The organism is Lysinibacillus sp. SGAir0095, assembly GCF_005491425.1.
GTDB lineage: Bacteria > Bacillota > Bacilli > Bacillales_A > Planococcaceae > Ureibacillus.
Window position 1 is genome coordinate 1,737,403 of sequence record NZ_CP028083.1, and the last position, 230,686, is coordinate 1,968,088.

A 230,686-nucleotide genomic window follows, 5' to 3' on the forward strand; every position below is an offset into this window, starting at 1 on the left:
TACAGGTGGCTTAAATGCTTTATCAATACCGATTTTGATGAGTGGAGGAACGGTAGTAGTCGGCAATAAGTTTGATCCGGAAGAAGCTATTCGAGCGGTAAATGATTATAAATCCACCATTTCTCTATTTGTTCCAACAATGTACCAGGCAATGATTGAAACAGAGTATTTCAAAAAAACAACATTTCCAACAGTGAAAGTATTTTTATCTGGGGGTGCTCCTTGTCCAAAAACAATCTATAGTCATTTTATCAAAAAAGGAGTTCATTTTAAGGAAGGCTATGGTTTAACGGAAGCAGGGCCAAATAACTTTTATATTGATTCAGAGGTTGCGGCTAAAAAATTAGGTTCAGTTGGAAAAAGCATGATGTTTAATTCTATTCAGATTACTAATGATATCGGAGCTCCCTGTAAAGTTGGAGAGGTTGGGGAGCTTTATATTAGAGGGAAGCATATGTTCACGATGTATTGGAATAATCCAGACGAGACAAATAATACACTCATTAATGGGTGGCTAAAAACAGGTGATTTGGCCAAAATGGACAGCGACGGAGATGTTTTCATCGTGGGTAGAAAAAAAGATATGATTATTACAGGCGGTGAAAATGTCTACCCATTAGAAGTTGAGCATTGCATTATTACCCATCCTCAAGTAAAGGAAGTAGCAGTTGTTGGTATTAGCGATGAAAAATGGGGAGAAGTAGTGACAGCATATATTGTCACATCTGAAAAATCGAAAGAGTTTGAGCTAGAAATTCAAAGGTTTTGCCGCAATCAGCTAGGTGCCTACAAGGTTCCTAAAAAAATCGTATTCGTTTCTGAATTACCAAAAACTCATGTAGGAAAAATTGATAAAAAGCAATTGATGGGGACGCATATATATGAATTGGGATGAACAATGACACAGATAAAACCTCTCCCACTTTGAAAGGGGAGAGGTTGTTTTAGTTTTACCAGAATTTAAATCCTTTTGAACCAGCAGGCGAATTACTAATAATATCGAAAATTGGGAACGTATATGCAATTAAAATTAATGCAACTAAGATGACGCCCCAAACTTTGAAATTCTCTAAAATGGCTGGTGTTTTACCGCCACCTGCAGCAGCTTCGGCAACAGGGAATTCCTCTTCTCCTTTAGGAGCAAACCATAATAGGTTAATAACTACGCCAATGATTAATAGAATCGAAATGAATAATATAGTACCACCAATTGCTTGAGCAAACTGATAAGTAATCCATTCCGCCGCTTGTTCAGATCCACCATAAGTAGAGTATTCAGAACGACGAGGTGCACCAAGTAAACCTGCGATGTGCATTGCACCGGACATGATGAACATACCAACTGCCCATAGAATTCCAGATGTATTTGCTAGGCTATTCATCTTGCTAGTTAACTTACGCCCAGTTAGATGGGGGATTAACCAGAATGCAGCACCAAAATAAGTTAATACTACTGCGGTAGCAACAGTTAAATGGAAGTGTCCAGTTACCCAAATTGTATTATGAATCAATTGGTTCATTTGATAGGAAGCGTTGACAATACCTCCAGCACCACCAGGGATGAATGCAACCATCCCGATAAATGGAACTAAGAAACGACTATCTTTCCATGGTAATTGTTTAAACCAACCTATTACGCCTTTTCCGCCTAATTCACGCCCTCGCAATTCAAATGTAGCAAACATAGAGAAGGCAGTCATAAGTGATGGAACGATAACAAAGAATGTTAACACTACTTGTAAGAATTTCCAGAAACCATCAATACCTGGTTCAGTTAATTGGTGGTGAACACCAACTGGAACCGAGAATAGTAAGAATAGCATAAATGATAATCTAGCTAATGCATCAGAGAAAAGTTTACCTCCGATTACTTTCGGAATTACTACGTACCAAATCATATAAGCAGGCAGTAACCAGAAGTAAACAAGTGCGTGGCCAAAATACCAGAATAGGGTACGAGATAACAAAACATCGATACGTTCCACTAAACCTAATGACCAAGGAAGCAATTGGAATAATACTTCCACAGCCACCCCTAAAGAAGCGACAAACCACATTAAGTTATTTACGACAGCCATAAAAGCTAATAGTGGTGAAGTTTGTCCCTTATTTTCCTTACGCCATTGTACATAACGCATTATTTGGGCAAAACCTTCAATCCATGAACCAACAACAACTAAAGCAAGACCAGCATAAAAGATCCAGTGTGCCTGAAGTGGGGCATAAAATGTGTATAGTACAGACGCTTCGTTTAAAAGTACCATCGTTGCAGCTGCTACTGTACCAACTACCATTAACCAAAAGCCTATCCAACCTAATTTACGTTGAGTATTAGAAAGGCGTCCTGCAGTACGACTAATTGCTGCCAATTGAAATCCCATAATGAAATAAGTTGTAAGAATAAGTCCTAGTAAAACACCATGAACAGTTAATACTTGATAATAACCAATGCCGAATGGTAATTCAAATGCGCCTGAGCGTACAAATACTTGTAAAAGTCCGGCAAGTCCACCGACTAAAAGAGCGGTAAAGGCTACATACATATGCGCTAAAGCTAATTTTGCATCTTTACGATCAACTTGAATAAAATTATTTCTTGTAGAAGTTTTTACTTTTGGTAATTTAGTTTCATAAACTTCTTTATTAGTGACTGCTGTTTCCATCAGAGTCCACCACCTTTAACGTAGAATACATCATTGCGTGACCAACACCGCAATATTCATTACAAACGATCGTAAATTCGCCAACTTGATCTACTGTAGTAATGAGTTCAGAAACATAACCAGGTTCCAGCATCATATTGATATTAGTACCTGCAACCTCAAAGCCGTGTATAACGTCTTTAGTAGTAGCGATGAATCGAACCTTTGAACCAACGGGAATTTCGATTTCCACTGGATTATAGCTAAATGCAGAAGCGACTAATACCACTTCATAATCCCAGTCTTTGCCTTCAACTTTATGGACACCTGGGTTGTCAAATGGAGCTATTTCATCAACTTTTTCATAATCAATGGTCCATTTTGAATTGTTTGGGTGAGCCCCTGCGTGAAATGCGCTCACACCAATTATTATTAGAAATGAAATGAGTGTCGCTGTGCCAAAGACAAGCCACCATTTCTCATACTTGTGTATGTGCATGTAGATTCCCTCCTAGAGAATGTTTTTAAATTAATTTAAAAGCGATCAATAAATAAATTGAAGCAAATTGCCCAAACGACAATAATGATAATTCCAATGCCAAAGGTCGCATATAGTGTACCTTTTAGATTATCATCTGACGTTTTTTTGTGGTTTGCCATAACTCTCCCCCCTAAGTGAAGAAATAATTAGTAAGTAATTTACAAACAAATCATATAAAAAAAAGATTTACTATGATGTGATAAAAATCACAGTTCTAGAGGCTAAATGTGAACTTAATGTGAAGGTATAATTTACTGTGCCTTCTTACCTAAATATGGGTAATGAGGTAGTTATTTGTTGGAATAGCGGATTTGGGGTAGTTTTAAAGAGCCAATTAGTTAAAGAAGAGTTGGAGAAATGCGGAATCTGCCAATTTTAAGTTGGCCGATGCCTTTTTTTTGGTTGTGAGTGTTTAGGCGATGATGGAGAGTGATTATTAGGTAAGAGTATGTTTTTTAATGAGTGGGCAGGGGATTGTGCTCGAAGTGTTTAAGTATTTTGGGAACGGTATATAGGCTGATAATATAAACAGTTGGGCTGCAAAGGAGGCCCGAATTCTCTAAAAGATGCTGCTAATAAGTAAATGAAGCGTATAATAGTACAAAACCCCAAAAAAGCCTCTACAAAAAACATAAAAAAAGACGCCAATCCGATTAGATCAGCGTGCTCGCAATAAAATTTTCTCTCATTATGTACCATAATTAAGGATAAGATTATGTAATCGATGATTATTCTTCATCAATCGTGAATAATATTGTAAGGGTCCCAACTTCCTCGATAATTGTTGGTAGCTTGAAAGCTTTCTCAAAACCAAAAAGTTTCGTATTACCTACCATAACTGTTGGGGGAGTAATATCGATATTTAATGTTTGTTGTCCAACATGTGTACATAGGTTGCCAGCAAACATATTCCCCAGCTCTCCAGTAAAGGACTCCAACATTTCTCCTTCTAGAGGCATGCCAAACATTTTCGCACCAATGGCACTAAAAGCTGAAGAAGTACTATCAATAATTATTCTTCCTTTAATATCACCTATAAGTCCAATTAGAACGCCCATTTCTTGTTGAACAAATGGTTCCGTTAAGACAGAAGGGGGTTGAACATTAAATTCCATTGGAAGAATGCTTTTTAACGAATTGATTGAGCCATTTAGAATGGTTTGTATATGTTGTGAATTATTCATAGAATCACCCCTTTTTGACTTTTTTTCCATATTACCATGTTTATAGTACATTAGTACATGTAAAATAATACCAATCTATACCAATGTACCCTTTTTCATAAAACTTGTAGGATTTTTAATTGTGCATTATAATAAATGAAAATGATTCTCATTATAGGAGGCGGGGAAATGGTTTATTTATTTGTAGGCGCAACAATTGTTATTTATGCAGGAATTGGCACTTATGTAGTTAAGAAAACGATAAAATCATAAAAAAGTAACCCATTTCCCCAAGCTCCTCTGAAAATCTTCTCTATATATTCATATATTAAAAAAATTTTCTCGTTCATTCTTTCTTTTTTGCTCATTTTATTATTTAATCATAATAGTATATAATTGTGACAATAATGAGGCAAAGGAGTATTTATTTGCATGAGTTCTTTTGAAGAAAATTTACAGGAATTATTACAGCAATCAGCGATACAATACATAATTTATCAAAACAATGAAGATACAGAACGAATGGAAAAGCTTCATTTATTTGCTCGAAAACTATTACAAAAAGAATATGTTATCGGGTTTGCAGGGCATTTTTCTGCGGGTAAGTCGAGTATGATCAATGCACTATCTGGAGAGGACATTTTAGCTGCAAGTCCCATTCCAACGAGTGCCAACATTGTAAAGGTGCACAAGTCTGAGGAAGATTATGCAATTGTGTATATGCATCATGAGAAGCCTGTAAAGTTTGAAGCAGGCTATGATTTTAAGACAGTCAAGGAGTTGAGTAAGAATGGTGAGCTAGTGTCCCAAATTGAAATTGGACACAGTGGCTCCTCGCTTCCATTAGGCGTAACAGTTATGGATACACCTGGTGTTGACTCAACAGATGATGCCCACGCAATGTCAACAGAATCAGCACTTCATATAGCGGATGTCGTATTTTACACAATGGATTACAATCATGTTCAATCTGAATTAAACTTTCAATTCACAAAGCAATTAATGAAGTACAATCCGAATGTTTACTTAATTGTAAATCAAATTGATAAGCATAAAGAAAATGAGCTCTCTTTTGATGAATTCAAAAAATCTGTACAGCAATCCTTTGCGGCATGGGGTGTTGAGCCAAAAGGAATTTTCTTCACTTCATTAAGAGATTTCGATCATCCGCATAACGATTTTGATACGGTAAAAAAAATCGTGATGGATTCAATGAACGATTGGCAGGAGCAGCTTGTTTTAACAGCCGAAAATACCCTGCGCAAACTACAGAATGAACATCTTACTTATTTAGAGGAAGAAAAACAAACTTTACTTACTGATTATGAAAATGTTTTGAGCACTGATGAGTGGGAGAATCGTCTGGATTTAATGGAGCAATATGAAAAGTTGAATCTCCAAACAGAGTTGTTTTCTAGTGAAAATTGGAATGACACGTTAAAGGAGCGTCGTAAAGAGCTTTTAGATAATGCTGCGATTATTCCAGCTGATTTCCGGGGAAAATTACGTGCATATCTTGAAAGTACGCAGGAAGGCTTTAAAGTAGGCGGATTATTCTCTGCTAAAAAGAAAACAGAAGAAGAAAAGAATCGCCGCATTGAAGAGGTTTATGAACAATACAAGGTGATTTTGCAATCACAGATTATTGGACATTTAAAAAACCTTTTGAAGCAATCTTTAAAAGAGGTTGGGGTTTTAACAGATGAGCGAGCAGGACTTATTGATGCTCTTCAATTTGATGTTCCTTTCTCGTTAATCGAAGGGCAAGTAAAACAAGGGTCACTTGTTACAGGCGATGCATTATTAAACTTTGCAAATCGTATTGCAGAAGCTACCAAGCGTTATTTTATTGAAGCAACAGATGAATGGAAGGATCAACAGGAGATGGTATTAAAGGAAGCCTCTCAAAGTTTATCCACACCGGTTCAAGCTAAACTAAAAGTACTAAAGGGAAAAGTGGATGCTATCCAGTCAATTGAAAAATTGAACCAATATAAGCTAAGCGCTGAAAAAGAAATTGTGACTGCAACAAAGGATACACGTTCAGGTGCAAAACGACAGTTCGATAACTGGCAGGAAGCTTTCGAGCAGGCACTTAAAGAGATTCGTCCTTTTGATTCTTCCATGCTTGCGAAAAAGGAAGCTGAAGTGGAAGAAGAAGTTAATCATATTCAGGCAACTGCTACTCACAATCAAAAAGGTGAAGAGGTAATTGAAGCTGCGATTCGTACTGCAAATGCTGTTAAGAAAGTAGATGGTTTTGAGGAAGTAGCACAGTTTTTACAGAAAAAAGTAGAGCGATTACAGAAAAAGGATTTTACAATTGCATTATTCGGGGCATTTAGTGCGGGGAAATCAAGTTTTTCGAATGCCTTAATGGGATCACAAGTTTTACCGGTATCACCAAACCCAACAACGGCTGCTATAAATAAAATTCGACCTGTTACAAAGGATCATCCACACGAGACAGCAGATGTTCACTTAAAAACAATGGACCAATTGTTGGAGGATATTAAAAGTTCATATGCAGAGATTGGCCTTACAGTTCAATCATTGCAAGAGGCTTATGATCGAGCTGATGAAGGACTGGCTGTACAATTAAAGGATGAGCGGCTAAATGTCCATAAATCGTTTATTAGAGCGTTTAGTCAAGGGTTCAAAACATATGAATCGCAGCTGGGACAAACAATCCGAGTAGAGCGTTCAGAGTTTGAACGATTCGTAGCAGAAGAAAATCGATCATGTTTTGTAGATAATATTGATTTCTATTATGATAGTCCGTTAACAAGAATGGGTGTGACGCTTGTAGATACACCAGGAGCTGACTCGATCAATGCTCGTCACACTGGGGTTGCCTTCGATTATATTCGAAATGCAGATGCAATTTTATTTATTACTTATTATAATCATGCCTTTGCCAAAGCAGACCGTGAATTTTTAATTCAATTAGGACGTGTAAAGGATGCCTTCGAGCTAGATAAGATGTTCTTCATTGTGAATGCTATTGATCTAGCATCTACACCAGATGAAGAAGGGGATGTTAAAAACTATGTAAAAACAGAATTACAACGTTTTGGTATCCGCTTCCCTAAATTATTTGGTGTTTCAAGTTTGTTGGCTCTTCGTGAAAAAGTAGAGGCCAATTCACTTAATTCTGGAATGGAACCGTTTGAGCAAGCGTTCCACCACTTCTTAAATGAGGAATTAGCAGCGATTGCGGTACAAGCATTACATGAAGAGGTTGAGAAAACTCAAGCACGACTTGCAGATTTAATTGCACAAACTGAAGAGAATCTAAAACGAAAAGACGAACGCTTAGAGGAACTTGCTGAGCTACAGCAGTATGTTCAAAAATCTTATAGTAGTTCATCAACTAACATGTTAAAGAGTGATATGAAGCAGGAATTAGATGAACTGCTTTATTATGTCATGCAACGAGTTTATTATCGTTATCCTGATTTCTTTAGAGAAAGCTATAATCCATCGACTTTCTCATCTATGCCAGTTCAAACAGCATTAGAGCAGGCACTAAAGGAGACAGTCAGTGCGTTAAGGTTTGACTTTGCTCAAGAATTACGAGTAACAAATTTCAGGTTAGCACAATTTATACAAAAGAAAATTATTGAGCGCTTTAAAGAAGAGGTCCGTTCATTAAAAGAACTAAATCCGAGCTTCTCTTTCATTACTTTTGAGTCGGAAGAGCCAAAGTTATTAGACTTTAAAGGTCCTTTTGATGAGGAAAAGAAATATGCGGCAGTTAAATCATACTTCAAAAATACAAAATCATTCTTTGAGAAAAACGAAAAAGAACTACTTAAAGCGGCATTAGAAGAATTAACTAAACCAGATGCACAAAACTATGTGGATGCAGAAAAAGAGAAAATATCGAATTGGGCTACAGAACTAATTGAACATGAAGCGAGCAATTTAAATAACTATCTACTTAAACAAGCATTAAAGCAAATTGAAACTGAAAAATTACTTCTTGAAGAGGTAAATCGTTTAGAGATGTGGAAATCTATCTACAATGATTTACAAAAATCGGAGGTAAAGTAAATGGGGAAAGTATTCATTGCTGCACAAGACGTAAAGGCAGGTCGTTTTATTGATACCCGCTTTAATTTGCAAGATCGGGATTGGGGAAAACATGCCTTCAATAGTGGCCATATTGAGGGTGCGATTTATTGGGATTTAGAACAAGATCTATCTGATATGACCAGTAGTGCTGGACGTCATCCAATGCCTTCAAAAGAGCAGCTGCAGCAGTTGTTTAAACGATCGGGATTAAATTATGATGATTGTATTTATATTTATGACCAAGGCGGGGCACCCTTTGCGGCTCGTGCGTGGTGGATGTTAAAATATGCAAATTTTCCTAGCGTTTATATAGTTAATGGTGGGTTTGAGTCATTAAAGCAAGCAGGGGTTTCTGTTAGTGAACAAGAGCATAAATATGAGCTTTCGAATCTATCATTACAATGGAATGAATCAATCTATGCAAGTCGCAATGATGTTAAAACCATTGTTGATGGTATTCATAATGCAACTCTTTTAGATGCTCGTTCAGGTGAAAGATACCGTGGAGAAAATGAGCCAATAGACAATGTTGCTGGCCATATCCCTACAGCCAAGAATTTCGATTGGGAGCAGTTAAAACAAGGATCTGAGCTATATGCCAACGACCAACTTCTCAATACATTCAAGCGAGATGAGGAAGTAGTCGTATATTGTGGATCTGGTGTTACAGCATCCCCTTTATATGCAATCCTAGCTGATTGTGGATATGATAATTTAAAGCTTTATGTAGGCAGCTATAGTGACTGGATTACTCAATTTGACATTGAAATTGGGGAAAGTAAGTAAGAAATGATTAAAACGTATAATGTAACAGTTATACGTTTTAATTTTATTACAAAAATGAATGAATAGTCATTCATATTCGATGAATGAAATTTAAAAGGGGATGGGCAAATGCTATTAAAGAAATCCATAGATTTTGGAAAACATCAAAATGTGAGCTATGCAAATGGGAAGGTCACTTTTGGAAAGGTTGCTCTTAATGTATATTGTTATGTGATTGATGGTGTTCTAATTGATACGGGTTCGAGGTCTCTAAGTAAACATTTTGAACCGTTTTTAATGGAAGCAGATATTGATCAAGTTGTATTAACCCATATACATGAGGATCATTCTGGATGTGCGTCCATTTTAGAACAGAAGCGAAATGTTCCAATATATATACATGAAATGTCAGTTCAAGATTGTGAAAGAAATCCAGAGTATCCACTTTACAGAAAGTTTTTTTGGGGAAAGCGAAAACCGTTTAAAGCAACGGCAATAGGTAGCAGTTTTTCATCACGTACTGGCAACTGGGATGTTATTAGAACACCAGGACATGCAAAGGATCATCTTGCATTTTTAAATAAAGAGACGGGACAAATTTTTACAGGAGACCTCTATGTCCAAACTAAAACGAAGGTTGTTTTAAGAGAAGAGAGCATACCTACAATCATAAGGTCACTTGAACATCTGTTAACATATGATTTTGGTGAGTTTTATTGCAGTCATGCAGGGTATATAAAGGTAGGTAGAAAGAGTTTAGAGAAGAAAAGAGATTATTTAATTGGTATACAGCAACAAGTAATAGAACGATATCAGCAGGGATATTCTCCCCAGCAAATACATGACAGTCTATTTAAACGTAAATACCCGATTACGAAGCTCTCCAGCGGGGAATGGGATTCTATGCATATTGTCACGTCTATACTAGAAGAGATAAAACAACCTATTTAGTTAATTTAAAAATTTCTTTAACCAGCTTGTAACTTTTCCATATGTATTTCGACTAATCCTTCGAATAGCATTAAAAGGAGAGAGCAAATGAAAAAATATGCATCTATACTTATGACTTCAGCATTAATAAGCAGTTTATTATTACAGCCAACTGTTTCTGCTAAGGAGAATGATAGTTCCGTTGTAGAAACAGAAGCACAGCAAGAGAATTTTATTAAAGTGATAGGTAAGATAGAATCCATCACAGAAGAAACAAAAGGCAATTATTTTGCAACAGTTAAATCGAACAACGAAGAATTTGGTTTCTACTACAATAAAAGTACGGTAATTATGAATAATGTAGGGGAAATTGTTGAGCTTTCAGAAGGTGTAGAGATTACGGCCTTTATAGATGCCAAAAATCCAATGCTTATGATATACCCACCAAGGTATTCACCTGACGTTGTCATTGTTCAAACTAAAAAATCGGGCACTGTACAGCTAGATCAATTCAATGAGCAGTTTTTGAATAAGAAGGAAGATTTAGTGATTAAAGTTACGGAAGAAACGATAATCCAAGATTTAGCCGGTAAAGCACAAGCGAAGGCTGATATTGTCGAAAAAGATATCCTTATTTTCTTTGATGTCGTTTTAGAGAGTTATCCTGCACAAACTAGTCCCTCTAAGATATTGGTTTTAAATAAAGAGACTTCGAAAATTGACAAGGCCATTACCATTGCGAATGAGGATTATTACGAAGTGAATAGTGTCAAGATGATTCCTTTGAGAAGAGTGGCAGAACAATTAGGATTTCAAGTGGATTCAACTGGAAGAGGTGCCATTGTTTCTAAAGGAAATGTTTCCTTCACTATTACTCGAGGGACGAAGCAATATGGATACAACAAAGCACTTCGATATTTTCAACAAGAGCCTGAATTACTCGAAAAAGGCAAGACATATGTACCTTATGAAATGTTAGAACAGCTTATTGAACTAACTGAAACTGAATAAAAATTAGTAAATGCTATGTACATTTTTCCTGTGTATATAGCATTTTTTTTATAAATTTTTAAAAAATTTTTATAGTAATGTGAAAAAATGAGCAATAGACATTGTGAAATATTTCATATTAGCCCTAATAAAACAATAAGTGTAGCTTTTCACAAAACATTTCCAACGCTAAATAGCATTGGAAATAATAAAAGCGTTTACATAAATTATTATAATATAATTATTTATAGGTGATAAATTCCGGATATAATGATTTTGAAATATAAATAAATACGTAAATTTGCTGTTTTATATAGGGTATTTGCTGTTTTGTTCGAATTGTTAAGTTGACTTTAGTGAATTAAAGCACTATGATACAAAAATATAAAAGTTTTTCAAATTTAAACAGATGGGGTGTTAATATGGATTTAATGAAAAAATCGATTGAAATGCATGGACAATACAAAGGGAAATTGGAGATTAGTTCAAAAGTGCCGTTAGTAGACTCATATGATTTGAGTCTAGCATATTCTCCAGGAGTTGCTGCACCCTGTCTGGAGATTGAAAAGAATCGTTCGCATGTGTATGACTATACAGTAAAGGGGAATTTAGTTGCTGTTGTAACAGATGGAACAGCAGTATTAGGTTTAGGAGATATTGGACCTGAGGCAGCATTACCTGTTATGGAGGGGAAAGCATTATTATTAAAACGTTTTAGTAATGTGGATGCTGTACCTATTTGTTTAGATACAAAGGATGTGGATGAGATCGTTCAAACAGTAAAGTACATTGCACCTACATTCGGAGCTATTAATCTAGAAGATATTTCTGCACCACGTTGCTTTGAGATAGAGGAGCGTTTACGCAAAGAGTGTAATATTCCTGTATTTCATGATGATCAACATGGTACGGCTATTGTTGTAGCAGCAGGTTTGAAAAATGCGTTAAAAATCGTAAAAAAACAAAAAGAAGAATTAAAAATTGTTATAAATGGGGCAGGGGCGGCTGGTATTGCCATTTTACGAATATTGCTTCATCAAGGGTTTAAAAATATTGTAATGTGTGATTCAACGGGCATTATCTATAATGGAAGAACGAAAGGGATGAATCCAATAAAAGAAAATATTGCACATTTAACGAATCCGCAAAACTTACATGGAAATCTGGATGAAGGACTAGTGGGAGCAGATGTATTTATTGGTGTATCGGTAGCCGACCTGCTTACTAAAGAGCATATACAATCAATGAATCACAATCCGATTGTGTTTGCCTTAGCAAATCCAAATCCAGAAATTACTTATGAAAATGCGAGAAGTTGGGGTGTTCGAATTATTGGTACAGGTCGTTCAGACTATCCGAATCAGGTTAATAATGTCTTAGCCTTTCCTGGAATCTTTAAAGGAGCACTTGATGTGAGAGCAACAGATATTAATGAGGATATGAAACTTGCAGCAGTAGAAGCAATTGCATCACTAGTGGAAGAGGGTGAGCTTTGTGAGGAGTATATTATTCCAAAGGCGATGGATGACAGGGTAGCTCCAGCAGTAGCAAGAGCTGTAGGGGAGGCAGCCATTCAATCTGGTGTGTCTGAACTATACCCGCAGGCTTTACAAGATGAAGTAGTAATTTGATTCTGGATAAGGCAAAAGCAAAATGTAAAAGGTGTCTCAAACTAGTTGAGACACCAATATTTACATGATAAATTATGCATTTTCCACTGCAATTTCTTCAGAAAGGATTTCTAGTTGGTCAATTAAAGAGCCAATGTAGGCAATTGTATCTTTTAACGGTTGATCTGTTGTGATATCCACACCAGCCATTTTAGCTAATTCTACAGGTGATTTAATTCCACCTGCTTTAAGCACTTTTAGCCAATCTTGTACTGCTGGTTCACCTTCAGTTAGAATACGTTGAGATACTTGGGTAGCGATAGTCAAACCGGCTGAGTACGTATATGGATACAAGCCCATATAATAGTGTGGTTGGCGCATCCAAGTTAACTCAGCACCATCAGTGATTTCAACTGTATCGCCCCAGAAGTCTTCTAAAACTTCGCGTTTCAATTTGTTTAAGATAGAAGCATTCACACTGCCGCCATTATCGATAATTTCATAGACTTTTCGTTGATAAGCTGCTTCTAATAAATGTGTTACAAAGTTGTGATAGTAAGTACGCGCAATAATCGTCGAGATCACCCAACGTTTGAAGCGAGCATCATTTGAGTTTGATAAAAGGTGGTTTGCCATTAGCATCTCATTCATTGTAGATGGAGCTTCAATGAAGTATAGAGATGGGCGTGAGTTGAAAATGTTTTGTTCTTTGTGTGTTAAATAGAAATGACCTGCATGACCTAATTCGTGGGCAAGTACAAATACTTCATTCATGCGGCTAGTCCAAGAGATTAGGATATATGGATGTTTACCATATGGACTTGAACAGAAAGCACCTGTAGATTTCCCTTCATTTTGAGCAAAATCAATCCAACGTTCATCGAAAGAGCGATCTAGCATATTTTGGTAATCCTCACCAAGGATTGATAAACCATCGTTCATATATTGACGTGACTCTTCAATAGAAATTTTCGGTTCATATGTTGGATCTAATGAAATTTTTAAATCAGCAAATGTCATTTGCTCTAAACCATGTTCTTTTTGGAGTAACTTTGCATATCGACGCATATGTGGAGCTAACTCTGTTGTAATTAAATCGATTTGTCTATTATAAAGCTCACGATCAACCTCTTGATCAAATAGAAGGGCATCAAAAATTGAATCATAGCCACGTAAATCAGCATCAGTTTTCTCTATTTTTAAATGTGTATCATAGGTTTTAGCTGTTGTGTGCTGATAATCTCGTAATTTGTTTGAGAAAGCATTAAATGCTGTTCTGCGAATTTCGGTATCACTTTCTAATTCCCAATCACCTTCGAAGGAGTTATAGCTTAGTGGATAACTCTCGCCGTTTACTTCAAAGTTATCAAACTTAATATCTACTAATTTAGTTGTGTTATAAAGCTGATAAGGTGCATCAAAAGTTGTACCGAATGCAGCTAAAGCTTTCTCTGCTTCAGGATGTAATTGATATGGTTTTTTCTTAATAAGTTTATCAATGTAACCTTCGAATTGTGGTGCCAATCCTTTTGCTTCTGATAAAACAGATTCATCAAGAAGTAGTAACTCACTTGTGATGAAGGAAAGTTGTGCGCTGATTTTTGAATAATTTTGACCAACCTTTGCAGAACGCATTTGAGCCTCATCATTTGTTTGATCTTCACTTAATGATAGGCTGGCATAGGTACCAATAGGGACAAGTAATTCGTATAAATTTTGATAAGCTGTAATTACATTTACTACGTCCTGAGCGGCCACAAGTTTACCTTTGAATTGGCTTTCAATCTCACTTGCTTTCGTTAATACGATCTCTATTGCTTCTTCAAAAAGCTGCTCTGTTTCAAATAGAGGGGTTAAATCCCACGTTTCTTCAACTTTTACTTCACTTCTTTTAAGCATTCTATTCCCTCCTACAATTCCGATAGTCGAAATAAATTGTATCATATTTATCCAGAAAATAATATCTATTGATAGAAAATTCTAAACTTTTTATTTCATATGGTAGTAATTGATTTGTAATAGAATCTAATTTTTAAGTAATAAAAAGGGAGAGCATACTCGCTGCTCTCCAGGTAAGAAATTAGAAATATATAAATTCAGGAATATTAATATACGCCTTCAGCAATCATGCCGTTTGCAATTTTAACAAAACCTGCAATGTTTGAACCGACAACTAAATTGCCAGGAGTACCATATTTTTGAGCAGCTTCTTTGCTCTCGGCATAAATAGCTTTCATAATGGCATTTAATTTTTCGTCTACTTCTTTAAATGTCCAATAGTTACGACCGGAGTTTTGCGCCATTTCCAATGCTGAAGTAGCAACTCCTCCTGCATTTGCAGCTTTTGCTGGACCAAAAAGTATCTTATTTTCTAAGAAGATGTTAATTGCTTCTAAATTTGATGGCATGTTGGCACCTTCTGCAACAACTTTAACCCCGTTTGCCAGAAGAGTTCTTGCTGCATCACCATCTATTTCGTTCTGAGTTGCACATGGTAAAGCAATATCGCATGGAATCGACCAGATGCCACGGAAATCTTTTGTATAACTTGCACTTGGTCGGTAATCTATATAAGTTTGAATACGATCACCTTTTACTTCTTTAATTTCTTTTACAATTTTTAAGTCAATGCCATCTGGATCAAAAATATAACCGTTTGAATCTGAACATGCAACAACCTTTGCGCCTAAATCCTGAGCCTTTTCCATAGCATAAATTGCTACGTTTCCAGATCCAGAAACGACCACAGTCTTGTTTATAAATGTTTCATTTATTTCTTGTAACATTTCTTTTACAAAATATACTAATCCGTAGCCGGTTGCTTCTTTACGGACTAATGAACCACCATAGCCTGGAGATTTACCTGTTAAAACCCCAGCCTCATGAGCATTCCGTATACGTTTGTATTGCCCGAATAGATAGCCAATCTCTCTACTACCTACACCGATATCTCCAGCTGGAATATCGACATCTGGACCAATATGACGGTATAATTCTGTCATGAAAGCTTGGCAGAAACGCATGATTTCTGCATTAGATTTTCCTTTTGGATTGAAATCTGAGCCACCCTTTGCACCGCCAATTGGAAGACCTGTTAGAGCATTTTTAAAAATTTGCTCGAAAGCTAAAAATTTCATAATGGATTCAGTTACTGAAGGATGGAAACGTAAGCCGCCTTTATATGGTCCAACCACATTATTAAATTGTACACGGTAGCCACGGTTAACCTGTACTTGATTTTGATCGTCTTGCCAAGTAACGCGGAAGGAAATAATTCGATCCGGTTCTACAATTCGAGAAAGCACATTATGCTGAATGTACTCAGGATGTTGTTCGAATACAGGAATTAATGATAAAAAGATCTCTTCCACAGCTTGTAAAAATTCTGGTTGATGTGCGTTCTTTTGTTTTAATTGTTCAAACACTGAATTAATGTAATTCTCGGCAGAAGTTTTTGTACCTAACATTTGTAACATCATTGTGTCATCTCCCAATTTTTATGATTAAAATGTATATTAGTACGATTTTTCTAATAATTCAATCAGTTTTTATGTTACGTAAGCATGTAAGTTTGTTTATGGGACGAAAAAAATTATTTTAAGATAACGAATTCAGGCTTAATTACTGAGGAGGAGAGTTAAAATAATACAATTATTAATAGATGCAGATGCGTGTCCAGTAATTGATTTAGCGCTATCTATATCATCTCAATATGAGATTGAAACCATCTTGTTTTGCGATACATCTCATCGGATTGAAAGGAAGAATGCAATAACAATTATGGTACCTAAAGGGGCAGATTCTGTTGATTTTAAGCTAGTAAATGCCATTAATAAATATGATATTGTTATTACCCAAGATTATGGGTTGGCAGCTATGTGCTTAGCAAAAGGGGCATATGTAGTGGACCAAAATGGAAGAGAAATGACATCGGACAATATTGATCAATTGTTGGCATTTCGCTATGAAAGTGCAAAAATTAGACGATCAGGAGGGCGCACAAAAGGACCAAAAAAGAGAACAGAAAAAAATAATATTTCCTTTGCAAATAAATTTCGACAAATTTGTGAACAAGCTATTTCGACAAATTTAAAGGGGGATTAAATCAAATGTATGAAAAACAAAAAATAATGTATTTCAAAAAAAACTATCCATTAATAGATGACATTGTAACGTCAAAAACTGTTTTGTGGTTGAATAAGGAAAAAGTAAAAAAAGAGAATAGCGATGAGCAATTTAGTTTTGATGAGGTGCTAGATGCACAGCAAAGATTAAAACGTTTTTCTTCTTATATAAAAGTAGCTTTTCCCGAGTCAGAAGGGTTAGGCGGAATCATTGAATCCGAAATTAAAGAAATTCCATCAATGAGAAAGTGGATCGCAGAAAAATGCGACAGCGAATTTTCTGGGAATTTGATCCTAAAATGTGATCATGCGTTACCGATTTCGGGTTCTATAAAGGCGCGTGGCGGTATTTATGAGGTTTTAAAGTATGCAGAGCATCTTGCCATTAGTAATAATTTAATTGATTTTAACGATGATTACGCCAAATTATATGAAGAATCGTTCTATCATTTTTTTAATCACTATAAGATTGCAGTAGGCTCTACGGGTAATTTAGGATTAAGTATTGGAATAATGGGTGCTAAATTAGGATTCCAGGTGACAGTTCACATGTCAAGTGATGCAAAAGAGTGGAAAAAAAAGCTGCTTCGTGAAAAAGGCGTTGAAGTCATTGAATATTCCTCTGATTATAGTAAAGCAGTTGAAGAAGGACGGAAACAGGCAGAATCAGATTCAATGTGCTATTTTGTTGATGATGAAAATTCGAAGACTCTCTTTGCAGGCTATGCGGTTGCAGCTTTAAGACTAGAAACACAATTACGTGATGCCAGCATTAAAGTCGATGCTACTCATCCATTGTTTGTCTATTTACCCTGTGGAGTAGGTGGAGGGCCTGGTGGTGTCGCTTATGGATTAAAAAAAATCTATGGAGACAATGTACATCTATTCTTTGGAGAACCTACCCAGTCACCGTGTATGCTTCTTGGTATGATGACGGGCCTTCATGATGAACTGGCAGTAGCAGATTTAGGTTTAAATAACCAAACTGAAGCAGATGGGCTTGCGGTAGGAAGAGCATCTAAGTTTGTTGGTAAGATGATGGAGCCCATTCTAAGCGGGTCTTATACAGTGGATGATCCATTTTTATTCGACAGTTTGAGAGCAATGTGGGAAACGGAACAAATTTTTATGGAACCGTCTGCCCATGCAGGGGTTTATGGGCCGATTGCCTTGTTTGATAAAGGTAAGTCCTATATAAAACAAAATAGCTTGCAGATGGAGAATGCGACTCATTTAATTTGGTCTACAGGCGGCAATATGGTTCCTCAGGAGCAAAGGCAGAAGTTGCTAAGGAAATTTTTGTAATAATTTAGTTGTAATTTTAGGGGAAATTAGTAGTCGGTCACAAGATGAGAGTTATATAATAATATTAAATCGATTTTTTCTAGTTTGGAGAATATAAATGGTTGAAGAGTTATATTTTTATAGACTGCTAATAATTTTGGCGGGAGTATTAAGCTTGATTCTATCTATTTTTTCGTACTTTAAGCTTAATAATGCTCCAGGTGCAAGACACTATATGTTTGTTACATTTTTATCAGCCATATTTACTTTTTCTTATGCTTTTGAATTGGCGAGCTCGAACCTAAAAGAAATAAAGTTTTGGTTAGGGGTCGAGTATTTGGTTATGCCCTTCATACCCGGATTTATATTGTTGATGTGCTTTGAGTATGTGGGCATTAAACTAAGACAGAGGCATATTTTTATTCTTTTTGGCATTCCTTTAATCACTGTATTTATGCATCATACGAACGAACTCCATCGTTTATATTATGCATCTGTGGGGCTTTTGGCTGATGCCCCTTTTCCAATAGTTCATCTGGAGTATGGACCCTTTTTCTATTTACATTCTCTTTATTTATTCATCTGTATGACGGTTAGTATAATCGTATTGTTGCTACAGTTGAAGAAATCGCTAATTCAATTCCGAGTTCAACTTATGACAATGGTTGCAGGCCTATTAGTCCCCATAATAGCAAATTCCTTTTACTTAAACGATTTAAGTCCATATGGAATTGATCTAGGTCCGGTATCCATGAGTATATCGTTTACCCTACACGGGATAGCGCTTTTTTCTTTTCAAATGTTTAATGTAGTACCTATAGCGAGGGAAAGGGTCTTTGATAATATGCTTGAAGGAGTAATTGTATTAGATCAAAGCGGCCATATCGTTGATTTCAATAAGGCAATCCTTCGAGTGATCCCAATGTTAAGTACTTTTTCTATTGGAAAGTCCGCACATCAGTTTCTAGCTAAGAATAAGAAACTGGCGGAACTTATTTCTCGTAGTGAGGAATGCGAGTATGAGCAAAAGGTAGGTACCAAAATAGAACATTATCAAGTGCGATTTTCTAAAGTCTTGAATAGGAAGGGTGTCCCAATAAGTATAATAATAACTTTTGTCGATATCACAGAAATAGTTGAGATGCAACGAAAGCTTAAGGAGCTCGCGAATTTTGATGGATTAACAAAAATCTACAATAGAAGATATTTTATGGATCAATCTGCCACTATACTGGAATCAATTGAAAAAAATGCTTATGTGATCATGTTTGATATTGATCATTTTAAAATTATTAATGATACATACGGACATGAAACAGGGGATATTGTTTTAACCCAGGTAGCACAATTGGCGAAACGTCGCTTAAGATCTCAGGATATAATAGGGCGATATGGTGGAGAAGAGTTTGTTATTTTGTTGCCGGAAATAGAGTTAAAAGAATCAATTGAGTTAGCTAATGCGATAAGGTTAACAATCACGGAAGCACTAATAACTACCAATAATAATAGTATAAATGTGACGGCCAGCTTTGGATTAGCACCTATTGAAATAACGCCGCTTGATAAGGGAGATATATTTAAACAAGCATTGAGAAATGCTGACCAGGCTCTTTATACAGCAAAGCGGAATGGGAGAAATACTGTTCAAGCTTATACAGAGGAAATGCAGTTAGTTTGATTTGAAAAAGGAGATGCCTCATACAAATACGAGACATCTCCTTATAATTAGTCAGTCTGAATCTCTTCTACTGTTTTTTCCACCTCAGCACGGGACATTTTTTCTTTTCCTTCTTTTAAGGATTTTAGTGTCTTATGAGCTAGTGCAAGAGGGAGTCGACAGAATAATAGTATCGTACGTTTATGAATATCCTTCATATATAGATCTGCTTTTTCTAAGTTTTCCTCGGCGTATTGGAACAAGTCATCTCTTGTCCAGCCTTCGGGTACAAAGCTCACTCCACGTTCGCGGTAGTCTTCTTCTTGATTTCGAAGAATATTTACCAATTGCAACCCTCGACCATATCCAATGGCTAGCTCTCGATCCGTTTTAACTCCAGCATTCCATTCCCAAAGCTCAGATAACATGACCCCAACTAATCCAGCTACATAATAAGTATATTCGTCAAGGTCCTCCTTTGTACGGACTTTAAAATCGCTCTTTGCCCATTTTCCCATTCCTTCAGCCATTTCGCTTGTGGCAGATTTTACAATTTTTTCAGAACCTTTTGGTAAAAGGTGTATCCAGTCAGCAAGACGTAACGTTACTTCAGATAGATATTCTTGAATTGGCTTTATTATTTCGAAGTATTTTTGTTCATTAAATTGTTCTTCTTTTAATAGTTCACTTACTTCGGTTAAGATGGCATTTTTTACCTCACCTGTTAGCTCAGGATGTTCATTATCTTCAATTTCATCGATTGCTCTCATCATTAAATAAGCATTTGCAACTGCAGTTTTCAACTCTTTTTGTAAGAATGTAATCGGTATATAAAATGTACGGCTTGTTTCTTTTAATACTCTCATTGCCTCTTTTTGGAGTTCTTTGTCAGACATTTTTGGATGTTCCTTTCGTTCATAAAATCCATCAATATAATGGTACATTAATTTTCTTGAAATGAAAAATAGATAATCTAATTATTTTGTATTTCTATTAAATTTTATAGGGAGAGTTAAGGGGTGAACTGCAGAGAAAGGGTATATATTCTATAGAAAATGAGTGATATAATGTGAATTGTGACATAAACGTACCGTTATATTACAATTTAGTTACAACAAGATTAATAGAATGTAAATTATGGATATGAATTTATTTTTAAAAACAACACTTCTTAGAATTTACAATAAGACAGGAATCATCCTGTTTGAACAGTTAAGGTGGAATGATGGTGCGTAAATATACTTACATATTTGTCGATGTAGAAGCTACATTGATACGTGGTAAACAAAACATTATTGAAATTGGAGCCATCAAATGGTTACCAGATGGAACAATTGAAGAATTTTCGCAGCTTATTCAACCATATAAATTTCGAAAATTAAATGCTCATATTCAAAAACTAACAGGGATCTCAACTGAGGAATTATTGCGGGCTCCCTCTATAAAAGAAGTAATGCCGAAATTTATCAAGTGGTGTGAAGGAAATTCGATTCTAGTTGCCTTTGGAGAGTTTGACCGTAAAGTGCTGGAAGATGAATTGCTACGACTTAATGTGGGCTTGGATTTCCTCTATCCCTTTGTTGATTTTCAGCAAAAATATATGATCGAAAACAAACTCAAGGAACAGCCGAGTCTTTCAAAATTATTGGAGAAATATGAGATTGAAACAAATATCCAGCATCGCGCTTTAGCAGATGCGATTAGTTTATTTAATATTTTTAAAGAAATTAATGGAGACCTATTAATTGAAAAACAGCAAACGAACGAATTTGGATTAATACTCAGTGAATTTAGACAACAGGAAGATGAATATGATTTATATTTAACTTATGTTGTTGGTGAAATCGCCTCTTCTGGATCCGTTGACATTCATTCTGTTCAGACAATCAATAAGCAATTGGCATATGAAACAAAAGAAGAACAGCGTGAAATAGCAGAAGGTGTAACTGAAACTGTGCAACGAACGATAATACATCCAAGTAGTGAGGTAGAAGTATTTTTAAAGAATATAATTTCAGATTTGGAGCATAAAGTTCTAATTACACGAAGTGGACTAAAGCAGCTTTCAAAGATTAATCGATTGCACAATGCGGTCTTCCCTAAATTGGAAGCCATGACATTACAACAAATATTATATACAGAAGAAGCTGTAAACGAATTTACACTGAATAGCCAGACAATTCCTTTGTACGAAACTAAACTTTATAGCTTGCTAAAAAGATACGAAGCTAACATCGTGGGTGAATTTGAAAAAAGATTACTTTTTCAAAAAGAAGAAATACATATTTAATATTCGGGGCTTTCAACTTATTAGTATTGTATGTCACGTATATAAAATTTCTGGTACTTAAGGGGTTTGGATTTTAGGATAAAATAATTGCACGATAAATCAAAGAAAGTTAAAGTTTAATGAGGGAGATATACAGTGAAGCTACCAAGCAAATGGGGCATCCTATTTGTTTGGTCAGTTGAACAAGCAGACATTTAATTGTAGTTAACCCCAATATTCTTTATTGAGGTCTAATGCAAGTTAATGTGGGGTCAAAGGAGAAAAGGGTTATGCAAAATGTAATAGGTATTGATGCAGGGGGAACTTTAACTAAAATAGCTTATATCAATGAACAAAGTGAAATGGATTTTATAGTATTTCCTTCAAATGATTTTTCGCAAGTGAAAGCTTGGATAGAAAATCGTCCACATATCGAAGAAATCGGTTTAACTGGAGGACGCACGAAACAGCTTTTAGACGTATTAAAAACGATGAAATCAATTCAATATTTAGTTGAATTTGAAGCAACTTTTAAAGGTGTTAAGTATTTGTTGGAGAAAAATAGTCATCATTTTGAAAATGCCGTTATTACCAACATTGGGACAGGAACTTCAATTCATTATATGGATGGAGATAGTCATGTTCGTGTTGGTGGAACTGGTGTCGGTGGTGGAACTTTAACAGGCCTATCGACAATAATGACTGGAATTTCAGATTTTGAAAGAATTACCGCAAATGCTTCCATTGGGAGTCGTGAAGGAATTGATTTATTCGTAAAAGATATTTTTAAAGGAATGGAACCACCGATTGAGGGCCATTTGACAGCTAGTAATTTTGGAAACGTTAACATATTAAAAAGTAAAAAACATGAAACCAATGACCTTTTAGCAACTATTCAAGGATTAGTTGGTGAGGTTATTACCACGTTAAGTATCCAATTTGCTGAAGAAAAAAAATGTGAAGGAATCATCTACATAGGCTCAACTTTAACAAATAATGAACATTTGAAACAGGTCATTGCCAACTATACAATACTGAAAAAACATCAACCGATTTTCTTGAATGATTGTGGATTTACAGGAGCGATTGGTGCTTTATTGTATAAAGTAGAACTTTCAAAAACCAATTAAATATTCGGAATGTCTAAACCCGCAAGGGATTAAGACATTCCTTTTTTAATTGTATTATACAGATTAAGTTTGATTGCATAGCATATAACAATAAACTTTATTTAAATAGGTAGGGTAAAGTATAGCTCAAGATAAGGTGATATTTATTTTCCTTTTAAAATAGCTTCCCTAGCTAAGGCATCTGCTGCTTTATTTTGATTATCAGGAATCCATTTAATAAAAAACATATCAATAGTTTCGATAAGTTGTATTGCTTTTTCTAAGTATGGCTTATATTCTTCATTTTTCACATATTTTTTTTCAACTGAGGCCACAACAATCTTAGAATCAGATCTTACGGAGATTAGGGAAGAGCCGATTTTTTTTACTTCCTCTAATGCACGGATCAAAGCCATAAATTCAGCAATGTGATTGTTTGTTTCACCAATAAATTCACTAATTTTTATAGTATGACCTTCACCTTTTATGAAAATGCCGATACCACTTGGTCCAGGATTACCAGCACTTGCACCATCAATATAAACTTCTAACAATAAGATCCCCACTTTTTCGAATGAATTATTTCAATTTAACCATATTATATCTTATTAAATTAAAAATAAGTAATTCAATACTTAGCGTGGTCACTTTGACAAAAGAAAAAGCGAAGTAGTAAAATAAGGGAATGCTCATATAAAGGGGGAGTATTGTGAATAAAAATACAGTTATAAAAGATATTGATGAATTAACAGACACTTATTGCAACGACTGTCCCATTAAAGGGGATTTACGCAAAAATCGCGGCAAATCAGGTGCTCACAGATTTTGTATTGAACAATGTACTGTTGGGGAACAGTTACAATTTCTTGGGCAAGAATTGTTGAAAATATATGAAAAACGGTAATGTATAATGCTTATTACCTATGTTTTATTTCGAAATTTTGAATGAGATAGGTAATGCCTTAGGAAAAAACGTATGATAAAGGTTTCGTTTTTTAATAATTATTTGTTTAGAATATTATTTTATGATAATATTAAGCATGTAAGTATTAGCACTCATACTTCTTAATCATTTATCTGTTTTAGGAAAAGTGCTTTATTATGAATGATTTATCCGATGAGGGTTAATAATATACAATGGTTGGTTACCATAGAAGATTATCTTCTAAACCCTATTTACATAGGGTAGAAAAAGGGATGCATTTCGATGCATCCCTTTTTTTTACCTAAAATTACTCCATAACACTATACTTTCATTTAACCTGTAATGATATTAGGGAGCGATAAAATAAGAGCACCTAAGTTGAATAAAGTAATCAACATTGGAATATTACAATAGAAAAGCTATCCATTAGAATTGGAGTGTTAAAAATGAGAGTGTTGGTTACTGGTTCCACTGGAAAATTAGGGTCAGCTTTGTTGAAACAACTGAAAGGAAAGAATTATCAAGTTAAAATAACCTCTAGAAAAAAACCTGAAGGAATTGATGGGTTTACATGGATTTATAGCGATCTATTATCTGGAGACGGTATAGAAGATGCGGTACAAGATGTAGAGGTAGTAATACATGCAGCAACCAGTCCGATAAAAAATTCTAAAAATATCGAAATTACAGGATTTGAAAACTTTCTGAGTAAATTACGCCACATAAATCATTTTATCTATCCTTCCATTGTAGGAATTGAGGAAATACCATATAAATATTACAAACTAAAATTCGAAGCAGAACAATTATTAATGAACAGTTCTATTCCACATACAATTACACGTGCAACTCAATTTCATAGTTTTGTTGAGAGTTTACTAATTTCAAGACCAATTTTAAAAAGATATGTCATCCCTGGTAGTTTGAAGTTTCAAAGTGTGGATGTTGATGAATATGCGAGTCATATAATAGAATTAATTGAGAAAGGTCCTCAAGGAAAAGTAGATGATTTTTGTGGACCAGAAATAATGACTTTAAAAGAAATGGCTGAGCTGAAAATAAAGATTAACAATGAAACAAATGGCGTTTTAAATATCTCTGTACCAGGTAAATTATTTAGATCATTGGTAGAAGGGAAAAATACAAATTCAAAGCGAAAAATTGGAAAAGTCACATTTGAAGAATATCTACGGAATAGATTGGCTTAAGTTTGCCAATGGAATAAACGTGTGGCAACTATTGCGTTAGTCATTAGATTTTTTAATCTCCAGCTATCTTGATATTTAACCATTTAAAACCCACAAAATATATATAGAAAGGGGTATTGTAGTGAACAAAGACAAAATAATAATAACCCATTATAATTCTATACATGCTGAACAGACAGTCAAAATGTGGCGAGAAAGTAAGGAACGAGCGATTGGTCAGAAAGAAATTCATACTATTGATAATCACATATTTTTCCTAAATAATATATTAACTAAACAATATCAAATAGATTTAGCGATTATAGATGAAAAAATAGTTGGCATGATTGCCTATAATGAAAGAGAGATAAGCCAACTCTATATTCATGTTAATTATCAAGGTAGAGGGGTAGGTCAAGTATTACTTGACAAAGCAAAAGAACAATCCAGTGGGAGACTAACCTTACACACATTTGAAGTAAATACAAAGGCACAACGATTTTACGAAAAGAATGGGTTTAAAATCATTGGTAGAGGACATGAGAATGAAGAAAATTTACCGGATGTTCAATATGAATGGATTTTGTAAACAATACTTAAAAAAATTGAAGAATAATTTTTAAGACGAATTACTTACCCAAGATTATTTAGATTTGAAGCAGTTATATTTGATAATAAACCAACCCCTCTCAAAATAAAATTGAGCGGGGTTGGTTGTTATTATGCTAATACAGCATCATATTCTAAAAGTTCTTGATAATATTTGTTCAGGGAAGAAGCAGAAACACTAAAGTTCTCCGCAATTTCCTTAACGGTGAAAGTAGTTCCGTTTAATAGATCTCTTTCTTGAGCAAAACGGATAGCACCTGCAGCAATAGCGGCTGGTTTTCTGGCCTTAGGTTTTTGCTCAACTAAGTAATCCTCGAGCACAACAAGTAATTGAGGTGCTTCCACATTTTTTTCTTTCAAGAATTGCTTTGCAAGATCCACTACCTCAATCTCAAATGATGTATATTCTTCCCCACTATAGCCTGAATCTACTAAGCCAATCCAGAAATTTAAATGATTGTCTTGTAAATATTGTTCAACTGAGCTATTTGCAGAAGTAAATTGACTAGCAAAATTTTCAAATGCTTGCTTGTAATTTGTTGGGAAGAAAATTAATGTAGAGACTGCCAAATAATGATTTGCTTTTTCAGAGCCATCAGGAAGCAAGAAAGAAAATACTTGCATACCTTCAGGAATTACGCGGTTTGATTCTCGACGAATAAAAAGTTCTTCCTTAGTTAAAGTATGGACTGCTTTAAAGTAGTTTTCCCCAATTTCAGAAACTTCCCCGACAAATAATGTTGGTTGGTTCCAGCTATTTAAGAGATCCACCATTTTCGGACGTATCATTTTTTTCATTGTTCGCTTTAAATAGTTTTCCCAGATATCAGACCGTTTATGGAAGAAGAAGTCATCAAGTGCAACCGCTTCGATTAATTCACGTTGTAAGTGGGATTCTAGTTTAGGTAACCATTCGTTTACTAGATTGATATAATCTTTAATATCTTTCTTTTCAGGGTATACGTTATAAAATGTTTGAAGGACAAGTTCGATTTCGTCTAAAAATACTTTTTCAGTCGTAACTTGCTGCCTTCCTTCACAACATTTTTTGTATTTTTTCCCACTTCCACATGGGCATGGGTCATTGCGTCCTACCATGAACAACACTTCCTTTTCATTAATTCTAGATGAATGTTTAAATGAATAAGCTAATTCGATATTACTATCCAATTATAATAATAACGACTTTATTTTCCGATGAAAAATAATAGTTTATTTTAAACTATTAGAAATATCGGAAATATATTTATTTTATATGTTTCGAAAATCGTAAATAGAATTGAAAATGCAAATTTAATAGAATTATTTTATATTAGAAAGTGAAATAGAGGTATTCTATTGGAAATCTATTAGTAAGAGATTTGCTACTTCTATACTTTTTTAACCTTAATAATAACTTTATTGGTAATTCTTAATATATAATGGTGATATTCAAATATCGATTAAAATAGGTGATTAGAATGAATACATTAAATGGCAAAAAGGTTTTAATTACAAGTGGTGGTACATTAGAAAAATGGGATAATGTGCGTGGCCATACGAATTTATCTAAAGGAGCGATGGGTTGCTTTCTTGGAGAGGCTGCATTAGCTGCTGGGGCAGAAGTGATATATTTACATGGCTATTTTGCCAAACTTCCACAAAACGCAGATGAAATGCGATTAGTGATGTTTGAGGGTATTGAAGATTTGGGGGCTAAAATACAGTCGATCGTCCAAAATGAATTTGTCGACTATCTCATCATGGCGGCTGCAGGATCCGATTGGATTATTGATAAGGTATACGATCAATCAGGTAATCTTTTGGAGGAAAAAGGGAAAATGCCTTCAGATGAGCCCCCTGTCATTCATTTTAAAAAAGCACCGAAAATATTAGGCCAGATTAAAGGATGGTCACCTCATACAACACTAATTGGTTTTAAATTGGAAGCGACAGAAGATGTTGATTATCTAATTAGTCGAGCTAAATTACGTATGGAATCATCAAAGGCTGAGCTAATGGTTGCCAACAGCTCGAAATCGCTTTATGGAATGGACGAGCCGCATTTCATCGTTGCTCAGGATGGTGAGGTTTTGAAAGTAGAAGGAAAAGAAAAAACAGCAAGTAAGTTAGTAGAGATATTAGCGAGCAGATAAGAGTTGAAAAGACTGGATTCCTCCAGTCTTTTTTCTATAGAATAACAGGATTCTTACTTTATACTTTTTTTTCTGTGTATAATGAAATGTAAATAGAATGGAAGGATTGGAAGGGTATGTCATTGCAAAGTGTAAAAGAACATTTGAAAAAATTTAATCGTGAACAAGATATATTAGAATTTGACCAAATTAGTGCTACAGTTGAACAAGCAGCTAATGCTCTTAATGTAATTCCTGCAAAAATAGCGAAAACCCTGTCCTTTAAAGATAAGGAAGGTCACGCATTTTTAGTTGTAACAGCAGGAGATGCTAAAATTGATAATAAAAAATTCCGTTCTCAGTTTGATGTAAAAGCAAAAATGTTGATGGCAGAGGAAGTAGTAGAGCAAACTGGGCATGTCATCGGAGGGGTTTGTCCATTTGGTTTAGCAAAAGATTTAAAGGTATATTTAGATATTTCCATGAAACGCTTTAAAACTGTTTTTCCAGCCTGTGGAAGCGTCAATTCCGCTATAAAATTAACTTGTGATGAGCTAGAACAATATTCGGGAGCCGTTCTTTGGATAGATGTCAGCAAAGACTGGGATGCCGCAGTCAGCACAAGCTAAATTTAGCAATAAACGATAGAGGGAGGAGAAGATTCATTGTATTTATTTGATCATCTTGTTCATTTTGTGGAAAAACCCGAACAACTTGTAGAAAAAACCAGAGAAATTGGGTTACATACTGTTAATGGTGGTAAGCATGAAATGTGGGGAACATATAACTCATTATGTTACTTTGGCTTATCTTATATCGAATTTATCGGGATTTTCAACGAGGCTTTATTTGAAGAAGCAGCTTCCAAACCTTTCACTTTACATGAAACATATAAATTGAAACAATTTCAAAATGGAGTAGTTCGTTTAGCTATGCGATCAACTTCGATTGAAGAGGATGCAGAAAAACTAAGCTCATTAGGCTATGAAGTATATGGACCAGATAATTTTTCCAGAACACGACCAGACGGTTCTGTTTTGAAATGGAAGCTGCTTCACTTTGGAAAACAAGGTCAAAGTCTTGAATTCCCATTCATCATTCAATGGGAAGGAAATGACAATGAGCGCTTAAAAGATCTTACTGAGTCAGGTACAATTAAACCTCATCCACTTGGTAACCTACAGATCAAAGCAATCGAATTTGAGGTTGAAGATTTAACGATTGCAACGGAGTGGGGAAGAGCTTTTGATTTTGAGGTAGAAGGTACAGACATTGCAAAAATGGTAAAAACCCCGAACTGTATATTAACCTTTAAAAAATCTGCAGGGGAAAATAAAATCTCTCAAATTTCCATTCATGGTGGAATGGAAAAACTAGAAGTAGTGTTAGAGGGAGCGAAATATCTCTTCAATAAATAAACGCTAGTATAAGAACATGGTTTGAGTATTTTCTCAGAGCATGTTCTTTTTTTATGATTGCTCTTGAAATTAAGAACAAATGTTCGTATAATGAATTTAAATTAACTAGTTGTTGGGGAAAGTGAGTGATCGAAATGGATTTACCGAATGAAATAAAACCAATGATCCATTTGTATGTCATTTTAGAGTTAGCGATTAAGTCCGTCAAACACGACCAGAAATTATTTGAATCATTTAAAGTGAAACGACCATATTTATCTTTTTGTACACAGCAGTTAGAAATGTTGAAAGAGGAATTTAATAAAGTATCAAAATTACTATATAAAAAGGGTGTAACCTATGAAAAGTATCAATGTTTTAATCAAAATGAATGTCTATACAGCTTCAATTATCGGGGGAAAATCATACCCTTAAAGTACCATGGTGAAATACTGAAAGAGCAAGTAGAGCGAAAAATTAACTTGTTAATAAAAGAAGTTTCTGGGGAAGTGTCACCATGAATAATGATGAAAAAAATGACCGCCTTTCTGAGGTGGAACGGAAAAAGTTAATGGCAGAAATATTGCCTATTCTTGAAAAGAAATCCCAAGAAGAAATTAAATTTGCATTACATCTACTAACTTTAAAAGGAAAGAATGAATTGCAGAAATCCCTAAAAAGAAGGCATTCCCAGCATAATCTCTAATTTCTTTATGAATTATAGTATCTAGGTCCTAACCACATCGACAACGATTGTTGCAATAAAATATGTAATGATCGAAATGATCGCACCCATCAATCCGAATAGAAGAAAAGCAAAAATAAATATAAAGATATTTATGATAAAAATAGATTCGCCAACTGAATAAGAAGTTCTACTGGAAATTAGAATTGCTAGCACGTCAGTCCCATCCAATGCTCCACCGTTCCGAAGGACAATACCAATGCCCATCCCAAGTAGAATAGCACCTATGAAAATCAATAATATAGAATTTCCATATAGGAAGGGTGGAAATACGTCCAAAATTCCAGTTGAGACAGTTAATGCAACGATTCCTAACATGGTACAGAAAGCGAAGCGCTTTCCTAAGTGAATATAGCCTAGCAAAATAAAAGGGATATTCAGTATAAATAGAAGAGCACTTAATGATAACCCAAGTACTTCCGAGAGCATCATCGATACACCAGTTATTCCTCCATCAATCAACCCATTCGGAATTAGAATTACTTCGAGACTAATAGCAGCCATAAAAGCACCTGCAATAATCCATGGAATTTTTTGAAGTAGGTCGTAAATATAAATTTTATAGAGCTTTTTTGATCTCAAATAAGTTCCCCTCTTATGTATAGTAGGAGGAAAAGTTAAAATATTTTAACTTTCCAATGCCTATATCAAATTTATGAGTTCTTCATGAATAAGATACGTACTCTGTTTAAATAATTGAAAATATGAAATTGAAGAAGGTTAAAAGGACATTTCAAATTAAGAGTTATTGTAAAAAAGGAATTTCCCTCATATAAATCGAAGTAAGTAGATGGAAGGAGGTTTGAAACGTGCAAAAGCGATCAGTTTTGGAGCTAATATTTATGTCTATTTTTATATTTATTGGCATTACATTTTTTACAGGTATAGCTGCAATGTACACTTTGATTATGGGGGAAATTCAATATATTGGGCTTATACTCGCAGTAGCAATTCTATTGTTTTTAACCTTTATCTATAATTTATTCCAATTGTTTAAAATGAAAAAAGGGAAAGTAGTATTTTTTACAATCGCATTTATAGCCTTAGGACTGGGATTTATAAAGCCTATACAGGAAGGGTATAAAAACCAATTGGGTACCGTAGATTCTGAGGTGGATATTTATGAATACATGCCTTTTTCAAACAACACTAAGCTTGCCACTTTAAGCGAACCATCTTCATTACAAATTAAAGAAAACCTGCCTAGAATTGATGGGGCAACCGCATTATATCCTTTATACTCATCAGTTGTTCAAGCTACTTATCCAGATAAAGAATATGATTTACATAATAGTGAAGTGATTGTGAGCACAACTCCAAATGCCTATACGAATTTATTCGAAGGAAATGTTGATATGATTTTCGCAGCGGCACCCTCGAAGGCACAACTAAACCGTGCAGAGGGGCTTGGACTAGATTTAAAATTAACTCCAATTGGAAGAGAAGCCTTTGTATTCTTTGTGAATAAAAAGAATGACATTAATGGCTTATCAAGTGAACAGTTAAAAGGTATTTATTCTGGAGAAATCACCAATTGGGAAGAAGTTGGGGGAGGAAATGACAGTATTCGTGCATTTCAGCGACCTGAAGATAGTGGTTCCCAGTCTGCCTTGCAAGCATTTATGGAAGAAACGCCAATAATGGAAGCACCGACTGAAGATGTTGCAACTGGGATGGGAGGCATTATAAGCGAAGTATCACAATATAAAAACTATAAAAATGCTATAGGCTATACTTTTCGTTTTTACTCGACTGGAATGGTCCAAAATAACAAAATAAAATTACTTGAGATTGATGGGGTTCCTCCTACAAAAGCGAATATCCGAAATAATAGTTATCCAATTGCTTCGGAATTCTACATTGTTACAGCTGGAACAGAAAACCAAAACGTAGAAAAACTGATTGACTGGATCTTATCCCCAGAAGGACAAGAACTTGTTGAAAAGGTTGGTTATGTTCCACTTCTTGAGTAGAAAAATCCACCAATTTATTTCGTGCTGTAGTCATTGATTCTTCATACTATTTCTCTCATATAAAAATGAAGTATCGATTAATCGATACTTCATTTTAAGTAGTAATGTTTTAAAAATAAAAAAACCAGTCTTACTTGTATGTCTGACTGGCACCAACTTATAGTTTTACAACATTTGAGGCTTGGGGACCGCGATTTCCTTCTACAATATCAAACGACACAGGTTGTCCCTCATCTAACGTTCTAAATCCTTCTTCTTGTATGCCAGTGAAGTGAACGAAAACGTCTTCACCATCGTTGCATTCAATGAAACCATAGCCCTTTTCATTATTGAACCATTTCACTTTTCCTTGGTGCATAGAGGCGTTCTCCTCCTATTTCGTAGTTCGGCATGTATTAATATGAAGCTATTCCGAATTAAAATATACATGATTGTTATAATAGTGTCAACATTTTGACATTTTATCTAGATAACTTGTCCTTTTTGTTTGTCATAATAAGTTTATAATTAATCTAGACATAGAGAGAAAGTAGGCAGAGAATATGACAACAACAAAACCATTATCTGATTTACAAATTGCAAGTCAAACGAAGATGAAGCCGATAACGGAGATTGCACAGTCTGCTCAAATCCCACTCGATGCAATCGAACAATACGGCAAATATAAAGCAAAAATTGATAGTACGAAAATTTCAGGAAGTACAAATGGGAAAGTAGTTCTTGTTACAGCAACAAGTCCAACCCCAGCAGGTGAAGGAAAGTCGACAATTACTGTTGGCCTTTCAGATGCTTTAAAGCAATTACAGCAGAAAGTAATCGTAGCATTACGAGAACCTTCGCTAGGGCCGGTAATGGGGATCAAGGGTGGTGCAACCGGTGGCGGCTACTCACAAGTTGTACCGATGGAAGATATCAATCTACATTTTACGGGAGACTTGCACAGTATAACGACTGCAAATAATGCCCTAGCTGCTCTCATTGATAATCATATACATCAAGGAAACGAGCTTCAAATTGATCCAAGACGAATTACTTGGAAGAGGGTATTAGACATAAACGACCGTGCCTTGCGTAACATCGTTGTGGGGTTAGGTGGTCCAGTGCAAGGTGTGCCACGTGAAGATGGCTTTGATATTACGGTAGCGTCTGAAATTATGGCCATCTTTTGCCTAGCAACAAGCTTAGAAAATTTAAAGGAACGCCTAGCTAATATTGTCATCGGATACACTTATATGAAAGAACCTGTATTTGTACGTGATTTGGGAGTTGAAGGAGCTTTAACCCTATTGTTAAAAGATGCGTTTAAACCGAATTTAGTTCAAACGATAGAGGGTACTCCAGCACTGGTGCATGGTGGTCCGTTTGCTAATATTGCACATGGGTGTAATTCGATTATTGCCACGCAAACTGCACGGAAGCTTGCTGATATTGTCGTGACAGAAGCTGGTTTTGGAGCAGATTTGGGTGCAGAGAAATTTATGAATATCAAGGCACGCCAAGGTGGTTTTGCTCCGGATGCTGTAGTTGTTGTCACAACGATTCGCGCTTTAAAGATGCATGGAGGAATTTCAAAAAACGAGCTTTCAAAAGAAAATGTAGCGGCTTTAAATAGTGGAATTCCGAACTTAGAAAAGCATATTGATACGATTCGTCAATTTGGTATTGAACCCGTTGTAGCATTAAATCGATTTATCACGGATTCAGAAGCTGAAATTTATACAATTTTAAATTGGGCTCATGCAAACGGTGTCCGTATAGCACTTACGAATGTATGGGAAGAAGGCGGCAAGGGTGGACTTGAACTTGCTGAGCAAGTACTTGAAGTGCTTCAAGAACCACATCATTTTACGCCTCTTTATAAAACGAATGCGTCAATTAAACAAAAAATCAATACAGTTGTTCAAAAAGTATACGGTGGCGAAGGTGTCCAATTTACAGAAAAAGCGAAAAAACAAATTGCCCAAATAGAGCAATTGGAATGGGATGATCTCCCTATTTGTATGGCTAAAACGCAATATTCATTATCGGATGACCCAAAACAATTAGGTCGACCAGAAGGTTTTAGAATTACTGTGCGAGAAGTTATTCCTAAGTTAGGTGCAGGATTCCTCGTTTGTTTAACAGGCGACATCATGACAATGCCAGGCTTACCAAAGGAACCAGCTGCTCTTCGTATGGATGTAACTGAAGATGGACATGCACTTGGCTTATTTTAATCGTTAAACCGATATGTATTGTCCCTTAAAAGTTAGGCACTTGTCTAATTTTTAAGGGATTTTTTCTATACTGGTTTACTTACTGAAGGAGTCAAACACTACTTTTTCACTCAAAATGTTAAATATTGTATAAATTGTATGTTTTGCGGAGTAGTTCCATTAATTAATAGGCATTTATGTTGTATCATTGTAAAGTAGATGTTTCCAATACGAGATTATACAGGTAGGAGGAATAGAGGATTATGAAGGATATGATTGAAATCTATGGGGCCAAGGAGAATAATTTGAAAAATGTTTCTCTGATGATTCCAAAGCAAAAACTAGTTGTTTTAACAGGACCATCAGGCTCAGGTAAGTCGACCTTAGCAATGGATATTTTACAAAGGGAATGTCAAAGACAATATATGGAATCTATGGGGATGCCTACAGAGGGGATGAGCAAGCCGAATGTTGAAAGAATTATTGGGCTTTCACCTTCCATAGGTGTAGGGCAGCATGTGACAAATCGAAATCCTCGTTCTACAGTTGGTACAGTTACGGATATGTACACGTATTTACGACTTATTTATGAAAAATTGGGTGAACGACAATGTCCAAATTGTCACGAGCTTATTCCTCCTACTATTTCTCAAGGTGAAACAACTGAAGAAACTGGGTTCAAAGAGTATATCTATTGTCCTCATTGCAATGAGCGATTAGAAAAATTAACGAGATCACATTTCTCATTTAATACGTTAGAAGGAGCATGTGATTCTTGTGGAGGTTTAGGAAAAGTAGTTGAAATTAACATAGACTCACTCTTTCAAGAGGACTTAAGCATGGAAGATGGAGGAGTTCTTCATGCACATTGGCAAGGAACTTATGGGGATTATAATAAGGGTATCTTCAAAGAAGCTACAAAGCACTATGGAATTCCTTTTGATGAAAAACTACCGTTAAAGGATTATTCTGCACCATTAAAGGATTTACTGTTATATGGTGTTGAGGATGAAAAATTCATTGTACACTTTCCAGACGTAAAGCCACCTAAAACGGTAGGAAAAGGGAAATTTGTAGGCATATTAGCTGCCATGTGGAGAAGGTATAAAGAGGGGAGTTCTTCTGACGCTGACTATTTCTATACAGATACTTGTCCAGAATGCGAAGGGAAAAAGTTGAAAAAAGAAAGTAGAGAAGTGTTCGTAAGCGGCAGATCCATAACAGAGGTTTCATCCGATTCATTAGACAAGATATATGGATGGTTAAAACAACTGGCATCTGATATACCACAAGAAAGTAGTAGCCTAATAGAAACATTTCTACATGATTTAACAACCAAAGTATCTCGGATTATTGATGTGGGTCTAGGTTATTTATCCATTGACAGACAAACGATTACGCTTTCTGGAGGGGAAGCGCAGCGTTTAAGATTAGCTTCCATCCTAGGATCAGGATTGACTGGCGTATTGTATATACTAGATGAACCAACAGCTGGACTTCATCCAAAAGATACGAAAGGCTTGGTTCAAATTATGAAGCAATTAAGAGATTTAGGAAATACAGTACTCGTAATCGAACATGATGTGGAAGTGATGCGAGAAGCTGATTACATTATCGATATGGGCCCGGGCGCAGGAAGTTTTGGTGGACAAGTAGTGGGTGAAGGTAGTTTGGAGTCTCTAATTGAACAAGAAGCTTCGGTAACGGGTGCCTTTCTAAGAGTAGAAGAAAATGCCGTTTTCAAACGTAGAGAGGGCACTGGGGATACGATTACAATTCACAATGCGTACAAACATAATTTGAAAAATGTTACGGCAACGTTTCCGCTTGGCTGTCTAATATCTGTTTCGGGTGTTTCAGGTTCAGGGAAGTCAACTTTAGTATTTGACGTACTAAACTCATATGATGATGGAAAAATTGAAGGATGTGACAACATAACGGGTTTTGAGTCAATTTCCAGAGTAATATCCGTCGATCAATCTCCCCTAAGCCGTATGCAACGATCGAATGTTGCAACCTATACAGATATCTTTACACTAGTTCGGAATTTATATGCTAGTCTACCAGAAGCAAAGTCAAAAGGGTTAAAAGCCAAAGAATTTTCGTTCAACACACCTGGTGGTCGATGTGAAAATTGTCAGGGTTTAGGGTTTGTAACGATTAACATGCATTTTTTGCCCGATCTAGAAGTACAATGTCCAGTATGTCATGGAAAAAGGTTTACAGAAGAAATATTAGCAGTGAAGTATAAAGGATATTCTATTTCCGAAATTTTAGATCTTTCAATTGAAGAAAGTCTAGAGATTTTTGAGGATAATAAGAAAATATTTCCGATGATTCGTTTATTAATTGAAATTGGTCTAGGTTATTTAAAATGGGGACAATCGCTTACAACCTTATCTGGTGGAGAAGGGCAACGACTAAAATTATCGAAGGAATTAAACAAACCGACAAAAGACCATACCTTGTATGTATTAGATGAGCCATCCACAGGACTTCACCCAAGAGATATTAAACAGCTTCTATTATTGCTGAATCGATTGGTCGATGTGGGGAACACAGTGATTGTCGTTGAACATAATAGTGATATTATACGTGAATCTGACTGGATCATTGATCTTGGTCCAGAAGGTGGTAATGCAGGAGGGGTAATTATAGCACAAGGTACACCAGAACAGATTGCAGCCGAGAAAGCTTCTTACACTGGAGTATATTTAAACTTATAAATATAAATAAATAGGAGCTTTAAAAATGGAAACTCAAAAAAATAGTCTCAAACCTTTTTTATCATTAATCTTTTCTATTGGAATTCCTAAGGCAGCACTTGCTTTTGGGTTAATCTTTAGTCTGATTACAACGATTGTCGGACTAACAATCCCTATGCTGACTAGAGAATTTGTTGATGGTTTCTCCCTTTCTAAAATTAGTACTACCTTAATCGTTCTTATAGTTGGCGTCTTTATCCTGCAAGCAGTTATTGATGGCGTTTCGACCTATTTACTTGCGTATGTTGGTCAAAAAGTTGTTGCTAATATGCGAGAAAATATGTGGCTCAAAATGATAAAATTGCCAGTATCCTATTTTGATACTCAGCAAAGTGGAGAATCGGTTAGTCGAATCGTTAACGATACAGGTATTGTGAAGGATTTAATCTCGCAACATTTCCCACAGTTTATTTCAGGATTGATATCCATTATTGGAGCAGTCGTGATATTGTTTGTCATGGATTGGAAAATGACTTTAATCATGTTAATCTCAGTACCAATTACGGTGGCTATTATGGTTCCTTTAGGATCGAAAATGGCAAAAATATCAAAGGGTTTACAGGATGAAACTGCTACGTTTTCGGGTAATATCCAGCAAACTATAAGTGAAATCCGTCTGATGAAATCTTCTAATGCGGAAAACTTTGAGGAGCAAAAGGGCAAAAAGGGAATTCGTTCACTTTTACAATATGGATTGAAGGAAGCAAAGATTTTCGCATTAATAGGACCATTTATGTATACCGTAGTCATGTTTGTTATCGTAACAATCATTGGATATGGTGGTATACGTGTGGCAGAAGGAACGATGACAACCGGTTCACTTGTTGCTTTTCTATTATATCTATTCCAAATTATTTTCCCTATTACATCCTTTGCCATGTTCTTTACACAGCTTCAAAAAGCAAAAGGTGCAACTGAGCGGATTATTAATATTTTAGAAATGCCTCTTGAAGAAGGACAAGAGGGAGTTGAAATGGATATTAAAAATGAACCAATTCGGGTTACCAATGTTTACTATGCCTATAATGAGGACGAGCCTGTTATTAAAGATGTCTCATTTGAGGCAAAACCGGGTGAGATGATTGCCTTTGCAGGTCCAAGTGGTGGTGGGAAAACAACCCTCTTTGCTATGCTAGAAAGATACTATATTCCAACTGCCGGAGTCATTAAAGTAGGGAATACACCAATCAGCGAAATTTCACTCTCTTCATGGAGAAGTCAAATTGGCTATGTATCACAAGAAAGTGCCATGATGTCAGGAACGATTCGTGATAATCTTTGTTATGGATTAGATGAAGAAGTTTCAGATGAACAGCTTTGGGAAGTTGCAAAAATGGCCTATGCAGATGAATTTATTCGCTCCTTTTCGAATGGGCTTAACACTGAAGTAGGTGAGCGTGGAGTGAAGCTTTCAGGTGGACAAAAACAAAGAATTGCCATAGCACGAGCCTTTCTGCGTGATCCTAAAATCTTACTGATGGATGAAGCAACAGCAAGTCTAGATAGTCAATCGGAAAGTGTTGTCCAACAAGCTCTATCCAGATTAATGGAAGGCCGTACAACATTCGTCATTGCACACCGACTCTCAACAATTGTTGATGCGGACAAAATTATCTTTATTGAAAAAGGTCGAATAACTGGGATGGGTACCCACGCAGAGTTAACGGAATCCCATGAATTATATCGCAAATATGCGGAACAGCAGTTAACGTAATATAAAACTTTGTATGTCTCAAAAGGATGCTATGCAGCTTTTTGGGGCATTTTTTATGGGCTTTTTCTAAGAAATAACCGAGTTGATAAAATTAATTCTTGTTCATTTATTGACGCAGGAGTAATATGCTGTTATGGTTATACACATAAGTATATAACCGTTTAACTATAGGACAATAAAAGTATATATTGAAAAGTGGTGACACGATTGAGTAATTTTTTTGACCAAGATAAACCGATTTATTTGCAAATCCGAGAAAAAATGGAGGACCAAATCGTGAACAATCAGTTAAAAGAGGGCGATCAGGCACCTTCAACAACACAGCTTGTGAATTTTTATAAGATTAACCATGCGACAGTTTCAAAAGGAGTCAATCAATTGGTAGAAGAAGGAATTCTTTATAAAAAGAGGGGAATTGGGATGTTTGTTGCCGAAGGGGCAAGAGAAAAACTTATTCAAAAGAGAAAAGATGCGTTTAAAGAAAATTATGTAGTAGGACTGGTGCAAGAAGCCAATAAGCTAGGAATTACCGATCAAGAGTTATTTGACCTAATTAAAAAGTGCAAAGGAAGTGTATGACCTTGCGTATAGAAGTGAAAAACCTATCCTTTCAATATCGGAAACAAGATGCCTTAAAGGATATTACATTTACCGTAAATGAAAATAAAGTATATGGCTTATTAGGGAGAAATGGTGCAGGAAAGACAACTCTTTTATCTTTGTTAGCTTCATTCTGTGAACCATCAAGCGGTTCAATTACTATCAATGGAGAAAATCCATTTGAAAACGCTAAAATAATGCAGCATGTTAACTTTGTGTATAACAAAGATTTTAGAGAGGAAGCGGATACCTTAAAAAATACATTGGAAGATGTAAGGAGATATCGTCCCTATTTTGATCTGGAGTATGCCGATCATCTAATTCAAAAATTCAAATTAGCGAAAGATAAACCCTTGAAGCAACTTTCAAAAGGAATGCAGTCAGCTGTAAGTGTCACAATTGGGTTAGCAAGTCGTGCGCCAATCACAATTTTTGATGAGGCCTACAATGGGATGGACGCACCTACTAGAGAAATCTTCTATCAGGAATTATTGGAAGACCAATCTGAGCATCCACGTATTATCATTATGTCCACACATCTAGTATCTGAAATGGACTATTTATTTGATGAGGTATTGATATTAAACAAAGGTGAACTTGTTATTCAGGAAGAATACGAAACACTTATTACAAAAGGTGCATCGTTTACTGGTTCTGCAGAAATTGTAGATTCTTTTGTGCAACCTATGAATCAACTCAATACAAAGCAATTAGGGAGTACAAAATCAGTTATGGTGTATGGGGAGATAAGTGAAACTGTACGTAAAGAAGCTCAGGTTAAGGGACTTGAAGTGGGACCAATTTCACTACAGGATCTATTCATCCATCTAACAGAGGGGGAGGACTAAAATGGATCAACCAAGAAATTTTCCAAAAGTAGCGAGCGATATGTTTTTCGTTCAAGGGATATGGGCGTCAGGCTTCTTGGGAATTATGTTAATTATTCAAATCATAAAAACGGTTATGTCTTCAATAAATGGAAATGAAGTGAATACTTATTTTGTCGCTACTTTTATAGCTTCAAATATATTCATGCTGGTTATAGGAATCATTTCAGCCTATGGTTTTATACCTCATTTTGTAAGCAATGGTGTAACAAGAAAGGATTACTTCATCGGTACCATTTTTGGAACGATTGGGCTAGCGCTCTCCATACCAATAGTAAGTGCTATTATTACAAGCATATCTAAACTAATCATTAACCTTTTGAACTTGCAAGTTACTATCGGTTCTTTTGAGAATCGGGTTACTGAGTCGGATGATCATATTATTGCAGATTTAGTAACTTCAGTTATTTTCTCGCCTTATATTGAGCTGAGCTCGAGTTGGTTATTGGCAATTCTAGTTTTTGCTTTAAATATTTTTACTTATTATGTAGCTGGTTGGTTAATTGGGGCTGCATTTAGTAGGCTGGGTATTATCGGTGGAATTTTGTCTATTATCATAGGTTTTATAGTGATTCAAACCGAGGATATCTTATTATCCACAAGTTTAGGATTGAATGTTCCGAGTTTTGCTCTGACAATTGAATTACCGTCTATAGTCTCTATTATGGTGATCTTAATCATCATTGCTTTATGTTTGTGGATCATACGTCAACTGACAAAAAGAATGCGAGTAAAATTCTAAAAGAATACCTAACTTTAGAAAGAATTTCATATTTTATTGTAAACTATCCAAATTGGGTAGTTTCTTTTTTTCTACGGATACTAAGGAAGCGCTGCATCAGGGATACACCAAATTAAAGTATTTTAGTTTAATTGTATTTTCTAAAAAGAGTAAATTTGTTTGTAACATTATTTCCAATTTGAAGTCGAATACATAAAGGGGGATGGCACCATGAAACTAAAACTGCTCATTGTTTTAGTTTTAATGTTTCCTTTTGTTGTTCATTTTTCAACGACCTCAAGCTTTGCATGTTCCTGTATACAACCTGGAACAGCAGTTGAGGAAATGGATAGAAGCGACTTTGTTTACTCAGGTAAGGTACTCGAGATTACGGATACGAAGGCAGGTTCAAATGTACAATCTTCAGCGGATTTACTTGAAATACATTTTGAAGTTTCAACTAGTTGGAAGGGTGCAAACGAAACAGAAGCTCTTGTGTATACTGAGCGCGATTCCGCAAGCTGTGGATTTAATTTTAAAGTTGATGAAGAATATTTAGTGTATGGAAATGTCCAGGACGGAAAGAAATCAGTAAATCTTTGCTCAAAGACAACGCTATTAGCTAACGCAAAAGAAGATTTGGTAGCGTTAGGGGAGGGACAAAAGCCTACAGAGCTGGTTGATCTCGGGGAAAAAGCAGACGGTGTAGAACATGAACACTCAGCTGCTGAAGAACACCCAATGGCTATGACAATAACGATTTTTGCATTCGTTGTACTTGTGATTATTATTTTTAGTTATGCAATCGTAAAGAAGAATAGTCAAAGATAAACAGAAAAGGGAGCTCCAAATCAAAATGACCTTTACAAAGGGTACATTTTGGATTGGGGCTACCTTTTATTGTAGATAATTAGTTACTATACTAATATTCTGTTAAATTTAATATTCAATATACTTATTTTATATTCGGAATTGCTTCACCAGCTGGTTTAATTGTTCGGCATTCGAAGCAAGTTCATCCGCATTGGAAGAGACTTGTTCCATGGAAGAGGCCACTTCCTCGACAGTAGCAGCTGCTTCTTCAGAGCTTGCAGCAGATTGCTCCGAAACGCTTGCAATCGTTTCGATAGAAGTATCTATACTATGTGTTTGCTGTGAAATATTCTCCAAGTTTGTAGCAACCGTTTGAATATTTGTTACCATTTCAGTAATCGCCATCGATATTTTTTCAAATGTTTCTTTTGATAGATTCGTTTGTTCTGAGCCTTTTACTACCTCGTTATAGCCAGACATTAAAGAAGTTGTAACCTCATTAGTTTCGTTTTGGATGCTCGTTACAATTGTTGAGATGCTTGAAACAGATAGGGAGACTTGTTCCGCCAATTTTTTTACTTCATCTGCAACAACTGCAAAGCTTTTACCATGTTCTCCTGCCCTTGCTGCTTCAATCGCAGCGTTTAAAGCTAGCAAGTTAGTTTGATCTGCAATGTCTGTAATTACTTTTACAAGATTCGTAATTTGTTTTGATTGCTCGTTTAGATTTTCTACTTTAGCTACAGCAGTTTTAACAATGGTATTAATTTTCTCAATTTGTGAAGTAGTCTCTGTCATCAGCTGGCGACCATTATCTGTCATATCACGTACAACCGCTGAATGCTGATAAACCTTCTGACTGTTATTATTTGCTTCATTAATTTGACCTGCAAAGGATGTCATTACACTTCTAAGTTCCATCGTACTGGAAGCTTGTTCTTCAGTTCCATCCGCTATTTGTGCAACAGTAGCTGCTGTTTGATGTGTTCCTTCAGAAACTTCAAAAGCTGATAATTTTAAGTTCATACTGCTATTCTCGACATTAGAAGATACTAGCTGTATTTGCCCAATAATCGACTTTAGTTGTTCCGTCATATTATTTGTAGATTCCGCTAATTTTCCAAATTCATCTTTTGTTGATATAGGCAAGGGCTCAAGATCCAATTGTCCAGCTGTAATTTTATTCATTTGTTTCATTAATCGAACAACCGGTTTAGAGACCATGGAAGAAAGGAAGATTTGGGTTGCAATTGCAACTATGATAATGATCAGAGACATAACAATGAGTAATAATTTAGCGTTTTCTGTATCATCAATCATCATTTGCCCGATTTCAATTATTTGATTTTCAGTTTGTTGTGCAACTGCTTCAAACTGTCCACGAATAGCTTCAACATCGGAATCTCTCATTGTAATATTAAATCTAGCGTCCTCAATATTTCCGGCATCAAATTCTGCAAATACTCGTTCTTCAATAAATTTATGCCAATTTTCTGCAGTAAAGGCTGCATTTTGTATTAAACCGAAATGAGCACTATTTTTAATAATATCCATGCTTTCATTTGTTTGTGTACTATATTCATAGTACATATCCTTATAGGATTCATCTCCTTTTAAGACATAAGCGCGGGCTGCAGATGCACGGACATTTATAGATTCTGCAAGTGCATTCTCGGCATTCAATAGTACTAGTTTTTCTTCTATTATCTCCTTGGAAGAATTCATTAAAGAGGTATTAATTATGTACGATAAAACACCATAAATAACTGTAAACAAGACAACTAAAGCAAAACTAACTAAGATTTTTTTGCGAATTGTATCTAATTTGAATAGTTTGAATATATCCTTCACGCTAACTCTCCTTTCATTCCCCTAAAATCCAAAATATAAAAGATTACCACTACTTTATAACTATTATCATAACATAAAATCGTTGCATAATATCCATGACTAAAGGACCTCTTTATATTTTTAATCTAAATAATGGATGAAAATTAATAAATAAAAATTCTTAGCATTCAATATGAACTTGTTAGGAATTTGTGAATTTATGTTTGAATTTAAATTTTAGTATAGCTTAATTCTCTAAAATGTGACATACTATAAAAAGTTTTGATAGTTAATACTTTCTAAAGTAGAACATAATTATGATTATATCTATTTACTTCACCTAAATATGAGGAGAAATAGATATTGAAATTGAATAAAACGTTTCAATTAAGCTATTAGTATGGAAATAGTAAATTTATCTGCATAAATGTGGAACCGATTACATACCATGTTTTTATTTTTTCAGTATTATGTAACCGATACCACATCAAATCATTTATTGAAAGCGAGAAATCGATGGCTACAATTAGTGAAGTTGCAAAATTAGCTGAAGTATCTGTTGCTACGGTATCTAGATATTTAAATAATAGTGGGTATGTAGGGGCGAAATCACGGGAGGCAATTGAATCTGCCATCCAACAATTAAATTATGTTCCCAGTGAAGTGGCACGTTCTCTCTCTACAAAACAGTCGGATATAATTGGACTGATTATCCCGGATATAAAAAACCCATTCTTTCCTGAATTAGCTAGAGCAGTAGAAGATACAGCCTTTGAATATGGTTATACCGTTATACTATGTAATTCAGATGAGAGTGCGGACAAAGAAAAACACTACTTACAAAAGCTCACAAAAAAATATGTGGCAGGCATTATATTAACTTCGATTATCGAACAAGAAACTCATTGGCAGGATGTTAAGTTGCCAATTGTTGCATTGGATAGACCCTTGAATTGGAATATTCCAAGTGTAACAACAAATAATCAAAAAGGTGCAAGCCTTGCAACGGATTATTTAATTCGATGTGGAGCAAAAAATCTATTATGTATTAGTGGACCAAAAAATTTTGTCTCTTCCCAAACTAGGGTAGACGGTTTTAAATCGGCTAGTAAATGTCGAGAAGTTAAAACTGAAATTATTGAAAGTCCATATGATTTTGAAATAGCAGAAAAGATTGTCTTTGATTATTTACAGAAGAACCCTTCCATTGATGGAATATTTGCTTGTAGTGATGCTTCTGCACTAGGAGCCTTAAAGGCAGCACATAGATTGCAGATCCGAATTCCTGAAGAACTACAGATTGTAGGATTTGATGGCATACAAATCGGAAACATTGTTACCCCGAGTTTAACGACGGTTGCACAAAATATCTATCAACTTGGGCAAACTGCAGCAAAGTTACTAATTAAACAAATCGAAGGAAAAAAATTAGAACAAGAAGCTGTCTGTATCGATCCAGAGCTCATAATTAGGGAAACAACACGAAAGGAATGAATCGAATGATTACTGTAATTGGCAGTATTAATATGGATATAGCTATTCGTACAGATATTTTTCCGAAACAAGGTGAAACGGTGCTTGGAAACTTATTTACAACGATTCCAGGAGGTAAAGGGGCAAATCAAGCAGTAGCCGCAGCAAGGCTTGGTAGTCAAGTTCAAATGATTGGTGCAGTAGGACAAGACGCATTTGGAAACGAGCTTTACGCCAATTTGAAAAATGAAAAAGTCCATGTAGCCGGGATTACCAAAACAAGCAATTCTACAGGGATAGCCAATATACTATTACACAATAATGATAATCGAATTATTGTAGTACCTGGTTCGAACTTTGATGTGGACCAACAAATGATCGATCAAAACATGGATTTTATTAAACAAAGCTCAATAGTGATGCTGCAGCTAGAAATTCCAGCAGAAACAATCGAATATGTTTTGGACGTTTGTGAAAAATTGTCAATTCCAGTTTTGTTAAATCCAGCTCCGGCAGCAAATTACAAACGTGAGTGGATTGAGAAAGTAACTTACTTAACGCCAAATGAAACAGAATGTGAAGAGATTTTCGGGACAGATTACGAAACGGTCTTAAAAAAATACCCAAATAAAATCATCGTGACACTAGGTGGAGATGGGGCTGCCTACTACGATGGAAACAAAATTGTAAAGGTTCCAGGGTTTAAAACAAAGGCAGTGGATACCACAGGTGCTGGAGATACCTTTAATGGTGCTTTTGCCCACGCAATTACGACAGGAAAATCGATTGAAAAGTCTGTTGAATTTGCTAATATTGCCGCCTCTCTTTCAGTTGAGAAATTTGGTGCCCAAGGAGGCATGCCACAAATTGAAAAAGTGAATGCTCGTTTGGAGGACATGAAATGAAAAAACATGGAATTTTAAATAGGGAATTAGCAGGACGTTTTGCAAAATTAGGTCATACTGATCGAATTGTGATTGCAGACTGTGGTTTACCAATACCAGAAGGTGTTCCGTGCATTGACCTCGCCTACAAACTTGGAGAACCATCATTTCTTTCAATCTTAGAAGTAGTCTTGGATGATTTAGTTGTAGAATCAGCAGTCGTAGCAAAAGAGGTTGCAACAAAGAATGAAAAAATTGCTGATAGTTTAAATGAGAATTTATCCAATCTTACCATTGTCACACATGAAGAATTTAAAGAGCTAACAAAAGAAACAAAGTTAATTATTCGTACAGGTGAAACTACGCCATATGCGAATGTGATATTACAATGCGGTGTAATTTTTTAGAAACTATAAAAGTAGGTGAAATTGCATGATTCAAATGTCAGGCATATCTAAAGCATTTAATGGAAACGTCGTGTTAGAAAATGTTCAATTTGAATTAGCTAATGGTGAAATCCATGCCCTTATGGGTGAAAATGGTGCAGGTAAATCTACGATGATGAAAATACTAAGCGGTATCTACTCAAAGGATGCTGGAGAAATCAAAGTAGATGGACAGAATGTACAATTTAAAACACCCAAGGATGCAGAAAAACTTGGTATCGTTGTAATTCATCAGGAATTAAATATGCTACCCGATTTAACAGTGGCACAAAATTTATTCCTAGGTAAAGAACTTACATACGGAAAGACAGGCATCTTGAAAAATCGTCAAATGGAAAAGGAAGCAGCACAGTTACTTTCTAAACTAGGACTGGATATTAACCCGCGAACTCGAACAGGAGATTTATCGGTTGGTAAACAGCAAATCATAGAGATTGCCAAAGCCATTGCAAGTGATGCGAAATATATTGTCATGGATGAGCCCACAGCTGCTTTAACGGATCGAGAAATCGAAACATTATTTACAACAGTGAATGAGCTAAAAGCAAAAGGGATTTCATTTGTGTATATTTCACACCGGATGGAAGAAATATTTGCAATCTGTGATCGCATAACGATTTTACGAGATGGTCAATACGTAGGTGTACGAAATATACCGGAGACAAATTTTGATGAGATCGTCGCGATGATGGTTGGTCGTGAGCTTGGGGAACGTTTCCCAGAGAGAAGTTGTACAATTGGCGAAACCAAACTAGAGGTGCGAAACCTTGCAGTTAACGGGTTATTCCAAGATGTTTCCTTCAAGATTAAAAAGGGGGAGGTCCTTGGGGTAGCTGGATTGATGGGGGCTGGACGTACTGAAGTGGCTCAAGCAATTTTTGGCTATCGAAAGTTAAGTAAAGGTGAGATTTTCATAGATGGCAAAAAAACTAGTATTAAAACCCCAATAGATGCCATGAGGAATGGAATTGGTTTTGTCACAGAAGACCGCAAAACCCAAGGGTTGGTTCTTGATTTCTCTATCAAAGACAATATTGCATTAGCCAATCTTGAAAAGTGCTCTGCTTCTGGAGTTATGAAGAAAGAACATGAAAACAGTATGGTAGCAAAGTATATTGAGGACTTAAAGATACGAACTTCAGGTCCCGAGCAAAGTGCAAAATCTCTAAGTGGTGGGAATCAACAAAAGGTTGTAATTGCTAAATGGCTTGGAACAGAGCCGGAGATATTAATTTTGGATGAACCAACACGTGGAGTAGATATTGGTGCTAAAAAAGAGATCTATTATATTATCAATCAACTTGCTGAAGCCGGTGTGGCGATTTTGATGATTTCTTCAGAATTACCTGAAGTAATCGGAATGGCAGATCGTGTGATTGTTATGCAAGAAGGAAAATTAACAGGTGAAGTAAATAAAGAAAATATGACACAAGAAGTCATTATGCAATACGCAACAGGGGGAGAAAAAGTTGTCCAATCATAAATCAAAAGAATTAATATCTAAACTTGGGCCGCTATTTGGTTTAATTCTACTAATTATCGTTGTTTCAATCTTAAATCCAAGTTTTTTATCAATCGCAAATATCTTTAATGTTCTACGTCAAGTTTCCATTAGTGCTATTATTGCATTCGGTATGACGTTTGTTATCTTAACAGGTGGAATTGATTTGTCAGTCGGTTCAACCTTGGCCTTGACTGGTGCTATCGCAGCAAGTTTACTTGCAAGTGGAATGGATCCATTCTTAACAATGGGCATTGCGTTAATAATCGGTTTGATTTTAGGTGCAATCAATGGCGTAATCATAACAAAAGGTAAGGTAGCTCCATTTATTGCTACACTTGCAACGATGACAATTTATCGTGGATTGACTTTAGTTTATACAGATGGTCGGCCGATTTCTGATTTAGGAAACCATTATTCATTCCAATTATTTGGGAAAGGGTACTTTTTAGGATTCCCTGTACCTGTTGTCACAATGGTTATTGCTTTTATCGTGTTATATTTCATTTTACAAAAAACAACATTTGGTCGTCGTGTTTATGCAGTTGGTGGAAATGAAGAAGCAGCAAAACTCTCAGGCATTAACACAGATCGTGTAAAAATTGCTGTTTATGCAATTACAGGATTATTGGCTTCACTTGCAGCATTAATTTTAACTTCTCGTTTGAATTCAGCTCAACCTACAGCAGGGCAATCTTATGAATTAGATGCAATCGCGGCTGTTGTTTTAGGTGGTACAAGCCTGAACGGCGGTAAAGGTTGGATTTTCGGAACATTAATAGGTGCGTTGATTATTGGTGTTTTAAATAACGGTATGAACTTGATAGGTGTTTCTTCCTTCTGGCAACAGGTTGTAAAAGGAATCGTCATTCTAATCGCTGTCTTAATGGATCGTAAAAAAACTGCTTAAGGAGTACAAAACATGAAAAAGCTTATTTTACTATTTGTAGCACTGGTCACACTAGTTCTTTCTGCATGTTCAATGGAATCTCCATTTTTAGAAAATGCAAAAGAAAATGCTGCAAATGAACAAGTGTCATATAAAATTGGTTTCTCAATCTCTACATTAAATAATCCTTTCTTTGTTACCTTAAGTGATGGGGCAAAAGCAAACGCAGATGAGCAAGGAGCAGAAATTTCGATAGTAGATGCACAGGATGATGCTTCTAAACAAGCATCAGACGTAGAGGATTTAATCCAACAGGGTGTGGATTTAATCTTGATTAACCCAGTTGACTCCGCAGCAGTTGGATCTGCTGTTGAATCGGCCAATGCAGCAGGAATTCCTGTAATTACGGTTGACCGTTCAGCTGAAAGTGGAGAAGTTATTTCCCATATTGCATCAGATAATGTAGCAGGTGGTGTTTTAGCCGGAGACTACTTACTAGAATTATTAGGCGAAGGTGCAAAAGTTGCTATGCTTGAGGGAATCGCTGGTTCATCGGCAGCTCGCGATCGTGGTGAAGGATTCTTAACGGCAGTAGAAGGAAAAGTAGATTTAGTTTCAAGCTTAACAGCAAACTTTGATCGAGGAGAAGGCTTAACAGTAATGGAAAACATGCTTCAGGCAAATCCTGAGATTCAAGGTGTGTTTGCACAAAATGACGAAATGGCGTTAGGTGCTTTAGAAGCAATTGAAGCTAGCGGCAAAGACATCAAGGTCATTGGATTTGATGCTACAGATGATGCACTTGCCAAAGTAGAAGAAGGAAAGCTTGCAGCGACGGTTGCTCAAAAACCAGAAGAAATTGGGAAGGCAGCTATCGAAACGGCCATTGCCTACTTAAATGGTGAAGCTGTAGAGGAATTTGTTCCCGTGGAGTTAGAGCTAGTAAAATAAATTTAAAACTGCAGTTTCAATTGTATTAGACAATGTGAGCTGCAGTTTTTTTATTTTAGTTAGCTTCGAAATTGGATTTTTCCTTTCGAACCTTTTTCTTTTTCAGTAAATAACTGATCAAGGGACATCAACCTGCTTCCTGCAAATAAAAGATAAAGTGACATTGCGATAAGGGCTACATTAAATTCAAACCCATTCAAGAATCCCTGTTCAAACTTCACAAAAACGATAGCCCCTACCATCAGCGCAGTAAGCAGAAACGAAACAAATCGAACGGAAAAGCCGATGATCAAAAAGAATCCGCCAAGTACTTCAATGCCAGCCACCCCAAATCCAGCAATTTCAGCATATGGAATACCATACTCATTAAATCTTGTAATCGTTTCAGAAATCCCTTCTTTAAACTTCACAAATCCATGTAACAAAAAAATTCCCCCTAACACAATCCTTAGAACCAAACCACCTACTTCATTCTTATACATTACTTAAGCTCCCCTCTAAACTTCTTTTTACTATCATATTGTGGCTAGTCCAATATAATTCTTGTTCCAATTAAATAGTTTTGGAGGATGGGAGAGGGAGGGAATGGGTAAATACGGTTCGTAAAAAGCGTGAATGCGCACATGAAGGAGTTGAATCCCCCATAAACTCAGAAAATCCGCACGGAAAAATTAATCCCGCCCTTCATTCCGAAATTCGCATGTTCACTTTTTTATCTATATAATAGAAACAATAGGAGTGATAAAAATGATTAATCAACTGAAAGAAACTGTTCAAGAAATTTATAACCAATTTGATGCGAGTCATGATTTCCAACATATTGAGAGGGTACTCCAAAATGCAGAAAGCATCCTTGAGACAGAGCCAGAGGCAGACAGAGAAATTGTCGAAATTGCTGTACTTTTACATGATGTGAGTGATAAGAAATATACTGATTCCAAAGAAAATGAAGACGCTTTATTAAATGCGTTAAACCTATCAGATCATCAAAAACAACATATTAAGCAGATCATTGAAAGTGTATCGTTCAACGGGGGAAATGAAGTAGCTGCAAAATCAATTGAGGCTAAAATAGTTCGAGATGCTGATCGGTTAGATGCAATCGGAGCAGTGGGAATTGCCCGTACATTTGCATATGGTGGAGCAAAGGGGCGTAAACTATATGATGATGCAGAAGAAGTTCGCATACATATGTCAGAAGAAGATTATCGTTCAAAAAGTACAGCTTCAGTCACGCATTTCTATGAAAAATTACTTTTGTTAAAAGACTTAATGACGACGGAAAAAGGGAAGCAAATGGCTGAAGAACGACACACATTTATGGAAAGTTTTTTGGACCAATTGAAGGATGAAAGGGAAGGTAGAGCTTAAGATATGGAGTAGTTTTATCGTATTCCGTTACATGACTTAATCAATGGGTAATATACATTTAGAATATCCTTGTTAAAGGAATAAATTAACCCTAAATGGAGCAGATAGCCTTCTCCATTTAGGGTTATTCAATAGTTTGATTTTTTAGTTGTTATTTAACATAACCATGTGATTTTCATAAAATCTAGAGGTCCAATTTATATAATTTACTTGGCCGACCTTTTGCTCTCGTCACATTATTTGAAACAGGTGAAGCGTAATTAAATTCTTCCAGACGTTTTAAAATTCTGCTTGCTGTACGAACAGAAATAGACAAATGAACACTCAATTCTTCGGCTGTTAAAGACTCCTTTTTTAATTTGTAAACCAATCCATAAATTTTCTGTAAATGAAGTAATGAAAGATTCGTATTCTTAGCAATTTCTTCTAATTTATCGTTATCAAAATCTTTCATGGCAATGGATGTATCGCCATCCAACGGCCCGATCAGATGATTTTCTTTTGTTAGAATATAGGATTCGGTTAGAGAACCCGTACAATAGGTTGCAGCTTTCTCAGCCTGGATTCTTGCCTCTTGCAATGTTTTGCCAATTCCCCATCCGATTTTTACCTTGAAAGAAAGTTGTTCCCTTAAAAACTCAGCTAAAGAGCACTTTTGTTGATTATTTGTAATCAACAAAAAGTCACTATAATTTGTAATTAATTCATAGTGAATTGCACTTCTATATGTAATTAACGATGTCCCTAATTTTCGATTGAAATCTAATATTGATTTATAGAGGGCAATTTGTCGATATTCGATTTCCGCTGGATCATTTTGAGACATTGAAAATTCTAGATATCCTGCGACAACTTGGCTATTCATTAAATTGACTACTTCAATCTCTTTCATAATCTCCAATATAGTGATCTGCATGCTGTCGAAAGTAGGGGTAACAAGAATAGGCTGGATATTGTCATCTTCAAAATACGTATAAAGATTTGTCAACCGTGTAAGTGAAAAACGGATTCTTTGCTCCTCCCATAGTTTTGCATGGGCCTCATATACAACTTCATAAGCATTAGGTAGGCCAAAAACGTCAATGCTATCTCCAAGAATATATGGGAAATCTTCCGGTAATAGTATGTCTTTTAAGCTTAAATAATTGTTCTCTTTATAAAGAAAATCAATTATACAATGCTTGAAGGAAAAATCCGGATACTTATATTGAATCTCTGCTATTTTATAATAAAAATCTCGTTCGGTAATATCAAAAAATGCACAAGGAATTGTCGAAAAATATTCATTTAATTGTTTCTGAATATGTAGATATGGAATTTGACCACTGAAAATGACTCCATCATATGTTTTTACCTTCTCAAGAAACAGTTTCTCTAAATGACTTAAATCATCGTAAATATAAATTTGTAGATTGATATTATCAATTTTGATATTTTCACATTTTTTTACCCAACGATACGAATAAATAGTTGAAAAGACGCATATTTTATACATTTAAAACCCTCCTTATTTACTATTGTGGAAATTTTCAAACTTTTTTAATATTTATTTTAAGACATTGTAATAAATTGTCCGAAAATAATAAAGGGGGAAATAAAGATTATGAAAAATAATCCTGAGATTGAAGTTACAAATAATGGCGCCTTCAACAAATTTCTAAATACTGTCGAAAAAATTGGAAATAAGTTGCCTCATCCATTTATGCTCTTCTTGTATCTTACACTTATTCTAGTAGTAATTTCATTTATTTTAGGTACGATGCATGCTTCTGTTATCCATCCTAATACAGGTGAGACGATAACAGTTAATAATTTGCTGTCAAAAGATGGAATTCGCTATATTTTAGCAAATACTTTGACAAACTTTACTGGTTTTGCACCGCTAGGTTTAGTATTAACAATGATGCTTGGTATCGGTTTATCTGAGCGAGTAGGTCTATTTTCTGCATTAATGACAAAAGCAATTGTTAAAACACCAAAACGCATTGTGACATTTATGGTCGTATTCATTGGTATTTTAGGTAACATTGCTTCCGATGCAGCATTTGTAGTAATTCCTCCTTTAGCTGCTTTGGTATTTTTATCTTTAGGAAGACATCCGCTTGCCGGTTTGGCTGCTGGCCTTGCCGGTGCTGGTATTGGCTTTACAGCGAATATTTTAGTAGCAGGTACGGATGCGTTATTGTCAGGTATTTCAACTGAAATCGCCAAAACGATTGATCCAAATATGGTAGTTTCACCACTGGATAACTGGTTCTTTATGAGTGCTTCAACGTTTTTATTGGCTTTTTTAGGAGCAATCGTTACGGATAAAATCGTGGAACCACGTTTAGGACCATATAAAGGCGAGAAGAAAGCAGATTTACATGAACTAACGCCTTTAGAAAATCGAGCTTTACGCAACACAGGAATTGCATCACTGCTCTTTTTAGGCCTGATTTTAGTTTTAATGTTTATTCCAAATTCACCATTACTAAATGATGATGGTACAATTTTACGTTCGCCATTTTTATCTGGTATCGTACCGATTCTATTTGCTTTCTTCCTACTAGCAGGTATTACATATGGTGTGTCAGTTAAGAAGATTACTAAAGTAGCTGACGTACCAAATATTATGGCTGAGGCAATCCGTGATTTAGCAAGTTACATCGTACTAATCTTCATCATTGGTCAATTTATTGGTTACTTTAACTGGACAAACATCGCGACATGGATGGCTGTACACTTAGCCGATATTTTAACTGCAATTAAATTAACAAATGTTTTTGCGGTTGTTTTATTCACTTTACTTGTAGCTGTTCTAAGTTTATTTATCATTAGTGGGTCTGCTCTATGGTCGCTTGTTGCACCTATTTTCGTTCCGACATTCATGTTATTAGGCTACCATCCTGCCTTTATTCAATTGGCATATCGCATTGGAGAATCGTCTACAAATATGGTAACACCACTAAATCAGTATTTCGCGATAATCTTAGGCTTCATGTTAATCTACAACAAAAAAGCTGGAATCGGAACGCTGATGTCGTTGATGATTCCGTACACAATCGTATTTTTAATATCATGGATCTTGTTGATGCTAGTATTTGTAATGTTTAATATTCCGATTGGTCCAGGTGTTCACCACTTATTAAATTAGGAGATGAGTTAGATGAACTTTTTAAAGGTTGATGAGAATTATTTACAAGTTTTAGCAGAATGGAGAAGAGATTTTCATCAATTTCCAGAACCAGGTTGGTTAGAGTTTCGGACTTCTGCTATTATAGCTGAAAAACTTGATGCTTGGGGTTATGACGTTTTTGTAGGAAATGAAATTGTAGATGGGGTTTCCCTAGGAGTACCCAATAAAGAGTTGGCAGAAGATTTTTATAATAAAGCAGTGGCTAGTAATGTCTCATCCAAATGGTTAGAAAAAATGGAAGCAGGAAAAACAGGGGTAATAGGAATTTTAGATACAGGAGTTGAAGGACCTACTATTGGCTATAGAGTGGATATCGATGCATTACCAATCTTAGAGTCGTCTTCAGAAAACCATGTACCCCAAAAATTGAATTTCCGTTCTCGATATGATGGGTTCATGCATGCATGCGGTCATGATAGCCACGCTACTATTGGATTAGGGTTAGCGGAGCAGCTAATGAAAGTTAAGGATAAGCTCTGTGGAAAAATTATACTCATTTTCCAACCGGCCGAAGAAGGAGTTAGAGGTGGCAGTGCTATTGTTTCATCTCCTCTATTAGATAACATAGATTATTTATTTGCACTTCACATAGGAACTGGTGTCCCAAAAGGTACCTTTGTTGCTGGAGTAGATGGATTTTTAGCAACTTCCAAATTTGATGTAACGATAAGAGGAGTTGCCGCTCATTCTGGTATCAATGCAGAAAAAGGGAAAAATGCACTTTTGGCAAGTGCTCAAGCTGTTCTTGCATTACATAGTCTTCCTCCGCACAGTGAAGGGGTAGTCCGTGTTAATGTAGGTACTTTAGAAGCGGGTAGTGGCCGCAATATTATACCTTCAATAGCAAAAATGCAATTGGAAATTCGTGGTGAAACAACAGATATTAATGATTTCTATGAAAAGCAGGTAGAACAAATCTTCAATGGAATTGGCACAATGTATGGTGTTCAAATTGAACTAGATAAAGTTGGATATGCTCTAAACATTCCTTCAGATCACCAATTAGCTAGAATTTTAAAAGATACAGCTGAACTTCAACAATCTGTTAATGAAATAATTGAATATAAAAATTTTAAAGCAGGCTCTGAGGATGCAACATTCCTAATGCAAAAGGTACAGCAGCAAGGTGGCTTAGCATGCTATTCCATTATTGGGACAAACTTAGCCGCAGGTCATCATCATGAAGAGTTTGATATTGAAGAAGAGGATATGCTTTCAGCTCTGGAAATCTGGTTAAATGTGCCATTCAGAATCTATGAGGAGATGAAAGTTAATGACTAGTAAGTTAGAAGAAATTGAGCGTATATATAATCAGTATGAAAAAGAGATTATAAAACTTGCTGATCAAATTTGGGAGATTCCAGAAACAAGATTTAGAGAATTTGAGTCAGTAAAGATCCTTACAGCGTTCTTAAATGAAATCGGATTTGAAATTGAAATGGGTATAGGTGGTATCGCTACCGCGTTTGTAGCAAAATACGGAAATAAGGGTCCAGTTATAGGTATTTTAGGGGAATATGATGCACTACCAGGTTTAAGTCAACAAGCAGGAAGTGAAGTTCGAGAAGCTCTTGTTGATGGCGGAAATGGTCATGGATGTGGTCATAATCTCTTAGGGACAGCTGGAATCGGGGCGGTTACCCTTCTAAAAGATTTAATTGATAAAGGTGAAATAGAAGGAAGAATCCATTACTATGGATGTCCTGCTGAAGAAGGCGGTTCAGGGAAGACGTTTATGGTACGGGAAGGCGTATTTGAGGAAGTTGATGTCGCACTAACATGGCATCCGAATTCCTTTACAAGTGTATTCAATTATTCATCTCTGGCAAACTATCAAGTATATTTTGAGTTTGAAGGAATTGCATCACATGCAGCCAACTCACCTCATTTAGGAAGAAGTGCGCTTGATGCCGTTGAACTAATGAATGTTGGCGTAAATTACTTACGCGAACATATTTCTAGTAATGCTAGAGTCCATTATGCAGTGACGAATTCAGGGGGAATATCACCTAATGTCGTTCAAGCAAATGCGGAAGTTTTGTATCTAATCCGAGCAACAACAATCAAAGAAGTCGATGAAATTTATAATCGTATTGTAAAAATTGCACAAGGCGCTGCCCTAATGACTGAAACAAAAGTAAAAGTAAAATTTGATAAAGCATGTTCAAATTATATTCCAAATGATACCATTAACAAAATTATACACGATAAATTACAGTTAGTTGGAATACCAACTTATAATAATGAAGAACTTGAATATGCAAAGAAGATGGCTAAAACGCTTAGCCCTGCAGAGTATTCAAGTGCCCTACAGGAGATTAAATCGATTGCAGAAGATAGCAAGTTAGAAAAGTTATATGAAACGGACTACCCATTTTATCCTGAAGTGGTATCCTATCAAAAATCATCACTTACAATGGCAGGATCAACGGATGTTGCTGATGTGAGCTGGGTTGTACCAACTTCACAATTCTTTACAACTTGTTTTGTACTAGGCACACCGCTGCATAGCTGGCAGCTTGTTTCACAGGGGAAAACAGGATTAGCCCATAAAGGCATGATTTATGCAAGTAAAGTGTTAGCTTTAACGGCTATCGAACTATTACAAAATCCAGAATTGATAGTTCAAGCAAAAAATGAGTTGCGTGAACAAACACAGGGTGAATACGTTAACCCGATACCAAAAGAAATCGTACCAAATATGTATGGGTAATTTTCGCTTAAATCACTCCTAGAAATTCAATCTTATCTAGGTAGCAAGGAAATTATATTGAAATCTTACAGACATAATGATTGGAAGAGATGTTATTTTCATCTCTTTCAATCATTTTTTATTTTAATCTAGTAGTTAGTAGGCATGGTTTCTAATAAAGACAGCGACAAAAATTATTTTCATCAATTTAAACTTATTTTGTTAAAGAAATCCTTAAACTCTAGCGCAAGCAAACCCAGTTTAATGCTTTATTTTGAAATATCCTTTATAATTAGATTTATATAAAGCCCTTGGTATTATTGATGTTGTAAATTAATTAGGATTTTTTTCAAGATACCAAACTTACAACAGCTAAAAAATGAAAGAGATGGAATTTAATGAGTCATTTAATCGTATCAAATTTAACTAAAACCGTTGGCGATAAAACGCTATTTGAAAAAATTGAGTTTACTATTTATGAGGGGGAACGTGCCGGGTTAATCGGCATTAATGGGACAGGAAAGTCAACGCTGCTATCGATTTTAGCCGGACTTCAGGATGCAGATACGGTTGAATTGGATCATCCGAACAAATATCGCATTTCCCACCTGCCCCAGGAGCCTAAGTTTAATGAAGGGGAAACTGTTTTACAGGCAGTGTTCTCAGGGGATTCACCGATTCTTCAGCTAAACAGACAATATGAGGATACATTAACGGAGCTAGCGAAAAATCCTGAATCGGAAGAGCTCCAAAATAAGTTATTCCGTCTACAGCAGCAAATGGATAATGATAAGGCTTGGGATGTCAATGCACTTGCAAAACAAGCTCTCACTAAATTGGGCATTGATATGTTTGAACGCCAAGTAACGAGTCTATCTGGCGGGCAACAAAAGCGAGTTGCATTAGCTAAAGTACTAATTGAACCAGCTGATCTTTATCTTCTGGATGAGCCGACAAACCATTTGGATGTCCAATCTACTGAATGGTTACAGGAAATGGTGATGCGCTTAAAAGGGGCAGTTATTTTCATTACCCATGATCGTTATTTCTTAGATGAGCTTTCAACCCATATCTTTGAGCTTGCCGATCAAACGCTCTATCGTCATACAGGAAACTACGCAGATTATCTGGAGTCACGTGCATTGCGTGAAGAGATGAAGGCAGCTACTCAAGACAAATTGCGAAATCGCTATCGATCTGAGCTAAAATGGATTCGCCGTGGAGCAAAAGCCCGTACGACCAAACAAAAAGCAAGAATTGATCGCTTCGATGAATTAGATTCAAAAATAGAACGTGGTTCAAAGGATACTAACCTTGAATTGTCTCTTTCTACATCACGTCTTGGTAAAAATGTTATTGAGGGAGAGCGACTTTCAAAAGCGTATAGCGAACGTGTAATTCTAAGAGACTTTAACTTCTTGCTGCAGCAAGGGGATCGTATTGGGATTATTGGAGCCAATGGTTATGGAAAGTCTACTCTATTAAATATACTTGCTGGAGAGCTCACACCGGATGCTGGAGAAGTTATTGTTGGTTCTACAGTCAAACGAGCACACTTTAAACAAGTAATACCTGCCATGAATGAAAACGAACGCATTATTGAATATATTCGTGAAGCTTCCAATGACATAACGGATGCAGAAGGTGTTCGGTATTCTGCTGCACAGATGCTGGAAAGATTTTTATTCCCTCTACATAGTCATGGTACACCGATTGGGAAGTTATCAGGTGGGGAGAGAAAACGACTTCATTTATTGCGTTTACTGATGGAGCAGCCGAATGTCTTATTATTGGACGAGCCAACAAATGACTTGGATATTGAAACTCTAGGGGTTCTTGAAGACTTTATTGAGCATTTCCCGGGGGTTATTCTAACGATTTCCCATGACCGTTTCTTCTTGGATCGAATCGCAAAAAAGCTTTGGATTTTAGATGGCCAAGGGAATGTTGAGGAAAGCCTTGATATTTATAGCGATTATTTAGAGAAGCAGCAGCAAAATAAGAAAGAGGAAGCTAAAGAGGTAAAGGTTGAAAAACCAAAACCTCAAAAAGTGAAAACTGAAAAGAAAAAGCTTTCATTCAAAGAACAAAAAGAATGGGAAACGATTTCAGATACGATTGCAAAAGTGGAAGAAGAAATTGAAATCACGGAAAAAGGCATTTCATCGGCTGGAGCAGATTATACTATGCTCCAACAACTAACTGAAAAACTAGATGAATTAAATAAAGAATATGAGCTGTTAATAGAAAGATGGACGTATTTAGACGACATCGTGAATGGATAGGAGAGATAGTATGAAAATCGTAACAATCGAGCCAACGCCAAGTCCGAATTCGATGAAAGTTGTGGTAGACGAAGAACTTCCTTTTGGAAAAGCATTTAATTATACAAGAGAAAATGCTGAAGGTGCTTCTGAACAAATTAAGGCCATTTTAGAGATTGAAGGGGTAAAAGGCGTTTACCATGTAGCTGACTTTTTAGCAGTTGAACGAAATGCAAAGTTTCAATGGGAACCAATTCTTGCAAGTGTAGGAGTGGCATTAGGTGAGAACGGTGAGGCGTCTACTCAAGAAGTGCAAGCGGACGACCATTTTGGAGAAGTGTTTGTTCACGTTCAGATGTTTAGAGGTCTTCCACTTCAAGTAAAAGTATTTGATTCAGCGATCGAACATCGTGTTTCTGCGGGGGAGCGTTATGTACAAGCCTTCCAATCAATCGAAGTCGATAAATTCGATGATAATTATCTGCTGGAACGCAAATGGGTTGATTTCGGTGTGCGATATGGTGAAAAAAAAGATATTGCAAATGAAATTATTGAAGAAATTAATGCAACATATCCGGAAGAACGTGTAGCGCAAATTATTGAAGCAGCAAGTAAAAAAAATACTGTAACTTTAGAAAGAACAAAAGTAACGTTAGAGCAATACCTTGAAGCTGACGACTGGCAAAAACGTTATCAATTATTAGATCAACTGCCAGATCCGGAGGTGGACGATCTGCCTTTATTTGAAAAAGCGTTAGAAGAAGATCAAATGTCATTACGACGTCTAGCAACAGTTTACTTAGGTATGATTGAAGACGTGGCAGTTGTACCTTATTTAGCCCGCGCATTGAAAGATAAAAGTTCTGCGGTGCGTCGTACAGCAGGCGATTGCATGAGTGACTTAGGATTAGTTGAGTTTGAACCATATATGATTGAAGCATTATCTGATAAAAACAAACTAGTTCGTTGGCGTGCAGCAATGTACTTATTCGAAACAGGGACGGAAAAGTGTCTACCAGCATTACACCAAGCTGAAGATGACAAAGAATTCGAAGTAAAGCTCCAAGTGAAAATGGCCATCGCCCGCATCGAACAAGGTGAAGAAGCAAAAGGCTCCGTTTGGAAGCAAATGACTGAAAGATAATATGGAGAACAGGTGAGGAAAAGTTGAATTTTCTTCACCTTTTTTTGTGAGGATGTAGGAAGTGTGGAGTAGGAGTTACTCCAATCGTGTTGCTAAACAGAAAGTAATTATTCGAGATGCGTTTCATAAGGGTGATGAAACGCGTTCCGAAGAGAAAAACAGCACGAGCTGCGATTTACGAGGGTGATGAATCGTGTTCTGAAGCAGAAAGTAAACCAAGATGCGTTTCATGAGAGTGATGAAACGCGTTGTGAAGCAGAAAGTAAACCAAGATGCGTTTCATGAGGGTGATGAAACGCGTTGTGAAGCGAAAAGTAAACCGAAATGCGTTTCATAGGAGTGATGAAACGCGTTATGAAGAGAAAAACAGCACGAGCTGCGTGTCATAATGGCAAGAATCATGTTTAGAACAAACAAAACAGCTAAAATACCCTTCACTCAAAAAGGCATTTATCAACCATCTCCAGTCAACTGTTTCCTTGGTCGAACCGTATAATAAATGCTGCCAAAGATTAATAGAATCCCTAAAGCTTGTAACAATGTTGGACTAAATGACAAGATGACAATATCCAGTAAAATAGCGACAACAGGATCGACAAAAGTAAGAACGGATACTAAAAATGTAGGAAGACTCCGAACGCTATCAAAAAATAGGTAGTAGACAAAACCGGTATGTATTAATCCTGTCCCCACGATATATATCCAATTAGATGTTGATAAACCATTAAAAACAGTGAAATCACAAAATGGTAACAGCATCAGGATTCCTATTGCAGTTTGGATAAAGGTCATTGAATAAGGAGATAAGTTTTGAATCGTTTTACTTGTTATCATGGTTAGTGCATAACAAAGTGCTGAAAGTAAAGCCCAAATCAAGCCTGAATCCATCATTTGATCAATCGATTGGAAGCTATCAATTCCGACGATTAAAATACTGCCGATGAAACAAACAATAGTCGCAAGAAGTCCTTGAACTGTCATTTTTTCTTTTAAGAAAAGAGTTCCTAATAGCAGCACAAAGATTGGAGCTAAGTTATAAATGGAAATGGTGATGGAGATGGACATCTCTTCAAAGGCCTTAAATAAAAACACCCAATTTAATACCAGAAAAACGCCGCAAAGACACGTTTGTAGAACTTCTTTTTTATTCCAGGATTCGGCTTTATGGCCGCCAGTAACAAACCACATTCCACTTAAAAAAAGTGTGGCAAAAATACATCGTATAAACACAAGTTCAACAGCGGGTACCCCGGTATGAATTGTAAAAAAACCAATAGAGCCAAAAATCGCCATTGCGACAGATAGTTTAACAATAGCTGCAAGATTCATAAAATTTCCTACTTTCACAATTATTATCTTATTTAAATATAGCAAACTATCACATGAAATTTAAGAGAGTAAAAAAGGTACCTTGAAAAGCCAATATGCCTTTTAAGGTAACCATTATTTAATTTGAAGCTATTGTATTTAATGTTTTATCCCGTTGTTCTTCAGTTTGCTGTTTTCCATTGAGAAGTAAAACGCCGATATCATAGCCATTTTGATTCTCTTCAACAACAAACTGTAAATTTATATCGCTCTTTTTATTTTCAACTTCGCATGTTCCTTTGAATTCAACAACATTATGATTTTTTTGAGTTTTGAAATATACCCATTTACTTTCCGTACAATTGTTAGCGAATGCTTGATCAAATGAAACATCAGATTCGTTATAAGGGGATTCTTTTATGTATGTAATATACTCATTATCTGTTATTTCCTCCTGTGGACCGTAAAAATACCAAAATATTGCTATAATAGCGATAGGTACAATCCATAATATTGTTCTCTTGGATACGTTTTGCATAACAAATCTCTCCCTCTACTTTGTAAAAACATTATAGCAATCTATGTATTATATTTCTATAAAAGGTTAAGAATTTCTTTTTCAAGTCAGATTCTTAATGATAAGTAGATAGAGCAAAAGAGTGGAATTTTATAATTTCGATTAAAGAAAGGACTTACTGATGAGCTATAAGTATAGAGTATTCAATTCCATGCCTGAATCGAATATATTAAAAGAAATATTGAAACTTCATAAAATTGTTTTTGGGTCTACTGGTGATTTGGTTTATAAAATGTCGAGTAAACCTCAATTATTGATTATTACGGCTATGGATGGAGAAAAGGTCATCGGATACAAAATTGGGTATGCAATTAATGAGGATAAGTTCTATAGTTGGTTAGGTGGAGTGGATAACAATTATAGAAAACAAGGGATTGCATCAAAATTGATGGAAAAACAACATCAACTTCTAAGAAATAAAGGTTATAGTGTTGTACAAACAAAGTCGATGAACAAATGGAGAAGTATGCTGATTTTGAATATTAAAAGTGGGTTTGATATCGTTGAGACGTATAAAGACGAAAAAGAACTGCATAAAATTATTCTTGAGAAGTACCTATAATAAATAAACTTAAATAATCCATTCTTTGTTGAAATGTACTCATATTGAAAATGAAGATGACTCTTTAGGAAGGGGATGTTAATGAACAAACGTTTTATTATTCACATAGTTACAGCAGTTTTATTTATATTTCTTGTATTCATGAATTTTATAGGCTATTGGAATGCAAACAACATCGTACAAGTTATTTTCTTTTTTGCAATGGTTTTTACAATCTTCAATGTGGGTATAGAATTTGGAAGAAACAAAAAGATGGAGCAATATCGTAAATAGTAAAATAACCCTTCCTTACTAGAAAATTGAGCTTGAAAAAATTATTTTATAATACTTACTTGTGCAAGATGATACTTTGTATTAATATAATATTAAAGCTGCGTTGTACGTAGAATATTAAGTTTTAACCTTTAAGCTGTAAAAGGGAGTTTTAGATCGAGGATGGAATGGCGAACATCACACCACGGTGAATGATGATATACAGGAAATCTTTTGCGAACACCCACTTTGAGGAGTGGTGGTTAAAAACTTTCTATAATAATTACGGCAAGGCGGCTTCTCTTACATATAAATTTAATAGTAATTTTGAAACGATACTCTCTACCCTATAGAGTGTAAACAAAGTCACTGCGATTTTGTTTACACTCTTTTTTGTTTTTCGTTTCATGCAAGGATTTTACATAAAAAACTAAATTATTAATACATCCTTTAAAACTTATTCCATTAAATTTTCATTGGAATTAGCTTTTATGCTTTTTTTAAAACGAGACATATGTCCTTTTATATTTTAATGTCAAATGGTGTAATAATAGTATCTAACAGCGAGAAGAGGATTTATATGATAGGAATAATATTGGCTATACTATCAGGATTTTTTATTTCACTACAAAATGTGACTAATGCAACAATTGGTGCAGAAATTAGCACATGGACCACGGCAATGATTACACAGGCTGTTGGGGCAACAGGGGCATTTATCATTTTCTTATTTTCAAAGAAGAATCGGACATTGGGGTTAAAAAAAGTAAAACCAATGTATTTGTTTGGAGGTTCATTTGGAGCAGTGGTGGTTGCTTCAAGTGTTATTGCGGTATCCTATGTAGGAGCAACCATTTCAAATTCGTTAATATTATTGGCACAATTAGGAATTGTTATTCTAATTGAAGCCTTTGGTCTGTTCGATATTAGAAAACAACAAATTGCCGGCAAACAATGGGTTGGTCTGGCATTGATGATGCTTGGAGCAGTTTGCATCAGTTTATAGGAGTGACATAATCATGCAAAATTATATAAAGGAGTTTTCTCTGGATCGCGTTTTAAGTGAACAATTGATAGGGGAACTTGCAATTAATCGTTATAGCAAGGGTGATTTAATCATTCAGCAGGGTGAAAATCCACAATATGTCTTCTTTTTAGTAAAAGGAAAGATAAAAACCTATAAAACGTCCGATGAAGGTAAAAGATTAATTTTGTCCTTTAAAGAAAAGTTTGAAATACTAGGTGACATAGAATTTGTTCAGCAGGCCCCATACATCAACACAGTAGAAGCAATCACCGATGTACAAATACTAACAATACCGATACGTACTGCACAAAAGTATGGTATGAGTCATCTACCATTTGTCCAATTTGTATTGGAAAGAATCACGGAAAAACTTTATGTCAATTCCAATGCATTGACTTTTAATCTAATGTATCCAGTTGAAGTGCGTTTATGTAGTTATCTATTGTCAGTATCAATTGATAATAGAACCATTTCTAACCGGGATTTAAAGGATGCAGCAGACTTGATTGGGACGAGTAAACGCCATATGAATCGGGTAATTGTGGACTTGTGTAATCAAGATATTATTGAACGAAGAAAAGATTGCCTTTTTATTGTCAATCACGAGAAACTAGTTGAGTCAGCCAAACATAACATATATGAGGAGAGAATACGTTGATTTTAGGAATAATTTTAGCATTAGTAGCAGGGGCCTTTATTGGATTGCAAAATATCTTTAATCGTCATTTAAATGAACATGTAAGCTCTTGGTTCGCAACTACTTTTGTGTTATTAACAGGAAGCATCGCTGCTTTTCTCATTGGATTCCTACTACAAGGAACTGAGATTTTTGATACGAGTGGTTTGAAACCAAGCTACTGGTTCTTTGGATTAGTTGGAGTCGGTGTAATTTACACAATGATCCAAGCAATGAAACGACTTGGTCCAACGAAAACAGTTTTAATCAGTATAATTGCACAGTTATCATTTTCACTTCTATTTGATATAACTGGGTTTCTTTCACTACCACAAGTGGAATTAAAATGGGAAGATATCGCAGGGGTAGTATTAATTATTATTGGAGTATTGATATTTAATGGAAGAAAGAGAACAAAAGTTGTACATGTAGAGTAAGTAAAGGAGTGTTTATCATTAAGATAAATGCTCTATTTTTTTAAGTTGGGAGAAAAAAATGATGATATCTGATTTTAGGAAATCTCTCATAGAGTTAGATAAAATAGTATATTTTGACCAAAACGATTTTCTCCGTGAAAAGACAACTGATTCTCCTAAGCTTAAACAATACATTTTAGCTGCTGAAGAACTCCTAAAGTATGCGAATGGGTATAACGAAAAATACTTTTTAATGGGTACATTAGGAAATTTGTACAGAATATACGGTGAACCACAAAAAGCCATCGATATTCTTCAAGTTTGTTTGGGTAATGCTGTTGATGAGAGGAATGTTAGTAGAGAAATAGTGTCCTTGATTCGTCTTGGTGAAGCGTATAAATATAACAATGACCCGCAAAATGCATTAATCCTTTTCAATCGAGCAGTAGAGTTGTGTAAGGAAGGAGTTCAAATATATTTGGACTTTGTATTGCAGCACAAAGGAAAAATTTTTTTGGAAATGGATAGAATCTCTGAAGCGAAAGAATGTTTTAAAGAAGCGTTAAGACTAAGAAAACAAAAAGGTAATCTAGAACTCATGGAATCTACACAACTAGCTTTAGATTTCCTAGAGAATTTGAAAAACTAATAACCAATGATTATTTTTCAATACCTTCATCCGCATTAATAATTGCAATCACTTCTCCGCAATCAACACTGATGAATAAAGTCATAGCAGGAGTATTTAAAATATCCGGATGTTCATCAGTATCTATCGAAACCTTCCATATTTTCATATCTTTGTTGTATTTGGCGGAATACACGTAGCCTAATCGAGTTTCATTTTCGAACTGTGTCCATAGATTGGCAGTTTGATATCCCAGTGATTTCGCTTCATCCAATGCAATACCTTCTGCTTCTTCTTTAGATATTCTTGAAAAGGTATCTCGTAATTGAATACCTATTAAAAGGAAAGACAGTATGAATAGGGTAATAGGGATTAAAAGTTTTCTCATATTTAACCGTCCTTGACATGATTTCCACAGATTGGTAGATATATTTAAATATAACAGATAGTCCGAAACTTCGTTAATAAATTTAAGGAATTGTCAAAAGGAGGTTTTAAAAAGCGTGTAGAATTTAATTACAGGGGATTTATATTATACATCAATTCACGTATAGACATTATTAGGGGGTACATAAATGCCGGTAAAGAAATCTAGTGAACTCTTAAGCTTTCCGAAACTTCGAGCGATTAGAATTCCCGAAGACTATGAACAAATTGCGAGTTTATTAAACATAATTGAGCCTAATTCCACATCAGCTGCTGCGCTTGAAGAAGAAGATCGACATATTCCAAGCACATTTAGCTTGAGAAAAAATGAGAATGATTTATTGGTTGGCTTTGGAAGAACTAGAATTGTTGTTGAGACGGAAGAAGGGCAAATCATTGGCTATGGTGCTTCGTTTCGTGCTCCCTGGGTGGATCCGGGTACTGTGGGAAGTACGTTCTGTGTGCACCCAGATTTCCGTAGACAGGGTGTGGGGGAGGAGCTTCTTACTCATATTGAAAACTGGGCAACCGAAAAAGGAGCTTCAATATTAACCTCAATTGTCATGGATTGGATTGAAGATTCTCTTCCTTTTGTACAAAAACGAGGTTTTAAGTTGGATGCTCATGTTTTCGAATTAGAACTAGATGCTAAACACTTTGATGTAACTAAATGCAATGAGTTAGTAGAACAAGTAACAAAGACGGGCATTGAATTTGTTACGTTAGCTGATTTACCCGAAGTGGAGTCAGAACAAAACCTCTATGAATTATTTGTAGAAACATCAAAAGATAATCCCGGTCAATATGGGAGCATTCCTCCATTTGAAGAATGGAGCAACGAGTTTTTACCGAGCAAGTTCTCAAGAAGGGATTGGGTTTTTGTAGCGATTGAAGGAAAGCGTCTTGTTGGGGTTACTCAATTATTTAAAACTGAAGAAACAGGAGTAGTTTATACGAACTACACAGGCGTTCGAAAAGAATATCGTGGGCGCGGAATTGCAAAAACTTTAAAATTATTTGCCATAAATGAAGCAATAAATGAAGGGGCACATACAATCACTACGGATTCAGAAGAAAACAATGCGCCAATGCAGCATATAAATAGAAGTCTTGGCTTTCTTCCTGGAGAAGGACATTATAGAATTGTTAAAATTCTAGAAAATAATTCAATATAAACACCATTGTTTTCGTACCAATCTTTGATCCTTTTAACATGTACTTCATCATTTCTTATATTAGTCCCGATTTCACATAATCCTCGTAGCTGCCGTATTCCCTAATAGCAAAAATTTCAACTGTACTATCCTGTTTATCTCTCATCCATTTACCCACCAATGAAGCGCCATGCTTTAGTTGGTTAGGTAAATTTGTTTTGTTGAAATGATCATTAAAAGTCTCAACAAAATCACTCTTTATAATATAAAGTTTTCTTAGATAATACATCTTTGAACCTCCTAAACTAGTGTTAAAAACTTCTATCAAAAATACTATCTCTACATATTACATAAATACCAAAAAAAAAAAATTGAAAAAGTAGTATTTCAGGTTAAACAAAATTCCATTTTAGATGGGAGTTGAAAGTTAAGGATGATAGGAAAATACCAAACAAAATCTTATTGATTTTTTTGATAATGATTTAGATGTAGTTCAGGTATGATATTGTTTCTATAACTTGAGGAGGAATTTTTTGAAGAAACTGAGAGTGCTAGTTAGTATCTGTTTATTTTTTATATTGGTAGGATGTAACGAAAATTCCGGGCAAACATGGTATGAAACAAAAGAAGAAGCAATCAAATTTGGGTTGCAACAAGAAGGGACGGATAATTCAGCAATTCTAGGAATCGAAGAATTTGAGGGCGAAACCTTTGTTTTTTATGTGGAAGGTGGAGCTTTCGGTGTTGCTAGTCTTACTAAAGATGAAAGAGGATTTAGTTGGTATAGAAGCCAGCCCTATGTCGGCTTTGATGCAAATGATAGCCCATATTCAACTGCCGGGTTTGATTATAAAACTGGGTCAGGATTAGAGGTTTCCATACTTGTAGGGAAAGTCTATGATAACTCGATTCAAACAATGAAGTTAATAGGGGATGGAGCAGAGAGAGAAATACAAGTGCATAAAGAATCAAAGTTATTTTTTGCTATACACAAAGTATCGTTTAATTCCATTAATGTGGAACCAATGGATAGTAAAGGTGAAGTTGATTAGTTCGATAGATATCATTGCGATATACAGATTTTATGGGCATTTAAACGAAATTTATTTAGATAGCTTTAAATAAGCATAAAGAAAAGAACTCAAAGCTTACGTTTAATAAGATATTTTCGTGGGAGGCAAAATGCAAAATTTAAAACCAATCAAAAGAAGTCCATTTAGAATCTATCTCGGAAAAAAATATTACCGTATGAAAAGATATAAGGAATGGATTTTTAGTAACAAAAATTTCGCTCTTGGAAAAGAAGAGAATGTATTAAAATATAAAGTTTATGGCCATAAAAGTATCCTCCTTCGAGAATTGAAAGATGTTGATATGTGGCTGCAGCACAATAAAATAAAAAATTTAAATATTGCCACACAAATGCTAAACAAGGTGATTATTCTTCCTGGAGAAACCTTTTCCTATTGGCGTTTAATAGGTAAACCAACCAGAAGAAAAGGTTATGAAGAGGGAATGGTTCTACATTATGGAAAGGCTACCACTGGAATTGGTGGAGGATTATGCCAGTTATCAAATTTGATATATTGGATGACACTGCATACCCCATTGACTGTTACTGAAAGGTATCGTCATAGTTACGATGTATTTCCCGATTCAAATAGGAATCAACCTTTCGGAAGCGGTGCTACCTGTGCATATAACTACTTGGATTTACAAATAAAAAATGAAACAAATCGCACTTTTCAATTGGTGCTGTATTTGACAGATACGCACTTGGTGGGTGAATGGAGATCAGACATTCCATCGATTAGAACTTATGAGGTTTATGAGGCGGATCATAGAATTAGTTTAGAATATTGGGGCGGTTATGTAAGACATAATCGAATTCATCGCAAAATTTTTAATAGAGAAAATGTAGTGATTGACGATGAATTTGTTACAGAAAACCATGCAATCATGATGTATGAACCATTGTTAGCGCAACCTATAGAAGAATAGAGCGACTATCTAGTGATTTGATAGAAAGGTTTAATGTTTTCTAGGTAGAGTACCAGCTGAAGATAGTATTTTTGATAACTTTAAAACTTCTACCGCATTATAACGTCATCTTATATAATAAAAAATATATAACTCGAAGAAAATCTATTGGCAATCCAAAGAAGAAAACGCAAAAATTAAATGACTTTTTGACCACACAATAAAGTACTGAAAAAATACCTATCTGAAAATGAGGGAATGACAATGAAATTGATAACGGTTTATCAATATGATGCGTTTAGTACGGAACCTAATAAGGGCAACCCTGCTGGTGTAGTTTTATCTGGAGATGAATTGACAGAATCAGAAATGCAAGAGATTGCATACAAGGTGGGCTTTAATGAGACTGCTTTTCCGATTAAATCGAATGCAGCCGACCTAGGAATACGATTCTTTACACCAGGGCATGAAACAGATTTATGTGGTCATGCAACTATGGCAACTGTTTACGCTTTAAAAAGTAGAGGATTATTGGGAGATAAAACAGAGATAACAATTGAAACAAAAGCTGGTATTCTACCGATTAAAATAATCTCATCAGTTGAAAGTCAAATACAGATAACGATGCAACAAGCTTCACCTAAATTCAAGGAGTTTAACGGGTCAAAAGAGGAGTTAGCGAAGTCAATCGGATTAAAAGAGACAGATTTTCATCCTGATCTACCGATAGTTTATGGAAGCACTGGTTCTTGGACATTGCTCATACCCATAAATCAGCTGGATGCTTTTCAAAAAATGAAACCGAATAATAAGCAATTTCCTGAAATCCTAAAGGAAATGCCTAAATCATCCGTTCATCCTTTTTGTCTGGAAACATACGATTATAATGCTGATATGCACGCTCGACACTTCTCTTCCCCCTATTCAGGAACTACAGAGGATGCAGTAACTGGTACAGCTTCAGGGGTAATGGGGGCTTTCTACGCAAAATACATTAAAAACAAAAGTAAAGAATCTTTAACCCTTATAGTCGAACAAGGTCATGAAATTGAGAAAGATGGTCGGGTTGTCGTTCAGGTTACAAAAACTAATGAGTCATACTCTGTTCAAATAACTGGAAATGCAGTTTATGTAAGGGAATTTCAAGTTTTGTTAGATAATGAAGAGTTCTTGAGCAAGAATAATCACCAACTATAAAAGAGTATGATTGGATTAGATAGTTGTTTGGAGGAGTTAGATTGACTGTAAAGAAAAGTTTAAGGGTTTGTGACAAGGGACATAGGTATTACAAAAGCAGTGAGTGTCAAAGCTGTCCTACATGTAATAAAGAGAATAAACCTAAAAGTGGCTTCCTTTCAAAACTGAGTTCGCCTGCAAGAAATGCTTTGATTCACGAGGGGATTGATACTTTGCAAAAACTTGCCAAGTACACGGAAAGAGAAATTTTAAGTTTGCATGGAATTGGACCAGCTTCCTTACCTATTTTGAGAACTTCACTAGAAGAAGAAGGGCTAACTTTTAAAGAAAATAATCAATAACAGTTACATACATGACGTAATTAACTGTGGCATGGCTGTAAAAAAATTCACTCTTTGTTTTGAATTTAATGATATTTATACACAAACAGATTAGTTGACTTAATCTTGTTTGTGTTTTTATTTTTAAGTAACTATTACTAATGATACTTTAAACAGCTTTTATGGGAAGGATTAAACCCTGTTATTCAAGAAAAAATTTTTGTCCCTTTACATAGGGTGTGGGGGTATGTTACAGTTTGAATATAGGGTATAGGGGTATAAGTGAAATGGCTGAAGGAGAGATATAAATGGATGTTGAGCTGAGTAAAGAAATACAAAAAGAAGATGATGATAAATGTTGTTCAAATCTTAATGAACGGAAAAGCCATCATTCCGATGAAACAAAGAAAAATCTTATCACAAGATTAAACCGCGTCGAAGGTCAAATCCGTGGCATAAAAGGCTTAATCGAAAAAGATACTTATTGCGACGATGTTATTACTCAGATATCTGCTGCACAATCAGCATTAAATGGTGTTGCCAAGATGCTTCTTGAAACACATATGAAAGAATGTGTTGTGGATCGAATACAAGAAGGCGATTTAGAGGTGCTCGATGAAGTGCTTGTGACGATTCAAAAATTAATGAAAAAATAAGGAGTGAATGATATGGAAAATATAACTTTAAAGGTAAATGGTATGTCATGTGGACATTGTGTAAAAGCAGTTGAAGGTAGTGTAGGCGAATTAGAGGGTGTTGAACAGGCAATTGTAAATCTAGCAGAAGGTGAAGTAGCTATATCCTTCGATAAAGAAATTGTTACTCTGGAAAAAATTAAAGAAACGATTGATGATCAAGGCTACGAGGTTGAATAAAGTAAAAGTAGGAGTGCTATAAAGGCACTCTAATTCTTTCAATAAAATATACCCCTTATAGGTATGTGAGAGGTGAACATATATGTCGACCACATCAAATGAGTCAATTAAAACAACAAAAGAAGCAACTATACAAATTACTGGAATGACTTGTGCAGCTTGTGCGACTCGAATTGAGAAGAGCTTAAACAAAATGGACGGTGTCGAACAAGCGATTGTCAATTTAGCGCTTGAAAAGTCATCGATTAAATATGATTCTTCAACACTAAGTGAACAAGATTTTGAAAAGAAAATTGAAGCACTTGGTTATGGTGTTGTGAAACAAAAAGTTGAATTTGATATTACGGGGATGACTTGTGCAGCATGTGCTACAAGAATAGAAAAAGGGTTAAATAAAATGGATGGTGTCGCTTCTGCAAACGTTAATTTAGCACTTGAAAAAGCTACGATTGAATTTAATCCTTCACAAGTTACCACTGCAGATATTATGACGAAGGTAGAAAAGCTTGGTTACAGTGCACATCAAAAGCAAGAAGATAATGATCAAGTAGATTATCGTGAAACGGCAATTAAAGATCAAAAACGAAAATTTATCATCAGTGCCTTTCTTTCATTGCCATTATTGTGGACGATGCTTGGACATTTTTCATTTACATCCTTTCTTTATGTACCTGATTTTTTAATCAATCCTTGGATTCAATTGATATTAGCAACTCCTGTGCAATTCATTATTGGGAAACAGTTTTATGTGGGTGCTTTTAAATCACTCCGTAATGGTAGTGCCAATATGGATGTACTCGTGGTAATGGGTACTTCAGCGGCTTATTTTTATAGTGTCTATCAAGCGATTGTTACAATAGGTGCGCATCATGGTCCACATTTATACTTTGAAACAAGCGCGGTTTTAATTACCCTTATACTTTTAGGCAAATTGTTCGAAGCAAAAGCAAAAGGACGTTCATCCGAAGCGATTAAAAAATTAATGGGCCTCCAAGCGAAAACAGCGAATGTGATTCGTGACGGTGTTGAAAAAGAGATACCTTTAGAGGAAGTAATGATCGGCGACACAATTCTAGTAAAACCAGGTGAAAAAATTCCGGTCGATGGGGAAGTTCTAGAAGGTGCAACGGCTGTGGATGAATCCATGTTAACTGGTGAAAGTTTGCCGGTAGATAAAAAAGTAAGTGATGTACTATACGGATCAACAATCAATAAAAATGGTTTTATTAAAATGAAGGCTACAAAGATAGGGCGTGACACGGCTTTAGCTCAAATTATAAAAGTAGTAGAAGACGCACAAGGTTCAAAAGCACCAATCCAACGATTAGCAGATAAAATTTCAGGCGTATTTGTACCAATTGTAATTGGCATTGCTATACTTACATCCCTAGTATGGTTTATCTGGATTGAGCCCGGGAATTTTACACAAGCACTAGAAGTGTTAATAGCAGTACTTGTTATCGCATGTCCATGTGCACTCGGTTTAGCTACTCCAACTTCAATTATGGCGGGTTCTGGTCGTGCTGCAGAATTTGGTATTTTGTTTAAAGGTGGAGAACATTTAGAACAAACACAAGGGATCGATACAGTTGTAGTGGATAAAACAGGTACCGTAACTCATGGAAAACCGGTATTAACGGATGTTTTTGTAGCAGATGGTCAAGATGAAGAGAGATTCCTAGCATTAATTGGTGCCGCCGAAAAGCAATCAGAACATCCATTAGCTGAAGCAATTGTTCAAGGCATTCAAGATAGAGGCATCATACTCGGCAATGTGCAATTCTTTGAAGCTATCCCAGGGTATGGGGTACAGGCGACGGTTTCGGGTCAAGGTATTATCATTGGTACCCGTAAATTGATGCAACAATACGGAATTGATTTTCAACCCGTCATTGGGACAATGGAGAAACTAGAAGGCGATGGAAAAACAGCTATGTTAGCAGCTATTAATGGACAGTATGCAGGCCTCGTAGCAGTTGCAGATACTATTAAAGAAACCTCCAAAGAAGCTGTATCTCGTCTGCAAGACATGGGGATCAAAGTCATTATGATGACAGGTGATAATATGCGTACCGCACAAGCAATTGGTAAACAAGTAGGTGTAGATTCAGTAATTGGCGAAGTACTTCCTGAAGGTAAAGCAGAAGAAGTGAAGAAGTTGCAACAGCAGGGTAAAAAGGTGGCAATGGTCGGTGATGGAATCAATGATGCACCAGCGCTTGCTACAGCAGATATTGGTATGGCAATTGGAACAGGAACTGATGTTGCAATGGAAGCGGCAGATATTACATTAATTCGTGGGGACTTAAACAGTATTGCGGATGCAATTTTAATGAGTCGTAAAACAATGCGTAATATTAAGCAAAACTTATTCTGGGCATTTGCTTATAACATAATTGGAATTCCCATTGCTGCAATCGGCCTGCTAGCGCCTTGGGTAGCAGGAGCCGCAATGGCGTTCAGTTCAGTATCAGTAGTTTTAAATGCATTACGCTTACAAAGAGAGAATGTAGTAAAGTAATTGTCACTAAAGCCAATAATTTTGTGTAACAAAGATTTATAGTTGTTTATATACTATACCTAGGTATGGTAAGTAGGTTGCAAACCTGATTTTGGAGGCGAGTCGGCAGAAATCAACTAAAGATGTGATGCATTTCCTATGGCAAAATGGCGTCGTATTTGATTTATTTTATGAGGACAATAATAGAACAGAGAAACACTGATTTAGTAGTGTACCTCTGTTCTATATTTTATTTAATTGGTTGTTCACCTATCTAATTAATTCGTTTTTCACTCATAAGCTCGGTAACAGTACCTAATTTGTAACCTTTGCTCTTAATATTTGTAATCATGTCTTCCATCCCTTCAGCAACAGGCTTTGTTGGATGCATCAGAATCATTGATCCATTCTCTACTTTAGAAACAACTCGACTAACCATTTCAGAGGCTGCAGGTTTTTTCCAATCAACCGTATCCACCGTCCACAAAATAGTTTTCATTTGAAGTTGTTCCGCAACTTGAATTGTTGTCTCATTAAAACTTCCACTTGGAGGAGCAAACCATTTCGGTTTAATATTAAGGGTATCTTCTATAACCTGATTTGTCTTTTCTAATTCTTCTCTTGTCTCAGCCTTCGATCGTTGTTGGAGGTCGGGGTGACTATAAGCGTGGTTTCCTATTTCATGACCCGCATCCTTAATCTTCTTGGCTACAGAAGGATTCTTTTTTACCCAGCTCCCATCAAAGAAAAATGTTGCCTTTGTTTGATGTTTATCTAAAACTTCAAGAATTCCTGGGATATATTCGTTTCCCCAGGCCACATTAATTAAGAACGCTACCATTGGTTTATGAGGATTTCCCCTATAAATCGGTTGGGTTCCTAAATCGTTTAAATGAATTTTAGGGGCTACAGCCTTATAAACAATTTTCGTTTCATCAAATTTATCATTTGCTTTCATTTTCAAATAACTAGCCTTAATATCTACAACTTGTCCATTATATCCTGGTATTGCTTTCCAGATAGGATCGATTTTTGCATCAATCGGATCAAAATTATTCTCTTCACTGAACTTTTCGATTTCTCTGAACAGCTCATCCTTACTAAGTTTTGAAGAAGTGGTAATGCTCCCTTTCATATTATAGTCGAGAAAAATTGCCTTAGATGAAGGTGTATAAAACCCGAACGTCATCACTAGGATGCTTGAAAACACGATAAGGTATCTAAAATTGTTTCGTTTCATTGTTTCTCCCTTGTACTAAATGAGTAAATTTTTGATGCTATTAATTTTCCCACTCTTCACGAAAATTATGTTTAAAATATTGTGTAGAAATTTTCTATAGCAGACCATAAAACGAAAGTACCTAATCTTTGTTGAGCACAAAAATCAACAAGGTGGAATAGACTTTATGGTATTATTTGTATAAAATTGGAATAGGTGGGGTATATAATACTGGGCGAAGAAAATGGTAATGAGGGGTTGAGTATGGTAGATAAATTCACCAAGTGGTTTATAGTTTCATTTGTTTTGGGGATCATTTCGTTAATATTAGCCTTTTTCGTTCAAGATATTGCAAGGTTAACTGGTGAGTTCAATCGAAACATGTTATTAGTAGGCACAATAACTATTTTTATTTTAATAATAACCTCGTTATTCAGTCTGGTTAAGGCTAATATCAAAAGAATTAAAGGTCAAATAGCTGTTTCTTTATTATTTGCCGTAATTCCATTCTCAGCATTGCTGGTAAATGGGTTAATCTTTACAGTTTATTTTGTAGGTAAGTGGGTTTATAAGCAGAAAGACTTCCTTTGACTTTTAAGGAGCAAATAAAAGAATGAAAAAGGCCCTTGGAAAACTCCTGGGGCTTTTCGTCTTTATATAATATTTCTAAAATTATTAATCGATAGCTAGAACTATACTTTGATTCATTCATGAGATATGATTTTGTGGGAGGTCCGAGAATGAATGCAATGATAAATTTTTATAAACAAATAACTTTTAAACATAAAGTTTTCTTTATCATCATTCTTTGCTGTTTTGTAGGTTCGATTATTTTCGTTCATCATAACTTTTCTTTTTATGAGGACATGATTGCGGAGGTTATTAAAACGGATATAGAAGATGAAACGGAAATAGTAGATTTAAATAATAATGAGGACACATTGTATACCCAACATATCGTAGCTATATTGAAAAATGGTAAAGAGAAAGGCAAGGAAGTTCATTTAATGAATGAATTTTCAAAGTCAAAAGCGCTTGATCATAAGTTCGAAGTTGGAAATGAGTTATTTATTAAATTCGATGAGAATATAGAGGCTGGTAAACAGCTAACAGGCACAATTTCAGGGGTCAAACGCGATAAGTATCTGGTTATGGTAGCTTGGGTTTTTATTTTTGTATTGTTGTCAGTTGGGAGAAGGCAGGGGCTATTATCAATCTTTAGTTTAGTAGTGAATGCTGTACTCTTATCATATGCATTGGATATTTATATCCATAATTCTAATCTCAGTCTATTATGGATTTGCAGCATTGGTATTATATTATTTACCGTCATTTCTTTATTACTGGTGAACGGTTTAAACGAAAAAACTTATGCAGCGATTATAGCCACGTTGCTTGGAACCTTTAGTTCACTTCTAATTACATACCTCGCTCTATGGGTAACGGGTGAAAATGGACTTCGCTATGAGGAATTGCAATTTATCACTCGACCTTATAAAACCGTATTTATGGCGGGTTTATTCATAGGTTCATTAGGTGCAGTGATGGATGTAGCAATTACGATCTCCTCTTCGATTTTTGGTTTGTATGAAAAGGATAATAATATATCCGTGAAGGCGCTGATTCAATCAGGAATGGAAATCGGCAAAGATATAATGGGAACGATGACAAATATTCTCTTTTTTGCCTATGTAAGTGGCTCGATACCCATGCTTATACTTTATTTTAAAAACGCCTCTCCATTTGGTTATACCCTATCATTGAATCTTTCCTTAGAATTGGCTCGAGCATTTGCTGGTGGGATAGGCATAGTGTTAACTATTCCATTAGGGCTATATACGACCATATTTTTTGTGAATAGAAAGAGGGCAAAAGGATGAATGTATTAGTTCTATTAGCAGGAATCTTATTTCTATTAATGAGTCTTATCGGCGGGAAAAAAGGAGTAAGGTCCTTTATTGCTATATTTCTTAATTTTGGCGTTATTATTGTAACGCTCTTTTTCATGAATGTTCCTGATATCAATTCAGTCATTCTAACATTAGCTGCATGTGTAGTAATTAGTTGCATCAATCTCTTTTTTATAAATGAAGTAAACAAAAAAACGAAGACAGCCTTCCTTTCCACGATTATTACCACTGTAATATTAGTTATATTTATTACATTCATTACAGATAAGGCCATGATTCAAGGATTTGGTGAAGAAGAAACAGAAGAAATGGGGATGTATTCTTTTTACATTGGCATAGATTTTGTAAAAATTGCTGTTTCAGTGATCATTATGAGTACAATCGGTGCCATTACCGATGCGGCTATGGCTATTTCATCTCCTATGCGTGAAATGTATTATCATCATCCAACAATAAGTAGAAAAGAATTATTCTCATTTGGCTTAAGCATTGGAAGAGATATATTAGGGACTAGTACGAATACGCTATTCTTTGCTTTCTTTGGGGCCTATTTAGCTTTGCTGATCTGGTTTAAAGATTTATCCTATTCTATAGGAGAAATTGTGAATTCAAAGATTTTTAGTTCGGAAATGATAACAATATGCTGTGCTGCAATAGGCGTAACAGCAGTTATTCCCGTAACTTCCTGGATTACAGCATATTTTTTAGTGAAAAATAAAGAGAATGCGAAAGAGCTATAAACTAGTCAATATCTTGATTTCGTAAAAAAACGCTAGATTAATTTCAGGCGTTTTTTGTGCTTTCTAAGCAGGCTACATTCTGCCTGTTAGTATTGAGTGCCAGTATTTTTATTCGGCAACAAAAATCTCTATTTACAATTAATGGATAGGGTAAAGGGCAGTTTGAAACTAAAGTAAATTCTTGTTCTATTCCCGAGGAAGGGTTATGGTGGTATGGTTGAATTAGTGAAAATCAAATGGAATTTCTTGTGTATGCTATATTGATAATATTTAATCTTATTATTTAAAAAGGAATGGATAAATTGGAAAAGAGTACAAAAGAATATGAATTGAAAGTAATCGTGCAAGAGGATCAAAAGGCCGAGTTGCCATATCGTGTCTTCGTGGAATATAAAGGGGACTTAGACTTTTATGAAAAACTAATTGAAATAGCACGGAGGGATCGGGTCTTATTTACTGGTCGACCTGCACCTTTTACAATGAAATGGATTTTCAAAACGAATTATTTATATTATTTGGAGCAAAAAACAAATAAAATAATTAACCCAAAATACCTTTCCTGGAATTTAGAAGATATTCTAAGAAAAAAGGAGAATTTATTACTTTTTAAAGAAAAAGCTGTGGTCATTGAATTTCGAAAAGCACTTTTAAATTTCTTAAACGAATTCGCTCAACAAATTAAACAAGGAAAGCTCTAGGTAAGAACTCTACAAGCTGTTATAAAAAAATTATATGGGTAAATCTACAATTTCACGAAAAACTTGAGTCTATTTTATATTATTATTAAATGAAAGGGGGAATCTGCTTATGAAAGCATTACTAATTGCAGAAAAGCCGTCTCTCATGCGTGATATCCAAAAAGTTTATAAAAAAATGCAGCACCCGTACGAAGTAGATTTCACTTCTTTTGTCGGGCATGTGGTTGAATTAAAGGAACCTCATGAATATAGATCTGAATGGAAAAAATGGGATTTGAACGTCCTCCCGATGATACCTGAGCGGTATGAATTTCGAGTGAAAAAATCAGCCTATAAAGTATATAAAGAGATTGAACAACTATTAAAAACGAACCAATATGATTTTATTATCAATGCATGTGATGCTGGGATGGAAGGAGAGAATATTTTTTACTCCTTCTATAAACGGGTTGGCTGCAGGCTGCCTGTAAAACGGTTTTGGACTTCGCAAACAACGGATGGTGCCATTTCCAAAGCACTATTAAATTTAATAGATGAACAGGATACATTAATTCGAAACTTGCGAAATGCAGCCATGTATCGGTCAATTTTTGATTGGTTGATTGGTCTTAACTTAACACGAGCAGCAACAGTAAAGGGTGGACGAATCATTAAGATTGGACGAGTGATGACGCCAACACTGGCAATTGTTGTTAAACGAGAGTTAGAGATTTTACAATTTAAGCCAGAACCGTATTTTCAAATTGAACTGGATTTGGGACAGTTTAGAGCAATATGGTTTAACCCACAATCCAATGAAAATAAGCTGAAAACGGTGGAGGAAGCGCGTGAGGTCGTTTCTAAAATTAGCCGTAGTGCATTTGTAAGGGATATAAGAACGGAAAGAAAGACAATCGGTGCACCACCATTGCATTCACTCCTTGAACTTCAAAAAGAAGCAAATAAGTTTTTTGGCTTTACATCCTCTGAAACTCTAAAAATAGCTCAAAGTTTATATGAGAAAAAACTTATTACTTATCCTCGTACAGAGTCAAAGCATTTGCCAACTGGCTTCGCACAAAATATCAGAGTGAATTTGCAGGCTCTAGCATCTTTAGATGAATATGTTTCAATCGTTCAAGATGTAATGAGTCATCCGGAAAATATACAAAAAACAATCCGTTCAAAAAAATATGTTGATGACAAGAAATTAACGGATCATCATGCGATTACAGTGACAGAGGTACCGATTGGACGTAAAAAACTAACACCACAAGAATCAAAAATATATCATCTCATAGCAAAAAGATTACTAGCGATCTTTCTGCCAGCATATGTCATTGATAAAACCGCTGTCGTTTTGCAATCAAATGACGAGTTTTTTAAAGCAAATGGGAATATGGTGATTGATAAAGGATATACCGTACTTTATGATCTTTTCAAAAAGAAACAAGAAATTCCATTGCCGCCTTTACATAAGGATATGGAGGTACCCATAAGTGATGCAAAAATTTTATCTAAAATGACTGAGCCTCCTGCAAGGTATACAGATAGTTCACTATTAGATGCCATGTTTCATGCAGGTAGATTTATTGAAGATAAAGAATTGCAGAGAGTATTAAAGGATGCAGAAGGTATTGGTACTTCTGCGACTCGGGCCGAAATTATAGAAAAGTTAATTTCCATTGGTATGATTGCTCGTGAAGGAAAGTCATTTAAAGCAACCCAATTTGGTATTGATGTAATCCAGAGCATCGGAAACCATGATATCGTATCGCCAGAATTAACGGCGATTTGGAGTAAGAAACTTAAGGATATTGTCGATGGACAATTGAGTTCAGGTCAATTCTACAAAGAAATGTTAGCTTATGTTAAACAATCAACTGACGGTTTTGTTTCATTAAATCTAGATGTTGCAGAGAAGCAGATAGTCGTTGTAGGGAAATGTCTTCAATGCGGTCAAGCCGTGGTCGAAGGATTTAAAGGGTATTCTTGTTCCAATAAGGCCTGTAAGTTCTTTATTAGTAAATCCATTATGAAGGGGAAAATTACGCCAACAGATGCCAAGAAACTATTAACCGGTAAAGAAACACGAGAAATCCGATTTACATGGAAAAGTGGCAAAAAGGGAAAAGCAAAATTAAAACTAGTGAATGAAAAACTAGAGTTTGTTTTCTCTCATTCTGCAAAAAAATAATGTTATAAATAATATGTATTTGCCTCCCTTGATTAAGCAGAATTTGCATATATTACTTGCGAATTCTCTAGTTTTGAAGGGAGGTTATTTAGTGAACAGGAAAGGTAGTATTAAAAAAAATCGTTTAAAACGTACAAAACGTAACAATGGTCACGATTGCTTTGACAAATTCCACCATCATGACTGCGGATGTGATCACCGTCATGAACACCATCATGACTGCGGATGTGGTCACCGTCATGAACACCATCACGACTGCGGATGCGGACACCATCATGAGCACCATCATGACTGCGGATGTGATCACCGTCATGAACACCATCATGACTGCGGATGTGGTCACCGTCATGAACACCATCATGATTGCGGATGTGGTCACCGTCATGAGCACCATCACGACTGCGATTGCGATCACCATCATGAGCACCATCACGACTGCGATTGCGATCACCATGACGAGCATCATCATGACTGTGGATGTAATCACCATGACTGCGACTGTGAACACCGTGATAAACACCATCATGATTGCGATTGCAATCGCTGTTGCGGAAATCATGATGATTGCAATTGCCGACACCGACGCAGGAAGAACCACTTTGTACTATTCGATTGTGATAGCTGTAATAAGCATCACGATTATTCCCATGGTCACAACCGTTGTAATTGCAGATGTCATTTATGCCTTAACTTGGCAAGGTTAGATGATAATTTGAATTTTAAGCTGTTGAAAAACCATCGTCGTCCATTGGAAATGGTAACAGTTGGGAACAGACGTTTTAGAGGGAAAACGAAGCATGTTGGGATTGATTATGTAGATATTAAAGGGAATAACGGAAAAATGACAACAATTTTAAAGGATAAAATTGAGCATATTGATTGGAAAAAAGAAAGAATCAACGAAGATAGAAAATGGTAAACGCTTTATAAGGAATTTTAATTCAATAAAAATCGATTCCAAAAATGAAGGCAATGAATAACATAGATAGTAGAAAAGGAGATAAGACAGATGTTCTTAAAAATTTCCCGATTTACTATCTTTTGTTTATTTATTGCTTTTCTTTTTGTTTCGATGAGCAGACAAGTCGATGCCCATGTCTTTGTTGTAGAAGAATCGCCTGCATCCAATAGTGTGTCGGAAGAGTCGCCAAGTGAAGTTTTAATCCAGTTCAGCGGTAAAGTAGACAAAAGCTTTTCAATGAAGGTGTTTGATCAAAATAATCAGGAAATACTCACGAAATCCGCTACGATTAGCGACGATCAAAAAACAATTTCGATTCAAATACCAGCACTTCCAAATGGCCATTATCAGGTTCAGTATTATGTCATTTCATCGAATGATGGGCATACGATTGAAGGATCTTATCTCTTTCAAGTGAAATGGAAAGTTCAACCATCAACGAATGCAGAAAATATGAAAGAAGATACAACTGGTGGAGGAGTCGGCAAACTAGAAGAAGCAGGGAACGAAGCTGATGTAATCACGGTACCAAGTGCTATAGAGGATAAAATAGATAAAAATTATTTCGAGATTTTTAATTATAGTGCAAAAGCAATCTATTATTTTGGATTGTTATTGCTCCTTGGCTGGTTAATGATTTGGCAAGTCATAAAATCGTATTCTTTTGAACTTAAAAAGAAATTTCTATTTTACGGAATGATTTTCCAATTTCTTCATTTGATAGGCCTAGTTGCTTTTTTGTTAGTCCAAATGAATATCTTTTCTGCTCATGGCATCAGTTTTGAATTCGACTTTCCACTTGATACTAATTTTGGAAAACTTTGGATTGTTTCACTTGTATTATCATTAATCGGTTTTTTATCCTTGTTTAAAAATCAATGGCTTGATTCTATATGGATTCTCTTGATTGGTCTGACGAAAAGCCTAAATGGGCACACACAAGAGTTTGAACCTTCATTACTACTAGTGGGTTTAAATAGTATTCATATTTTGGCATCAGCTTTTTGGGTAGCAGGGTTAGTATTTATCTTATTATTTTGGCGTAAACAACAGCTCTATGTTAAGTCATTCATTCCAATTTTTTCAAAAGGCGCCTTGATTAGTATTGTTTTATTGAGTATATCGGGGAGCATGATTTCCTATTTTTACTTACCAGATAGGGAGGCTTTGTTAACTGATTGGGGATTCATGTTACTAGCGAAAATAGTTATTGTATTAGGCGTCCTTATTTTGGGTGCTATTATTCGCAAGAGGATGAAAAGAGGAAGATTAGCGGATTTAAAATCATTGATTAAGCTCGATTTTATTTTTATGGTTCTACTGGTTATCATTGTTTCTATTTTAACATCTTTAAACCCGCTACCTTAAATCATGACCTAACAGAAAAACACAGCAAACCGAACATTGCATATACAAGTAAAGAACAGAAAGTAACAAGAGTAAGATCAGCTACAACACCAATCATAGGGCCCATTATACCAGCCATTAATCCGCTAGATACACCTGACAGTAAAGTTTGGTAGTCAACTAGAGCCCCAAAAATGGCACCAACTATTATTGCCAGAAATGTTGCAACAATTGTAATGAGCGAATAATGGGAAGGGAATGCATAGCCTAGAAGTGTTCCGACGGCTATTCCCATTACCCCACTACTCGTCATAGCTAGGTTCATACCCAAATGGTAACTTATTAAATACTTCAGTTTTTTTAAATATAGATAAGAAAAACTACATACAAACAAATAACTAATGAGAACAAAAAGTATTAATAAACTCATGTTCAATCTCCTCCTTGCACTTAGTATATGAAAATGATAAGTAAGCTGGTTACTGGTAAAACATCGAAGGGATGATTGGACTTTTATGTACGAAAATAATTATCCGGAATTAAAGAAAGAGGATCGATATACTTCACCAGCAAGTTCTAAGCCACTACATGAACTAAAAATGTTGCAAGAGTATATTCATAGTGTCAATTTGCAAAATTTAGGTACCCTATTACCTCATTACAAACAACAAATGATTCTTTTAAAGTTTTTTAAATCGAAAAAAAATCAGCTGGTTGAAATTTACTCAAGAAATAAAGATGAAGTGATTCATACCGTTGGGAAAGTATCGGTTGTAGGGAGAGACTTCGTTATGATTCGAACACTCCTAACTAGAATTTGGATTCCATACAGGGTGATCCATTCAGCAAAAACCCCCTTTGGTCTTCCTGATATGCCTGGTACACACCAAAATGTACTAATAGACGAAGAATTGAGAAGGAAATTATTAACAAATTTCGCGGTAACTGTAGCGGAAAAACAATCGCTTAGACAACAGTTTTTTGAGGAGTTGCTGCTGACTAATTTGCAAAGCTGGGTTGGCACGAAAATTACCATTTATAACGGTAGTAATTTCACAGCAAAACTTCGTGGTGTAAGTAAAGAAAAGCTACTATTTAAAGAAAAAGAAATTGCTTTTAGCAAGATTACTTACATGAAGCAAGCAAGAGTTCTCTCATTCTTTGAAAAAATATTCAAGAAGTTGAAGATAAAAAAATCTAATAATTAACGACTCTAGTGTGAATATCTCAAAAGTCCATAATACAAACTTTTGGGATATTTTCATTTAGTGTGTTTTGAATATTTCTCATGATTGTGTTTTCGTTTAGATGTTTTGCATTTATTTCCATAGATTATTGTGAGGAAGTTTCTACTCTGGAGGAGGAAGAATAGTGAAAGAACACAATGATGATGTATTTGGTGATGAGTTGTTTAGAGAGGTGCTGGGAAAGTCCATCTTGCTTGTGACAGAAAGTAGACAATTAAATATCTTGGGCCAAACATTCCGGCCAATATTCAATGGGGTTGTTAAAGAAGTGGGTAATGGCTTTATTACGTTAGATCCGGTAATTATAAAAATGCAGAACGCACCGTTCTTTAAATTTCCTACGCCGCTCAGTTTTCCAATAGAGCATATTGCGTTATTTACTGAATTTGATATGGATCGAAGAATTCCATTAATCTAATAGATTAAAAAGTACAAAGAAAGGGTGAAAGAGATGGAAAAAAATTCTAGGCATGGATTCGGAAATATTCAACCTGATATTAACGCAATTCGTGAAGCAGGGGTCACACTAGAATTTAGGCAAAATATTGGAAAAAGAGCCTTAATATTAATTGCTCCATTTCCATTTTTAATTATTGGCAGAATTGAAGATGTGGTAACCGATTATCTAATCATCTGTACGGAGATTACGAATGTCAATGAGCTGGATGGTGAAGAATTCAGGGTCCATATTGATGACATTGAAGTGTTTTATATAGAAAAGGATAAACGAAGACCGATTCCTGATATTAGGAATGGTACACATGCTTAGAAAGTATCATGTTGTAGCAATCCCAATCAGAATTGTTGTGAATCGATTTGGAGACCATGATCCAAACGGCATGATGTATGTGTTGAAAGAGAATGAAAGTCTTGTAAAAAAGCAAGTAGATTTAAATCCTTTTTCAACAGTCGATTTAGTAGAACCGTTAGTAATTCGTGCAAACGTTGGAGATGAGATTGAAGTTTTATTTGAAAATCAACTACCATTCAACACAGGGATGCATATTCAAAATGCAGAGTATGATGTCTTTACTTCGGACGGGGCATTTGTCGGAATAAATCCAGATACTACAGTCCCTAAAGGAAAAACCATTCTATATAAATGGAAAGTGGATAATGAAGGAATTCATTTCTTCTCAGATTTAGGAAATCCATTAGCAAGCGAAAAGGGCAGTAATGTCCACGGTTTGTTCGGTGCGCTTTTTGTGGAACCACGGGGCTCATGGTGGACAGATCCAACTACCGGAAAACCGATAAACAGTGGGTTGTATGCGGATGTTCATAATCCCTTGTTACCTTCTTTCCGGGAATATGGCTGGTTTTTCCACGATGAAATGGAAGTGGATGACTTAACAGGGCAGGCACCAATTAGTCCGCATACACTTCAGCCAGAAGCTACGCATCTCGTAAATTATCGTGCGGAACCGATGAGAAATAGGCTGCGCCTCATTCAAGAAGGTGTAGTATGTCCGGATTGCGAAGGAGAAGAAGTTCACCATGATTCCTGGGTATTTGGTGACCCGGATACTCCGATACTAAAAGCATATATAGGAGATCCCGTCAAGATACGTCTTGTACATGGAGGAGTTCAAGAAACCCATTCATTCCATTACCATGTGCATCAATGGTTATTTGATTCAAATGATATGGATTCAGTTATTCTTGATGTTCAAGCGATTTCACCTCAGGCTCAATATACAGTTACGCCGGCATATGGTGCTGGAAGTTTACATGGTGCCTTTGGAGACGTGATCATTCATTGTCACCTCTACCCACACTTTGGAGAGGGGATGTGGGGGATGCAGAGGATTTTTGATACCTTGCAAGATGGCAGTATGTGTTATCCAAATGGTGTAGAAATTAAGGCGCTGTTACCTCTACCGGACAGACCATGTCCACCAAAACCAACTCCCGAAAACCCAGGTTTTCCAAACTTTATCCCTGGTATTCCAGGATTTAAAGCACCAAGACCACCACTTGGAATAGAGGGTGGCAGAAAGTCGACAAAAATTGAAGAAAATCACTTTGCCAAGAATGCGGTACCTGGCGCTGTTTTTGTAAATCCAGCAAAGAAAGACACCCCCATCCGAGAATTTGATGTTGCTTTAATTCAAACACCGATTGTCTATAACAAACAAGGGTGGCACGATCCGGAAGGCAGGCTATACGTTTTAGAAGAAGATGAAGAAGATATCAGATGCGGTAAAAAACAACCTGAACCACTCACAATTCGAGCCAATGCAGGTGAAGCGGTTCGATTCAGATTTACAAATAAAATACCGGAAATAATCGGTGGCAATGCATTCCAGCTAGTGAATAGAACCTATGAGGTGGGTATGCATGTACATTTCGTGAAATTTGATGTACTTGTTGCAGATGGAGCTAATGTAGGCTGGAACTATGATTCTTCTGTATTGCCGGGAGAAACTATTAGATATCAGTGGTTTGCAGATGTGGAATTAAAATCAACCTTCTGGCATGACCATCTTTTCGCCAATGAACATCAACAACACGGGGTTTTTGCGGGTATTAACATTGAACCAAGAGGGTCACAATACCTGAATCCTTACACGGGCGAAAAAATGAATGCCGGAACCCAGAGCATGATTGTCAATCCATTAATTCCGGATTTTAGAGAAATCAACTTATTTGTTCACGACTTTGCCTTGTTGTTCGATAAAAACGGCAATCCACTAAATCCACCACCTTTCCCGGGTTCGCCTGATGACCCTGGTGTTATGGGAGTTAACTATAGGAACGAGCCCATACAATTCCGTTTAAAAGAGCCCCATTGTGATCCAGCCTATGTCTTTAGTTCCTGGATGCATGGAGATCCGGTAACACCATTACTTGAAACCTATAATGGAGACCCCGTACGAGTCCGTTTGATACAAGGTTCCCACGAGGAATCGCATAGTTTTAATCTTCATAGGCAAAGATGGCAACGGGAACGTGGAGATTTAGATTCCGAACTGGATCAACAACGACATCTTGTCATTGCCGAATCATTTACATTGGAATTTAGTATCGAAGGGAAAGGAGACTTCGATATGCTTTACCATTATGGATCGATAGATGATATCTGGCTTGGCAACTGGGGAATTTTCCGTACCTTTGAGAAACGGGTAAAGCATTTGCAGCCTTTACCAGACCGTTCTGATATCCCATGGAGAGAAGAACCGCTTCCTCAAAAAACGGGGAAAAAACCACTGCCAGCTATAGTAGAAAAACCAATCTATCCAAAATATGCCAAAGTTAGGAAATATGATGTTGTTGCACTGAATACAAATATCGAATATAACGATGATGGAGATCACGACCCATTTGGTATTGTCTTTGCCTTTATGGAAGATGTGGAAGATATCCTGTGCGGGAAGTTAAATCCAGAGCCACTCATTCTTCGAGCGAATGTCGGAGAATTTGTTGAAGTAACAGTAACAAATCTACTAACTGGCGAAGACCATCATAATGGCTGTCATGGTTATCCAGATGTACCTGTAGATGCATTTTTCCCTCCATCGAGTCGCATCTCGTTGCATGCTCAATTGGCTGAATATGATGTAAGGCATTCGGATGGGGCAACGGTTGGCTTTAATTATGACCAAACCATTGGCCAAGGGGAGTGCAGAACGTATTATTGGTATATTGATCAACCCTTTGGTGCTGCAAACCTGTGGGATATGGCTGATATAAGAAATCATCGACATCATGGGGCATTCGGTATGTTAATAGCAGAATCGAGAGGTGCAAGCTATCTAGATTCCAAAACACGGGAAGAAGTCGATAAAGGAAGTCAATTGATTGTCTCCGTTCCAATCCTGCCCGAATTTAGGGAATTTTGTCTTCAAATGCATGATGGCGTGAGATTGCTAGATAACGATGACAAGTTAATCATCGACCCTCAAGTACTGTTTGATGATGATCCAGATGAAGAGCGACCAGATTTCGAAGACCAAGGCTCAAGAGGATTCAATTATCGGAATGAACGATTCAGTAATCGCATTAAAAAATTTAGGGATATACACAAAGTCTTTAGTTCCAAGAAGTTTGGAGATCCTAGTACCCCAATCTTTCTAGCCTATCCCGGTGACCCGGTTACTATGAGGTTAACGTTCCCTGCCGACCGTGCGAGAGCTCATTCCTTTGCGATACATGGGCATAAATTCCTGAGTAGTGAAAGGGATTTGAATTCAGCGATTGTGTCTGTAGTGGATCATAATACAGTAGGGTCAAATGATAACCTTCAACTATTCTATGGTGCAGGTGGATTCTTAAATAGACCGGGTGATTATATGTATCGTTCAGGTAACATTCGTTGGGATATAGAGCTTGGCTTATGGGGGATCATGCGTGTATTGAAAAGAAGGCATAAAGATTTGGCCCCATTAAAGAAAATTAAAGTTAGAGCAGGCAAAAGTCTTCGAGTTAATGCAATACCCGAAAAAAGCAACGTGCCTAATATTAGCAGACGTACGATTAAAGGTAGAGTAAAAAGGAGTATTCAATCCCAGAGAACACTAGAGAATGAAGGTGCATCTTTATGGAAGGATGTTTAAATTGTCATAGTTCACCTTGCACATGTATTCAGCCTAAAGATTTGTTTGGTTCTCCATTTTATTGCCAGAAGCGAATAAGAACTAGAAAATTTGCATCTCCGAATAGTCCATTAGATAAAGAAGAGTTGGATGATCTCCAATCATGCATAGAAGGTGCTAATGATCTACTGCGTTCGTTAGGGAATCAAAGGGATGAAGAAAACACAAGACAACTACAGCTGCATTTTCTGGAGATGAGAGGGGAGATTGTTTCAGCTGATATTATTTGTGAATGTGAGAGCGGTGATGCTGAAGAATCCTCCAATATTCTGCAAAATGATAGAATAATGTTTAGGAATTTTTGTTTGAATGGAAAAATTGCAAATGCTGGTAGAGATTTTTTACAAATCAATCAAAATGGTTCAGCAGTTTTTATTCTATATAAAAATCTCCTTTCTATTAAAAAAGACGATTGTAAAGAAGAATTTGAATTAGATCCTGAATTTATTGATGCAGAAAAAAATTTAAGACGACAATTGGCTTTCAATTTTGGTGAATTTGTATCAAAGAATCCAAATTTTATCAATCTATTTTTTGGTATACCATTATTCTTTATGCTTGGACAATTCTGTGGTAAAGACATTGTAATCGTAACAGCACAAGGACAATTTAAGGGAACACTAAGCGGGGTAGATGAAGATAGTATTGAGCTTGTGAATAAGAAAGGAAAATTCCATCTTGAATTTGATGAAGTTTGTTATCTAAAAGTTTTCAATCTAAAATAATTTTGTATGCAAGATACAATTATTGTATCTTGCGAAACAGGAAAGATGTTATATAATTAATTGACGAAATAAATTAAATGCTATATGAAACCGTGTTGATATTCAATCGTGTGCATCGTTTGCAACCGATGTACACGGTTTTCTTTTCTTATTTAGATATTAGAACAGAACTAATTTAGCTAGGATTTCTATACATTTAGGCAATAATGCTTTCATAACTGATGAAATTACATATAATAGACTGACTAATTTAATAGCACCAAACTGGTTCATACCATATAGGATGCTTTTTAATTGTAATAGATGTAATTTAGATGATAAACCGTATTGATTTCTATAAATAGACTTGACGTTGGTTTATAAAATTTGTACACTGGGAACAATCAAATGTTTTTTCGGGAAATACAATTTTGAATAGTAAGGATTTGGTGAAATGATTGTATGTAAATTTGGAGGTACATCCGTTGCAAACGCGGAACAAATTAGAAAAGTAGCAAATATTGTAAAATCCAATCCTGCAAGAAAGATTATTGCAGTATCAGCTCCAGGTAAACGTTTCGGCGATGATATTAAAGTAACGGATATGTTGATCGAACTGGCTGATGCAGCCCTTAATAATGGGGATGTGATGCAAAAGTTACAAAATGTTGTCAATAGATTTAAGGAAATTGCAGACGACCTTGGATTAGATAATTCAATTTGCGAAGTGATTGTAAAGGATATGCAAGAACGTCTTGATTTTGATAAAACGAATGAATTTGTATTCATTGACAATATAAAAGCAAGTGGGGAAGACAATAACGCAAAATTAATTGCAGAATATTTTAACTCTATTGGTTTACCTGCAAAATATGTAAGTCCTAAAGAAGGTTTAGTATTAAACGATTTCCCGGAACGTACGTATGCTCTTTCAGAAACATATGAAAACCTCAAAGATTTAGCTAGCGGGAACGAAATCGTCGTATTCCCTGGCTTCTTTGGTTATACAAAAGATGGTACACTACGTACATTTGACCGTGGAGGATCCGATATTACTGGATCTATTTTGGCAGCTAGCGTAAAAGCGGATTTATATGAAAACTTTACAGATGTAGACTGTGTATTCTCTGCTAATCCTAAAGTTGTCAATGATCCTGTGGGCATCTCAGAAATTACTTATCGTGAAATGCGCGAATTATCCTATTCAGGATTTTCTGTATTCCATGACGAAGCATTAATGCCTGTTTATAAATTTGGCATTCCTGTTAACGTGAAGAATACAAACAACCCATCTGCACCTGGAACAAAAATACTTCCAACTCGTACATTAACAGGTCGTCCAGTGACGGGTATTTCTGCGGATAACGGATTTTCAATTCTCTATGTTTCAAAATATCTAATGAATCGCGAAATTGGTTTCGGACGCAAGCTTCTTCAAATTATAGAAGAAGAGCAAATCTCTTATGAACATACACCATCAGGTTTAGACGATATTTCTGTTATTATCCGTTCAAACCAATTGACAGAAGAGAAAGAGCAACGAATTGTTTCGCGTGTGAAAAAGGAATTACATGCAGATGATGTATACTTCCGTCATGGTATTTCAATGATTGTAATTGTTGGCGAGGGTATGCGAAATAATACTGGCCTTGCAGCGCGAGCAGCAGCAGCAATTTCCAGAACAGGTGCAAACATTGAAATGATTAATCAAGGTTCTTCAGAAGTAAGCTTAGTATTTGGCGTCCTATCCCAAACTGAGAACCAGATTTTGCGTGCACTTTACGATGAATTTTTTGCTCCCATAACGGTTGGCTAGGGCAAACCTGGTCAAATCATGAGGTTCTACAGTCAAAAGCTGTAGAACCTTCTTACATTTTCCGGGTATTTATAGGTTTATCGATTGTTTTAGTTATTCTAGCTTTCTAAAATTCGAAATATCTACTACTATTATTAATGAAAAATACTTATTTGGTGGAGATTGAATGAAGAAATATACATATAGTCATCCTGAAGCTATTGAATACACAGGTGAAGTTCCTATTATGGATGAGAATGGGCATGTAATTGCTTATTCAAAACGCATTTACGATAACTTTTTAAAAAGAACCTTTGATGAAATGTTTGATTTCCGATACTTTTTAAAATATGATGTGTTAGATAAAAATAAAGAAAGACTTTTTAGTGTAAAAAAAATTAGTAGAAGGGGAAAACTTTGGTTCGAAGGATTCGAAGTGGCCTCACGAAAAAAATATATCATTTCGTATGAGAATTGGCGTATAGGAATTCCAACCCTGTATATTACAGATGGAAAGTTTAAAATCCAACTCGAAAAAGAATTAGAAGATTGGTCAAGTTTTCTGCTTGATGAAGAAGTGATTGCAAAGTGGAAAGCTGAGTATAGGGAGAAGGAAGGGGACTTTCAGATGACGCTCCAAATTAATGAAAATAGTCCCATCCAACAACCTGAATTTTTCATTGCCATCAGTCAAGCAACACTATTTGTTGGGGCATAATGAAGGAGATGTAAAAAATGAATGTAATCTTTGTCATAACGGCAACCGGAGAAGAGGTATTAGAAATGGTATCAACTGACGTGGCAGGTCTATTAGCTGCCGTGCAAGGTGAAAATGTAACATTCCCATTCGGTAGTTTTAAATATGATTTCCATACTTTGGATCACTATTTGGAGGATTCTGTCTATCGTCAGGAGTTAGTCATTTACTTGAAAATAGATAACAGTCAAGCAACAACGTTGTAAAATACGCAACGTTGTTTTTATATTTGACTGAATTTGTTAGAGAAAGCGAGTGAAGAAACCGTGATTCAGCTGTTTTTTATTGGCATAATTTTATATGCCATCCTATTTTTGTTGTCAAAATCGAATGTATTTAACGGAATGACACGCCTTTTATCAGTAGTGAACACAGTCATCATTGTGACTTGCGGTATATTAATTTTAGTTAAAACTGGATTGCTACGATTGGTAGCAACTTTTATTAGTTTTATATTGATTCGGTTAAGTGAATTGATGGGGTCAGTGTTTTAAAGGAATTTAGAGTATATAAATCTGAGAAAAAACAATCCCTGTTCGGGAAGTAGCGAGAGATGCAGTTCATAAGAGGGATAAATTGCATTTTGAAAGAAAAAACCTACTAGAATGCACTTTATAAGATAATACCCATTCATAAAAATCCCCACATACCTTTAAATCGTAATCAACAATGGTTTCGATTAGAGAAATGCTGTAAAATTATAGTAAAAGGGTGTGGAAGAATGAAGATTTTATTTACTCGTTCGATTCAATCTCCATTGTTGGAGCTAATTCCAAAAGAATATGAAGTCGTGATGTGGAAGGAAGAAAATCGTGTCATGCCAAGAAAAGAGCTATTGAAAGAAGTAGCTGATGCGGATGCTATTTTCACGAATCTTACAGATCAACTAGATGCGGAGTTTTTCGAGCACGCGAAAAAGTTAAAGATTGTAAGTACGATGGCAGTTGGTTTTGATAACATAGATGTGCAAGAGGCGACTAAACGCGGAATTCCCGTAGGCCACACACCAGATGTATTATCCGAAGCAGTAGCAGAACTTGCCTTTACACTGATGTTTGCCTGTGCAAGAAGAGTTTTTGAAAGTATGCAATTTATTAAGGAAAATAAATGGGAGAGCTGGGGTCCCTATTTATTTGCTGGACAGAAGATTTCGGGGGCTAAATTAGGGATCATTGGAATGGGTCGAATTGGAAGGATTCTAGCGAAGCAGGCAAAGGCTTTAAATATGGAAGTGGTATATACAAACCGCCGCCCAAACCCACAGACAGAGGCTGAGCTAAATGTTGAATATCGTGAACTAGAAGTGCTATTAAAGGAATCTGATTACGTAGTCATGTTAGCCCCAGCGTCGAACGAAACATACCATATGATGGGTTATGAACAATTCGCTCTAATGAAACCGACAAGTATTTTTGTAAATGTTTCACGGGGGACGACAGTGGATGAGGAAGCATTACATCAAATTTTAGTTGAAAAGAAAATCTTCGCAGCTGGTCTAGATGTGTTTGAAGTTGAACCCATTCATCCAAATCATCCGTTACTTTCATTAGAGAATGTGATTGCTGTGCCACATATCGGAAGTGCTACAAAGGAAACTAGGGATAAAATGGTTGAAATTGCAGTGATCAATATTCTAAATGGTTTAAAAGGGAACCGATTGCTACATACCGTTAATGAAGAAGTTTACCAATAAGTATTATTTTGAATCTAGAGCAATTTTGCCATTATAAGCAGAATGCTCTTTTCTTTGCTCAAATCTAATAATAAGTATAAATTTATTAGAATATTTAAAATACTTTCAAATCGAAGTTATTTACTTAAGACTAAGAGTGTCATAGAATAATAGACAGACGAGAAAATTAGATTGCTTCTAATTTAAGTATGAGGGGGAAAAGTACGATGAAATTGAATGAATGGTTGAATAATGAAATACCAAACATTTCAAAATCACTTGAAGATATACATAAAGATTATTTTTCAATTGATAAGACAATTGGTTTTGAAGGGCAAGAGACGATCTATAAAATACTGCGAAACTTCCGTTCTGCACTTTTCCCATGTTTGTGTGATAAAGTCACATTCGATGAAACAAGGCTGAACATTACCATAGGAAATAATTTGAGAATCTCTGCATTAAATCTGAAAGATTTAATTGAAAAGGTACTATTGAATGACAGCAATATCCCATTGAATCAAATCACATCACGAGCTGAAGAAATCGTCATGAACTTGATAAATAAGTTTCCTGAACTTCGAAGAATGCTTCAAACAGATATCCAAGCTGCATATAACGGGGATCCGGCAACAACTTCAATTGAAGAAATCTTGCTAAGTTATCCTTCTATTCAAACGATGTCCATCCACCGAATTGCACATGAACTATACAAAGAGGGAGTCCCTGTAATTCCAAGAATTATGTCGGAATATGCACATCAACTAACTGGAATCGATATACACCCAGGTGCTTCTATTGGGGAGTATTTCTTCATCGACCATGGAACGGGGGTTGTTATTGGAGAAACATGTACAATTGGAAAAAATGTAAAAATATATCAAGGAGTTACACTTGGGGCAAAAAGCTTCCCGCTTGATGAAAACGGAAATCCTATCAAAGGGATTAAGCGACATCCAAATATTGAAGATAATGTTGTCATCTACGCTGGAGCAACGATTCTTGGTGGCGACACAACAATTGGTCAGAATTCGGTCATTGGAGGAAATATTTGGTTGACTCAATCTGTTCCTGAAAATTCGAGAGTATATCAAACTCAACCGTTACCAAATATCAAAAGTTAATATGATAATGAAAAGAAAAAGCCTGTTGGGGAAACGTATTCCTGACAGGCTTTTTTCTATTGTAAATTTACTAAGCCATGCCACCTTGATTGTTGTCCATTTTTTTAATAACTTCTTTAGCAGGTAGCTTTTTAGAGTTATTTTTTTCTGGATGTTCAACCGTAATGAGGCCAAACTCTTCATCTTTACTAAAACGGACCTCTTCTTTTGAAACATCTAATGCATTTTTATTTCTCGTGTTTAATTCGTCATATTCATGATTATTTGTCATAAGATTCAGCTCCCTTCAAAGACTAATATGAGTATTTTTGTATGTGTTTATGTACTTTCTATTCACTTTAAGTAAATAGAAATAAGATAAAAAATTAGTTACTTTTATATCGTTAAATACGATATAATCTATAGTGACGATATAAAAAGAGGTGGCCTATGGAACTAAATACATACTTTACAGATATTTATTATTATCTTCATCCCACACATGTACAGACAATTTCTCATCAAAGCATTCGAATATTGCAAATGATTCAGAAAGAACAAGAGGTTACTGTTCGATTTGTGTCAGAAGCTTTGTCCATTTCACATAATACCGCGTCTGAGCATGTGAAAAAGCTTGTGAATAATGGTTGGGTCATAAAAAAACGTAGCAATGAGGACCAAAGAAAAGTATTCCTGCAGTTAACAGTGGCAGGATTTCATGTAGTGAAACAAAACACAGAACTAAATGAAATAAAATTACAAGCAGCTTTGAATAAATTAAGCGAAACAGAACAAAAACAAGTTATGGACGCTTTTCGTTTGTTAAGCGAGGTAGCAAAATGATGGTCTGGTTGAAGCTTATTACCTCTGCTCTAATTATTGCCAGTGTAACTGAACTGGCTAGAAAATTCCCGCTTTATGGGGGTGTTATTGCTGCTCTCCCCTTAATAAGCCTGCTAAGTATTTTTTGGTTAACCGTCCAGGGAGAAACAGTTAAGCAAATTCAAACGTTTACAATGGGCGTTATTCTAGGGTTACCAGCCACGATTGTACTTTTACTGGTAGTGTATATGATGATCAAACATTCATTTCCCTTTGTTTTGTCACTAGTCGCTGGAATCATAGCTTGGAGTGTTTTTTTAGGTCTTCAAAAATTATTATTTGAACATTTTAATATCCACCTATAAAGAGAAATATAAAAGATCACCATCAAATTCAAAATTGATGGTGATTTTTCCATTGGGTCGAAAGTAGGGATACTGCTTCTTCAATATCGTTATATGAAATGGCTCCATAACCCATCATAACCAAATTATCATTGTTACTTAATTGATAGGAGCTTGAGATAGGGTCTAGAGCAATCCCGGCGTCTTGGGCAAGTTGAATTGCAGTCGTTTCATCCAGCGATTTTGGTAACTTCAAGACGATATGTAGACCTGCTGCATCACCTATGATTTCATATTCAGGCCCTAAAAAGAACTGTAAATTTTCGATTAATTTCAGTCTTTTTTTGCGATATAATGTCCTCATTTTTGCAATATGCTTTGTGTACAAACCACTTTCCATCAACTCAGCGATTACAAATTGGTCAATTTTAGAAACCGTTGTTTTGTGATCACCATAAAACGAATTAAACTTTGCAACTAGGGTTTTAGGTAAAATCATATAGCTCATGCGAATCGAAGGCATTAATGTTTTTGAAAATGTTCCAAAATAGATGACCCTTTGTAGTTGATCAATTTGGGCTAAAGGAGGAACAGGGCTTCCTTTATAACGAAATTCAGAATCATAGTCATCTTCAATTAAAAAAGCATCATTTTCTGACGCCCATTTTAATAAATCAATTCTTCTTTCAATGGGCATTACGCCTCCTAAAGGGAATTGATGGGCAGGTGTTATATAGTAATACTGACATGATTTTGCGGGGATGCCTGCTCCTTTTTCATCAATGGGTACAAATTCAATCGATAATTGGTTTTGCTGAAGAATGGCAGTCGCCCTTCTGAAACCAGGCTCTTCAATGGCTACATTGACGTTACCGAAGAACCTGGACAATTCGTTTAGCTGGTGTTGGGTACCACTATAGACAAAAATTTGGTCGACGTCACAAGTAAAGCCCCTGGATTTTGTTATGTATATTGCGATTTGTTCTCTTAATGACAGCTCTCCTTGCCAGGGTCCATTTGGTACAATATCAGAATTTAGATGCTTTCTATAAAGTTTTAGCCATATCTTTAGAGGAAACGCTTGATGATCGACTTGCCCATTTTTAAAATTATATTGTATTTTTGGGACTGACTTTAAGATTTTTTTTTCCTCTTCATGAATTGATTGCGTCCATTCAACATCATAAGCGGAAATGTAATAGCCGGAACGTTCTACACTATAAATATACCCCTCGCTTGCTAATTGCTCGTAGGCTTCTTTTACCGTATGGATACTTACATTTAAAATAGTGGCTAGGCTTCTTTTTGAAGGAAGTTTTTCATTAGCAGACAATGTTTGACTCACAATCTTGTTTTTCAGCTGTTCATAAATATCTAGATACTTTGCTTTTTTATTTGAAAAATGTATTGAGATTTCCACAATTTCCACCCTCTGGTATGGTTTAGAATATCATTTTTGATACTTTTTATCGTATCAAATTTGCAGTTAACTAGTAATAGGGAGGGAATAAAATTGCAAAAAAAAATTACCTTAGATAATGAAATAGTACAAGTAAGAACTATTCAGGAAGAAGATTTTGAAGGCATGCTGAAAGCGGCAATGTATCCTGAAATTTGGGAGCATATGTCGGTTTCGTTATTAACACAGGAAGCAGTGCAAACCTACATTGAAAATGCGATAAAAGAAAGGCAAACGAATCAATCCCATACTTTTGTTATCGTGAACAAAAAAACGAATGAAATAATTGGAAGTACATCCTTTTTGGATATTGCTGAAAACCATAAGCGAGTTGAAATAGGTTCAACTTGGATTTCACCGAAATATTGGCGAACAAATATGAACACGAACTGTAAATTTCTATTATTAAAATACTGTTTTGAAGAGCTGCAGCTTAATCGAGTTCAAATCAAGACTGGACATGAAAACTTCCGTTCTCAAAAAGCGATTGAACGACTAGGAGCAACTAAAGAAGGCATTTTAAGAAATCACATGATTCGTAAGGAAGGAAAAATTCGTCATACGGTGATGTATAGCATCATCAAGGAGGAGTGGCCAGTAATTAAAGAGCGATTTATTGGAAGGTTGCTAGCGAACGATCAAGGAATGTAGATGTTAAGCTAAAAGGTCTAATATTTTCATGATTTCACATTTTATTCACTATCGTAATGTTGTATTATAATTTACATATATGTATAATAATACAGTTTATGAGGTGGCGAAATGAATCTAATATGTGAGTCCAGTAATCTAGAAGATTATCTGATCGAATTGGATGAACTTAATTATTCTAATCCAATTATTGAGGAAAAAGTAAACGAACTATTTAACCATGAACAGAAAGAGATTGAAAAAGTTAAAATTGCCTTTGAATTTGTCCGAGATGAAATATCGCATTCTTGGGATAGTCAACGAACAAAGGTTACATGTAATGCTTCAGACGTATTAAAACACAAAGAAGGAATTTGTTATGCAAAATCCAATCTTTTGGCTGCACTATTGCGTTCTCAAGGAATTCCTACCGGTTTTTGCTATCAGCGTTTAATGCTGTTTGACACACCAGAAAAAGGGTATTCACTACATGCTTTGAATGCAGTTTATCTAAATTCATTAAATAAATGGATACGTTTAGATGCTCGAGGCAACAAACCTGGTATCAATGCCCAATTTTCGTTGGAGGAAGAGAAATTAGCTTTTACTGTTAATGAGCATTTCGATGAAAAGGATTATCCAATAATTTATGTGAAGCCAAATTCAAAAACAATCACTGTATTAAAAGTGAACAACGATGCATTGGAAATGTATAAATATAAATTGCCAGAAAGCATCTAGGGGACTCGGAAAAAGGGACGAAACCAAAAAATCTTTGCCCCTATAAAAGTAGAAATTTTTTGGTTTCGATTTTATCTTTAAGCAATTTGGGAATCCCAATTTATTGCCATTATAAGCTCTTTATCATTAACTCTATATGACTTTGCTAACTATACATGCTACTATTAAACAATTTCCTTTACCTTATATTCCTATTTTTTTCATCAAATCTATAAAACTAAACTATGACTAATGATTAGTCCCAACCAACCAAATCGCTTCTTCTTTCTAATAGCAAAATATCCCTCCAGATGCCGTCTTGTTTGCCGATTTTTTCACGTATGCCGACAATTTTGAAGCCGTTTTTTTTATGTAATTGAATGCTTGCTTCATTTTCACAAAAGATTTTGGATTCCAATGTCCAGAAACCTTCTGCTTCTGAATGTTTGATCAAATGATGAAGCAGCAAATTTCCAACACCTTTTCCCTTTGCATCAGGATGTACATAAATGCTTAACTCTCCAACACCCGAATATACTTTTCTATAGGAAACAGGCGTGAGCTTACACCATCCTAAAATGATTGCATCCTCTTCTGCTACAAATGTGCAAGAAGCAATGGCATTCCCATACCATTGATCAAATGACGAGGGGGCTTCTGTCTCAAATGTAGCATTCTTCGTAGCAATACCTGCTTCATAAATGGTTTTCACTTGCTCCCAATCATTTTTTGTAACTGTTCGCATTAAAATAGACATAATTAGTACCTCCAATAGATTTATAATTTAATTTTATGTAAAATAGTTGCATTATACAAGTAAAAGGTGTATAAATAAACCAAGAGGTGAAATAATGGAAAACAAAAGAGAAATTTTCCATGTACTAACGAGAAGATTTGGTTTATTAGATAAAAATTGTTGTGCAGTTGGGAACTTTGAAATATCCATTGTTCAAAGCCATATCCTATATGAAATCGATAAACAATTCGAACCATCTATGCAGCAAATAGCCGAATCCTTAGCGATGGATATTACGACATTTAGTAGACAAATACAAACATTAGTCAATATGGAACTTGTAATGAAAACACCCTCAACCCAAGATAAACGTGTATCCATTTTAAGTTTGACCGTACAAGGGAAATTTGTAGCAACCAATATTGATCATTCGATGAATGCATATTTAGACGAAGTATTCTCTCATATGAACGAATTTGAAAGAGAAACCGTTATTCGTTCACTTAAATTATTAAACGAAGCTATGTCAAATTCCTCTGTTTGTTGTAAACCACTTTTTTAAGCAAGAGAAATCTTGCTTCTATTTTTAGTTAATAGTTGCATTTTGCAAATAAATTTAATTGGAGGCCTTACTATGAGTAAATGTGGAAAAAGCATTGATATAGTTAGTTGTTGTGGAACACCCAATGTAGAAGTTCAATATGTTTCGGATAATTACGAAGTCAGTAATCAGATGCCTGTAGCAATTATAGGTGGTGGTCCAGTTGGATTGGCAGCAGCAGCGCATCTAGCTGATCGTAAACAAGATTTCATACTTTTAGAATCAGGTTCCAGTGTGGGAAGTAATATTATCGAATGGGGGCATGTGCGTCTCTTTTCACCATGGCAATATAACATCGACAAAGTTGCCAAAAACTTATTAAAAGCTGTAGGATGGATTGAGCCGGCAGCAGAAGAAATTCCTACTGGGAAAGAGCTTGTAGAAAAGTATTTAATGCCATTAGCAAACTTGCCTCAAATTCAAAAGAATCTACAATTAAATGCTAAAGTAGTATCCATAAGCAAAAAAGGCCTGGATAAGATGAAAGATTCGGGGAGAGAGCAAACATCTTTTATCATCTATGTTGAACAAAATGGCCTTACAAATAGAATTGAAGCAAAAGCCGTGATTGACGCTACAGGCACGTGGGCAAATCCTAACCCAGTGAATGCCGATAACATTTGGACTAGAGAAGAAAGAGAACTTAAAGATCTCATTTTCTATGGCATTCCAAATATTCAAGAACATGAACGAGAACGATATATAGGGAAAAAAGTGGCGGTTGTAGGTGGCGGTCATTCGGCAATTAATACAATAATTGAGCTATCGCAATTAGGTGAGAAAGTAGAAATTTACTGGGTGATGAGAAAGAAAAATGTTGAGAGTGCTTATGGGGGAGAAGAAAAAGATGCGCTTGAAGCAAGGGGAGAATTAGGGAGCCGTATTCATCAATTAGTTGATAGTGGCCAAGTAAAAGTGTTTACACCATTTATGATTCATCAGCTAATTCGTAAAAATAATGGAATTGAACTAAAGGGCGAATATAAAGGAGAACTTTTTACTCTTTCAGGAATTGATGAAATGATTACGAATACAGGAAGTAGACCTGACTTCTCATTTCTACGAGAGATACGCTTGAATATAGATTCAGCAACAGAAAGTGTGGGTGCACTATCTCCTTTAATTGATCCAAACCATCATAGCTGTGGGACAGTTCGGCCTCATGGAGAAGAAATATTAAGACAACCCGAAAAAAATTTTTATATTGTTGGCATGAAAAGCTATGGACGTGCTCCAACATTCTTGATGGCAACAGGCTACGAACAAATCCGCTCTATAGTTGCTTACTTATGCGGAGATTTCGAGGCTTCGAAAAAGGTAGAGCTTGTATTACCGGAAACTGGGGTGTGTAGCATTAATCTAGAGAATACTTCAGATTCCACATGCTGTAGTTGATTTTAGGAGTGATTTCTAATATGACGGTAAACAATGGCGGCAACTTGTCTAAAGAATATTTCAATGCTTATATCAGATTAATAATGAATGCACGGAACTGCTCATTGGAAGATGCTGAAGTTTATATATATGAACATTTCTTTAACGGAAACTCACATTCGTTTGGAGAATTTAGCTATTCTAGTTATTTGAAGGCCGTTGAAGAAATGTCTATGGAATAATAAGCTTTATGAAATGCATCAAATAGCAAAATGGGTATTGAATGCAATTGAATGGCGCATGAGCAAATGCAATGCGGAGCATAATTGTGATCGAAATACAGTTCATAAGGTAATGAAACGCATTGTGACGGAAAATCATACTCGATATGATGTTCCTAAGCCCCGAAGTAAAAGAATACCGTGAAAGTCCAACTCTTTTGAAAAACTAAAAACCCGGAATAAATTCCGGGTTTTGATTACACTACATTATGTTATCCACGACACACTGCCTCGCTTTTCGCATAGAATCTTAAGCTTTACCCTAAGAAAGTTGCTTTAGCTTCTCAGTAAAATGTTCTTCAATGAAAACAATGAATCCCATCCATCGGGTTAACCCTCCCAATCATCGGAGTCGAAGTGAAATCTTTAATAGTATAGGTCGATATGAATTTTCTATACCTATTTTTCACCATTCAATTAAAAAAAGTGAAAATGGACATGATATTTATGATAATCTACTTGTAAGATGATGTAACATTTCTAATTTATGTATACTAAGCGGTGTTTCTTATAATCGTAGGTGAAGAGTTGCTCTTTTTGCCAGAAACACCAAAGGATAATAAAATCCACAGGAAGGAAGTGCGAACAAATGGATGTAGAAACGATTATGGAGGAATTAGAAGCCTTAGGAAAGGAAAGAACAAAAAAGACTTACATAAGTAATGGGGCAAGAGAACCTATATTTGGTGTGGCAACTGGTGCAATGAAGCCACTTGCAAAGAAAAACAAATACAATCAACCATTAGCACAACAGCTATATGATACGGGAAATTATGATGCTATGTATTTCGCAGGAGTAATTGCGGATCCAACAGTTATGACGGAAGAAGATTTTGAGCGTTGGATAGATGGTGCCTATTTTTATATGCTGTCTGATTATGTAGTTTCAGTAACATTGGCTGAAACTAATATTGCACAAAAGGTATCAGATCAATGGATAGAAAGTGGGGAAGAGCTTCGGATGTCGGCAGGGTGGAGCTGCTATTGCTGGTTATTTGGAAATCGAAAGGATTTTGAATTTGATCCAAGCAAAATCACGAATCTGTTAGATCAGATCGAGAAAACAATTCATGATTCCCCTGAACGAACAAAATCGGCAATGTGTAATTTTGTGTACACAGCTGCAATTTCATATGTACCTGTTCATGAAAAGGCGGTTGAAATCGCAAAATCAATTGGAACAGTAGAAATAAAACGTGAAAACAAAAAAAGCAGTATGGTGGATATTTCTGCTAATATCCAAAAGGATTTGGATCGAGGGGCACTTGGCTTTAAACGAAAATATGTTAGATGTTAATTTTCCATAATAATATTATGTAAACTTACAAAGCAAATTTGAGCTGATTATAAATCTTTTCATGAGTTTATTTAAATTTCAGAGCAGCATATTCCCCTTATAAAGCGATTCTTATAGAATAATTAAAAGCATTCAAGAATGAAACAATCTTGAATGCTTTTTCGTGTTTTTAATTGGAATGTATTACCTGAACCCGTCCAATCTGCCCATCCGTGAGCCTGACTTTAATGCCATGGGGGTGATTTGGCGATTTGGTTAGTATGTCTTTCACAATACCTCTGGTAAGTGTTCCGGTTCTTTGATCTTTTTTTAGAACAATATCTACGGTGGTACCAGGAATGATGTCTTTACGATTTTGGCCGTTCATTAAACACCCATTTTTCTACGAGTATTGCTAGCTTTTTTTGTTTGCTGGCTTTTCATCTTTTGGCTTGAAAGGTCTGTTTTCATTTTACCCTTACCATTATTGGAGTTGTTCTTTTTGTTCTCAAGCTGTTGCTTTACGAGCTCTTGCAAACTTTTCTTCTTTGGTGTTTCATTTTGATTATTCTCAGTCATAGGAATTCCTCCTTATGGAATACGTTGTCAGTTCAGTATAATCTATTTTCACGGCTTTGGAAAGAAAGTACATAGTCCAAATTCGATGTAAAGGTACTCGGTAATTTGTCTATTTAAGTGTGCTGTATTTGGGGAAAAATCATGATAAAAAGTAGGAGATTTGTTCAATAAGAGATGCCTCATAGACAAATCCTGGGGATTAGTAAGAAATTTGTCCAATAAGAGATGCCTCATGGACAAATCCTGGGGATTAGGAAGAAATTTGTCCAATAGAAGATTAAGTCCATATAATTGTGTAAAAAGAAAAAGAGTCATTTTATTCTCTCTTGGATACAATGTTTTCAGCGACGATAAACATGAAAGAGGGAATAATAATGACTCAATTACAGTTTAACTTAGATATGGACTTTTTAAAAGATTCTGTACTAAATTCTGACTTAAATACAGTGGTTAAATCTGCTTTAGTATTAGTTTTAAATGAGTTTATGGAAAAAGAAAGAGACGAATATTTAAATGCAGCGGCTTATGAGCGTTCGAATGATCGAATCGATTACCGAAATGGCTACTACGAGCGTGAAATCGTTATGAGTGTTGGAAAACTAACTTTAAAAGTTCCTAGAACTCGCAACGGTGAATTTTCTACTAGTGTGTTTGAAAAATATGCTAGACATGATCAAGCGTTGATTCTATCGATGATAGAAATGGTTGTAAATGGTGTCTCCACAAGAAAGGTAACTCAAATTGTGGAACAGCTTTGTGGTGAAACTGTATCAAAATCACTCGTGTCTTCACTGACTCAAAAACTAGATCCCATTATTAACACTTGGGCAAACAGACCTTTAAACACGACTTACTATCCTTATATTTTTCTGGACGCAATGTATATTAAAGTGCGTGAACATCACCAAGTTGTATCGAAGGCTGTCTATATTGCAACGGCTATTACAGAAGAGAATAAACGTGAAATTTTGGGTTTAAGTGTAGACCATGTGGAGAGCTATGATAGCTGGAGTCGTTTTCTTCAACACTTAAAATCCCGAGGAACTCAATCACCCAAGTTAGTTATATCTGATGCTCACCAAGGTTTACGAAAAGCCATCCAACGCGAATTCATCGGAACTACATGGCAAAGATGCAACGTACATTTTAAACGTAATATTATTGAAAAGCTGCCGAAAAAGGATTCAGGAGATTTCCGTCTCATGATTAGACGTATCTTTGATGCAGTTACCCTTGATGATATGCGCAAATTTAAAGATGAATTAATGAATCAGTATGCAGAAGATCGCAGATATGAAAAAGCACTTACAGTACTAGATGAAGGTTTCGAAGATACCATTCAATATATGAATTTTCCGAAAGGTATACGTGTCAATATTCGAAGTACGAATTCTCTGGAACGACTAAATCAAGAAGTACGTAGAAGAGAGAACGTAATCCGTATCTTCCCTAATACCCAATCTGCCTTTAGATTAGTTGGTGCTGTGTTAATGCACTATCAAGAAAACGATTATTCAAAAAGAACAGGACTTTCTAGATAGTATTTCTGATTTATCTTGTCAACCTTAACTCCCGCCCAGGGAGTATCTCACATTCCGTAAAGGCTATCAAAGTGAAAAGAGCCTTTGACAGCCTTTACGGAATATGAGTGATTAACCCATGGGAGTTAAGGGAGAAAAATGTAGTGGGTGGATAATTTATTACCCCCAATTTTTACAATTAAAATTTAGTTGAAAACATTCGTATTGAATTTTACACAATAACTTGGACTTGACTCAATAGAAAGAGCCTCATGGACAAATCTTGAGGAATAGTAACAAATTTGTCCAATAGAAGGAGCCTCATGGACAAATCTTGATAAAAAATAAGAATTTTTTTCAATAGAAGGACCCTCGTGTACAAATCCAGATAAGAAGGGGGAATAATCTGTTTAACAAAAACCAGCTTCAATGACAGGATTTCAGTTGTATAAGTTCAGCTTTGTACACACTCAGCTTTTCACCAATATTTTCCATATTATATTTGAACACCACTAAACTCACATCTCTTATTTTCAGAATATTATTTACATTATTCGCTGAATAGTATATATTACATATAACTAAAAGGTTATAAGTAAAGGTGAGGGGATGCTAATGCCTGATGTTTATCGAGCATTAGGGGATTTAACTCGACGTCGAATAATTAGTATGCTGAAACAAAGAGAAATGACCCAAAAGGAGATTGTTGAAGCTTTTACCATTTCTCAACCAGCGATTAAAAAACATTTAAAGATATTGCTGGAAGAAGAAATGATAGCAGAAAGTTCAAATGGGAAGTATCGTATTTATTCAATAAATTATTATACACTTCAAAATGCTTACAATGAAATGCTTCAATACATCGGAGAATTACTGGATGATCAACTCGTTAGTCTAAAAAATTATGTGGAAAAAGGAGAGTTTCGAGATGAACAAAGTGAAGGACTCCGTGATGAGACAGATTGTAGTTGATGCACCTTTGGAACTGGTTTGGGCTGCATTAACTAAGCAGGAGCATTTAAATCGTTGGTATACGAAAAATGCGCAGATAGATTTTCGGATAGGTGGCAGAGGCTACATGAATCATGGCTGGGGAGCAACAACTGAAGGAGTATTTACAGAAATACATCCCATGAAACTTTTTGTGCTTCAAAGTCTTGATGGGGATTTTACTACCATTACCTCTTTAGATAAGATTGAAAACGGTATACTAGTAACTATTGAATATAAATCTTCTATTTTGGGGGAAATGGACTTATCAACGATTGAAAATATGCTATTCGGCACAGGTCAATTTTTAGAAAACCTTCAAACTGTATATGAAACAGGCATTGATCATCGAGCAAACTTTTGGAAAGCTTGGATTGGAATAACTCACACAACCAATGAGTTCAGTAGAGGGACAAAAGTTGTCCAAGTGAAGGAAGGTACTGCTGCTGCAATGGCTGGAATTATTTCTGAAGATATAATAATGGAAATTGATGGAAGCGCGATTCGGAACCATGAATCCCTAGAGAGAGCTATAAATGAACTGGAACCTGAAAGTACTACTACCTTAACCATATTGAGAAATCGGGAGAAGCTACAAATAAGCTGCAAGGTTGAAGCTTATCCAGTCACTTACTGAAATGTCATAGAAAAAAGATGCTACCCATATAGCATCTTTTTTATTTCATGTAACTTTTTTAGTAAGTTATCAACTAATCTAAAAGGGGGGCGATTTTATGAGTATACGGATGATAGTGCACTTGGTGATTGTATGCATTTTAATCGGATGTAGTAATCCCGAAGTGAATAAGTTATCAAAAATATCTAATGAGAGTGATAGGATAACCTCTGATACTACTGACGAAAAACCACCCGGACTAATACTAACTATCGGGGGAGACGTGATTAAAACCTACAGAGGAACTTATTCTTGGCATTATCAAGATAAAACCACAGGGCAAGATGTAGTAATTCATGCAGATCATGCAGGTCCAACCCAAATGGTGAATATTGAGGAAGGGGTTAAAGCAAATTTATCTAAACCAGTAAATTTAAGATTTGCAAAAGAACCAATTAGTTATGAAATTAATCTCTGGAATAGTGATGAATTAGTTGCAACCTACAAATCATTTGAAGAAATAAAAGAACAAGGAAATTATATAGTTGAAATCGTAGGATTATGGGGGAAAAGCACAGCAACTTATGTGCTTGCACTTAATATTACCAATCAGTAGAAGCCTAAAATAGGTTTCTTTTTTTCTATAAAAATTATCCGTATCTGTAACTATATTCCATATAATTCGTTTCTTACATATAGGCAACATAAAGGGGATTTTATGAGAAATCTAAAATGGTTTGATGATGCATTCCTGGCATTCTGTTGGATACTTTTAATAATTTCGATAATTCTCTTTGTTATTTTTGGTAGTTTCTTTATTGCTCTGTTTATTAAGGAAATTCAAGGTTTTTCATAAGGAGGGACTACAATGATACTACACCTGAACGTACTAGGTTTTTTTCTATTTTTCATTACAGGGGTGTTACTGCTTATTTTAATTATTAGATTAATAATCTTCTTTTTTAAGAAAAAACGTTTTCCTAAAAAGCTCCTTATTGCGTCATTGATAGGGTCATGTATGTTTTTTGGTATCTTCGTTTATCTCAATTATTTTTTCACGTTCGATCAGCTTAAAGGGGAATCTTTTACAAATCCAGTGAGTTCGCCATCGAAAAAATATACAGTAAATGCTTATCTGCAAAACTATGGAGGAGCTGTTGGTGGTGTTAAAATATGGGTGAATATCACGAATCATGAAGAAAATGATCAAGTTAAAACTGTTTATTATAGTGAATCTAGTAGAAATTTTTTTATGTATTGGGTCGATGATGAGACAATCTCAATCTCACATGAATCTTCAAATTATATAGATTCAAAAAATAGTATTGAATTAAATGTAGGTAAAGACATATACGATGAAACTGGCATAGCTTGCACAAGCCTATTAATGAAAGATAAATATGAGAATTGCTACTATAATTAAAGACGCATTACTTATCAATTTTGGATATTTATGGTAAAAAAGTTGGATTGGAGGAGATAATAATGAAATGCAGAACTTGCAATTTAATAGCACTATCAGGATTTGTTATCGCATTTATTTTACTTTTCAATAAACGAAAATCCAAACAAGGCCATACCCTATTTGTCTCAAGTGGAATTGAAATTGACTATCCAGTTATTGATATAGAAAAACAGGAGGTTACGGCTTATATTACATATAAGGAGAAATTGTATATGCGAGTGCAGTATAATCTTGATACTCGCGAAACAAAAGTAACTGGAAGTTTGGAAGCCATCAAGCTAAATCCATTAGTAAAAAATAAGTTTCCATTAAAAGATGATGAATATATTGAAATGATTAAGATGAATGCAGAATACTTAATTGAAAATGAAAAAAAGAACGCTGGAATTCTTTTGAAATAGGCAATTTGGAAAAATGTATTGACTTCCTCCAAAATTTTCTTTAATATGATGAAGAATTAATTGCCCGAACAAGTCGGGAGAGGTTCATAGCTGATACCCTCTATAAAAAACTATGGAAACATGACATTATGCCATGTCCATATTAGGACGTGGCTTTTTTTATTTGTTTCATATTTTTTTATATTGCAAGCGCTAAAGCCTCTCTTGAAAAGTATTGGGATACATTTTCAAGGAGGTTTTTTTTATGTCTGGCCGAAAAAATGAAGAAGGCTTAAATGATTTAAAATTATTAGGAAATCAAAATACACAATATCCATCTGATTATGCACCGGAAGTATTGGAAGCCGTGGATAGTCTTCACTCTAACCGTGATTATTTTGTAAAGTTTAACTGCCCGGAGTTTACGAGTCTATGTCCAATTACTGGTCAACCAGACTTTGCGACAATGTACATTTCCTACATTCCGGATCAGAAAATTGTAGAAAGTAAATCACTAAAGCTTTATTTATTTAGCTTTAGAAACCATGGGGATTTCCATGAAGACTGTGTGAATATCATTATGAATGATTTAATTAAATTATTGGACCCAAGATACATTGAGGTTTGGGGTAAATTTACTCCTCGGGGCGGAATATCGATTGATCCATGGTGTAATTATGGTAAGCCGGGGACGAAATATGAAGAAATGGCAAATTACCGTTTAATGAATCATGATCTAAATCCTGAAAAAGTCGATAATCGATAAATTAATAGTCCTTCACACTAAGAAGGAAGAGGTTTTAGCTACCCTCTTAAAAAAACTAAGAAGAAACAGCATTTCTCTTAGAATGCTGTTTTTTCATGAAAAAGGAGTTTTATAGGATGAAGCAAGGAAAAGCACTCGTCGTGTTTAGCGGTGGTCAGGACAGTACAACCTGTCTATTCTGGGCAAAGAAACGTTACTCAGGAGTAGAAGCGGTTACTTTTGATTATGGTCAAAGGCATCGTCTTGAAATTGAATGTGCAAAAGAGATTGCCAAGGAACTAGATGTGAAGCATCATATTTTGGATATGTCCCTATTAAATCAGCTGGCACCAAACGCATTAACAAGAAATGATATTGAAGTGGCTGATGGAGAGGGTGGAGAGCTGCCATCTACCTTTGTGCCTGGTCGAAATCTACTTTTTATGTCTTTTGCAGGTGTTTTAGCGAGCCAAGTGGAAGCAAAGCACATCATTACCGGGGTATGCGAAACAGATTTCAGTGGATATCCTGACTGTCGCGACATTTTTATAAAATCCTTAAATGTAACGTTAAATCTATCGATGGACGATACCTTTGTGATCGAGACACCACTAATGTGGCTAAATAAAGCTGAAACATGGGCGCTGGCTGATCAATTGGGTGCACTCAATTTTGTTCGTGAAAGAACCTTGACTTGCTACAACGGTGTAATGGCAGATGGATGTGGAGAATGTCCTTCATGTAAATTACGTCAAAAAGGGCTAGATGAATATCTTTCCATAAAAAAGGAGTCTTGATTAATGGGTGATTTCAGAATTGTCGATAAGCTCCAAAAAATTGATGTAGATATACAGAGAAGCCAATTAAAGTATCATTCTAAGCGTGTTCTCGTGAGCAAAGAATTTACCTTTGATGCAGCACATCATTTACATAACTATGAAGGTAAATGTAAAAATCTGCACGGCCATACGTATCGAGCCGTATTAGGGATTAGTGGCTATACAGATGAACGAGGATTAGTAATTGATTTCAGTGATATAAAAGAAATTTGGAAACAGAAAATTGAGATTGATTTGGACCATCGTTATTTAAATGAAACACTGCCATTAATGAACACAACAGCTGAAAATATTGTTGTTTGGATATATGAAAAGCTGCAAGAAGCACTTGTTGAAGAACAGAATTCCACTGAACTGCGTGTAGAATTTGTTCGACTATATGAAACCCCGACAAGCTATGCTGAAGTAAGACGGGAGTGGATGGATTGTGAGTAAAATTCCCGTTATTGAAATTTTTGGACCGACCATTCAAGGTGAAGGGATGGTCGTAGGACAGAAGACGATGTTTGTTCGGACTGCTGGATGTGATTATTCTTGCGCTTGGTGCGATTCCGCCTTTACATGGGATGGTAGCGGGAAGCATTTAATTGCTCAAATGACAGCTGAAGAGATATGGGCGCAATTAAAAAAACTTGGTGGCAATGGTTTTTCATTTGTCACGATTTCAGGGGGGAATCCAGTCCTTCTTCGTAATTTAGAAGCGCTTATTACAATATTAAAAAACAATGACATCAAAATTGGAGTCGAGACACAGGGGAGCAAGTGGCAAGAATGGTTATATGACATTGATGAATTAACCATTTCCCCCAAGCCTCCAAGTTCAGGAATGGTAACAGATTATTCAATGCTTACTGAGATGATAGGAAAGCTTAAAAGTCGAAACAGCAATCAGCACATTTCACTGAAAATCGTAATTTTTAATGATGAAGATTATGCTTATGCGAAGGAACTACACCTCAGTTATCCATCATTACCTTTTTACCTTCAAGTAGGTAATGACGAAATTACTGAGAGAAACAATGAGCAATTAATTAGGCATTTACTAAAGAAATACGAGGGATTGGTTGACAAGGTTGTTGCGGATGAACAATTAAAAAATGTTAGAGTTTTGCCACAGCTACATACGCTTATTTGGGGAAATAAAAGAGGCGTCTAGCTTTGATTTTGCAAAATGAATTATAAGGAGATACACATGAGAATATTATTTTATTTATTATCCATCGTGATAGCCAATGTAGTCACAGCGCGATTTGCACCATTAGAATTTGGGATGTTTATTGTTCCGATGGGGACACTTTTTGTTGGAGCAACCTTCATTTTCCGAGATTTGGTACAGAACAAATATGGTCGGGGAAAAACGTATCTATTCATTTTTACAGCATTAATTTTATCAGCAATCGTTTCCTATTCTTTAGGGGACACTTTAATGATTGTTGCGGCTTCCGCTCTTTCTTTTTTAATTGCAGAAACGGCTGATACAGAAATCTATACACGTCTAAAACTACCAATGGCTTGGCGAGTATTTTATAGCGGTATAGTGGGAGGAATACTGGATTCGGTAGTTTTCGTTATAGTTGGATTAAGCCCACTTGGAGCAGGTTTCCTTCCGTGGGAAGCAGTTCCAGCTGCTATTGTAGGGCAAGTCATCGTAAAAACGATCATACAAATGTTCGGTGCCTTAATCCTAAACCAAATTCATGGTATTAAAGAGAAAGATATGATTACAGGCTAATAGAACAACCTCCTTTCTAAAGAAGGAGGTTGTTCTATTTTCACAATTGAACTTGAAAATTATAGATGGGTGTGCAGAACCGGATATAGCTGACTTGAAATTAAAAAAAATAGCATATGAAAGAGACTTTCAACTTTAATGTTGAGGGTCTTTTTTTTAGGGTGAATTTAGTGCTAATGTCATGATTGTTTTTTACTTATTTTCTGCTTAGGGTAAGGGATATTCTCTTAAAATTGTAAATTATCAGAAAAAACGTATTGACTTGTATTGTCATATTGTCTTACAATTAATTTATCAGAAAATTCACTAAAGATAAAGGGGGAAGGAAATGGTTCAATCAAAGGTCGATTTTATAACTGGGGGAGTTATAGCTGCAGTTGCTGCAATCATGTTTATAATGACGTTCTCATTTGAAGAATTTGCAGGGGCCGGCGTTGGTGTTGGCGTTGAATTTATGCCGAGAGTTATAGCTGTATTAATGCTTATTACAGCAGTTGTCATTATGATTAATGCCTATCGAAACCGTGATAAACAAATAAAGGTAATTGATGGGGAAACAGGGTTAGAAGTTGAAGAGGAGGACCCAAATAGTAAAAATTATAAAAAATTAAGTATCAGCTTAGGTGCCATGATCATCTATGCTATTTTGACACCGTTTATAGGATTTTTATTGTCCTCCATACTTTATTTAATCACTCAAATGTTTATTTTATCTGATAATGACAAGAAAAAGCTTATTGTCATTGGGACAATATCAATTGTGATGTCGGTGATCGTGTATTTCATCTTTAGGAATGTATTCTACGTTATGCTACCTCAGGGAATCATAGGTTAGGGGGGATAAAATGATTCAAAGTTTGTTGGAAGGTTTTGGCAATGTTTTAAGTATCTCGACAATTCTCTTAATATTGGGAGGTACAATTCTGGGGTTGATTTTTGGATCCATACCAGGATTAACCGCAACGATGGCAGTAGCTATCTGTTTACCAATCACATATGGAATGAATCCGATAGCAGGGATGTCACTTTTAATGGGTTTATACATTGGTGGCGTTTCAGGGGGATTGATTCCAGCAATTTTATTAAAACTGCCAGGCACACCATCCTCAATAGCTACAACATTTGATGGTTATCCTTTAGCACAAAAAGGTGAAGCTGGGAAGGCGTTTTCATTCGCCATTATTGCATCTTTCTTAGGTGGATTGGTCAGTATTCTCTTATTAATAATGGTCGCTCCTCCACTTGGACAAGTCGCACTGAAATTTGGCCCATACGAATACTTTGCTATCGTAATATTCTCATTAACATTGATAGCAAGTTTATCAGGAGATTCATTGCCTAAAGGAATTTTGTCAGGGTTACTTGGAATTGGTTTTGCGATGGTGGGTTCCGCACCAATTGATGCATTCCCACGATTTACATTTGGAATATCAGCGTTTGATGCAGGATTTGACTTGATGCCAGTGTTAATCGGTTTATTCGCAATATCCGAAATATTGCTTGTTGCTGAGAAAAGGGGCTACCAGGCACTAAAAGTGAATATCAAAAAAATTAACTATAAAGTGCCGTTAAAAGAGTATCTAGAAGAAAAATGGAACTTCGTAAGATCTGCTGCAATTGGTATAGGCATTGGAATACTACCAGGTATTGGTGGGGGAACAGCCAATTTGATTGCTTACGCTGCAGCAAAAAATTCCGCAAAAAAGCCAGAAGAGTACGGAAAAGGGACGCCAGGAGGGGTTGTTGCATCTGAAACTTCAAACAATGCTGCGATTGGTGGAGCTCTAATACCACTAATGTCATTAGGAATTCCTGGTGATACTGTTACAGCAATGCTATTAGGTGGTTTAGTGTTACATGGATTACAACCAGGACCTTTATTGATTCAAAACAATGCTCCCGTAGTGTATGGTATTTTTGCTGCGTTGCTAATTGCAAACGTTTTCATGGCAATTCTATTATTTGCCGGTATGCGTGGGTTTGTTCGTTTACTAAGTATTCCGCAATATATCTTACTGCCAATCATTATGACGCTATGTGTAGTGGGAGCTTATGGTGTAAATAACAGAATGTTTGATGTGTATGCATTATTATTCTTTGGATTGATCGGCTACTTAATGTTGAAGGTACGTATCCCTTTAACACCACTTGTTCTAGGATTTATTTTAGGCCCATTACTTGAAACAAATTTACGTCGTGGGTTAATGCTGTCTCAAGGCGACTTTATGCCATTTGTGACTCAGCCGATTGCAGCATTATTCTTGCTGGTAACTGTAGTTTCAGTAGGATGGAAAATCTACAAGTCTTTTAAAGCGAAGCAAAAAATGAAAGAATCTAATGAAAAAGTTGCGTATGACAACTAAAATGGGGGCTATTAAAAATGAGAAAATATTGGGGAATTTTACTTGTTTCTTTAATGGTATTGGTACTTGCGGCGTGTAGTGAGAAAGCTACAGGGGAGGAAAAGGGTTATCCAACGAAACCGATTGAAATTGTTGTACCGGCTGGTGCTGGAGGAGATACGGACTTAAATACTCGTACACTAGCAAAATATTTAGAGAAAGAATTAGGAACTTCACTTGTTGTATCGAATGTTACAGGTTCTGGTGGAACGGTTGGAGTAAGCAAAGTATTAGATTCGACAGCAGATGGCTATTCAGTATTAGCGTTTCATAACTCAATGTTATTAAACAAAATTTATGGTCTCTCTGATCAATCAATCGAGGATTTCAAATTTGCAGGAACAGGCGTTTTGGATCAAGCAAATACATTTGTCGTTTCAAAAGATAGTAAATTTAAAACTATAGAAGAGCTAATCGAATATGCGAAAGCAAATCCAAAAAAGGTGACAGTTGCAACAGAGATGGGATCAATGACGTATATTCAAGTGATGGAGTTTCAACAGTTAACAGGGATTGAGTTAAATATCGTTGATATCGGTGGTGCGTCTGATAAATTAACGGCTTTACTGGGTGGACGTGTAGATATCTTCCCTACATCATTAGGATTTGTAAAAAGCTATATTGATTCAGGGGATTTTGTTTCACTTGGAGTTCTTGCTGAACAGCGTTTAGAATCTGCTCCAGATGTACCAACATTCCAAGAACAAGGTGTTGACATGGCAATCGATAAAGTTTTCTATTGGGGATTCCCGAAAGATACACCAGACGAAGTCGTTCAAACATTTAGTGAAGCGATGGAAAAAGTTGCTGCCAATGAAGAGTTCCAAGCAGAAATCCGTGAATATTGGGTTGAACCGGTGTATTTAAATGGGGAAGAAACAGCAATGAAACTGCAAGAACTATTTGATCACTATGAAACGATTAAAAATGCAGGGGAATAGTGAGGTGAAATAAGTGAAATTATCAGTAACTGTAAATACAACCGATCTTGCAGATTTAGATTTGCAGCAAATGGTGCAACTAGGGATTGATTGTGTCGACTTTGGGATTGGCCATTCATTTAAAGGTGTCAAAGAACAAGGTTTTCCTGATTTAGACGAACTTTTAAAGTTAAAGAAACGATTGCGTAGCTGGGGATTGGAAATGAATCGTGTCACACTTCCCAATATCACACAGGCATTCATGGAAGAAAAACCAGGAAGTGAAAAAGAGCTTGAAAATTCCATTAATGCTGTAAAAGTGTTTGGTGAAGCGGGAATAAGTATTGTGCGTCAACGATTCGAAGGCGATGTGTTTTATGGTCGATCATTAAGCTATGAATCTATCCAACGTGGAGGATTGATCGGACGAGGTGAAAGTGTTGGATTATTAAAAGAAAAAATGCCTACTCCAACCAACGAAGAGCTGACTCGTTGGTGGAGAAACTTTCAACGAGCATATCGAGAGATTGTAGATGAGGCACTCGAGTATAACGTAAATGTAGCGATGCATCCGTCTGATACACCTCACCCAGATTCACCCTTTGGCGGGATTGGTCTTCATCGGATTATTGATGACTTCCCTCAAAAAAATGTTGGGTTTGTGTATTGTATTGGAACAAGGGCTGAAGCAGGTGGTTCCTCACTAGTTATGGATGAAATCAATCATTTCGGAAGAAAAAATCGTATATTCCTGGTTCATTTCAGAAATGTACGTGGCAGCCTTCCAACAGCGGGTGCTTTTGAGGAAGCAATGCTAGATGATGGGGATTTAAATATGTTTAAAATATTGCTTGAACTCGACAAGGTTGGCTACCAAGGATGTATCAACCCTGATCATGTTTTAACATTTGCGGGTGACACACCTGATTTAGATGAAAAATGGGCATTCTCAAATATTGGATGGAAGCATTCAAACTTAGGCTTCGCTTACTCTATCGGTTATATGAAAGCTCTGTTAAATGCCTTAGTAGAATACAAAGGCAGAGCATTTTAGGGAGGGGAATTATGATCGAGCAAAAACAACCACTCTATATTCAAGTCCATCACGCGGATAATGTTGCAATTGTGGCAAATGCTGGCGGTGTTGGGGAAGGTAGTAATTTTTCATCAGGAATTATCGCAATAGAGCGAATTCCACAAGGACATAAAATTGCTTTAAGGTCTATAAAGAAAGATGAAGCCATCTATCGATACGGTGAAGTGATCGGTTATGCAAAAGAACCTATAGAAAAAGGTGCTTGGGTTCATGAAGCCCGCATGTTGTTACCGACACCACCAACATTGGATAATCTGCCATCAGCAAACGGAATATTAAATTCGCAAGTTGAACCAGCTGACCGAACGTTTTTAGGCTATCGTAATACGAACGGTACAGTCGGGACAAAGAATATATTAGGAATAACTACAAGTGTTCAATGTGTTGCGGGGGTTTTAGGCTACGCGGTGGAACGCATTAAGAAAGAATTGCTTCCTTTGTATGAAAATGTTGATGACGTCATTTCGCTGACACATACCTATGGCTGTGGTGTTGCGATTAATGCAGAAGGATCAGAAATTCCGATTCGTACAATTACCAACCTTTCTCAACATCCCAACTTTGGTGGTGAGGTATTGGTCATTGGACTTGGATGTGAGAAATTGCAACCACTCGTTATAACAACTCAAGAAAACGATATTATTTCCTTGCAGGATCAACAAGGCTTTGAAGCAAACGTACGTGAGATCATGAAAAAAGCGGATGAAAAGCTGCGTCTATTAAATAATAGAAGACGGGAAGCGGTACCTATTCAAGAGCTGGTTATCGGCGTCCAATGTGGAGGAAGCGATGCATTCTCAGGAGTTTCAGCTAATCCGGCAGTTGGGTATGCTGCTGATTTACTTGTAAAGTCAGGGGCAACTGTTCTATTTTCGGAAGTAACTGAAGTGAGAGATGCCATCCATTTATTAACACCTCGTACCGTGAATGAAGAAGTTCGAGAAGCTTTGATCAGAGAAATGGCTTGGTACGATGATTATTTAGCAAAAGGAAATGCCGACCGAAGCGCCAACCCATCACCAGGTAATAAAAAAGGTGGCTTATCAAATGTTGTTGAAAAAGCTCTTGGTTCAATTGTAAAGTCCGGAACAAGTCCAATTGTTGACGTACTGGCTCCTGGAGAACGTGTACGGAAAAAAGGTCTTAACTTTGCAGCGACACCAGCAAGCGATTTTGTTTGTGGTACACTCCAAACTGCATCAGGGATACATTTGCAAGTCTTTACAACAGGACGTGGGACACCATATAACCTACAAGCCGTTCCTGTCATAAAAGTATCTACAACAACAAATTTAAAAGAAAAATGGCATGACTTAATCGATCTTGACGCAGGGACGATTGTTACAGGTGAGGCAACCATTGAAGAGGTAGGTACAGCCTTATTTGAGTATATTTTAAAGGTTGCAAGTGGAGAAGCTGTTACTTGGGCAGACCGTTGGGGAATTGCAAATGACCTCGCGTTATTTAATCCGGCACCGGTCACGTAATAATTGTCTTACAATATTACAAATGTGATTTAAAAATTCTACTATAATGAAAGAAGGTTCATAATATGCAAACAAGAGAAATTCCAAGAGGCATTTTAGGTTTTCCGGTTACACCAATGAATGATGATTTATCAATTGATTATGTAGCTTTTCAACGTAATGTTGAATTTTTAATTGAAAATGGATTAGAGTCACTTTTTATAGCGTGTGGAGCAGGGGAATTACATGCGATTAATAATGAAGAATATGAGCAATTAATAATTAAAGCAAAAGAGGTTGTAAAAGGGAGAGTTCCAATCTACACAGGAGTGGGTGGGAACATCACAAGTGCATTACAGCAAACAAAATTATCTGCACAGCATCAGCTGGATGGATATTTAATCCTGCCACCTTACTTAATAGATCCCTCTCAAGATGGAATCTATGAATATGTAAAAACAATTGCAGAAAGCACTGAACTAAATGCAATTGTCTATCAACGTGATAACTGTGTACTGACATTAGAGACGCTAAAAAAATTAGCTAAAATACCACAGCTTAAAGGATTTAAAGACGGTGTAGGGAATATAGAAGTAAATGTTGAGTTTACTCAATATTTGGGTGACAGATTTGTCTGGATCAACGGAATGCCCCTTGCAGAGGTAACAATGCCTACTTATGTGAATATAGGCTATGACACATATTCATCGGCCATTTCAAACTATATCCCGTATGTCTCAAAACAATACTTTGAAGCGTTAAAAAATGGAGATAAGCAAAAGGTTAGCGAAATCTATGAGGATATTATTTTTCCAATCCATACGATTCGTAAGCAAAAGAAAGGCTATGCAGTTTCACTAATTAAAGCTGGAATGCAAATTGTTGGTTTACCGGTAAATAACAATGTAAGACCGCCTATTGCCCCAGTAGAGCCTGAGCATTATGAAGCACTCAAAGCGATTATTGCAAAAGCAGAGGAAAAATACGGGAAGTTAAAAGGAGATGAATCTTATGTCGGTAACTAATCAAGAGCAGGCTGTGAAAGTCTACGGGAACTACATTAATGGAGAATGGAGAAATTCAGCTACTGGTCAAGTAACTGAGAGTACCAATCCAGCAAACCCTTCTGAGGTAGTAGGTGTTGTACAAAAGTCTTCCATTGAAGAAGTAAATGAAGCTTTTACAGCTGCAAATGAAGCGCATAAATCATGGAGTCGACTTGCTGGTCCAACACGTGGTGATTACTTGCTAAAAGTATCCAATATCTTGGAAGAGCGATTAGACGAAATCGCATTAACGATGACGAAAGAAATGGGGAAAACTTTTCCTGAAGCAAAAGGGGAAGCAGCACGTGGAGTAGCCATTTTACGCTATTATGCAGGTGAAGGTATGCGTTCAACAGGAGATGTTATTCCATCAAGCGACCCAGATGCGATGATGTTTACAAAACGTACTTCACTAGGAGTTGTTGGTGTCATTACACCGTGGAATTTCCCAATAGCTATTCCAATTTGGAAAATGGCCCCTGCACTTGTTTACGGAAACACAGTAGTTTTAAAACCGGCGAATGAGACATCTGTCACTGCGGCAAAAATTATAGAGTGCTTCGAACAAGCAAATCTTCCGAAGGGTGTTATTAACTTAGTAACTGGTTCAGGTGCAGTAATTGGAGATGCAATGCTAGCGAATCCATATATTAATGCAGTGACTTTTACTGGTTCAAACACAGTAGGAAAACAGATTGGGCAACAAGCATTTGATAGAGGAATTAAGTACCAGCTTGAGATGGGTGGAAAAAATCCGGTTATTGTAACAGAAGACGCTGATTTAGATCTTGCTGTCGAAGCGACAATTAGTGGAGGATTAAAGTCTACTGGACAAAAATGTACGGCAACGAGTCGGGTCATCGTTCATGAAGCTGTCTATGAAGAATTTAAAAAGAAACTAGTAAAAGAAACAGCGAAAATTACAGTAGGTAACGGGGAAGATTCTTCAACTTGGATGGGACCTTGTGCAAGTTCCTCTCAGTTAGAAACGGTATTATCTTATATCGAAATTGGTCAACAAGAAGGTGCCTTGTTGCTGCAAGGTGGAGAACGTGTTGAAAGTGAAGGCTATTTTGTTACGCCGGCCATTTTCGAAAATGTTGCGCCAGATATGCGTATAGCACGAGAAGAAATCTTCGGACCGGTACTATGCTTGATGAAAGTTTCAAGTATGGAAGAGGCTGTTGAATTAGCGAATGATTCAGAGTTTGGTTTAAGTGCATCCATCTTTACAACTAACATCCAAAAAATGTTGAAATTCATTAATGAAATGGATGCAGGATTGGTTCGCGTCAATGCTGAAAGTGCCGGAGTTGAGTTGCAGGCACCATTTGGTGGAATGAAACAATCTAGTTCTCATTCACGTGAACAAGGTCGAGCTGCCATTGAATTCTTCACATCAATTAAAACAATTTTTGTGAAGTAATGTTAGATGAAAGATTCAAAAATTCGGTATCGAATTCTCATGATTGTATTTTTTATAACAGCATTAAGCTTTGCCGATCGTGCGGTTGTCTCTATTGCCTCGGATGCAATTAGTGAAGACTTTCAGATCGATGGGATAGTACTGGGATATATATTCTCAGCATTTAGTTTGACATATGTCATCGCACAAATCCCGGGTGGGGTGCTTGTTGATAAGTTTGGTCCGAAAAGAATTCATATGATATTAATAACTGTCTGGACAGTACTTTTACTTAGCCATGGTATAACACCATGGCTTCCTATATCTATAATGGCGACTTTCTTTATTATTTTACGCGCTTTAACAGGGCTTGTCAGTGCACCGATGTTTTCTGTCAATTCCCGTGTTGTTGCTGAATGGTTTCCCGTAAAGGAACGTGCATTCGCAACTTCCATCTACACATCATCCCAGTATTTATCGATTGTATTGTTTGCACCACTATTTGGGTTCATATCAATGAGATATGATTGGTCTATTATATTTTGGATGATGGCACTCGCTATGGGATTGATATTAATCATTTGGATAGGGTATTTTAAATTGCCGGCAGAGCATCCAAAGACCTCCGAGACAGAGAGATTATTAATACTAGAGAAAAAAGTTCTTCAGCCAGAAGAGAAAAAATTAAATGTTTTTGATAAGAAACCAGTTCGTCAGCTACTAACAAATAAGATGACAATCGGTATCTACATTGGACAGTACTGTTCGGCTGTCATCAATTACTTTTTTATGACTTGGTTTCCGCTATATCTGATAAACACATTTGATGTTTCAATCGTCCAAACTAGTATATATATGATTTTTCCAGCTCTAGGTGCTTTTGTTGGCTCCCTAATGGCAGGTTTTCTATCAGATCGATTGCTGAGAAGGGGTTATTCACATACATTTTCGCGGAAATTACCCATTACGGTTGGGTTAATAGCTAGCTCTCTCATAGTCAGTTTATTATGGATTCAATCCGTTGTTGGAGCAGTTATTTGTATGACAATTGTATTGTGGGGAAGAGGGTTTAGTGGATTAGGCTGGACCTTAGTGACAGAAACGGTTTCAAAACAGTTTATTGGCATACACAGTGGTATTTTTAATACATTTTCTAACTTATCCGGAATAACTACCCCTATTGTTATTGGTTTTTTATACGAGTTGCAACAGAATTTTAATGGGGCAATTTTGTTTATAGGAATCCATAGCTTACTTGCAATTGCAAGTTATCATCTTCTTGTCGGGAAGATTCAAGAGTTTGAAATTAAATTTAGAGTTTTGGAGGATTCATAATGGAAACGGCAAATCTTACTTCTACTATACCTGTTATTAAAGATGTGAAAGTGTTCCCAGTAGCAGGATATGACAGTATGTTGTTAAATTTAAGTGGAGCCCATAGCCCATTTTTCACGCGTAATATATTAGTATTAGAAGATAGTACGGGAAATATTGGAGTTGGAGAAGTTCCAGGCGGTGAAGAAATTACTAAAACACTTGAAGAAGCAGCAACACTAATAGTAGGTAAAAAAATAGGTCAATATAAATCTATACTTTCATCGATTCGCCAACAATTTTCCTACAAGGATAAAGGTGGTCGAGGATTACAAACTTTTGATTTACGTACTACAATTCATGTGGTCACAGCAGTAGAATCTGCGTTACTTGATCTACTAGGGAAGCACCTAGAAGTACCGGTATGTGATTTATTGGGTGATGGCCGTCAACGTGAGAGTGTTAAAATGTTGGGCTATCTGTTTTATATCGGCGACCGCAACAAAACGAATTTACCATATCTTACAGGTGAAGGTGCCGAGGATGATTGGACATACTTGCGTCATCAGGAAGCGTTGACGCCTGAAGCAATTGTAAAGTTAGCTGAAGCAGCCTTTGAGCGATACGGGTTTGAGGATTTTAAATTAAAAGGCGGCGTCTTATCACCTGAAGAGGAAATGGATGCAATTGAAGCACTAGTCAATCGATTTCCGAAAGCTAGAATTACGCTTGATCCCAATGGAGGGTGGACATTAGAAGAAGCAGTAAGTGTCATGAAAGAACGCGGGCACTTACTAGCATATGCTGAAGATCCATGTGGTGCTGAAAATGGCTATTCTTCTAGAGAGATCATGGCAGAATTTAAGCGTCGTACAGGTTTAAAAACAGCCACGAATATGGTGGCAACAGATTGGCGTCAACTTGGCCATGCACATAGCTTGCAGTCAGTCGATATTCCTTTGGCAGATCCACACTTTTGGACAATGGAAGGCTCGGTTAAGGTAGCGCAACTATGTCATGAATGGGGATACACTTGGGGTTCTCATTCGAATAACCATTTTGATATTTCACTTGCAATGTTTACCCATGTTGCTGCTGCAGCTCCAGGTGACATTACAGCCATTGATACACACTGGATTTGGCAAGATGGTCAACGTTTAACAAAGGAACCATTTAATATTAAGAATGGGGAAGTAGTTGTACCAACGAAACCAGGATTAGGTGTAGAGCTCGATTGGCATGAATTAACAAAAGCTCATCAATTATATAATGATCATGGACTTGGTACTCGGGATGACTCCGTCGCTATGCAGTATTTAATACCGAATTGGAAATTTAATCCGAAAAAGCCTTGTCTAATTCGCTAATAAATTCAGTTCTATTTCATATATAGTATAATAAATCATGTAGATGACAGGATAGGTGAGTGAATTAGATTGAATAAATTTTCGTCTGGAAATATTAAACGAACAACACTTTCTCAGCAGGTGCTTGATAATATCGTAAATTTATTAATGAGTGGTCAATTAAAACCAGGGGATCGATTGCCATCAGAATTCGAGCTTATGGAGCAATTCGCAGTGAGTCGGCCTGTATTAAGAGAGTCACTAAGCGCACTGGAAACGTTAGAAATTGTTACCCGAAAACCAAGAGATGGTACCATTATCAATGATAAAATTAGCAGCTCTCCTTTCAAAGCGATGTTGGCTCTATCTATTAACGATGTACCTGCTATTATTGAAGCGCGAATGGTCCTGGAATTGGGTCTTGTCACGATGGCTTGTGAAAAAATAACGGATGAAGAGTTAGAAAGACTAAAACGTACGATTGATTTGATTGAAGAAAATCGAGATAAAGATTACGGTTATTTGGACCAGGAATTCCATCGCATTATAGCAGAAGCAGCAGAAAACCCTGTTGTGGAAGGAATGATTGTTGCGTTGTTAATCGCACATAAGAAAACGGATAGCCTAATTACTTATCGTGACCCAGATCTCACAATTGAGCATCACTTGGCAATATACTTGGCATTGAAACAAAGAGATCACATTGCAGCCTATAATGCAATGTATAAACATTTATCCTTTGTTCGTTCCAAAATTTTAGGTAAGCTATAAAAATGCATATAATTGGAAAAAAGCGACACCGAATAAAGGTGATCGCTTTTTTGTGTCGAATTTTATTATTTGATAACGGTTAAGTGAGGTGAGATGTTCGGGTGATTCATTTAGTAATTGGAACTACAGCAACAAATAGTTTGAAGCTAAGTTTTAGAAAGAAAAATCATCAAATTATAGGGTTTCCTATTGATTTTTCGGTAGGCCCCTTGACAGATTTACATAATACTGGCGGCATAAACGATCACTTTTCCTGGCTGAGTCATTCCTTTAAGACAAGTAGAAGAAACATTGAAGAGGATAAAAGAAACTATCAGCAAGCATTACAAAAGCTTTTTGAAATAGAGGATGGAGAGCAAGTGACCATCTGGACTTGTGAAAATGCAACAGAGCAAGTGGCTCTTCGGTTGTTCAGTTATGTATTGAAAGAGAAACAAGTGGAGTTATTTTTAGTAAACACATTTAAAGCCATGCACGAATACTACAAAGATAAGAATTGTCGGGTTGATATTCGTCATACAGGGGAATGTAACACTGACATACTTAAACATTTTTATGAGAATTCAAGATACCCGATTTCTGATGAAATAAAAGGTAAATACGAACAAGAGGGGGAAGAATTACTAAATAGTAGGAGTTACTTTCGTACTTGGCGCCAAGGGAAAATCGTAGAGGAACCTGAAAGTGGAGAAGATTCGTTTATTTTGGGATGTGCTAGAAGACTTCACAAAGAACGTGGCAACCTGGGATTTATCGAAGCGATTAGACTAGTTGGGTTAGTACTGGGGGAATCGGCGCATACATTATCGGATGCTTGGATTGAATACCGGGTACGCTCACTTATTCATTCGGGCAAATTGGTTTATGAAGGTAACCTGAAATCGATGAGTACATACAAAATTAAAGTAGCAGAAAGCTTGAAACGAGGATAGCTATTGAAAACATCAAAGAAGAAGCTCTCACTGATCTGTATTTTTGCATTTACGTTCATGATTCTAATAGGTATGGCTATTTATGATATTCTGATGGGTGAATTAGATGAACTAACAGATGGCGAGTTATTGTCAGAATATCCATCACCCAAAAACGATTATACTGCTAAAGCTTATCTAGACAGAGGTGGATCACTGTCAAGAGCAGACAATTAGACTGGAAATAGATTTTGGGAAGGAAAAGAGAAAAATCTATTGGAAGTATGATGAGAGCAAAGCGAATGTAGAATGGCTAGATAATGTGACAATTAAAATAAATGACCAAACTCTAAATATATTTAACGATAAGTATGATTGGCGACAGGATCCTGACTGGGAAGTGAATAGAAGGAGTTAGTTAATTCTTTCTTAAAGATTTATTAGGAAGACACGAAAGTTAATTCCATATCCACCAATATAAAGAATGGACATTACATACTAAATTAATAATATGTAATGTCCTTTTGATTCAACTATTTTTTGGTTTCGATTAAATAACAACTACTAACTAATATTTAAATTTGGAAATTAGCAACTGTAACTCTTCAGCCATTTCTGTCAAAGCATGAGCTGAAGCAGAAATTTCTTCCATTGCTGCCAGTTGCTGTTGTGCGGATGCTGCTACCTGTTCTGATGCTGCGGCATTGCCTTGTGCCAATAAAGCATTTTCATTAACTCGTTCAGTAGTATCCTGTATAGAAGCAGACACCTGTTGAACAGTTGCCGAGACCTCTTCCATTTGAGGAGTTACTTTATTCATCGTATCAATAATTCCATAGAATCTTGTTACAGCCTCATTGGAGATTGCCACGCCATTGTTCACTTCTTGTGTAACATGTGACATGATTTTAACCGTATTTTCCGTATCATTCTGTATGGCTGAAATAATATCTTGGATATCTTTTGCAGATTCCCTCGATTGTTCCGCTAACTTTTTCACTTCATTAGCTACAACTGCAAAGCCTTTTCCATGCTCACCAGCTCTTGCTGCTTCGATTGAAGCATTTAGTGATAATAGGTTAGTTTGTTCGGCAATGCCAGTAATGATTTTTAGAATTGAATCGACTTGTTTCGAACGCTCGGTCAATGATTGGATATTTTTATTCGATTCTAGGACCGACTCATGGATTGATTCCATTTGGTTGACGATTTTCCCTACTGATTCACCACCTGCTCGTGCTTGTTTTGATGCCTCTTGTGTAAGTTCTGTTACTTCTGACGAGGAGCTGGCGATATGAGTTGCACCATTGGATATTTCATTTAAAGCAAGGACACTGGACTCGACACTTTCTTTTTGCTTTTCTACACTAGCAGAAACATGTTGAATAGATGTTGAAACCTGTTCCGTTACAGCACTCGTTTCTTCGGAACTTGCTGATAATTCTTCCGCTGAAGCGGCAACTTGTTCCGCATTCTGTTCTATATTGCGTAAAAGCGTTTTTAAATTTTCCTGCATAGTTATGAAAGCTTGTCCTAATTGTCCAATTTCATCAGTTGTTCTAATGTTAATGGACTCTGTAAGGTCACCGTTACTAATCGTTATGGCCTTTTCTTTTAAATTGTTTATTGGGGCAACAATCGATCGAATAATGAAATAAACAATCGTAGCACCAATAATTAGAGCTATAACAATAACAAATATCGTTGCATTTAAAATAGGAGAAGCCGCATTGCTAATTTCAGAAGTATATAGGTTTCCGGCAACTTTCCATCCTGTCAGCTCATTGGTTGTAAAGCCCATAACTTTTGATCGACCATCTAATTCATATTCAAAATTACCGGATTGTCCATTATACATATTCTTATAGAATGATTCCTTTGCTTCTGTTCCAGCTTCATTTTCAGGATGGACAATATAATTTCCGTTTTTGTCTAATAGAAGAGCATAGCCTTCCTGACCGATGTTTATTAATTCCGCTAACTCTTTAATATAACTCATCTTTAGATCTATTCCGATTACATTGGCCCCGTCACTGGTAGTTTGTGAGACGGCAACAACTACCTCATTAGTAGTGACAGAAACATAGGGATCAGAAATAATTGCTTGTTCTTTTTGAGCTATGGCTTCTTTAAACCAGGACCTTTCCCTGGCATCAAAATCAGCTCCAACATCTGCATTCGGTATAATAAGAGAACCATCAGCGAGACCTATATAAATAGACTCTACCTCTGGATGTAATTCAATATATTGTTCTAAATAATCTTCAATTTGTTGTGTGTTTTCTTTCTGTATACCGATGGTGTTCATTTGATTCGAAATCTTTCCGATGTCATGAATTTTTGGTGTAATCGCGTTGTCAATTGAAAGGTTCAATATTTTCAGATTATCTTCAATGCCCTGTAGAAGTTCATTGTTGATGGCGTCTTTTGCTGCTATATATGATCGTGCCCCAATTATTATCGAAGGTAAGATTAGTATAAAAGCAAATGCAAAAATCAGTTTTGGCTTAAGATTTCCAAGTTTAGGTAGTTTTCGTTTTCCCATGTATTTATTCCCCTGTCTTTCTCATGTTAGTTTAATGGAGTATTAACTCAATAACATATCTACTATATATTTATCGGATCAATATAGTTTTTACTTAGTAGTTATTTGAAAATTACTAATCCTAACTCTGTATTAATAATACAGAGTTAAGCAAAATTTAGGAGAAGGTGTTTAATTGATGGAAAGAGTATTGAAGGATTAAAAATTTATATTTTTGGACAATCTAAAGTAAAAACTAATTGAGGTAGGATAAGTTGAATAAGATTATCCCTTTTTTATTGGTAGTCATTAGCCTATTCTTAAGTGATGGAACTGTTTTTGCAAATACACAAAACACGACTCCTTATTTTGAGGATCATTCACGAAGAGTAGGGTATAAAACTGTAGATGAGGCGGTTAAAGAATTTGAAAACCATTGTAATTGTGAGGTAAAGCTACCTGCCAAGATCCCTGAAATTCCTTTCACACATGAATTTGGCGCATTTACTAAAGATGAGAAAAATGGTGTGAATGATTTACTGCAAATTCGTTTTGTAAATAGAGAGATGAAAAATAATCTATTTAAAGTTGATATTCGTTCAAATAAATTAGACTATGAAGGTAAGGAATATTTACTTCAAGATGGAACTAAGGGCATGTATTTCGCAAATCATATCTTTTACTTTTTTGTCTTTGAAAAAAATAATTTGCAGTATGTCGTAAGTATTGATAAAAATGTAAGTGATATAGATCCTCCAAAGGTATTATTGGACATTGCAAATTCAATTGAGTAATCAACTAAATTTTGTTCACGAAATGGGCATTTATCCTAGAAGGATGATGCTCTTTTTTGTTGAACTTATTTAGTATGATGTTGTAAAAATTAGGTGAAATTCAATAAATTGGAAGGTGAAGACTAAACAAGCTTTGACTATCGAGGAGTGGTGAAGTTGAATATAATAAGGAAATATGGGCTGTTAATAGGGGGACTGGGGTTTTCAACCTTAGGAAACTGGATTTACCTTATTGCATTGAACTTGTCTGTATGGCATTTGACACATTCCCCTGCAGCCGTTGCAGGAGTTTATATAGTAGGTCCTGTTGCACGTATACTAAGTAATTTAATTGCAGGAGCCATTATCGACCGGAACAGCAAAAAACGAATTATGATTTCCGTAGATATAATTCGTGGAGTTATTGTATTTCTAATGCCTTTCTCTACATCCATTTGGGTGATTTATTGTCTAATATTCTTGGTAAATATAGCGGGCAGTTTTTTTGGACCAAGTAGTACATATACCATTACGAAATTAGTTGCAGATCATGATAAACAAAGGTTCAACGCGTTGCTTAGTACCATCAATTCCGGTTCATTTATGGTAGGGCCAGCTTTAGCAGGAGGAATTATAGCTCTTAGTAATACAAGTGTAGCGATGTGGATCAACAGTTTCACTTTTTTTGTTTGTGCGTTGGCCATTTCCTTATTACCAAACTTTGAAGATGTTAAGAATGAAAAACGTGAAGTAATCAAGTTTCGAATTATTTTAGGTGATTTTAAAATTATTTGGTCGTATATAAGGCAGCAACGAGTGTTGCTTTACTTTTTAGTAATTTACAATTTTACATTAATGATTGCTTTTGCCCTTGATTCACAAGAAATGACGTTTATCAAAGATGTGCTAGGTGCAACCGATAGTAGTTATGGAGTAATTGTCAGTGTTGCTGGAATTGGTGCAATTATAGGTGGCGTGCTGGCAACAGCACTCGTCGATAAACTATCACTGCGAACTTACATCGGGCTTGGATTTTTTCTTTCATTACTCGGTTACACAATATTTTATGCATCCAATACACTTTGGTTAGCTACATTTAGTTTTGTCACACTAGGAATCTTCATGGCATTTAGTAACACTGGATATGCCACAATTTATCAAAAAACGATTCCTACTCCTATAATGGGCCGCTTCGGTAGTGCAATTAATCTTTTGCAGAGTATAGTCCAAGTGCTTTTAACCTTCTTATTAGGCGTATTAGCCGAATGGTTTTCATTACAAGTTGTATCAGTAAGTTTTGCAGCAATCGCTTTAATTTTAGCAACCTATTTGTATATACACATTTCTATCCATAAACATTCTCTTCAGCTGGATTGAAGTTTGAGCTTGTAGAATAAGTCAATTCACCCATAGTTTCCAAGATTTTTGTGTTTCTTTCGGATTCCAGCCCGCCAAATATTTTAAGCGACAAAGGAGAGTGAGTTCCGCCATTAAAGTTAAAACATATATATAGTGTAAAACCTAACAGGAGAGAAATCCTTGGACAAACAAAACAGCAGATTCCGATGGGTAATCTTTGCTTCTGTCATTTTTGCCTATTTAATAATGGCGAGTCAACGAACGGCTCCAGGTCTGATAACCGATCAATTGATGAGTGATTTTAATGTAACTGCCACGACGATTGGTTTACTGGCTAGTATACAATTTTTTGTTTATACGAGTCTGCAAATTCCGATGGGGATACTCGTTGACCGATATGGACCCAATTTTTTTCTAATTACTGGTGCACTCCTTACCGGTATAGGTACGGTCATTTATAGTCAAAGTACACATGAGATAGTGCTATTCCTTGCCAGAATACTTACGGGTGTAGGCGATGCAACCATTTGGGTCAGTTTAGTATTAATTTTAAGCCAATGGTTTAATGCAAAGGAGTTTTCTCGGTTAATCGGTGTTGCTGGAATGACGGGAAGCCTTGGTTTCCTAATAGCTACAGTGCCTTTCTCAGCATTAGTTGACTTGCTTGGTTGGAGGACATCCTTTTTATCGGTCGGTGTAATATTATGTTCGATTGGGATTTTCCTTTATTTTGTACTCGTAAAAAAACCAAATCAAACAGTATTAAAAAAACATGAACGACAAAATGAAAGAACGAAGGATCAATTGCGTAGAATTTTTTCAAGCAAGCAGGCATGGGCGTTATTTATGTGTCACTTTGGAGTGGTCGGTGGATATATAGGATTTATTGGTTCATGGGCAGTACCTTATGGAATGGATTTGTATGGCATCTCGCGACTTGATGCAAGCCAGCTCATTATGATCAGTCTGGTAGGAGCGCTTATTGGCGCACCACTAATTGGCTGGGTTTCAAGTAAGTTGGAAAAAATCAAACTGCCATATGTAGTTTTTCACATAATTATGTTGATGTGTTGGTCAACGTTTCTAATCTTTAAGGGACAGCCACCCTTTGCATTACTCATCCTACTTTTTTTCATCATTGGTTTTGGGTTTGGCTCAAACTCATTAACTTTCTCTGCAGTTCGACTATCTTTTCCAATAAAAGAATCTGGTCTGGTTTCGGGTTTTGCAAACACCGGCGGCTTTCTAAGTGCGGTACTTTTGCCAAGCATATTTGGGAAAGTACTAGATTTATTTCAATTCTCTTCAGGGAGTATAGGAGAAGCCTACTTTTACGGTTTTTTTACCCCAGTTCTATTCTCGCTAGTAGGTTTAATCGGTGTAATTTTACTTAAAGAAAATTGGCAGAATGCAAATCCTGGAGAATAGCCATTAGTCCGAAAAGATGGAATTTTTTGTGATGAAAAGCTTATAACGGAGCGGTTTGATAAATCCATTCGAAATATTAAAATAGGTAAAAATTTAATAAATGGGTGGAACTGTAAATTAGTTGGAAAGTCCTTCTTGCTACTTTAGAAGTTTCAATTTATGCTTATGGTAGATGCTAAGGAGCGAAAGGGGTCATTGGAATGTTTAAGAATTTAGTAGGGAATGCAGTTGGAGATGCACTAGGGTTGAGCGATATCGGTCAGGTCATTAAGCCTGAAGATTATAATAAGACTGAATCAGATGATTTCATTTTGACAGAGGACGGCGAAAAGATTTTCTTCCTAATCAAATCTAAATCGGACGAATATTGCTTCACAAATATGGCTCTATTACATTTAGATGGTGATTCTGCTTTAAGCAAAAAACGTGTGTTAAAACGTTATGACTACTACAAGCACCAAATTGAAAATGTAATGTTAGAGACAGCTGGTACAATTGATCTTGATATAGAAATCAAATTCCAAATTGGGCATAACACGTTCTCAATCGATATTGCCAAGAAATTTGGAGTTGAGATTGCAGACCTTTATAAATCGTTATTGGCCATTTCTAGAATTCAAGAAAAGAACGCTCGTTTAAATGATTTTGCAAAAGAATCAGTGTTAATTGCTCGTGATGTGCATTACGGTACAAGAAATACCGATACACCAACAAACATTGAGTTCAACAAAATTGTAAACCTTGCAAATAATTGGCTAAAACAAACATATGATCAAAACGAGAAAAAGGATTTCTCAGACGTTTTCCAAAAATATATTCAAAACTAATAGTAAGAAAAAATTTTCTGCGTTAATCCAATAGGATTGACGCTTTTATATTAATCTGGTTTGTCATAAGAAAAAATTATTGTAAATTATAAAATTTATAAATTATCATTATGAGGTGAATTTGTTTAATATTGGAAATGTAAATGGTGTTTAATTGTTGAAAGGAGAAATAGCCAATGTCATTTATTTTCAAAGCAATTGATCATATTCAACTTGCGGCTCCCAAAGGTAGTGAGGGAGTGGCACGGAATTTTTATAAGGATATATTAGGATTTATGGAAGTAGAAAAACCCGATGAATTGAAAAAACGAGGAGGAGTTTGGTTTTCGTTTGGCAATTACCAAATTCATGTAGGCATAGAAGAACCCTTTACACCAGCAAAAAAAGCACACCCTGCATTTGAGGTAGAAAATATCGAGGCTTTAGAACAACACTTATCAAAAAATGATATACACATTATTAAAGATGATAACCTACCAGGCGCTAAAAGATTTTATCTCCATGATCCATTTGGGAATCGTATAGAGGTATTAGAATGGTTGGAGGTTGACTGTGGGGAGGAGTGACTGAATAATAGCGAACAAATGCCTTTAATTTATTGTGATCCAAAAGATATATCTTTAGATATTGAGAGGCAGATTAGAGGTTACCAATGAATATTACGGGTTTATCTAATAGGAAGCTTGTCATTCAACCCATGGATGGCCAGTTGTTTAGAAGATTAGGCTATGAAATAGCTAGAAAAGTTAATGGCAAAGTACTTGAATGGTTGCCACCAAGATACCCGTTAAACTATTTTCGGCTAGTCTTATTAATAGACGGCAAAATAGTTTCAATCCTACTGCATGAATATTTTCCTTATGCTGCAATTGTTTCTTATAAAGATGAACTTCAGATGAATTTTTACGATTACGAAGAAGTAGAGTTCGAATTAGCGCCATATTATACAGTACTAAAAGCCGCATTTTTGAATGAACCTTTTAATCCAAAAGCACATGATTTATCTGAGATAGAGTTAAGAAATGTAAAACACTGGCGTCCAAAGAATAATGGTGAGGTTATTTTTAATTGCTGGGATTAGGGATTAGTGCCCAGCAATACTCAGCTTACTAGACAATTTTTTGAAAGCTATGATTTGTACTATTCTTTAATAACCAGTCCTAAAAGTGCTGCAAATTGAATGGCCTGATTAGCTGATACCTGGCATCCTTTTAAATTGGGAATTGAAACATTCAACTCGTTAAAGGTTGAAGTACTTAGATCAATCCCTTTAAGCGAAGTTTCTTCAAAATTCGCTCCATCTATATTGCAACATAGAAGTTCGATATTTTTTAATTTACAATCATAGAAATCAGTGTTTTTTAATAAAGAATTATTGAAAATCACTTTTTCAAGTTTTGAGTTTCCAAACATTGATAAGTTTAGAACCGAATCCTCAAATTGGACATTCCCAAACCGTGATTCAGTAAAATTAACGCCTAAAAGCTTGCAATCTACAAATCTTACTCGATAAATAGTAGATTTGCTTAAATTTGCATTCGAAAAATCACATTTTTCAAAATAGACATCTGTTAAATCCATTTTTTCAAAATCAGTATTGTTGAAACGACAATTTTTAAGGTTCATTTGAGATAATCTAACTCGATGAACTTCTTCATTTTCAAAATTTGCATGCTGTATTTCGCAAAATTCTAATTCGGGATCTTCTTCGTGAAATATCTCCTGGAAATTTCTAATCGTTAAATCAGCTGGAATTTTTGGGGAATCGATTTTCATATACAGTCCTCCACCATGTTTTGTAGTTTGTGAATCCAAATTTCTTTTCTTACTATAACACTTGATCGATTTAAACTAAAAGGATGCAATCAGAGATTTTTGGGAATAAAGCTAGAATTAGATAGAAATTGGTTGATAACATGAAAATTAGGGGGAGAAATGATTGGAATTTTTTATATTTATTGTACCGACAATCTTTTCGATACTATGGTTTTATAATTTAGTGCAACTGATCGAAAAAGTGAAAGAAGGAAAAGGTTATCATAATCAGAAAATTCTTGGTTGCGCATGGAGCGCTGGTTTCACGGTTTCTCTTATTTATTCATTAATGGGGTTTTTATAAAGCTGAAAAAGGTATTCGAGTCTTATAGGCGAATACCTTAAATATAATTTGTATCAAAATTGATTATCTGGATGCAGGTTATTTTGCATCAGTTCCTGTACATTACCGATCTGATCCTTTGTGGCTAGTTCTGTTTTATACCAGCCTTTGTTGTTCATAATCTCAAAAAGCTCATATTGATTTGAACTTGCATTTTCAAAGCAATCTTCATAAATTTCTCGAAGTTCATGATGTGTCGTTTCTAGTAAAGTATAGCTGATACTACGACAGCGGCCTTTTTCTAGCTCTAAACAAAGCTGAAGCATTTCACGGTCTGTTAATCCACGTCCTGCGATATTATTTGGCATTATATCACCCTTTTAATTTTGAATATTCTTTGTTCTATTAAAGTATTGAGAAAGTTTAGCGATTTTAAGTTGGTGTTTTTCTGCCATTTCTTCTAGAGTTTTTCTCAGCTCCTGGTCGTTACATTGTGAAGCACACCAATTCATTGTTTTTGCGGTAATTTCTTCTGCACGGATTTCGTCTTCAATAAATGCCAATTCCTTCAGTGTAAGGACGGTCATCTTATTCACCTCCGAACAATTAAATTTAACGTTAGTATTGTGTACATAAAGCAATTTTATCCATTACAAAGAAGTTACTTGAAATTAATTTTTACAACAGGTAAGGAGGCTTTTTAATGATTTACAATGAACAAAATAAAACAATTACTACAAAGCGATTACTACTTAGGTTATTTCAAAAAACAGACGCGGCTGTAGTTGCTAAACTATGCAATAATTATAATATTTATAAAAATACTTTGTATCTACCTTATCCATATTCCAAGGAGCACGCGTTAACTTGGATTGAACATCATCAAGATAATTTTGAGGAGAATCGTTCGTATGAGTTAGCGCTTACAGATAAGAAAAGTGGCGAATTATATGGAGCAATAGCACTTTCGAACAATCCAAAATTCCAACAAGGGGAACTCGCCTATTGGGTTGGGGAAGAGTATTGGGGAAATGGAATTGCTACAGAAGCTGCTCAAGCAATGCTCCAATTTGCTTTTGATGAAAAGCAATATCATAAGGTTTTTGCGCGTTACTTCGGTTCAAATCCAGCCTCAGGAAAAGTAATGCAAAAAATAGGCATGAAAAAAGAAGGCATCCTAATCGATCATGTGAAAAAAGATGATCATTTTGAAGATTTAGCCTATTACGGGATTGTAAATTCGTTAAGTAAATAATTGAGGAAGTTTGGTAGCGTTAATCCTTGACAAGGATTAGACGCTTTTTTTTGTTTGTTATTGAAGGATGCTCAAAGACACATTCTAAAGAGACAAGAAAAATTTGCCCAATACAAACATTATCTGAACAAAATTTCAAAAAAAGACATATCTCCAATGCCGATATTCGTTCAAGTAAAAATCAACTTAGTGCAAGCTGACTCAAAACCCTTCAAATGCATAAACTTTTTACCGCCGCTCATAATAATGAGGATTTAAAGGGAGGTGGTTTTTGATGGAAATTCCAGCACGTGCAGGAGGGAAAAGTGAGAAAAACGGTGGGGGCAAGTTAAAATGGTGGCAACTCTCCCTAATTGGCGTTGGCTGTACCATCGGAACAGGTTATTTTCTTGGTTCTGGTATCGGTATTTCAAAAACAGGTCCTTCAATAATCCTCTCATTTATCCTTGCGGGACTTACAGCAATGATTGTTTCTGAGCAACTCGGAAAAATGTTTATACAGGATCCACAAAAAGGGTCATTTCGTTCTTATACTAAAAAAGCTTTTGGCAGATGGGCTGGATTTAGTAGTGGTTGGGTTTATTGGTTTTCAGAAATGCTGATTTCCGGAAGTCAATTAACAGCACTTTCTATTTTAACCCGTTTCTGGTTCCCTAATATACCCATTTGGATTTTGGCTTCAATTTATGCTGTTCTAGGAATTATCGTTGTTTTAATAGGTACAAAAGGTTTTGAAAAAACAGAAAACATTTTCGCAGTCATGAAAGTGGCCGCTATTTTTATGTTTATTATTATTGCGATTCTAGTTCTATTTGGATTTTTCGGTGGAAATCGGGATGATTTTAATGTACCTAATACTGCAAATGAATTTTTCGTGAATGGTGTGATCGGTTTATGGTCATCCCTTATATTTGGCTTCTATGCTTTTGGTGGAATCGAAATTATGGGAATTTTATCAGTAAGACTGCAACAAAAAAAAGAAGTCATAAAGGCAACTACAGTGATGCTGATCATATTAACGTCAATCTATCTAATATCGATTATTTTAGCTTCAGGATTTGTTGCATATGATCAATTCAATGCAGAAGAAAGTCCATTTGTGATTTCCCTTGCAAACTATAATTTAGCCTTTTTTCCCTATGTATTTAATGCAGGAGTAGTAATAGCCGGCTTTTCTACAATGGCTGCATCCCTCTTTGCAGTGACGAGCATGTTGGTAACGATGGCAGAGGAAGGGGATGCCCCAAAAGTATTTGCCAAGAAAAGTAAACTTAAAGTTCCACCATCTGCTTTAGCACTAACCATTTCGGTCTTAGTGATTTCGATTATCGTTTCTAGAATCGTGCCGGATCGTGTATACGAATATATTACAACAGCAGCAGGGTTGATGCTTATCTATAATTGGTTTTTCATTCTGATTTCATTCCCTAGACTCATAAAAGCAACTAAATTTGATCATATAAAGCGATTTTTAGCTATGCTGCTCATTCTACTTGCTATAAGCGGTACTATTCTAGATAAAGCAAATCGTATGGGTTTTTTTGTAAGTGTCTTATTCATTGCAATCATTATTATCGTCATCCTATTTATGCGTAAAGGGAAGAAAAAGGAGAAAAACGAACTTCCATGTGGATATTAGGTTTCTATAAGAGATTTGGCTTCATATGTATTTTAGAGAAATAGTAATTTAAAGGCTTGAACACCAAAATACACACCAAATCCGATAAGGGAAAGACCTGAAATGGCCGAAATAACGCCGAGAAGCTTGGCAGTCAATATTTTCTTGAAGCTACTGGAGATAAATGCCATAGTTACATCCCAAATAAATAGCCCAACGAAAATAGCGGCGCTATATAAAATAACGTGGTCAAGATCATTGTTAGTAACTGTTTTGGCAAGGACAGAACCGAAAATACCTAGCCAGAACATCATCGATAGAGGGTTTGAAATGGAAAGTAAAAAACCATTAAAAAATGATTTTTTTAGTGAATTTCCTTTGATTTTATTCATTTTAATTTCTTTTCCTGCATTCACAATGCTGTCGACACCTGTAAAAATCAGTACAAAACAACCGAAGGACCATAGTAATGTTTGCATAAATGGTGTTTCAAGAAAGTGAAATACACCTAGATATACAATGGCCATATAAACAGCATCGGCTAACATTGCGCCTAATCCTACTAGCCATGCATGTCCAAAGCCACCATAAATACCCTTCGTAATCTGCGCAGCGTTTACTGGACCAATTGGAGCAGCAAGTGAAATTCCCAGTATTACGTAACCCAAAAAAGCACTCATTTCAAAACTCCTTTAGAAACTAAAAATGGTTTGTACCATCTTATTCGTTTTGGAGAAGAAGTAGGACAACTATTCTATACTTTTATAGCCTAAATACTTTTAAGGAGTACGATCAATGTCAGTTCATGTATATCAAACCTTTGAAATAAAACAAGAGAAATTTAAAGAAGCAATTGAAAACTTACAGGAAATTAAAAAATATCGTAACGAGCAATATGACCATGAGGTTGAAGTATTAATTCCAATCACGGGTTACGATTATACCTACGCTATTTTGGCATCCTATAACGGATTGGCTGAAATGGAATTTCAAGATAGAAAAATGTTTGACGATGAAGAATATTTAAAGTTGGTTGGAAAATTATTCCTGGAGCATGTTGTGCAGGGAACAATGGTTACTCAAATTTACCGAGGCATTAATAAAAAGGTTTCAAGTAAAGAAGAAAAATAAAAATTGAAATTGATGATAAATTGCGATCTTAGAAAAATCTACTATTAATATTAGCGAATAAATTAACCACATTTACTCAAAATAAGTTGACGGAGGTGAGTGAACAATGGAAAAAAGAAAATACAACAATAATCGTCAAAACCAAAACAATAATCGTGAAGAGTTTGCGGAGGAATTAGACTTTAACCGTAATCAAAACAACGAAGAGTTTGCAGAAGAAGCAAACTTCAACAATCGCAACCGTAATAACCAAAACCAAAACGATGACAACTGTGAAGGTTGCTAATTAAAAACGAAAACTTTGAATTTACACTGAACTTTAGTTGACCTAGAAAGAGCATTTATTCCGGGAAAAGGAATAAATGCTCTTTTAAATGGTTGGAAAGAAGAAATTATTGAAACTTTTCCAAAACAATCTCGTATTATTATTAATACAAAAATTTACATATTTTGTTTGGAAGGGTGTTCGTAATTGATTTCAGTAAGTATCCAAGAAGCAGGCTACCAACAAAACGAAGCTATAATTCGTAATATTGAATTTACAATCCCCAACGCCCAAATTGTTGGCATAATAGGAGGGAATGGTGCAGGAAAAAGTACAACAATTCAAACAATAATGGGGACTATTCCATATAGTAAACACAAGAGTGAACTCGAACCATATGGTTACGTACCTGAACGGCCAATATTATATGATTATTTAACTCTGTGGGAGCATATCCACTTATTAATTCAGTCAATCGGTCAGAAAAAAACTTTGTTAGAACAAAGGGCTAAAGAATTATGCAAGGTATTTAGGCTTGAAAACAAACTCAATGATTATCCAATCAAATTTTCTAAAGGGATGCAGCAAAAAGTAATGCTTATTTTAGCCTTTACGCCTAGGTATGACTTTTACATATTAGACGAACCCTTTATGGGACTGGATCCACAAGCAATTAGAAAACTTTTAATAATGATAAAAGAATGTAAAACTCTAAATGCGTCTTTTTTAATATCAACACATGCATTAGATACAGCTGAAAAACTTTGTGATTCATTTGTTTGTTTACATGATGGCAGAATGATTAAAACAGGTACATTAGCGGAATTACAAAAACATCGCTCTCAAACCTTGCTCGAAATTTTTGATGAATTAATAGAAGGTGTCGAAAATGCTGCTGTTTAAGAGTCGGCTCCATAGGCAATGGAAAGCCCACCTATCATTATTTAAAAGCATTGCGGATTGGACTATCTATCTTTATCTAATGATTCCCTTGTTTGCATTTGCTTATTATCTTTTAAGGGAGACTGTGTTTCAGCTAGATTATGGCTTTATTGAATATTTTCATCCTGGCATAGTAGTTTTCATTTTCATGTACTTAAGTAGTATCCTTATTATTCGTACATTTAGTGAACCAGCAGATAATCTTTTTTTAATACAGTCTTCAAAACAGTATGCTGCACTAAAACGGCTGGGGTTCTATTATTCTTTGATATGTAATTTGGTCTACTTGACAATCTTTTTTTCGCTGCTTTATCCATTATTTCGATATATTCATGATTTCTCTAGTGTTCAGTTAATCCAATTAGCTGTTTCTATCCTAAGCTGCTATTTGTTGGGTAAAATAGCTTTGTTACTAGCTTCAAGATGGCAGAAGTTTTTTACTTTATTATTCTTAAATGTATTGTTTTCAATTATAGTATTTTATGCAAATGTTTTGTCGATTGCATTCATGATAGCGTTACTGTTATTTAGTGTAATCATATATGAAAAACTTGGAATACAGACGCATAGATATTTTGAAAAACAAACACAATTGGATGTTGAAGCTTTTTATCGTTGGCAATCACGGATCTTCCTCATAAATCCGGAGTTAAAAACAATGAAATTACCTACACAAAAGTCAAAATCACCTTTGTTCTTCAAAAAAACGAAATCGAATAATAGTGTATCTGTATTAATCGAAATATTGTTAAAAACAATAGTACGAAAAAAGAGTTATATTTGGGGATATTTACGGATAATATGTATTGTTTTGCCACTCGTTTTAGTCGTTCCTTGGTGGGCTGCATATTTACTAATAATTATTATGTATTTCGGCTTGAAAACCTATATTGGAGCTATAATTGTTGAGATTAAAGAAAATGGCATTTTTAAAATAATTCATACCGCCGATCATGATTGGGAGGTAGCTATTAGAAAGGTAGAAGTATATAGTGTTAACTCGATATCTTTAGTTTATTTAGCGATTAGTACTTGCCGACTGCTCCTTTTCTAATTGTCAAAGAAATTGTCCCATAAACTAATTATTCTTAGTGAAATAAATGTTTAGCAATTTATGTTTAACATGTATAATACTAGAAAAGGAAATTTGGTGCTTCTATAATAATAATGCTGTCTTTTAGAGAAATTTAAAATGTATCTGATGGCAATATTTGAATCAAATTAAGGTAGACGCTAAATTAAATGTACAATGCTTAGTGAGTAGGCAGTTGTACATTTTTTGTGTGTATGAAAGCTTTTTTTAATAAATTTTATAGTGGTTAGGGGAATGAAAATATGATTTTGCTATAGATGCATATGCAAAATTAAAAAAACATCTAATTAAAGAAAGAGAGTATTACTTATGAATAAAAATACAAAGATTGTTCTAGCAATCTTATTAGGAAATTTGTTTATTGCATTTTTAGGTATTGGCCTAATTATTCCTGTTTTGCCAACGATCATGAATGAATTACAGATTTCTGGAACCGTTGTTGGTTATTTAACTGCTGCTTTTGCGTTAACTTCGCTTGTAGTATCACCAATTGCCGGCCGTTTTGCGGATAAATACGGACGTAAAATTATGATTATTTTAGGTTTAGCTACCTTTGCTGTATCGGAATTATTATTCGGTTTAGGGAAATCGGTAGAGGTATTATTTATTTCACGAATTTTGGGTGGAATCAGTGGTGCATTTATTATGCCGGCTGTTATGGCCTATATTGCCGATATTACGACGTTCGATACACGTCCAAAAGCACTGGGTTATATGTCTGCTGCAATTAGTACAGGTTTCATTATAGGACCTGGTGTTGGGGGCTTCCTTGCAGAAATCGGTACACGTGTTCCATTCTATTCGGCAGCTGTTTTAGGTGCTGTAGCAACAATATTGTCAATTCTTTTCTTAAAAGAACCTGAACGTGCAGTCCAACCTGAAGTAGTCGAAGAAACGGAATCAAAATCTCCGTTTAAAAAGATTTTAATACCCATGTTTTTAATAGCCTTTTTAATTTTATTCATTTCTTCCTTTGGTTTGGCGGTAGTGGAATCATTCATTAGCCTGTATACTGACCATAAATTTGGCTTTTCACCAGGAGATATCGCAGTAGTTATTACTGTGTCAGCTCTAATTGGTGCATTGTCGCAGGTGCTACTATTCGACCGTATGACTCAATGGTGGGGTGAAATCAAGTTAATTCGCCTTTGCTTAGTCATCTCTGCCATTTTTGTTTTTGCCTTAACGCAAGTATCCAGCTATATAATGATTATTTTAGTAATTACAATGTGCTTCGTTGGATTCGATTTGATCCGTCCAGCAGCGACTTCCTATCTCTCGAAAATTGCCGGGAATGATCAAGGCTTTGTTGGTGGAATGAACTCGATGTTTACCTCTCTTGCCAATGCGATTGGACCAATATTGGGGGGAATGCTATTTGATATCGATGTTGATTACCCATATTATTTAGCAACGGTATTTTTAGCGGTAGCTTTAGGGATAGCATTAGTCTGGAAAAAGCCAGAAATAAAGCCGATTATGGAAAGCGTAAATAACTCATAATAGGCACAAACTTTGAAATTCCAATGTTCTCATTGGTATAATATAGATTAGTGAGTAAATGAAAGAGGTAGATATTATGAACGCATATGATGAATACATGAAAGGCATTGTGCAACCAATGCGCCAAGAATTAGTAGATGCAGGTTTTACTGAATTAACGACACCTGATGATGTGAATGAATTTATGACGTCTGCAAATGGAGTTTCTCTAGTCGTTATAAACTCTGTGTGTGGTTGTGCAGCAGGTTTAGCACGTCCGGCAGTACGTCAAGCAATTGAAGAAGTGAAACCAGACCATTTAGTTACTGTTTTTGCAGGTCAAGATCGTGAAGCAACTACTGCAATGCGCGGTTTCTTTGAAGAAGTCCCAGCTAGTTCACCATCAGTTGCCATCTTAAAAGACGGTCAATTAGAGTACTTCATACCACGTGATCAAATCGAAGGCTATCCAGTGGAGCAAATCACTGAACATCTAACAGGTGTCTTAAAACAAGCATGTGCAAAGTAACGCTAGTAACAACTGCTGGAAGACCAGATGACCTATCGATGTCACTAGCAAAAAAGGCTTGTGAAGCTTTAAATTGCGAATTCGAACCGCGAAATAAGAGGTCCATTAACAAAATCAATCAGCTATTTGATGCAAATGTCATAGTTGCAGGTAAAAACCGCTATGAATACTATCCGAAAGGTGCGAATGCACCTTTCTTTTTTCATCCCAATTCTGCTGCTTTTCGGTTAAAGCGGGTGGCAAGAGGAGAATCCGATCCGTTTTTGGATGCGTGTAACTTAGAAGAGGGAGAATCCTTCCTGGATTGTACTTTAGGAATGGGTGCTGATTCGATGCTTGCTGCTTTTATAGTAGGGGAGGAAGGTAAAGTAGTCGGGTTAGAGGACGATGCAAATGTTGCATTTATCGTTCGAAATGGAATGAGAACCTACGATACTACTGAATTGCCTTTAACCAGTTGTATGCGTCAAATCCAAGTAGTACAAAGTGAAGCCGTTGAGTTTTTAAAACAACAGGCGGACAATACCTTTGATGTTGTTTACATGGATCCAATGTTTGAGGAAACTATAGAAGAATCCAATAATTTCGAAGCACTCCGGCAAGCTGGCAGTCACCTGCATTTGTCGAAAGAATGGATCGACGAAGCCTTGCGAGTTGCAAGAAAACGAGTGGTATTAAAAGCCCATTTTCGTTCAACGTTATTTGAGGAATTTGGATTTCAAAGAGAAATTCGGTTAACATCGAAGTTTCATTACGGGGTTTTAGTAAAAAATAGTTAGTATGGAAAAGTGATAGCGATGAATATTCATCGCTATTTTTTTGTGGACTTAGGGTTGTGTATGATTTCACGGTATATAAAAGATGGATGTAATTAAGCATGTGGATGGCTTTTTAATGTGTATGATGCTTCTTATGAATAGGAATTCACTATAGATTTTCGCATTGAATTGGAGTTTATCTAGCTGATGAAATGCATCTTGGATGAGATATTTCATAACAGTACATCTCGTTTAGTAGACAAAACTCACCCTATATTTTTTAATCAGGATCCTTTTTATAGAGTATTAATAAAAGTATCTTCCACTTAAAGTGCATCTAATGCAACTGAAGTACTCTTAAAAGATCACTTTGAGGCAAATGGAGAACTTTTTGAAAAGCATCTGCCACATAAAAGTTCTTCATCAAGTAAAAGAAGCACTTTATGATCCGAATTTCCCACAAAGAGTGCTTCATAAGCGTAAGAGGAGATAAGGAACTTTATGACCAACATCAACTCATTCCTCAACATATAACCTTGACTATCAACAAGTAGGCACTCTATCGAATATCTACTTATTCCACCCAATCAACAAAAAAATAGTGAAGAAATAAAATTCTTCACTATACTAACACATATTTATTATTTAAAATTCTTCTGTAAAAATAATTTTGTTCGTTCTGCTTGAGGATTCGAGAAGAATTGCTCTGGATTGTTTGTTTCAATGATTTCTCCGCCATCCATAAAGACAACGCGATCTGCAACCTCTCTGGCGAAGCCCATTTCGTGGGTTACAACTATCATGGTCATGCTTTCTTCAGCTAAATCCTTCATTACTTTTAATACTTCACCTGTTAATTCGGGGTCAAGTGCAGAAGTAGGTTCATCAAATAACAGAATATCTGGATTCAACATAAGAGCACGAGCAATAGCTACACGTTGTTTTTGACCGCCAGATAAATTAGAAGGGTAGGCATCGGATTTATCTGTTAAGCCTACTTTTTCTAATAAATCTTTTACATGATTTTCAATTTCTTCATGTGATTGAAGGTTAAGTAATTTTGGAGCCATTTCGAGATTTTGTTTTACTGTAAGGTGTGGGAATAGGTTGAAATGCTGAAACACCATTCCCATTTTACCGGTTACTTTTTTTATGTCCGCCGGTTTTACGTAAGTCCCATCTTTTACTAGATATTCATTTTCGATTTGAATACTTCCGCCATTTATTTGTTCTAAATTGATCAAGCTTCGTAATAATGTACTTTTCCCGGAACCTGATGGCCCAATAATTGCAACCACTTCATTTTTATTCATTGAAAACGAAATCTGCTTTAATACTTCGTTTATTCCGAAGGATTTTTTTAATTTTGAAACTTGGATTAGTGTCATGCTCATTTCACCTCTATTCAAATTTATATCGACGTTCTAACCATTTAAAGAATACCGTTAGGATTAATGTCATGATTAAGTAAATTACACCTGCAATGAAGTAGGGAACAATAGTAAAATCTCTGTTTACTGCTGTCTGAGCAAAGTGTAAAAGTTCAGGTACCGCAACTGCGTATAGAAGGGCAGTATCTTTGATTAGAGTAATCGATTCATTTGAAACAGCAGGTAAAGCAACACGGAACATTTGGGGTAAAATCACACGAGTTGTTGTTTGCCATTTCGATAACCCTAACACTTGAGCTGCCTCGTATTGTCCTTTATCAATTGCAAGTAAGCCACCCCGGAAAATTTCTGCGAAATAAGCGGCATAGTTCAATACAAATCCGATACATGCTGCAACAAAGCGGTCAAATACTAAGTATTCACCAACAATCGGTAGCATAGGTAAACCAAAGCATATTAATAAGAGCTGTAGTAAAAGTGGTGTACCACGCATTACGGTAATATAGCTGTAGGCAAGGTACGATAATGGCTTAAAGCTACTTTTTACAGCTAAAGTGAGCAAGAAACCAAGTGGAATTGAAACGATTATTGCAATGAAGAAAAGGAGTACAGTCATTTGGGCTCCTTCAAGCATTGGCCAAATAATTTTATTCCAATATTCAACCATAATGTCTCCTCCTTAAGGTTACCGACTAAATCGATAGTCGGTGTTGTTGGTTAGTCTTTTAATTCAATAAAAATCGGTCAAAAAGATAAGAGCTTCACATGGATATGGAAACTCTTATCAATTGATTTTCATTTAATTGGGTTGTTGTTTGACAATTATTTTAGAACGATGTCTTCTCCAAACCATTTTGTTGAAATCTCTGTTGAAGTACCATCTTCATTCATTGCATCTAAAGCAGCTTGTACTTCATTAAGAAGTTCTTCATTGCCTTTTTTAACACCAACAGCATATTTTTCAGGTGCTAGAGATTCTTCTAGGATTTTAAACGTATCAGGTTGTTGCGTCATAAAGTATTCACCAACAACTTTATCAATTACAACTGCTTCAATACGACCTGCTTTCAGGTCTGTCAGAGCTAAAACATTATCTTTGTATTCGTTTAACGATACTTTTTCGCTAATTGGATTGGCGTTTAAAGCATCTAGAGCTGATGATAAAGCCTGAATCCCAATTTGTTTATCTGCAAGATCATTTAATGTAGCGATTTTAGAATCTGCAACAGTCATGACAACTTGAGCATTTTCTAGATAAGGTTCTGTAAATAATACTTTCTCTTTTCGTTCTTCAGTAACTGTATAGCCATTCCAGATTAAATCAATACGTCCACTGCTTAATTCAGATTCTTTTGTAGACCAATCGATTGGCTGGAACTTTACCTCAACGCCCATATGATCTGCAGCGGCAGTTGCTAAATCAATATCAAATCCGACGATTTCATTGTTATCATCGCGGAATCCCATCGGTGCAAAAGTATCGTCAATTCCGATAACTAAAGTTTCTTTACCAGATGAAGAACTTTCTGTTTTTTCATCTGCTCCACAAGCAGCAACAATCGTTAAGATCATTGCTAGGATAAAAACTAGTGAAAATTTACGTTTCATAATCATCTGTCTCCTTGATGTCTTTATATATTTTTCTATTTGATCGCGAGCGACGCTTTCACTCACTAAATTACTAACGTGTTAAAGAATAGCATATTGATAGATTTGTGTCAATAAAGCTCGAATTCAATTAATAGAAGTCGTATTATTCAGACAAAAAATTTCTAAGTTTCAATTATATGTTGTGAAATCAAAGAGTATCAATGGATTTTACTTTACACATAAATTATGATATAGTACTTATATGCAATTTTTAGGTTTGATGTAGATAAATTTGGCGTTTCGCTAGAGTTTTTAAAGATACTTATTCACACTGGCGCAAGTAGAGGCTTGCAAGGACGCAAAAGTAGGTAGGGTTTGCGTTGCTTAGGTTAGAAAGCGTTTAGTGGAATTTTACCGCGGTTGGTAGATGCAAGTGTTTGCATCTTTTCATAAAATTCCCCTGATGATAGGGTTGAGACATTTTTTATTTATATTTTTCCATAGAAATGCTAAAGGGGTATCCGAGAAATTCGGATACCCCTTGTCCAATTTTTTGAGCAAAAAAGGCTACTGATTGCAGTAGCTTTTACCATGTGAATTAGTCAGTAAAGCACATAGATGTTAAGTAACCTAGTAATAGTAATAAACCAAATCCTGCTGCGATTTCCATACTGTAAACCTCCCTTGATAAAAAAAACACGCTTTATTTACAATATTATTGTACAATGAAATAGAAAAAGATGAAACCTTTTAATGATTGAAACGTATTAGTTAATAGAAGGTTTTTACAAAATTGTGCGATATTGAAGGTGATTCCATGAAAAAATGGTTACAGAAAACACTTGTAATAACAGTAGCATTATTAACATTTGGATTAATTACACCGAATCATGAAATTTGGGATAATCTAGATAACGGCCAATCTAATAATGGTTCAGAGGGTACTAATGTAGCCAGCAATACAACCGAACCAACATCAACTCTCGTCGAAGATAGTTTTTCCAATCTAGAAACGATTGATACGCCAGATATAGAACCTATATTAGTCGCAGCAAAAGAACAATCATACATAAAATTTGGTTCAAGAATTGCTCCTGTGATCAGTAATGAATTCGAAAACAGAATCTACCCAAAACTAGAAGAAGTAATTGAGTTGACATTATCAGGTCTAGATGGAGATTCGTTTAAATACTTAGCAATTTCAAATCAGCCAAGTGGTGAATACAATGAAAAAATATTTAATATTTCAGATGGGACAAGCGGAAAAGATCTAATCCGGTTCCACGTCCGCACTGAAAAGCGTCCACAAGACGGCTATTACTATAACTTTCATTATCACACTTCAGAAGACAATTTTATCGCACACCATTCTTTAGGTGAAATTTATTGGAGTAAAAACACACCTCCGAAATGGTTATCCTAAAATAACGTAAACACTCGTAGTTATCTATGAGTGTTTTTTTGTATTAAAAATTTAGTATTACCTATGTTTAAAATTGGATTTTTGCTTAAAGGAAAAGTTGGTTTAAATTTGATTGTTTAACCAAAAGTGAAGTTGGTAATAATAGGGTTTATAGGGAATTATGGGTAGGTTTATAAAAAATAGGAGGAAGAATAGATGAGTAAAAATTTTAAGTTATTGTATGATATAAGACAAATTAAGAAGTTCTTTGATGGTGCTTTAAATCTGGATATTTACGATGCACATACCATGGGGAATTATGTAAAAAGGAACACCAAGGATTTAAGTGTCTCAGAACTTGAAATTATGATGAACACAATTCAAGAAGTAATAGAAAATAAAAAATCGATTCAATCATTCTTTGTAAGCTTATTTAACGGTATAATTGTAATCATTGCTGTTCTTATAGCTTCTTATATGTCAGGCTATGTACTAATAAATAATGAATTAATTGAAGCGGACGTATCAGTTGCAATGGATTATTTAAATCAATTTCTGATGTTTATCACTTTCTTTGGTATTGTATATGTACTATTATTTGCCTTTTATTTTTATTGGAAAAATAGAGCAGGAAGAATGCGAAATAAATTATACGATACAGTTAAAATAACAATAAATATTAAGAACAATGTATACTAGCATCCTAAAACAGGATGCTTTTTTGGATTAGGTAAATTAATCATTTTTAGACTTCCTTTTGAACTCTTGTTATTGATAGCAATGCTATTGCACAATTCAAAATCCAACGAATTTAAATGTCAATGATTCACCTTCCTTATGCTTATATTTTGCTCAATTGGAACTATTTTATTGGCCAATTGAGTTGAGACATGATGAATAACTTTTGCATAAGATGAGTAAATTACAATTAAATAATTTATTTTGTTTTGAATAGTGAAAAATTTATCATTTCAAGGTAAAATAAAGATATAACATTTTGAGGAGGATGCCGATGATAACCGGTCAGTTAGAGCGAGCGTTTCAATTAGCAGAGAAACATAAACTCGACGTAAGCACAATTTTGGAGTTAAACAAAATTATTATGAAGGAGGTCAATTCATCTCCTAAAACTGAAGAAAAAATTCTGCAACAAATTCTTCAAATTCTTGAAAATAACAAACAAATTTTACGGGAGGCAACATAACAATTGGAAAAACAACTTGAATTGTATGATGATTTAGACACATTTGATTAAAGGCGCTGCTCAGCATGTAATGGTAATACGAGCAGCGCCTTTTTTATTTTATCTAAAAACATACGGATTTAAAGGTGTCATCAGTACGTTAGATGTTATCGTTCTTGAAAAATCAAAAATTTTTCTTTTTATTGACTAATAATTTCGAATTTTGTTAATATAATGAAAAGTTTTGGTGGAGGAGGTTGTTTCTATGTCTAAATTACAAGAGTTTCAAGTGATTTCTCGCCATATGCAGCTTGCTTGGGAAAAGAATGAACAAACCGTATTAGTAATTTTAGCCGATGCAAAAGGTTCTGCGTACCGTTTACCAGGTACGAAAATGCTGATGACTTCTGGCGGGACGATGGTCGGTACAATTAGTGGTGGTTGTTTGGAAAACGATTTATATGAATGGGCTTTAAAAGTTTTTAAAAGTAATCAAATCATGACTTTACAATATGATCTAAGCGAAACCGAAATTTGGAGCTTGGGAATTGGTTGTAAAGGAAATTTGGAATTTATTTTTCTCCCAATCCAACCTCAAAATCTTCTTTTCAATAAAATTAATGAATTTTTATCCCTTAATCTTCCTTTTACTTTTATAATAGATATGGAAAACGGTGAAATGGCTGCTCTAGAGACAGGTAATCCCGAAGTTCACAATAAGGCCAATTTTCCAATAGACATTTTAGAATATGCAGATTCTGCTATTCCTAAGCAAACTCGAGCAGAAATCGTTTTAAACAAAGATAAGCGATATTATATGGATGTAGTAAAACCGAGTGAGAGATTAATAATAGCCGGAGCAGGCAAAGATGCTATTCCTGTCGTTGATTTAGCATGGAGAGCAGGGTTTTCAGTTACTGTATTAGATACCCGTGCTCACTTTAATAACGAACAATATTTTCCTGGGGCAACTCATCTTACGCAGGAGTTAGAAAGTCTTTTAAAAGAAGAGCTCGTCAATTGCTGGTGGATTATTATGAATCATCATCAAGAAAAGGATGAAGAAAGCCTAAAATTGGCCATCGAAACATCACCTCAATATATAGGCGTTTTGGGTCCCACATATCGAACGAACGAAATGCTCTCAAATATTGGTTATTCTCTTGAGAGTGCGCCAATACACTCCCCAATAGGCTTAGATCTTGGTGCAGAATCGAGTGATGAAGTGGCTATTAGTATCATTTCAGAGCTAATGAGCATAAGAGCTGGTCGTTCGCAAAATCATTTACATGGGATAGGGAAAATACATGTGTAAAATAGGTGCTATTATATTAGCAGCTGGTCAATCTGCTCGTATGGGGAAACCCAAGCTGTTTTTACCTTATTTAAATGCTCCACTTATACATTATCCTGTTTCGGTAGCGGTGTCGCAAAAATTTAAGCCAATCATAGTTGTTGGAGGAAAATACTTTCAACAGTTACAATTGGAATTAAGTGAATTTTCGAATCAAATAGCAATCGTTCATAACCCTGAATATGAAAGGGGTATGTCTTCTTCTTTAAAAGCTGGTATCAATGCAATAGATGCGGAAGTGGATGGAGTTTTCATTTTTTTAGGTGATCAGCCATTTGTTTCAAATGATGTTGTTCAAAATCTAATTCATGTTTATAGGCAAAACAAGAAAAAAGGTATAAAAATCATTCGTCCACGATATGCCACGCAGCACGGACATCCGATTTTATTTGATAAGAGCTTATTCCATGAATTTCAGTCCTTAAAAGGAGATGAAGGAGGGAAAAGTATTATTAAAGCAAATGAAGATAAATTAATAGTTGTTGACTTTGAAAATACTAGATTGAATTTAGATATTGATACCCCACAAGAGTACGAATCTCTTTTTCAATCATAACTAAAGGAGTGTGGTGCAGTATGACAATTATGGATTCGCTAAATAGACCACTCCGTGATTTACGAATTTCCGTTATGGATCAATGTAATCTTCGCTGTACGTATTGCATGCCAAAAGAAGTTTTTGGAGCAGATTATTCTTTTCTTCCTGCTGAAAAGTTATTAACATTTAACGAGATTGAGAATCTAGTAAGGATTTTTGCTCATTTAGGTGTGAAAAAGATTCGGTTAACTGGTGGAGAACCTCTGCTCAGAAAGGATTTACCTCTTCTGATTGAACAAGTTAATAAAATTCAAGGGATAGAAGATGTTGCCCTGACTACAAATGGAATTCTATTGGGGCATTATGCACAAAAGTTAAAGGATGCTGGTTTAAAGCGTATTAATGTTAGTGTAGATAGTCTTAGTCCGACGAATTATGGCAAGATGAATGGACGGAACTTTCCCATAACAAGGGTTTTAAAGTCCATTGAACAAGCCGCTTCTTTGGGGCTAAAAATTAAAATTAACATGGTGGTGCAAAGGGGATTAAATGAAGTAGATATAGTGCCACTAGCGAAATATTGTTATGAAAAAGGGTATACTTTGAGATTCATTGAGTTTATGGATGTGGGTAATACCAACGGGTGGGATATGGAAAAGGTTGTACCAAGTAAAGAAATTCTAAACAACCTTCAAGAAGTAATGCCACTTGAACCAGTTGAACCGGATTATTTGGGCGAAGTTGCAAAACGGTATCGATATAAGAATACGGATACGGAAGTGGGCTTTATTTCATCTATATCTGAAAGCTTCTGTTCATCCTGTAACCGAGCAAGAATTTCAGCAGATGGAAAGTTATTTACATGCTTATTTGCTACACAGGGGACTGATTTAGTCGGTTTAATAAGAAATAAAGATCTAACAGATGAGGACATAGCACTTTCTATTTCAAACCTTTGGAATAAAAGAGAAGACCGCTATTCAGACCAAAGAGTCGAGTTAAGTAAAAAACCATCAAAAAAGAAGATTGAAATGTCTTATATAGGAGGCTGACTCTTCTTTTTTAAAGGGGAATTTTATGAAAAAACGAGTGTATATATGTTTTGTTTTTTTAGCTGTTGTTATGGGTGGGTGCTCTTATTCCAGTACAGAAAAGGAAGATCCCATTGTATTAACAATCTCAGCAGCATCTAGTTTGCAAGATGTGTTAAAGGCAATTTCCGAAGAGTTTCAAAAAAAGCATACAAACATTGAGATCCAATATAATTTCGGAGCTTCTGGCTCTCTAGCAAAGCAAATTGAACAAGGAGCACCTGTTGATTTGTTTTTTTCCGCCTCAAGTGAGAAATTCAATGACTTAATTTCAAAAGAACTTATTCAAGAAAGTGCTACGTTTATTAGTAATCAACTTGTTTTAATAACTGCTGAAGATGGGGAATTACAGCTAGAAAAAATTGAAGATTTAATTTCAGATGAAGTCCATAAAGTTTCGATTGGTTCCCCATCTATTGTCCCTGCAGGCACTTATGCAAAACAATCATTAGATCAATTAAATTTATGGCCAAAAATTGAAAGTAAGATAGTTTATGCAAAGGATGTTAGACAAGTTCTAACATATGTGGAAACGGGGAATGTAGCTGCTGGGTTTGTCTATAAAACAGATGCCATTGTCTCAGAAAATGTAAAGATTATCACGACTGTCGATGAAGAAAGCCATGATTTAATTACATATCCTGTCGGAATTCTTAAAAATACGGGTTCCCTTTCAGAAGCAAAACAATTTTATGATTTTTTACAGAGTGCAGAAGTAAAGGAGATCTGGATTAAATACGGATTTACATACATTCAATAAATTAACAATTTTAGACGCATTCATCGAGGTAACGAAGGGTGCAATATAACGTGGAAGTTGATATGGAATAGAGGGAGTTTTATGTGGAATCAGTTTTGGGAACCGATTCAATTATCGGTAACAGTAACAATTGCTGCAAGTGCCATAGTTATTTTAGCTGGTACACTATTAGGTTATGTTTTTGCTCGAAAAGTCTTTAAATTTAAGGTGCTGCTTGAAACACTGTTTATGCTTCCATTAGTCCTTCCTCCCTCAGTCATTGGTTTTTTATTAATCGTTATTTTTGGTAACCAGAGTTTTATTGGCGGTATGATAAAAGCAATATTTGGTCAAACACTATTGTTTACATGGCATGCAGCTGTTATTGCAGCTAGTGTAGTCGCTTTTCCTTTAATGTTTCAAACGGCAAAAGCAGGTTTCCAGAGCATTCATAATGGGGTTGAAGAGGCAGCAATAGACTTGGGAGCTAACACAAGACAAGTATTTCTACGGGTATCACTACCTCTAGCAAGAAAAGCGCTCATAGCTGGCTGTGTTCTAAGTAGTGCAAGAGCGATAGGTGAATTTGGAGCAACACTGATGTTTGCCGGGAATATTCCTGGAGTGTCCCAAACAGTTCCAACAGCCATTTATATGGCAATCGATAATGGGAATATGTTTCTTGCTTGGGCATGGGTGATTACGATCATGATTTTATCCTTTTTCCTATTATTTTTTGTTCGCTCAAAAGAAAAAAATGAAGGGACTTACTAAAAGATGGACAATCGATATTATAAGCAAGAACTGTGTTCCTTTGTAGGCGAACAAGGACAAAAGAATATTTCAAAAAAACATGTGTTAATTGTAGGTATGGGGGCCCTCGGAAGTGCGAACGCAGAGATGCTTGTTCGTGCGGGAATTGGTACATTAACGATTGTAGATCGAGATTACGTGGAGTGGAGTAATTTACATAGACAGCAGTTATATAGTGAAGCGGATTGTAACGAGGTTATTCCAAAGGCGGTTGCTGCCAAACGAAGATTATCAGCTATAAACAGTGAAGTGAAAATAAATGATTTTGTGATGGATGCAGACAATATAAATTTACCTCCATTATTGAAAGACGCTGATATCATCATTGATGCTTCGGATAATTTTGATATTCGCTTTATCTTAAACGATTTATCTCAAAAATTCCATATTCCCTTTATTTTCGGTTCCTGTGTTGCCAGCTACGGGATGACTTATACAATAATACCGGGTAAAACGCCTTGTCTTCACTGCCTTTTAAAGAAAATCCCGATGACAGGGGCAACTTGTGATCATGTCGGAGTCATTAATCCAATTGTACAAATGATTGCAACGCACCAGGTAACTGAATGCATAAAATTACTAGTAGAGGATTTTGATTCGCTTAGAAAGACTTTTTTATCAATTGATTTATGGAAAAACCAAAACTATACTTTTCGCGTAGATAAGGCAAAAAGTGCTGAATGTCTATCTTGCGGATCTGATGCAACGTATCCCTATTTGCACTATGAGACACAAACTAAAACTTCAGTATTGTGTGGTCGAAATACAGTCCAATTACGTCCGCCAACTCACAGTAGCTTCAGCTTAGAGAGGCTAGAAGCAAAGCTGAATAAATTTCATATTGTAAAACGAAACCCATACTTATTGACGTGTGAATTTGAATCTTGCCGTTTTGTTTTCTTTCAGGATGGTCGAGTTTTTATCCACGGAATAGATGACGTTCTAAAGGCAAAAAAACTCTATTACAGTTTAATAGGCTAAGAGGTGAAGAACATGGTAACAGCTAGAAAAGCAATTTTAATTGGTGAAGCAATCGGAAAAATAATGAGCGATGTACCAACAGGTGAGGTTGAGCGAATTTCCTTGATGAATGCAAGTGGGCGTTATTTAGCAGAGGATCTCATTGCCAATGCAGACGTCCCCGCATTTGATCGCTCCCTATATGACGGTTATGCCATAAGTGCTGAAGATACGAAACTCGCTACTACAGAATGTCCCATTGAATTTGAAGTCGTAGGACATATTGGTGCAGGGGCAGTTTTTCATGGGGAAATGAAAGAATTTCAAGCTGTTCGAATCATGACAGGGGCAGAAGTTCCGAAAAACTGTAATGCCATCGTTATGCTCGAGCATGTAAAGGAACTAAAAAATGAAGGCAGACATTTTATTGCAATAGATGAACAAATCCCGATCAATGAAAAAATATTTAAAAAAGGGTCGGAAATTTCAGAAGGAACCCTTCTTGTAAAAAAAGGTGCGCGAATTACTCCTGGAGTTATGGGGTTACTTGCAACCTTTGGATATAGTGAAGTTTTAGTGGGGGTAAAACCGAAAGTAGGTGTCCTTGCTACAGGGAGTGAATTGTTGGAAGTGAATGAACCACTTGCACCTGGAAAAATCCGAAATAGTAACTCCTTTATGTTAATGGCGCAGATTGAAATGCAAGGAGCACAGCCGATTTATTTAGGGAAACTGGAGGACGATTTAGAGAGAAGCTATACGACAGTTGAGCATTCATTAAAGCAAGTAGATCTACTGATTACGACTGGTGGGGTTTCTGTTGGTGATTTTGACTATCTTCCTGAAATATACAATCGGTTGGGAGCAGAGGTACTATTCAACAAGATTGCTATGCGACCAGGGAGTGTGACGACAGTTGCTAAAGTGCAGAATCAATTCCTTTTTGGTCTTTCAGGTAATCCATCTGCAAGCTTCATAGGATTTGAGTTATTTGTTAAACCTGTCTTGAAAACTTTACTAGGAAATATGGAGCCTTATCTTATTTCCCATAAAGCCATATTAGCTGAGGAATTTCCAGTTCCTAATGCATACACCCAGCTCATCCGAACGAAAGTGAAAGTAGAAGGTACGAAACTATTTGTTTCTTCGAATGGACTAAATATGTCGAGTTCCATTACTTCATTAGTGGGTGCAGAGGCACTAGTAGTACTTCCTCCAAGTGACGTTGGGTATGAAATAGGGTGTGTAGTCGATTTTTTATTGCTATCAGAAGAGGGACAAAAAGATTGTCACTTTACAATTTAGAATCATTGGAGGTGTAAGTGATGAAGAATGAATATTTTTCGATTGTAAATACTCCAATTGTTGTTGAGGAAGTCATTCAACAAGTGAAGTCAGTGAATGCTGGAGCTATTACAGTATTTATAGGAACGGTTCGAGAGCTTACAAATGGTAAAAGAACGTTATATCTAGAATATCAAGCTTATGAATCCATGGCCGTAAAAAAACTAGCTGAGATAGGAGAGGAAATTGGAAGTAGATGGCCGGGTACAATGGCAGCAATTACACATCGCATCGGGAGACTGGATATTTCTGATATAGCAGTTGTGATAGCCGTTTCTTCCCCGCATCGTAAAGAAGCCTATGAAGCAAATGAATACGCAATCGAGCGTATAAAAGAAATGGTCCCAATATGGAAAAAGGAGTATTGGGAAGACGGAACAAAATGGATTGGCGATCAATTGCAAAAAAAATCCTATGAATAAACTTTAAGCGAGGTGGAACCTGTGATCAAAATATTATTATTTGCAAGTCTTCAAGAAGAAATTGGATCAGATTCACTTTTGCTGGAAGATACAGAATGCACTGTAAAAGAAGTGAAAAACTTTATTGAGTCGAAATATCCCTATGTGGATTTACAGCAAGTACTTACTGCTGTTAACGAAGAGTTTTCGAATGAGGAAACAATCGTTAAATCTGGTGATATTGTAGCATTTCTCCCGCCAGTTAGTGGTGGGTGATGTTGGGAGTGAACTTAAACTGTGAGTTTAGAGGAACATAAAAAAATCAAACTGAAAAATGTGAAGGTCATGGTTGTCACGATTAGCGATACTCGTACTTACGAGACAGATAAAAGCGGAAAAGTGATCTGTGAGCTTCTGTCGAAAAATTACTTTGAAATCACAAGCTACCAGATTATTAGGGATGAACAAGCGGATATTAAATCGACCCTCATTTCTGGTATCCAGGATATGAATGTGGATGTTATTATAACAAATGGCGGAACTGGAATTTCAAATCGTGATGTTACATTCGAAGTTGTGGAGGAGTTAATTGATCGACCTATTCCTGGTTTTGGTGAATTATTTCGAATGTTGAGCTATGAGGAAATCGGTTCTGCAAGCATGCTTTCAAGAGCGATTGCAGGAATTGCAAATGGAACTGTTATTTTTTCGACTCCAGGTTCCACGGGTGCCGTAAAGCTTGCAATGGAAAAGTTAATTGTGCCGGAACTTGTACATATTGTGAATGAACTAAAAAAAGATAACTAAACGAAAAAGCGAAGTTCTTATTTAATACACATACGAACTTCGCTTTTATATGTTTAGCGTAAAAACTCTCCATTTTTTCCACCTGTTTTATTCATTAACATGGTTGGCCCGATAATCATATTTTTATCTACTGCTTTACACATGTCATAAATGGTTAACGCAGTAGCAGAAACAGCTGTTAATGCCTCCATTTCAACACCAGTAGATCCTTTTGTTTTTACTTCTGCTTGAATTGTAATTTCATATATAGATGCTTCCTCATCTACATTCCAATCAAATGAGATATTGACCCCTGTTAAAGAAATCGGATGGCACATAGGAATAATGTTGGCGGTTTGCTTGGCAGCCATAATACCTGCTATCTGTGCAACTGCAAGTACATCACCTTTTTTATTCTTGCCATTTATTATTTCATCATAAATATCTTGATTGATCTTTATAGAAGAGAGGGCGATCGCCGTTCTAACTGTCTCTTTTTTTTCAGATATATCAACCATTTGTGCTCTTCCTTGTTCATTGAAATGTGTTAATTTCGACATGACAATCCCTCCAATGTTCTTAATCTAATTATAGAGTAGTATACGGGAATTGATAATTAAAATTTGTAACTCTAAATAAGTGAAGATGGCGTTATATTTTGTTACATGTTTTTCAGTGTTAAAAGAGAACTTTTAGTTAAAATAACTAAAAATATTCTGACTATTAGGATAATTTGTTAGTGACATGCCAAAACATCCTTGATATTATGTTAGGTAATATCACATCATTTTGAGCGATTGATATCAACGAGAGGCTATTACCACTTTTCCTTCACATTATCTACATACACCTTCAGCAATGAAAATCACTTTTTACTTACATAATCCTAAAGGGGGATATAAATATGGCTAATCAGGTAGATTCATGGAACGTCAAGTCACCGATTATCTTAATTCCTACAACAATAGAAAAAGCAATTGAATTGAAGAAACAGTATGGTTCAGAAGCGGAATTTGTTTCCGGAGCAACTTTATTACAATTGCAATGGATGAATGGCCGAAATATACCAGATTACCTTATAAGTCTTGAGCAAATAACGGAATTAAAATCCGTTCAATTTGATCTGCAAAAAGGAGAACTATCAATCGGGGCTATAACACCTCTGGGAAGTTATCTAACCAATACCATATTAAAAGAGTTTCCTATTATTTGTAATGCATTAACAACAATTGCAGCACCAGGGGTTCGAAATCGGGGAACTATCGGAGGCAATATTATGGGAGGGATTGGGGACTTAATACCATTCCTACTTGCATTAAATGCAAAACTAGTATTTCAAGATGAAAAGCAAGTAAATGAAATGATGGCCTGGGATTGGTTGAACCAATCAACAAACAAAGGCCAGCTATTAACCTATATATTGATTCCATTAGATAAAGACATTTTGGAAAATTATACATTCTATCGCAAAATTGGAAGACGAGAAACTTTTACTGCTGCAATTTTAACAGTGTCTGGAAAAATAAAATGGGATGAATCAAGCAATATAGTTGATGTGAAAATTGCCATCGGAGGGGGAGACAACAAACCGCTACGCTTGGAAAAGACAGAACAATTCATTATAGGAAAAAAGGGCGAAGAATTAGACTGGAAGACTATTTATTCTGTGATAACGCAGGAATTTATAGCGGCCGAGGATGCCTTCGTAACAAGTAATTATCGAAAAAAAGTGGCTGCAAATCTTATTGTTGCTGAGCTTCAAAGTCAGTTCAGTCAAAGTGGAAACAATAGAGGAGTGAAACTATGAAATCTAATATCCAAGTAGATAAGGATCGAGTGCGACCAGATGGAGTATCTAAAGTGACCGGCTCTCTAAAATATTTAACGGATTTGACTTTCCCAAATATGCTGTATGGCAAAATTCTAAGAAGTTCCCATCCCCACGCAAAAATTCTTTCTATTCAAACAGAAGAAGCAGAAAATCTTCCGGGTGTCGAGGCAGTACTTACATATAAAGACGTACCTGGAATGAACCGATTTGGGATGATTATTCCAGATCAGCCCGTCCTATGTGAGGAACGTGCTCGTTATGTAGGAGATGCAGTGGCTGCCATAGCTGCGACATCCATTGAAATTGCTGAAAAGGCACTAAAGCTTATACAAGTAGAGTATGAGGTTCTACCAATCATTGATACTCCGGAAAAAGCATTATTATCAAATGCTATTAAGCTGCACCCAGCTGGGAACATTTGTCATCGTTCATCTTATTCAAATGGTAATATCACGGCAGCATTCGAAGCATGTGAAGCCATTGTTGAAGAAACCTATGAACTTCCAAGACAGCTACATGGTTATATGGAAACAGAAGGAGGGGTCGTAGTTCCACAAGAAGATGGAGGAATTTACGTATACGCAGCAACTCAGCACGGTTTTAAGGATCGCTTCCAGCTTTCTCGAATTCTTGGGATGCCTGAGACTATGATAAGGATCATTTCTAGTCCCATTGGAGGTTCATTTGGGGGGAAGGATGAATTAAATATCCAGCCTTATGCTGCTCTTCTAGCGCTGAAAACAAATTGCCCGGTAAAAATACACAACACTAGAGCGGAATCTATTCGAGCCAGCTTGAAGCGCCATCCGATGAAAATTACTGCGAAAACAGGAACAGATTCCACGGGTAAGATCCTTGCGCACCAAGTAAAAATCATCGCTGATAAAGGTGCTTATGCCACACTCGGTCCTGCTGTACTTGACTTTGCTGTTGAGCACGCTGCAGGACCATATATCATTCCTAATATAGAAACAGAAGGAATCTCTGTTTATACGAATAATGGGGTGACAGGTGAATTTAGAGGATTTGGCGGGAATCAAATCACTTTTGCACTAGAAGGTCAGTTGGATCGTTTAGCTAATGTGTTGGATATGGATCCTATAGCGCTAAGAAGAATGAATTTAAGGAAAGCTACGGACTTAGGACCATTAGGGCATCGTATTGCCCCGACGGATAGTGCGGCCTTAGTCTTAAACGAAATTCAAAAGCTTAGTGAGTCATCTGATCATCAACAAACAGCTTCGAAATGGAAACGCTTCGGATCGGGCATTGCCATTGCCATGCATGGAGGAGGACTAGGATTCGGTCGACTAGACAGTGCAGGTGGAAGGCTCTCATTGAATAAAGAGGGAAAAATCGAAATTTCCTTTGGATTTGAAGAATGTGGCCAGGGATTACTCTCTGTTATTGAAAACCTTGTTATTGAAGAGGTTGGCTGTAGCCCGCAGGATATCAAAATTGTTATTGGCGATACATCTGTTGTTCCTGTATCAGGGTCATCAACAGCCTCTAGAGGAACAAGTATCGTATGGCAATCATTACAAAAAATGAAAGAACCTTTTAAAAAGAAAATTGTTGAACATGTTTCATCTGTTCTCTCGATACCACATGAAAATTTATACCTTGGTGATAATGGTATTTGGGAAATTGGAAAAGACAATGGACCGTGTATGACCTATAAAGAATGTGCGGAAGGTTTACAAGATGGAACGGTTATCACGAGTTTTCATTTCCCTGTGACTCCCGATGCTGTGAATGGTGGTCATTTTTTATATTCCTTCGGTGGAGTAAAGGTAAATGTAGAAGTAGATATCCTATCGGGTAAAGTCAAGGTAATTTCCATTAATCATGTCATTTCTGCTGGACCAGTTGTAAGTCCAAATGGGTTCAGAGGTCAGATTGAAGGTGGAGGAGTCATGTCTTTAGGGTACACAATGATGGAAGAAGTAAAAATGCTCAAGTCTCAATACGTTACCCATAACTTTGATTCTTATTTAATGCCAAATATCGTGGATGTTCCATTTGATACAAATGTCTATGCCATTGAGGATTTGTATGAGGGAGACAACTATGGCCCACGAGGGGTTGGAGAAATTGGCACCATTGCCATAACACCAGCAATTGTTAAAGCGATTCATGACGCCATAGGTTGTTGGGTAACAAAATTACCAATCTCATCGGAAGAGATTCTTGAGAAAGTTGAGTCAAGGGGGATGCTGCCATGGATTTAAACAATGAAGTATTAGAAAATCCGATTGCTACGAATATTGAGCCTATGATCAAACTAACATTTACGGTTAATGAGGAACAATATGAGATTCAAACATCTCCAACTGAAAAGCTAATCCATATTTTGAGAGAGCAATTGAATTTAGCAGGAACAAAAATCTCCTGTGGAATTGGTCGGTGTGGAGCCTGTAGTGTTTTGCTGGATGGTGAATTAGTGAATGCTTGTTTAGTTATGGCCTATCAAGTAAACGGCAAATCAATTACAACAATTGAAGGAATTGGAGGCGTTACATTTGATGAAGTACAAGAAGCCTTTTTAACAGAAGGCGGTTTTCAATGTGGCTATTGTACATCAGGAATGATAATCGCGGTGAAGTATCTTCTAGCCTTAAATCCGACACCTACCGAAACGGATATAAAAGAGGCACTCGCTGGAAATCTATGCAGATGTACTGGGTATGGTGGGATTATTCGTTCTGTACAAAGCTTATCAGCTAAAAATGGGGGGATTTAAGCTTTGAATGGTTCATTAATAGCAATTGAATTAAAGAATTAGCGATTGCCAATAGAAAAGCAATTAATATTATTTTCAAAAGTATATTAGTTATATAAGAAAACGGTTGAGTTCGGGATTTACGAGCAATCAACCGTTTTTTCTATGTATATTCTAGGAGTTTTTAACGAGTTTATACCTTTTAGAAAAGACTTTAGACATATATATAGTACATAAAGCATGGTCTTTTTGCTAGGTTAAATACATATATTTAATAGCAACTAGAAAAAAAGAAATTGAATGGAAATTAAACTGTCTAATAGTTTATTTGGAAATCAAATAGATTTTTACTTTATTAGTTTATTAGCAGATTTAAAGGTGGGTAGAAGATGAAATATGAGAAAAAAGAAGTAGGATTTACTCTTGAAGTTGAAGCGCTAAATCATAATCTTAAAAGAGTCAGTCTTATGAATAAAATATATATGACAGTCCTCGTTACTATAATTATCATTATTTATACGATGGAAATGGTTCCTTCTATCCAATATAATAGCCAAGAATCTATTGGATGGATACAATATTTTATCTTACTGATTATACATTTAATTTATGTCTATTTGCTCGATATAAGAAAAATTAAGGTAACTGAGAGTAATTATAAACCGAATAAACTATTGCTCCATTCATTTTTAGCATTTTCCTTGAATATATCAGCATTTCTTCCCATCCATAGTCATAATCTCATTCATCCTATATTTCTTTATACAATAATATTATTCTCAAGCATTCCTTTTTTAGTAAGTAAATCAAAAGAAATACTTATTTTACTCTCTGTTTCAAGTATCATACTTTTACTAGAATTAGGAATGCTTTATGGAAATGAGGCTAATTTTCCTTTTCAGGCTCTTTATATCTTTACGTTATTAACATTATCGTTTCTCATATCAAAATCCACCTATATTGACTATTTTGATTCTCAAGAACTTCGTTTCGAAAAGGAGAAAGAAGTTCAATATTTACAAAATCTTAATGAACTGTTAAAAGAAGCAAATCGACAGCTTGAAAAAGAAGCTACACTGGATCCTTTAACAAACTTATATAATCGTAGAGCGTACAATGCTTATTTAATCGAACTTCAACAAAGTATCTTAGAATCACCACAATCCATTTCAGTGATTATGGTGGATGTGGATTGTTTTAAGTTATATAACGATACATATGGTCATTTTGAAGGTGATATTGTTTTAAGTAAGATTGGGAGACTCCTGCATGAAATTTCTATGGAATATCAATGTTTTGCAGGGCGATGGGGAGGAGAAGAATTTGTTTTAATTTTACCCAACGTGATAGAGGAAATTGTACAAAATATTTGTTATCAAATTAAAGAAGGTGTCTCCGAGTTAAACATTGAGCATCAGTCCTCAACAATTGACACAGTAGTGACGGTGAGTATAGGAGCTTGTACGAAAATGATAATGGAATTAAATGAAATTTTTGAATGTATAAGTGAAGCGGATGAAGCACTGTACGCTGTCAAAGAAAATGGCAGAAATAGTTTCGAATATCGACATCAAATTCATGTCTTGTAGGATGTTTCATTTTAATGAAACGTCCTTTTTTTTGTCTGCAATTTCTGTATAATGGTTTTAGTAGGTTAGGAGTGTGGTAGAAATGCAGCATCCAGATTCAAGTTATTTAAATTTAGTACAACATATTTTAGAAAATGGTGTTAAAAAAGAAGATAGAACTGGAACCGGTACAATTAGTATTTTTGGTCATCAAATGAGATTTGATTTATCAAAGGGCTTTCCATTATTAACAACGAAGCGTGTACCTTTTAAGCTCGTAGCAAGTGAATTGCTGTGGTTTATCAAAGGGGACACAAATATTCGTTATTTGTTAGAAAATAATAATCATATCTGGGATGAATGGGCCTTTAAAAAATGGGTTGAGTCTAATCAGTATACCGGACCGGATATGAAAAACTTTGGTTTACGTGCCGTTCAGGACGCAGAATTTGCAACACTACTGGCAGAACAAATGGATATTTTTAACGAAAAAGTTTTGAATGACGATGAGTTTGCAAAACAATTTGGAGATTTAGGTCCAGTTTACGGAAAACAATGGCGTTCATGGCCAACTCCAAATGGTGAATCACTTGATCAATTAAAGAAAGTAATTAATCAAATTAAAAACAATCCAGATTCACGCCGCCTCATTGTGACTGCATGGAACCCGTCAGAAGTAGACGATATGGCACTACCGCCTTGTCATGCGTTTTTCCAATTCTATGTTGCAGAAGGCAAGCTTTCTTGTCAATTATACCAGCGTAGTGCAGACGTATTTTTAGGTGTACCGTTTAACATTGCATCTTACGCATTGTTGACACATCTCATTGCCCATGAATGTGGATTAGAAGTAGGGGAGTTTGTACATAGCTTTGGTGATGCTCATATTTATTTAAATCATACAGATCAGGTAAATGAACAGCTATCAAGAAATCCAAAAGATTTACCAACAGTAAAGATTAATACTGACAAAGCATCTATTTTTGATATGGAACTGGAGGATATTACGTTGGAAAACTATAATCCACATCCATCTATCAAGGCACCAATTGCCGTTTAGATTACATCATGACCTAAAAAACACTGCTGCTCCGATAAAAGGAGTCAGCAGTGTTTTAATCTATTCATTTATCCATATGGATAGGAGCTCATCAAGTTGATTTTCGAGTTTTTCCAGCTCTATTAGGTCATTTAGCCGATTGTTCTCGTTATATCGAACCTTTACTACAGCAATTTTATTCTCTAATTGCTCAATTTGTTCATCAATCGGGATGCTTATAGTCTTTTGACTCTTTGATACTTCGGCAACATCATGAGACTTTGGAATTTCATTGATTATACGTTCGCTATGTTTTTCTCGAGCCCAGTGATAATTGCCTTCATATAAGAACAGTTTTTGATTTTCTAACCAGGCTATACGTTGGAAAAGCAGATTTAGGAAAAAGCGATCGTGTGAGACGGCTAACACGGTACCATTAAAATGCTGTACAGTCTCTTCTAATACCTCTCTCGATTCAATATCCAAATGGTTCGTTGGTTCATCAAGAATAAGAAAATTTATATCCTCATACATAAGTTGAGCTAAGCGCAGCCTCATTTTCTCGCCACCACTTAGGTCTTTCACTTTCTTAAACACATCATAGCCGTAAAATAAAAACTTAGCTAACGTGTGACGAGCTTCACCTTCAGTGATGGATACTTCCTTTCGGAAAACATCAATTAAACGAGCATTTACCTCTTCATAAACAAAGGCTTGAGATAGATATCCTATTTTCACATTACTTCCAACTATAACATTTCCTAAATCAGGGATGACTTCTTCTGTGACCATCTTTAGTAAAGTGGATTTACCAGTACCGTTTAAACCGACGATTGCCAGGCGATCCTGCCAGCGCAATTGAAGTGAAATCTCTTCAAACAAAACTTTGGCATATTGCTTTGTAACATTTTCAAATAGAACGACATCTTTACCGCTTCGTTCATTTGCTTCTAGTTTTAGCTGCATCTTTTTAGATACAACCGGTTTTTTTACAAGCTCAATTCTAGCTAATGCTTTTTCCATACTTTTAGCTCTGCGGTGCAGGGCAGCATTTGGTGGATTTGCTTCATTTGCCCATTGTTTTAGTCTTTTTATTGTTTCTTTCATCTTCGCAATTTTCTTTTGTTGTTCCTCATATTGAGCAAATTCACTTAGGATCCTAGCTTCTCTATTTCTTACATAATCATTATAATTTCCGACATATGAGTAAGGCTCACCATTTTCAATCTCAATTATTTTCGAAACCACTGCGTTCATAAATTGACGATCATGAGAGACAACGATCAAGGTGCCATCATAATTTTTTAAATAATCCTCAAGCCATTCGATTGCATTCATATCAAGATGGTTAGTCGGTTCGTCCAGTAGTAATATATGTGGATTTAATAATAGAATTTGCCCGAGCATGACCTTTGTTTTTTCTCCTCCACTTAATAGGTGAAACGGAGTTTGTAATAAGGGAGTAATCCCTAAACCATTTGCAATCATTTGAATTTTGGCTTCAATTTCGTAGCCTCCCTGTAGAATAAACTGTTCTTGTATTTCGCCATATTGTTTTAGGAGTTTATCAAGATCCACAGCACTTGCCATCTGTTGCTCCAGGAGATGCATTTGTTCCGATAATGTAATAATGGATGTAAAAGCTTCTTTAAGTACATTGATCGAAAGTACATTTTTATAAGGCGGGATTTGATGCAAGTATCCAATAGTTGACCCTTTCTTTTTAATAATTCTTCCAACATCAGGCGTATCTATATTGGCTAAAAGCTTTAGAAGAGTCGTTTTGCCACAGCCATTTCGTCCTACTATTGCTACACGCTCACCATTATGAATTTCCATTGTTAATCCTTCAAAGATAACGGTACCACCGTAAATTTTAGTTATATTTTCTGCTTTTATTGACACTGTGATTTCCTCCATTTTTTACACAGTGAAGCCAATCTTAAAAGTGTTTTTATACACAAAAAAGACTGCTCGATTAACAAGCAGTCTTTTCGTATGTTTTATGAAAAGAATGGCTAATCAGCTGTGTTTTCGATTTATTTGTCTAAAAAAGGGCATACGAATCCCGTTAGTCGCAAAATCGAAAGTAATGACACGTGAAAAATAAAGGAAACGGTCATTATTTACACATGTCGTCACAGCTAAAGTATTCATTCTTTTCACCTCCGAATTTATAGTTATATTCAGTATATTCACTAAATGATTAAATGTCAAACTTATCCTGAAAATTAACTTATGGTTACTGGTTGTAACGCATATTATTATGATGCTAGGTATCGGTTCAGTTTTAGCTTCTACACAAACGAATACTTTAAACTCTTTACCGAAAGAGTACTACCCAGATGGTATTGCGATTACACAAACAATCCAACAAGTAGCAGGTGCGATAGGTATTGCTGTGATGGTATCCCTGTTTACTTCAAAACAAGGAGATTATCTAACCACAATTGGAAGTAACTCAACTGAAGCGGCAGCATCAGGTTCATCTTTCGTATTCACTATTGGACTAGTATTTTCACTAATGAACCTAGTATTATCATTGTTTATGAAAAAACCGCAAAATGTAAAATTAAGAGATTAATAAACAAAGAGCATTTCTTCAAAGAAGGAGAAATGCTCTTTTTGGTTGAATTAATATGGAGAAAAATACGTTGGAATGGAGAATACTAAATGCTTCTAGAGTCCGAAAGATTACTTATTAGACAATTTACTATGGATGACGTGGAGGAGGTTTATGAATACACTTCAAATCCGGTTGTAATGAAATATATTCCTGAAGGTGTCATGACCGAAGAGGAGACTAAAAAATTTATACTTGAGAATATCGAAGTCAAAACTGAGAAGTATGCAGTTATTTTAAAGGAAGAAAATCGCTTAATCGGACACATTGCATTTTTTAGGTATTTTGGAGAGCATACATATGAAATTGGTTGGGTGTTTAATCCTGAGTATTATAACAGAGGGTTTGCAACAGAAGCAGCCGATACTATATTAAACTATGGTTTTAGAAAACTTAAACTACACCGTATTATCGCAACATGCCAGCCAGAGAATATTCCATCCTATCGCATAATGGAGAAGATTGGAATGCGTAGAGAAGGGTACTTTAAAAAATGTATTCCGCATGAATTGGAGTGGTGGGATGAATATTATTATGCTATTTTAGCTGAAGAATGGACTTTATAATATCAAAAAGACTCTCAAGATTTGATAAAATCATCCGAGAGTCTTTATCAATTATTCACATAATAGAATCTGTCTGACAAACAAATGTTTTTTCGTAATACAACAGTCGGTGATTTTAAAGCCTACTTCTTCAATCAAGTCATCAATGGTTTCAATAGTAACAATCAAGCATTTATCTGAGATTCGTCTAGCTTGTTTAATGATGTCAATCTGTTCTTCCCGTGAAATATGTGTATAAAGATTGTACGGTAAATCAATGATACAAACATCATAATGATCGTTAACTTCAGAAATAGGACCTTTTGTTATCGTTCCTTTTAGATTGAAATATGCAATATTTTCTCGTGCCCCCTTACACACAATAGGGTTAATATCTCGACCTTCTATATTGATTCCCATTGATAGCGCTTCAACTACTACAGTTCCAATCCCGCAGCAGGGATCAATAGCACGGATTTCAATTGGGTCTGGAACAGCTATATTGGCAATTGCTCGAGCGACCCTTGTGTTTAATGCTGTAGAATAACTATTAGGCTTATGTACATGCTCACGCCAAACCGATACACTTTTACTATGTTTTCCAAAATACCATCTATTATTAATTGAAACCAATCCAAATACAATCTCGGGATTGTCCAAATCAGGTTCTCCATTGATGATTAAACCAAGTTCACGTTCCATTAGCCTGCGCTCAGGATGAGGGATTTTCTTTGTTTCTCCTATATCCATTCTGTTAAAACAGTATACTTTATAGGAGGAGGCACTGACTTTCATATCCTTAATCAAGTTTTTTATATCTGATATGGTCTCCGCCTCATACATGACTTCTAGACGTTCTTCCATGAAAGGGCTACGACTAGGGTCTACGGCTAAATCGCTAAATAAATAGTTTTGCTGAGTGTCGAAGCCGAAAAATGAACGCATCTCCATTCGACAGAGATCATGTTCATTTTTATGATGTACATAGGTATAAATATATGTACTTTGAGTTTTTAGTTTATTCAATCGGTATTCATCCTTTTTCTATTGTTGTTCTATGGTGCTTACCAATTCGATAAGGAAGCTATAGATGAGTGAGATTGCTTCTTGTATGGACATCTCTTTGTGGAAACCAACCATATTATCAAGTGGAATATTGATATCCCACAATCCATCTTCACCTGAAAACATCAAACTGGAGTAAATGTCTTTTCCTTGTAAGTTATCTTCTAAATAAGTTTTGATGATGGATGCATGTTTCTTTTGAACCTTTAGGCCAAGTAAAACCATGAATGTTTTAAATACATCGTCCACCTCTAAAGATAGGCTATCTGTTTTAATTGGTTCAAAAGCCTTCGACTCGATGTAAATAAACTCATTCATATGTTGTTTTAGGTGTGTTAATGGTGTATTTAGGAATAAAGACTCTACTTGTGCGATTACCTCTTCAGAATCTTTGTCACAACGCTCAATATACACATCTGTTAAATTAAGTGTCATTTTTGTTAACCTCCAAAAAATTTCTCTTCTTATTATAACCCTATATACAATAAAAAATAGACAGTCAGCAAATGACTGTCTTAACTCATCACTAAGTTTACCATAATTTGATAAGAATGAGTATGATTCACCAACTAATTCAGCTTAAATAAACTTTTTGTCCAAATTTCTGTGGAGCTCGGATGATTGCTTTCAAAAAGAGAAAAGCGATTTGCGAATTGAAGATGCTCCTGGTTTATAAAAGGTTTTAGCGATTTAGGACAAGCGTTTATTATAATGGAATCCTTTTTTAGCGAATCCAGCTGTCTGATTAAATCATTTTTAATTTGAGGAATTTCTGTCCACATTTTCAGCCACATTTTATCCCGTAGCTCACGATAATAATTGTTCATCGGTTTTTCATGGATGAAGTGAAGAGAAGTTTGGAAATTCACGGCATTTATAATGATTACACGATATTTATGTTGCTCTTCAAGAACCAAATGCTCCTTTAGTGCCAATATTAAACTTTCTATACTTTTTTCGATTTTTTTCCCAGTTTGTCCCTGAGCTGCTCCGATAGGAACGAGTTTTTCTCTCGTTTGCTCATATTCATCTATATGAGGAGATTCTAAAAGGATGGCAATTGTCTTATTTTTATAATTTGTGTCGATTAGATCATCTGCAAAGCCAGAATTTAATACAAGGCTGTTTTTCTCGGACAGCGTATCAATTGTTATATCATCACCATTTAGTTCTACAAAAAATCGAGTTACATTTTGGACTTGTTTGTTCCTTTTGAAAAAAGAACGTTTTAGTGTAATTATGTTTCGCTCCTTATCTAAGAGAATGTATTTGCTGTTGCTTGCAACTAAATCCTCATAAACCACATCACTAATTTCTGTTTGAATGGGGTATCCTTCTAAAGTGATTGCACACTTTTGTCTAACTCCAGTTAGCATTATGCCACTTCCTTTGCTTGTTTTTAGCTGTATATATTGATACAAATAAATGTCTATTAATTATTTATATTAAGTTTTTTGTAAAAATATGAATAAAAAAGTATAAAATAGAAGAAATGATGATTTAGGAGAGATAGTATGATTTCACTAATAGTAGCTCACGACAGAAATCGAGTAATCGGTTATGAAAATAAAATGCCTTGGCATCTACCAGGGGAACTGCAATATTTTAAAGAACAAACGATGGGGAAACCAATGATAATGGGCAGAAAAACCTTTGATTCTATTGGTAGACCGTTGCCAGGAAGAAGAAATATTGTGATAACCCGAAATGCAAACTATCAAGTAGAAGGGGTCGAAGTAGCCACAAGTTTGGAAGAAGCTTTGAAGTTAGCTGGTAATGAAGAGGAAATCATGATTATCGGTGGTGAACAGATTTTTAAACTGGCACTGCCAATTGCCGATCGCCTATATATTACTCATATTGAACATGACTTTAATGGAGACACATTCTTCCCGATATACGGTAACCAATGGATATTGGTTTCAAAAAGTGACCCTATTGAGACACCTAATGCTTATAGTTATACCTATTGTATTTATGAAAGAAATCAATAATGTTAATGAAAATTTCTTTATCTCTAGGGATGAAGAAATTTTTTTATTTAAATAATTTTCAAAATTTTGAAACTTAAAGTCGAATGGCTCGTATATAAGTCATAAGGATTTATTTGGTAAAGGTGGTGTTATTTGTTGCTATTTGGAGCTGAACTTCCTACAGTTTATTTATTTACTTTGATTATCGTTGGTTGTATTACAATTCTTTATCTATTTTTCTCTGATTTGTTTGATGGTGTTTTTGAGGGGATTCCATTTATTGATCCTGCAGTTATTTTATCATTCATAACAATTACTTCAGCTGGTGGATTTTTGCTGGAAAAGTTCACCGACTTATCGAGTAGCCTGAATTTCATAATTGCCTGTATTATATCAGGAATTATAAGTAGCTTAATTTATTTTTTTATACTTGTACCTTTGAAAAGTGCAGAAGTCTCATTAGCTTACACAGAAGAGTCTCTGGAGGGGCAAGTAGGTAAGGTTATTGTCCCGATCCCTGTAAATGGCTATGGTGAGATTGTCATTGAATCTGTAAATGGAATTATATCTAAGCGAGCTACTGGGTTTGAAAATGAAGCAATTGAGTATCATCAACAGGTTCTCATCATTGAAGCAAAAGAAGGGACGGTTTATGTAAAGAAATATGAGTCACCCTTACAATTCAAAATATAGGAGGAATAAATTATGTCAAGCACATTAATTATTATTGGAATAGCTGTATTTATACTTTTAGCCATTATTGCGGTGTATATTACAAAATACAAAACAGTTGGACCCGATGAAGCCTTGATTGTAACAGGAAGTTTTTTAGGGTCAAAAAATGTTCACAAGGATGACTCAGGTAACCGAATAAAAATTATTCGTGGTGGAGGGACGTTTGTATTTCCTGTATTCCAACAATCAGAGCCACTAAGTCTATTATCTAGCAAACTTGAGGTCACTACACCGGAAGTATATACAGAACAAGGTGTTCCAGTAATGGCTGACGGAACAGCAATCATTAAAATTGGCGGCTCAATTTCCGAAATTGCTACAGCTGCTGAGCAGTTTTTAGGGAAAAGCAAGGCAGACAGAGAAAATGAAGCGAAGGAAGTTTTAGAAGGGCATTTACGCTCCATTTTGGGATCCATGACTGTTGAAGAAATCTATAAAAATCGTGATAAGTTCTCACAGGAAGTTCAACGTGTAGCAACACAAGATTTAGCAAAGATGGGACTAGTCATTGTCTCCTTTACAATTAAGGATGTTCGTGACAAAAATGGTTATTTAGATTCTTTAGGTAAACCTAGAATTGCGCAAGTCAAACGTGATGCAGATATCGCAACTGCGGAAGCTGAAAAGGAAACACGTATTAAACGAGCAGAAGCTGAAAAAGAAGCCCAAAAAGCTGAATTACACCGAGCAACAGAAATTGCGGAAGCTGAAAAAGAAAATCAATTGAAAATAGCAGAGTATAAACTTGAACAAGACAAAGCAAAAGCACGTGCTGACCAAGCTTATGAGTTGGAATCAGCAAGAGCAAAACAACAAGTAACAGAGCAAGAAATGCAAATTCGAATTATTGAACGTCAAAAGCAGATCGAATTAGAAGAAAAAGAAATTTTACGTCGTGAGAAACAATACGATTCTGAAGTGAAGAAAAAAGCAGATGCTGATCGATATGCTATCGAACAAAATGCTTCTGCTCAAAAAATGAAAGAATTAGCACAAGCTGATGCTGAAAAATACCGAATTGAATCCTTAGCGAAAGCCGAAGCCGAGAAAATCCGTTTGGATGGTTTAGCAAAAGCCGATTCCGAGCGTGCTCAAGGGGAAACAGAAGCGGAAATCATTCGACTTAAAGGGTTGGCTGAAGCAGAAGCGAAACGTAAAATTGCGGAAGCGTTTGAACAATTTGGTCAAGCGGCTGTCCTTGACATGATCATTCGCATGATGCCAGAATACGCAAAAGAAATAGCTAGTCCATTATCCAATATAGATAAAATTACTGTAGTGGATACAGGAAACGGTGAAGGTGGCGGTGCAAATCGTGTCACATCCTATGCGACAAACCTTATGTCCAGCTTGCAAGAAACCTTAAAAGCATCATCAGGGATTGATATGAAGGAATTAATTGAAACTTTTGTAGGGAAGCAGCCAATTCAAGCTACGATTGAAGAATTGAACATAAGGGAAGAAGAAAAACATTTAGTATAATTTGGACAGATTATAATAATTAGATCGAATCGTATCAACTAATTTTAAATATTGTGGCTCCGATATACAATAATGACGAATAGATGTAGTACAATACAAAAGTATTTGTTTTGTGAAAGTAAAGGAGAAGTTACATGCTATCAGTCATCCTGAGTTTTAAAAGATTATTAAAAGGACTCTATCACGGTGTAAAAGAGCCACAATTTATAAGTATTCTAACAACTGTTGCTTTAATTGTGTTGTCGGGAACTTTGTTTTACACGAGGTTTGAAGGCTGGGCGAAAATTGACGCATTCTATTTTGCGGTAGTAAGTCTAATTCCAACTGGAGTAGATACAGATTTAGTTCCATCTACAACGGGCACGAAATTATTTACAGTCCTGTATTTAATCATAGGTACCGGGTTAATGTTTGCTTTATTAGTCAATTTAGGCCGTGCAATTATCAAAGAAGACAAACCTAAAAAATATAAATTACGTACTGATGTAAACAACATAGAAACGGTTCCGCCGAAAACATTAAAGGTAAAAGATTCGGAAAAAAAGTAATATTAACAAGAAGTCTCGAAAAATTATCGAGGCTTCTTTTAAAACCACTTAATAAACGGAACAATACCAAGTGCCTTGAATTAATGAAATACAGTCCACGTCTCAAAAAAGAAGAATGCATCGAGTAACAGGATGATTAGCTTAAGAATATTCTGAGAAACCTTCAACCAGAGGCGAAATTGATACGTTCCGCTCAATCAACGGAAAGATACAACCAAGCGAGATCTTAAATACCGAGATATTCGAGAAATTATCAATGAGCTAGATCAGTGTCTATTAACTTCAGATGAATTTACAACGCCTTGGACGAGCTTGGAAGATCCTTTTAAATGAGAATATGAATAATCATTAAGAAGAAAGGGGCTAAATTAGTCCCTTTTTTTATTTGATCCAATAATAATTGCCATAACCTTTAATGGGTACATGATTTGTTCGTTAATCCAACATACTATCACCAAGGTGGTGGATCTATTATGTATAACTTTGAATCCGTTGAATTGAAAAACCATAATGATGAATTGCAAGTTGTATTACATATAAAGGTTCCAAAAAATTCAACCAGAACTGAGTTTGGCGCAGAATTTAACTTCAAAAAGGAAGAGACATTAAGAAGCAATGCAATTAACTTTGTAAAAAAGCAATTTCCAAAACTAAAGGTAGCTTCTATTGTTGTAGTAGCTGGAACACTCTTGCTAACGACCATACCAATGCAAAAAGCAGAGGCTCATGAAGCTAACTTTAATATGAGTTATCTCTACTTTGGGAATACAAACTCTTATATCAGCCAAGTAGATAAAACACAAGGAAATTTGAATCTTGTTTCACCGAGTTATTTTGATTTGAATCCTGATGGATCTTTGAAGGTTACGTCTCAGTTTGATATAAAATTTGTAACAGAGATGCACAACCGAGGTATTAAAGTAGTACCTTTTCTAAGTAACCATTGGGATCGAACAATAGGACGTGCCGCCCTTGCAAATCGGGAAAGGCTAACAACTCAGTTAGCCGAATTTATTATTAAGAACAATTTGGATGGATTACAGGTTGATATCGAAAATACTACTGAGATTGATCGAGATGCTTATACGGATCTAGTAAGACTTCTCCGGCAAAAATTACCTGCAGATAAAGAAGTTTCTGTGGCTGTCGCTGCCAATCCGAATGGTTGGACGAAAGGATGGCATGGTACGTACGATTACAAAGAATTAGCGAAGTATTCAAATTATCTCATGATTATGGCATATGACGAATCTTATAATGGGGGTCCTGAGGGGCCGGTCGCTAGTATTGGATGGGTTGATCAATCTATACAATATGCCATAAATCAAGGTGTTTCCCCTGAAAAAATTGTATTGGGAGTACCATTTTATGGCCGTTACTGGAAAGAAGGCGCCCCAGCAAGTGAGGGAGGCTCTGGAATATCGAATGCAAAAGTTGATGAAATGTTAGCCAAATATGGAGGGACCGTAGTTTTTGATGAGCGATCAAAATCACCAAAGGCAACTATCACGATTAAAAGCGGAGATCCTACAACGACGATCGCTGGAAAAACTTTAGCACCGGGTACTTACCATCTTTGGTATGAAAATAATGATTCCATAAGAGCAAAATTACGTCTTGTTCATAAGTATGAGCTTAAAGGAACTGGAAGTTGGAGCTTAGGTCAAGAAAACACTTCAATGTGGCAGTATTATAAAACATGGATGTCCCATGATGGAGTTGAGGTTGTGCCAATTAATCCTACTCAACCGAAAGAACAAACAGGAGTGGTCTCACCAGTACAAACCACATACACAGTACAAGTAGGTGATTCTTTATGGAAAATCGCCACTAATAATAAGATGACAGTAACTGATTTAAAAGTAATAAATGGCTTAACATCTGATGTTATAAATGTTGGGCAGATTCTGAAAGTAACAAGTTCTATAACACCAACTTCAACAAATCAACAACCAATTGTGACTAACCCAAAAGCAGGTACTCCTGGTGCTATATCGGCTCCAGCACAGGAAGCCGTATCGACTAAACCAGCTGTAAAACCTGCACCGACCCCTGTGAAAAGTGCTTCGACAACGAATAAAGGTAGTGTTGCGAACTCTTATTCTACCCTAAAAATAGGTTCGAAAGGTTCAGCTGTAGTCACATTGCAAAACAAATTAATAAAAGTGGGTATTTACAAGGGAAAAGCTACAGGAACCTATGACACAGGAACGAAAAATGCTGTTATTGCCTTTCAGAAAAAATATAAGCTCGCTGCAGATGGAATAGCAGGGGCAATAACGCAAGCAAAACTTGATTCAGTTACACCAACAACCGTTGTTAAAAATACTACCCCAACAACAAGTAAAGCAAATGTAACAAAGGCAAAGATCTATCCTATTTTAAAGTTAGGTTCGAAAGGATCAGCTGTTGTAAACATGCAATCAAAATTATTAAAAGCAGGTGTCTATAAAGGGAAAGCTACAGGTACTTATGACAGAACAACGAAAAATGCCGTAATTGCGTTCCAGAAAAAATATAAATTAGCGGCAGATGGAATTGCTGGACCCGCAACACTAGGCAAACTAGATTCCGTGGTTAAATAGGAGGACAATAAATGAAAAAAATAATCGCTCTATTGGGAACAATTGTGCTTTTCTTTAATCTACATTCTCTTGCTTTTGCAGCAGAAGAAACACCGACGATTCCGTACTTTGGAATTGGGGCTACCGTCCAAGAAAAACTTGAAGGGGAGTATGTTGTTAAAACAGAAGGACGAAAGGAGCAGGAGGGATTTGTCTACACACCTCCAAAAAGCTTTAGTAAAGAAAATATTAAATTTCAGATTACCATAAAAGGTAAAGGGACGGTATTACTTAAGCTAGAGGAAACAAGCGCAAGAGGCCAATATTTAAAAGAAAAAACAATGGAAGTTGAGCTAACAGAAGATTGGGCTACCTACGAAATGACCTATACATTAGAAAGTCCATCTTCTCAAATCGATGCATCCGTCATTACAAAATCAAAAGAAAACACCGAATTCACATTTAAAAACCTTCAAATCATTGAAGAATAAGAACGAAAGCGGTTTGATTAAACATTAAACAAACATGATAATTTCACAATTTAACAAAACTAAAAACAAGTTGAGAAAAGTTTTTCTTCTCAGCTTGTTTTTATTTTCTTATAGATTGAACTTGAGATGTTAATATCTACAAAAAATATATGCTTTCTATTTTGGTGTTCTCTCATTTATACTAGTATAATGTGTGTAAAATAAGTTGCGAATGTGTATCTTAAAAAAACTAAATTTCTAAGATAAAAATGTTTCATAAGGAGGAAAATGATTTGACAATAACAACAGGAGAATCATTAGTAGTAGATATTAGTAAATTAGACGAAAAAGGTTCTGGTCGTGCGATCATTTGGCGTGAGAATGAATTAGGAAACAAGAAAAAGCTACGCCTTACTATACCTCAAGCTTTACCAGGCGAAAAAGTAAGAGTAACGGTTGATAAGCCGGAACGAAGAAGAAGAAAGGCTTTACTGGATGAAATCATTGAAACTAATCCAGAACGAATTGCGCCTCCATGTACGCATTTTGAACTTTGTGGTGGATGTGTATGGCAGCATTGGGACTACCAAGGCCAATTAAACCATAAGACAAATCATGTAAAAGAGGCAATTGAGTCTCAAGGATTCGATCCAAATTTGGTTAAAGAAACGATAGGTATGGAAAATCAGTGGCACTATCGCAACAAAATGGAATTTACATTTGCTGCAGACGGTTCTTTAGGTTTACACGAACAAGGGAATTTCAGAAAAATCATTTCACTTGAATCTTGTTTAATTGCTGGGAAGGAAATGGTAGAAGCAGCTATGGAAGTAGCTGATTGGGTAAAAGTACACCAATTACCGGGTTATAATAAGGATGCTCATGAAGGTCTTTTACGTCATTTAATGGTTAGACAATCCTTTGCTACAGGAGAAATCATGTTGGCGTTATTTGCAACAGAGTCACCAGAAGAACACCTGAAAGTAGCAGTAGATGATTTAATTAATCGAATCACAAATAAGTTCCCACAAGTGAAAAGCTTGATGTGGCTGGAAAATACTCAATGGGCAGACCGTACACAATCAGAAAAAAGTCATACATTAGCTGGACGGGACTTTATCTACGATGAAATGGATGGTTACCGATTCCGCCTTTGGTTTGATACGTTCTTCCAAACAAACCCGGTACAAGCTCAAAAATTAGTTGATTTAGCAATCGAAATGGGCCAACCTAAGAAAACAGAAAAAATGATAGATTTATTCTGTGGTGTTGGTACCTTCTCTTTACCATTTGCAAGTAGAGTGGGAGAACTAGCAGGGATTGAAATCGTAGAATCATCTATTGAATCAGCAAAACGTAACGCAGCAGACAATGGCATTGACAATACTTATTTCTTAGCTAAAGACGCAAGAAATGGAATTGATGAGGTTTTAGAAACTTTCGGTACACCAGACTTATTACTTCTTGATCCACCTCGTTCAGGTGCGGGTGGGAAAGTAATGAGAAAAATCGGCCGTTCAAAACCAGAACGAATCGTATATGTATCATGTAACCCTGATACATTTGCAACAGACATTAAAGAATTAGAACAATTTGGCTATGTCTTAAAAGTTGTACAACCAGTTGATTTATTCCCGCATACTGTCCACGTAGAATGTGTTGCGGAACTAACTTTAGAAGAAGCTTAATAAAATATAGAAAATCAAGCTCGAATACAATTTTTGTATTCGAGTTTTTTATTTAAGCAGATAAAAGATGGAAAGGAATTGAATAAGACGTGCATGCGATTTAATCGATGAGAATAATAAAAGCCAAAATTTTACACTTAGATATAAAATCTAATGTATACTGAAAATATCCTGTTTACAAACTAGGATAATCTATTTTTAGGAGATTTATGATGAAATTAGATTGTTTAATAGTTGATGATGAGATTGCTTTAGCTGAAACAACTTGTGAATATTTTAATATGTTTGAAGTCAAAACGTCGTTTGTAGCAAGTGCAAAGGAATGTGAACGTTTCTTGGAGGAACATGAACCTTCCTTGATTCTTCTGGATATTAATCTTGGGGATGCATCTGGATTTGATCTATGTAAAAAATTGCGCCAAACTACTCAGATTCCAATTCTATTTATTAGTGCTCGTTCCAGCGATGACGACGTACTAATTGCTCTTAACATTGGTGGCGACGATTATATACAAAAGCCATATACATTAAGTATTTTATTAGCAAAAGTGAAAGCAGTGCTTAAAAGATATGGCAATGGTTCTAGCAATCAACAAGAAGTGTTCGAGTTTGGACAAATCCAAATTAATACGAAGCTCCATCGAGTGAAAGTAAAAGGTAATGATATCCAGCTAAAAACGATGGAATATAAACTTCTGACTTATCTGGCAAAGAATAAAAATAGAATCATCACTAAAGATGAACTGTTCCAAAATGTATGGGAAGATTCTTTTGTAGGGGATGGAACCCTAAACGTACATATTCGACATTTACGGGAGAAAATTGAAGATAATCCAAAGGAACCGCAAATAATAAAAACTGTATGGGGAACGGGATATGTTTTAGAGGATACCAACTAATGAGAATAAAACTGCTCATTGTCAGTGTTTTGGTAGTTTTCTCTGCTGGAATTTCTTTTTCAATGATTGTTATTAACAATAAAAATAGTTCGGAAATGGATCTTGTAGCCATAAATGATGTGGTTAAAACAGTCGAAAAAAATTGGGGGCAAGTTAGTGAAGAAATATTTCAAAACAGCGGCATAGAACAACCTTTTTCAATTATTGATTACTCAGAAAAAGTGATCTATCAATCATCAGGAAATCATTTTATTAATTTGTATGAAGCCATTAAAAAGAGAGATTCAATAATCGATTTAAAGCAAAATAACCAGATTGTAGGGAAAATTATTATCCATAATAACGAAGAAGAAATAATGGAACAAATGAAAAGTGAATTAGTCAAATCCATAGGTTTGATCTTGGGTCTATTAATGATTATAAGTATTCTTTATATTGTCTATATTTACAAAACGTTATTGAAACCCTTTCAGCAGCTTAAAAGTTTTGCGGTGAATGTTGCTAGAGGTAATCTGGAGATGCCATTAAAAATGGACAAAAACAATTATTTTGGTGCGTTTACGGAAAGTTTTGATATATTGCGTGAAGAACTGGCTACTGCTCGTCAAAAAGAGTATGAATCTAACCGTAGTAAAAAAGAGCTTGTTGCTACATTAAGTCATGATATTAAAACGCCTGTGGCTACAATCAAAGCGGTTAGTGAATTAATGTTGATGCAGGCAAAGGACGATAAGGTGATTATGCAAGTGAATACGATTTATACAAAAGCTGAGCAAATAAATTTACTGATTACGGATATGTTTCATGCCTCTTTAGAAGAACTGCAACAGTTAAAGTTAACAGTATCCGAAGTAGCGAGCGAAGTACTTGTTGATATGATAGAAAATGTAAATTACGATCATCAAATTGTCTATGATTCGATTCCACAATGTATTATACTAACAGATCCCGTCCGAATGCAGCAGGTAATTGACAATATTATCAGCAATTCATATAAATATGCTGGAACAAAGATTATTATTAATGCTCGTATCAATCAGGGATATCTTGTACTCGTCATTATGGACTTTGGAGCAGGAATTTATGAAGAAGAATTACCTCTAGTGTTCAATAAATATTTTCGCGGGCAAAATGTTGAGGGGAAGAATGGATCTGGCCTAGGTTTATATATATCGAAATACTTCATGGAAAATATGCACGGCCGAATTAGCTGTTACAACCGAAATGATGGTTTTACAGTTGTCTTGAATATTAAACTTGCTTGAAAATTAAGAATTAGTTAAGGAATGCACAAAGATTTAATAAGAATTCATTATGTATGATAAGACTGTAATCTTCATTACGGTCTTTTTTCTTTGAAATGAAGTATTAAATATAAGCTTAAAAAGGGAGAGTTCCAAAAACATGACAAAGACGATTATTAGTACGGAAAAGCTATGTAAAAGCTTTTCAAGTGGTGGAATACAACAACATGTTTTGAAAAATCTGGATATCAGTTTACTAGAAGGCGATTTTACAATCATAATGGGTAGTTCTGGATCTGGAAAAACCACTCTTCTTTACGCAATGAGTGGTATGGATAAACCAACATTGGGGGAAATCGACTTTGCCGGGAAAAATTTAGCAAACCTAAACAACGATCAACTAGCGATCTTTAGAAGAAATAATTGCGGGTTTGTTTTTCAACAAATCTATTTACTAGATAATATGAGCGTACTTGATAATGTTCTTGCAAGTGGTCTTTTAGTAAACAAGAATAAGCGTGAAATTGTAAAAAAAGCAAAAGACCTATTACTACAAGTAGGGATCAATGAAAATGCATGGCCTAAATTTCCGGCACAACTTTCTGGCGGTGAGGCACAACGGGTTGGAATTGTACGTGCATTGATCAACAGTCCAAGAATACTTTTTGCAGATGAACCAACCGGTGCTTTAAACTCTGCTTCTAGTGATAGTGTGTTAGATGTTCTAACAGATGTACATCGAAACGGCCAAAGTATTGTGATGGTCACTCATGACTTGAAAACAGCACTACGCGGAAATCGGATCTTATATTTGCAAGATGGAGTCATTTGTGGTGATTTACAGTTAGGTGCTTATAGCGAGCAAATGAATATAGAACGGCATGAAGAGCTCAAAAGTTTCCTGGCAGAAATGGGGTGGTAGGGTGAACATCATGCATTTAGCAATATCAAATATTAAAAAAAGTAAATCTGCTACCGTTTCTTTAGTAATATTCATTATGGTGGCTACGCTGCTTCTTAATATTGGCCTAATGGTTATTACACAACTAAATACATTTTTTGACCAAAAAGCGGAACAATTAAAAGATCCTCATGTGACCATAGTGATGAATCAAGCAAATTATAATTCGACTCATGAAGAATTTTTGGCAAACTATTCTGGAATAAAAGAGACGGAAACAGAAGAGATTATCCATATGAACCTGGCTAATTATAAATTTGGCAATGGTGAGCTAACGAACAGTGCCGTTATCTATAATGCCGACGCTAAACGAAAGATTGGATCTTATACGTTAGTAGAAAAAATAAATACATCGAGCACCAATGATATTTTTGTTCCTTACAGCTTTAAAACCGTTGGAGGCTATGAATTAGGTGATGACTTCACCATCACAATGCAAGACAAGGATTATGACTATCGTGTTGCAGGATTCTTCGAAACAACCATGATGGGTACAAATAATATTGGTGTTATGAAATTTATGTTGCCGGAGAATTCTTATCAATCATTAGTTACTGAACTGGATAATCATTCGAAATGGATAAGTATTTCTGCAGTAATGAAAGATAGAACAAACTCTGCGAAATTAGAAAATGATTTCATCCAAGATGTAAGGAAAACACAAGGGGAGAAAGATACACAATACATTTTTGGTATAAATATAGAAATGGTTAAAAGTGTTAACACATTGACTATCAATATCATAGCTACAATATTAGTAGCCTTTGCAGCAATTATCGTACTTGTTTCACTCATTGTCATTAAGTTCCGGGTTTCCAATAATATTGAAGATGGAATGGCCAATATCGGCGTGCTAAAATCGATTGGCTATACAAGTGGGCAAATTCTTTCATCAATTATTCTTCAATATAAGCTTATTGCCCTTTGCGCGAGTGTAATCGGAATAGCATTGTCCTATACGCTCATGCCATTGATCGGAAGTATTATTTCTACCATATCCGGATTAATATGGACACAAAACCTTGATATGGTTGTTAACTTAATAAGTATTCTATTTGTGACGATTTGTGTTGTCATCGTAACATTAGTATCTGCCTTTCGTGTTCGAAAAATTTTGCCAGTTGCCGCACTTCGTGGAGGTATTCAAACTCACAGTTTCAGAAAAAACCATATTCCTTTGGCAAGAGCGAAAGGTGGTCTTCATTTTCTGCTTGCTATTAAGTCAATGCTTTCAAATTCGAAACAGAATATAATGATCAGTTTAATTGTGATGGCGTTAACTTTTGCCACAGTTTTCTCAGTCGTGCTGTATTACAACATTGCTTCAGACAAATCCGCATTTGTTGACTTATTCGGATCTGAACCTGCAAATGTCTATATAGCAGTCAAGCCAGATGCAGACACTAGAGAGCTGATGAGCGGTATTGAACATATGGAGAATGTTAGAAAAGTGAATATATTCGATACAATCGAGACGAGAGTTGATGATCAAAATGTCTACACAAATGTGACAAATTACTACAACCAGCTGGAGAATAATATCGTGTATGAAGGACGCCAGCCAAAATACGAAAATGAAATATCCATCTCTTGGTTAATATCAAGTCAAATCAATAAAGGAATTGGCGATTCGGTGGAAGTGGAATATGGGAATAAAACAGCTACTTTTCTAGTAACGGGTCTTAGTCAATCAATTGGTAATTCCGGACAGATTGGTTCATTAACAATGGAAGGTATTCAACAATTACAACCAAACTATAAAGGTACGACACTTTATGTATATTTAGACGGAATATCGAACAAGGACTTTATTCAGAATGTCCAAAAACAGTACGGTAATTCTATAGTTGAAACCTTAGATATCGATGAAAATATTGAAAGCCAAACAAGTATGTATACAGCTGCAGTATTTGCTGTTATGTTGATGGTTTTGACAATAAACGTTCTAGTTGTTGTCATGATTCTATATCTAGTTATTAAAACGATGATTACAAAACGCAAGAAAGAGTTTGGTGTAATGAAGGCAATAGGTTATTCAACGATTCAATTAATGAATCAAATTTCAATCAGTTTCCTGCCTGTAATCATTATAGGTGTTGTAATAGGTGGTGTATTAGGAATACTTTTCACTAATCCTATGTTATCCGTATTGCTTTCGAGTGCAGGGGTGAAACGTTTGGATTTTACAATGCATATACCAAGTATTCTATTTCTTTGTGTTGGGCTCCTTATTTTAGCCTACATTGTCTCAATGCTTGTATCTTTAAAGATAAAGAAAATTTCTGCTTATAGTTTAATTACAGAATAGCTCAGCGATAGTTTATTTTACTATTAGATTTAGTAGTCCTTCATTCTGGAGGGCTATTTTTTTTTGAAGACATCTTGATTAACTTACTTTTAGTTGAAGAAGTGTAGTATAAATTGGAAAACTAGTATCTGCACAAACGAGAAAATTTCTATACTCAAGCATTAAGTCCTAAGAAATTATGCATTGACAAAGAGATCTTAACTACATAATATATATCGTGTACGATGTATCGTGTGCGATTTGTTTGTGAAAGGGGACTTTAAAAATGAATAGAGCAGAGTTTATTGGCGAATCCATTGATTTTATCCATCGCTATACGATGAAAAGTCTACAGAAAACAGCGGAGGAGCATGGAGTAACGATTCCTCAAATAAGGGTAATCGCTGATGTATATGCGCATAAAACTGTTAGCGTTAAGCAACTCTCTCAAAATTTGAAAATGACTCAAAGTACAGTTTCGGATATTGTTGAAAGACTGATTGCAAAAGAATTTCTAGTGAAAACGCCAAATCAAAAAGATAAAAGAATAGTAGATATTTCGTTATCTCCTAGATTAGCTGAAGAAATGAATGATAGTATTTCAGAATTGACAAATCAGTCATTGATTAGCGTAATGAAGCTTTTAAGTCCAAGTGAACAGGAAACAGTGGAGAATGGAATGAAATTATTAGTTTCAGCGGTTAAAGAAAAAATGATTGCTGAGGGTATGGATAACTATGATTTTATCGACATTTTGTACTTCTCAGAAAAGGACAAACGCGGAAAATAACATTCATTCAAAAATGGAGGATATAAATTGAAGAAGATCATAAAAGGACGATGGGCTATTTTTTCAATTTGGCTTATTGCGACAATTTTGTTAACAGTCATTCAGCCTGACATAAATGCAATATTACGACAGCATGGTCAGGAAGGTACGAGTAGTGAAAGTCCTTCTGTAATCGCAGGGGACATTTTAGCAAAAATGAATACTACGGAGGGTACAGATAATTTAATTGTATTTTACAATGAACAGAAAATCTCTGAAGAAGAAATGAACCAAATAGGGGATACGGTTGAATCAATACGCGATAGTAGCTCAGAGCTTGGGATTACCGAAATGATTGATCCCTTCAGTATACCAGATGCAAAAAGCTCTCTAGTTTCTGAAGATGGCACTACTATAATGGTGAGCTATAAGCTTGATAAAAAAGGGCGAGAAATCGACGACATTAAGGAACAGTTTGAGAGCAAACTAGAGGGTGTACCTGTTGAATACTATCTTAGTGGTGAAGATTTTATCAACAACGACTATTTAAAGGCATCCCAGGCAGGTGTTGAAAAAAGTGCTGCATTGACAGTAATTTTTATTTTAGTGGTTCTTGTCATAGCGTTTAGGTCGGTTGTTACACCTTTCATCTCTCTAGTGGCTGTTGCATTCTCTTATCTAGTTTCAATGGGGATTGCAGCACAATTAATCGATAAGGCAGGTTTCCCAATAACAAGTCTTACGCAAATGCTATTGGTACTGATACTTTTCGGGATTGGTACTGACTATAATATTCTTTTATTTAATCGATTTAAGGAAGAATTGGCGAACGGACACTCAGTAGATGATTCAATTATTAATACCTATAAAACAGCAGGTAAAACAATTGCCTACAGTATTCTTACGGTATTTATTGCATTCCTGGCTCTTGTTTTCTCAGAATCACCAATCTATAAGTCTGGTGTGGTTGTTGTGATTGGTGTAACCATACTATTACTGGAAATTTTGACTTTAACGCCGTTTATCATGAAAGTGCTAGGAAAGAAAATATTCTGGCCATCAAAAAATGTTGGGGGTCATAAAGAAAACAAATTCTGGGAAAAGACGTCTTCCTTCGGGACTAAGCATCCAATTCTCATCACGGTGATCATTTTTATCATTATTTTACCAATGATTTTCCTTCATGAAGAAAAGCTTAACTTCGATACCGTTGGTGAACTTGGAGACAATTACCCATCGTCCAAAGCTATTAATCTAGTAGCTGACCATTTCGGCAAAGGTCAGGCAATGCCTGCTACTGTAGTAATTGAGGATAATGAAACTCTTGATAATAATGACGCTCTGGCTACAATTGATGATATCACAGAAAGTTTGAAGGCTTTAAATGGAGTGAAGATGGTTTCTTCTGTTACTCAGCCTCAAGGTAAGCAAATTGAAGACTTTTATGTAGACAGTCAAATGGGAAGTGTGACTGAAGGAATTTCCCAAACTCAGAATGGGGTTGACCAAATTTATAATGGATTGACAGAAGCCCAAAAAGGACTGGAATCTGCAGACTTTTCCCAAGTAAATCAGATGGTTGATGGTACTGCAAAACTTCAAGATGGTATGACAGCCTTAACAAATGGACTAAAACAAATCCAAGCAGGAATAAATGATGGTACCAATAATCCCCAAACTATTTATAATGGGTTGGCTGCAATCGAAACGAATCTCTCAGCTATGAGTAGTGGGATAGCCGCATTAGCCGATAGCTATGAACAAATGCAGGCTGGTTATTCTGAACTGGGAACACATTATCAAGATGCAGCAAAGGCACTAATGGGAGTGAAAGGTGCACTTACCCAGATGCAATCTATGATGGCTGCATTAGGGAATAGTTATACAGAGTCTAATAGTGATGCGAATTACCAAGCTTTAAAGCAAACAATCGATGGGCTATCAGCATCGTTAAGTCAAATCACGCCAGAGAGTATGGCAGCATTAGACCAAAATTATAATTCGGTCACTGCAGGCTTTACAACTGCAAACGAAAATCTAGCTAGCTTAAGCGAAGGTTTGTCACAGATGACGGATGGCTTGAAAAAGTTAAAGACAGGACTTGGACAAGCATCTTCAGGGATTGACACAATTGTAACCAATATGAATTCAGTAAATTCTGGCCTTGGTGAAATGAAAGCTGGTCAGCAGCAACTAGTCGCAGGACTAAATGGTTTTGGTGAATTTGGCGAGAAATTAACAGATGTAAATGATGGGCTAGAAGGTATTTCGGATGGTCTTGAACAAACAAATGGTTATTTAACGCAGCTAAATTCGAATAAGACATTCTTTATCCCAGAAGAAGCTTTAACGAACGAAGAATTTAAAAAATCGTTGGACGCATTCATGTCTGAAGATCGCCAAATCACGAAAATGACGATTGTTTTAAAGGATGATCCATATTCAGACGAGGCTTTAGAGACAATAAATCAAATTAATGATACGCTTTCGAATGGATTAAAAGGAACTATTCTTTCGGATGCAAAAAGTGGTACAGTTGGAACGAGTGCGACAACGAATGATATGAACGATGTTTTATCAAGAGACTTGAGTAGAACTACTGTAATCGTTATTATTGGCGTATTGCTTGTTTTATTCTTGGTGATTCGTTCATTCTGGACGCCGATATTTATTACGGCATCACTTATAGGTTCATATTATACAGCGATGTTCATCATTAACTTTATTTTCCTAAATCTGTTGGGGTACGCTGGAATCTCTTCCTTTGTTCCATTCTTCTCATTTATCATTATTGTAGCCCTTGGAGTAGACTACAGCATCTTCTTAATGATGCGCTTTAAGGAATATCCTGATCTATCTCCAAAAGAAGCAATCGTTTTAGCTTCTAAGCATACAGGTGGTGTTATTATCTCGGCAGTGATTATACTAGGAGGTACCTTTGCCACATTGATGCCTGCTGGAATTGTACTGCTCACGGAGTTGGCAATTGCAGTAATTACAGGGCTGATAGTACTGTGCTTTATCTTACTACCACTCTTTGTTCCTGCGTTGATAGCTCTCCCTGATGCTCTAGCAAGCTTTGTTTCGAAGGGGAAAAAAAGAGATTGATATATAAGAAAGTAGAAGTATAAATATTTAGCATAATCAAAAAAACATTAAATTTCTGATTAAGAAATTTGATGTTTTTTTGTTTTGTCCCAACCTTTGCTTATTAAGTTATCTAAATTCGAGAAAAAAAGACTTTTGCTTAAAAAGCAAAAGTCTATTAGTTGTTGTGCTTGATATAATAACCCATTACAAGTAAACTGCCACACAAATCACTAAACAAGCACATCCTCCAATAACGAATAAATGCCAAATTGCATGATTGTATGGCAGCTTTCTCCATGCATAGAAGATTGATCCGAAGGTAAATAATAATCCTCCAGCTAGCAAGACGGTAAATCCATCGAATTGTAAAAATTGATAAATGGGTTTTATAGCGAAGATAATTAACCATCCCATGACAATATAAAGAATCAGTGAAAATGTTTCAAATTTATGAATGAATAGACATTTAAAGACAACCCCAAATACGGCAATTGACCAAATGATGCAAAGTAGAACGATTCCAAGTACACCGTCTATGGCAATTAGCAAGAATGGTGTATAGCTACCGGCAATAAGTATGTAGATGGAAGAATGGTCTAATATAGAGAAAAATCTTTTGTATTTTTCGGGCATACTGTGTAGTAATGTCGACATTAAAAATAAAAGCACAAGTGAGGCGCCAAAAACGGAATAAGAAACGATTTGGACCGCACTTCCTTTTTGAACAGCCAGAATGATTAGAAGGACACAAGTGGGAATACTTATAAATAAGCCAATTCCATGGGTAATGGCATTCCATAATTCTTCTTTCCAATTTTTATAGTCAAATGCTTCGTTATTTTTCATCGTTTTCACTCCTTGTTGGTTTACTATACTCCAATAGCAAATGGGGTGACACTATCATTTGTCATATTGTTACTAAAGTAATTGTGAACAATTAGTACACAATCTATAGGCTATTTTTGAAATCGATTACATTTGTCATTATTCCATAGTGAATATTTGTATTATAATATTTCTACTATATTAAAGGATGTGTCATTTTGGGACGAATTCATATTGTTACAGATTCAACTTGTGATTTAACAAAAGACGAACTAATGGAACATGACATTAAAGTCGTACCTTTAACAATTCAAATTGATGGAAAAACATATATTGATGGTCAGGATGTTGAACCGGAATCGTTTTTAGACTTAATGAAAAATTCAAAGGAATTACCAAAAAGTTCTCAGCCAGCTCCGGGAAAATTTAAAGAACTTTATGATGAACTAGGTAGTAATGGCGATCAGATTATTTCCATTCATATGACCGGTGGGATGAGTGGAACAGTTGATTCGGCAAGACAAGCAGCAGAAATGAGTGATGCAGACGTAACAGTTTTTGACTCACGCTATATCGCAGTTGGACTTGCTATTCAAATTCGTGAAGCAATTAAACTACGTGATGCTGGTGCAACAGTAGAACAAATAATTGCGCGTCTTGAAGAAGTAAGAAAAAACACAAGATTATTTGTAGTAGTAGATAAATTAGATAATCTGATCAAGGGTGGCCGTATTGGAAAAGGGACTGGAATGATTGGTTCCTTATTAAATATTAAACCGATTGCAACGCTTGATGACGGATCTTATACACCAGTTGCAAAGGTGAGAAGTCACAAACAAGTTATAAGTTATTTATTTAAACAGTTTCAAGAGGATGTTGAAGGGAAGACAGTTAAAGCTGTAGGAATTTCTCACGCAGACGGATTAACAACGCTAGGTAATCCGCTAATTGAACTAATTAAATCCACTGGCTTCAATGATGTCGAAGTTAAATTTACTTCGCCGATTATTAGTACCCATACAGGTGCCGGGGCAATCGGGTTTATCTATTTTGCTGAATAATAAGCAACCATTCCACCACACACTTATACAAATAAAAACTATTTATGCAATAAACCGAAGGAAATATAAAATTTCCCTTCGGTTTTTTCTATTTTCTCATGCTTAGCTCTACTGATTCTATGATTAATATTTTGACTGGTATTATTTTAAAAATAATCCTTTCGAATAATAATGTGGTAATGGGAAAGAATACTTACTATCCTAGTGAAAATTTGGTGGTTCAATGCAAAGTATAGTTAAAGTTTTAGTACCCAGACAGCTACTCTTATTGCTAATTATTTCTACGGGATTACTCAACCATGTTATTCTTCTACCGAGTTTACTTAGTGTGGCAGGAAGGGATAGTTGGGTAAGTGTCGTTATCAGTTATCCCGTTTCAATAATATTTATATTGTTAATTTATTATATTTTAAAAAATAGTCCTCCAGAGGGATTTTTTTCTTTGTTAAAAAAACGTTTGGGGAAGAGTTTTTCGACTTTTTTGTCAATTCCGCTAATATTATATTTATTCATTAGCGCTTATGTAACAATTCGAGACATTTTGATTTGGTTAAATGCCTATTTTCTTTCTGAGTATTCGATTTTAGTAATTACTATTCTTTTATGTATTTCGTGCTGCATGGTTACCATGGTGGGACTCAAAAATATGTCGATAACATGTGGTTTATTATTGCCAATTGTAATGATATTGGGAATTTTAATCTCCATAATAAATACAACACATAAAGATCCGAGTCAATTGTTTCCTATATTCTCAAGTGGATTTTCTCCAATAGTAAAAGGAGGGGTGTATGTATTATCATCACTTCTTGAAGTCTATATAATTATTTTGTTTCGGCCATTTGTTCAGGAACAAATTAAATTTAAACATTTAATGATTCTCATTACCATTTTAACAGGTCTTATATTTGGTCCATTGACAGCCGCATTAATGGAATTTGGATTAACTGAAGCCGTAAATTTTCGTTATCCTGCTTATGAGCAGTGGCGTATATTAGGTATAGGGGACTATATTTCTCATCTGGATTTTTTTGCATTATTTCAATGGTTAAGTGGCGCTTTGATACGAGTAGGGCTGCATATGTATCTGCTGTGTACATTCTTTACCTCTACAAAACAAAACTATCGTTTAAATCTTAAAGTAGTTTTCGGTGTATACATCGTATTTTTTGCTTTAATGATGGTTAATGTTCAATCTCATATTTTTTTGGAAATGGTTTATAACATCTATTTCCCGATATGCTTCTTATTTTTTTCTCTACAAATAATTTTTTCTGCACTATATTTATTTGTAATTAAGAAACGAGTTGAACAACATGACTAATCCCACTAGTTCAAATAATAATGTAAAGGAAAAAATACTTAGATTAAAGAGCCAGTTTAAGTTAAGTCAGGATTTTCTTTATAAAGAACATAAAATCGAATCTGACTCATTTGAATTTATGTATTTTGAAAGTTTAGTTGATGAACAGTATCTAGACAAGGAAATCTTGCCTAAGCTAAATAATGGAGAAAATCAACCTATCTATCAGAAATTTCCTTCCATCTTTAACGCAGAAAATGTAAGTATGAATCAAGTTGAGGTACTTTCAGACTTGCTTTTTGACGGATGTATTATATTTCATATAGACAATCTGCTTTTTAGTCTTCAAATGGGGGATTTTCCGAAACGTATACCTGAAGAGTCCGCTCTGGAATCCTCTATAAGAGGACCTCAAGACGGCTTTGTTGAAGATATAAAAACAAATATTTCTTTAATTAGGAGAAGACTTAATACTTCCTCTTTATGTCTAGAAAAATATACGATTGGAAAAAGAAGTAAAACAAAGGTTGTTTTAATGTACATTGATGATATTATAGACCCAAACGTCCTGAATGAGATACAGCAACGTCTCAAGAAGGTTGAACTAGATATCCTTGTAAGTATTCGCGAGCTGGAGGCTATGGTTCAAGATAGACCATACTCAATAGTTCCAACTATGTCCTATACTGGACGTCCAGATTTTTTAATTCAGGGCCTCAATCAAGGTAGATTTGCTCTTTTGGTTGATGGGAATCCGACGGTTGCTTTTGCACCTATAGGTTTATTGTTGGAAACAAAATCACCTGAAGATTCATATCTTAGCTATTTTTTCGTATCTATGGAACGGGTTTTACGACTTTTTGGAACTTTAATTACAATTTATTTACCAGGCACATGGGTTGCGTTTTCATCTTACAATATTGATCAAATTCCTTATTTACTTGTAGCTACGATTTCTGTTTCCCGTTTAGGTATACCGTTATCTACCCCTCTAGAAATGTTTATCATGCTTTTTCTATTTGAACTATTTAATGAAGCGGGAGTTCGATTACCTAAGGCTGTTGGGCAAAGTATTACAGTATTAGGTGGATTAATTATAGGAGATGCAGCAATTAGAGCGGGTCTTACATCACCATCTTTGTTAGTAATAGTATCTGTTACTTATATCGCTTCTTTTACTGTAGTTAACCCGTCGCTAAGTTCTGCTTTCACATTTATTAGATTTTTTATCGTCGTATTAGCGACATTTTTTGGGTTATTCGGTGTGATTATAGGGTTTATTTTAACAACTTTATATACTTCCACTTTAACTTCTTTTGGTACACCCTATTTAGCTTCGTTAGCTCCGATAAGTTTAAAAGAAAGTCTAAAGTCCATTTTTATGGTCCCACGTCGTAAAAACAAGTCAAGAACTAGTACAACAAACCCGAAAGATTCAACAAGGAGCAAAGATGAATGAAACATTTCACTCTTATTCTTCTAATAATTTTAAGTACCTTCTTTTTATCGAGTTGTAGTGGGTTGAAAAATATTCAAGACATCACTTATATAGTAGCTATAGGAATGGATTATAATCAGGAAAAAGATGAATATACAGTTTACCTTCAAGCACTGAATTTTTCGAATGTTGCCAAGCAAGAAAGTACAAGACCTACTGACAAAGTGCCTGTCTTTGTAGGGAAAGCTACTGGCGAATCTTTGAATATAGCAGTAAGTAAACTTTATAGTAAGACGGAGCCATATTTATTTTTTGGTCATGTAAATGCACTTGTTCTTAGTCAAGAAATTGTCACTCATCGAAATATTGAAGTTGTTGAAGAAATTGGTAGGAATCGTTCTCTACGCTCTACTATTCAAGTAGTGTCCACTAAAGATAATATAGAAGATATTTTTAGAGTGGAGGCTTTATTTAACTATCCAACGCTTTATACAATTCTTTTCAAAAATTATGCTTCTGAGGTTGCAAGAGATGAGATAAGACCAATAACATTAATGGAGTTTTTAAAATCTTACTATGAACCAATGGGTGTAGCCAAAATGCCTTCAGTAAAAATTGATGACACACATTGGACCTCTGATGGAAAATATCCTTCACTTTACTTTGATGGCTATGAAATTTTCCAAAATCGAAAACATATGAGCCATCTTCCGTTTCATGATGCAATATTCCTTAATTGGTTGCTAGATAATAGGGTTGTACTGAATCGAAAAATAGAAAAGGGAGATGAGTTATTAGCCACTGTAGAATTCCTAAATCCAAAGCTTAAGTTTCATTATACGAAAGGAACTGAGTATCCGGAGTTTACAATAGATCTGTCCGTCAATGTCAATTTATTGGAAGAACTCGCTGAGGTGAAAATAGAGGAATTAACCAAACTAATTGAAGATGACATAAAAGAAGACATCCAAGGTCTTTACCAAAAAGGAATAGAACATAAAATGGATATATTAAATGTTGGTGAAAATTGGTATAGAAAAAAACCCGGGAAATACCGTGAACTAAAAAATTCTTACGCATTTTATTTAGATGAGAACTCATTACAGCATGTGAACGTTAGTGTAAATATTTTTCACTTTAATAGCTATAAATATGATGCGGAGAAATCTGAAGAATTGGAATAGCCATACAAGAATTAAAGATTATTCTAACAGTAAGAAAGCCATTCGTTTTCATTCCGATTGGCTTTCTTAATATGTTAATTAATTTGACATAAAGCAATACGCAGTTTTATGATCTGAAGGATTAAAATTTAACAGATTGAAAGGGAAATTCGTATATTGACTATGAGATAATAATTTATCCATATACCATAAATAAGATATTCCCGTTTCAAAAGAGTTTTTACATACTATACCGAGCATTTGCTCAAATTAAAAATGGAATTACTTAGATTAATCTAATTTTTGAAATAATTATGAAGGGAGTAAAGCATTCTGAAACGAAAAACAATCATTTTTGTTTGTTGTTGTATTTTACTTTTGGGTTGCATGAAATTAGTTAAAGAAAAACAAGAAAATGATTTAGCCATGCACGCTATAAAAATCGAATCCATTGAAGTCAGCGAAGCTATTGAAGCTACAGATTCCGAAGAAGAAATTGCAGAAAGAGCAGAGAAAGAACAGAAAGAAACTGAATCAGTACATCCAGTAGAAGATTCAAAAGAATCATTTGATGAAGAACTGACATTAACTACAGCATTCCAAGAATCGATTGAAGAGCAATTATTGAACGAATTGCAGTTGGTCCCACCGGAAGAAATAAAAGCGGATACATCCAAATTATACTATTTAGCACTTGGAGACTCATTAACTAGAGGTATTGGCGATGAGGAGCAAAAAAATGGGTATACTAAAAGATTAGTGGAGAAAATCGTTCAATCGACGGATGTTTCAGAAGTCATCTTAGATAATAGAGGGAAACGAGGTCGTAGAAGTGACCAGTTATTGGATCTCGTAAAAAAAGGTCACTACGATTATGAATTGAAAAATGCAGAACTAATTACCCTTACTATCGGTGGAAATGATATTATGAAAGTAGTTAAAAAAGATTTATTTGAACTGAAAAGGGAAGTTTTTGATAAAGAATTAGAAGAATTTAAAAAACGCTATAACCAGATTTTAGCAGAAATTCGTGTAGAAAACCCAGAAGTGCCAATAATTGTCGTTGGTTTGTATAATCCTTTTTCAGTAATAACAGATGAGATTACTGAATTCGAATCTATTATCACGGAATGGAATGATACAATAGAAACAACTTCTAGTAAATATCAAAATGCATGCTTTGTGGACATCCAAGATTTGTTCGATGAGAACGCAAATTTGGTCTATCATTCAGATTTCTTCCATCCGAATGGTTATGGGTATACAATTATGACAGAACGAATTATATCCATGATGAAAGCGTGTCACATAGAAGATTCTACTAGCGGGTTAATCTTTTCTGATTAAAAAAAGTTTTCAAAAGATTAACCTTTCCTTTGTACATGATTGGAATATTGGATGACGGGTACATAATGATATATGGGAATAGATTTAAGGAGTGAATGCTAATGAATAAATGGAAAGTCGCCTTTTTTACTTTAACAGGTGCCATTATACTCTTTATTACAATTATTTTTTATTTGGCGACTTCTCCTTCGGAAGATGTTCAAATTGATGGGAAAAACGTTACTGTTGATCCAACGGATAGTGTACTACTGGTAGAAGCAACAGCTGACGATATCGAAAAAATTGCTTTGAGATATTTAGAAAGCGAACTAGCAAACAGCCCACTCCCGCTCGATATCGTGGTTGATAAAACAATAAAATTGAATAGTGAACTGACAGCTTTTGGCGTTACGGTTCCATTTGCAATGGAATTTGACCCGATTGTAACGGAGGAAGGAAATATTCAGTTGAAGCAAAATTCCGTTAATGTTGGTAAAATTAATTTAGAGCCCGTCACAGTGTTGAAATTAATGAATGATGCCGTTGATTTCCCGGAGTGGATTGTTGTCAGACCAAATGATGAAGAAGTCTATGTTGATTTATCTGAAGTAAAGGTCATGGACGGTGCAAAGGTGAGGGCAAAGGAGATTGACTTAGAAAATAATCGAATTCTTTTAGAGGTTATTGTACCAAACAAATAGGGGGATAAATGATGAGTAAGCAAATCGCGACATTCGCTGGCGGTTGTTTTTGGTGTATGGTTAAACCATTTGATGAACAACCAGGTATTGAAGATGTGATTTCAGGCTACACAGGTGGACAAGTTGAAAATCCTACCTATCAACAGGTATGTTCTGAAACAACTGGTCATCTAGAAGCAGTACAAATTACTTTCGATTCGGATGTTTACCCATATGAAAAATTAGTGGAGACATATTGGACTCTAATTGATCCAACAGATGCCGGTGGTCAATTTTATGATCGCGGAGAATCTTATACCACTGCTATTTTCTATCATAATGATGAACAAAAAAAGATTGCTGAAGAGTCAAAGATGCGTCTTGAACAATCGGAAAAGTTTAAAAAACCTATAGCTGTAAAGATTCTACCTGCGAAAGCGTTTTATCCAGCAGAAGAATATCATCAACAGTATTATAAGAAAAATCCAATGCACTATGAACGCTATCAAATTGGTTCAGGAAGAGCGGCTTTTATTCAACAACATTGGGGGAGATAGTAATGACAAAGGAAGAAAGATTAAAGCAATTAACGGAAATGCAATATTATGTAACACAAAAACAAGGTACTGAGCCGCCATACCAAAATGAATACGACCAGCATTTTGATGAAGGCATCTATGTAGATATCGTATCTGGTATGCCTTTATTCAGTTCAAAAGATAAATTTGACGCTGGTTGTGGATGGCCAAGCTTTGCAAAACCTGTTGAAGCAGAAGAAGTAACAGAGCATTTTGATACTTCCCATGGGATGAGAAGAGTGGAAGTAAGAAGTAAAACGGCAGATTCACATTTAGGACATGTATTCCCAGATGGTCCTCGTGAATTAGGTGGTTTGCGCTATTGTATTAACTCGGCTTCACTTCGCTTTGTACCAAAAGATAAATTAGAAGAAGAAGGCTACGGAGAGTATTTACAATTATTTAAGTAAGGATAAGAAAAAGGTGGGGAAACCCCACCTTTCAGATTGTCGACAAAAGGCCTTCAGAATGGTCACATTCTGGAAGCCTTTTGTATTTTTTGAGATTCTTTTGGGTATTTTTTAGTCCGATTTTAGTCAAAAGTACTCTTCGAGTATTATAATTTAGACCATTTCTGGAGCTTGCCATGTCCAATTGGCAAGCTTCTTTAAATTCATGGCAGCAAAAGTAAGCATCGCCTGCATGGACAATTTTTTAATCCCTCGTAGGGTTGTCCAGCGCATACCATGCTTCTCTTTCGCATCCGCAAAGACACGTTCAATCGTCTCTTTACGTCTCGCATATATTTGTTTGGTCTCGTTTTGATGACGAAGATGATCCGCTTCCTCTACATATTCTGCCCAAATATGACGCTCAATGATTTTCCGGTGATCTTTACTATTCGTACATTGAGTAAGCAAAGGACAGGTTGCACATTGAGAAGGGTTTGATTTGTACTGGCGTTTACCTTCTTTAGTGGTAGTCGAATATTTAAGAACTTGCCCTTCCGGACAAAGGTAGCAATCATAGTACTCGTCATATACATAATCGTGTTTCCGTAAAAATCCATCCTTCGTTTTTGGACGTGTATAAGGGAGTGCAGGTTGAATCTCTTGGTCAAATAAGAATTTAGTAATCGCAGGAGTTTTATAAGCAGCATCGGCAGCAACAGCAAGTGGCTTCTTCACTTTATCCATAATCTTTTCAACAAGTGGCTGAAGCATATGACTATCATGAACATTCCCAGGTGTCACAATCGATCCAAGTATAAATCCATACCGATCAGCTGCAGCATGGAATGAATAAGCAAACTGTTTGGTTCTTTCATCTTTTACATAGTATCCACTTTCAGGATCTGTCGTACTTTGCTTAATTTCCTTCACTTCTTCTTTTTCAAATTTATCAGGTGGAAATGGCTTCTTCCCGTGATCGATACGATCTTGATTCAATTCTTCTTGAAGTTTGGCTTCATATGCACGAGTCTCTTTACGGACAATCTTCTTTTCGAATTTACGTTTATTCGCACTGGCTTTTACATGAGTTGAATCGATGAAGACATGGTCAGCACTTAGTAATCCCTTATCTGCAATTTCTTTAAGAATACGATAGAAAATCTGTTCAAAGATATCAGTATCTTGGAATCGACGTTCATAATTTTTACCGAAGGTAGAAAAGTGCGGGATTTCTGAATGAAAGCCAAACCCTAAAAACCAGCGATATGCCATATTGGTTTCAATTTCTTTTATTGTCTGACGCATTGAACGAATTCCAAATACATATTGCACAAATGTCATTTTAATTAATACAACTGGATCTACACTAGGTCTACCTAGGGTAGAATACAGTGGTTCTACCAGTGGATAGATGAAAGAAAAATCAATAGCTGACTCAAGCTTTCTGACAAGATGATTCTGTGGTACAAGTTGTTCAATTGTAATCATCTCAATTTGATCCCGTTCATTTATTTGATTTTTCGACATCATATCCAATCACCTCAACCTATATTTAGAAACTAGTTGATTGTAGTGTAGGCGGTGACTCCTGCGGGACAAGCGTGACGGCCGATACCCCGCAGGAGCACAGCGACGAGGAGGATTGGGCCACGCCCGCGGAAAGCTTCCGCCGAAACGGAAATCAACTAACTCTATTTTCAAAAGCAATTATCTAATCTATATTTTATAAGAAAAAAGACTGTAGGCAAACTCGAAAATTCGAGTTTGTCTACAGTCTGAAAGGTGGGGAAACCCCACCTTTTTTCTGTCCCCTAATATTCAATAATATTATTTAATCGTATCTTCAAAGGATTTTCTACCTGTATCAATTTTTTGAACATCAATGTTAATGTTTCTAATTGAATCATCTGTTAACTTCACTTTTCCATCCTTTTCAAGCTTCTTATACACCTTAACATGTTTTCGATAAAGGACCTCTGTCAGTCGATAAATATCCACATCTTTTTCCAGACCAATTTTGAATGTATCTTTAATTTCTTTTTTGATTTGTTTAACAATACCTTTTTCGATATCTTCTGGTGTTAAGTTTCCAGTAAAATTGTCTAATCCAGCTGTGATAGAGATATTGATATCGAATTGTATATTACTTCCATTTACTATTGGTTCGATTTTAGCTTCTAGGTTTTTAACAGTACTCGAAAAGTATTTATTATTCTCTAAAGTCGAAGTAACTCGTGCGGAAATTGTTTTGTTGCTTAACCATTTTAGCCCTTCTGCATCCTTCTCCTTTATAAATCCCTTAAAATCTGTTGTAGACAAGATACCAACCCCAGCTGTCTCAATACTTTTACTTGGCTTCTTTTGGTTATCCCAATCCATCTTTAGTCGAATATAGGGTATATTTTCTACTTGAGGTGGGTCATTTAACGAGATGATAAGTTTTCGAACAGTCACTGGTTCGATGAAGGATTGTTGTTTAAATGAATTTAATGGGTCAGCCAATCTAGTTAGGGTTATAGAACGTCTTAACAAAGGAACTGTAGTAAGAAACTCTGATAAAGGCTCATCTGTTGAATAGACCCACGTATTGTATCGCGTATCGATAAATCTTGTAATATCATTGATGACGGGATTTAACCTACTATCTTTTAAAGTATTTTCACTTAAAATCAAAAAAGAAAAGTGCCCCCAATATACCTCTTCATCAATAGAATTATAAAGATTTCCAAAAGCTTCACTAAGGGTTATCCCTCTGAAAGAATTTACTTCAGATTGAATCACATCTTGATTTACTTGTTCAGATTTGGCTACATTTGAAAAGCTTATGATTTGAACATAGACCTCGTAAAAGCCTTCATTATAATCAATAGCTGCTCCATGTGCATAATACATTCTCTCATTTTCATTTAAGTCCCAGCAGCCAGATAAAATGAAGAGGAAGCCAACTAGGAATATTAAATTAATTTTTTTCATTTGTTATCCTCATTATTGTTTCTTGAGTCATCTTGTGGATCAAGCATATTAGGACGTTCTGAGTATTTTGGTTGTGATTGCCTAAAAAGTGCTTTTTTAATGCTTTGCCAACTTAAGTCAGCTGTAATATCCAAATAAGGAGTTCCGAAAATACGAATATTAGCGATATATAGGAGGAGCAAGTAAAAACAAACAAAGAATCCAAATAATCCAAACAGGGACGTCACTAATATAAATGATATTCTAATCATTACAACCATAGTGACAAGTGATTGGTTTACAATCGAATAGGAGGCTATAGTTGATAATGCAATAACAACAACCATTGCAGGGCTAGTAATACCTGCGCGAATTGCTGCATCGCCAATAATTAAACCACCAACTACACCCACTGTTGTACCAATTTTTGAAGGCATTCTTAAACCAGCTTCACGGAATAATTCAAAAATTACCAATAAAATTAACATCTCTAACACAGCAGGAAAAGGCAAGCCTCTATTGGCAATTACTACAGTTGCAAGTAATTGAAGAGGTAGCTGGTCTTGATGAAATAGTGTTAATGCCAACCAAAAAGCAGGTAGCGCAATACCTAATATAACGCCTAGCAATCTTAACATTCTTTCGAAAGAGCTAAAAATAATTGTGTTTTCATTATCTTCAGATGTTTTAAGTAAATAGAAAAAGTTTATAGGTGTTATGACTGCGTAGGGTGTACCATCAACGATAATGATAAACCTCCCCCTAATTAATGATTGTATGGCAAAATCTGGTCTTCCAGTTGAGTTTGTGGATGGCATGACCCAGTTTTTTTTATTAATAAATTCCATTAATGCTTCTGCGCCAATAACAATGTCTGTATCAATTTTTTCAAATTGCTTCTTTAACTCTGTTAATATATTCTTATTCGCAATATCATCCATATACATGATGGCTACGTCAGTTTTTGATCGTTTTCCTATATTGAATTTTTCAACACAAAGGGAATTTGTAGGTAAACGTTTTCGAATTAGCGCAATATTCGTAGATAAATCTTCGATAAAGTTGTCACGAGGACCCTTTATCAAAACTTCCATATTAGTTTCCTCGGGTGTCCGGTTAGGTTTTCGAGATATGTTACATGAATAAAGTAATTTGGATTCCTTAAAAAAAATTAATATATTGCCACTATATACTTTTGAAATGATGTCATCTTGATTCGTTAGCTTTTGTATTTCTGGAATAGGCAATTGCTCAATCATTTGATCAATGATTTGAGTGGGATTGGTATCATTAAATAGACTTTCTATATTAGGTAATACGATAGTGTAAAGCATTTGTTGGTCCACCATTGAATCACATTTAATAAAAACTACATGCGATTGATTAAAGTTGAATTCTTTAAAAATAATATCAGCTGATTTGTGAAAGAGATCCTTTAGTGTAGTTATGTCTATTTCTTGATGTCCACTTATCTTCATCTAACTTTCACTACTTTCTTTATTTTTATTTTTCTGTGGACGTTGTGCATTTTTATTTTTGTTTCTATTAGGGACTAGAGCTATTATTCCTAAAAGAAGGGATAATGAGAAAAAGAACAAAAAGGTAATAATCAACATTTCGTTTCCGTTTAAATGTATAAACAAACTATTTTCCAAACTAATCACTATTAAGCATATAAATAAAAAGGGGAAAAACATAAAATTCCAAATCTTCTTCCTTTGTCCAGTAAAATTTAATATATCGCTAGCGATAAATAACAATAAACTAACACGAATGAATGTGCCCGTTAGCCATTGATAGATCGATAGGAAATCCATATGCTCAATAAAACGTCCAAGTGTAACTAATCCCCATTCTTCGTAAGCGGGATATCTCTGTCTTGCGGCCTCCTCCGGACCAAATTCTACAATTGCCCCTAAAAGTGGACCTAGAGTAAGCCCAGTTAAAATGAACAGCATAATGGCAAGATGGTACCATGTAAGCTTGCTTTTGAAATGATGTTGAATGAATAATAATAAAAATATTTCTATAAATCCTGAGGCGGGATAAACAAATCCTTTCATTACAGGACTAATACCATGTTCCAAAAAAGGTTGTATTAGACTATAATCCTTGACCTGGATATTGACAATTGCTACGTAGAATCCGAAAATCACTACAAATAATAATACAAAAGTATTAACAATTACGATTGTCGTCATATTGGTCGAGATTAATAAAAAACAAAGAATGACATAAACGATTAGAAGAGCTAATTCAGGAGTTTTGGCCAAGAAAGTAGCATTCATCCATAGTAAAGTTTCACGCATAGAAAAAGCTGCAATTATAAATATCAACACTACAACACTATATAAAAGTATGGAGCTCCCGAACTTCCCAATTTTTTGCATTAGCCATTCTTTTAAGGGTTGCTGCTTTGTTTTATTATGGATAAAGAGAACTAAAAATAACCAAGGAAACATAAGTATTGCTGCAAGTATTACAGACATCCACCCGTCTCTTTTTACATGATCCAGAATGGGTGGTAATATTGTTACGTGATTTTTTAATCCGATAAAAGTCATTACTAAAAAAATGACATGTAAGATGCCGATTTGTCCGATTTTATGCATATCTTTTCCTTCTAACACATGATTTGTTAGATAAAGCTTTGACAAATTGTATGGAAATTATAAGATTAAATAATAGATAACAAATAGTTAATATTGATAAAAAATGTTTAAGGGGTGCCCAGATGAAGCAGAGCTTTTATTTATATATTCTTTCTTATAGGGGAGGGGATATTAATGATCCTAAAACTAGATTCGCAGAAACAGCATTTTTGGATCATAGTTTTCCTAAAACTAGTACCTCTTTTGAGGAAATTTCAAGGTATATTGAAATGATTGCCGATGATAATCTGTCAACTCAAACTTTTGATGAACTTTGGGATTTGTATGAAGTAAAATATTGAGGTACTTCCAATTCTTTGATATATTACTAGGGCAAAATGTGTATTAAAAGGTAAATCATTGCACAATGCTAGAAAAGCAAGTATATTTTAAGATGAGATAATTTTGGAAAGAGGGATTGCTAATGAGTATCCATATTAATGCTAAACAAGGTGACATCGCAGAAACTATTTTATTACCTGGAGATCCATTGCGTGCAAAATATATAGCTGAGACGTTCTTAGAAGATGTAACATGTTATAATGAAGTTCGTAATATGTTTGGATATACTGGTACATATAAAGGAAAACGTGTTTCTGTTCAAGGATCAGGAATGGGTGTACCATCAATTTCAATTTACGCAACGGAGTTAATGCAAGAATACGGGGTACAAAAATTAATCCGCGTAGGAACTTGTGGAGCAATCCAAAAAGATGTAAAAGTTCGTGACGTAATTATCGCACAAGCTGCTTCAACGGATTCTAAAATGAATGAGATTATCTTTAACGGTATTGATTTCGCACCAACAGCTGACTTTGATTTATTATTGAAAGCATATAACGCAGGTGTTGCAGCTGGCTTGAATATAAAAGTAGGGAATATCTTTACTGCTGATATGTTCTATTCAGAAGAAAATCAAAATGAAAAATTAGCTCGTTATGGAGTTTTAGCAGTTGAAATGGAGTCTGCTGCTCTTTATACACTTGCCGCTAAATTTGGACGTAAAGCATTATCTGTATTAACGGTTTCAGACCATATTATTACAGGTGAAGCTACTTCTTCTGAAGAACGTCAAACAACATTCAATGATATGATGGTTGTTGCATTGGAAGCTGCAATTCAAGAGTAATGTATAGCAAATGCTTTGCATATTTTTTTCGTAAGGCTGTCTATTTAATGACAGCCTTTCTTTTCGTAAATTCGGATTCTTGAAAGTTTATGCAGGGAAAGTGAACTTACGTTATACTAGAGAAATACAATTTGATATATTATAAAGCAGATTCTTATACGTATGTGTAAAAATGAGAGTGGTGAATTAGATGGACGATCAAAACCAACAAGGATTTGAGAAAACCGAACAGGATGGACAACAAGAAGAACAATTGAAACCGGCGAAAAAATTTATTCGTATTAAGCCTTTTAGTTTCATCATGCTAATGTTCTTAACAATTTTATTAACAGCAGGCTTAACAATTTTTGCGCTGACTTTTGGAGAAAAGAAGGTTGTGGAAGTTTCAGTTCCTGTAGAACGAGAGGAATTTACAGAGCTATATGATGCTTTTGATGAACTGAAAAATAAGTACTATGTTGAAATTGATGAGGAGTCAGTTATAACAGGGGCGATTAACGGAATGTTCGACGCTTTGGAAGATCCATATTCAGACTATATGGACGTAAATCAAGCTGAACAATTTAACAGTGATCTTTCATCAAGCTTCCAAGGTATTGGTGCAGAAATCCAGGAACGTAATGGAAATATTGTCGTTGTTTCTCCTATTAAAAACTCTCCTGCTGAGAAAGCTGGAATTTTACCAGAAGATATGATTCTTACTGTTGATGGTCAAAGCATTCAAGGAATGAGTGCCTCAGAAGCGGTTTTATTAATCCGTGGAGAAAAAGGTACGCCTGTTAAATTAACAATACAACGTGGACAAGCTGAAGAGCTAATCGAAATGACGATTATTCGCGATGATATTCCAATTGAAACCGTTTATGGTGAAATGGGTGAAGACAAAGTTGCTCATATTCAAATCACTTCCTTTAGTGAACAAACCTATGATGAGTTAGTTAAAATTTTAGATGGATATAACGCAGATGGAATGAAGAGCATTATCTTAGATGTTCGCCAAAATCCAGGTGGCTTTTTAACATCTGCAATTGATATTGCCAATCTATTCCTTGATGAAGGGAAGCCAATTGTCCAATTGCAAGGTCGTGAAGGTGATGCGGAAGTCATGTTAGCTGAAGGTGGCGAAAAATTCGATCAACCTGTTGTTGTTTTAATTGATAATGGTAGTGCATCTGCATCTGAAATTTTAGCTGGTGCTTTAAGTGAATCGGCAGGTGCCAAGCTTGTTGGGTTAACTTCATTCGGTAAAGGAACTGTACAAACAGTTAGCTATTTACAAGATGGTGCAAATCTAAAATATACAACAGGGAAATGGTTAACACCAAATGGCAATTGGATTAACGAAAAGGGAATTCAACCTGATGAGTTAGTTGAATACCCAGAGTATTCAACAGCCACTTACATTAATCCAGAAACAGAATTTAAAATCGGCAATGTTTCACCTTCCGTTCAATCTGCAGAAGTAATATTAAATGCATTGGGCTATGAAGTTGGTACAGTAGATGAAACATTCGATCAATCAACTAAAACTGCAGTCGAGTCGTTCCAAGAAGCTCAAAAATTAGAAGGAAATGGAGTTCTTGTTGGCGAAACAACTTATGCATTAATGGATGCCATCAGAGAGAAAATCAATAACGAGGATCCGCATGTCCTAAAAGCAAAAGAATTATTAACAGCTACAAACAATTAGTTGTTACGAAAATGAGTTAATGATAAGAGCTGCTTTTGTTCAACTTATGAGCAATTGTCAGCTCTTCTTTTTGTTAATAGATGAATCAATAAGTTCAAAAAGGATGTGCTTAGAATGAAGGATGTATATTTATTTAGCGGGTTTTTAGGTAGTGGAAAGACATCTATGCTTACCCATGTACTTAAACAATTCAAAGAAAAGGGGCTAAAACCTGCTGTTATTATGAATGAATTAGGTAAGTTGCCATTTGACTCGCAAGCGGTAGATGAAGGTATCCCATTAAAAGAAATGCTGGAAGGTTGCATTTGTTGTTCTGGAGCAGAAAAAACGGAAGCTCAAATTCAGTCACTATTAGCAGATAATGAATTTGATGTATTGATTATTGAGACAACAGGTGCAGCTCATCCTGTTGAGGCGCTTGATGCGGTGTATTCACCTTTATTTGCCGAAAGCTTAAATATCAAAGGGATAGTAACGGTTGCAGATAGTAAGTTATGGCTTGAGCGGGCTATGTTAACACCTCAAGTAAGAAGTCTTTTTATAGAGCAAATCCGACACGCTCATTTGTTACTGGCTAATAAAATGGATTTACTTACTGAAGCGGAGCAGGCCAAAGTAGTTTTTGAAATGCAAGGGGTTAATCCAAATGCATTTATACTTCAAACGACATATGGTAAGGTCCCTTTAAATTTACTTGAAGGTCTTCAAGCAACTGCACAAACATCGAAGGAAGATGTTCAATCAGCGAAAATTGGTACACAACTTCATTTAAGTTCGCGTCTTGTAGAACTTAAAAAAAGCTTTTCACAGGAGAAGTTTGAGGAATGGGTTCGTTCATTACCATCATCGGTATATCGAATTAAAGGCTATGTACCAATTGAAGGGATTCGAAACCCAATGCTATTCCAGTATGCTTATGGTTTAGTGCAATGGATTCCTGAATATATTAAGATGCCCGCAAAAATCGTTTTAATTGGTGAGAATATTCAAGAGATAGATGTTATTGGTGAAAAATAAATGTAATATTCATGTCACATTAGACAAGAGTTTGCTATTTATCTTAATCTCGAAAATTTGTCAATAGCTTTTCAGTTGTAAGTATTTCGAGTATAGGAAAACTCTTCCTGATTGCTGTAGTATTCCCTTCATGCTTCATAGGATTTTGAACTTGTAATGGAAATGTTGCCAAGTTATGGATCAATTTTTTCAATTATTCTCGTATATGATTAGTTGCGAGAGGGGGAATACAAAATGAAAAAATGGTTTATCACATTTTGTGCACTTGGTTTAATCTCAACACAGGTTCCGACAGCAGATGCTGCATCCAATCAGGAGGAATCACAAGATAAGTATATAAAACATGAAGTGAAAGTCGTTAATATGAATCAATATGGAGACCTATTAGCAGATTTTAAGAATGAAGTTTCTTTCACAAATATTCATAGTTTTAAAGATTTATCAAAAAAACTACAAATTTCAAAAGAAACCTTAGAAAAATTAATTGGAGCACAATTACAGGAATATACTAATTCTTTAGGAAAACGTACTCCAGCAGCAGCTTCAAAAAATGAATCTACTAAAGAAGATCAAGAGAGTAATGCGGTGGAAACACCAGTAGTAGAAACTCCATCAGGTGAGATAGAGGAAACACCGGTAACAGCAGTACCAGATGCTCAAGAATCTAAAAAGGAAAAAGAGGTTAAAGCACCTCAAACTCCTGCAATGGAACAGCATAAGCCTGTACAATCAACTCCATCTGCTCCAACAGAAGAAGTTGAGAAAACAACACAGTCTAATTCGCCAGTGGCAGAAGCAGATGCTGCATCTGCATTTGAAACGAAAGTAGTAGAATTAACAAATGCCGAACGAGCTAAAAATGGTCTTGCACCTCTAGAAATTTACAATCCATTAATGGAAGTTGCTGGTGCAAAGTCACAAGACATGGCTACAAATAATTATTTCTCGCACACAAGTCCTACTTACGGCAGCCCGTTCGATCAAATAAAATCAGCAGGTATTACTTACCGTGCTGCAGGTGAAAACATTGCACAAGGCCAAAGAACACCGGAAGAAGTTGTGCAAGCATGGATGAACTCAGAAGGTCACCGTGCCAATATCTTAAATGCTAGCTTCACACATATTGGAGTAGGCTATGTTGAAAATGGTAACTATTGGACACAACAATTTATCCAACTTTAATGACCAATCATGTAAATACCGAGCCAAGGAGGAATGATCTTTGGCCCGGTATTTTTTTAGACATAAGAATCGAGGGAATTTTTACCTTAGAAGGTGGTCCAGTGACCTGTAAGAGCTCATTAGAGAGCTGCTGATTAATCAATCTTGTGCTGATATATAAGTACCGTCATGAGGAAAATATTTGGGAATGTTCACTAATTTTTGTTGTTTTTGTTCCAGAACGATTAGTTAGTTACATTGGAAGCATTGTTAGTAATATGAAATATGATACAATATTGACTAAATGTCAGCATATGCAAAGTAAAAACTTTAGGCATATGCTCATGGCTATTTTTTTCCAAACATATAACTTTAAATGAAATACAAAAGCTGTATTTAGATAGGGGATTTTTTTGTGATGCAAAAATCAATCATTTTAACGGGTGGCGGAACTGCAGGTCATGTTTCATTAAACCAGGCCATCATTCCATCATTGATAGAGAAAGGGTATGACGTTCATTATATTGGGTCAATTGATGGTATTGAAAAGGAATTAATTACTCAGAGCTTTCCTGAAGTACCTTATCATAGTATTTCAAGCGGGAAATTACGCCGTTATTTTTCAATGAAAAACTTTACCGATCCATTTAAGGTATTAGCTGGAGTTGGGCAGGCTTTTTCCGTTATTCGAAAGGTGAAGCCAACAATGATCTTTTCTAAGGGAGGGTTTGTTTCTGTACCAGTCGTAATAGCAGCAAAGTTAACAAAAATTCCAGTAGTTATTCATGAATCGGATGTAACTCCGGGCTTAGCCAATAAAATAGCCTTACCTTTCGCTTCCCATGTGTTTACTATATTTGAGGATACATTAAAGTATTTACCGAGTGATAAAGCAACTTGTACCGGTTCAATCGTTCGAGAGCAATTGTTTAAAGGGAATGCTTCGGAAGGGAAAACGCATTGTGGGTTTACTGATGATAAGAAGGTGTTGCTGGTTATGGGTGGTAGTTTAGGCTCTGTTGTACTCAATGATTCTTTAAGAAGCAATTTACCTGAGTTATTGGCATCTTACAATGTTATCCATCTTTGCGGTAAAGGAAATGTGGATGCTACTTTAGACGGTTTAAAAGGGTATAAGCAGTTTGACTATGTGACAACTGAGCTTCCAGATTTACTTCACGCCTCAGATTATGTTGTTTCCCGTGCAGGGTCAAATTCAATTTTTGAATTTTTAGCATTGACAAAACCAATGCTTCTAATTCCGCTTTCCGCAAGTAAAAGTCGAGGGGATCAAATATTAAATGCAAATATTTTTGAACGACAAGGCTTTGCGCATGTTTTAGAAGAAGAAATGCTTTCAAAAAGTACATTTATGAAGGCGATAAATACTTTGTCAACACGAAGCAACGATTACATCAATGCCATGAAAAAAGCTGAGAGTCCAAAAACACCAGATGAAATGGTGAAATTGATTTTGAAGCATGAAAAGTAGTTAAGCGAGTTAAAAAGTTATTAGTTGCTAATGTTAGCAGTCAGAAAAAACTGCCCTGAAAATAAATTTTCGGAGCAGTTTTTATTTTTAACTCTAGTTAACAGGTTATATATATAAGTAAGAAGAAACTGTATTACATTGCTTGTTCTTCTTCGTTGGATTGATCATTTGCAGAAACGATATAGAATAAGTCTCTTGGTATTTTGTATAAGTCAAATTTGGTTTCACCGGTATTAATCTCTTCGTAAAGTGCTGGGTTAGTTTCTGTAGCATCAATTACATAAGGTAACTTTAGTGCTGCACGTTTTGATTTTTCATTTTCTTTTCGAATTCTTAAAAATACGGTATGAATGTCCTTTTCAAAAAAGAGTTCTTTTAGAAAATCAAACTTTGCAGCTTGATTATATCCTTTACCTTGAAACGGTACACCTATCCATGTTCCAAGGAAGCCTGCTCCATCTTGAATGTCGTATAAAGTGATCGTCCCAATTGGTTGACCCCAGTCATCGGTTATTGTTCTTGAGATGGTCTTTCCTAGTTGTTCTTCTTCTAATAATTGTTTCGTTATAAATAGATACTCTTCTGGTGAGTTTGTTTTATGACGAACATAAGGGAAAACTGTTGGATGGATCATTAATTGGTATAACTCATTTGTTTCTGAAAGATCTCTATACTTTAACAAATGAAACGCCTCCTTTTTTAGGATAGTTGCAAATCTGAAAATTACTTTGTTACAAGGCAACATTTGAAATAATATACCTAAAGGAACTGGACGTCAAACAAATATTTATGGAGAATGATAGTTTTCCAAAAATAGTGGCAAAAATATTATTTTAATAAATATTTTCTGTTTACATCATATTATAGATTTTCGATTTTATACAACAATTTTAATCTAAAATTACATTTTTTTCTCTTTAAAAATTGTGAACAAATTATAAAATTTTTGTTAGATTTATAAAGTTGCTTCATAATTAATTTACAATTATGATAGAAGTAAAGATAAATAGGGAGCGACGATGAGTGGAAAGAACATTTTTAAAAGTGCATGGTTCAGGTAACACATTTTACTTATATAATACTGAGGACGAAACCGAATTCAATTGGGTAGAGTTGACCAAGTGGCTTTGCAAAAAAGATAACCATCATGGTGCAGATGGATTACTACTTGTTTTACCTTCAAAATCTGCGGATGCAAAAATGCGCGTGATCAATGCAGACGGTTCTGAAGCTTCAATGTGTGGTAATGGTCTCCGATGTGTGGCAAGGTTTGTATGTGAAAAGCAAGGAAAAGAAGAAGCAGTCATTGAGACGATGAAAGCCAACTTAAAGGTAAGAAAAGAGTTTCCTTTATTCGAAGAAATTCCTACTTATGCAGTTGAAATTTCACCAGTGTCATTTTCTTTAACAAGTTTACCTATGGTGTATAAGGGACAAACAGAAATTCGCCATCAAGTGATTCCAGAATTTTCACAGACGATTCCCTATACAGCCGTATCAGTACCGAATCCACATTTAATCGGTATTGTGGAAGAACGAGATATCAAAGATAATACACATCAGAAAAATTTAGCCCAAATATTAAACGGCGAAAATGATTATTGTATAGATGGCGTAAATGTAAGTTATGTATTTCCAATGAATAATGACACTATTTTTGTTCGGACTTTTGAACGAGGCGTCGGGTTTACTAATGCATGTGGGACAGCAATGACTGCTTCTGCCCTTGTCTCAAGGCTAAATGGCATTGTAGATCAGGATATTATTACTGTATTCAACCCAGGTGGATTTGTGAAATGCGAAGTGAAAATTGCTGGTGACGACTATAAATTAACTTTAATCGGCAACGCAACAATTACTTCTTCATACGCTTTAGATATTTCGGGGAATGAATTTAAAGTTTTAAGTTGTCATGAAACGCAAGAACAAAAAATATATGAAAAATGTCTTGAACTTGTTAAGAAGGAGACCGCATCTTTTGCTTCTTAATGGTGAGTAGGAGGTGTGGTCAATGTCTTTACAGAGCTTATCTAAAGATCAATTTGATATGCTTTTTCAAAACAGCAAGGACTTTATTTATTTTATGGAAAAAAATGGTGAGGACTACCGTTATATCTACTTAAATAATTCATCAATCGAATTACTTTCAGATAAGGTCATAGGTAAAACGATTGCTGAAGTAATGAAAGTGCGAGATTGTGAAACGATTACGAATAATTATCATGAAGCAGTAGAAAAAAGGGAACAGGTCAGTTATCAGGATTATATTTATTTCCTCTCTGAAGTCAAGAAGTACGAAACGACGGTCATACCTATTTTTGATGGAAATCGAACGTTTGTTTTAGCTATAACGAAAGAAATTGCATTTGATCGTAATTTAGAAGATAAATACTTATTTATGCGTTCAGTATTCTTTAATTCTTTTTTATCAACAGTTTTAATATCGAATGAGGGGAAACTGCTGGAAGCCAATCCCCAATTTTTAGATGATTTTAATTTAAATATAGAAGATGTTCGATTAAAGGATATTATTGAAATGCCTTTTATCTCTAATCATATTGATCTCGAACACTATTTAAAACAGGCATATAATGGTGAAAGTCTAACTTCGAAACTGCTAACTTTTATTGATAAGGATGACAATTGTAAAAATTTTACTGCAACTTTTTCTCCTCTTTTCCAAGAGGAAAAAGTTGTAGCAGTTTTTATTATATTGCAAGAAGTGACAAAGCTAATCGAACAGGAAAAAGAATTGCGCTTGACTTATAATGGATTATCAAATTTCCAATATGCTATTAATAGTGTGGCTGAGATTATCATTATGGATTCGAATTGTAAAATATTGGATGTGAACGATCGCTTTACTCAACAAATGGGTTATACTAGAGAAGAATTAATCGGTAATACGTTAAAACTTATTGACTCACGTACACATTCGAAACAATTTTTTGATAATATCTTCTCTACAGTGAAGGCAGGAGAGGTTTGGCGTGGAGAAATTTGTAATCGAACAAAACAGGGTGTACCTTATTGGGCGGAAACAACCATTATCCCGTTTTTCGATGAAGACGGCAATATTAGTCAATATATAAACGTCTATTATGATATTTCAGAAAAAAAGAGAATGATGACAGAACTTCAAAATATTGAACACATGTTTAAATTAATCACGGAAAACACGAATGATTTAATCGTCGTGACAAATGAAGATGGCATTATTTTATACGTATCTACTGCTTATACTAGTAAGCTTGGCTTTAAGAAGGAAGAATTGATAGGACAATTCTATTCGAATGTTTTAGCCCCGGAAAGCAAAAATAGCTGGAATAAAGAATTTCTTTCCAATCACGATAGTGAAGCTTCGAAAATTGATTTAATCCACCAATCAAGAAGTGGAGATAAATTTTGGACTGAGTGCAATTACACAGTTGTCAAAGATTACGTACGTAACCATGGCATTCAGATTATTATGGTTGCTCGAGAAATTAACGATCGAAAAGAAATTGAAAATCAACTTTCATTTCTTGCGTTTCACGATTCCCTAACACAATTGCCAAACAGACGTTATCTTCAAAATGAGTTTTCACGTATTGTAGAGGATTCCAATAGGGGTTCAGAATCATTTGCTGTCCTCTATGTAGATGGAGATAATTTTAAGAACGTAAATGATCAGTTTGGTCACAAGGTTGGGGATGAATTTATCATTCAATTTGGAAAAGCCTTAACTAGAAGTGTGCGAGGAAATGATTTAGTCGTTCGTATGGGTGGAGATGAATTTGCCATTATCTTAACTGGACTCGTTCGTGACAGAAGAAAGCGAACAGAGCAGGTCAAGCAAATTGTTGAGAGAATCAATGAGAATTTACAACAAGGCTGGTTGATTTCAAACCAGTTATTTGCCCCGACAGCATCGATTGGAATATCTTTTTATCCAGATCATGGTGTTAATCTTGAAAACTTATTATCTCATTCTGATAAAGCCCTATATGGGGTAAAGATGACATCGAAGAACAACTATAATATCTATAGTCCAGAACTTTTATAGTTTGTACTAGCCTCCTTTTAAGTTAAACTTAAAAAGAGGCTATTTACTTGTTTAAAGGGTGATTGTATGCAAAAGAAAATTTTATTAGTGGAAGATGAAAAAAATATAGCCCGCTTTATTGAACTAGAATTGAAGCATGAACAATTTGAAGTGTTTGTAACTCACGATGGTAGGGAAGGCTTAAATAAAGCATTAGAACAACAATTTGATTGTCTACTGCTTGATGTCATGCTACCTGGTTTAAACGGGATTGAAATTTGCCGGAGAGTTAGGGCACAATCAGATGTTCCCATCTTATTAATTACTGCTCGTGACGCTGTAATGGATCGTGTAGCAGGTTTAGATGCGGGTGCCGACGATTATATCGTGAAGCCTTTTGCGATAGAAGAATTACTCGCAAGAATTCGATCGGTCTTAAGAAGAGTTCAAAAAAACGAAGTAGAAGAGAATGATTTGATTAAAGTGAGGGATATCATTATTAATCCTCAATCCTATGAAGTACTCTTTGAAAATAAAAAGCTTGAGTTAACAAAAACTGAATATGACCTTTTAAAGCTGTTATGTGAAAACAAAAATCGTGTTTGCGAAAGAGAAATGATCTTACAATCTGTCTGGGGATATACAACTGAGGTGGAGACAAATGTAGTGGATGTTTACATTCGACATTTGCGTGCAAAATTAAAAACGGAGCTTTCCCCTTATATTGAAACAGTCCGTGGTGTTGGTTATGTGGTGAGAGAATGAAAAAATTATTAAATCTTATTCCAAACAACCAATCTTTAAAAAAGAAATGGACCATTTCAACAGCAATTGTCATTTTTATAAGTTATGCAGCAATCTGCAGTGTTATTTATATTGCACTCTATTCTTGGTTAATCCAAAACGAAGAGAATAATGCTATAAGAACCGCTGACGACTTGACTTCTTTTTTCAGCTCGCAGGATAACTCAATTTCAATACAGGATTTTCAGCGAAATACAGGCTTATCCAAGGCGATTGTCAATCAAAATCAAACAGTTCGCGTTTTTAACTTTGATGGCTATGAGGTGTTAAGGATTAATAATGTTAATTCTGCAGTGCCTTTGGAATTTTCTTATAAGGAATTGGACCATCCTGTAGTTTCGAAACAAGAAGTTGATGATGAAGATGTATATGTCGTAAACAAACTTGTCACAATTGGTCAATTCCATGGAATACTTCAGTTAATTCATCCACTATCTACCTTCCATTCGATGATGCAGTACGTTTTGACAACTATGTTAATTGCCGGACTAGGTGCTATTTTATTAGCTGGGTTTATGGGCTATTATTTGGCCACCATTTTAATTAGACCTTTGCAAGATTTACGTGATTCAATGTTATCGATTCAAAATAAAGGATTTGAAGAAAAAATCAACTTTTCTTATGATGCTGATGATGAAATCGGAGATCTGCTGAAGCTATATGTATCTATGATGGCAGATTTAGAAAATTCGTTTGCAAAGCAGCAGCAATTTGTTTCTGATGCCTCTCATGAATTGAGAACGCCAATACAAGCTATCGAAGGGCACCTTTCCTTAATAAAGCGGTGGGGGAAGAATGACCCTGCGGTATTTGAGGAGTCTTTGAATACTTCACTACTAGAAGTGACAAGAATGAAAAAAATGATTGAAGAATTATTGGACTTGGCTCGAAGTGAAGAGCGAGATATAGATGCGTTAGCAAATGTGAAAGAAGTTTTAAGTTCTATAAAAAATGAGCTGCAAATAATTTATCCCGGGGCAAACATTAACATTGTCGAAAAAGGTGACTTTAAGCAACCGAATATTTCTGAAAATGCATTGGCACAAATTTTGCGCAATATCATTGAAAATGGAATAAGGTATAACGATAAATCCCCTATAATCGATATTGAAGTACATTATTTATCTGAAAGTATATTTTTAACTATCAAAGATAATGGGATTGGTATTTCAAAAGAAAACTTGCCATTCATTTTTGATCGGTTTTATCGAGAGGATGTCTCAAGAAAAAATATCGGCGGCGGAACAGGCCTTGGTTTAAGTATTACTAAAATGTTATCGGAGAAATATCAAATTGAAATGGATGTTGCAAGTACGGTAGGAGTTGGGACAACTTTTACATTAAAAATTAATATATCCTAGTAGATTTTAGAAAACCGATACCTAAAATGGTTGATTTGTCAAAAAAATTTGCTCTTTTCGTGAAAAATAGTTGTATTTTTTGTGAAGAGTAGTAAGATTGAAATGGAAAAAATACGTTCTTCACTTTAATTAATAAATATTCATAATTAAATCAATAGATAATTTCTATTGTCGAAGAATAGTACAATATGAAATAATATTTTAGATACAACAATGGAACTGCCTTAGGGCGAAATTTGGAGGTTATCTCATGTCGAACAATGTATTATTTGCTGGTTCCCCTTGGTCAGCATTCTCTGGTCCTAACTTAGGATATGTGATGGAGCAATATGATTTATTTTTACAATCTCCTGAACAAGTTGAACCAGAACTCGTTGCACTTTTCCAACAATTTGGATCACCTGTTATCTCAAATGAGCAAGGTGCAGCAGAAAGTGTAACAACTCAGCCAGGCAATATTAAAAAAATCTTTGCAGCAGTACAATTAGCTGATGCAATTCGTTCTCAAGGACATTTAGCTGCTGATATTTACCCATTAAAAGACCGAAAATTAGATTCTTCACGCATTGAATTAGCTTCTTATGGCTTAACTGAAGCAGATCTAGCAGAAATGCCTGGGTCGTTATTCTTTAATAATGTTCCTGGAAGCGTTAACAACGGTAAACAAGCAATCGATTATTTGCGTTCACAATATACTGGTAAAATCGCTTATGAGTACGCTCATGTAGATGAAGCTGAACGTCAATGGATTCAAGATAAGATTGAATCAGGTAATTCAGTTTTAAATCTAACTGCTGAAGACAAAAAAGCATTATTAGAAAGATTAACACGTGTTGAAGATTTCGAAAAATTTATTCATAAAACTTTCGTTGGACAAAAACGTTTCTCAATCGAAGGTCTTGATACTTTAGTAGTATTACTTGATGAAATCGTAAGAAAAGCAGACGAAGAAAAAATGAAATATTTACAAATCGGTATGGCACACCGTGGACGCTTAAATGTTTTAACTCACGTTGTAAACAAACCATACGATATGATGTTTGCTGACTTTGCACACGTTCCGAATGATTATTTCTTCCCAACAGATGGCTCTTTAGAAATCACTAAAGGATGGACTGGTGATGTGAAGTATCATATGGGTGCTACTCATTCTAAGCAATCTGGTATGAAAGTGAAATTGGCATATAACCCATCACATTTAGAAGTAGTAAGTCCAGTTATCACAGGTTCTACACGTGCTGCACAAGAAGTAACATCTAACGCTGGAACTCCTAGCCATGATCCAAGCAAAGCTGTAGCTGTTCTAGTTCATGGTGATGCTGCATTTGCAGGAGAGGGTATAGTTCAAGAAGTATTCAACTATGCGAATACAACAGGTTTCTCAACTGGTGGTTCAATCCATATTATCTCGAACAACATGATCGGTTTTACAACAGAGCATTTTGATTCACGCTCTACGCATTACTCTTCTGATGTGGCAAAAGGTTATGGAATTCCTGTAATTCACGTAAATGCTGATGATCCAGAAGCAGTATTACAAGTAGCAGGTTTAGCATTCCAATATCGTCAAACATTCGGCAAAGATATTTTAGTAGACTTAATCGGATACCGTCGCTTTGGTCATAACGAAACTGATGATCCAACGGTTACAAATCCGTTAACATATCAAATTGTTACAAAGCATCCAACTGTACGTTCACTTTATGGAGAAAAGCTAACGAATGAAGGTATTCTAACTCAAGATCAAGTGAAAAAGCTTGATGAAGAGATTTACGCAGAAATGCAAACTTCTTACGACCATGTGAAAGCAGTAGGTGCCGAGAAAGGTCATTTTGAAATCGAAATGCCTGAAGCAGTAAGAAATGAGTATCCAGAAGTAGATACAAGTGTAACAAAAGAAAACTTAAAACAAATTAATGATGATTTATTAGCATGGCCAGAAGGTTTTGAACCACAAAACAAACTTGCTAAAATCTTAAATAAACGCATCGAAGCTCTTGAGACTGATAAAATCGATTGGGGTCACGCCGAAACATTAGCGTTTGCTGCAATTTTACGTGATGGAAACCCAATCCGTATTACTGGACAAGACGCACAGCGTGGTACTTTCTCACAACGTCACTTAGTATTGCATGACAAAACTACAGGGACAGAATTAGTACCATTACACAATGTTTCCGATGCTAAAGCCTCATTCTCTGTATACAATTCACCGCTGACAGAAACAGCAATTGTTGGCTTTGAATATGGTTATAATTTAGAAAACGATAATGCTTTAACAATTTGGGAAGCTCAATTTGGTGACTTTGCCAATATGGCTCAAGTTATGTTTGATAACTTCATTTCTTCATCACGTTCTAAATGGGGTGAAAAATCTGGTTTAGTATTCTTACTGCCTAATGGTATGGAAGGTCAAGGTCCCGAGCACTCATCAGCACGTATTGAAAGATATTTACAACTATCGGCAGAGAATAACTGGATCGTAGCAAACTGCTCGAATGCAGGAAACTACTTCCATTTATTACGTCGTCAAGCAAAAATGTTAGGAACAGAAGCAATTCGTCCTTTAATCATTCCTTCACCAAAATCATTGCTTCGCCACCCGTTAGCTTCTGCTTCTGTTGAACAGCTATCTGAAGGCAGATTCCAAGAAGTAATTGAACAACCTGGTTTAGGTGGTAATGCTAAAAAAGTAGAACGTATTCTTCTTGCTTCAGGTAAAGTGACAATTGATTTAGCAGATCGTGTACAAGATGGAAAAGGATATGATAACCTTCATATCGTTCGTGTAGAACAGCTCTACCCATTCCCATCACAAAAAATTGCTGATATCATTGCGAAGTACCCTAACGCGAAAGAAATCGTATGGGTGCAAGAAGAACCTAAAAACCAAGGACCTTGGAAATATGCATTAGAATATTTACTAGACCTGGCAGACGGTAAAAAGGTAAAATATGTTGGACGTCCAGAAATGTCTTCAACTTCTGAAGGAGATATGGATTCACATAAAATTGCACAAGCAAAAGTTATTGATGAGGCTCTTGCGAAATAATTTACAATTTTAATTTACTGACTAAAGTAGCTACACTAAGATAGTAGTAGCGATACCATGTTGTACCTTTTTAGGTACACATGCTATTTAAAGGAGGATATTTAAAGTGGCTGAAATTAAAGTCCCTGAACTAGCAGAATCAATTACAGAAGGTACTATTGCACAATGGGTGAAAAAAGTTGGAGATCGCATTGAAAAAGGCGAATTCATCGTTGAATTAGAAACAGATAAAGTAAATGCTGAGATTATTTCAGAGGAAGCTGGAGTTCTAACTCAAGTTTTAGCTGAAGAAGGCGATACAGTTCTTGTAGGTCAAGTAATCGCTGTAGTTGAAGCTGGAGAAGGAGCAGCGCCAGCGCCAGCAGCAGCAGCTGCACCACAAGAAGCACCTAAAGCTGAAAGCGCACCGGCAGCTGCACCAGCACCAGCACCTGCAACTCCAGTTGTTGAAGAAACTTCTAATGAGCGCGTAGTTGCATCACCAGCAGCTCGTAAGTTAGCTCGCGAAAAAGGTATTGATTTAAGCGCAATTTCACCAGTTGATCCACAAGGACGCGTACGTGTACAAGATGTAGCGGCTCACGGAACAGCTCCAGTTGCACAAACACAAGCACCAGTAGCTTCAATTACAACATCAAATGGTCCAGTTGTATTTGCTCCAGCAGCAGAAACTGACCGTGTTACGATTGAAAAAATGTCACGTCGTCGTCAAACAATTGCAAAACGTTTACTTGAAGTTAAACAATCTACTGCAATGTTAACTACTTTCAACGAAATTGACATGACAAACATCATGGCATTACGTAAACGCAAACAAGAAGAGTTTGTGAAAGCAAACGACATTAAATTAGGCTTCATGTCCTTCTTTACAAAAGCTGTTGTCGCAGCACTAAAAAAATATCCATACGTGAATGCACAAATCAGTGGAGATGAAATTCACTTAAACAATTTCTTCGATATCGGTGTTGCGGTATCTACGGAAGAAGGCTTAGTAGTACCAGTTGTTCGTGACGCAAATGCTAAGAATTTTGCTGAAATCGAAAAAGATATTGCGGAATTAGCGAAAAAAGCTCGCGACAAAAAATTAGGATTAAATGACATGGCTGGTGGTTCATTCACTATCACTAACGGTGGTGTATTCGGATCATTAATGTCTACTCCTATTATGAATGGTACGCAAGCTGGTATTTTAGGAATGCATTCAATCGTTCAACGTCCTGTTGCAATTAATGGTGAAGTTGAAATTCGTCCAATGATGTACGTTGCTTTATCGTATGACCACCGTATTATCGATGGAAAAGATTCAGTTGGATTCTTAAAAACGGTTAAAGAATTAATCGAAAATCCTGAAGATTTACTATTAAATTCATAATTTTGTTTAAAATCTACCTAGCGGATTAATTTTCGCTAGGTATTTTTAAATTTGTAATAAAATTCTAGATAAAAGAATAGATAAGTGTCTACTTTTCAGAAAAATGAATATTGACATGAGATTTTTAGTATAGTAATATTCAATTAGTAAATTAATATTAAAACCTCACGTTACAAGTGAGGTAGAGGCGCGATATTTAATAGTTTTTCATGGAGTTTAGAGCAAAACCAGGATATGAAAAATGAGGAAATGTCGCCGAAGTGTGAATGTAGGCTCTCTACATCATGCTGGGTCTGCAGTGAATAATTGCAGGACTGTCTCAGGTGGAAATCCCAACCATCTGAGGTGAGCTATCTCAGGTAGGGAACGTTAGAGGATTTGGGCTAAATTTTAGCGACCTAAGTTCATCTTAGGTCGCTTTTTGCATAAATTGGCTCAAAAAATTAAAGAAGGAGAGAGAGAAATGTCGAAAACACTAAAAATCTTAATGACTGCTGTGCTGGCTTTAATGGTACTGGCAGCTTGTGGAACTGCTGAAGAAGGGTCTTCAACAACATCATCAACTTCAAATTCGAAAGACAGCGATGTTTTTAAGGTAGGTTTAGAAGCAGGATATGCTCCGTTTAACTGGACTCAAAACGATGATTCAAATGGTGCGGTGAAAATTGAAGGTTCACAAGAGTATGCTGGCGGATATGATGTAGAAATCGCTAAACGTGTAGCAGAAGCTCTTGGTAAAGAATTGGTAATCGTAAAAACTGAATGGGAAGGCTTACTTCCAGCATTACAATCAGGTGTGATTGATGCAATTATTGCCGGTATGAGTCCAACTGATGAGCGTAAAGAGGTTATTGATTTCTCTGAGAATTATTATACAAGTCAATTTGTTATCGTGACGAAAACTGGTGGAGAATATGCGGAAGCTAATACACTAGCTGATTTCGCAGGTGCAAAAATTACTTCACAATTAAATACAACAAATTATGCAGTAATTGATCAAATTCCAGATGTTAAGAAAGAAGTGGCAATGGAAAGCTTCTCTCATATGCGTGTTGCTCTAGAATCTGGTGTCATTGATGGATATGTAGCAGAAAGACCAGAAGCGATTTCAGCATCTACTGCAAATGAAAATTTCACATACGTGGAATTAGAAGAAGGGTTTAAAACAGAAGAAGCTGATACATCAGTTGCAATCGGTCTTGTAAAAGGCGATGAAAATATTGATGTAATTAACGAAACATTAACTGCAATTTCTGAAGAAGAACGTCAACAAATTATGGATCAAGCAATTGCAAACCAACCTGCAGCTCATTAATAAGGGTGAATTACTGGTCACAATTTCAGTGGCCAGTTTCTCACTTTCTTATACTTACATATCTATGAAAAGGTTAAAAGATTAGCAGGAGTTCGTTTCCAAATTATTTAGGAGGATATTTATGAGTTTAGATATTATACTCTCAATATTAAAAGAGAATTGGCCAAGTTATTTAAATGGCGCATATATGACGTTACTAATTGCAATTATTAGTACAATTATTGGTGCTCTTATCGGATTATTTATTGGTGTAATGCACACGATTCCTCAACGCAAGAAATCTATTAAATCTTTAATTTTAAAGATTTTTAATTTCATATTAACGGTTTATGTTGAAATCTTCCGTGGTACACCAATGATTGTACAAGCGATGGTCGTTTTCTATGGTTTTGCTGCCTATGGCTTCGAGATGGATCGATTTGTGGCAGCGATTGTTGTTGTGGGTTTGAATACTGGAGCTTATATGGCTGAATATGTTCGAGGTGGCATCGTTTCGATCGATAAAGGACAATACGAAGCAGCATCAGCTATCGGAATGGGACACTTCCAAACAATGATTCATGTTATTTTACCGCAAGTGTTCCGTAATATTTTACCTGCAACAGGAAATCAATTAATTATGAATATTAAAGACTCCGCTGTGTTAAGTGTAATTAGTGTAACAGAATTATTCTTTACAACGAAATCAATTGCGGGAGCAAATTTCCGATTTGCAGAATCCTATGTAATTACTTGTCTTATATACCTGATTATGACTTTTATCGCTTCACGTATTTTGCGTGTTGTCGAAAAAAGAATGGATGGTCAAGATGCGTATCAAGTGCAACTAAAAAGAGAAGAACAGATTCTTTAATGGCGTAAGGAGATAGAATGATGGAAAAAGTAATTGATATAAAACATCTAAATAAATCATTTGGCAGCCATGAAGTTTTAAGAGATGTAAACTTCACTGTAAACAAAGGTGAGGTTGTATGCTTGATTGGTTCTTCGGGTTCAGGAAAATCAACGTTATTACGTTGTATCAATCTACTTGAAACACCAAGTGGCGGTGAAATAATTTATAAAGGTGACAACATTTTAAATGATAAACACGATATAAGAAAATATCGTACCCATTTAGGAATGGTTTTCCAACAATTCAATTTATTTAATAACCACAACGTATTAAAAAATTGTATCGTAGGTCAACAAAAGGTTCTAAAGCGTTCGAAGGAAGAAGCAAAAGAAAATGCACTTAAGTATTTAAAAATTGTGGGCATGGATCAATATGTGAATGCGAAGCCTCGTCAGCTCTCAGGTGGCCAAAAGCAACGGGTTGCTATTGCACGCGCACTTGCAATGGATCCAGAGGTAATGTTATTTGACGAACCAACGTCAGCACTTGATCCAGAAATGGTTGGGGAAGTACTAAAAGTAATGCGTCAATTAGCAGATGAAGGACATACTATGTTGATTGTAACACATGAAATGGAATTCGCGCGTGAAGTATCAGACCGTGTGGTATTTATGGATAAAGGGGTTATCGTAGAGGAAGGCTCACCTGAGCAAGTTCTGGTAAACCCAAAACAAGAAAGAACAAAAGAATTCCTAAAAAGAACATTAAAGCAATAAATGAAAAAGATAAATTCCTGAAGATTCTCAAGAATTTATCTTTTTTTGTTTAAACTATATCGATTAAATTTACATAAATAGTAATCAATTACTTGTTTACTAAAGATGGGGCTAGAATGAAAATAGTTGTCTAGCCAATTGAGTATAAGGAAAAATAAAAATAAAAATTACGAAAGAATTAACTTCTAGAATTCCACTCAGATATGATAATAAAAATAATAGCAAAAACAATGGCAATGATAAAAAACCACATCGGAATGCCACCAAAACCACCAAAGTACAAATAGATCACCTCTAGAATAATGTATCATTTAAAGCATTTTTCTACAATAAAGTTATAAATCAATCCACAAATAGGTGGAAATGCGATGCAATAAAGTCTAAAATAGAACCATATGTATAGAAGATTTAAAGTGAGGTTAAGATGATGTTAAACTTAAAATGGACAGATGCACCGACTATTCGAAAAGTAAAATGTACACACACAAATGCGGAGAAATATTTAGTTTCTAATGTATTAACTGTGGGCAAAGAATATGAAGTGAAAAATGAAACAGAAGAATTCATCTTTGTAATTGATAATACGGGTAATGTTGGTGGCTACTACAAAGATTATTTTGAATGATGAAAGTTTTATTCACCATAGTTCAGGTAGCGGACTATGGTGTTTTTTTATCGATTTGTGAAGCTCATCTGCATAGAAATCAAAAATGGCCATATCTAAGATAAAATAGTCTTCATTTACAACATGAAAGCCAAATATATAATAAACTTACAAAAACAAGTGTCCTTCACAAATCGAGATGAAGGACACTTGTTTGTTTAATAACCTATCTAGATACAGCTTAACTTATGCTCTTTCAATGATTGTAGCTTCAATTGAGGCTTGTTGTTCGTTACTTATGGCCTGTACACGGAGCGTTTCTTCGATTGAATTGATTAGTTCTAATTGGGTTTGCTTAAATAGGTCGATTTCGTGATGAGATAAGGCCTTCTTTTTACTAGTATCTTTTGCTGTAGTTTCAAGCATTTTTGCATTCTTGTGCAACATCTGCTCAGAAGTTTCCATTAGACGACGAGTTGTTTGATTCGCTCTTCTTTGATTATTCATATTAATCAGCATTGAAATTTGGGTTTGCCATAATGGAATTGTCGTCATGACGGAACTTTGAATTTTCTCTACTAGCATTTGGTTTGTTTGCTGAATCATTCGTATTTGTGGTGCAGTTTGAATTGCTATCTCTCTTGATATTTGTAAGTCATAGAGACGTTTATCCAGCCATTCAATGGAAGTTTGCAAATCATTAAGTCGTTGTTTATCTAAAGGATTATTTGAAGAATCTAATGATTGTTCTAATTTTGGTAACTGCTTTGCAATTATATCCTTTTTCTTCATTTCTGCAGCTGCAATATAGGTATTTAAATTATGGTAATATTCTTCGTTCAATTGATATAACTCGTTTAGCATTTTCAAATCGGAAAGTAAGCCTTTTTGAGAATGCTGTAGCTGAATCCCTAATCGATCAATCTGTTTGCTTAATCGATTATACTGGGTCATCTGCTCCTGGATTGATGATGTTGAACGAGTGAAGAGTTTTTGCAGGAAACCTTTTTCTTTTTCGATTAAATCATCTGGGTTGATCTTACTTAAATGCTCCATTAGCTTATGCAAAATTTCACGAATAGGCGATGTATCATTACGTTGTACTCGAATCAGCATATTATGGGTAAAGTTTTTTAAAGAATGCTGAATTTCTGAGCCAAAATGTAGAATATTTTCGTATTGTGAAACATCTAGTTTGCTCGCCAACAATAATGCATGGGACTGCTTTTCCTCACTAAGGGTAGAGTAGACAGGGGTTTCTATTGTATAGTGATTATTTGCAAAAGGATGTAAAAAAGAGCCCTCATTATTTGAAAACTCTTCAAATGGATGATTGGGACTCTTTTTATTTGACATTATTTTCCACCTCGAAGATCGATTTGTTGAAGTTTTTTAGCGTTTTCAAGTTTTACAAAATCTAGTTCAATTCTAAGACTTTCCAAATCAGATTCAATTGCACATTTCAAATCATTCTCCATTGTAACATGAAGCCCTTTCAATGTTTTACGTGTATCTTCAAGTGCCAGGTGAATTTCTGTGTCCTTGACTTGAGTTTGACTTAACATTGTATAGGTTTGTGTTAATTGTACAGCTGATGGTAAATGTGAATAGAAGAAATCTTCTACAGAATAAAACTTTTGCGGGTTATTCTGAACAATGTGAACTAATCTTTTTGATAATTTCATCATCTCATTTAACAATTTAAAAGAACGAACTGAACGAACACGAATATATTGCTGTGATAGGGAATTAATATGTCCTTTCGCTTGTTTAATTTGATTTTCAATATGTTTATATTCAGAGCGAGATAGACCTAGCTCTTTACTTCTCTTCGATTTCTGGAAAGCTTTCATCGCTATATTGCTTATCAAATAGGCAGCAATTGATACTACCGGTACGAAAATATATCCAAGATCGAAATTAACAACCGTTAATATAAACACTGTAAAACCAATTAAAAAATTGAGTGCATGTCGTGTAAAGAAATTTGCAGCACCGAGCATAATTGTACCTCCTTTATTTCTATACTTGTTATTACGAAAGAGCGGAAGAAAAAGTTTCAATAGTTCCCGATTTTATGTGAGAAATATTTAATTATCTATAGGTTCACTTTAAATAAATCTATACAAAAATACAAGCCTTTAAGATAGCTTGAAATTATTTATTGTATAACTTTTTTCTCAATATATAATGTGTAAGAATTTATAGAAATGTGTTGAGTAGTGGTTAATAATGATCGCGCAAGGTCTTAAAATAGACAAATTCATAGCATTTCCATTAAAATGCATATTAGAAGAAGGAAAGGATCGGAAGTAGAGTGTACCAAATCATTTATATGAAAGCTGATTATGAACCTTGGTGGATGTTTGATGGATGGGAATCAAATATTGTAGCGACTTCACAATTTGAATCTGAAGGGGATTTAGAACAAATGCTTCAAGAGACATTAAAGGAATTTCGTCAAAAGTATGAACACGAAGCATCTAAAGAAGAGAAGTACTATGCCTTTTGGACGGATGAAGAGCAAGAGTATTGTGAAGCATGTGAAGATGATATCCAAATTTATCATGGAATAATTGTCGCTAAATTGATAAAGGATAATGAGTAAATAGTTCAATTAACAGAAATAAGTGAAAATTTTAAAAAAGTTGAATAATGCATTTGACAAAATGTCATAAGATGGTATAATTTAAATAACAATAATATTGCATGACCGGGTACAAATTGATTCACATATTACAAAGAGTGATCGGTGTAAAGTCGGTACTCTTTGTAATATGTGAATTTTTTATTACGGTAAAACAATCACATATTGTTAATATTTTTATTTTTTGGAGGTTTTCTTAAATGAAACAAGGTACAGTAAAATGGTTTAACTCAGAAAAAGGTTTTGGATTCATCGAAGTTGAAGGAGAAAACGACGTATTCGTACACTTCTCAGCTATTCAAGGTGAAGGTTTCAAAACTCTTGACGAAGGTCAAAAAGTGGAATTCGAGGTTGTTGATGGAAACCGCGGACCACAAGCTGCTAACGTAGTAAAACTATAATTTAACTAAAAATCGTAGATTGGAGACATCCCTTAGAAGAGGGATGTCTCTTTTAATGTAGACTGATATCTTCTAAAGTAGAAGTTACGATAAACTGTTCAGAACTATTTTCTGACATGATCGCTTCTGTTTTAACAACACCATAATCCTCCACGATATATTTCCTGTTTTTAAAACCATCACCTGTTTCTTCTATGATGAAAACATCATCAAAGGTTTGGTATGGAGTAACAAGCTCAGAATCTGTTTCAATAATTGACCAATTTTTAAATGTCGTTCCAACTTCTATCGGCCCAGCTAAGAAGGTGTCGAGTACAGGGAGCTTATCTAAATCTTCAATTTTTGGATAATCAGCATCTTCTGGCATTCCCTCCACAAGCTTATCCATCACTAATAAAATCTCATTCTCATCAACCCGATAGACTTTCATCGTAACGGCACCACCGTTATCGATAATAGTCGCCACATAGTTTGATGATAAGTAAGTTGTTTTTTCGGTAAAGCTTGCAAATTCATTCCCATCTCCGATAAAGGTTGCAATTGATTCTGCTGGTTTAAAATAGTGCATAAAATCTATTTCAGCTGGATTTTCTGGATTTTGGCCATTTTTGGGCTCTTTATTGACTTGTTCTGGTGGTTTTCTATCTATATTTTCTGAAAGTGAACTAGTCTCCTCAGAATCTTTTTCCTTATCATGATTACATCCATATAAAACAAAGAGGGAAGAGATTATTATTAAAAACTTTTTCATGCAAAACCTCCTTTAAATTATTATAGCGTATTATAAAAGATAGTTTGTTATGCAAAACGCATTGACTGTTGATAATAATATTATTATGTATACTAGGAATTTCGAAAATAAAAATCCGCAAACATTGAAGTTTACGGATTTTAATTGATGAATTACTTAATTCCTTGAGCTTCTTTCCACTCTAGGAACTCATCATAAGTTAATTGCTTATCAAGAATTGTACCGTCTTCTTGAATTTCAATAACACGGTTAGCAATTGTTTGAATAAATTGATGGTCATGTGATGTAAAGATCATAGCACCTTTAAAGCGAATTAATCCTTCGTTTAGTGCTTGAATTGATTCTAAGTCCAAATGGTTAGTAGGCTCATCTAATAATAATACGTTTGAGTTAGAAAGCATCATTTTAGATAGCATACAGCGAACTTTTTCTCCTCCAGAGAGAACAGAAGGGGATTTCTTCACTTCTTCACCAGAGAATAACATGCGTCCTAAGAAGCCACGTAAGAAGCTTTCTGTTTCATCTTCAGGAGAATATTGACGAAGCCACTCAACTAATGATTTTTCTGATCCTGTGAAATACTTATCATGATCATTTTCAAAATAGCTTTGAGATGTTGTGACACCCCATTTGAATGAACCGCTATCTGCTTGGCGCTGTTCCATTAAGATATCCATTAAAGCAGTTTTTGCTAATGGGCTACCAAGTAAGATGATTTTATCTTCTTTATTCATCATAAAGCGAACATCTTTAAATAATACTTCACCCTCTTGAGACGCAGTCAAGCCATCAACAGTTAAAACGTCATTCCCGATATCACGGCCAATTTGGAAATTGATGAATGGATACTTACGGCTAGATGGTTTGATATCTTCTAGCTCGATTTTGTCCAGCATTTTTTTACGTGAAGTCGCTTGACTAGATTTAGATGCATTTGCAGAGAAACGAGCAACGAATGCTTGTAGCTCTTTAATTTTCTCTTCTTTTTTCTTGTTTTGGTCTTGAGCCATTTTAAGTGCTAATTGGCTTGATTCATACCAGAAATCATAGTTCCCAACATAAATTTGGATTTTAGAGAAATCTAAATCCGCAATATGCGTACAAACCTTGTTTAAGAAGTGGCGGTCATGGGATACAACAATGACTGTGTTTTCAAAGTTAATTAAAAACTCTTCTAACCATTTAATCGCTTTTAGGTCCAAGTGGTTGGTAGGCTCATCGAGTAATAGAACATCTGGTTTACCAAACAAGGCTTGAGCTAATAATACTTTTACTTTATCTGAACCTTCTAAATCTGCCATCTGTACGTAGTGAAGCTCGTCACCAATCCCTAAACCATTCAATAAAGTTGCAGCTTCTGAATCAGCTTCCCAACCGTTCAAGTCTGCAAATTCACCTTCAAGTTCTGCTGCACGCATACCGTCTTCATCAGAGAAGTCTTCTTTCATGTAAATCGCGTCTTTCTCAGCTTTTACTTCCCAAAGACGTTTGTTCCCCATAACAACAGTATCTAGAACGTTATATTCATCGTATTCAAAGTGGTTTTGTTTTAATACGGATAAACGCTCATCTTTACCCATTGATACGTGACCTTCTTGTGGTTCGATATCTCCGGATAAGATTTTAAGGAAAGTGGATTTTCCGGCACCATTCGCACCAATAAGTCCATAACAGTTTCCAGGTGTGAATTTAATATTTACATCTTCAAATAATTTGCGATCGCCATAGCGAAGACCTACATTGCTAACTTGAATCATGTAAGCTCCTCCTTTTTATATTCAGCTGTTTAAATTGTTTCAAAAATCTCTTTTGTACACAATATTTCTATTATAGCATGGAGTCAATACAAAAGCTACAAAACACTGGTATCACCTAATCGTATTAGCAATTCCATAAATTTCTCCCGTTCTCTTTTTTCTTTTGAATGATTTCTAGTATAATAGGGGAACCACTTAAGTAGAGGGGTAGTCTATGATACAAAAAGCACAAAAGGTTTTAAAACAATATTTTGGATACGATAGTTTCCGCATAGCGCAACAAGAAGTAATAGAAAATGTGCTTAATGGTCGTGATACATTATGCGTGATGCCGACTGGTGGTGGGAAATCACTTTGTTATCAGGTTCCTGCATTATGTGTAGAGGGCACAACCGTTGTTATTTCACCTCTAATCTCCTTAATGAAGGATCAAGTAGATCTTCTTCATTCAAATGGGATAGAAGCCGCTTTTATTAATAGCTCACTAACTTATAGTCAAATAAACGAGACGATGGAAAGGGTGAAAAATGGTTACATAAAGCTTTTATATATTGCTCCTGAACGGTTGGAAAATGAAAAGTTTCGAAATGAGCTTTCGCAACTAAAAGTCCCTTTAGTGGCAATTGATGAAGCCCATTGTATTTCCCAGTGGGGCCATGATTTTAGACCAAGTTATAGAACGATATCCTCACTCGTATCCCTTTGGTCAAAAAAGCCATCCGTGATTGCTTTAACTGCAACGGCAACACCTACAGTGAGTGAAGATATTTGTTCCTTATTACGTATTGACGAAAATGATAGCTTTATTGCAGGATTTTCAAGAGACAACTTATCTTTTAAAGTACTGATTGGTGAAAACAGAGAGCAATACATTAAAAAATATGTGAAAAACAATTCAAACGAAGTTGGAATTATTTATGCAGCTACAAGAAAATCGGTAGAAGCAGTTTACGAATTATTATTAAAAAATGGAGTACGGGTTGCAAAGTACCATGGTGGTATGGGGGAAGCTGAAAGAACACAGGAACAAAATCGTTTCCTACAGGATGAAGTCCAAGTCATGGTAGCAACAAATGCCTTTGGAATGGGTATAAACAAAACAAACGTACGTTTTGTAATCCATTATCAAATGCCTCGTAATATGGAGAGCTATTATCAGGAAGCGGGGCGGGCTGGTCGCGATGGATTGCCAAGTGAATGTATCCTGCTCTATAGCTCTTCAGATGAGCAGACACAGCGTTTCCTTATAGATCAAGCACAAGATCGTACACGAATTCCATTAGAACTTGAGAAGCTCCAAAGTATGGTTGATTACTGTCATACGGAGAATTGTTTACAGGCATATATCGTAGAATATTTTGGCGAGTCTAAAGCTTCAGAATGTGGTCAATGTAGTAATTGTATCGATGTTCGACCCAAAATGGATGTCACAGAAGATACACAGAAGGTATTATCCTGTGTTGCTCGAATGGGGCAAAAATTTGGTAAAACAATCACTGCTCAAGTACTAGCAGGTTCTCGAAATAAAAAAATCGAAGGCTTTAGACACTTATCCACATTCGGTATCTTAAAATCAATGACAGCAAAAGAAATATCAAGTTTCATTGAATTTTTAATTTCGGAGAAAGTGTTATTGGTTCAGCCCGGTCAATTTCCCACAATCTATATTTCCGATGAAGGAAAGGCTGTCCTTTTAGGACAAAAGAAAGTGCTCCGCCGAACGAAGGTTGAAGTAACGGCAGTCAAACAGGATGATCCATTGTTTGAGCATTTACGCGCAGTTCGAAAAGCATTAGCTGAAAAAGAAGGGGTTCCGCCTTTTGTTGTCTTTTCCGATAAGACTTTAAAGGATATGTGTGAGAAAAAACCGACGGACGAACGAATGTTCTTGGATGTGAGTGGAGTCGGGCAAAATAAGCTTGAACGCTATGGTTCGGTCTTCCTTTCTGCAATCAAAGAGTTCAGCTCTTAAAAATAACGAAATTTTCTTCAATAAGGCATGAAAACATAAAAGGCGACAAAATCCAACCTTGGTTTTGTCGCCTTTTGTTATATTGTCTTATTGCCCATGAAATTATTTTTAGCGATTTTATTTCCAATGAGAATTAATAAATTCATCTCGACCCGAAATTGCACGGTCTTCTTTGTAATGCTTTTCTTCTTTTCTATAATAATCTTGATGGTAATCCTCTGCTTCGTAAAACGTAGTAGCTTCTATAATCTGAGTAACAATCGGTTTTTTAAAACGACCACTATCAGCTAATTGCTGTTTTGAACTTTCAGCCAGTTTTTGCTGCTCCTTCGAATGATAGAAGATTGCTGTTTTGTAGGATTCCCCACGATCATGGAATTGACCACCATCATCGGTAGGGTCAATTTGCATCCAATAGATTTCTAGTAATTTATCATATGGAAATACAGTAGAATCGAATTCAATTTGAACCACTTCTAAATGGCCAGTATTTCCTTCTTTTACTTGATCATATGTAGGATTTTCCACAGTACCTCCCATATAACCAGAAGTTACTTTATTTATACCATCCCACTCAACGAAGGGTTTTACCATACACCAGAAACATCCACCTGCAAATGTAGCTTTTTCCATTTTTTTACGCCTCCAATGCTTAAAATAAATAGTATTGTAACATGATATAGGTAATGAAACAATTTTTTAACAATTATTTATTGGTTATTTCAAGCTAGTTGTCTTCTGCCGTAGTATAATAATGGAAAAATGAACCTTTCTATCATTCCAAACGTCTCGTAATTGAATTTTTAAAGGGGAGAATCTAGATGGAAGAAAATCAAGTAGGAGAAAAACGCCAGACCCGACATAAAAAAAGGAAATTACGAAAAGGAAGGCTGCTTATTACCTTCTTATTGCTGTTATTGGTAGTGATAGGAATCTATTCTTATTTCCAATATCAAAAGGGGCTACAGCTGGCATCAGAAACAAAATTACCCGAGGCTGATTTTGTTGCAGATGATGAACATAAGACGATAAAAAACTATTTGATCATAGGGGTTGATAGTCGTGGGGAGGAGGAGTCTCGTTCAGATACGATGATGCTGCTATCATGGAATCAAGATACAAATGATTTGAAGCTAGTATCCTTCATGCGAGACATTTATGCTGATATCCCAGGCTATAAGTCATATAAATTAAATACTGCCTATTATTTAGGCGGCGTACAGCTATTGAAAGATACATTAAACACAATGTTTGATGTGCCGATACATCATTACGCATTAATTGACTTTAAAAGCTTTGAATCTCTTATTGATATATTAGCGCCTAATGGTATTGAAATCGAT

Annotated in this window: 229 protein-coding genes, 1 other RNA gene, 1 pseudogene and 2 riboswitches (2 of these 233 running past the window's edge); of the genes and pseudogenes, 181 read left to right on the forward strand and 50 right to left on the reverse strand. The window is 35.6% G+C overall.

Going from position 1 to position 230,686, the window contains the following annotated elements; all coding sequences use genetic code 11:
* A protein-coding gene (locus tag C1N55_RS08505; RefSeq protein ID WP_205758527.1) for a class I adenylate-forming enzyme family protein crosses the window boundary here: on the forward strand, positions 1–895 show its 3' portion. 593 nt of this gene lie to the left of the window's left edge; 895 of the gene's 1,488 nt are visible here — the last part of the coding sequence; its start codon lies off the left edge, out of view; it ends in the stop codon at positions 893–895.
* 55 nt (positions 896–950) lie between these two features.
* Here C1N55_RS08505 and C1N55_RS08510 read toward each other — a convergent pair whose 3' ends face one another.
* From C1N55_RS08510 to C1N55_RS08520, 4 genes are all read right to left on the reverse strand, one after another.
* Positions 951–2,663 (reverse strand): b(o/a)3-type cytochrome-c oxidase subunit 1, encoded by a 1,713-nt coding sequence (locus tag C1N55_RS08510; protein ID WP_137728421.1) that lies wholly within the window; start codon positions 2,661–2,663, stop codon positions 951–953.
* Positions 2,644–3,141 (reverse strand): cytochrome c oxidase subunit II, encoded by a 498-nt coding sequence (locus C1N55_RS08515; RefSeq protein ID WP_137728422.1) that lies wholly within the window; start codon positions 3,139–3,141, stop codon positions 2,644–2,646. The genes C1N55_RS08510 and C1N55_RS08515 overlap by 20 nt, the downstream gene beginning before the upstream one ends.
* 35 nt (positions 3,142–3,176) lie before the next feature.
* Positions 3,177–3,302, reverse strand: a complete 126-nt coding sequence (locus C1N55_RS20880; protein ID WP_255502514.1) for a hypothetical protein — start codon at positions 3,300–3,302, stop codon at positions 3,177–3,179.
* Between the two features lie 609 nt (positions 3,303–3,911).
* Positions 3,912–4,367, reverse strand: a complete 456-nt coding sequence (locus C1N55_RS08520; protein ID WP_137728423.1) for a chemotaxis protein CheX — start codon at positions 4,365–4,367, stop codon at positions 3,912–3,914.
* Positions 4,368–4,778: 411 nt separating this feature from the next.
* Here C1N55_RS08520 and C1N55_RS08525 point away from each other — a divergent pair, with 411 nt between their 5' ends.
* The 5 genes from C1N55_RS08525 (at position 4,779) to C1N55_RS08545 (ending at position 12,739) form a co-directional block, all read left to right on the forward strand.
* Positions 4,779–8,402, forward strand: a complete 3,624-nt coding sequence (locus tag C1N55_RS08525) for a dynamin family protein (protein WP_137728424.1) — start codon at positions 4,779–4,781, stop codon at positions 8,400–8,402.
* The gene (locus C1N55_RS08530; RefSeq protein WP_137728425.1) at positions 8,403–9,209 is read left to right on the forward strand and encodes a sulfurtransferase; all 807 of its coding nucleotides are present in this window, start codon (positions 8,403–8,405) and stop codon (positions 9,207–9,209) included.
* Between the two features lie 108 nt (positions 9,210–9,317).
* Positions 9,318–10,139, forward strand: coding sequence for an MBL fold metallo-hydrolase (locus tag C1N55_RS08535; RefSeq protein ID WP_137728426.1), 822 nt, complete (start codon positions 9,318–9,320; stop codon positions 10,137–10,139).
* Between the two features lie 87 nt (positions 10,140–10,226).
* The gene (locus C1N55_RS08540; RefSeq protein WP_137728427.1) at positions 10,227–11,129 is read left to right on the forward strand and encodes a stalk domain-containing protein; all 903 of its coding nucleotides are present in this window, start codon (positions 10,227–10,229) and stop codon (positions 11,127–11,129) included.
* Between the two features lie 401 nt (positions 11,130–11,530).
* On the forward strand, positions 11,531–12,739 hold the full coding sequence (locus C1N55_RS08545) for an NAD(P)-dependent malic enzyme (protein ID WP_137728428.1): 1,209 nt from the start codon (positions 11,531–11,533) through the stop codon (positions 12,737–12,739).
* A 72-nt stretch (positions 12,740–12,811) separates the two neighbouring features.
* Here C1N55_RS08545 and pepF read toward each other — a convergent pair whose 3' ends face one another.
* Both pepF and gdhA read right to left on the reverse strand, forming a co-directional pair.
* A complete protein-coding gene (pepF, locus tag C1N55_RS08550) occupies positions 12,812–14,617 on the reverse strand; it encodes an oligoendopeptidase F (RefSeq protein WP_137728429.1) in 1,806 nt (601 codons plus the stop codon).
* Positions 14,618–14,823: 206 nt separating this feature from the next.
* Positions 14,824–16,194, reverse strand: a complete 1,371-nt coding sequence (gene gdhA / locus C1N55_RS08555) for an NADP-specific glutamate dehydrogenase (RefSeq protein WP_137730595.1) — start codon at positions 16,192–16,194, stop codon at positions 14,824–14,826.
* A 169-nt stretch (positions 16,195–16,363) separates the two neighbouring features.
* Here gdhA and C1N55_RS08560 point away from each other — a divergent pair, with 169 nt between their 5' ends.
* From C1N55_RS08560 to C1N55_RS08570, 3 genes are all read left to right on the forward strand, one after another.
* Positions 16,364–16,822 carry a YaiI/YqxD family protein gene (locus tag C1N55_RS08560; RefSeq protein ID WP_137728430.1) on the forward strand — a complete coding sequence of 153 codons (459 nt, stop codon included), beginning with the start codon at positions 16,364–16,366 and terminating at the stop codon, positions 16,820–16,822.
* 5 nt (positions 16,823–16,827) lie between these two features.
* Positions 16,828–18,147, forward strand: a complete 1,320-nt coding sequence (locus C1N55_RS08565) for a D-serine ammonia-lyase (RefSeq protein ID WP_137728431.1) — start codon at positions 16,828–16,830, stop codon at positions 18,145–18,147.
* A gap of 97 nt (positions 18,148–18,244) precedes the next feature.
* Positions 18,245–19,804 carry a histidine kinase N-terminal 7TM domain-containing diguanylate cyclase gene (locus C1N55_RS08570; protein WP_137728432.1) on the forward strand — a complete coding sequence of 520 codons (1,560 nt, stop codon included), beginning with the start codon at positions 18,245–18,247 and terminating at the stop codon, positions 19,802–19,804.
* A 47-nt stretch (positions 19,805–19,851) separates the two neighbouring features.
* On the opposite strand, the gene C1N55_RS08575 is transcribed toward C1N55_RS08570, so the two are convergent.
* Positions 19,852–20,679 (reverse strand): squalene/phytoene synthase family protein, encoded by an 828-nt coding sequence (locus C1N55_RS08575; protein ID WP_137728433.1) that lies wholly within the window; start codon positions 20,677–20,679, stop codon positions 19,852–19,854.
* 332 nt (positions 20,680–21,011) lie between these two features.
* On the opposite strand from C1N55_RS08575, the gene C1N55_RS08580 reads away from it, so the two are divergent.
* Positions 21,012–22,073: a 3'-5' exonuclease gene (locus C1N55_RS08580; protein WP_168193825.1), complete on the forward strand. Its 1,062-nt coding sequence runs from the start codon at positions 21,012–21,014 to the stop codon at positions 22,071–22,073.
* A gap of 269 nt (positions 22,074–22,342) precedes the next feature.
* Positions 22,343–23,182, forward strand: coding sequence for a type II pantothenate kinase (coaW, locus tag C1N55_RS08585; protein WP_137728435.1), 840 nt, complete (start codon positions 22,343–22,345; stop codon positions 23,180–23,182).
* Positions 23,183–23,325: 143 nt separating this feature from the next.
* Here coaW and C1N55_RS08590 read toward each other — a convergent pair whose 3' ends face one another.
* Complete coding sequence (locus C1N55_RS08590; protein ID WP_137728436.1) at positions 23,326–23,715, reverse strand: ribonuclease HI family protein; 390 nt, start codon at positions 23,713–23,715, stop codon at positions 23,326–23,328.
* Positions 23,716–23,870: 155 nt separating this feature from the next.
* Here C1N55_RS08590 and C1N55_RS08595 point away from each other — a divergent pair, with 155 nt between their 5' ends.
* The 3 genes from C1N55_RS08595 (at position 23,871) to C1N55_RS08605 (ending at position 25,862) form a co-directional block, all read left to right on the forward strand.
* A complete protein-coding gene (locus C1N55_RS08595) occupies positions 23,871–24,065 on the forward strand; it encodes a zinc-finger domain-containing protein (protein WP_137728437.1) in 195 nt (64 codons plus the stop codon).
* A 467-nt stretch (positions 24,066–24,532) separates the two neighbouring features.
* A complete protein-coding gene (locus tag C1N55_RS08600) occupies positions 24,533–25,294 on the forward strand; it encodes an SDR family oxidoreductase (protein ID WP_137728438.1) in 762 nt (253 codons plus the stop codon).
* 121 nt (positions 25,295–25,415) lie between these two features.
* Entirely contained in the window at positions 25,416–25,862 is a 447-nt protein-coding gene (locus C1N55_RS08605; protein WP_137728439.1) for a GNAT family N-acetyltransferase, read from the forward strand.
* A 131-nt stretch (positions 25,863–25,993) separates the two neighbouring features.
* Here C1N55_RS08605 and C1N55_RS08610 read toward each other — a convergent pair whose 3' ends face one another.
* Positions 25,994–26,980, reverse strand: a complete 987-nt coding sequence (locus tag C1N55_RS08610) for a YecA family protein (protein ID WP_137730596.1) — start codon at positions 26,978–26,980, stop codon at positions 25,994–25,996.
* A gap of 362 nt (positions 26,981–27,342) precedes the next feature.
* On the opposite strand from C1N55_RS08610, the gene C1N55_RS08615 reads away from it, so the two are divergent.
* The 5 genes from C1N55_RS08615 (at position 27,343) to C1N55_RS08635 (ending at position 30,099) form a co-directional block, all read left to right on the forward strand.
* On the forward strand, positions 27,343–28,017 hold the full coding sequence (locus C1N55_RS08615) for a phosphopantothenoylcysteine decarboxylase domain-containing protein (RefSeq protein ID WP_137728440.1): 675 nt from the start codon (positions 27,343–27,345) through the stop codon (positions 28,015–28,017).
* A gap of 116 nt (positions 28,018–28,133) precedes the next feature.
* A complete protein-coding gene (locus C1N55_RS08620) occupies positions 28,134–28,625 on the forward strand; it encodes a YbaK/EbsC family protein (RefSeq protein ID WP_137728441.1) in 492 nt (163 codons plus the stop codon).
* 36 nt (positions 28,626–28,661) lie between these two features.
* Positions 28,662–29,414 (forward strand): VOC family protein, encoded by a 753-nt coding sequence (locus tag C1N55_RS08625; protein WP_168193826.1) that lies wholly within the window; start codon positions 28,662–28,664, stop codon positions 29,412–29,414.
* A 125-nt stretch (positions 29,415–29,539) separates the two neighbouring features.
* On the forward strand, positions 29,540–29,914 hold the full coding sequence (locus C1N55_RS08630) for a YhjD family protein (protein ID WP_168193827.1): 375 nt from the start codon (positions 29,540–29,542) through the stop codon (positions 29,912–29,914).
* Positions 29,911–30,099 (forward strand): hypothetical protein, encoded by a 189-nt coding sequence (locus C1N55_RS08635; protein WP_137728444.1) that lies wholly within the window; start codon positions 29,911–29,913, stop codon positions 30,097–30,099. The genes C1N55_RS08630 and C1N55_RS08635 overlap by 4 nt, the downstream gene beginning before the upstream one ends.
* Positions 30,100–30,120: 21 nt before the next feature.
* Here the strand turns inward: C1N55_RS08635 and C1N55_RS08640 are convergent, their stop codons facing one another.
* Positions 30,121–30,720 carry a YitT family protein gene (locus C1N55_RS08640; RefSeq protein WP_137728445.1) on the reverse strand — a complete coding sequence of 200 codons (600 nt, stop codon included), beginning with the start codon at positions 30,718–30,720 and terminating at the stop codon, positions 30,121–30,123.
* Between the two features lie 227 nt (positions 30,721–30,947).
* Here C1N55_RS08640 and C1N55_RS08645 point away from each other — a divergent pair, with 227 nt between their 5' ends.
* Positions 30,948–32,111, forward strand: coding sequence for a PstS family phosphate ABC transporter substrate-binding protein (locus C1N55_RS08645; RefSeq protein ID WP_137728446.1), 1,164 nt, complete (start codon positions 30,948–30,950; stop codon positions 32,109–32,111).
* A gap of 157 nt (positions 32,112–32,268) precedes the next feature.
* Here the strand turns inward: C1N55_RS08645 and C1N55_RS08650 are convergent, their stop codons facing one another.
* Positions 32,269–32,469, reverse strand: a complete 201-nt coding sequence (locus C1N55_RS08650; protein ID WP_036203795.1) for a cold-shock protein — start codon at positions 32,467–32,469, stop codon at positions 32,269–32,271.
* 184 nt (positions 32,470–32,653) lie between these two features.
* Between C1N55_RS08650 and C1N55_RS08655 the strand changes: the two genes are divergently transcribed.
* The 7 genes from C1N55_RS08655 to C1N55_RS08685 all read left to right on the forward strand — a co-directional run bounded on the left by C1N55_RS08655 (position 32,654) and on the right by C1N55_RS08685 (position 41,824).
* Positions 32,654–34,327: a formate--tetrahydrofolate ligase gene (locus C1N55_RS08655; protein WP_137728447.1), complete on the forward strand. Its 1,674-nt coding sequence runs from the start codon at positions 32,654–32,656 to the stop codon at positions 34,325–34,327.
* Between the two features lie 242 nt (positions 34,328–34,569).
* Positions 34,570–37,032, forward strand: coding sequence for an excinuclease ABC subunit UvrA (uvrA, locus tag C1N55_RS08660; RefSeq protein WP_137728448.1), 2,463 nt, complete (start codon positions 34,570–34,572; stop codon positions 37,030–37,032).
* A 25-nt stretch (positions 37,033–37,057) separates the two neighbouring features.
* On the forward strand, positions 37,058–38,785 hold the full coding sequence (locus tag C1N55_RS08665; protein WP_137728449.1) for an ABC transporter ATP-binding protein: 1,728 nt from the start codon (positions 37,058–37,060) through the stop codon (positions 38,783–38,785).
* 207 nt (positions 38,786–38,992) lie between these two features.
* Positions 38,993–39,364, forward strand: coding sequence for a GntR family transcriptional regulator (locus tag C1N55_RS08670; protein ID WP_137728450.1), 372 nt, complete (start codon positions 38,993–38,995; stop codon positions 39,362–39,364).
* Entirely contained in the window at positions 39,361–40,233 is an 873-nt protein-coding gene (locus C1N55_RS08675) for an ABC transporter ATP-binding protein (RefSeq protein ID WP_137728451.1), read from the forward strand. The genes C1N55_RS08670 and C1N55_RS08675 overlap by 4 nt, the downstream gene beginning before the upstream one ends.
* A 1-nt stretch (position 40,234) precedes the next feature.
* Entirely contained in the window at positions 40,235–41,014 is a 780-nt protein-coding gene (locus tag C1N55_RS08680; protein ID WP_137728452.1) for a hypothetical protein, read from the forward strand.
* Between the two features lie 210 nt (positions 41,015–41,224).
* Positions 41,225–41,824, forward strand: coding sequence for a hypothetical protein (locus C1N55_RS08685; protein WP_137728453.1), 600 nt, complete (start codon positions 41,225–41,227; stop codon positions 41,822–41,824).
* Between the two features lie 129 nt (positions 41,825–41,953).
* Here C1N55_RS08685 and C1N55_RS08690 read toward each other — a convergent pair whose 3' ends face one another.
* Entirely contained in the window at positions 41,954–43,657 is a 1,704-nt protein-coding gene (locus C1N55_RS08690) for a methyl-accepting chemotaxis protein (protein WP_137728454.1), read from the reverse strand.
* A gap of 495 nt (positions 43,658–44,152) precedes the next feature.
* Between C1N55_RS08690 and C1N55_RS08695 the strand changes: the two genes are divergently transcribed.
* From C1N55_RS08695 to rbsB, 6 genes are read left to right on the forward strand one after another with little or no spacing between them, the layout of a single operon-like run.
* Positions 44,153–45,130, forward strand: coding sequence for a LacI family DNA-binding transcriptional regulator (locus C1N55_RS08695; protein WP_137728455.1), 978 nt, complete (start codon positions 44,153–44,155; stop codon positions 45,128–45,130).
* Positions 45,131–45,135: 5 nt separating this feature from the next.
* Positions 45,136–46,014: a ribokinase gene (gene rbsK / locus C1N55_RS08700; protein WP_137728456.1), complete on the forward strand. Its 879-nt coding sequence runs from the start codon at positions 45,136–45,138 to the stop codon at positions 46,012–46,014.
* Positions 46,011–46,400 (forward strand): D-ribose pyranase, encoded by a 390-nt coding sequence (gene rbsD / locus C1N55_RS08705; protein WP_137728457.1) that lies wholly within the window; start codon positions 46,011–46,013, stop codon positions 46,398–46,400. Before rbsK ends, rbsD begins: the two co-directional genes overlap by 4 nt.
* A 25-nt stretch (positions 46,401–46,425) precedes the next feature.
* Positions 46,426–47,922: a sugar ABC transporter ATP-binding protein gene (locus tag C1N55_RS08710; RefSeq protein ID WP_137728458.1), complete on the forward strand. Its 1,497-nt coding sequence runs from the start codon at positions 46,426–46,428 to the stop codon at positions 47,920–47,922.
* Between the two features lie 13 nt (positions 47,923–47,935).
* Entirely contained in the window at positions 47,936–48,850 is a 915-nt protein-coding gene (gene rbsC, locus C1N55_RS08715; RefSeq protein WP_370452617.1) for a ribose ABC transporter permease, read from the forward strand.
* A 12-nt stretch (positions 48,851–48,862) separates the two neighbouring features.
* Positions 48,863–49,780 (forward strand): ribose ABC transporter substrate-binding protein RbsB, encoded by a 918-nt coding sequence (gene rbsB, locus C1N55_RS08720; protein ID WP_137728460.1) that lies wholly within the window; start codon positions 48,863–48,865, stop codon positions 49,778–49,780.
* Positions 49,781–49,839: 59 nt separating this feature from the next.
* Here rbsB and C1N55_RS08725 read toward each other — a convergent pair whose 3' ends face one another.
* Complete coding sequence (locus tag C1N55_RS08725; protein WP_137728461.1) at positions 49,840–50,262, reverse strand: DoxX family protein; 423 nt, start codon at positions 50,260–50,262, stop codon at positions 49,840–49,842.
* A 265-nt stretch (positions 50,263–50,527) separates the two neighbouring features.
* Here C1N55_RS08725 and C1N55_RS08730 point away from each other — a divergent pair, with 265 nt between their 5' ends.
* Positions 50,528–51,151 (forward strand): HD domain-containing protein, encoded by a 624-nt coding sequence (locus tag C1N55_RS08730; RefSeq protein ID WP_137728462.1) that lies wholly within the window; start codon positions 50,528–50,530, stop codon positions 51,149–51,151.
* 184 nt (positions 51,152–51,335) lie between these two features.
* On the opposite strand, the gene C1N55_RS08735 is transcribed toward C1N55_RS08730, so the two are convergent.
* Positions 51,336–52,646, reverse strand: a complete 1,311-nt coding sequence (locus C1N55_RS08735) for a winged helix-turn-helix domain-containing protein (protein WP_137728463.1) — start codon at positions 52,644–52,646, stop codon at positions 51,336–51,338.
* A gap of 108 nt (positions 52,647–52,754) precedes the next feature.
* Here C1N55_RS08735 and C1N55_RS08740 point away from each other — a divergent pair, with 108 nt between their 5' ends.
* The 5 genes from C1N55_RS08740 to C1N55_RS08760 all read left to right on the forward strand — a co-directional run bounded on the left by C1N55_RS08740 (position 52,755) and on the right by C1N55_RS08760 (position 60,429).
* A complete protein-coding gene (locus C1N55_RS08740; protein ID WP_137728464.1) occupies positions 52,755–54,287 on the forward strand; it encodes an AbgT family transporter in 1,533 nt (510 codons plus the stop codon).
* A gap of 12 nt (positions 54,288–54,299) precedes the next feature.
* Positions 54,300–55,610, forward strand: a complete 1,311-nt coding sequence (locus tag C1N55_RS08745) for an amidohydrolase (RefSeq protein WP_137728465.1) — start codon at positions 54,300–54,302, stop codon at positions 55,608–55,610.
* Positions 55,603–57,042 carry a M20 family metallopeptidase gene (locus C1N55_RS08750; RefSeq protein ID WP_137728466.1) on the forward strand — a complete coding sequence of 480 codons (1,440 nt, stop codon included), beginning with the start codon at positions 55,603–55,605 and terminating at the stop codon, positions 57,040–57,042. Before C1N55_RS08745 ends, C1N55_RS08750 begins: the two co-directional genes overlap by 8 nt.
* Positions 57,043–57,419: 377 nt before the next feature.
* A complete protein-coding gene (locus C1N55_RS08755) occupies positions 57,420–59,306 on the forward strand; it encodes an ABC-F family ATP-binding cassette domain-containing protein (RefSeq protein WP_137728467.1) in 1,887 nt (628 codons plus the stop codon).
* A gap of 10 nt (positions 59,307–59,316) precedes the next feature.
* Positions 59,317–60,429 carry a conserved virulence factor C family protein gene (locus C1N55_RS08760; protein ID WP_137728468.1) on the forward strand — a complete coding sequence of 371 codons (1,113 nt, stop codon included), beginning with the start codon at positions 59,317–59,319 and terminating at the stop codon, positions 60,427–60,429.
* Between the two features lie 453 nt (positions 60,430–60,882).
* On the opposite strand, the gene C1N55_RS08765 is transcribed toward C1N55_RS08760, so the two are convergent.
* A complete protein-coding gene (locus C1N55_RS08765) occupies positions 60,883–61,758 on the reverse strand; it encodes a DMT family transporter (RefSeq protein WP_137728469.1) in 876 nt (291 codons plus the stop codon).
* 118 nt (positions 61,759–61,876) lie between these two features.
* Complete coding sequence (locus C1N55_RS08770) at positions 61,877–62,275, reverse strand: glucosamine 6-phosphate synthetase (protein WP_137728470.1); 399 nt, start codon at positions 62,273–62,275, stop codon at positions 61,877–61,879.
* Between the two features lie 160 nt (positions 62,276–62,435).
* Between C1N55_RS08770 and C1N55_RS08775 the strand changes: the two genes are divergently transcribed.
* From C1N55_RS08775 to C1N55_RS08805, 7 genes are all read left to right on the forward strand, one after another.
* Complete coding sequence (locus C1N55_RS08775) at positions 62,436–62,876, forward strand: GNAT family N-acetyltransferase (RefSeq protein ID WP_240758414.1); 441 nt, start codon at positions 62,436–62,438, stop codon at positions 62,874–62,876.
* Positions 62,877–62,957: 81 nt separating this feature from the next.
* Positions 62,958–63,149: a hypothetical protein gene (locus C1N55_RS08780; protein WP_137728472.1), complete on the forward strand. Its 192-nt coding sequence runs from the start codon at positions 62,958–62,960 to the stop codon at positions 63,147–63,149.
* Between the two features lie 92 nt (positions 63,150–63,241).
* Positions 63,242–63,432, forward strand: a non-coding RNA gene (ssrS, locus tag C1N55_RS08785) — 6S RNA.
* 276 nt (positions 63,433–63,708) lie between these two features.
* Complete coding sequence (locus C1N55_RS08790) at positions 63,709–64,134, forward strand: DMT family transporter (RefSeq protein ID WP_168193828.1); 426 nt, start codon at positions 63,709–63,711, stop codon at positions 64,132–64,134.
* A 13-nt stretch (positions 64,135–64,147) separates the two neighbouring features.
* Positions 64,148–64,813, forward strand: a complete 666-nt coding sequence (locus tag C1N55_RS08795) for a Crp/Fnr family transcriptional regulator (protein ID WP_137728474.1) — start codon at positions 64,148–64,150, stop codon at positions 64,811–64,813.
* The gene (locus tag C1N55_RS08800) at positions 64,810–65,268 is read left to right on the forward strand and encodes a DMT family transporter (RefSeq protein WP_137728475.1); all 459 of its coding nucleotides are present in this window, start codon (positions 64,810–64,812) and stop codon (positions 65,266–65,268) included. The genes C1N55_RS08795 and C1N55_RS08800 overlap by 4 nt, the downstream gene beginning before the upstream one ends.
* A gap of 58 nt (positions 65,269–65,326) precedes the next feature.
* Positions 65,327–65,896 carry a tetratricopeptide repeat protein gene (locus C1N55_RS08805; protein ID WP_137728476.1) on the forward strand — a complete coding sequence of 190 codons (570 nt, stop codon included), beginning with the start codon at positions 65,327–65,329 and terminating at the stop codon, positions 65,894–65,896.
* A 10-nt stretch (positions 65,897–65,906) separates the two neighbouring features.
* Here C1N55_RS08805 and C1N55_RS08810 read toward each other — a convergent pair whose 3' ends face one another.
* Positions 65,907–66,263, reverse strand: a complete 357-nt coding sequence (locus C1N55_RS08810) for a hypothetical protein (protein WP_137728477.1) — start codon at positions 66,261–66,263, stop codon at positions 65,907–65,909.
* A 187-nt stretch (positions 66,264–66,450) separates the two neighbouring features.
* On the opposite strand from C1N55_RS08810, the gene C1N55_RS08815 reads away from it, so the two are divergent.
* Complete coding sequence (locus tag C1N55_RS08815; protein WP_137728478.1) at positions 66,451–67,476, forward strand: GNAT family N-acetyltransferase; 1,026 nt, start codon at positions 66,451–66,453, stop codon at positions 67,474–67,476.
* A 2-nt stretch (positions 67,477–67,478) separates the two neighbouring features.
* Here the strand turns inward: C1N55_RS08815 and C1N55_RS08820 are convergent.
* Positions 67,479–67,744: pseudogene (locus C1N55_RS08820) on the reverse strand (cytoplasmic protein); the annotation flags it as partial.
* 244 nt (positions 67,745–67,988) lie between these two features.
* Between C1N55_RS08820 and C1N55_RS08825 the strand changes: the two are divergent.
* The 7 genes from C1N55_RS08825 (at position 67,989) to C1N55_RS08855 (ending at position 74,348) form a co-directional block, all read left to right on the forward strand.
* Positions 67,989–68,507 (forward strand): hypothetical protein, encoded by a 519-nt coding sequence (locus C1N55_RS08825; RefSeq protein ID WP_137728480.1) that lies wholly within the window; start codon positions 67,989–67,991, stop codon positions 68,505–68,507.
* 130 nt (positions 68,508–68,637) lie between these two features.
* Positions 68,638–69,456 carry a VanW family protein gene (locus C1N55_RS08830; protein WP_137728481.1) on the forward strand — a complete coding sequence of 273 codons (819 nt, stop codon included), beginning with the start codon at positions 68,638–68,640 and terminating at the stop codon, positions 69,454–69,456.
* Between the two features lie 243 nt (positions 69,457–69,699).
* Positions 69,700–70,632, forward strand: coding sequence for a PhzF family phenazine biosynthesis isomerase (locus C1N55_RS08835; RefSeq protein WP_137728482.1), 933 nt, complete (start codon positions 69,700–69,702; stop codon positions 70,630–70,632).
* Between the two features lie 41 nt (positions 70,633–70,673).
* Entirely contained in the window at positions 70,674–70,973 is a 300-nt protein-coding gene (locus C1N55_RS08840; protein WP_137728483.1) for an RNA polymerase alpha subunit C-terminal domain-containing protein, read from the forward strand.
* 287 nt (positions 70,974–71,260) lie between these two features.
* The gene (locus tag C1N55_RS08845; RefSeq protein ID WP_137728484.1) at positions 71,261–71,608 is read left to right on the forward strand and encodes a metal-sensitive transcriptional regulator; all 348 of its coding nucleotides are present in this window, start codon (positions 71,261–71,263) and stop codon (positions 71,606–71,608) included.
* Positions 71,609–71,620: 12 nt separating this feature from the next.
* The gene (gene copZ / locus C1N55_RS08850) at positions 71,621–71,827 is read left to right on the forward strand and encodes a copper chaperone CopZ (RefSeq protein WP_137728485.1); all 207 of its coding nucleotides are present in this window, start codon (positions 71,621–71,623) and stop codon (positions 71,825–71,827) included.
* An 82-nt stretch (positions 71,828–71,909) separates the two neighbouring features.
* Positions 71,910–74,348, forward strand: coding sequence for a heavy metal translocating P-type ATPase (locus tag C1N55_RS08855; protein WP_137728486.1), 2,439 nt, complete (start codon positions 71,910–71,912; stop codon positions 74,346–74,348).
* A gap of 253 nt (positions 74,349–74,601) precedes the next feature.
* On the opposite strand, the gene C1N55_RS08860 is transcribed toward C1N55_RS08855, so the two are convergent.
* Positions 74,602–75,567 carry a polysaccharide deacetylase family protein gene (locus C1N55_RS08860; RefSeq protein ID WP_137728487.1) on the reverse strand — a complete coding sequence of 322 codons (966 nt, stop codon included), beginning with the start codon at positions 75,565–75,567 and terminating at the stop codon, positions 74,602–74,604.
* Positions 75,568–75,810: 243 nt separating this feature from the next.
* On the opposite strand from C1N55_RS08860, the gene C1N55_RS08865 reads away from it, so the two are divergent.
* The 8 genes from C1N55_RS08865 (at position 75,811) to C1N55_RS08895 (ending at position 83,399) form a co-directional block, all read left to right on the forward strand.
* On the forward strand, positions 75,811–76,137 hold the full coding sequence (locus tag C1N55_RS08865) for a hypothetical protein (RefSeq protein WP_168193829.1): 327 nt from the start codon (positions 75,811–75,813) through the stop codon (positions 76,135–76,137).
* Positions 76,138–76,286: 149 nt separating this feature from the next.
* Positions 76,287–77,426 (forward strand): YibE/F family protein, encoded by a 1,140-nt coding sequence (locus tag C1N55_RS08870; RefSeq protein ID WP_168193830.1) that lies wholly within the window; start codon positions 76,287–76,289, stop codon positions 77,424–77,426.
* On the forward strand, positions 77,423–78,196 hold the full coding sequence (locus C1N55_RS08875) for a YibE/F family protein (RefSeq protein ID WP_137728489.1): 774 nt from the start codon (positions 77,423–77,425) through the stop codon (positions 78,194–78,196). Before C1N55_RS08870 ends, C1N55_RS08875 begins: the two co-directional genes overlap by 4 nt.
* Positions 78,197–78,498: 302 nt before the next feature.
* Entirely contained in the window at positions 78,499–78,894 is a 396-nt protein-coding gene (locus tag C1N55_RS08880) for a hypothetical protein (protein ID WP_137728490.1), read from the forward strand.
* A gap of 109 nt (positions 78,895–79,003) precedes the next feature.
* Positions 79,004–81,070, forward strand: a complete 2,067-nt coding sequence (locus tag C1N55_RS08885; protein ID WP_137728491.1) for a DNA topoisomerase — start codon at positions 79,004–79,006, stop codon at positions 81,068–81,070.
* 146 nt (positions 81,071–81,216) lie between these two features.
* A complete protein-coding gene (locus tag C1N55_RS20670) occupies positions 81,217–81,774 on the forward strand; it encodes a hypothetical protein (RefSeq protein ID WP_205758528.1) in 558 nt (185 codons plus the stop codon).
* An 8-nt stretch (positions 81,775–81,782) separates the two neighbouring features.
* Positions 81,783–81,989, forward strand: a complete 207-nt coding sequence (locus C1N55_RS20505; RefSeq protein ID WP_168193754.1) for a hypothetical protein — start codon at positions 81,783–81,785, stop codon at positions 81,987–81,989.
* A 90-nt stretch (positions 81,990–82,079) separates the two neighbouring features.
* Entirely contained in the window at positions 82,080–83,399 is a 1,320-nt protein-coding gene (locus C1N55_RS08895; RefSeq protein ID WP_137728492.1) for a copper resistance CopC/CopD family protein, read from the forward strand.
* Between the two features lies 1 nt (position 83,400).
* Here C1N55_RS08895 and C1N55_RS08900 read toward each other — a convergent pair whose 3' ends face one another.
* A complete protein-coding gene (locus tag C1N55_RS08900) occupies positions 83,401–83,808 on the reverse strand; it encodes a hypothetical protein (RefSeq protein ID WP_137728493.1) in 408 nt (135 codons plus the stop codon).
* A gap of 85 nt (positions 83,809–83,893) precedes the next feature.
* On the opposite strand from C1N55_RS08900, the gene C1N55_RS08905 reads away from it, so the two are divergent.
* From C1N55_RS08905 to epsC, 10 genes are all read left to right on the forward strand, one after another.
* On the forward strand, positions 83,894–84,586 hold the full coding sequence (locus tag C1N55_RS08905; RefSeq protein WP_137728494.1) for a hypothetical protein: 693 nt from the start codon (positions 83,894–83,896) through the stop codon (positions 84,584–84,586).
* Positions 84,587–84,749: 163 nt separating this feature from the next.
* Entirely contained in the window at positions 84,750–85,043 is a 294-nt protein-coding gene (locus C1N55_RS08910; RefSeq protein ID WP_137728495.1) for a hypothetical protein, read from the forward strand.
* Between the two features lie 33 nt (positions 85,044–85,076).
* Entirely contained in the window at positions 85,077–85,394 is a 318-nt protein-coding gene (locus tag C1N55_RS08915) for a hypothetical protein (RefSeq protein WP_137728496.1), read from the forward strand.
* Positions 85,387–89,181, forward strand: coding sequence for a multicopper oxidase domain-containing protein (locus C1N55_RS08920; RefSeq protein WP_137730598.1), 3,795 nt, complete (start codon positions 85,387–85,389; stop codon positions 89,179–89,181). Before C1N55_RS08915 ends, C1N55_RS08920 begins: the two co-directional genes overlap by 8 nt.
* Positions 89,166–89,945, forward strand: coding sequence for an LSm family protein (locus C1N55_RS08925; RefSeq protein ID WP_137728497.1), 780 nt, complete (start codon positions 89,166–89,168; stop codon positions 89,943–89,945). The genes C1N55_RS08920 and C1N55_RS08925 overlap by 16 nt, the downstream gene beginning before the upstream one ends.
* 433 nt (positions 89,946–90,378) lie before the next feature.
* On the forward strand, positions 90,379–91,740 hold the full coding sequence (locus C1N55_RS08930; RefSeq protein WP_137728498.1) for an aspartate kinase: 1,362 nt from the start codon (positions 90,379–90,381) through the stop codon (positions 91,738–91,740).
* A gap of 166 nt (positions 91,741–91,906) precedes the next feature.
* The gene (locus C1N55_RS08935; RefSeq protein ID WP_137728499.1) at positions 91,907–92,437 is read left to right on the forward strand and encodes a tubby C-terminal domain-like protein; all 531 of its coding nucleotides are present in this window, start codon (positions 91,907–91,909) and stop codon (positions 92,435–92,437) included.
* Between the two features lie 17 nt (positions 92,438–92,454).
* Entirely contained in the window at positions 92,455–92,682 is a 228-nt protein-coding gene (locus C1N55_RS08940; RefSeq protein ID WP_137728500.1) for a thymidylate synthase, read from the forward strand.
* A gap of 515 nt (positions 92,683–93,197) precedes the next feature.
* Positions 93,198–94,169 carry a 2-hydroxyacid dehydrogenase gene (locus C1N55_RS08950; protein ID WP_137728502.1) on the forward strand — a complete coding sequence of 324 codons (972 nt, stop codon included), beginning with the start codon at positions 93,198–93,200 and terminating at the stop codon, positions 94,167–94,169.
* A gap of 206 nt (positions 94,170–94,375) precedes the next feature.
* Complete coding sequence (gene epsC / locus C1N55_RS08955; RefSeq protein ID WP_137728503.1) at positions 94,376–95,272, forward strand: serine O-acetyltransferase EpsC; 897 nt, start codon at positions 94,376–94,378, stop codon at positions 95,270–95,272.
* A 70-nt stretch (positions 95,273–95,342) separates the two neighbouring features.
* Here the strand turns inward: epsC and C1N55_RS08960 are convergent, their stop codons facing one another.
* Positions 95,343–95,543, reverse strand: coding sequence for a hypothetical protein (locus tag C1N55_RS08960; RefSeq protein ID WP_137728504.1), 201 nt, complete (start codon positions 95,541–95,543; stop codon positions 95,343–95,345).
* Positions 95,544–95,701: 158 nt separating this feature from the next.
* On the opposite strand from C1N55_RS08960, the gene C1N55_RS08965 reads away from it, so the two are divergent.
* A complete protein-coding gene (locus tag C1N55_RS08965) occupies positions 95,702–96,094 on the forward strand; it encodes a MarR family winged helix-turn-helix transcriptional regulator (protein WP_137728505.1) in 393 nt (130 codons plus the stop codon).
* Positions 96,091–96,438 carry a DUF3147 family protein gene (locus C1N55_RS08970; RefSeq protein ID WP_137728506.1) on the forward strand — a complete coding sequence of 116 codons (348 nt, stop codon included), beginning with the start codon at positions 96,091–96,093 and terminating at the stop codon, positions 96,436–96,438. The genes C1N55_RS08965 and C1N55_RS08970 overlap by 4 nt, the downstream gene beginning before the upstream one ends.
* Positions 96,439–96,466: 28 nt before the next feature.
* Here the strand turns inward: C1N55_RS08970 and C1N55_RS08975 are convergent, their stop codons facing one another.
* Complete coding sequence (locus C1N55_RS08975; RefSeq protein WP_137728507.1) at positions 96,467–97,837, reverse strand: MocR-like pyridoxine biosynthesis transcription factor PdxR; 1,371 nt, start codon at positions 97,835–97,837, stop codon at positions 96,467–96,469.
* Between the two features lie 93 nt (positions 97,838–97,930).
* Here C1N55_RS08975 and C1N55_RS08980 point away from each other — a divergent pair, with 93 nt between their 5' ends.
* Positions 97,931–98,527 (forward strand): GNAT family N-acetyltransferase, encoded by a 597-nt coding sequence (locus C1N55_RS08980; RefSeq protein WP_240758416.1) that lies wholly within the window; start codon positions 97,931–97,933, stop codon positions 98,525–98,527.
* 111 nt (positions 98,528–98,638) lie between these two features.
* Positions 98,639–99,247: a transglutaminase-like domain-containing protein gene (locus tag C1N55_RS08985; protein WP_137728508.1), complete on the forward strand. Its 609-nt coding sequence runs from the start codon at positions 98,639–98,641 to the stop codon at positions 99,245–99,247.
* 235 nt (positions 99,248–99,482) lie between these two features.
* Here the strand turns inward: C1N55_RS08985 and C1N55_RS08990 are convergent, their stop codons facing one another.
* Positions 99,483–99,983 carry a GNAT family N-acetyltransferase gene (locus C1N55_RS08990; protein WP_137728509.1) on the reverse strand — a complete coding sequence of 167 codons (501 nt, stop codon included), beginning with the start codon at positions 99,981–99,983 and terminating at the stop codon, positions 99,483–99,485.
* 94 nt (positions 99,984–100,077) lie between these two features.
* On the opposite strand from C1N55_RS08990, the gene C1N55_RS08995 reads away from it, so the two are divergent.
* The 4 genes from C1N55_RS08995 to C1N55_RS09010 all read left to right on the forward strand — a co-directional run bounded on the left by C1N55_RS08995 (position 100,078) and on the right by C1N55_RS09010 (position 103,515).
* Positions 100,078–100,524 (forward strand): MarR family winged helix-turn-helix transcriptional regulator, encoded by a 447-nt coding sequence (locus C1N55_RS08995; protein WP_137728510.1) that lies wholly within the window; start codon positions 100,078–100,080, stop codon positions 100,522–100,524.
* A gap of 72 nt (positions 100,525–100,596) precedes the next feature.
* A complete protein-coding gene (locus C1N55_RS09000) occupies positions 100,597–101,958 on the forward strand; it encodes an NAD(P)-binding domain-containing protein (RefSeq protein WP_137728511.1) in 1,362 nt (453 codons plus the stop codon).
* Positions 101,959–101,978: 20 nt separating this feature from the next.
* On the forward strand, positions 101,979–102,179 hold the full coding sequence (locus tag C1N55_RS09005; protein WP_137728512.1) for a hypothetical protein: 201 nt from the start codon (positions 101,979–101,981) through the stop codon (positions 102,177–102,179).
* A gap of 628 nt (positions 102,180–102,807) precedes the next feature.
* Complete coding sequence (locus tag C1N55_RS09010) at positions 102,808–103,515, forward strand: DNA alkylation repair protein (RefSeq protein WP_137728513.1); 708 nt, start codon at positions 102,808–102,810, stop codon at positions 103,513–103,515.
* Between the two features lie 169 nt (positions 103,516–103,684).
* On the opposite strand, the gene C1N55_RS09015 is transcribed toward C1N55_RS09010, so the two are convergent.
* Both C1N55_RS09015 and C1N55_RS09020 read right to left on the reverse strand, forming a co-directional pair.
* On the reverse strand, positions 103,685–103,882 hold the full coding sequence (locus tag C1N55_RS09015) for a YwbE family protein (protein WP_137728514.1): 198 nt from the start codon (positions 103,880–103,882) through the stop codon (positions 103,685–103,687).
* Positions 103,882–104,073, reverse strand: a complete 192-nt coding sequence (locus C1N55_RS09020) for a hypothetical protein (RefSeq protein WP_137728515.1) — start codon at positions 104,071–104,073, stop codon at positions 103,882–103,884. The genes C1N55_RS09015 and C1N55_RS09020 overlap by 1 nt, the downstream gene beginning before the upstream one ends.
* Positions 104,074–104,447: 374 nt before the next feature.
* On the opposite strand from C1N55_RS09020, the gene C1N55_RS09025 reads away from it, so the two are divergent.
* The 24 genes from C1N55_RS09025 (at position 104,448) to C1N55_RS21010 (ending at position 125,455) form a co-directional block, all read left to right on the forward strand.
* Positions 104,448–105,614, forward strand: a complete 1,167-nt coding sequence (locus C1N55_RS09025; RefSeq protein ID WP_137727068.1) for an IS256 family transposase — start codon at positions 104,448–104,450, stop codon at positions 105,612–105,614.
* Between the two features lie 594 nt (positions 105,615–106,208).
* A complete protein-coding gene (locus C1N55_RS09030; RefSeq protein WP_168193831.1) occupies positions 106,209–106,565 on the forward strand; it encodes a metalloregulator ArsR/SmtB family transcription factor in 357 nt (118 codons plus the stop codon).
* Complete coding sequence (locus C1N55_RS09035; protein WP_168193832.1) at positions 106,522–107,220, forward strand: SRPBCC family protein; 699 nt, start codon at positions 106,522–106,524, stop codon at positions 107,218–107,220. The genes C1N55_RS09030 and C1N55_RS09035 overlap by 44 nt, the downstream gene beginning before the upstream one ends.
* Positions 107,221–107,317: 97 nt before the next feature.
* The gene (locus tag C1N55_RS09040) at positions 107,318–107,815 is read left to right on the forward strand and encodes a hypothetical protein (RefSeq protein WP_137728518.1); all 498 of its coding nucleotides are present in this window, start codon (positions 107,318–107,320) and stop codon (positions 107,813–107,815) included.
* A 252-nt stretch (positions 107,816–108,067) separates the two neighbouring features.
* Positions 108,068–108,622, forward strand: coding sequence for a DUF5412 family protein (locus tag C1N55_RS09045; RefSeq protein WP_137728519.1), 555 nt, complete (start codon positions 108,068–108,070; stop codon positions 108,620–108,622).
* A gap of 62 nt (positions 108,623–108,684) precedes the next feature.
* The gene (locus tag C1N55_RS09050) at positions 108,685–109,065 is read left to right on the forward strand and encodes a hypothetical protein (protein WP_137728520.1); all 381 of its coding nucleotides are present in this window, start codon (positions 108,685–108,687) and stop codon (positions 109,063–109,065) included.
* 73 nt (positions 109,066–109,138) lie between these two features.
* Positions 109,139–109,185, forward strand: a riboswitch (PreQ1 riboswitch).
* Positions 109,186–109,309: 124 nt separating this feature from the next.
* Positions 109,310–109,810, forward strand: a complete 501-nt coding sequence (gene queF / locus C1N55_RS09055) for a preQ(1) synthase (RefSeq protein ID WP_137728521.1) — start codon at positions 109,310–109,312, stop codon at positions 109,808–109,810.
* Between the two features lie 116 nt (positions 109,811–109,926).
* Entirely contained in the window at positions 109,927–110,586 is a 660-nt protein-coding gene (queC, locus tag C1N55_RS09060) for a 7-cyano-7-deazaguanine synthase QueC (RefSeq protein WP_137728522.1), read from the forward strand.
* Positions 110,587–110,589: 3 nt separating this feature from the next.
* Positions 110,590–111,063, forward strand: coding sequence for a 6-carboxytetrahydropterin synthase QueD (gene queD / locus C1N55_RS09065; RefSeq protein ID WP_137728523.1), 474 nt, complete (start codon positions 110,590–110,592; stop codon positions 111,061–111,063).
* Complete coding sequence (queE, locus tag C1N55_RS09070; RefSeq protein WP_137728524.1) at positions 111,056–111,784, forward strand: 7-carboxy-7-deazaguanine synthase QueE; 729 nt, start codon at positions 111,056–111,058, stop codon at positions 111,782–111,784. Before queD ends, queE begins: the two co-directional genes overlap by 8 nt.
* 36 nt (positions 111,785–111,820) lie before the next feature.
* Positions 111,821–112,360, forward strand: a complete 540-nt coding sequence (locus tag C1N55_RS09075) for a VUT family protein (protein WP_137728525.1) — start codon at positions 111,821–111,823, stop codon at positions 112,358–112,360.
* A 328-nt stretch (positions 112,361–112,688) separates the two neighbouring features.
* Positions 112,689–113,195, forward strand: a complete 507-nt coding sequence (locus C1N55_RS09080; protein ID WP_137728526.1) for a tripartite tricarboxylate transporter TctB family protein — start codon at positions 112,689–112,691, stop codon at positions 113,193–113,195.
* Between the two features lie 10 nt (positions 113,196–113,205).
* Positions 113,206–114,723, forward strand: a complete 1,518-nt coding sequence (locus C1N55_RS09085; RefSeq protein ID WP_137728527.1) for a tripartite tricarboxylate transporter permease — start codon at positions 113,206–113,208, stop codon at positions 114,721–114,723.
* A 17-nt stretch (positions 114,724–114,740) separates the two neighbouring features.
* Positions 114,741–115,703 (forward strand): tripartite tricarboxylate transporter substrate binding protein, encoded by a 963-nt coding sequence (locus C1N55_RS09090; RefSeq protein WP_137728528.1) that lies wholly within the window; start codon positions 114,741–114,743, stop codon positions 115,701–115,703.
* A 13-nt stretch (positions 115,704–115,716) separates the two neighbouring features.
* Positions 115,717–116,736, forward strand: coding sequence for a mannonate dehydratase (locus tag C1N55_RS09095; protein WP_240758418.1), 1,020 nt, complete (start codon positions 115,717–115,719; stop codon positions 116,734–116,736).
* A gap of 11 nt (positions 116,737–116,747) precedes the next feature.
* On the forward strand, positions 116,748–118,265 hold the full coding sequence (gene garD / locus C1N55_RS09100) for a galactarate dehydratase (RefSeq protein WP_137728529.1): 1,518 nt from the start codon (positions 116,748–116,750) through the stop codon (positions 118,263–118,265).
* A gap of 65 nt (positions 118,266–118,330) precedes the next feature.
* Positions 118,331–119,269 (forward strand): 5-dehydro-4-deoxyglucarate dehydratase, encoded by a 939-nt coding sequence (gene kdgD / locus C1N55_RS09105; protein WP_137728530.1) that lies wholly within the window; start codon positions 118,331–118,333, stop codon positions 119,267–119,269.
* Positions 119,256–120,716, forward strand: coding sequence for an alpha-ketoglutaric semialdehyde dehydrogenase GucD (gene gucD, locus C1N55_RS09110; protein WP_137728531.1), 1,461 nt, complete (start codon positions 119,256–119,258; stop codon positions 120,714–120,716). Before kdgD ends, gucD begins: the two co-directional genes overlap by 14 nt.
* A gap of 6 nt (positions 120,717–120,722) precedes the next feature.
* A complete protein-coding gene (locus C1N55_RS09115; protein ID WP_137728532.1) occupies positions 120,723–122,030 on the forward strand; it encodes an MFS transporter in 1,308 nt (435 codons plus the stop codon).
* The gene (locus tag C1N55_RS09120; RefSeq protein WP_137728533.1) at positions 122,030–123,376 is read left to right on the forward strand and encodes an enolase C-terminal domain-like protein; all 1,347 of its coding nucleotides are present in this window, start codon (positions 122,030–122,032) and stop codon (positions 123,374–123,376) included. The genes C1N55_RS09115 and C1N55_RS09120 overlap by 1 nt, the downstream gene beginning before the upstream one ends.
* A 69-nt stretch (positions 123,377–123,445) precedes the next feature.
* A complete protein-coding gene (locus tag C1N55_RS09125; protein WP_240758420.1) occupies positions 123,446–124,126 on the forward strand; it encodes a FadR/GntR family transcriptional regulator in 681 nt (226 codons plus the stop codon).
* A gap of 101 nt (positions 124,127–124,227) precedes the next feature.
* On the forward strand, positions 124,228–125,058 hold the full coding sequence (locus C1N55_RS09130; protein ID WP_137728534.1) for a DUF1835 domain-containing protein: 831 nt from the start codon (positions 124,228–124,230) through the stop codon (positions 125,056–125,058).
* A gap of 3 nt (positions 125,059–125,061) precedes the next feature.
* Complete coding sequence (locus C1N55_RS09135; protein WP_137728535.1) at positions 125,062–125,274, forward strand: DUF5412 family protein; 213 nt, start codon at positions 125,062–125,064, stop codon at positions 125,272–125,274.
* The gene (locus C1N55_RS21010; RefSeq protein WP_168193833.1) at positions 125,246–125,455 is read left to right on the forward strand and encodes a DUF5412 family protein; all 210 of its coding nucleotides are present in this window, start codon (positions 125,246–125,248) and stop codon (positions 125,453–125,455) included. The genes C1N55_RS09135 and C1N55_RS21010 overlap by 29 nt, the downstream gene beginning before the upstream one ends.
* A 150-nt stretch (positions 125,456–125,605) precedes the next feature.
* Here the strand turns inward: C1N55_RS21010 and C1N55_RS09140 are convergent, their stop codons facing one another.
* Positions 125,606–127,582 carry a methyl-accepting chemotaxis protein gene (locus C1N55_RS09140; protein WP_137728536.1) on the reverse strand — a complete coding sequence of 659 codons (1,977 nt, stop codon included), beginning with the start codon at positions 127,580–127,582 and terminating at the stop codon, positions 125,606–125,608.
* 254 nt (positions 127,583–127,836) lie between these two features.
* Here C1N55_RS09140 and C1N55_RS09145 point away from each other — a divergent pair, with 254 nt between their 5' ends.
* The 6 genes from C1N55_RS09145 to C1N55_RS09170 all read left to right on the forward strand — a co-directional run bounded on the left by C1N55_RS09145 (position 127,837) and on the right by C1N55_RS09170 (position 133,029).
* Positions 127,837–128,355, forward strand: coding sequence for a carbon monoxide dehydrogenase (locus tag C1N55_RS09145; RefSeq protein WP_137728537.1), 519 nt, complete (start codon positions 127,837–127,839; stop codon positions 128,353–128,355).
* 156 nt (positions 128,356–128,511) lie between these two features.
* Positions 128,512–129,711 carry an MFS transporter gene (locus C1N55_RS09150; protein ID WP_137728538.1) on the forward strand — a complete coding sequence of 400 codons (1,200 nt, stop codon included), beginning with the start codon at positions 128,512–128,514 and terminating at the stop codon, positions 129,709–129,711.
* 162 nt (positions 129,712–129,873) lie between these two features.
* A complete protein-coding gene (locus C1N55_RS09155) occupies positions 129,874–131,121 on the forward strand; it encodes an MFS transporter (protein WP_137728539.1) in 1,248 nt (415 codons plus the stop codon).
* Positions 131,122–131,321: 200 nt separating this feature from the next.
* Positions 131,322–131,948 carry a PH domain-containing protein gene (locus tag C1N55_RS09160; protein WP_137728540.1) on the forward strand — a complete coding sequence of 209 codons (627 nt, stop codon included), beginning with the start codon at positions 131,322–131,324 and terminating at the stop codon, positions 131,946–131,948.
* A gap of 176 nt (positions 131,949–132,124) precedes the next feature.
* Positions 132,125–132,514 (forward strand): VOC family protein, encoded by a 390-nt coding sequence (locus C1N55_RS09165; RefSeq protein WP_137728541.1) that lies wholly within the window; start codon positions 132,125–132,127, stop codon positions 132,512–132,514.
* 86 nt (positions 132,515–132,600) lie between these two features.
* On the forward strand, positions 132,601–133,029 hold the full coding sequence (locus C1N55_RS09170; protein ID WP_137728542.1) for a hypothetical protein: 429 nt from the start codon (positions 132,601–132,603) through the stop codon (positions 133,027–133,029).
* A gap of 59 nt (positions 133,030–133,088) precedes the next feature.
* On the opposite strand, the gene C1N55_RS09175 is transcribed toward C1N55_RS09170, so the two are convergent.
* On the reverse strand, positions 133,089–133,724 hold the full coding sequence (locus C1N55_RS09175) for a pentapeptide repeat-containing protein (RefSeq protein ID WP_137728543.1): 636 nt from the start codon (positions 133,722–133,724) through the stop codon (positions 133,089–133,091).
* 163 nt (positions 133,725–133,887) lie between these two features.
* Here C1N55_RS09175 and C1N55_RS09180 point away from each other — a divergent pair, with 163 nt between their 5' ends.
* Entirely contained in the window at positions 133,888–134,067 is a 180-nt protein-coding gene (locus C1N55_RS09180; RefSeq protein WP_137728544.1) for a hypothetical protein, read from the forward strand.
* A 53-nt stretch (positions 134,068–134,120) separates the two neighbouring features.
* Here the strand turns inward: C1N55_RS09180 and C1N55_RS09185 are convergent, their stop codons facing one another.
* Positions 134,121–134,414, reverse strand: coding sequence for a spore coat protein (locus C1N55_RS09185; protein ID WP_137728545.1), 294 nt, complete (start codon positions 134,412–134,414; stop codon positions 134,121–134,123).
* Positions 134,415–134,426: 12 nt separating this feature from the next.
* Positions 134,427–134,633, reverse strand: coding sequence for a hypothetical protein (locus tag C1N55_RS09190; protein ID WP_137728546.1), 207 nt, complete (start codon positions 134,631–134,633; stop codon positions 134,427–134,429).
* A gap of 116 nt (positions 134,634–134,749) precedes the next feature.
* Here C1N55_RS09190 and C1N55_RS09195 point away from each other — a divergent pair, with 116 nt between their 5' ends.
* Positions 134,750–135,301, forward strand: coding sequence for a GNAT family N-acetyltransferase (locus C1N55_RS09195; protein ID WP_137728547.1), 552 nt, complete (start codon positions 134,750–134,752; stop codon positions 135,299–135,301).
* A gap of 274 nt (positions 135,302–135,575) precedes the next feature.
* Positions 135,576–136,940: an amino acid permease gene (locus C1N55_RS09200; RefSeq protein ID WP_137728548.1), complete on the forward strand. Its 1,365-nt coding sequence runs from the start codon at positions 135,576–135,578 to the stop codon at positions 136,938–136,940.
* A 32-nt stretch (positions 136,941–136,972) separates the two neighbouring features.
* Here C1N55_RS09200 and C1N55_RS09205 read toward each other — a convergent pair whose 3' ends face one another.
* Positions 136,973–137,599, reverse strand: a complete 627-nt coding sequence (locus C1N55_RS09205; protein WP_137728549.1) for a LysE family transporter — start codon at positions 137,597–137,599, stop codon at positions 136,973–136,975.
* Positions 137,600–137,714: 115 nt separating this feature from the next.
* On the opposite strand from C1N55_RS09205, the gene C1N55_RS09210 reads away from it, so the two are divergent.
* From C1N55_RS09210 to C1N55_RS09240, 7 genes are all read left to right on the forward strand, one after another.
* A complete protein-coding gene (locus C1N55_RS09210) occupies positions 137,715–138,050 on the forward strand; it encodes a 2-hydroxyacyl-CoA dehydratase (protein WP_137728550.1) in 336 nt (111 codons plus the stop codon).
* Between the two features lie 106 nt (positions 138,051–138,156).
* Positions 138,157–138,336, forward strand: a complete 180-nt coding sequence (locus C1N55_RS09215; RefSeq protein WP_137728551.1) for a hypothetical protein — start codon at positions 138,157–138,159, stop codon at positions 138,334–138,336.
* A gap of 186 nt (positions 138,337–138,522) precedes the next feature.
* Positions 138,523–139,218 (forward strand): ABC transporter ATP-binding protein, encoded by a 696-nt coding sequence (locus C1N55_RS09220; protein ID WP_137728552.1) that lies wholly within the window; start codon positions 138,523–138,525, stop codon positions 139,216–139,218.
* On the forward strand, positions 139,205–140,311 hold the full coding sequence (locus tag C1N55_RS09225; RefSeq protein ID WP_137728553.1) for an ABC transporter permease: 1,107 nt from the start codon (positions 139,205–139,207) through the stop codon (positions 140,309–140,311). The genes C1N55_RS09220 and C1N55_RS09225 overlap by 14 nt, the downstream gene beginning before the upstream one ends.
* Positions 140,312–140,659: 348 nt before the next feature.
* Positions 140,660–141,853: an MFS transporter gene (locus tag C1N55_RS09230; RefSeq protein WP_137728554.1), complete on the forward strand. Its 1,194-nt coding sequence runs from the start codon at positions 140,660–140,662 to the stop codon at positions 141,851–141,853.
* A 76-nt stretch (positions 141,854–141,929) separates the two neighbouring features.
* Positions 141,930–142,361, forward strand: a complete 432-nt coding sequence (locus C1N55_RS09235) for a BrxA/BrxB family bacilliredoxin (RefSeq protein WP_137728555.1) — start codon at positions 141,930–141,932, stop codon at positions 142,359–142,361.
* The gene (locus C1N55_RS09240; protein WP_137728556.1) at positions 142,349–143,140 is read left to right on the forward strand and encodes a class I SAM-dependent methyltransferase; all 792 of its coding nucleotides are present in this window, start codon (positions 142,349–142,351) and stop codon (positions 143,138–143,140) included. Before C1N55_RS09235 ends, C1N55_RS09240 begins: the two co-directional genes overlap by 13 nt.
* 620 nt (positions 143,141–143,760) lie before the next feature.
* Here the strand turns inward: C1N55_RS09240 and C1N55_RS09245 are convergent.
* From C1N55_RS09245 to C1N55_RS09255, 3 genes are all read right to left on the reverse strand, one after another.
* The gene (locus tag C1N55_RS09245) at positions 143,761–144,507 is read right to left on the reverse strand and encodes an amino acid ABC transporter ATP-binding protein (protein WP_137728557.1); all 747 of its coding nucleotides are present in this window, start codon (positions 144,505–144,507) and stop codon (positions 143,761–143,763) included.
* A 13-nt stretch (positions 144,508–144,520) separates the two neighbouring features.
* On the reverse strand, positions 144,521–145,177 hold the full coding sequence (locus tag C1N55_RS09250; protein ID WP_137728558.1) for an amino acid ABC transporter permease: 657 nt from the start codon (positions 145,175–145,177) through the stop codon (positions 144,521–144,523).
* Positions 145,178–145,332: 155 nt separating this feature from the next.
* On the reverse strand, positions 145,333–146,118 hold the full coding sequence (locus C1N55_RS09255; protein ID WP_137728559.1) for an amino acid ABC transporter substrate-binding protein: 786 nt from the start codon (positions 146,116–146,118) through the stop codon (positions 145,333–145,335).
* Positions 146,119–146,917: 799 nt separating this feature from the next.
* Between C1N55_RS09255 and C1N55_RS09260 the strand changes: the two genes are divergently transcribed.
* From C1N55_RS09260 to C1N55_RS09320, 13 genes are all read left to right on the forward strand, one after another.
* Positions 146,918–147,523 carry a YpjP family protein gene (locus tag C1N55_RS09260; protein WP_137728560.1) on the forward strand — a complete coding sequence of 202 codons (606 nt, stop codon included), beginning with the start codon at positions 146,918–146,920 and terminating at the stop codon, positions 147,521–147,523.
* 195 nt (positions 147,524–147,718) lie between these two features.
* A complete protein-coding gene (locus C1N55_RS09265) occupies positions 147,719–148,201 on the forward strand; it encodes a hypothetical protein (protein ID WP_137728561.1) in 483 nt (160 codons plus the stop codon).
* A 313-nt stretch (positions 148,202–148,514) separates the two neighbouring features.
* On the forward strand, positions 148,515–148,706 hold the full coding sequence (locus tag C1N55_RS09270) for an ABC transporter permease (RefSeq protein WP_137728562.1): 192 nt from the start codon (positions 148,515–148,517) through the stop codon (positions 148,704–148,706).
* Positions 148,707–148,950: 244 nt separating this feature from the next.
* Positions 148,951–150,000 carry an XdhC family protein gene (locus tag C1N55_RS09275; RefSeq protein ID WP_137728563.1) on the forward strand — a complete coding sequence of 350 codons (1,050 nt, stop codon included), beginning with the start codon at positions 148,951–148,953 and terminating at the stop codon, positions 149,998–150,000.
* Entirely contained in the window at positions 149,993–150,595 is a 603-nt protein-coding gene (locus C1N55_RS09280) for a nucleotidyltransferase family protein (protein ID WP_137728564.1), read from the forward strand. The genes C1N55_RS09275 and C1N55_RS09280 overlap by 8 nt, the downstream gene beginning before the upstream one ends.
* 20 nt (positions 150,596–150,615) lie before the next feature.
* Positions 150,616–151,629: a GTP 3',8-cyclase MoaA gene (gene moaA / locus C1N55_RS09285; RefSeq protein ID WP_137728565.1), complete on the forward strand. Its 1,014-nt coding sequence runs from the start codon at positions 150,616–150,618 to the stop codon at positions 151,627–151,629.
* 25 nt (positions 151,630–151,654) lie between these two features.
* A complete protein-coding gene (modA, locus tag C1N55_RS09290) occupies positions 151,655–152,428 on the forward strand; it encodes a molybdate ABC transporter substrate-binding protein (RefSeq protein ID WP_137728566.1) in 774 nt (257 codons plus the stop codon).
* Between the two features lie 81 nt (positions 152,429–152,509).
* Positions 152,510–153,181: a molybdate ABC transporter permease subunit gene (gene modB, locus C1N55_RS09295; protein ID WP_137728567.1), complete on the forward strand. Its 672-nt coding sequence runs from the start codon at positions 152,510–152,512 to the stop codon at positions 153,179–153,181.
* Between the two features lie 3 nt (positions 153,182–153,184).
* Positions 153,185–154,201: a MoeB/ThiF family adenylyltransferase gene (locus C1N55_RS09300; protein WP_137728568.1), complete on the forward strand. Its 1,017-nt coding sequence runs from the start codon at positions 153,185–153,187 to the stop codon at positions 154,199–154,201.
* Positions 154,202–154,213: 12 nt separating this feature from the next.
* Complete coding sequence (gene glp, locus C1N55_RS09305) at positions 154,214–155,485, forward strand: molybdopterin molybdotransferase MoeA (protein WP_137728569.1); 1,272 nt, start codon at positions 154,214–154,216, stop codon at positions 155,483–155,485.
* 20 nt (positions 155,486–155,505) lie between these two features.
* Positions 155,506–155,946, forward strand: a complete 441-nt coding sequence (locus C1N55_RS09310) for a molybdenum cofactor biosynthesis protein MoaE (protein WP_137728570.1) — start codon at positions 155,506–155,508, stop codon at positions 155,944–155,946.
* Positions 155,947–155,967: 21 nt separating this feature from the next.
* Complete coding sequence (gene moaD / locus C1N55_RS09315) at positions 155,968–156,201, forward strand: molybdopterin converting factor subunit 1 (protein ID WP_137728571.1); 234 nt, start codon at positions 155,968–155,970, stop codon at positions 156,199–156,201.
* Between the two features lie 21 nt (positions 156,202–156,222).
* A complete protein-coding gene (locus C1N55_RS09320) occupies positions 156,223–156,732 on the forward strand; it encodes a MogA/MoaB family molybdenum cofactor biosynthesis protein (protein ID WP_137728572.1) in 510 nt (169 codons plus the stop codon).
* Positions 156,733–156,785: 53 nt separating this feature from the next.
* On the opposite strand, the gene moaC is transcribed toward C1N55_RS09320, so the two are convergent.
* Positions 156,786–157,271 (reverse strand): cyclic pyranopterin monophosphate synthase MoaC, encoded by a 486-nt coding sequence (moaC, locus tag C1N55_RS09325; protein ID WP_137728573.1) that lies wholly within the window; start codon positions 157,269–157,271, stop codon positions 156,786–156,788.
* Between the two features lie 344 nt (positions 157,272–157,615).
* On the opposite strand from moaC, the gene C1N55_RS09330 reads away from it, so the two are divergent.
* The 5 genes from C1N55_RS09330 (at position 157,616) to C1N55_RS09350 (ending at position 163,892) form a co-directional block, all read left to right on the forward strand.
* Positions 157,616–158,518, forward strand: a complete 903-nt coding sequence (locus C1N55_RS09330; RefSeq protein ID WP_137728574.1) for an FAD binding domain-containing protein — start codon at positions 157,616–157,618, stop codon at positions 158,516–158,518.
* The gene (gene pucD, locus C1N55_RS09335; RefSeq protein WP_137728575.1) at positions 158,515–160,773 is read left to right on the forward strand and encodes a xanthine dehydrogenase subunit D; all 2,259 of its coding nucleotides are present in this window, start codon (positions 158,515–158,517) and stop codon (positions 160,771–160,773) included. The genes C1N55_RS09330 and pucD overlap by 4 nt, the downstream gene beginning before the upstream one ends.
* The gene (locus C1N55_RS09340; protein ID WP_137728576.1) at positions 160,764–161,285 is read left to right on the forward strand and encodes a (2Fe-2S)-binding protein; all 522 of its coding nucleotides are present in this window, start codon (positions 160,764–160,766) and stop codon (positions 161,283–161,285) included. Before pucD ends, C1N55_RS09340 begins: the two co-directional genes overlap by 10 nt.
* A 368-nt stretch (positions 161,286–161,653) precedes the next feature.
* On the forward strand, positions 161,654–162,853 hold the full coding sequence (locus C1N55_RS09345; RefSeq protein WP_137728577.1) for a GGDEF domain-containing protein: 1,200 nt from the start codon (positions 161,654–161,656) through the stop codon (positions 162,851–162,853).
* Between the two features lie 82 nt (positions 162,854–162,935).
* Positions 162,936–163,892, forward strand: a complete 957-nt coding sequence (locus C1N55_RS09350) for a thymidylate synthase (RefSeq protein WP_137728578.1) — start codon at positions 162,936–162,938, stop codon at positions 163,890–163,892.
* A 60-nt stretch (positions 163,893–163,952) separates the two neighbouring features.
* Here the strand turns inward: C1N55_RS09350 and abc-f are convergent, their stop codons facing one another.
* Both abc-f and C1N55_RS20885 read right to left on the reverse strand, forming a co-directional pair.
* Positions 163,953–165,791, reverse strand: coding sequence for a ribosomal protection-like ABC-F family protein (gene abc-f / locus C1N55_RS09355; RefSeq protein ID WP_370452606.1), 1,839 nt, complete (start codon positions 165,789–165,791; stop codon positions 163,953–163,955).
* A gap of 102 nt (positions 165,792–165,893) precedes the next feature.
* On the reverse strand, positions 165,894–166,028 hold the full coding sequence (locus C1N55_RS20885) for an RAxF-45 family protein (RefSeq protein WP_255502527.1): 135 nt from the start codon (positions 166,026–166,028) through the stop codon (positions 165,894–165,896).
* 109 nt (positions 166,029–166,137) lie between these two features.
* Between C1N55_RS20885 and C1N55_RS09360 the strand changes: the two genes are divergently transcribed.
* Positions 166,138–166,455, forward strand: coding sequence for an MFS transporter (locus C1N55_RS09360; RefSeq protein WP_205758529.1), 318 nt, complete (start codon positions 166,138–166,140; stop codon positions 166,453–166,455).
* Positions 166,456–166,544: 89 nt separating this feature from the next.
* Positions 166,545–167,060: a GNAT family N-acetyltransferase gene (locus C1N55_RS09365; RefSeq protein WP_137728580.1), complete on the forward strand. Its 516-nt coding sequence runs from the start codon at positions 166,545–166,547 to the stop codon at positions 167,058–167,060.
* A 51-nt stretch (positions 167,061–167,111) separates the two neighbouring features.
* Here the strand turns inward: C1N55_RS09365 and C1N55_RS09370 are convergent, their stop codons facing one another.
* The 3 genes from C1N55_RS09370 to C1N55_RS09380 all read right to left on the reverse strand — a co-directional run bounded on the left by C1N55_RS09370 (position 167,112) and on the right by C1N55_RS09380 (position 169,480).
* Entirely contained in the window at positions 167,112–168,065 is a 954-nt protein-coding gene (locus C1N55_RS09370; RefSeq protein WP_240758422.1) for a TRM11 family SAM-dependent methyltransferase, read from the reverse strand.
* Between the two features lie 18 nt (positions 168,066–168,083).
* Positions 168,084–168,539, reverse strand: coding sequence for a hypothetical protein (locus C1N55_RS09375; RefSeq protein WP_137728581.1), 456 nt, complete (start codon positions 168,537–168,539; stop codon positions 168,084–168,086).
* Positions 168,540–168,673: 134 nt separating this feature from the next.
* Positions 168,674–169,480: a hypothetical protein gene (locus tag C1N55_RS09380; protein WP_137728582.1), complete on the reverse strand. Its 807-nt coding sequence runs from the start codon at positions 169,478–169,480 to the stop codon at positions 168,674–168,676.
* Positions 169,481–169,618: 138 nt separating this feature from the next.
* On the opposite strand from C1N55_RS09380, the gene C1N55_RS09385 reads away from it, so the two are divergent.
* The 13 genes from C1N55_RS09385 (at position 169,619) to C1N55_RS09445 (ending at position 186,832) form a co-directional block, all read left to right on the forward strand.
* Entirely contained in the window at positions 169,619–170,098 is a 480-nt protein-coding gene (locus C1N55_RS09385; protein WP_137728583.1) for a dihydrofolate reductase, read from the forward strand.
* Positions 170,099–170,230: 132 nt separating this feature from the next.
* Positions 170,231–170,770 carry an NfeD family membrane protein gene (locus C1N55_RS09390; RefSeq protein WP_137728584.1) on the forward strand — a complete coding sequence of 180 codons (540 nt, stop codon included), beginning with the start codon at positions 170,231–170,233 and terminating at the stop codon, positions 170,768–170,770.
* A 12-nt stretch (positions 170,771–170,782) separates the two neighbouring features.
* Entirely contained in the window at positions 170,783–172,294 is a 1,512-nt protein-coding gene (locus C1N55_RS09395; RefSeq protein WP_137728585.1) for a flotillin lipid rafts scaffold protein FloT, read from the forward strand.
* Positions 172,295–172,428: 134 nt separating this feature from the next.
* On the forward strand, positions 172,429–172,842 hold the full coding sequence (locus tag C1N55_RS09400) for a potassium channel family protein (protein ID WP_137728586.1): 414 nt from the start codon (positions 172,429–172,431) through the stop codon (positions 172,840–172,842).
* 473 nt (positions 172,843–173,315) lie between these two features.
* Positions 173,316–175,427: a glycosyl hydrolase family 18 protein gene (locus C1N55_RS09405; protein WP_137728587.1), complete on the forward strand. Its 2,112-nt coding sequence runs from the start codon at positions 173,316–173,318 to the stop codon at positions 175,425–175,427.
* A gap of 11 nt (positions 175,428–175,438) precedes the next feature.
* A complete protein-coding gene (locus C1N55_RS09410; RefSeq protein ID WP_137728588.1) occupies positions 175,439–175,897 on the forward strand; it encodes a carbohydrate binding domain-containing protein in 459 nt (152 codons plus the stop codon).
* A 272-nt stretch (positions 175,898–176,169) separates the two neighbouring features.
* A complete protein-coding gene (rlmD, locus tag C1N55_RS09415; protein WP_137728589.1) occupies positions 176,170–177,564 on the forward strand; it encodes a 23S rRNA (uracil(1939)-C(5))-methyltransferase RlmD in 1,395 nt (464 codons plus the stop codon).
* A 212-nt stretch (positions 177,565–177,776) separates the two neighbouring features.
* Positions 177,777–178,463: a response regulator transcription factor gene (locus C1N55_RS09420; RefSeq protein WP_137728590.1), complete on the forward strand. Its 687-nt coding sequence runs from the start codon at positions 177,777–177,779 to the stop codon at positions 178,461–178,463.
* Positions 178,463–179,728 (forward strand): HAMP domain-containing sensor histidine kinase, encoded by a 1,266-nt coding sequence (locus C1N55_RS09425; RefSeq protein ID WP_137728591.1) that lies wholly within the window; start codon positions 178,463–178,465, stop codon positions 179,726–179,728. Before C1N55_RS09420 ends, C1N55_RS09425 begins: the two co-directional genes overlap by 1 nt.
* 139 nt (positions 179,729–179,867) lie before the next feature.
* Positions 179,868–180,629, forward strand: coding sequence for an ABC transporter ATP-binding protein (locus C1N55_RS09430; RefSeq protein ID WP_137728592.1), 762 nt, complete (start codon positions 179,868–179,870; stop codon positions 180,627–180,629).
* Between the two features lie 10 nt (positions 180,630–180,639).
* A complete protein-coding gene (locus tag C1N55_RS09435; RefSeq protein ID WP_240758484.1) occupies positions 180,640–182,976 on the forward strand; it encodes an ABC transporter permease in 2,337 nt (778 codons plus the stop codon).
* A gap of 265 nt (positions 182,977–183,241) precedes the next feature.
* A complete protein-coding gene (locus C1N55_RS09440; protein ID WP_137728593.1) occupies positions 183,242–183,745 on the forward strand; it encodes a MarR family winged helix-turn-helix transcriptional regulator in 504 nt (167 codons plus the stop codon).
* 27 nt (positions 183,746–183,772) lie between these two features.
* On the forward strand, positions 183,773–186,832 hold the full coding sequence (locus C1N55_RS09445) for an MMPL family transporter (protein ID WP_137728594.1): 3,060 nt from the start codon (positions 183,773–183,775) through the stop codon (positions 186,830–186,832).
* A 186-nt stretch (positions 186,833–187,018) separates the two neighbouring features.
* On the opposite strand, the gene C1N55_RS09450 is transcribed toward C1N55_RS09445, so the two are convergent.
* Complete coding sequence (locus C1N55_RS09450) at positions 187,019–187,660, reverse strand: PAQR family membrane homeostasis protein TrhA (RefSeq protein WP_137728595.1); 642 nt, start codon at positions 187,658–187,660, stop codon at positions 187,019–187,021.
* A gap of 197 nt (positions 187,661–187,857) precedes the next feature.
* Here C1N55_RS09450 and C1N55_RS09455 point away from each other — a divergent pair, with 197 nt between their 5' ends.
* From C1N55_RS09455 to msrB, 8 genes are all read left to right on the forward strand, one after another.
* Entirely contained in the window at positions 187,858–188,700 is an 843-nt protein-coding gene (locus C1N55_RS09455; protein WP_137728596.1) for a DegV family protein, read from the forward strand.
* Positions 188,701–188,923: 223 nt separating this feature from the next.
* Entirely contained in the window at positions 188,924–190,024 is a 1,101-nt protein-coding gene (locus C1N55_RS09460) for an endospore germination permease (RefSeq protein WP_137728597.1), read from the forward strand.
* Positions 190,017–191,462, forward strand: coding sequence for a spore germination protein (locus C1N55_RS09465; protein WP_137730604.1), 1,446 nt, complete (start codon positions 190,017–190,019; stop codon positions 191,460–191,462). Before C1N55_RS09460 ends, C1N55_RS09465 begins: the two co-directional genes overlap by 8 nt.
* The gene (locus tag C1N55_RS09470; RefSeq protein ID WP_137728598.1) at positions 191,459–192,625 is read left to right on the forward strand and encodes a Ger(x)C family spore germination protein; all 1,167 of its coding nucleotides are present in this window, start codon (positions 191,459–191,461) and stop codon (positions 192,623–192,625) included. The genes C1N55_RS09465 and C1N55_RS09470 overlap by 4 nt, the downstream gene beginning before the upstream one ends.
* A 366-nt stretch (positions 192,626–192,991) precedes the next feature.
* On the forward strand, positions 192,992–193,951 hold the full coding sequence (locus C1N55_RS09475) for a GDSL-type esterase/lipase family protein (RefSeq protein WP_137728599.1): 960 nt from the start codon (positions 192,992–192,994) through the stop codon (positions 193,949–193,951).
* Positions 193,952–194,052: 101 nt separating this feature from the next.
* Complete coding sequence (locus C1N55_RS09480) at positions 194,053–194,631, forward strand: YpmS family protein (RefSeq protein ID WP_168193834.1); 579 nt, start codon at positions 194,053–194,055, stop codon at positions 194,629–194,631.
* An 11-nt stretch (positions 194,632–194,642) separates the two neighbouring features.
* Positions 194,643–195,167, forward strand: coding sequence for a peptide-methionine (S)-S-oxide reductase MsrA (gene msrA, locus C1N55_RS09485; protein ID WP_137728601.1), 525 nt, complete (start codon positions 194,643–194,645; stop codon positions 195,165–195,167).
* 2 nt (positions 195,168–195,169) lie between these two features.
* A complete protein-coding gene (msrB, locus tag C1N55_RS09490; protein WP_137728602.1) occupies positions 195,170–195,598 on the forward strand; it encodes a peptide-methionine (R)-S-oxide reductase MsrB in 429 nt (142 codons plus the stop codon).
* Positions 195,599–195,751: 153 nt separating this feature from the next.
* Here the strand turns inward: msrB and C1N55_RS09495 are convergent, their stop codons facing one another.
* From C1N55_RS09495 to C1N55_RS09510, 4 genes are all read right to left on the reverse strand, one after another.
* Positions 195,752–197,110 (reverse strand): IS1182 family transposase, encoded by a 1,359-nt coding sequence (locus C1N55_RS09495; protein ID WP_137727085.1) that lies wholly within the window; start codon positions 197,108–197,110, stop codon positions 195,752–195,754.
* Between the two features lie 297 nt (positions 197,111–197,407).
* Positions 197,408–198,553: a Ger(x)C family spore germination protein gene (locus C1N55_RS09500; protein ID WP_137728603.1), complete on the reverse strand. Its 1,146-nt coding sequence runs from the start codon at positions 198,551–198,553 to the stop codon at positions 197,408–197,410.
* A complete protein-coding gene (locus C1N55_RS09505; protein ID WP_137728604.1) occupies positions 198,550–200,010 on the reverse strand; it encodes a spore germination protein in 1,461 nt (486 codons plus the stop codon). The genes C1N55_RS09500 and C1N55_RS09505 overlap by 4 nt, the downstream gene beginning before the upstream one ends.
* Positions 200,011–201,144: an endospore germination permease gene (locus tag C1N55_RS09510; protein WP_137728605.1), complete on the reverse strand. Its 1,134-nt coding sequence runs from the start codon at positions 201,142–201,144 to the stop codon at positions 200,011–200,013. It lies immediately after the preceding gene.
* Between the two features lie 122 nt (positions 201,145–201,266).
* On the opposite strand from C1N55_RS09510, the gene C1N55_RS09515 reads away from it, so the two are divergent.
* The 6 genes from C1N55_RS09515 (at position 201,267) to C1N55_RS09540 (ending at position 207,672) form a co-directional block, all read left to right on the forward strand.
* Complete coding sequence (locus C1N55_RS09515; protein ID WP_137728606.1) at positions 201,267–201,485, forward strand: YozE family protein; 219 nt, start codon at positions 201,267–201,269, stop codon at positions 201,483–201,485.
* Between the two features lie 122 nt (positions 201,486–201,607).
* The gene (gene deoD / locus C1N55_RS09520; protein WP_137728607.1) at positions 201,608–202,312 is read left to right on the forward strand and encodes a purine-nucleoside phosphorylase; all 705 of its coding nucleotides are present in this window, start codon (positions 201,608–201,610) and stop codon (positions 202,310–202,312) included.
* A 190-nt stretch (positions 202,313–202,502) separates the two neighbouring features.
* On the forward strand, positions 202,503–204,002 hold the full coding sequence (locus C1N55_RS09525) for a lmo1851 family serine protease (protein WP_137728608.1): 1,500 nt from the start codon (positions 202,503–202,505) through the stop codon (positions 204,000–204,002).
* A gap of 114 nt (positions 204,003–204,116) precedes the next feature.
* Positions 204,117–205,019: a CobW family GTP-binding protein gene (locus C1N55_RS09530; protein ID WP_137728609.1), complete on the forward strand. Its 903-nt coding sequence runs from the start codon at positions 204,117–204,119 to the stop codon at positions 205,017–205,019.
* Between the two features lie 234 nt (positions 205,020–205,253).
* A complete protein-coding gene (locus tag C1N55_RS09535) occupies positions 205,254–206,201 on the forward strand; it encodes a CAP domain-containing protein (protein ID WP_137728610.1) in 948 nt (315 codons plus the stop codon).
* Positions 206,202–206,595: 394 nt separating this feature from the next.
* The gene (locus C1N55_RS09540) at positions 206,596–207,672 is read left to right on the forward strand and encodes an undecaprenyldiphospho-muramoylpentapeptide beta-N-acetylglucosaminyltransferase (protein WP_137728611.1); all 1,077 of its coding nucleotides are present in this window, start codon (positions 206,596–206,598) and stop codon (positions 207,670–207,672) included.
* Positions 207,673–207,805: 133 nt separating this feature from the next.
* Here the strand turns inward: C1N55_RS09540 and C1N55_RS09545 are convergent, their stop codons facing one another.
* Positions 207,806–208,354, reverse strand: coding sequence for a GNAT family N-acetyltransferase (locus tag C1N55_RS09545; protein ID WP_137728612.1), 549 nt, complete (start codon positions 208,352–208,354; stop codon positions 207,806–207,808).
* Positions 208,355–208,695: 341 nt separating this feature from the next.
* Between C1N55_RS09545 and dapF the strand changes: the two genes are divergently transcribed.
* From dapF to C1N55_RS09595, 10 genes are all read left to right on the forward strand, one after another.
* Positions 208,696–209,661 carry a diaminopimelate epimerase gene (gene dapF / locus C1N55_RS09550; RefSeq protein ID WP_137728613.1) on the forward strand — a complete coding sequence of 322 codons (966 nt, stop codon included), beginning with the start codon at positions 208,696–208,698 and terminating at the stop codon, positions 209,659–209,661.
* Positions 209,662–209,683: 22 nt separating this feature from the next.
* Positions 209,684–211,717 carry a diguanylate cyclase domain-containing protein gene (locus C1N55_RS09555; protein ID WP_137728614.1) on the forward strand — a complete coding sequence of 678 codons (2,034 nt, stop codon included), beginning with the start codon at positions 209,684–209,686 and terminating at the stop codon, positions 211,715–211,717.
* A gap of 66 nt (positions 211,718–211,783) precedes the next feature.
* A complete protein-coding gene (locus tag C1N55_RS09560; protein WP_137728615.1) occupies positions 211,784–212,461 on the forward strand; it encodes a response regulator transcription factor in 678 nt (225 codons plus the stop codon).
* Complete coding sequence (locus C1N55_RS09565) at positions 212,458–213,861, forward strand: HAMP domain-containing sensor histidine kinase (protein ID WP_137728616.1); 1,404 nt, start codon at positions 212,458–212,460, stop codon at positions 213,859–213,861. Before C1N55_RS09560 ends, C1N55_RS09565 begins: the two co-directional genes overlap by 4 nt.
* Positions 213,862–214,111: 250 nt before the next feature.
* A complete protein-coding gene (locus C1N55_RS09570) occupies positions 214,112–216,913 on the forward strand; it encodes a 2-oxoglutarate dehydrogenase E1 component (protein WP_137728617.1) in 2,802 nt (933 codons plus the stop codon).
* Positions 216,914–217,019: 106 nt separating this feature from the next.
* Positions 217,020–218,285, forward strand: a complete 1,266-nt coding sequence (odhB, locus tag C1N55_RS09575; RefSeq protein WP_137728618.1) for a 2-oxoglutarate dehydrogenase complex dihydrolipoyllysine-residue succinyltransferase — start codon at positions 217,020–217,022, stop codon at positions 218,283–218,285.
* 174 nt (positions 218,286–218,459) lie between these two features.
* Positions 218,460–218,646: riboswitch (Lysine riboswitch) on the forward strand.
* Positions 218,647–218,748: 102 nt separating this feature from the next.
* On the forward strand, positions 218,749–219,600 hold the full coding sequence (locus C1N55_RS09580; protein ID WP_137728619.1) for a transporter substrate-binding domain-containing protein: 852 nt from the start codon (positions 218,749–218,751) through the stop codon (positions 219,598–219,600).
* 121 nt (positions 219,601–219,721) lie between these two features.
* Positions 219,722–220,453 carry an amino acid ABC transporter permease gene (locus C1N55_RS09585; RefSeq protein WP_137728620.1) on the forward strand — a complete coding sequence of 244 codons (732 nt, stop codon included), beginning with the start codon at positions 219,722–219,724 and terminating at the stop codon, positions 220,451–220,453.
* A 20-nt stretch (positions 220,454–220,473) separates the two neighbouring features.
* Entirely contained in the window at positions 220,474–221,211 is a 738-nt protein-coding gene (locus C1N55_RS09590; protein WP_137730605.1) for an amino acid ABC transporter ATP-binding protein, read from the forward strand.
* A 427-nt stretch (positions 221,212–221,638) separates the two neighbouring features.
* Entirely contained in the window at positions 221,639–221,836 is a 198-nt protein-coding gene (locus C1N55_RS09595; RefSeq protein ID WP_137728621.1) for a DUF6501 family protein, read from the forward strand.
* A 225-nt stretch (positions 221,837–222,061) separates the two neighbouring features.
* On the opposite strand, the gene C1N55_RS09600 is transcribed toward C1N55_RS09595, so the two are convergent.
* Together C1N55_RS09600 and C1N55_RS09605 are read right to left on the reverse strand one after the other, a co-directional pair.
* Entirely contained in the window at positions 222,062–223,171 is a 1,110-nt protein-coding gene (locus tag C1N55_RS09600; protein WP_137728622.1) for a toxic anion resistance protein, read from the reverse strand.
* Positions 223,171–223,818: a 5-bromo-4-chloroindolyl phosphate hydrolysis family protein gene (locus tag C1N55_RS09605; RefSeq protein ID WP_137728623.1), complete on the reverse strand. Its 648-nt coding sequence runs from the start codon at positions 223,816–223,818 to the stop codon at positions 223,171–223,173. The genes C1N55_RS09600 and C1N55_RS09605 overlap by 1 nt, the downstream gene beginning before the upstream one ends.
* A 314-nt stretch (positions 223,819–224,132) precedes the next feature.
* On the opposite strand from C1N55_RS09605, the gene C1N55_RS09610 reads away from it, so the two are divergent.
* Together C1N55_RS09610 and C1N55_RS09615 are read left to right on the forward strand one after the other, a co-directional pair.
* On the forward strand, positions 224,133–224,423 hold the full coding sequence (locus C1N55_RS09610) for a DUF1033 family protein (RefSeq protein ID WP_205758530.1): 291 nt from the start codon (positions 224,133–224,135) through the stop codon (positions 224,421–224,423).
* Between the two features lie 239 nt (positions 224,424–224,662).
* The gene (locus C1N55_RS09615; RefSeq protein WP_036179813.1) at positions 224,663–224,863 is read left to right on the forward strand and encodes a cold-shock protein; all 201 of its coding nucleotides are present in this window, start codon (positions 224,663–224,665) and stop codon (positions 224,861–224,863) included.
* 52 nt (positions 224,864–224,915) lie between these two features.
* Here the strand turns inward: C1N55_RS09615 and C1N55_RS09620 are convergent, their stop codons facing one another.
* The gene (locus tag C1N55_RS09620; RefSeq protein ID WP_137728625.1) at positions 224,916–225,614 is read right to left on the reverse strand and encodes a hypothetical protein; all 699 of its coding nucleotides are present in this window, start codon (positions 225,612–225,614) and stop codon (positions 224,916–224,918) included.
* Between the two features lie 152 nt (positions 225,615–225,766).
* Positions 225,767–227,371, reverse strand: coding sequence for an ABC-F family ATP-binding cassette domain-containing protein (locus tag C1N55_RS09625; protein WP_137728626.1), 1,605 nt, complete (start codon positions 227,369–227,371; stop codon positions 225,767–225,769).
* A gap of 214 nt (positions 227,372–227,585) precedes the next feature.
* Between C1N55_RS09625 and recQ the strand changes: the two genes are divergently transcribed.
* Positions 227,586–229,343: a DNA helicase RecQ gene (gene recQ, locus C1N55_RS09630; protein WP_137728627.1), complete on the forward strand. Its 1,758-nt coding sequence runs from the start codon at positions 227,586–227,588 to the stop codon at positions 229,341–229,343.
* A 117-nt stretch (positions 229,344–229,460) separates the two neighbouring features.
* Here the strand turns inward: recQ and msrA (C1N55_RS09635) are convergent, their stop codons facing one another.
* On the reverse strand, positions 229,461–229,976 hold the full coding sequence (gene msrA / locus C1N55_RS09635) for a peptide-methionine (S)-S-oxide reductase MsrA (RefSeq protein WP_137728628.1): 516 nt from the start codon (positions 229,974–229,976) through the stop codon (positions 229,461–229,463).
* Between the two features lie 188 nt (positions 229,977–230,164).
* On the opposite strand from msrA (C1N55_RS09635), the gene C1N55_RS09640 reads away from it, so the two are divergent.
* Positions 230,165–230,686, forward strand: partial view of an LCP family protein gene (locus C1N55_RS09640; protein ID WP_137728629.1) — the 5' portion only. The gene runs 432 nt beyond the window's last position; 522 of the gene's 954 nt are visible here — the first part of the coding sequence; the start codon lies at positions 230,165–230,167; its stop codon lies off the right edge, out of view.

Bases quoted from the DNA above. Each gene is read 5' to 3' on its own strand.
- C1N55_RS09255 (WP_137728559.1), bottom strand. From the start codon at position 146,118: ATGAAACGTAAATTTTCACTAGTTTTTATCCTAGCAATGATCTTAACG.
- C1N55_RS08925 (WP_137728497.1), top strand. From the start codon at position 89,166: ATGGAAGGATGTTTAAATTGTCATAGTTCACCTTGCACATGTATTCAG.
- C1N55_RS09585 (WP_137728620.1), top strand. From the start codon at position 219,722: ATGAGTTTAGATATTATACTCTCAATATTAAAAGAGAATTGGCCAAGT.
- C1N55_RS08865 (WP_168193829.1), top strand. From the start codon at position 75,811: ATGGTAGATAAATTCACCAAGTGGTTTATAGTTTCATTTGTTTTGGGG.
- C1N55_RS08920 (WP_137730598.1), top strand. From the start codon at position 85,387: ATGCTTAGAAAGTATCATGTTGTAGCAATCCCAATCAGAATTGTTGTG.
- C1N55_RS09330 (WP_137728574.1), top strand. From the start codon at position 157,616: ATGGCTAATCAGGTAGATTCATGGAACGTCAAGTCACCGATTATCTTA.
- C1N55_RS08675 (WP_137728451.1), top strand. From the start codon at position 39,361: ATGACCTTGCGTATAGAAGTGAAAAACCTATCCTTTCAATATCGGAAA.
- C1N55_RS08535 (WP_137728426.1), top strand. From the start codon at position 9,318: ATGCTATTAAAGAAATCCATAGATTTTGGAAAACATCAAAATGTGAGC.
- C1N55_RS08815 (WP_137728478.1), top strand. From the start codon at position 66,451: ATGCCGGTAAAGAAATCTAGTGAACTCTTAAGCTTTCCGAAACTTCGA.
- C1N55_RS09625 (WP_137728626.1), bottom strand. From the start codon at position 227,371: ATGATTCAAGTTAGCAATGTAGGTCTTCGCTATGGCGATCGCAAATTA.
- rbsK (WP_137728456.1), top strand. From the start codon at position 45,136: ATGATTACTGTAATTGGCAGTATTAATATGGATATAGCTATTCGTACA.
- C1N55_RS08600 (WP_137728438.1), top strand. From the start codon at position 24,533: ATGAGAGTGTTGGTTACTGGTTCCACTGGAAAATTAGGGTCAGCTTTG.
- C1N55_RS08915 (WP_137728496.1), top strand. From the start codon at position 85,077: ATGGAAAAAAATTCTAGGCATGGATTCGGAAATATTCAACCTGATATT.
- C1N55_RS09580 (WP_137728619.1), top strand. From the start codon at position 218,749: ATGTCGAAAACACTAAAAATCTTAATGACTGCTGTGCTGGCTTTAATG.
- C1N55_RS08985 (WP_137728508.1), top strand. From the start codon at position 98,639: ATGAATCTAATATGTGAGTCCAGTAATCTAGAAGATTATCTGATCGAA.
- C1N55_RS08540 (WP_137728427.1), top strand. From the start codon at position 10,227: ATGAAAAAATATGCATCTATACTTATGACTTCAGCATTAATAAGCAGT.
- C1N55_RS08510 (WP_137728421.1), bottom strand. From the start codon at position 2,663: ATGGAAACAGCAGTCACTAATAAAGAAGTTTATGAAACTAAATTACCA.
- C1N55_RS09620 (WP_137728625.1), bottom strand. From the start codon at position 225,614: ATGAAAAAGTTTTTAATAATAATCTCTTCCCTCTTTGTTTTATATGGA.
- C1N55_RS09270 (WP_137728562.1), top strand. From the start codon at position 148,515: ATGATAACCGGTCAGTTAGAGCGAGCGTTTCAATTAGCAGAGAAACAT.
- C1N55_RS09350 (WP_137728578.1), top strand. From the start codon at position 162,936: ATGCAGCATCCAGATTCAAGTTATTTAAATTTAGTACAACATATTTTA.
- moaC (WP_137728573.1), bottom strand. From the start codon at position 157,271: ATGTCGAAATTAACACATTTCAATGAACAAGGAAGAGCACAAATGGTT.
- C1N55_RS08900 (WP_137728493.1), bottom strand. From the start codon at position 83,808: ATGAGTTTATTAATACTTTTTGTTCTCATTAGTTATTTGTTTGTATGT.
- C1N55_RS08795 (WP_137728474.1), top strand. From the start codon at position 64,148: ATGCAAAATTATATAAAGGAGTTTTCTCTGGATCGCGTTTTAAGTGAA.
- C1N55_RS08780 (WP_137728472.1), top strand. From the start codon at position 62,958: ATGAACAAACGTTTTATTATTCACATAGTTACAGCAGTTTTATTTATA.
- copZ (WP_137728485.1), top strand. From the start codon at position 71,621: ATGGAAAATATAACTTTAAAGGTAAATGGTATGTCATGTGGACATTGT.
- msrA (WP_137728601.1), top strand. From the start codon at position 194,643: ATGAGTAAGCAAATCGCGACATTCGCTGGCGGTTGTTTTTGGTGTATG.
- C1N55_RS08935 (WP_137728499.1), top strand. From the start codon at position 91,907: ATGAAGAAATATACATATAGTCATCCTGAAGCTATTGAATACACAGGT.
- C1N55_RS09400 (WP_137728586.1), top strand. From the start codon at position 172,429: ATGCTATCAGTCATCCTGAGTTTTAAAAGATTATTAAAAGGACTCTAT.
- C1N55_RS09555 (WP_137728614.1), top strand. From the start codon at position 209,684: ATGTCTTTACAGAGCTTATCTAAAGATCAATTTGATATGCTTTTTCAA.
- C1N55_RS09430 (WP_137728592.1), top strand. From the start codon at position 179,868: ATGACAAAGACGATTATTAGTACGGAAAAGCTATGTAAAAGCTTTTCA.
- C1N55_RS09020 (WP_137728515.1), bottom strand. From the start codon at position 104,073: ATGACTGAGAATAATCAAAATGAAACACCAAAGAAGAAAAGTTTGCAA.
- C1N55_RS09535 (WP_137728610.1), top strand. From the start codon at position 205,254: ATGAAAAAATGGTTTATCACATTTTGTGCACTTGGTTTAATCTCAACA.
- C1N55_RS09235 (WP_137728555.1), top strand. From the start codon at position 141,930: ATGAACGCATATGATGAATACATGAAAGGCATTGTGCAACCAATGCGC.
- epsC (WP_137728503.1), top strand. From the start codon at position 94,376: ATGAAATTGAATGAATGGTTGAATAATGAAATACCAAACATTTCAAAA.
- C1N55_RS08740 (WP_137728464.1), top strand. From the start codon at position 52,755: ATGAAAAATAATCCTGAGATTGAAGTTACAAATAATGGCGCCTTCAAC.
- C1N55_RS09015 (WP_137728514.1), bottom strand. From the start codon at position 103,882: ATGAACGGCCAAAATCGTAAAGACATCATTCCTGGTACCACCGTAGAT.
- C1N55_RS09460 (WP_137728597.1), top strand. From the start codon at position 188,924: ATGCAAAGTATAGTTAAAGTTTTAGTACCCAGACAGCTACTCTTATTG.
- C1N55_RS09525 (WP_137728608.1), top strand. From the start codon at position 202,503: ATGGACGATCAAAACCAACAAGGATTTGAGAAAACCGAACAGGATGGA.
- C1N55_RS09595 (WP_137728621.1), top strand. From the start codon at position 221,639: ATGTTAAACTTAAAATGGACAGATGCACCGACTATTCGAAAAGTAAAA.
- modB (WP_137728567.1), top strand. From the start codon at position 152,510: ATGTGGAATCAGTTTTGGGAACCGATTCAATTATCGGTAACAGTAACA.
- C1N55_RS09120 (WP_137728533.1), top strand. From the start codon at position 122,030: ATGGAAACGGCAAATCTTACTTCTACTATACCTGTTATTAAAGATGTG.
- C1N55_RS08650 (WP_036203795.1), bottom strand. From the start codon at position 32,469: ATGCACCAAGGAAAAGTGAAATGGTTCAATAATGAAAAGGGCTATGGT.
- C1N55_RS09450 (WP_137728595.1), bottom strand. From the start codon at position 187,660: ATGAAAAATAACGAAGCATTTGACTATAAAAATTGGAAAGAAGAATTA.
- modA (WP_137728566.1), top strand. From the start codon at position 151,655: ATGAAAAAACGAGTGTATATATGTTTTGTTTTTTTAGCTGTTGTTATG.
- C1N55_RS09515 (WP_137728606.1), top strand. From the start codon at position 201,267: ATGAAGCAGAGCTTTTATTTATATATTCTTTCTTATAGGGGAGGGGAT.
- C1N55_RS09395 (WP_137728585.1), top strand. From the start codon at position 170,783: ATGTCAAGCACATTAATTATTATTGGAATAGCTGTATTTATACTTTTA.
- C1N55_RS09225 (WP_137728553.1), top strand. From the start codon at position 139,205: ATGCTGCTGTTTAAGAGTCGGCTCCATAGGCAATGGAAAGCCCACCTA.
- C1N55_RS20885 (WP_255502527.1), bottom strand. From the start codon at position 166,028: ATGAATACTTTAGCTGTGACGACATGTGTAAATAATGACCGTTTCCTT.
- C1N55_RS08565 (WP_137728431.1), top strand. From the start codon at position 16,828: ATGTATGAAAAACAAAAAATAATGTATTTCAAAAAAAACTATCCATTA.
- C1N55_RS08530 (WP_137728425.1), top strand. From the start codon at position 8,403: ATGGGGAAAGTATTCATTGCTGCACAAGACGTAAAGGCAGGTCGTTTT.
- C1N55_RS09405 (WP_137728587.1), top strand. From the start codon at position 173,316: ATGTATAACTTTGAATCCGTTGAATTGAAAAACCATAATGATGAATTG.
- C1N55_RS09215 (WP_137728551.1), top strand. From the start codon at position 138,157: ATGGAAAAAAGAAAATACAACAATAATCGTCAAAACCAAAACAATAAT.
- C1N55_RS08845 (WP_137728484.1), top strand. From the start codon at position 71,261: ATGGATGTTGAGCTGAGTAAAGAAATACAAAAAGAAGATGATGATAAA.
- C1N55_RS08635 (WP_137728444.1), top strand. From the start codon at position 29,911: ATGAATAATGATGAAAAAAATGACCGCCTTTCTGAGGTGGAACGGAAA.
- C1N55_RS09365 (WP_137728580.1), top strand. From the start codon at position 166,545: ATGCTTCTAGAGTCCGAAAGATTACTTATTAGACAATTTACTATGGAT.
- C1N55_RS09380 (WP_137728582.1), bottom strand. From the start codon at position 169,480: ATGCTAACTGGAGTTAGACAAAAGTGTGCAATCACTTTAGAAGGATAC.
- C1N55_RS20670 (WP_205758528.1), top strand. From the start codon at position 81,217: ATGGTCACGATTGCTTTGACAAATTCCACCATCATGACTGCGGATGTG.
- C1N55_RS08895 (WP_137728492.1), top strand. From the start codon at position 82,080: ATGTTCTTAAAAATTTCCCGATTTACTATCTTTTGTTTATTTATTGCT.
- C1N55_RS08610 (WP_137730596.1), bottom strand. From the start codon at position 26,980: ATGGTAGGACGCAATGACCCATGCCCATGTGGAAGTGGGAAAAAATAC.
- C1N55_RS09605 (WP_137728623.1), bottom strand. From the start codon at position 223,818: ATGCTCGGTGCTGCAAATTTCTTTACACGACATGCACTCAATTTTTTA.
- C1N55_RS09590 (WP_137730605.1), top strand. From the start codon at position 220,474: ATGGAAAAAGTAATTGATATAAAACATCTAAATAAATCATTTGGCAGC.
- C1N55_RS09265 (WP_137728561.1), top strand. From the start codon at position 147,719: ATGAGTAAAAATTTTAAGTTATTGTATGATATAAGACAAATTAAGAAG.
- C1N55_RS09600 (WP_137728622.1), bottom strand. From the start codon at position 223,171: ATGTCAAATAAAAAGAGTCCCAATCATCCATTTGAAGAGTTTTCAAAT.
- abc-f (WP_370452606.1), bottom strand. From the start codon at position 165,791: ATGGAGGAAATCACAGTGTCAATAAAAGCAGAAAATATAACTAAAATT.
- C1N55_RS09200 (WP_137728548.1), top strand. From the start codon at position 135,576: ATGGAAATTCCAGCACGTGCAGGAGGGAAAAGTGAGAAAAACGGTGGG.
- C1N55_RS09210 (WP_137728550.1), top strand. From the start codon at position 137,715: ATGTCAGTTCATGTATATCAAACCTTTGAAATAAAACAAGAGAAATTT.
- C1N55_RS09310 (WP_137728570.1), top strand. From the start codon at position 155,506: ATGAAGAATGAATATTTTTCGATTGTAAATACTCCAATTGTTGTTGAG.
- C1N55_RS09470 (WP_137728598.1), top strand. From the start codon at position 191,459: ATGAAACATTTCACTCTTATTCTTCTAATAATTTTAAGTACCTTCTTT.
- C1N55_RS09420 (WP_137728590.1), top strand. From the start codon at position 177,777: ATGAAATTAGATTGTTTAATAGTTGATGATGAGATTGCTTTAGCTGAA.
- C1N55_RS09300 (WP_137728568.1), top strand. From the start codon at position 153,185: ATGGACAATCGATATTATAAGCAAGAACTGTGTTCCTTTGTAGGCGAA.
- C1N55_RS08995 (WP_137728510.1), top strand. From the start codon at position 100,078: ATGGAAAACAAAAGAGAAATTTTCCATGTACTAACGAGAAGATTTGGT.
- queC (WP_137728522.1), top strand. From the start codon at position 109,927: ATGAAGCAAGGAAAAGCACTCGTCGTGTTTAGCGGTGGTCAGGACAGT.
- C1N55_RS09000 (WP_137728511.1), top strand. From the start codon at position 100,597: ATGAGTAAATGTGGAAAAAGCATTGATATAGTTAGTTGTTGTGGAACA.
- C1N55_RS09570 (WP_137728617.1), top strand. From the start codon at position 214,112: ATGTCGAACAATGTATTATTTGCTGGTTCCCCTTGGTCAGCATTCTCT.
- C1N55_RS09140 (WP_137728536.1), bottom strand. From the start codon at position 127,582: ATGGGAAAACGAAAACTACCTAAACTTGGAAATCTTAAGCCAAAACTG.
- C1N55_RS09175 (WP_137728543.1), bottom strand. From the start codon at position 133,724: ATGAAAATCGATTCCCCAAAAATTCCAGCTGATTTAACGATTAGAAAT.
- C1N55_RS08810 (WP_137728477.1), bottom strand. From the start codon at position 66,263: ATGAGAAAACTTTTAATCCCTATTACCCTATTCATACTGTCTTTCCTT.
- C1N55_RS08685 (WP_137728453.1), top strand. From the start codon at position 41,225: ATGAAACTAAAACTGCTCATTGTTTTAGTTTTAATGTTTCCTTTTGTT.
- C1N55_RS08960 (WP_137728504.1), bottom strand. From the start codon at position 95,543: ATGACAAATAATCATGAATATGACGAATTAAACACGAGAAATAAAAAT.
- C1N55_RS09090 (WP_137728528.1), top strand. From the start codon at position 114,741: ATGAGAAAATATTGGGGAATTTTACTTGTTTCTTTAATGGTATTGGTA.
- C1N55_RS09375 (WP_137728581.1), bottom strand. From the start codon at position 168,539: ATGACACTTAATTTAACAGATGTGTATATTGAGCGTTGTGACAAAGAT.
- C1N55_RS08760 (WP_137728468.1), top strand. From the start codon at position 59,317: ATGAAAATCGTAACAATCGAGCCAACGCCAAGTCCGAATTCGATGAAA.
- C1N55_RS08835 (WP_137728482.1), top strand. From the start codon at position 69,700: ATGAAATTGATAACGGTTTATCAATATGATGCGTTTAGTACGGAACCT.
- C1N55_RS09160 (WP_137728540.1), top strand. From the start codon at position 131,322: ATGTTTAAGAATTTAGTAGGGAATGCAGTTGGAGATGCACTAGGGTTG.
- glp (WP_137728569.1), top strand. From the start codon at position 154,214: ATGGTAACAGCTAGAAAAGCAATTTTAATTGGTGAAGCAATCGGAAAA.
- C1N55_RS09185 (WP_137728545.1), bottom strand. From the start codon at position 134,414: ATGCCAAATAATATCGCAGGACGTGGATTAACAGACCGTGAAATGCTT.
- C1N55_RS09440 (WP_137728593.1), top strand. From the start codon at position 183,242: ATGAATAGAGCAGAGTTTATTGGCGAATCCATTGATTTTATCCATCGC.
- garD (WP_137728529.1), top strand. From the start codon at position 116,748: ATGATCGAGCAAAAACAACCACTCTATATTCAAGTCCATCACGCGGAT.
- C1N55_RS08745 (WP_137728465.1), top strand. From the start codon at position 54,300: ATGAACTTTTTAAAGGTTGATGAGAATTATTTACAAGTTTTAGCAGAA.
- C1N55_RS09260 (WP_137728560.1), top strand. From the start codon at position 146,918: ATGAAAAAATGGTTACAGAAAACACTTGTAATAACAGTAGCATTATTA.
- C1N55_RS09250 (WP_137728558.1), bottom strand. From the start codon at position 145,177: ATGGTTGAATATTGGAATAAAATTATTTGGCCAATGCTTGAAGGAGCC.
- C1N55_RS09530 (WP_137728609.1), top strand. From the start codon at position 204,117: ATGAAGGATGTATATTTATTTAGCGGGTTTTTAGGTAGTGGAAAGACA.
- moaA (WP_137728565.1), top strand. From the start codon at position 150,616: ATGACAATTATGGATTCGCTAAATAGACCACTCCGTGATTTACGAATT.
- C1N55_RS08805 (WP_137728476.1), top strand. From the start codon at position 65,327: ATGATGATATCTGATTTTAGGAAATCTCTCATAGAGTTAGATAAAATA.
- C1N55_RS09385 (WP_137728583.1), top strand. From the start codon at position 169,619: ATGATTTCACTAATAGTAGCTCACGACAGAAATCGAGTAATCGGTTAT.
- C1N55_RS09560 (WP_137728615.1), top strand. From the start codon at position 211,784: ATGCAAAAGAAAATTTTATTAGTGGAAGATGAAAAAAATATAGCCCGC.
- C1N55_RS09035 (WP_168193832.1), top strand. From the start codon at position 106,522: ATGAACAAAGTGAAGGACTCCGTGATGAGACAGATTGTAGTTGATGCA.
- C1N55_RS09505 (WP_137728604.1), bottom strand. From the start codon at position 200,010: ATGAAGATAAGTGGACATCAAGAAATAGACATAACTACACTAAAGGAT.
- C1N55_RS08570 (WP_137728432.1), top strand. From the start codon at position 18,245: ATGGTTGAAGAGTTATATTTTTATAGACTGCTAATAATTTTGGCGGGA.
- C1N55_RS09165 (WP_137728541.1), top strand. From the start codon at position 132,125: ATGTCATTTATTTTCAAAGCAATTGATCATATTCAACTTGCGGCTCCC.
- C1N55_RS08940 (WP_137728500.1), top strand. From the start codon at position 92,455: ATGAATGTAATCTTTGTCATAACGGCAACCGGAGAAGAGGTATTAGAA.
- C1N55_RS09045 (WP_137728519.1), top strand. From the start codon at position 108,068: ATGATACTACACCTGAACGTACTAGGTTTTTTTCTATTTTTCATTACA.
- C1N55_RS08860 (WP_137728487.1), bottom strand. From the start codon at position 75,567: ATGAAACGAAACAATTTTAGATACCTTATCGTGTTTTCAAGCATCCTA.
- C1N55_RS08575 (WP_137728433.1), bottom strand. From the start codon at position 20,679: ATGTCTGACAAAGAACTCCAAAAAGAGGCAATGAGAGTATTAAAAGAA.
- C1N55_RS09040 (WP_137728518.1), top strand. From the start codon at position 107,318: ATGAGTATACGGATGATAGTGCACTTGGTGATTGTATGCATTTTAATC.
- C1N55_RS09475 (WP_137728599.1), top strand. From the start codon at position 192,992: ATGAAATTAGTTAAAGAAAAACAAGAAAATGATTTAGCCATGCACGCT.
- rbsD (WP_137728457.1), top strand. From the start codon at position 46,011: ATGAAAAAACATGGAATTTTAAATAGGGAATTAGCAGGACGTTTTGCA.
- C1N55_RS08710 (WP_137728458.1), top strand. From the start codon at position 46,426: ATGATTCAAATGTCAGGCATATCTAAAGCATTTAATGGAAACGTCGTG.
- pucD (WP_137728575.1), top strand. From the start codon at position 158,515: ATGAAATCTAATATCCAAGTAGATAAGGATCGAGTGCGACCAGATGGA.
- recQ (WP_137728627.1), top strand. From the start codon at position 227,586: ATGATACAAAAAGCACAAAAGGTTTTAAAACAATATTTTGGATACGAT.
- C1N55_RS09080 (WP_137728526.1), top strand. From the start codon at position 112,689: ATGGTTCAATCAAAGGTCGATTTTATAACTGGGGGAGTTATAGCTGCA.
- C1N55_RS08620 (WP_137728441.1), top strand. From the start codon at position 28,134: ATGTCATTGCAAAGTGTAAAAGAACATTTGAAAAAATTTAATCGTGAA.
- C1N55_RS09495 (WP_137727085.1), bottom strand. From the start codon at position 197,110: ATGATGTCGAAAAATCAAATAAATGAACGGGATCAAATTGAGATGATT.
- C1N55_RS08520 (WP_137728423.1), bottom strand. From the start codon at position 4,367: ATGAATAATTCACAACATATACAAACCATTCTAAATGGCTCAATCAAT.
- C1N55_RS20880 (WP_255502514.1), bottom strand. From the start codon at position 3,302: ATGGCAAACCACAAAAAAACGTCAGATGATAATCTAAAAGGTACACTA.
- C1N55_RS08830 (WP_137728481.1), top strand. From the start codon at position 68,638: ATGCAAAATTTAAAACCAATCAAAAGAAGTCCATTTAGAATCTATCTC.
- C1N55_RS08870 (WP_168193830.1), top strand. From the start codon at position 76,287: ATGAATGCAATGATAAATTTTTATAAACAAATAACTTTTAAACATAAA.
- C1N55_RS09025 (WP_137727068.1), top strand. From the start codon at position 104,448: ATGACTCAATTACAGTTTAACTTAGATATGGACTTTTTAAAAGATTCT.
- C1N55_RS08990 (WP_137728509.1), bottom strand. From the start codon at position 99,983: ATGTCTATTTTAATGCGAACAGTTACAAAAAATGATTGGGAGCAAGTG.
- C1N55_RS09010 (WP_137728513.1), top strand. From the start codon at position 102,808: ATGGATGTAGAAACGATTATGGAGGAATTAGAAGCCTTAGGAAAGGAA.
- C1N55_RS09510 (WP_137728605.1), bottom strand. From the start codon at position 201,144: ATGCATAAAATCGGACAAATCGGCATCTTACATGTCATTTTTTTAGTA.
- msrA (WP_137728628.1), bottom strand. From the start codon at position 229,976: ATGGAAAAAGCTACATTTGCAGGTGGATGTTTCTGGTGTATGGTAAAA.
- C1N55_RS08970 (WP_137728506.1), top strand. From the start codon at position 96,091: ATGATGGTCTGGTTGAAGCTTATTACCTCTGCTCTAATTATTGCCAGT.
- C1N55_RS08765 (WP_137728469.1), bottom strand. From the start codon at position 61,758: ATGAATCTTGCAGCTATTGTTAAACTATCTGTCGCAATGGCGATTTTT.
- C1N55_RS08930 (WP_137728498.1), top strand. From the start codon at position 90,379: ATGATTGTATGTAAATTTGGAGGTACATCCGTTGCAAACGCGGAACAA.
- C1N55_RS08750 (WP_137728466.1), top strand. From the start codon at position 55,603: ATGACTAGTAAGTTAGAAGAAATTGAGCGTATATATAATCAGTATGAA.
- C1N55_RS09005 (WP_137728512.1), top strand. From the start codon at position 101,979: ATGACGGTAAACAATGGCGGCAACTTGTCTAAAGAATATTTCAATGCT.
- C1N55_RS08965 (WP_137728505.1), top strand. From the start codon at position 95,702: ATGGAACTAAATACATACTTTACAGATATTTATTATTATCTTCATCCC.
- C1N55_RS08655 (WP_137728447.1), top strand. From the start codon at position 32,654: ATGACAACAACAAAACCATTATCTGATTTACAAATTGCAAGTCAAACG.
- C1N55_RS09085 (WP_137728527.1), top strand. From the start codon at position 113,206: ATGATTCAAAGTTTGTTGGAAGGTTTTGGCAATGTTTTAAGTATCTCG.
- C1N55_RS08545 (WP_137728428.1), top strand. From the start codon at position 11,531: ATGGATTTAATGAAAAAATCGATTGAAATGCATGGACAATACAAAGGG.
- pepF (WP_137728429.1), bottom strand. From the start codon at position 14,617: ATGCTTAAAAGAAGTGAAGTAAAAGTTGAAGAAACGTGGGATTTAACC.
- gdhA (WP_137730595.1), bottom strand. From the start codon at position 16,194: ATGTTACAAATGTTAGGTACAAAAACTTCTGCCGAGAATTACATTAAT.
- C1N55_RS08790 (WP_168193828.1), top strand. From the start codon at position 63,709: ATGATAGGAATAATATTGGCTATACTATCAGGATTTTTTATTTCACTA.
- kdgD (WP_137728530.1), top strand. From the start codon at position 118,331: ATGCAAACAAGAGAAATTCCAAGAGGCATTTTAGGTTTTCCGGTTACA.
- C1N55_RS09115 (WP_137728532.1), top strand. From the start codon at position 120,723: ATGAAAGATTCAAAAATTCGGTATCGAATTCTCATGATTGTATTTTTT.
- C1N55_RS08515 (WP_137728422.1), bottom strand. From the start codon at position 3,141: ATGCACATACACAAGTATGAGAAATGGTGGCTTGTCTTTGGCACAGCG.
- C1N55_RS09075 (WP_137728525.1), top strand. From the start codon at position 111,821: ATGAGAATATTATTTTATTTATTATCCATCGTGATAGCCAATGTAGTC.
- C1N55_RS09500 (WP_137728603.1), bottom strand. From the start codon at position 198,553: ATGAAAAAAATTAATTTAATATTCCTAGTTGGCTTCCTCTTCATTTTA.
- C1N55_RS09565 (WP_137728616.1), top strand. From the start codon at position 212,458: ATGAAAAAATTATTAAATCTTATTCCAAACAACCAATCTTTAAAAAAG.
- C1N55_RS09410 (WP_137728588.1), top strand. From the start codon at position 175,439: ATGAAAAAAATAATCGCTCTATTGGGAACAATTGTGCTTTTCTTTAAT.
- C1N55_RS08525 (WP_137728424.1), top strand. From the start codon at position 4,779: ATGAGTTCTTTTGAAGAAAATTTACAGGAATTATTACAGCAATCAGCG.
- C1N55_RS09240 (WP_137728556.1), top strand. From the start codon at position 142,349: ATGTGCAAAGTAACGCTAGTAACAACTGCTGGAAGACCAGATGACCTA.
- C1N55_RS09230 (WP_137728554.1), top strand. From the start codon at position 140,660: ATGAATAAAAATACAAAGATTGTTCTAGCAATCTTATTAGGAAATTTG.
- C1N55_RS08755 (WP_137728467.1), top strand. From the start codon at position 57,420: ATGAGTCATTTAATCGTATCAAATTTAACTAAAACCGTTGGCGATAAA.
- C1N55_RS09050 (WP_137728520.1), top strand. From the start codon at position 108,685: ATGAAATGCAGAACTTGCAATTTAATAGCACTATCAGGATTTGTTATC.
- C1N55_RS08730 (WP_137728462.1), top strand. From the start codon at position 50,528: ATGATTAATCAACTGAAAGAAACTGTTCAAGAAATTTATAACCAATTT.
- gucD (WP_137728531.1), top strand. From the start codon at position 119,256: ATGTCGGTAACTAATCAAGAGCAGGCTGTGAAAGTCTACGGGAACTAC.
- queD (WP_137728523.1), top strand. From the start codon at position 110,590: ATGGGTGATTTCAGAATTGTCGATAAGCTCCAAAAAATTGATGTAGAT.
- C1N55_RS09465 (WP_137730604.1), top strand. From the start codon at position 190,017: ATGACTAATCCCACTAGTTCAAATAATAATGTAAAGGAAAAAATACTT.
- C1N55_RS09280 (WP_137728564.1), top strand. From the start codon at position 149,993: ATGTGTAAAATAGGTGCTATTATATTAGCAGCTGGTCAATCTGCTCGT.
- C1N55_RS08885 (WP_137728491.1), top strand. From the start codon at position 79,004: ATGAAAGCATTACTAATTGCAGAAAAGCCGTCTCTCATGCGTGATATC.
- C1N55_RS09275 (WP_137728563.1), top strand. From the start codon at position 148,951: ATGTCTAAATTACAAGAGTTTCAAGTGATTTCTCGCCATATGCAGCTT.
- C1N55_RS09170 (WP_137728542.1), top strand. From the start codon at position 132,601: ATGAATATTACGGGTTTATCTAATAGGAAGCTTGTCATTCAACCCATG.
- C1N55_RS09435 (WP_240758484.1), top strand. From the start codon at position 180,640: ATGCATTTAGCAATATCAAATATTAAAAAAAGTAAATCTGCTACCGTT.
- deoD (WP_137728607.1), top strand. From the start codon at position 201,608: ATGAGTATCCATATTAATGCTAAACAAGGTGACATCGCAGAAACTATT.
- C1N55_RS08665 (WP_137728449.1), top strand. From the start codon at position 37,058: ATGGAAACTCAAAAAAATAGTCTCAAACCTTTTTTATCATTAATCTTT.
- C1N55_RS09190 (WP_137728546.1), bottom strand. From the start codon at position 134,633: ATGACCGTCCTTACACTGAAGGAATTGGCATTTATTGAAGACGAAATC.
- C1N55_RS08695 (WP_137728455.1), top strand. From the start codon at position 44,153: ATGGCTACAATTAGTGAAGTTGCAAAATTAGCTGAAGTATCTGTTGCT.
- C1N55_RS09615 (WP_036179813.1), top strand. From the start codon at position 224,663: ATGAAACAAGGTACAGTAAAATGGTTTAACTCAGAAAAAGGTTTTGGA.
- uvrA (WP_137728448.1), top strand. From the start codon at position 34,570: ATGAAGGATATGATTGAAATCTATGGGGCCAAGGAGAATAATTTGAAA.
- C1N55_RS09340 (WP_137728576.1), top strand. From the start codon at position 160,764: ATGGATTTAAACAATGAAGTATTAGAAAATCCGATTGCTACGAATATT.
- C1N55_RS08875 (WP_137728489.1), top strand. From the start codon at position 77,423: ATGAATGTATTAGTTCTATTAGCAGGAATCTTATTTCTATTAATGAGT.
- C1N55_RS08775 (WP_240758414.1), top strand. From the start codon at position 62,436: ATGAGCTATAAGTATAGAGTATTCAATTCCATGCCTGAATCGAATATA.
- C1N55_RS08735 (WP_137728463.1), bottom strand. From the start codon at position 52,646: ATGTATAAAATATGCGTCTTTTCAACTATTTATTCGTATCGTTGGGTA.
- C1N55_RS08855 (WP_137728486.1), top strand. From the start codon at position 71,910: ATGTCGACCACATCAAATGAGTCAATTAAAACAACAAAAGAAGCAACT.
- coaW (WP_137728435.1), top strand. From the start codon at position 22,343: ATGCAAAATGTAATAGGTATTGATGCAGGGGGAACTTTAACTAAAATA.
- C1N55_RS08770 (WP_137728470.1), bottom strand. From the start codon at position 62,275: ATGCAAAACGTATCCAAGAGAACAATATTATGGATTGTACCTATCGCT.
- C1N55_RS08905 (WP_137728494.1), top strand. From the start codon at position 83,894: ATGTACGAAAATAATTATCCGGAATTAAAGAAAGAGGATCGATATACT.
- msrB (WP_137728602.1), top strand. From the start codon at position 195,170: ATGACAAAGGAAGAAAGATTAAAGCAATTAACGGAAATGCAATATTAT.
- C1N55_RS09345 (WP_137728577.1), top strand. From the start codon at position 161,654: ATGAAATATGAGAAAAAAGAAGTAGGATTTACTCTTGAAGTTGAAGCG.
- C1N55_RS08725 (WP_137728461.1), bottom strand. From the start codon at position 50,262: ATGTATAAGAATGAAGTAGGTGGTTTGGTTCTAAGGATTGTGTTAGGG.
- queF (WP_137728521.1), top strand. From the start codon at position 109,310: ATGTCTGGCCGAAAAAATGAAGAAGGCTTAAATGATTTAAAATTATTA.
- rbsB (WP_137728460.1), top strand. From the start codon at position 48,863: ATGAAAAAGCTTATTTTACTATTTGTAGCACTGGTCACACTAGTTCTT.
- C1N55_RS09360 (WP_205758529.1), top strand. From the start codon at position 166,138: ATGATGCTAGGTATCGGTTCAGTTTTAGCTTCTACACAAACGAATACT.
- C1N55_RS09195 (WP_137728547.1), top strand. From the start codon at position 134,750: ATGATTTACAATGAACAAAATAAAACAATTACTACAAAGCGATTACTA.
- C1N55_RS08680 (WP_137728452.1), top strand. From the start codon at position 40,235: ATGGATCAACCAAGAAATTTTCCAAAAGTAGCGAGCGATATGTTTTTC.
- C1N55_RS09480 (WP_168193834.1), top strand. From the start codon at position 194,053: ATGAATAAATGGAAAGTCGCCTTTTTTACTTTAACAGGTGCCATTATA.
- C1N55_RS08615 (WP_137728440.1), top strand. From the start codon at position 27,343: ATGAATACATTAAATGGCAAAAAGGTTTTAATTACAAGTGGTGGTACA.
- C1N55_RS08950 (WP_137728502.1), top strand. From the start codon at position 93,198: ATGAAGATTTTATTTACTCGTTCGATTCAATCTCCATTGTTGGAGCTA.
- C1N55_RS09030 (WP_168193831.1), top strand. From the start codon at position 106,209: ATGCCTGATGTTTATCGAGCATTAGGGGATTTAACTCGACGTCGAATA.
- C1N55_RS09245 (WP_137728557.1), bottom strand. From the start codon at position 144,507: ATGACACTAATCCAAGTTTCAAAATTAAAAAAATCCTTCGGAATAAAC.
- C1N55_RS09205 (WP_137728549.1), bottom strand. From the start codon at position 137,599: ATGAGTGCTTTTTTGGGTTACGTAATACTGGGAATTTCACTTGCTGCT.
- C1N55_RS09425 (WP_137728591.1), top strand. From the start codon at position 178,463: ATGAGAATAAAACTGCTCATTGTCAGTGTTTTGGTAGTTTTCTCTGCT.